The sequence below is a fragment of the Oscillatoria sp. FACHB-1406 genome, assembly GCF_014698145.1.
Taxonomy (GTDB): Bacteria; Cyanobacteriota; Cyanobacteriia; order Cyanobacteriales; family Spirulinaceae; genus FACHB-1406.
In genome coordinates, this window is sequence record NZ_JACJSM010000001.1 from 57,672 (window position 1) to 288,357 (window position 230,686).

General features: G+C 49.7%; 200 protein-coding genes, 2 tRNA genes, 1 other RNA gene, 2 pseudogenes and 1 riboswitch (2 of these 206 only partly in view). Of the genes and pseudogenes, 89 read left to right on the top strand and 116 right to left on the bottom strand.

The window, feature by feature from the left end; all coding sequences use genetic code 11:
* Window positions 1–1,067: the final stretch of a mannose-1-phosphate guanyltransferase gene (locus H6G50_RS00275; protein ID WP_190712135.1), read on the top strand. The gene continues 1,453 nt to the left of window position 1, outside the view; only the last 1,067 of its 2,520 coding nucleotides appear in the window; its start codon lies beyond the left edge, outside the window; it ends in the stop codon at window positions 1,065–1,067.
* Between the two features lie 120 nt (window positions 1,068–1,187).
* On the opposite strand, the gene H6G50_RS00280 is transcribed toward H6G50_RS00275, so the two are convergent.
* The 3 genes from H6G50_RS00280 to H6G50_RS00290 form a co-directional block, all read right to left on the bottom strand.
* Window positions 1,188–2,615 (bottom strand): phospholipid carrier-dependent glycosyltransferase, encoded by a 1,428-nt coding sequence (locus H6G50_RS00280; protein ID WP_190712137.1) that lies wholly within the window; start codon window positions 2,613–2,615, stop codon window positions 1,188–1,190.
* Between the two features lie 150 nt (window positions 2,616–2,765).
* On the bottom strand, window positions 2,766–9,377 hold the full coding sequence (locus H6G50_RS00285; RefSeq protein WP_190712139.1) for a PAS domain-containing protein: 6,612 nt from the start codon (window positions 9,375–9,377) through the stop codon (window positions 2,766–2,768).
* A gap of 142 nt (window positions 9,378–9,519) precedes the next feature.
* On the bottom strand, window positions 9,520–11,322 hold the full coding sequence (locus tag H6G50_RS00290) for a GGDEF domain-containing response regulator (protein WP_190712141.1): 1,803 nt from the start codon (window positions 11,320–11,322) through the stop codon (window positions 9,520–9,522).
* A gap of 509 nt (window positions 11,323–11,831) precedes the next feature.
* On the opposite strand from H6G50_RS00290, the gene H6G50_RS00295 reads away from it, so the two are divergent.
* Window positions 11,832–12,539, top strand: a complete 708-nt coding sequence (locus H6G50_RS00295) for a hypothetical protein (RefSeq protein ID WP_190712143.1) — start codon at window positions 11,832–11,834, stop codon at window positions 12,537–12,539.
* A gap of 282 nt (window positions 12,540–12,821) precedes the next feature.
* On the top strand, window positions 12,822–14,102 hold the full coding sequence (locus H6G50_RS00300; RefSeq protein ID WP_190712145.1) for a hypothetical protein: 1,281 nt from the start codon (window positions 12,822–12,824) through the stop codon (window positions 14,100–14,102).
* Window positions 14,103–14,180: 78 nt separating this feature from the next.
* Here H6G50_RS00300 and H6G50_RS00305 read toward each other — a convergent pair whose 3' ends face one another.
* A complete protein-coding gene (locus H6G50_RS00305) occupies window positions 14,181–14,384 on the bottom strand; it encodes a hypothetical protein (protein WP_190712146.1) in 204 nt (67 codons plus the stop codon).
* An 825-nt stretch (window positions 14,385–15,209) separates the two neighbouring features.
* On the opposite strand from H6G50_RS00305, the gene H6G50_RS00310 reads away from it, so the two are divergent.
* The 3 genes from H6G50_RS00310 to H6G50_RS00320 all read left to right on the top strand — a co-directional run bounded on the left by H6G50_RS00310 (window position 15,210) and on the right by H6G50_RS00320 (window position 19,077).
* Entirely contained in the window at window positions 15,210–15,956 is a 747-nt protein-coding gene (locus tag H6G50_RS00310) for a hypothetical protein (RefSeq protein WP_190712148.1), read from the top strand.
* A gap of 255 nt (window positions 15,957–16,211) precedes the next feature.
* The gene (tuf, locus tag H6G50_RS00315) at window positions 16,212–17,441 is read left to right on the top strand and encodes an elongation factor Tu (protein ID WP_190712151.1); all 1,230 of its coding nucleotides are present in this window, start codon (window positions 16,212–16,214) and stop codon (window positions 17,439–17,441) included.
* A gap of 163 nt (window positions 17,442–17,604) precedes the next feature.
* A complete protein-coding gene (locus tag H6G50_RS00320; RefSeq protein ID WP_242032652.1) occupies window positions 17,605–19,077 on the top strand; it encodes a BCD family MFS transporter in 1,473 nt (490 codons plus the stop codon).
* Here the strand turns inward: H6G50_RS00320 and H6G50_RS00325 are convergent.
* The gene (locus tag H6G50_RS00325) at window positions 19,074–19,511 is read right to left on the bottom strand and encodes a Uma2 family endonuclease (protein ID WP_190712153.1); all 438 of its coding nucleotides are present in this window, start codon (window positions 19,509–19,511) and stop codon (window positions 19,074–19,076) included. The two genes, H6G50_RS00320 and H6G50_RS00325, sit on opposite strands and share 4 nt — an antisense overlap.
* Window positions 19,512–19,518: 7 nt before the next feature.
* A complete protein-coding gene (locus tag H6G50_RS00330; RefSeq protein WP_190712155.1) occupies window positions 19,519–20,820 on the bottom strand; it encodes a homoserine dehydrogenase in 1,302 nt (433 codons plus the stop codon).
* Between the two features lie 131 nt (window positions 20,821–20,951).
* On the opposite strand from H6G50_RS00330, the gene H6G50_RS00335 reads away from it, so the two are divergent.
* Together H6G50_RS00335 and H6G50_RS00340 are read left to right on the top strand one after the other, a co-directional pair.
* Window positions 20,952–22,175 (top strand): SUMF1/EgtB/PvdO family nonheme iron enzyme, encoded by a 1,224-nt coding sequence (locus H6G50_RS00335; RefSeq protein ID WP_190712158.1) that lies wholly within the window; start codon window positions 20,952–20,954, stop codon window positions 22,173–22,175.
* Window positions 22,176–22,514: 339 nt separating this feature from the next.
* Window positions 22,515–24,572 carry a thioredoxin domain-containing protein gene (locus H6G50_RS00340; protein ID WP_190712160.1) on the top strand — a complete coding sequence of 686 codons (2,058 nt, stop codon included), beginning with the start codon at window positions 22,515–22,517 and terminating at the stop codon, window positions 24,570–24,572.
* Window positions 24,573–24,617: 45 nt separating this feature from the next.
* On the opposite strand, the gene H6G50_RS00345 is transcribed toward H6G50_RS00340, so the two are convergent.
* Window positions 24,618–27,962, bottom strand: a complete 3,345-nt coding sequence (locus H6G50_RS00345) for a pentapeptide repeat-containing protein (RefSeq protein WP_347239834.1) — start codon at window positions 27,960–27,962, stop codon at window positions 24,618–24,620.
* Window positions 27,963–28,209: 247 nt separating this feature from the next.
* Here H6G50_RS00345 and H6G50_RS00350 point away from each other — a divergent pair, with 247 nt between their 5' ends.
* The 4 genes from H6G50_RS00350 to H6G50_RS00365 all read left to right on the top strand — a co-directional run bounded on the left by H6G50_RS00350 (window position 28,210) and on the right by H6G50_RS00365 (window position 33,277).
* Window positions 28,210–29,262, top strand: coding sequence for a hypothetical protein (locus H6G50_RS00350; protein WP_190712162.1), 1,053 nt, complete (start codon window positions 28,210–28,212; stop codon window positions 29,260–29,262).
* A gap of 232 nt (window positions 29,263–29,494) precedes the next feature.
* Window positions 29,495–31,174: a DUF3685 domain-containing protein gene (locus H6G50_RS00355; protein WP_190712164.1), complete on the top strand. Its 1,680-nt coding sequence runs from the start codon at window positions 29,495–29,497 to the stop codon at window positions 31,172–31,174.
* Between the two features lie 64 nt (window positions 31,175–31,238).
* Window positions 31,239–31,613 (top strand): hypothetical protein, encoded by a 375-nt coding sequence (locus H6G50_RS00360; RefSeq protein ID WP_190712166.1) that lies wholly within the window; start codon window positions 31,239–31,241, stop codon window positions 31,611–31,613.
* A 224-nt stretch (window positions 31,614–31,837) separates the two neighbouring features.
* Window positions 31,838–33,277, top strand: a complete 1,440-nt coding sequence (locus tag H6G50_RS00365) for an LCP family protein (RefSeq protein ID WP_190712168.1) — start codon at window positions 31,838–31,840, stop codon at window positions 33,275–33,277.
* 19 nt (window positions 33,278–33,296) lie between these two features.
* Here H6G50_RS00365 and H6G50_RS00370 read toward each other — a convergent pair whose 3' ends face one another.
* The 7 genes from H6G50_RS00370 to H6G50_RS00400 all read right to left on the bottom strand — a co-directional run bounded on the left by H6G50_RS00370 (window position 33,297) and on the right by H6G50_RS00400 (window position 39,468).
* A complete protein-coding gene (locus H6G50_RS00370) occupies window positions 33,297–34,127 on the bottom strand; it encodes a HEAT repeat domain-containing protein (RefSeq protein WP_199302660.1) in 831 nt (276 codons plus the stop codon).
* An 83-nt stretch (window positions 34,128–34,210) separates the two neighbouring features.
* Window positions 34,211–34,438, bottom strand: coding sequence for a phycobilisome linker polypeptide (locus tag H6G50_RS00375; RefSeq protein ID WP_190712171.1), 228 nt, complete (start codon window positions 34,436–34,438; stop codon window positions 34,211–34,213).
* 154 nt (window positions 34,439–34,592) lie between these two features.
* Window positions 34,593–35,471 (bottom strand): phycobilisome linker polypeptide, encoded by an 879-nt coding sequence (locus H6G50_RS00380; protein ID WP_190712172.1) that lies wholly within the window; start codon window positions 35,469–35,471, stop codon window positions 34,593–34,595.
* A gap of 38 nt (window positions 35,472–35,509) precedes the next feature.
* Entirely contained in the window at window positions 35,510–36,322 is an 813-nt protein-coding gene (locus H6G50_RS00385; RefSeq protein WP_190712174.1) for a phycobilisome linker polypeptide, read from the bottom strand.
* Between the two features lie 113 nt (window positions 36,323–36,435).
* On the bottom strand, window positions 36,436–36,924 hold the full coding sequence (gene cpcA, locus H6G50_RS00390) for a phycocyanin subunit alpha (RefSeq protein ID WP_190712176.1): 489 nt from the start codon (window positions 36,922–36,924) through the stop codon (window positions 36,436–36,438).
* 68 nt (window positions 36,925–36,992) lie between these two features.
* Entirely contained in the window at window positions 36,993–37,511 is a 519-nt protein-coding gene (locus tag H6G50_RS00395; RefSeq protein WP_190712178.1) for a phycocyanin subunit beta, read from the bottom strand.
* Window positions 37,512–38,229: 718 nt separating this feature from the next.
* Window positions 38,230–39,468, bottom strand: coding sequence for a folylpolyglutamate synthase/dihydrofolate synthase family protein (locus H6G50_RS00400; protein ID WP_190712180.1), 1,239 nt, complete (start codon window positions 39,466–39,468; stop codon window positions 38,230–38,232).
* A gap of 219 nt (window positions 39,469–39,687) precedes the next feature.
* Between H6G50_RS00400 and H6G50_RS00405 the strand changes: the two genes are divergently transcribed.
* Window positions 39,688–41,877, top strand: a complete 2,190-nt coding sequence (locus tag H6G50_RS00405) for a DNA phosphorothioation-associated putative methyltransferase (protein WP_190712182.1) — start codon at window positions 39,688–39,690, stop codon at window positions 41,875–41,877.
* Between the two features lie 297 nt (window positions 41,878–42,174).
* On the opposite strand, the gene H6G50_RS00410 is transcribed toward H6G50_RS00405, so the two are convergent.
* A complete protein-coding gene (locus H6G50_RS00410; RefSeq protein WP_190712184.1) occupies window positions 42,175–43,587 on the bottom strand; it encodes an ammonium transporter in 1,413 nt (470 codons plus the stop codon).
* A gap of 496 nt (window positions 43,588–44,083) precedes the next feature.
* Here H6G50_RS00410 and H6G50_RS00415 point away from each other — a divergent pair, with 496 nt between their 5' ends.
* Window positions 44,084–44,278, top strand: coding sequence for a hypothetical protein (locus tag H6G50_RS00415; protein WP_190712972.1), 195 nt, complete (start codon window positions 44,084–44,086; stop codon window positions 44,276–44,278).
* Between the two features lie 32 nt (window positions 44,279–44,310).
* Here H6G50_RS00415 and H6G50_RS00420 read toward each other — a convergent pair whose 3' ends face one another.
* Window positions 44,311–45,918 carry a hypothetical protein gene (locus H6G50_RS00420; RefSeq protein WP_190712186.1) on the bottom strand — a complete coding sequence of 536 codons (1,608 nt, stop codon included), beginning with the start codon at window positions 45,916–45,918 and terminating at the stop codon, window positions 44,311–44,313.
* 116 nt (window positions 45,919–46,034) lie between these two features.
* On the bottom strand, window positions 46,035–47,627 hold the full coding sequence (locus H6G50_RS00425) for a glucose-6-phosphate isomerase (RefSeq protein WP_190712188.1): 1,593 nt from the start codon (window positions 47,625–47,627) through the stop codon (window positions 46,035–46,037).
* A gap of 335 nt (window positions 47,628–47,962) precedes the next feature.
* Here H6G50_RS00425 and H6G50_RS00430 point away from each other — a divergent pair, with 335 nt between their 5' ends.
* From H6G50_RS00430 to H6G50_RS00440, 3 genes are all read left to right on the top strand, one after another.
* Entirely contained in the window at window positions 47,963–48,352 is a 390-nt protein-coding gene (locus H6G50_RS00430) for an NfeD family protein (protein ID WP_190712191.1), read from the top strand.
* Window positions 48,353–48,632: 280 nt separating this feature from the next.
* Window positions 48,633–50,318 (top strand): iron uptake porin, encoded by a 1,686-nt coding sequence (locus H6G50_RS00435; protein ID WP_347239835.1) that lies wholly within the window; start codon window positions 48,633–48,635, stop codon window positions 50,316–50,318.
* A gap of 142 nt (window positions 50,319–50,460) precedes the next feature.
* The gene (locus H6G50_RS00440; protein ID WP_190712193.1) at window positions 50,461–50,991 is read left to right on the top strand and encodes a phycobiliprotein lyase; all 531 of its coding nucleotides are present in this window, start codon (window positions 50,461–50,463) and stop codon (window positions 50,989–50,991) included.
* A gap of 221 nt (window positions 50,992–51,212) precedes the next feature.
* Here H6G50_RS00440 and map read toward each other — a convergent pair whose 3' ends face one another.
* The gene (gene map, locus H6G50_RS00445) at window positions 51,213–51,992 is read right to left on the bottom strand and encodes a type I methionyl aminopeptidase (RefSeq protein WP_190712195.1); all 780 of its coding nucleotides are present in this window, start codon (window positions 51,990–51,992) and stop codon (window positions 51,213–51,215) included.
* 194 nt (window positions 51,993–52,186) lie between these two features.
* Window positions 52,187–52,333: riboswitch (cobalamin riboswitch) on the top strand.
* 41 nt (window positions 52,334–52,374) lie between these two features.
* Between map and H6G50_RS00450 the strand changes: the two genes are divergently transcribed.
* Both H6G50_RS00450 and H6G50_RS00455 read left to right on the top strand, forming a co-directional pair.
* Window positions 52,375–53,007: a HupE/UreJ family protein gene (locus H6G50_RS00450; protein ID WP_199302644.1), complete on the top strand. Its 633-nt coding sequence runs from the start codon at window positions 52,375–52,377 to the stop codon at window positions 53,005–53,007.
* A 312-nt stretch (window positions 53,008–53,319) separates the two neighbouring features.
* Entirely contained in the window at window positions 53,320–54,276 is a 957-nt protein-coding gene (locus tag H6G50_RS00455; RefSeq protein ID WP_190712198.1) for an ABC transporter permease, read from the top strand.
* Between the two features lie 250 nt (window positions 54,277–54,526).
* Here the strand turns inward: H6G50_RS00455 and H6G50_RS00460 are convergent.
* Together H6G50_RS00460 and menA are read right to left on the bottom strand one after the other, a co-directional pair.
* Window positions 54,527–56,389 (bottom strand): annotated as a pseudogene (locus H6G50_RS00460) (bifunctional serine/threonine-protein kinase/formylglycine-generating enzyme family protein).
* A 143-nt stretch (window positions 56,390–56,532) separates the two neighbouring features.
* Window positions 56,533–57,447: a 2-carboxy-1,4-naphthoquinone phytyltransferase gene (gene menA / locus H6G50_RS00465; RefSeq protein WP_190712200.1), complete on the bottom strand. Its 915-nt coding sequence runs from the start codon at window positions 57,445–57,447 to the stop codon at window positions 56,533–56,535.
* A gap of 397 nt (window positions 57,448–57,844) precedes the next feature.
* Between menA and H6G50_RS00470 the strand changes: the two genes are divergently transcribed.
* On the top strand, window positions 57,845–59,269 hold the full coding sequence (locus tag H6G50_RS00470; protein ID WP_190712202.1) for an isochorismate synthase: 1,425 nt from the start codon (window positions 57,845–57,847) through the stop codon (window positions 59,267–59,269).
* Here the strand turns inward: H6G50_RS00470 and H6G50_RS00475 are convergent.
* Window positions 59,266–59,544: a DUF3493 domain-containing protein gene (locus H6G50_RS00475; RefSeq protein ID WP_190712204.1), complete on the bottom strand. Its 279-nt coding sequence runs from the start codon at window positions 59,542–59,544 to the stop codon at window positions 59,266–59,268. The two genes, H6G50_RS00470 and H6G50_RS00475, sit on opposite strands and share 4 nt — an antisense overlap.
* A gap of 135 nt (window positions 59,545–59,679) precedes the next feature.
* Here H6G50_RS00475 and H6G50_RS00480 point away from each other — a divergent pair.
* The 3 genes from H6G50_RS00480 (at window position 59,680) to H6G50_RS00490 (ending at window position 60,587) form a co-directional block, all read left to right on the top strand.
* A tRNA-Thr gene (locus tag H6G50_RS00480) sits at window positions 59,680–59,751 on the top strand.
* Between the two features lie 106 nt (window positions 59,752–59,857).
* Window positions 59,858–60,205 carry a type II toxin-antitoxin system RelE/ParE family toxin gene (locus H6G50_RS00485; protein ID WP_190712206.1) on the top strand — a complete coding sequence of 116 codons (348 nt, stop codon included), beginning with the start codon at window positions 59,858–59,860 and terminating at the stop codon, window positions 60,203–60,205.
* A 64-nt stretch (window positions 60,206–60,269) separates the two neighbouring features.
* Complete coding sequence (locus H6G50_RS00490) at window positions 60,270–60,587, top strand: helix-turn-helix transcriptional regulator (RefSeq protein WP_190712208.1); 318 nt, start codon at window positions 60,270–60,272, stop codon at window positions 60,585–60,587.
* 476 nt (window positions 60,588–61,063) lie between these two features.
* Here H6G50_RS00490 and H6G50_RS00495 read toward each other — a convergent pair whose 3' ends face one another.
* Window positions 61,064–63,028: a hypothetical protein gene (locus tag H6G50_RS00495; RefSeq protein ID WP_190712210.1), complete on the bottom strand. Its 1,965-nt coding sequence runs from the start codon at window positions 63,026–63,028 to the stop codon at window positions 61,064–61,066.
* A 530-nt stretch (window positions 63,029–63,558) separates the two neighbouring features.
* Here H6G50_RS00495 and H6G50_RS00500 point away from each other — a divergent pair.
* Window positions 63,559–64,959, top strand: a complete 1,401-nt coding sequence (locus H6G50_RS00500; protein ID WP_190712212.1) for a M23 family metallopeptidase — start codon at window positions 63,559–63,561, stop codon at window positions 64,957–64,959.
* A 407-nt stretch (window positions 64,960–65,366) separates the two neighbouring features.
* Complete coding sequence (locus tag H6G50_RS00505; RefSeq protein WP_347239836.1) at window positions 65,367–67,160, top strand: iron uptake porin; 1,794 nt, start codon at window positions 65,367–65,369, stop codon at window positions 67,158–67,160.
* A 104-nt stretch (window positions 67,161–67,264) separates the two neighbouring features.
* On the opposite strand, the gene prfA is transcribed toward H6G50_RS00505, so the two are convergent.
* A complete protein-coding gene (prfA, locus tag H6G50_RS00510) occupies window positions 67,265–68,374 on the bottom strand; it encodes a peptide chain release factor 1 (RefSeq protein ID WP_190712216.1) in 1,110 nt (369 codons plus the stop codon).
* On the opposite strand from prfA, the gene H6G50_RS24335 reads away from it, so the two are divergent.
* Window positions 68,373–68,501, top strand: a complete 129-nt coding sequence (locus H6G50_RS24335) for a hypothetical protein (RefSeq protein WP_277882652.1) — start codon at window positions 68,373–68,375, stop codon at window positions 68,499–68,501. The two genes, prfA and H6G50_RS24335, sit on opposite strands and share 2 nt — an antisense overlap.
* A 19-nt stretch (window positions 68,502–68,520) precedes the next feature.
* On the opposite strand, the gene rpmE is transcribed toward H6G50_RS24335, so the two are convergent.
* The 35 genes from rpmE to H6G50_RS00685 form a co-directional block, all read right to left on the bottom strand.
* Window positions 68,521–68,763 carry a 50S ribosomal protein L31 gene (rpmE, locus tag H6G50_RS00515; protein WP_190712218.1) on the bottom strand — a complete coding sequence of 81 codons (243 nt, stop codon included), beginning with the start codon at window positions 68,761–68,763 and terminating at the stop codon, window positions 68,521–68,523.
* A 110-nt stretch (window positions 68,764–68,873) separates the two neighbouring features.
* Window positions 68,874–69,287, bottom strand: a complete 414-nt coding sequence (gene rpsI / locus H6G50_RS00520; protein ID WP_190712220.1) for a 30S ribosomal protein S9 — start codon at window positions 69,285–69,287, stop codon at window positions 68,874–68,876.
* On the bottom strand, window positions 69,287–69,739 hold the full coding sequence (rplM, locus tag H6G50_RS00525; RefSeq protein ID WP_190712978.1) for a 50S ribosomal protein L13: 453 nt from the start codon (window positions 69,737–69,739) through the stop codon (window positions 69,287–69,289). Before rplM ends, rpsI begins: the two co-directional genes overlap by 1 nt.
* Before the next feature lie 9 nt (window positions 69,740–69,748).
* A complete protein-coding gene (gene truA / locus H6G50_RS00530; protein ID WP_190712222.1) occupies window positions 69,749–70,576 on the bottom strand; it encodes a tRNA pseudouridine(38-40) synthase TruA in 828 nt (275 codons plus the stop codon).
* A 20-nt stretch (window positions 70,577–70,596) separates the two neighbouring features.
* On the bottom strand, window positions 70,597–70,947 hold the full coding sequence (gene rplQ / locus H6G50_RS00535; protein WP_190712224.1) for a 50S ribosomal protein L17: 351 nt from the start codon (window positions 70,945–70,947) through the stop codon (window positions 70,597–70,599).
* Between the two features lie 24 nt (window positions 70,948–70,971).
* The gene (locus H6G50_RS00540; protein ID WP_190712226.1) at window positions 70,972–71,913 is read right to left on the bottom strand and encodes a DNA-directed RNA polymerase subunit alpha; all 942 of its coding nucleotides are present in this window, start codon (window positions 71,911–71,913) and stop codon (window positions 70,972–70,974) included.
* Window positions 71,914–72,012: 99 nt separating this feature from the next.
* On the bottom strand, window positions 72,013–72,405 hold the full coding sequence (gene rpsK, locus H6G50_RS00545; protein WP_190712228.1) for a 30S ribosomal protein S11: 393 nt from the start codon (window positions 72,403–72,405) through the stop codon (window positions 72,013–72,015).
* Between the two features lie 48 nt (window positions 72,406–72,453).
* Entirely contained in the window at window positions 72,454–72,837 is a 384-nt protein-coding gene (gene rpsM / locus H6G50_RS00550) for a 30S ribosomal protein S13 (protein WP_190712230.1), read from the bottom strand.
* Window positions 72,838–73,054: 217 nt separating this feature from the next.
* The gene (gene rpmJ / locus H6G50_RS00555) at window positions 73,055–73,168 is read right to left on the bottom strand and encodes a 50S ribosomal protein L36 (RefSeq protein ID WP_006618079.1); all 114 of its coding nucleotides are present in this window, start codon (window positions 73,166–73,168) and stop codon (window positions 73,055–73,057) included.
* Between the two features lie 72 nt (window positions 73,169–73,240).
* On the bottom strand, window positions 73,241–73,465 hold the full coding sequence (gene infA / locus H6G50_RS00560) for a translation initiation factor IF-1 (protein WP_190712233.1): 225 nt from the start codon (window positions 73,463–73,465) through the stop codon (window positions 73,241–73,243).
* A gap of 147 nt (window positions 73,466–73,612) precedes the next feature.
* Window positions 73,613–74,188 (bottom strand): adenylate kinase, encoded by a 576-nt coding sequence (locus H6G50_RS00565; RefSeq protein WP_190712234.1) that lies wholly within the window; start codon window positions 74,186–74,188, stop codon window positions 73,613–73,615.
* A 97-nt stretch (window positions 74,189–74,285) separates the two neighbouring features.
* Window positions 74,286–75,608, bottom strand: coding sequence for a preprotein translocase subunit SecY (gene secY / locus H6G50_RS00570; RefSeq protein WP_190712236.1), 1,323 nt, complete (start codon window positions 75,606–75,608; stop codon window positions 74,286–74,288).
* A gap of 224 nt (window positions 75,609–75,832) precedes the next feature.
* Window positions 75,833–76,279: a 50S ribosomal protein L15 gene (gene rplO / locus H6G50_RS00575; RefSeq protein ID WP_190712238.1), complete on the bottom strand. Its 447-nt coding sequence runs from the start codon at window positions 76,277–76,279 to the stop codon at window positions 75,833–75,835.
* Window positions 76,280–76,339: 60 nt separating this feature from the next.
* Window positions 76,340–76,861 (bottom strand): 30S ribosomal protein S5, encoded by a 522-nt coding sequence (gene rpsE / locus H6G50_RS00580; protein WP_190712240.1) that lies wholly within the window; start codon window positions 76,859–76,861, stop codon window positions 76,340–76,342.
* A gap of 55 nt (window positions 76,862–76,916) precedes the next feature.
* The gene (gene rplR / locus H6G50_RS00585; protein WP_190712242.1) at window positions 76,917–77,279 is read right to left on the bottom strand and encodes a 50S ribosomal protein L18; all 363 of its coding nucleotides are present in this window, start codon (window positions 77,277–77,279) and stop codon (window positions 76,917–76,919) included.
* 2 nt (window positions 77,280–77,281) lie between these two features.
* A complete protein-coding gene (rplF, locus tag H6G50_RS00590; protein WP_190712244.1) occupies window positions 77,282–77,839 on the bottom strand; it encodes a 50S ribosomal protein L6 in 558 nt (185 codons plus the stop codon).
* A gap of 38 nt (window positions 77,840–77,877) precedes the next feature.
* A complete protein-coding gene (rpsH, locus tag H6G50_RS00595; RefSeq protein ID WP_190712246.1) occupies window positions 77,878–78,279 on the bottom strand; it encodes a 30S ribosomal protein S8 in 402 nt (133 codons plus the stop codon).
* A gap of 31 nt (window positions 78,280–78,310) precedes the next feature.
* Complete coding sequence (gene rplE, locus H6G50_RS00600; protein ID WP_190712248.1) at window positions 78,311–78,856, bottom strand: 50S ribosomal protein L5; 546 nt, start codon at window positions 78,854–78,856, stop codon at window positions 78,311–78,313.
* Between the two features lie 2 nt (window positions 78,857–78,858).
* Window positions 78,859–79,224 carry a 50S ribosomal protein L24 gene (rplX, locus tag H6G50_RS00605; protein ID WP_242032653.1) on the bottom strand — a complete coding sequence of 122 codons (366 nt, stop codon included), beginning with the start codon at window positions 79,222–79,224 and terminating at the stop codon, window positions 78,859–78,861.
* Between the two features lie 5 nt (window positions 79,225–79,229).
* A complete protein-coding gene (gene rplN, locus H6G50_RS00610) occupies window positions 79,230–79,598 on the bottom strand; it encodes a 50S ribosomal protein L14 (RefSeq protein WP_190712250.1) in 369 nt (122 codons plus the stop codon).
* Between the two features lie 61 nt (window positions 79,599–79,659).
* Window positions 79,660–79,908, bottom strand: a complete 249-nt coding sequence (gene rpsQ, locus H6G50_RS00615) for a 30S ribosomal protein S17 (protein WP_190712251.1) — start codon at window positions 79,906–79,908, stop codon at window positions 79,660–79,662.
* A 6-nt stretch (window positions 79,909–79,914) separates the two neighbouring features.
* Entirely contained in the window at window positions 79,915–80,172 is a 258-nt protein-coding gene (gene rpmC / locus H6G50_RS00620) for a 50S ribosomal protein L29 (protein ID WP_190712254.1), read from the bottom strand.
* Between the two features lie 3 nt (window positions 80,173–80,175).
* Complete coding sequence (gene rplP / locus H6G50_RS00625; RefSeq protein WP_190712256.1) at window positions 80,176–80,595, bottom strand: 50S ribosomal protein L16; 420 nt, start codon at window positions 80,593–80,595, stop codon at window positions 80,176–80,178.
* 51 nt (window positions 80,596–80,646) lie between these two features.
* Window positions 80,647–81,396: a 30S ribosomal protein S3 gene (gene rpsC / locus H6G50_RS00630; protein ID WP_190712258.1), complete on the bottom strand. Its 750-nt coding sequence runs from the start codon at window positions 81,394–81,396 to the stop codon at window positions 80,647–80,649.
* 14 nt (window positions 81,397–81,410) lie between these two features.
* Window positions 81,411–81,770, bottom strand: a complete 360-nt coding sequence (gene rplV / locus H6G50_RS00635) for a 50S ribosomal protein L22 (protein ID WP_190712260.1) — start codon at window positions 81,768–81,770, stop codon at window positions 81,411–81,413.
* A 49-nt stretch (window positions 81,771–81,819) separates the two neighbouring features.
* Window positions 81,820–82,101 (bottom strand): 30S ribosomal protein S19, encoded by a 282-nt coding sequence (gene rpsS / locus H6G50_RS00640; RefSeq protein WP_190712262.1) that lies wholly within the window; start codon window positions 82,099–82,101, stop codon window positions 81,820–81,822.
* Window positions 82,102–82,165: 64 nt separating this feature from the next.
* Complete coding sequence (gene rplB / locus H6G50_RS00645) at window positions 82,166–83,002, bottom strand: 50S ribosomal protein L2 (RefSeq protein ID WP_190712264.1); 837 nt, start codon at window positions 83,000–83,002, stop codon at window positions 82,166–82,168.
* Window positions 83,003–83,066: 64 nt separating this feature from the next.
* Window positions 83,067–83,375, bottom strand: coding sequence for a 50S ribosomal protein L23 (locus H6G50_RS00650; RefSeq protein WP_190712266.1), 309 nt, complete (start codon window positions 83,373–83,375; stop codon window positions 83,067–83,069).
* Window positions 83,368–84,000 carry a 50S ribosomal protein L4 gene (rplD, locus tag H6G50_RS00655; RefSeq protein WP_190712268.1) on the bottom strand — a complete coding sequence of 211 codons (633 nt, stop codon included), beginning with the start codon at window positions 83,998–84,000 and terminating at the stop codon, window positions 83,368–83,370. Before rplD ends, H6G50_RS00650 begins: the two co-directional genes overlap by 8 nt.
* Window positions 84,001–84,013: 13 nt before the next feature.
* The gene (gene rplC / locus H6G50_RS00660; protein WP_190712270.1) at window positions 84,014–84,652 is read right to left on the bottom strand and encodes a 50S ribosomal protein L3; all 639 of its coding nucleotides are present in this window, start codon (window positions 84,650–84,652) and stop codon (window positions 84,014–84,016) included.
* A 19-nt stretch (window positions 84,653–84,671) separates the two neighbouring features.
* Entirely contained in the window at window positions 84,672–84,896 is a 225-nt protein-coding gene (locus H6G50_RS00665) for a hypothetical protein (protein ID WP_190712272.1), read from the bottom strand.
* A gap of 206 nt (window positions 84,897–85,102) precedes the next feature.
* A complete protein-coding gene (locus tag H6G50_RS00670) occupies window positions 85,103–85,975 on the bottom strand; it encodes an S-methyl-5'-thioadenosine phosphorylase (protein ID WP_190712274.1) in 873 nt (290 codons plus the stop codon).
* A gap of 9 nt (window positions 85,976–85,984) precedes the next feature.
* Complete coding sequence (gene mreD, locus H6G50_RS00675; protein ID WP_190712276.1) at window positions 85,985–86,560, bottom strand: rod shape-determining protein MreD; 576 nt, start codon at window positions 86,558–86,560, stop codon at window positions 85,985–85,987.
* A 153-nt stretch (window positions 86,561–86,713) separates the two neighbouring features.
* Window positions 86,714–87,457, bottom strand: a complete 744-nt coding sequence (gene mreC / locus H6G50_RS00680) for a rod shape-determining protein MreC (protein ID WP_190712278.1) — start codon at window positions 87,455–87,457, stop codon at window positions 86,714–86,716.
* Between the two features lie 67 nt (window positions 87,458–87,524).
* A complete protein-coding gene (locus H6G50_RS00685; protein ID WP_190712280.1) occupies window positions 87,525–88,529 on the bottom strand; it encodes a rod shape-determining protein in 1,005 nt (334 codons plus the stop codon).
* Between the two features lie 393 nt (window positions 88,530–88,922).
* Here H6G50_RS00685 and H6G50_RS00690 point away from each other — a divergent pair, with 393 nt between their 5' ends.
* Window positions 88,923–89,285 (top strand): single-stranded DNA-binding protein, encoded by a 363-nt coding sequence (locus tag H6G50_RS00690; RefSeq protein WP_190712282.1) that lies wholly within the window; start codon window positions 88,923–88,925, stop codon window positions 89,283–89,285.
* Window positions 89,286–89,419: 134 nt separating this feature from the next.
* On the opposite strand, the gene H6G50_RS00695 is transcribed toward H6G50_RS00690, so the two are convergent.
* The gene (locus H6G50_RS00695; protein WP_190712284.1) at window positions 89,420–90,160 is read right to left on the bottom strand and encodes an SIMPL domain-containing protein; all 741 of its coding nucleotides are present in this window, start codon (window positions 90,158–90,160) and stop codon (window positions 89,420–89,422) included.
* A 456-nt stretch (window positions 90,161–90,616) separates the two neighbouring features.
* On the opposite strand from H6G50_RS00695, the gene H6G50_RS00700 reads away from it, so the two are divergent.
* Window positions 90,617–91,120: a response regulator gene (locus tag H6G50_RS00700; RefSeq protein ID WP_190712286.1), complete on the top strand. Its 504-nt coding sequence runs from the start codon at window positions 90,617–90,619 to the stop codon at window positions 91,118–91,120.
* A 12-nt stretch (window positions 91,121–91,132) separates the two neighbouring features.
* Here the strand turns inward: H6G50_RS00700 and cobA are convergent, their stop codons facing one another.
* The 3 genes from cobA to H6G50_RS00715 form a co-directional block, all read right to left on the bottom strand.
* Window positions 91,133–92,677 carry a uroporphyrinogen-III C-methyltransferase gene (gene cobA, locus H6G50_RS00705; RefSeq protein WP_190712288.1) on the bottom strand — a complete coding sequence of 515 codons (1,545 nt, stop codon included), beginning with the start codon at window positions 92,675–92,677 and terminating at the stop codon, window positions 91,133–91,135.
* Window positions 92,678–92,810: 133 nt separating this feature from the next.
* Complete coding sequence (speE, locus tag H6G50_RS00710) at window positions 92,811–93,740, bottom strand: polyamine aminopropyltransferase (protein ID WP_190712290.1); 930 nt, start codon at window positions 93,738–93,740, stop codon at window positions 92,811–92,813.
* A 330-nt stretch (window positions 93,741–94,070) separates the two neighbouring features.
* On the bottom strand, window positions 94,071–95,564 hold the full coding sequence (locus H6G50_RS00715) for a hypothetical protein (RefSeq protein WP_190712292.1): 1,494 nt from the start codon (window positions 95,562–95,564) through the stop codon (window positions 94,071–94,073).
* On the opposite strand from H6G50_RS00715, the gene H6G50_RS00720 reads away from it, so the two are divergent.
* The 5 genes from H6G50_RS00720 to H6G50_RS00735 all read left to right on the top strand — a co-directional run bounded on the left by H6G50_RS00720 (window position 95,550) and on the right by H6G50_RS00735 (window position 99,293).
* On the top strand, window positions 95,550–95,762 hold the full coding sequence (locus tag H6G50_RS00720; protein WP_190712294.1) for a hypothetical protein: 213 nt from the start codon (window positions 95,550–95,552) through the stop codon (window positions 95,760–95,762). The two genes, H6G50_RS00715 and H6G50_RS00720, sit on opposite strands and share 15 nt — an antisense overlap.
* A gap of 15 nt (window positions 95,763–95,777) precedes the next feature.
* The gene (locus tag H6G50_RS00725) at window positions 95,778–96,704 is read left to right on the top strand and encodes a TIGR04222 domain-containing membrane protein (protein WP_190712296.1); all 927 of its coding nucleotides are present in this window, start codon (window positions 95,778–95,780) and stop codon (window positions 96,702–96,704) included.
* 46 nt (window positions 96,705–96,750) lie between these two features.
* Complete coding sequence (locus tag H6G50_RS24010; protein WP_347239837.1) at window positions 96,751–97,680, top strand: TIGR04222 domain-containing membrane protein; 930 nt, start codon at window positions 96,751–96,753, stop codon at window positions 97,678–97,680.
* Between the two features lie 4 nt (window positions 97,681–97,684).
* The gene (locus H6G50_RS00730) at window positions 97,685–98,518 is read left to right on the top strand and encodes a DUF692 domain-containing protein (protein ID WP_347239855.1); all 834 of its coding nucleotides are present in this window, start codon (window positions 97,685–97,687) and stop codon (window positions 98,516–98,518) included.
* A gap of 187 nt (window positions 98,519–98,705) precedes the next feature.
* Window positions 98,706–99,293, top strand: coding sequence for a hypothetical protein (locus H6G50_RS00735; RefSeq protein WP_190712300.1), 588 nt, complete (start codon window positions 98,706–98,708; stop codon window positions 99,291–99,293).
* Here H6G50_RS00735 and H6G50_RS00740 read toward each other — a convergent pair.
* A complete protein-coding gene (locus H6G50_RS00740) occupies window positions 99,267–99,449 on the bottom strand; it encodes a DUF1902 domain-containing protein (protein ID WP_190712302.1) in 183 nt (60 codons plus the stop codon). The genes H6G50_RS00735 and H6G50_RS00740 overlap by 27 nt on opposite strands.
* 108 nt (window positions 99,450–99,557) lie before the next feature.
* Complete coding sequence (gene aroA / locus H6G50_RS00745) at window positions 99,558–100,898, bottom strand: 3-phosphoshikimate 1-carboxyvinyltransferase (protein ID WP_190712982.1); 1,341 nt, start codon at window positions 100,896–100,898, stop codon at window positions 99,558–99,560.
* Window positions 100,899–101,082: 184 nt separating this feature from the next.
* Between aroA and H6G50_RS00750 the strand changes: the two genes are divergently transcribed.
* The 3 genes from H6G50_RS00750 to H6G50_RS24340 all read left to right on the top strand — a co-directional run bounded on the left by H6G50_RS00750 (window position 101,083) and on the right by H6G50_RS24340 (window position 105,435).
* Window positions 101,083–105,030 (top strand): HEAT repeat domain-containing protein, encoded by a 3,948-nt coding sequence (locus H6G50_RS00750; protein WP_190712304.1) that lies wholly within the window; start codon window positions 101,083–101,085, stop codon window positions 105,028–105,030.
* Window positions 105,031–105,112: 82 nt separating this feature from the next.
* Window positions 105,113–105,304 (top strand): hypothetical protein, encoded by a 192-nt coding sequence (locus tag H6G50_RS00755; RefSeq protein ID WP_242032654.1) that lies wholly within the window; start codon window positions 105,113–105,115, stop codon window positions 105,302–105,304.
* Window positions 105,304–105,435, top strand: coding sequence for a hypothetical protein (locus H6G50_RS24340; RefSeq protein WP_277882653.1), 132 nt, complete (start codon window positions 105,304–105,306; stop codon window positions 105,433–105,435). Before H6G50_RS00755 ends, H6G50_RS24340 begins: the two co-directional genes overlap by 1 nt.
* Before the next feature lie 21 nt (window positions 105,436–105,456).
* Here H6G50_RS24340 and H6G50_RS00765 read toward each other — a convergent pair whose 3' ends face one another.
* From H6G50_RS00765 to mnmA, 8 genes are all read right to left on the bottom strand, one after another.
* A complete protein-coding gene (locus tag H6G50_RS00765; RefSeq protein WP_190712306.1) occupies window positions 105,457–105,948 on the bottom strand; it encodes a pyridoxamine 5'-phosphate oxidase family protein in 492 nt (163 codons plus the stop codon).
* A gap of 75 nt (window positions 105,949–106,023) precedes the next feature.
* Window positions 106,024–106,899, bottom strand: a complete 876-nt coding sequence (locus H6G50_RS00770) for an MBL fold metallo-hydrolase (RefSeq protein WP_190712308.1) — start codon at window positions 106,897–106,899, stop codon at window positions 106,024–106,026.
* Window positions 106,900–106,905: 6 nt separating this feature from the next.
* Entirely contained in the window at window positions 106,906–108,000 is a 1,095-nt protein-coding gene (aroC, locus tag H6G50_RS00775) for a chorismate synthase (RefSeq protein WP_190712310.1), read from the bottom strand.
* Between the two features lie 113 nt (window positions 108,001–108,113).
* Window positions 108,114–108,644 (bottom strand): retropepsin-like aspartic protease, encoded by a 531-nt coding sequence (locus H6G50_RS00780; protein ID WP_190712312.1) that lies wholly within the window; start codon window positions 108,642–108,644, stop codon window positions 108,114–108,116.
* Between the two features lie 214 nt (window positions 108,645–108,858).
* The gene (locus tag H6G50_RS00785) at window positions 108,859–110,244 is read right to left on the bottom strand and encodes a diguanylate cyclase (protein ID WP_190712313.1); all 1,386 of its coding nucleotides are present in this window, start codon (window positions 110,242–110,244) and stop codon (window positions 108,859–108,861) included.
* A 136-nt stretch (window positions 110,245–110,380) separates the two neighbouring features.
* Entirely contained in the window at window positions 110,381–111,805 is a 1,425-nt protein-coding gene (locus H6G50_RS00790; RefSeq protein WP_190712984.1) for a TldD/PmbA family protein, read from the bottom strand.
* Window positions 111,806–112,311: 506 nt separating this feature from the next.
* A complete protein-coding gene (locus H6G50_RS00800) occupies window positions 112,312–112,530 on the bottom strand; it encodes a hypothetical protein (RefSeq protein ID WP_190712315.1) in 219 nt (72 codons plus the stop codon).
* Window positions 112,531–112,765: 235 nt separating this feature from the next.
* A complete protein-coding gene (gene mnmA / locus H6G50_RS00805; protein ID WP_190712317.1) occupies window positions 112,766–113,833 on the bottom strand; it encodes a tRNA 2-thiouridine(34) synthase MnmA in 1,068 nt (355 codons plus the stop codon).
* Between the two features lie 87 nt (window positions 113,834–113,920).
* On the opposite strand from mnmA, the gene bioD reads away from it, so the two are divergent.
* Window positions 113,921–114,625, top strand: coding sequence for a dethiobiotin synthase (gene bioD / locus H6G50_RS00810; protein WP_190712319.1), 705 nt, complete (start codon window positions 113,921–113,923; stop codon window positions 114,623–114,625).
* A 3-nt stretch (window positions 114,626–114,628) separates the two neighbouring features.
* On the opposite strand, the gene H6G50_RS00815 is transcribed toward bioD, so the two are convergent.
* Window positions 114,629–115,030, bottom strand: a complete 402-nt coding sequence (locus H6G50_RS00815; protein ID WP_190712321.1) for a DCC1-like thiol-disulfide oxidoreductase family protein — start codon at window positions 115,028–115,030, stop codon at window positions 114,629–114,631.
* Window positions 115,031–115,162: 132 nt separating this feature from the next.
* Here H6G50_RS00815 and H6G50_RS00820 point away from each other — a divergent pair, with 132 nt between their 5' ends.
* A complete protein-coding gene (locus tag H6G50_RS00820; protein ID WP_190712323.1) occupies window positions 115,163–115,378 on the top strand; it encodes a hypothetical protein in 216 nt (71 codons plus the stop codon).
* Between the two features lie 108 nt (window positions 115,379–115,486).
* On the opposite strand, the gene H6G50_RS00825 is transcribed toward H6G50_RS00820, so the two are convergent.
* The 3 genes from H6G50_RS00825 to H6G50_RS00835 all read right to left on the bottom strand — a co-directional run bounded on the left by H6G50_RS00825 (window position 115,487) and on the right by H6G50_RS00835 (window position 119,244).
* Window positions 115,487–115,969 carry a YqhA family protein gene (locus H6G50_RS00825; RefSeq protein WP_190712325.1) on the bottom strand — a complete coding sequence of 161 codons (483 nt, stop codon included), beginning with the start codon at window positions 115,967–115,969 and terminating at the stop codon, window positions 115,487–115,489.
* A gap of 108 nt (window positions 115,970–116,077) precedes the next feature.
* The gene (surE, locus tag H6G50_RS00830) at window positions 116,078–116,752 is read right to left on the bottom strand and encodes a 5'/3'-nucleotidase SurE (RefSeq protein WP_190712327.1); all 675 of its coding nucleotides are present in this window, start codon (window positions 116,750–116,752) and stop codon (window positions 116,078–116,080) included.
* Window positions 116,753–116,970: 218 nt separating this feature from the next.
* The gene (locus tag H6G50_RS00835) at window positions 116,971–119,244 is read right to left on the bottom strand and encodes a ribonuclease R family protein (RefSeq protein WP_190712328.1); all 2,274 of its coding nucleotides are present in this window, start codon (window positions 119,242–119,244) and stop codon (window positions 116,971–116,973) included.
* 700 nt (window positions 119,245–119,944) lie between these two features.
* Between H6G50_RS00835 and H6G50_RS00840 the strand changes: the two genes are divergently transcribed.
* A complete protein-coding gene (locus tag H6G50_RS00840) occupies window positions 119,945–120,835 on the top strand; it encodes a hypothetical protein (RefSeq protein ID WP_190712329.1) in 891 nt (296 codons plus the stop codon).
* Between the two features lie 5 nt (window positions 120,836–120,840).
* Here H6G50_RS00840 and H6G50_RS00845 read toward each other — a convergent pair whose 3' ends face one another.
* Window positions 120,841–121,038, bottom strand: a complete 198-nt coding sequence (locus tag H6G50_RS00845) for a heavy-metal-associated domain-containing protein (RefSeq protein WP_190712331.1) — start codon at window positions 121,036–121,038, stop codon at window positions 120,841–120,843.
* 143 nt (window positions 121,039–121,181) lie between these two features.
* On the opposite strand from H6G50_RS00845, the gene H6G50_RS00850 reads away from it, so the two are divergent.
* From H6G50_RS00850 to H6G50_RS00860, 3 genes are all read left to right on the top strand, one after another.
* Window positions 121,182–123,257, top strand: a complete 2,076-nt coding sequence (locus tag H6G50_RS00850; protein WP_190712333.1) for a pentapeptide repeat-containing protein — start codon at window positions 121,182–121,184, stop codon at window positions 123,255–123,257.
* Window positions 123,258–123,308: 51 nt separating this feature from the next.
* Window positions 123,309–124,793, top strand: coding sequence for a glycolate oxidase subunit GlcD (gene glcD / locus H6G50_RS00855; protein ID WP_190712335.1), 1,485 nt, complete (start codon window positions 123,309–123,311; stop codon window positions 124,791–124,793).
* 343 nt (window positions 124,794–125,136) lie between these two features.
* Complete coding sequence (locus tag H6G50_RS00860; protein WP_190712337.1) at window positions 125,137–125,670, top strand: adenylate kinase; 534 nt, start codon at window positions 125,137–125,139, stop codon at window positions 125,668–125,670.
* A 6-nt stretch (window positions 125,671–125,676) separates the two neighbouring features.
* Here the strand turns inward: H6G50_RS00860 and H6G50_RS00865 are convergent, their stop codons facing one another.
* Together H6G50_RS00865 and H6G50_RS00870 are read right to left on the bottom strand one after the other, a co-directional pair.
* Entirely contained in the window at window positions 125,677–128,247 is a 2,571-nt protein-coding gene (locus H6G50_RS00865; RefSeq protein WP_190712339.1) for a colicin uptake protein, read from the bottom strand.
* Window positions 128,248–128,343: 96 nt separating this feature from the next.
* On the bottom strand, window positions 128,344–128,910 hold the full coding sequence (locus tag H6G50_RS00870) for a Uma2 family endonuclease (RefSeq protein ID WP_190712341.1): 567 nt from the start codon (window positions 128,908–128,910) through the stop codon (window positions 128,344–128,346).
* A gap of 657 nt (window positions 128,911–129,567) precedes the next feature.
* On the opposite strand from H6G50_RS00870, the gene H6G50_RS00875 reads away from it, so the two are divergent.
* Window positions 129,568–131,499, top strand: coding sequence for a bifunctional serine/threonine-protein kinase/formylglycine-generating enzyme family protein (locus H6G50_RS00875; RefSeq protein ID WP_190712343.1), 1,932 nt, complete (start codon window positions 129,568–129,570; stop codon window positions 131,497–131,499).
* Window positions 131,500–131,786: 287 nt separating this feature from the next.
* Here the strand turns inward: H6G50_RS00875 and H6G50_RS00880 are convergent, their stop codons facing one another.
* Window positions 131,787–132,197 (bottom strand): hypothetical protein, encoded by a 411-nt coding sequence (locus H6G50_RS00880; RefSeq protein ID WP_190712345.1) that lies wholly within the window; start codon window positions 132,195–132,197, stop codon window positions 131,787–131,789.
* Between the two features lie 214 nt (window positions 132,198–132,411).
* Here H6G50_RS00880 and H6G50_RS00885 point away from each other — a divergent pair, with 214 nt between their 5' ends.
* Window positions 132,412–132,969 carry a transposase gene (locus H6G50_RS00885; protein ID WP_190712347.1) on the top strand — a complete coding sequence of 186 codons (558 nt, stop codon included), beginning with the start codon at window positions 132,412–132,414 and terminating at the stop codon, window positions 132,967–132,969.
* Between the two features lie 491 nt (window positions 132,970–133,460).
* Window positions 133,461–135,272, top strand: a complete 1,812-nt coding sequence (gene thrS / locus H6G50_RS00890) for a threonine--tRNA ligase (RefSeq protein WP_190712349.1) — start codon at window positions 133,461–133,463, stop codon at window positions 135,270–135,272.
* Between the two features lie 295 nt (window positions 135,273–135,567).
* Here the strand turns inward: thrS and ssrS are convergent.
* Window positions 135,568–135,753, bottom strand: a non-coding RNA gene (gene ssrS, locus H6G50_RS00895) — 6S RNA.
* A 230-nt stretch (window positions 135,754–135,983) separates the two neighbouring features.
* On the opposite strand from ssrS, the gene H6G50_RS00900 reads away from it, so the two are divergent.
* Window positions 135,984–137,258, top strand: coding sequence for a pitrilysin family protein (locus H6G50_RS00900; RefSeq protein ID WP_190712988.1), 1,275 nt, complete (start codon window positions 135,984–135,986; stop codon window positions 137,256–137,258).
* 12 nt (window positions 137,259–137,270) lie between these two features.
* Window positions 137,271–138,554: a pitrilysin family protein gene (locus H6G50_RS00905; RefSeq protein WP_190712351.1), complete on the top strand. Its 1,284-nt coding sequence runs from the start codon at window positions 137,271–137,273 to the stop codon at window positions 138,552–138,554.
* A gap of 68 nt (window positions 138,555–138,622) precedes the next feature.
* Here H6G50_RS00905 and H6G50_RS00910 read toward each other — a convergent pair whose 3' ends face one another.
* Both H6G50_RS00910 and dnaK read right to left on the bottom strand, forming a co-directional pair.
* Window positions 138,623–139,612: a J domain-containing protein gene (locus tag H6G50_RS00910; RefSeq protein ID WP_190712353.1), complete on the bottom strand. Its 990-nt coding sequence runs from the start codon at window positions 139,610–139,612 to the stop codon at window positions 138,623–138,625.
* A gap of 104 nt (window positions 139,613–139,716) precedes the next feature.
* Window positions 139,717–141,864 carry a molecular chaperone DnaK gene (gene dnaK / locus H6G50_RS00915; protein WP_190712355.1) on the bottom strand — a complete coding sequence of 716 codons (2,148 nt, stop codon included), beginning with the start codon at window positions 141,862–141,864 and terminating at the stop codon, window positions 139,717–139,719.
* 32 nt (window positions 141,865–141,896) lie between these two features.
* On the opposite strand from dnaK, the gene H6G50_RS00920 reads away from it, so the two are divergent.
* The 6 genes from H6G50_RS00920 (at window position 141,897) to sat (ending at window position 146,723) form a co-directional block, all read left to right on the top strand.
* Window positions 141,897–142,061: a hypothetical protein gene (locus tag H6G50_RS00920; protein ID WP_190712357.1), complete on the top strand. Its 165-nt coding sequence runs from the start codon at window positions 141,897–141,899 to the stop codon at window positions 142,059–142,061.
* 146 nt (window positions 142,062–142,207) lie between these two features.
* Window positions 142,208–142,534, top strand: a complete 327-nt coding sequence (locus tag H6G50_RS00925) for an SH3 domain-containing protein (protein ID WP_190712359.1) — start codon at window positions 142,208–142,210, stop codon at window positions 142,532–142,534.
* Between the two features lie 93 nt (window positions 142,535–142,627).
* Window positions 142,628–143,677 (top strand): tetratricopeptide repeat protein, encoded by a 1,050-nt coding sequence (locus H6G50_RS00930; RefSeq protein WP_190712362.1) that lies wholly within the window; start codon window positions 142,628–142,630, stop codon window positions 143,675–143,677.
* 85 nt (window positions 143,678–143,762) lie between these two features.
* Entirely contained in the window at window positions 143,763–144,464 is a 702-nt protein-coding gene (locus tag H6G50_RS00935; protein WP_190712989.1) for a uracil-DNA glycosylase, read from the top strand.
* Window positions 144,465–144,623: 159 nt separating this feature from the next.
* Window positions 144,624–145,412: a cobyrinic acid a,c-diamide synthase gene (locus tag H6G50_RS00940; protein ID WP_199302647.1), complete on the top strand. Its 789-nt coding sequence runs from the start codon at window positions 144,624–144,626 to the stop codon at window positions 145,410–145,412.
* Between the two features lie 135 nt (window positions 145,413–145,547).
* Entirely contained in the window at window positions 145,548–146,723 is a 1,176-nt protein-coding gene (gene sat / locus H6G50_RS00945) for a sulfate adenylyltransferase (protein ID WP_190712364.1), read from the top strand.
* Window positions 146,724–147,254: 531 nt separating this feature from the next.
* On the opposite strand, the gene rbfA is transcribed toward sat, so the two are convergent.
* A complete protein-coding gene (rbfA, locus tag H6G50_RS00950; RefSeq protein ID WP_190712366.1) occupies window positions 147,255–147,644 on the bottom strand; it encodes a 30S ribosome-binding factor RbfA in 390 nt (129 codons plus the stop codon).
* An 87-nt stretch (window positions 147,645–147,731) separates the two neighbouring features.
* Window positions 147,732–147,935 (bottom strand): DUF751 family protein, encoded by a 204-nt coding sequence (locus H6G50_RS00955; RefSeq protein WP_190712368.1) that lies wholly within the window; start codon window positions 147,933–147,935, stop codon window positions 147,732–147,734.
* A 267-nt stretch (window positions 147,936–148,202) separates the two neighbouring features.
* Between H6G50_RS00955 and H6G50_RS00960 the strand changes: the two genes are divergently transcribed.
* Window positions 148,203–148,862, top strand: a complete 660-nt coding sequence (locus H6G50_RS00960) for a glutathione S-transferase family protein (RefSeq protein ID WP_190712370.1) — start codon at window positions 148,203–148,205, stop codon at window positions 148,860–148,862.
* Between the two features lie 320 nt (window positions 148,863–149,182).
* On the opposite strand, the gene panB is transcribed toward H6G50_RS00960, so the two are convergent.
* The 6 genes from panB to H6G50_RS00990 form a co-directional block, all read right to left on the bottom strand.
* Entirely contained in the window at window positions 149,183–149,956 is a 774-nt protein-coding gene (gene panB / locus H6G50_RS00965; protein ID WP_190712373.1) for a 3-methyl-2-oxobutanoate hydroxymethyltransferase, read from the bottom strand.
* Window positions 149,957–150,208: 252 nt separating this feature from the next.
* Window positions 150,209–151,414 (bottom strand): glutathione S-transferase family protein, encoded by a 1,206-nt coding sequence (locus H6G50_RS00970; RefSeq protein WP_190712374.1) that lies wholly within the window; start codon window positions 151,412–151,414, stop codon window positions 150,209–150,211.
* A gap of 39 nt (window positions 151,415–151,453) precedes the next feature.
* Window positions 151,454–154,030, bottom strand: a complete 2,577-nt coding sequence (locus tag H6G50_RS00975; protein ID WP_190712376.1) for a CHAT domain-containing protein — start codon at window positions 154,028–154,030, stop codon at window positions 151,454–151,456.
* 256 nt (window positions 154,031–154,286) lie between these two features.
* A tRNA-Gly gene (locus H6G50_RS00980) sits at window positions 154,287–154,358 on the bottom strand.
* Between the two features lie 113 nt (window positions 154,359–154,471).
* Complete coding sequence (locus H6G50_RS00985) at window positions 154,472–155,206, bottom strand: biopolymer transporter ExbD (protein ID WP_190712378.1); 735 nt, start codon at window positions 155,204–155,206, stop codon at window positions 154,472–154,474.
* A 36-nt stretch (window positions 155,207–155,242) separates the two neighbouring features.
* Window positions 155,243–156,100 (bottom strand): MotA/TolQ/ExbB proton channel family protein, encoded by an 858-nt coding sequence (locus H6G50_RS00990; protein WP_190712379.1) that lies wholly within the window; start codon window positions 156,098–156,100, stop codon window positions 155,243–155,245.
* Window positions 156,101–156,205: 105 nt separating this feature from the next.
* On the opposite strand from H6G50_RS00990, the gene H6G50_RS00995 reads away from it, so the two are divergent.
* Both H6G50_RS00995 and H6G50_RS01000 read left to right on the top strand, forming a co-directional pair.
* Window positions 156,206–157,078, top strand: coding sequence for a biotin--[acetyl-CoA-carboxylase] ligase (locus H6G50_RS00995; protein ID WP_199302648.1), 873 nt, complete (start codon window positions 156,206–156,208; stop codon window positions 157,076–157,078).
* A gap of 85 nt (window positions 157,079–157,163) precedes the next feature.
* Complete coding sequence (locus tag H6G50_RS01000; RefSeq protein WP_190712381.1) at window positions 157,164–158,921, top strand: M23 family metallopeptidase; 1,758 nt, start codon at window positions 157,164–157,166, stop codon at window positions 158,919–158,921.
* A 15-nt stretch (window positions 158,922–158,936) separates the two neighbouring features.
* Here H6G50_RS01000 and H6G50_RS01005 read toward each other — a convergent pair whose 3' ends face one another.
* Window positions 158,937–159,815 (bottom strand): alpha/beta hydrolase, encoded by an 879-nt coding sequence (locus tag H6G50_RS01005; protein ID WP_190712383.1) that lies wholly within the window; start codon window positions 159,813–159,815, stop codon window positions 158,937–158,939.
* A gap of 191 nt (window positions 159,816–160,006) precedes the next feature.
* Between H6G50_RS01005 and H6G50_RS01010 the strand changes: the two genes are divergently transcribed.
* Together H6G50_RS01010 and H6G50_RS01015 are read left to right on the top strand one after the other, a co-directional pair.
* Window positions 160,007–161,800, top strand: a complete 1,794-nt coding sequence (locus H6G50_RS01010) for an ABC transporter ATP-binding protein (RefSeq protein ID WP_190712385.1) — start codon at window positions 160,007–160,009, stop codon at window positions 161,798–161,800.
* A 179-nt stretch (window positions 161,801–161,979) separates the two neighbouring features.
* Complete coding sequence (locus tag H6G50_RS01015; protein ID WP_190712387.1) at window positions 161,980–162,396, top strand: hypothetical protein; 417 nt, start codon at window positions 161,980–161,982, stop codon at window positions 162,394–162,396.
* A 45-nt stretch (window positions 162,397–162,441) separates the two neighbouring features.
* Here H6G50_RS01015 and H6G50_RS01020 read toward each other — a convergent pair whose 3' ends face one another.
* From H6G50_RS01020 to H6G50_RS01030, 3 genes are all read right to left on the bottom strand, one after another.
* Window positions 162,442–163,449: a hypothetical protein gene (locus H6G50_RS01020; protein ID WP_190712388.1), complete on the bottom strand. Its 1,008-nt coding sequence runs from the start codon at window positions 163,447–163,449 to the stop codon at window positions 162,442–162,444.
* A 40-nt stretch (window positions 163,450–163,489) separates the two neighbouring features.
* Window positions 163,490–164,335, bottom strand: a complete 846-nt coding sequence (locus tag H6G50_RS01025) for a glycosyltransferase family 2 protein (RefSeq protein WP_190712390.1) — start codon at window positions 164,333–164,335, stop codon at window positions 163,490–163,492.
* A gap of 153 nt (window positions 164,336–164,488) precedes the next feature.
* A complete protein-coding gene (locus tag H6G50_RS01030) occupies window positions 164,489–165,280 on the bottom strand; it encodes an HpsJ family protein (RefSeq protein ID WP_190712392.1) in 792 nt (263 codons plus the stop codon).
* A 378-nt stretch (window positions 165,281–165,658) separates the two neighbouring features.
* Between H6G50_RS01030 and pgl the strand changes: the two genes are divergently transcribed.
* The 3 genes from pgl (at window position 165,659) to raiA (ending at window position 168,428) form a co-directional block, all read left to right on the top strand.
* Window positions 165,659–166,393 carry a 6-phosphogluconolactonase gene (gene pgl / locus H6G50_RS01035; RefSeq protein WP_190712394.1) on the top strand — a complete coding sequence of 245 codons (735 nt, stop codon included), beginning with the start codon at window positions 165,659–165,661 and terminating at the stop codon, window positions 166,391–166,393.
* A 127-nt stretch (window positions 166,394–166,520) separates the two neighbouring features.
* The gene (locus H6G50_RS01040) at window positions 166,521–167,285 is read left to right on the top strand and encodes an FHA domain-containing protein (protein WP_190712396.1); all 765 of its coding nucleotides are present in this window, start codon (window positions 166,521–166,523) and stop codon (window positions 167,283–167,285) included.
* 489 nt (window positions 167,286–167,774) lie between these two features.
* The gene (gene raiA, locus H6G50_RS01045; protein WP_190712399.1) at window positions 167,775–168,428 is read left to right on the top strand and encodes a ribosome-associated translation inhibitor RaiA; all 654 of its coding nucleotides are present in this window, start codon (window positions 167,775–167,777) and stop codon (window positions 168,426–168,428) included.
* A gap of 222 nt (window positions 168,429–168,650) precedes the next feature.
* On the opposite strand, the gene H6G50_RS01050 is transcribed toward raiA, so the two are convergent.
* Together H6G50_RS01050 and H6G50_RS01055 are read right to left on the bottom strand one after the other, a co-directional pair.
* The gene (locus H6G50_RS01050; protein WP_190712401.1) at window positions 168,651–169,292 is read right to left on the bottom strand and encodes a hypothetical protein; all 642 of its coding nucleotides are present in this window, start codon (window positions 169,290–169,292) and stop codon (window positions 168,651–168,653) included.
* 84 nt (window positions 169,293–169,376) lie between these two features.
* Window positions 169,377–170,243 carry a diguanylate cyclase gene (locus H6G50_RS01055; protein WP_190712403.1) on the bottom strand — a complete coding sequence of 289 codons (867 nt, stop codon included), beginning with the start codon at window positions 170,241–170,243 and terminating at the stop codon, window positions 169,377–169,379.
* 231 nt (window positions 170,244–170,474) lie between these two features.
* Between H6G50_RS01055 and asnS the strand changes: the two genes are divergently transcribed.
* Together asnS and uvrC are read left to right on the top strand one after the other, a co-directional pair.
* A complete protein-coding gene (asnS, locus tag H6G50_RS01060; RefSeq protein ID WP_190712404.1) occupies window positions 170,475–171,866 on the top strand; it encodes an asparagine--tRNA ligase in 1,392 nt (463 codons plus the stop codon).
* Between the two features lie 206 nt (window positions 171,867–172,072).
* Window positions 172,073–173,965 (top strand): excinuclease ABC subunit UvrC, encoded by a 1,893-nt coding sequence (uvrC, locus tag H6G50_RS01065; protein ID WP_347239840.1) that lies wholly within the window; start codon window positions 172,073–172,075, stop codon window positions 173,963–173,965.
* 65 nt (window positions 173,966–174,030) lie between these two features.
* Here uvrC and H6G50_RS01070 read toward each other — a convergent pair whose 3' ends face one another.
* A complete protein-coding gene (locus H6G50_RS01070; protein ID WP_190712406.1) occupies window positions 174,031–175,752 on the bottom strand; it encodes an ABC-ATPase domain-containing protein in 1,722 nt (573 codons plus the stop codon).
* Between the two features lie 255 nt (window positions 175,753–176,007).
* Between H6G50_RS01070 and H6G50_RS01075 the strand changes: the two genes are divergently transcribed.
* The 3 genes from H6G50_RS01075 (at window position 176,008) to H6G50_RS01085 (ending at window position 177,492) form a co-directional block, all read left to right on the top strand.
* Window positions 176,008–176,280 (top strand): GlsB/YeaQ/YmgE family stress response membrane protein, encoded by a 273-nt coding sequence (locus tag H6G50_RS01075; protein WP_190712408.1) that lies wholly within the window; start codon window positions 176,008–176,010, stop codon window positions 176,278–176,280.
* A gap of 105 nt (window positions 176,281–176,385) precedes the next feature.
* Window positions 176,386–176,961 carry a general stress protein gene (locus tag H6G50_RS01080; protein WP_190712411.1) on the top strand — a complete coding sequence of 192 codons (576 nt, stop codon included), beginning with the start codon at window positions 176,386–176,388 and terminating at the stop codon, window positions 176,959–176,961.
* Window positions 176,962–177,045: 84 nt separating this feature from the next.
* Window positions 177,046–177,492 carry a BON domain-containing protein gene (locus tag H6G50_RS01085; protein WP_190712413.1) on the top strand — a complete coding sequence of 149 codons (447 nt, stop codon included), beginning with the start codon at window positions 177,046–177,048 and terminating at the stop codon, window positions 177,490–177,492.
* 75 nt (window positions 177,493–177,567) lie between these two features.
* Here H6G50_RS01085 and H6G50_RS01090 read toward each other — a convergent pair whose 3' ends face one another.
* Complete coding sequence (locus tag H6G50_RS01090; RefSeq protein ID WP_190712414.1) at window positions 177,568–178,794, bottom strand: class I SAM-dependent methyltransferase; 1,227 nt, start codon at window positions 178,792–178,794, stop codon at window positions 177,568–177,570.
* 23 nt (window positions 178,795–178,817) lie between these two features.
* Here H6G50_RS01090 and H6G50_RS01095 point away from each other — a divergent pair, with 23 nt between their 5' ends.
* Window positions 178,818–179,486 (top strand): hypothetical protein, encoded by a 669-nt coding sequence (locus H6G50_RS01095; protein ID WP_190712416.1) that lies wholly within the window; start codon window positions 178,818–178,820, stop codon window positions 179,484–179,486.
* 66 nt (window positions 179,487–179,552) lie between these two features.
* Here H6G50_RS01095 and H6G50_RS01100 read toward each other — a convergent pair whose 3' ends face one another.
* From H6G50_RS01100 to H6G50_RS01115, 4 genes are all read right to left on the bottom strand, one after another.
* Window positions 179,553–180,077, bottom strand: a complete 525-nt coding sequence (locus H6G50_RS01100; protein ID WP_190712418.1) for a hypothetical protein — start codon at window positions 180,075–180,077, stop codon at window positions 179,553–179,555.
* Between the two features lie 54 nt (window positions 180,078–180,131).
* Window positions 180,132–180,950: a bifunctional hydroxymethylpyrimidine kinase/phosphomethylpyrimidine kinase gene (gene thiD, locus H6G50_RS01105; RefSeq protein WP_190712420.1), complete on the bottom strand. Its 819-nt coding sequence runs from the start codon at window positions 180,948–180,950 to the stop codon at window positions 180,132–180,134.
* A 9-nt stretch (window positions 180,951–180,959) separates the two neighbouring features.
* Window positions 180,960–182,261: a cell division protein FtsZ gene (gene ftsZ / locus H6G50_RS01110; RefSeq protein ID WP_190712422.1), complete on the bottom strand. Its 1,302-nt coding sequence runs from the start codon at window positions 182,259–182,261 to the stop codon at window positions 180,960–180,962.
* Window positions 182,262–182,484: 223 nt separating this feature from the next.
* Window positions 182,485–183,279, bottom strand: coding sequence for an FtsQ-type POTRA domain-containing protein (locus H6G50_RS01115; RefSeq protein ID WP_190712424.1), 795 nt, complete (start codon window positions 183,277–183,279; stop codon window positions 182,485–182,487).
* Window positions 183,280–183,556: 277 nt separating this feature from the next.
* Between H6G50_RS01115 and H6G50_RS01120 the strand changes: the two genes are divergently transcribed.
* Window positions 183,557–184,885 (top strand): P-loop NTPase fold protein, encoded by a 1,329-nt coding sequence (locus H6G50_RS01120; RefSeq protein ID WP_190712426.1) that lies wholly within the window; start codon window positions 183,557–183,559, stop codon window positions 184,883–184,885.
* A 621-nt stretch (window positions 184,886–185,506) separates the two neighbouring features.
* A complete protein-coding gene (locus H6G50_RS01125) occupies window positions 185,507–190,522 on the top strand; it encodes a hypothetical protein (RefSeq protein WP_190712428.1) in 5,016 nt (1,671 codons plus the stop codon).
* Between the two features lie 180 nt (window positions 190,523–190,702).
* On the opposite strand, the gene pyrR is transcribed toward H6G50_RS01125, so the two are convergent.
* From pyrR to H6G50_RS01140, 3 genes are all read right to left on the bottom strand, one after another.
* Window positions 190,703–191,254: a bifunctional pyr operon transcriptional regulator/uracil phosphoribosyltransferase PyrR gene (pyrR, locus tag H6G50_RS01130; protein WP_190712430.1), complete on the bottom strand. Its 552-nt coding sequence runs from the start codon at window positions 191,252–191,254 to the stop codon at window positions 190,703–190,705.
* Between the two features lie 64 nt (window positions 191,255–191,318).
* Window positions 191,319–192,389, bottom strand: a complete 1,071-nt coding sequence (locus H6G50_RS01135; protein ID WP_190712431.1) for a serine/threonine-protein kinase — start codon at window positions 192,387–192,389, stop codon at window positions 191,319–191,321.
* A 214-nt stretch (window positions 192,390–192,603) separates the two neighbouring features.
* Window positions 192,604–192,870, bottom strand: coding sequence for an antibiotic biosynthesis monooxygenase (locus tag H6G50_RS01140; RefSeq protein ID WP_190712433.1), 267 nt, complete (start codon window positions 192,868–192,870; stop codon window positions 192,604–192,606).
* A gap of 394 nt (window positions 192,871–193,264) precedes the next feature.
* Between H6G50_RS01140 and pflA the strand changes: the two genes are divergently transcribed.
* From pflA to H6G50_RS01170, 6 genes are all read left to right on the top strand, one after another.
* Window positions 193,265–194,029: a pyruvate formate-lyase-activating protein gene (pflA, locus tag H6G50_RS01145; protein ID WP_190712435.1), complete on the top strand. Its 765-nt coding sequence runs from the start codon at window positions 193,265–193,267 to the stop codon at window positions 194,027–194,029.
* A 66-nt stretch (window positions 194,030–194,095) separates the two neighbouring features.
* A complete protein-coding gene (gene adhE / locus H6G50_RS01150; protein WP_190712437.1) occupies window positions 194,096–196,780 on the top strand; it encodes a bifunctional acetaldehyde-CoA/alcohol dehydrogenase in 2,685 nt (894 codons plus the stop codon).
* 430 nt (window positions 196,781–197,210) lie between these two features.
* Window positions 197,211–197,678 carry a hypothetical protein gene (locus H6G50_RS01155; protein ID WP_242032656.1) on the top strand — a complete coding sequence of 156 codons (468 nt, stop codon included), beginning with the start codon at window positions 197,211–197,213 and terminating at the stop codon, window positions 197,676–197,678.
* A gap of 13 nt (window positions 197,679–197,691) precedes the next feature.
* Window positions 197,692–198,045, top strand: coding sequence for a hypothetical protein (locus H6G50_RS01160; RefSeq protein ID WP_190712441.1), 354 nt, complete (start codon window positions 197,692–197,694; stop codon window positions 198,043–198,045).
* A gap of 6 nt (window positions 198,046–198,051) precedes the next feature.
* Complete coding sequence (locus H6G50_RS01165) at window positions 198,052–198,552, top strand: HNH endonuclease (protein WP_190712443.1); 501 nt, start codon at window positions 198,052–198,054, stop codon at window positions 198,550–198,552.
* An 85-nt stretch (window positions 198,553–198,637) separates the two neighbouring features.
* A complete protein-coding gene (locus tag H6G50_RS01170) occupies window positions 198,638–201,445 on the top strand; it encodes a bifunctional acetate--CoA ligase family protein/GNAT family N-acetyltransferase (protein ID WP_190712445.1) in 2,808 nt (935 codons plus the stop codon).
* Between the two features lie 92 nt (window positions 201,446–201,537).
* On the opposite strand, the gene H6G50_RS01175 is transcribed toward H6G50_RS01170, so the two are convergent.
* Window positions 201,538–202,299: a hypothetical protein gene (locus H6G50_RS01175; protein WP_190712447.1), complete on the bottom strand. Its 762-nt coding sequence runs from the start codon at window positions 202,297–202,299 to the stop codon at window positions 201,538–201,540.
* Between the two features lie 552 nt (window positions 202,300–202,851).
* Here H6G50_RS01175 and hcp point away from each other — a divergent pair.
* Both hcp and H6G50_RS01185 read left to right on the top strand, forming a co-directional pair.
* Entirely contained in the window at window positions 202,852–204,504 is a 1,653-nt protein-coding gene (gene hcp, locus H6G50_RS01180) for a hydroxylamine reductase (RefSeq protein ID WP_190712449.1), read from the top strand.
* 449 nt (window positions 204,505–204,953) lie between these two features.
* Window positions 204,954–206,945, top strand: a complete 1,992-nt coding sequence (locus tag H6G50_RS01185; RefSeq protein ID WP_199302649.1) for an iron uptake porin — start codon at window positions 204,954–204,956, stop codon at window positions 206,943–206,945.
* Window positions 206,946–207,157: 212 nt separating this feature from the next.
* Here the strand turns inward: H6G50_RS01185 and purU are convergent, their stop codons facing one another.
* Together purU and H6G50_RS01195 are read right to left on the bottom strand one after the other, a co-directional pair.
* Window positions 207,158–208,012, bottom strand: coding sequence for a formyltetrahydrofolate deformylase (gene purU, locus H6G50_RS01190; protein WP_190712451.1), 855 nt, complete (start codon window positions 208,010–208,012; stop codon window positions 207,158–207,160).
* 195 nt (window positions 208,013–208,207) lie between these two features.
* A complete protein-coding gene (locus H6G50_RS01195) occupies window positions 208,208–208,510 on the bottom strand; it encodes a hypothetical protein (RefSeq protein ID WP_190712453.1) in 303 nt (100 codons plus the stop codon).
* A gap of 322 nt (window positions 208,511–208,832) precedes the next feature.
* Between H6G50_RS01195 and H6G50_RS01200 the strand changes: the two genes are divergently transcribed.
* On the top strand, window positions 208,833–209,666 hold the full coding sequence (locus H6G50_RS01200; protein ID WP_190712455.1) for a photosystem II manganese-stabilizing polypeptide: 834 nt from the start codon (window positions 208,833–208,835) through the stop codon (window positions 209,664–209,666).
* 298 nt (window positions 209,667–209,964) lie between these two features.
* The gene (locus H6G50_RS01205) at window positions 209,965–210,738 is read left to right on the top strand and encodes an RNA polymerase sigma factor SigF (RefSeq protein WP_190712457.1); all 774 of its coding nucleotides are present in this window, start codon (window positions 209,965–209,967) and stop codon (window positions 210,736–210,738) included.
* A gap of 31 nt (window positions 210,739–210,769) precedes the next feature.
* Here H6G50_RS01205 and H6G50_RS01210 read toward each other — a convergent pair whose 3' ends face one another.
* A complete protein-coding gene (locus tag H6G50_RS01210; RefSeq protein ID WP_190712459.1) occupies window positions 210,770–211,579 on the bottom strand; it encodes a hypothetical protein in 810 nt (269 codons plus the stop codon).
* Window positions 211,580–211,799: 220 nt separating this feature from the next.
* Here H6G50_RS01210 and H6G50_RS01215 point away from each other — a divergent pair, with 220 nt between their 5' ends.
* From H6G50_RS01215 to H6G50_RS01225, 3 genes are all read left to right on the top strand, one after another.
* The gene (locus tag H6G50_RS01215) at window positions 211,800–212,447 is read left to right on the top strand and encodes an ATP-dependent Clp protease proteolytic subunit (RefSeq protein ID WP_190712461.1); all 648 of its coding nucleotides are present in this window, start codon (window positions 211,800–211,802) and stop codon (window positions 212,445–212,447) included.
* Between the two features lie 26 nt (window positions 212,448–212,473).
* Window positions 212,474–213,097, top strand: a complete 624-nt coding sequence (locus H6G50_RS01220) for an ATP-dependent Clp protease proteolytic subunit (protein ID WP_190712462.1) — start codon at window positions 212,474–212,476, stop codon at window positions 213,095–213,097.
* A gap of 145 nt (window positions 213,098–213,242) precedes the next feature.
* Window positions 213,243–213,836, top strand: coding sequence for a DnaJ domain-containing protein (locus H6G50_RS01225; RefSeq protein WP_190712464.1), 594 nt, complete (start codon window positions 213,243–213,245; stop codon window positions 213,834–213,836).
* A 145-nt stretch (window positions 213,837–213,981) separates the two neighbouring features.
* Here the strand turns inward: H6G50_RS01225 and H6G50_RS01230 are convergent, their stop codons facing one another.
* Window positions 213,982–216,846, bottom strand: a complete 2,865-nt coding sequence (locus tag H6G50_RS01230; RefSeq protein WP_190712466.1) for a cation-transporting P-type ATPase — start codon at window positions 216,844–216,846, stop codon at window positions 213,982–213,984.
* A gap of 231 nt (window positions 216,847–217,077) precedes the next feature.
* Between H6G50_RS01230 and H6G50_RS01235 the strand changes: the two genes are divergently transcribed.
* Entirely contained in the window at window positions 217,078–217,251 is a 174-nt protein-coding gene (locus H6G50_RS01235) for a hypothetical protein (RefSeq protein ID WP_206756555.1), read from the top strand.
* Between the two features lie 102 nt (window positions 217,252–217,353).
* Here the strand turns inward: H6G50_RS01235 and H6G50_RS01240 are convergent, their stop codons facing one another.
* Window positions 217,354–217,689 carry a XisI protein gene (locus tag H6G50_RS01240; protein WP_190712470.1) on the bottom strand — a complete coding sequence of 112 codons (336 nt, stop codon included), beginning with the start codon at window positions 217,687–217,689 and terminating at the stop codon, window positions 217,354–217,356.
* Window positions 217,677–218,093 (bottom strand): annotated as a pseudogene (locus H6G50_RS01245) (XisH family protein). Before H6G50_RS01245 ends, H6G50_RS01240 begins: the two are co-directional and overlap by 13 nt.
* A 163-nt stretch (window positions 218,094–218,256) precedes the next feature.
* On the opposite strand from H6G50_RS01245, the gene H6G50_RS01250 reads away from it, so the two are divergent.
* The 3 genes from H6G50_RS01250 (at window position 218,257) to H6G50_RS01260 (ending at window position 222,644) form a co-directional block, all read left to right on the top strand.
* Window positions 218,257–219,051 carry a Uma2 family endonuclease gene (locus tag H6G50_RS01250; protein WP_190712471.1) on the top strand — a complete coding sequence of 265 codons (795 nt, stop codon included), beginning with the start codon at window positions 218,257–218,259 and terminating at the stop codon, window positions 219,049–219,051.
* Between the two features lie 298 nt (window positions 219,052–219,349).
* A complete protein-coding gene (gene clpB / locus H6G50_RS01255; protein WP_190712473.1) occupies window positions 219,350–221,977 on the top strand; it encodes an ATP-dependent chaperone ClpB in 2,628 nt (875 codons plus the stop codon).
* A gap of 331 nt (window positions 221,978–222,308) precedes the next feature.
* Complete coding sequence (locus H6G50_RS01260) at window positions 222,309–222,644, top strand: type II toxin-antitoxin system HicB family antitoxin (RefSeq protein ID WP_190712476.1); 336 nt, start codon at window positions 222,309–222,311, stop codon at window positions 222,642–222,644.
* Between the two features lie 117 nt (window positions 222,645–222,761).
* On the opposite strand, the gene H6G50_RS01265 is transcribed toward H6G50_RS01260, so the two are convergent.
* Window positions 222,762–223,313, bottom strand: a complete 552-nt coding sequence (locus tag H6G50_RS01265) for a hypothetical protein (RefSeq protein WP_190712478.1) — start codon at window positions 223,311–223,313, stop codon at window positions 222,762–222,764.
* Window positions 223,314–223,807: 494 nt separating this feature from the next.
* Window positions 223,808–224,545 (bottom strand): hypothetical protein, encoded by a 738-nt coding sequence (locus tag H6G50_RS24015; RefSeq protein ID WP_242032657.1) that lies wholly within the window; start codon window positions 224,543–224,545, stop codon window positions 223,808–223,810.
* A 76-nt stretch (window positions 224,546–224,621) separates the two neighbouring features.
* Here H6G50_RS24015 and H6G50_RS01275 point away from each other — a divergent pair, with 76 nt between their 5' ends.
* Together H6G50_RS01275 and malQ are read left to right on the top strand one after the other, a co-directional pair.
* Window positions 224,622–226,718 carry a S8 family serine peptidase gene (locus tag H6G50_RS01275; protein WP_347239843.1) on the top strand — a complete coding sequence of 699 codons (2,097 nt, stop codon included), beginning with the start codon at window positions 224,622–224,624 and terminating at the stop codon, window positions 226,716–226,718.
* Between the two features lie 289 nt (window positions 226,719–227,007).
* The gene (gene malQ, locus H6G50_RS01280; RefSeq protein WP_190712480.1) at window positions 227,008–228,513 is read left to right on the top strand and encodes a 4-alpha-glucanotransferase; all 1,506 of its coding nucleotides are present in this window, start codon (window positions 227,008–227,010) and stop codon (window positions 228,511–228,513) included.
* A 67-nt stretch (window positions 228,514–228,580) separates the two neighbouring features.
* Here the strand turns inward: malQ and apcB are convergent, their stop codons facing one another.
* Window positions 228,581–229,090, bottom strand: a complete 510-nt coding sequence (gene apcB, locus H6G50_RS01285) for an allophycocyanin subunit beta (protein ID WP_190713002.1) — start codon at window positions 229,088–229,090, stop codon at window positions 228,581–228,583.
* A gap of 373 nt (window positions 229,091–229,463) precedes the next feature.
* Between apcB and glnA the strand changes: the two genes are divergently transcribed.
* A protein-coding gene (gene glnA / locus H6G50_RS01290; protein ID WP_190712482.1) for a type I glutamate--ammonia ligase crosses the window boundary here: on the top strand, window positions 229,464–230,686 show its 5' portion. Its footprint extends 205 nt past the window's final position; the window shows 1,223 of its 1,428 coding nt (coding positions 1–1,223); its start codon is at window positions 229,464–229,466; its stop codon lies off the right edge, out of view.

Genomic DNA, 230,686 nt, shown 5'->3' on the forward strand with positions numbered 1-230,686 from the left:
TGATCGAATTTTTTGACGAACAAGGGATTAATATTTCCAAATCCAAGGAAAAGAAAATCGAGGGGGCTTATTTTAAAGAAGATTTGCGGCGCGTTCCCATCGCTGAAATTGGGAATATGGCTTACCCTTCGCAAGTTTTGGAAATCTATAGCACCTGTTTTGAAAAGCACCTCAATAGCGAAAGCATTCGTAACAGTCGCTCTAAGGTTGTTATTGACTATGGCTATGCAGTATCCGGGGCAATTTTACCGATTCTGCTGACAAAGTTTGGTTGCGATGCCGTTGTACTCAACGCCAGTTTGAGCGAACGCGCGCTGTCGAACGAAGAACGGGAAGGATTGCTCAAACAGTTAGGCCAAGTGGTTGAAGCATTGAGGGCGAACTTCGGCGTGCAGGTTTCGGGGAATGGGGAACAGTTAATTTTAGTGGATGAGTCGGGACAGCCGGTTCGCGGCGAACTACTGACGGCGATGATGGTTCATATGATGCTGACTGCTCAGCCCAGAGGAACCGTCGTCGTGCCGGTTCATGCTTCGAGTGCGGTAGAACAAATCGCTCGCCGCCACGATGCTAAGGTGATTCGCACTAAAGCGAATCCGACGGCGCTGATGGAAGCTTCCCAGGATAATCCTAACGTGGTGTTAGGCGGTAGCGGCGATATGGGCTTTATTTTCCCGCAGTTGCACCCCGGTTTCGATGCGATGTTCTGTATCGCGAAGCTGATTGAAATGCTGACGGTGCAGGAGCAATCTTTAGCCCAAGTTCGCAGCGAATTGCCGCGCGTTTGTCACCGAATGTATACCATGCGCTGCCCGTGGACGGTGAAAGGATCGCTGATGCGGCATATGGTGGAAATCCATCCAGCCGAACAGTTGGAACTCATCGATGGGGTAAAGATTGTCAGTTCGCAGGATGATAATTGGGTACTGATTTTACCGGATGCGGGAGAACCGTTAGTTCATATTTACGCCAATAGCGAGGATCGCGATTGGGTCGATGATGCAATTAAGGATTATCGCCAGCGCGTTCAAAACTTCATTGATGGCGAGCAAGGGAGCGAAAGCTGAGGGTTACTCGTTGAGATTAAAATCCGGTTAGATAATCTTTAAATGGAGTTAGTAGGGGCATTCCAATGCAATGCCCCTATTTTTCTTTTTCAGAGCCAATTGTCAAACTCGCGTTTTATATTAAATCCAATTCCGAAAAAACATTCGGATTTTATAGCCTGTTGGGGATAGAGGAAGACCGATAAAAATAGGCAGCCAATAGATAAAGCCCAGAATCGCGATCGCGAGACTAGCTAAAGCAATTTGACGGAAAATATAGCGCCGACTGTGTAATAAAAGCTCGATAAACCAAGCCAGGGCTAAAGTACAAAACACTGAAGCCGCCATGTAGTGATAAATAAAAGTACAGCGCGTCACCTTCAACCAAGGCAACAAGTTCGCACCGAAATTGCACAGTAAATAAACTCCCAGCCAACTCGAAGCCGCGTTGGATTCTTGCCATAATTGACGCTGCCAGAGGCGTTTCAGTATTAAAAACAATAACCCTAAGATCGCAGCAGAAGAGAGCCACCAAAGCGGTGGGTTTCCCATCGCGTGAACGTCGTAGATGACTTTTGCAGAAGCGGGCGGTAACGGGGGAAGTGAAGGAATGGCTTCGCGGGTATCGCGCGCGGTTTGGTAGAGGTAGGCAACGGGTCGCTCCATGATAAACCAGCTATACCAAGGCGAACAGTAGGGGTGAACCTTGGGACCATTGCCGACGGATTGGTGAAAGGATAAGATGCGCTGCTGCATTTCCCAGAAGGAAGGTTTGGGGTTCATCAGCAAGTGAGGAATCCAACTGAGGCAGTAGGTGGCAACGGGAATCACTCCCAAATAGAGGATAAAAGCCAGAGGGGTAAGCTGCTGGAGATTTTGTAGGGGTAGGGGACGGGAAACGGGGGGGGAATCGGCGGGGCGATCGCGCGGTTGTCGGATAAATACGAGAATGAGGTGTAAGAAGGCCACTAGATAAATACCGAGCAAAAAACCCAACCCATTCCATTTAATCGCGGCAGAGAGACCGAAAAATAGACCCGAAAGCAGGAGTTTCGACCAGCGACGGTTTGGCGGTGTGTCGAGGGCGAGAAAGAGCAATAATTGACCGAGCAGCCCAAAAAGCACGAGGTAGATATTATTAAGGGCAAATCTAGACTCCACGAGGAAGAGGCCATCGAGAGCGGCTAGGAGGGCTGCGATCGCGCCGTAACTGCGACGACGAGTTAGACGATAAGCAATTTCCCCAATAACCAAAGGAATAAACGCACCGGTGAGGGCATTGAGCCAGCGATAGCTAAAGGTGGAACGAACCGAACCGAGAAATCCGTTAGTTATCTCGTGCGGAAATGGCATTTTTTCTCCCAGCCAAATTCCCACGGCAATCAGATATTGACTGAGGGGAGGATGGGCATTATAGACAGGTTCGCCTAATAAGTAGCGGTTGGCGAACACGGGGTAATAAACTTCGTCAAAAACTAAGGTATTAAAGAAATCGACGCGCCAAAAGCGAAAAAATAAGGAAAGAAAAAATATGACAAGCAAAGCGAGTTTATAGCCAGATTTGTTCATTCGCCCCTCGATAATTCCATGCTTATTATTGCTTGCTTGCTCTCAATTGGCGACGCTCAACCCCGAATGCACAAATAAATATCTTTGTCAAGGTGTAAGGCAGTAATTCTAAAGTGAATGGGTATGAGAGCTTAAATTACATTTCGGCATTTACGATTTATTCAAAAGAGGTTGTGTTGCTTCAATTACAGTATCGAAGCGAAAATTTTCGACTAAATCCCTTAAAGCTTCAATGAGAGCGTTTTGTTCGGGTGGGATGAGATCGAGTGCTTCGCGCAGTTGTCGCTGGCTGCACTGGGCCGCTGCAAAATGAATCTGTTGGAGCCAAGATTCTGGCATTGAAACAAAATACGTTTGCAGTTGTTGCGCGCTAACCAGATGGGGCGGGCAGTTGGGACGTTTGGTCGCGGGTTCTTCGGCATAGAGATAGTGTGCGTCTAGATAGTGAGCCATTTTTGCAAATAGCTCCTCCTCGCGGAAAGGCTTGCGTAAAAAGTCATCGCAGCCCGCTGCTAAAATCAATTGACGCTCCTCCTCAAAAGCACTGGCCGTGAGTGCCAAAATCTTGGTGGGTGCTGCTGTTTCGCCCGTTCGCTCCTCATTGCGAATTTGGCGCGTCGCATCGTAGCCGTTCATCACGGGCATTCGCACGTCCATCCAAATCAGATGGGGCTGCCAACTGCGCCAAATTGCAAGGGCTTCGCGTCCGTTGGCGGCTTCTTTGACCTCAAAACCGACCGTTTCGAGTAAGCGCACCAGTAACAAGCGATTATCCTGCTGGTCTTCAACGACTAAAATCCGATAATTAGGCTGCTGCGGTGCGAGGGCAATAATTCTCTGGACGGGCAGGGGTGGGGCTAAGTCTATTTCCTCAGCGAGTTCGACTGCAATACTAAACGAGAAGCAACTGCCTCGATTGATTTCACTTTCAACCCGAATTTCGCTTCCCATCAAGCGTGCGAAAGTTTGCGCGATCGATAAACCCAAACCCGTTCCTCTACCGTGTTTCAGACCTGCTTGCGTTTGTCCGAAGGGTTGAAATAATTTACTTAAATCCTCAGCCTCAATACCGATTCCTGTATCGGCAATCTCAAATGTGAGGATGCAGTTTAAAGCAGCCTCGGACGAGCTAACTTCCAACGTTACGCTACCTCTCTCTGTAAACTTAATGCTGTTGCTGAGGAGATTGAGTAAAATTTGACGCAGTTTGCCTTCATCGGCAGCGATATATTGTGGTACGTTGTCCGATCGCTGAAACTGCAATTGCAAGTTTTTGCCCCGCGCTTTAAAGCTGAGCATTTCTTCAAGATTGTCGAGCAGAAAGAAGAGGTCAAAGTTACTCGGTTGAAGGGTAAGTTGTCCGGCTTCGATTTTTGACATTTCCAGCACGTCGTTAATGAGGGTGAGGAGGTGCTGACCGCTGCGATTGACGATTTCGAGATCTTGGCGCTGGCGGGAATCTAAAGCGAGATCGTGTCTGAGTAACTGAGCGAAACCGAGGATGGCGTTTAGGGGGGTGCGCAGTTCGTGGCTCATACGGGCCAGAAATTCGCTTTTAGCGCGGTTAGCAGCATCAGCGGCTTCTTTCGCCGAGCGCAGTTCTGCCGATTGCTGTTGGGTTCGGGCGAGCAGTTCGGCTTGCTGAATGGCAATCCCGAGGTGCGTTCCGATTTGAACGAGCATTTGAATATCGGCTTCTTCCCACTGGCGCAAACTAGAGTATTGGCAGGCAATTAATAGCCCCCAGTTGTTATTCCCCGCCCAAATCGGAGTGCTGATGTAGGATTGGGGGAAGCTCGAGGATGCGAGTTCGTCGGGGGCAGTGAGGGAGATTGGGCAAGAATTCAAGTTTGGGGGCCAGAAGTAACCGGAGCGAACGTCTCGAGAGAATTCTTCACGATCTAGACATTCCCAGGAGGGCTTGTTATTGGGGTCGGGTAAGGGATGCTCGGTTTCGGGGTTGAGGGATTGGGCGACGGTGGTTCCTTCGGTGGCGGAGTTAAATTGGTAGATGAGGACGCGATCGCATTCAATCCCTTGCCGTAGTTCTTCGGTGGTGGCGGCGAAGATACTCTGAATATCTAACGATTGTCGCATTCGACTGACGATTTTCGAGATGGCACGCTCCCGGGCGATGCTATCGCGCAATACTTCTTCGACATGAATGCGCTCGATTTCGGCCCCGGCTCGCGCTGCAAAAATGCGTAAAATCGATTCTTCATCGGGAGCAACAGTTAGGGGTTTTACATCCATCACTGCTAAATGACCGAGCGTTTGACCTTCGGAGTCGAGCAATAGTATCCCCCAGTAGCTTTCAACTCCTAATTCTGTTAAAGCGCTATCGTTGGGAAATAACTCTTGCACGTTGCTGGGGTAGTAGCAAGCGTTTTGGGCATAAACGTTATTGCAGGGAGTATCTGCCAGATTGTACTCGAAGTTGTTGAGGAAGTCGGTTCCATCCCAAAATGCGAGCGTGCGGACTTGCTGGGAACCGGGCTGGACTAATTCGCTGACGAAGGCATAGCGGACTCGCAAGGCGCGAGCGAGAAAGTAGGCGCAGGAGCGAAAAAACTCGCGGCCGGTTTCTGAAGCGGTTCCTTCAACGACGAGCTTGAGGGCTTCTTCGAGTTGTTTGCGTTCGGTGATATCGGTATAGGAACCGACCATGCGAATCGAATTCCCGGCTTCGTCCCAAAAGGCTTGGGCGCGATCGAGAATCCAGCGATAGTGACCGTCTTTGCCGCGCAAGCGATACTCAACGCAGAGATTGGGTGTTAGACCGTCGAGATGGGCTTGACGGGCTTCGACGACGCGAGCGTAGTCTTCGGGATGGACGCTAGCGGTCCATAAACCGGCGAAATATTCAAGCTCGTTGGTGCGGTAGCCGAGAATTTGAGCTAGGCGTTCTGAGAGGATGACTTCGTTGGTTTTGAGGTTCCAATCCCAGATGCCGTCGTTGTTGGCGCGCAGGACGAGTTGCCAGCGCTCTTCACTTTCGCGTAGGGCTTCGGCGATGGACTGGCGATCGCGGATTTCTTGTTGGAGTTGCTGATTTTGTCGGTTGAGGATTTGACGTTGCTGCTTTTCTTGGGCGAGTAAATTGGCTTGAGCGATGGCAATCCCGACTTGGGCAGCAATTGCTTCTATTAGTTCGATTTCCTCTTGCGTCCAATGTCGATAGCGATCGCACTGATGGACGCAGAGTAGTCCGTTGGCTTCGCCTTGATAGGAGGTACGCACCACGAGCATCGATTTGAGATTAAATCCCTGACACAGGAGGTGGCAGCCAACGGAGTCTAAAAGCGGTTCGGTATAGACATCATCGGAGGCGATCGCGCGATCGCTTCCGAGGGCGGTTAAAGCGTGGAGATTGCCTTCTACAGGAATATCCAGTCCCATCATCGATTCGTAATTCCCACTCACGTACTCGGCCATCCAAGGAATCATCGGGGTGGGATGGGCAATATAACTATGAATTAAACAACGACTGGTACTAAAAGCTAAGCCAACTTGATGGGCAGTAACTTCAAAAATTTGTTGGGAATTGAGTTGAGAGCGAATTTCTTCAGTAATTTGTCTCAGCAAGACTGCCCGCTCGTATTGCTGTTTGAGAGCATTCTCAGCCGCAACGCGATCGCTAATATCTAAGATCAAACCATCCCAAACCGTATCGCCGTTGCTAAGACGTTTCGGGCGAGATTCGCAGCGCAACCACTTCGTCGCGCCCGAAGGCGTTTGAATGCGATGTTCCGAACGGAAAGGTTCTAAAGTTTCAGCGGACAGTCGCAGGCTTTCGAGAAAAGCAGGGCGATCTTCGAGATAAATTTGCTCGAATAAGCAATTAATATCCTGCAACGCAACTTCCGGCGAGACTTCATAAATTTCCTGACAGACCGAACTGATATAAGTAATGCGCTGAGTGCCATCCGACCGCATCAAATAACGGTAAATCGCGCCTGGAACGTTTGCAGCCAAGTGCTGAAATCTCGCTTCGCTCTGTCGCAACGCCTCGAGAGATTCGCTTTGGGCCAGAGCAAGGCTGAGTTGGTCTGCGAGTTGTTGCAGCAGGTCGATTTCAAAACTCGACCATTGATGAGGGGCGCGGCACTGATGTACGACCAACCGCCCCCAAAAGCTTTGGTTTTGCCGGATGGGAACGACTAACTTTGCCTTGACTCCCCATTGGTGCAGGCAGTTCCACCAATGGGGAGTCAAGTCGTCTGCCATCCGAGCGATATCGTCGATCGCGATCGCTGCTTCGCGACTCTCGAACAACGCGGCATTATCGCTCCACGACTCGCAGTCGTAAGGTAAAAACTCAATTTTTCTCGGCAGAGGTGAAAAAGGAGGTAAAACGATTTCAGTCACTAACCCGCCGCTGCCATCGGCTTCGAGGCGATATATCGCCACCCGATCGGCGGAGATCATTTTCTGCACGGCGCTGACAGCAGTTTGGACGATCTCTCCAAACTCTAGCGATTGACGCATTTTCAGCGTCAGTTCGGCAAGCAGTTGCGATCGCTGGCTTTGCCGCAACGCTTCTGCCTCGGCTTGCTTGCGTTCGGTGATATCCGTTGCCGTTCCGACGATCTCCCGGGGGCTTCGATTCGGGTTCCAAGTTAACACGGCTTCTCGACTGAGGAAGGTACGCCATTCGCCTCGAGCGTCGCGCAGTCGATACTCTAATTCCAGAACGTCTCCGGCTGAGAGTTCGGCTAAACGCTGGCGGTGTTGCTGGGAAAAGTGATGGTAATCATCGGGGTGCATCCAAGTTTCAAAAACAACGGTTTCTAAGTCTTGAATCGATCGCGACTTATCGCCTAAAACTTTGAGCGCTTCGCTGTTGAGGTACAAACAGCACTGTTGCTGCCAATCGTAGAGGTACAGAAGGTTAGGAGTTGCATCGGCAATCTGTTGGACGAAGTGCTGACTGGCTAAAAGTTGGACGGTACGCTCGCGGACTCGCTCTTCCAAAGCCTCATTGACCTGTTTCAACGCGACCTCAGCCTGCTTGCGCTCGGTAATTTCGGTTGCCGTTCCCAACATTTGTTGGGGAGTGCCTTCCGATACCCTCATGAAGACAGTTTCCCGCGCGAGAAACCATCGCCATCGATCTTCAGCATCCCGAAGTCGGTACTCGACTTCAAGAATTTCCCCGTCAGCGGCAAGGCTGCATTTTTGTAAGTGCGTCTGGACGACGGTTAGATCTTCTGGATGCAAGATTGTCAGCCAAAATGCACGATCGGTCATTTCGCTGCTTTGAGGCGAATAGCCCAGAAATTCGCCAATATCTCGGTTGCAGTAAATTTGAGAGTTTGCTTGCAGGTTGTAGAGGTACAGGAAACTGGGGATAGCGTTGGCAATTTGTTGCAGTAGGTGCTGACTTTTTTGGAGTTCTAGGGTTCGGTCGCCGACGCGGCGCTCGAGATCGGCGTTGAGTGCGATCAGTGCTTCTTCAGCGGCGACGCGATCGCTGATATCTTGTCCGACGGCTTGGAATTCGAGAATTTCGCCGTTCTCGTCGAATAGGGCGCAATTCGTCCACCGCTGCCACCCAAGTTCGCCATTAGCTTGTAAGACAGAATGCTCGTGTACCAGTTCGGGGCGATCGAGCTTTAAGGTTACTAAACTCTCGAGTTGTTTTTCGACCTGGGATCGGGCGGCTTCGGGAATCATATCGATAAATTTTTTCCCGATTAGTGCCTCAGCAGGTTGCTGGAAATAGCGACAGTAAGCACCGTTTACGAAGGTGAGGGTACTATCCTTTTTAAAGCGGCAAACCATTTCAGTTTGAGCATCAACGATGTTCCGGTAAAGCATTTCGCTGCGTCGGAGTGCTTCTCGAGCGGCAACGCGATCGCTGATATCTTCTGCTAGACCGGCAATGCGATAGATTTTACCTTCTGCATCCCTCACGGGAAAGGCACGAGCGCGAAGAGAGCGAATTTCGCCATCAGGACGCACAATTCGGTATTCAATATCGTAATGGGTTCGAGATTTTTGGCGGATGGTCTCGAGAACGCGATCGCGATCTTCAGGATGAATCGCCTCAGTCCAAGTCATCGGTTCGTTCAACAAACTTTCGCACGAGCGCCCCCAAACTCTCTCGTAAGCGGGACTGACGTACAATTTTTGCCTGTTGTCGGGATCGTACAACCAGAAAACCTCGTCGATGTTTTCAGCTAACTGCCGGAATTTTTCTTCGCTATCGCGTAAGGAAGCTTCCATTCCTTGGCGATCGACCCGGAGAATTAAATCTGTCGTGTTTTCAGCAAGCCCGTGAAAGTCTCTTGGCGATCGCGCTTCCGAACTGTTTGCGGCTTCCCCGAGGGTGCGTAAGCGATCTTTTTGGCGCGCGATCCCGCAGGGATCCCCGTAGCGGCGCGCCACGTGCTGCTCGATTCGCGTCCGGACTTCTGGTAAGTGAAAAGGCTGAGAAAAATAGTCATCCCCTAACTCAAATGCTCGCGTTTTTGCCTCCCAACTCTCAACTGCACTGGTACACATGAGAGGCAGCGATCGCGTTAGCGCATGGCTTTTAAAAGCTTGAATCCAGTTTCGAGCGCTTTCCTCTTCGATTCCCTCTAAATCGAGGATGGCTAAATCGGGAGCAAAGCCTGCAATTTTTTCGCTCTCAAACGTTCCAATTTTAAGACGTTCGATGCAACATTGCTGTTCTGCCAGGAGTCGGGCGAACTGTTCTAGAGACCGGGAGCCATTATCGATTGCTAAAATTTTAACGCTCGCCAACCGGACGACCATATCTTGATTTGAAGCTTGTCAAACTTTAAACCCATGATAGCGCAGCTATCTAAGAAAGGTATTTGAGAGAATAAACTACTCGAATTCTTTCCTTCAAACTAAAACTTCGCTAGCTCGCATTCACAGTTCGCCTAAAGCGAAGTTACCATTCCGGAGAAACTAACATAAAATCGACAGCTTTATCGACCTCTAAGGGAGGCGCAAATAAATAACCTTGGGAAAAGTCGCAATCTAGCTCTCGCAGCAATGCCAACTGTTGAGGTGTTTCGATCCCCTCCGCAACCACATCCATTTTCATCGTGCGCGCGATACTAATCATAGCGGGAATTAACCCCAAGCTTTTCGAGTTATTATCGAGTCTTTGCACAAAAGACTTATCAATTTTAAGGGTATCTACGGGGAAAGCGTGAAGATAGCTTAAAGAAGAATAACCCGTCCCAAAATCATCGATACTCAACTGAATTTTTCGAGCGCGCAACTGCTTGAGAATCGTCGATGCAGTTTGAGGATTTTCCATAATTGCACTCTCCGTAATCTCCAGCTTTAAGTTTTTCGGGCTGAGGTGAGTTTTTTCGAGAATGCTATCGATTTTATCAATTAAATTTGGCTGAGCAAATTGACGTGCAGAAAGATTGACGCTAACGGAGATCGAAGCATCGGCAAATCCTCCCTCTTGCCAAGCGCGTAACTGACGGCAAGATTCTTGTAAAACCCAGTAGCCAATCGGCCCAATTAAACTCGTCTCCTCCGCCACGTGAATGAACTCTACTGGGGAGACAAGACCTCGAGTCGGATGCTGCCAGCGCACTAAGGCCTCAAATCCAGCGATTTTTCCAGTGGCTAAGGAAACAATGGGTTGGTAACGCACGATGAATTGCTCGAGGGCGTTTCCTGCAATAGCTGCCCGGAGATCGCGTTCGATCTCGAAAAATTGAATGGCGTTGGCGTGCATTGCTGGCTCGAAAATTTGGTAGCAATCTTTTCCTTGGGCTTTCGCCTGATACATGGCGGTATCGGCATCGCGCAGCATATGCTCGGGTTGTTCGTAGCCGCGATCGCTCAACACAATTCCGATACTAGCACTGATAAAAACGTCGAGACCCAGCACTTCAAAAGGCTGGGCGAACGATTGCAAGAGTCTCTCGGCTACAGCAATCGCATCGGTATAACTCTTAATTCCCGACAGCAGTATTGCAAATTCGTCGCCGCCTAAACGGGCAATGCTATGCTGGGGTTCTAGGCAAGTTTCTAGGCGGCGAGCCGCATCGCAGAGCAGCTTATCGCCGACAGGATGACCGAAGGAATTATTGACGATTTTAAAGCGATCGCAGTCGAGAAACAGTACCGCGAAGCTATAACCTGCTTCTGTTTTCGCACGTTCGAGGGCTGCTTGCAGGTGTTTGAGAAAAAAAATACGATTGGGCAGCCCGGTCAGCGTATCGCGCAGGGCAACTTCCAGCAGGCGCATATGGGCGGCTTCGAGTTGTTGGGTGCGCTCTTCAACTCGACGTTCGAGGGCATTATTCAGTTTGACGACTTCTTGGAGGGCCGCCCTTAAATTGAGTTGGTTTTGGATGCGCGCTAGCACTTCCTCAACTTGAAACGGCTTAGTAATATAATCGACTCCGCCTGCGGTGAAGGCTTGGACTTTATCAAAGGAACTACTCAGCGCGCTTAAAAAAATGATCGGAACCGAGGCGGTTTCCGCAGCAGTTTTCAAGCGCCGACATACTTCATAACCATCGATCCCCGGCATCATAATATCGAGTAAAATCAGATCGGGAACGACAGTGGTTGCCGCTAGCAAGCCCATCTCTCCATTGATGGCAATCCGCACGTCATAGCCTTGTTGGGCTAGCATCGACGATAGGAAACTAAGATTTTCTTGAGTATCATCGACGACCAAAATATCGGCTTTGTATGGATGACGATTCGTGCTATTCATTACGGGTTTTGCCTCGGTCTAAGCACTCGGCTCTATGCGTAAATGGTAACGGGAGTTGGGAACGGAGAATGGGGGATTTCCCAATTTGAATCCTCAACAGCCTCAGCCCGCTCTTCTTCGTGTTTATCGAGAAAATCCCCTTACCTACCAAACTTGGCATAATCGATCCCGATCGCGCAAACAACTTTGGCTCGATTTCCGGCACTTGCGCCTGACTTTAGGGAGGGAGCGAGTAAGAGCTTCTTGAAGGTACGTTTGTTTAAGATACCCATTCAGGCTCTTTTAAGCGAACGATTGAGGCTTTCAGCCGATCGTAAGGTTAATCTTCCCGGTTCTGTCGAACTCGCATTTCCGATCTCTCCGCGTTTTGAGTGCGCTAGCGATCTTATCTGACCTATATTATTCGGAATTATGAAAATTTCCTACCTTTGGAGAATTTAATCGCGGTGTAATGCCATCCTGCTAGAAGGGTAAACGATTTCTGCACAAAGCCTTTAAACTCTGGGATAATGAGGGTTATATCCTATCTACACCTCTTCGGTTCCGAGCGCCACTCTAAAAAGGGCTTGCGGTTCGATTCGGGGAGTAGCTTGGTCTGGAAAATTTTTGCCCTAGTGCGCTATTGTCTTCAATTCGGCGGTCGATATTCAAAACTTATGAAGTTCGTGTTGTTATTAGCAGTAACATTTGCAGCATTCTCGGTCGATCTTCAGGTTGCCCCAAAGGTATTAGGGGAAACAACTTCGAGCGGCAGCGAGATAACGGCTAGCGCTCTGGAAGCGAACGAAGCCTTCGGTGAAGGTTATGAAGTTGGCTACCGCATGGGTTTAAACAGAGGATTCGAGTCGCGATCGGCCAACACCGACTATTTGCCGGAAATTCTCGGCATTGGGGGAGAATTTGGCGATGAAATCGACCGGCGAGCCTCAGCAGGATTTCAGGCGGGATTTCAGGCGGGATTTCACGAAGGTTATTATGCCCGCGATGCTAATACCTCCCGGGCAGAAATCGAACGTTTTAACGACGGTTACAGTCGGGGATACGAGCGGGGGTTTGAGGACGCATTACTCTGCCGCCAAGTGCGCGACTGTGCTTATGCTCCAAAACCAGTTCCAGACCGACTGAATGACGCTCAATACCAGAGTGGCTATCAGTTAGGTTATTGGCAAGCTTTTGAGAAAGGGTGGACGAGCGACAGCAATGCAGGTCGCTTTTAAGCCCCGGTTCTCCAATTGCCAATTTTCGATGCACCAGGGAAGATTCGACGCTCTGGTGCTATTGTTGATGGGCAACAATTGTGTATAATGACGAGCGAGTTTGCTAACTCGCAACAAGCTTTTTTTCCATAACCCGAACCTGAATGGAGTCTGCCATCGCCCAGCGTTCGCAGGAACCCTCTTTTAGGAGCAGGACGGAATTGGCAACCCCAATTATTGCGAAAGTAAAATTCTTATGGCGGTTGGGGAAGTCTCAGAATTCAATAGCGCGATTGAAGAGCGATGAGCCAAGCTGGAATCTTTGATTTACCGAACCGCGAAGACTCGACTTCTGCCGAAGTTCCGGCTCTCGAGCCAGAGAGTTCCGAGCTTCCCCAAACTGCCGAAGTTCCGGCGGTCGAGCGCTTCGAGCAGCGTATCGCGCCGGAGGGTGCGTCGGCCAGCGCGATTCCGGAACGATTTCCTCGCTTGAAAGAAGCGGACTGGTTTTCTTTGGCTCGGAAACTACGCCAGCGCAATCGCGATTTGTTAAAGAAGGTCGCAGAATTGGAACAGTTAGTGGCAACGGCTCGGGAAGGCTTACAGGTGGAAGTAACGCGATCGCGCAGCGTCGAAACCCTCAGTCGCCAGCACGCGATCGAATTAGAAGCCGCCCGCACTAAAATTAGCCTCCTTTACGGCGAACTCGAAGCCTCTCAGCACGCCGAGCGAGAACGGACTCGCAGCGTCGAACAGCTTTCGCAGCAGTTGGAAACAGCCAGCGATCGCATCGCCGCCCTCGAACGAGACTGCGCCCTTCTCCAGCAGCGCTGCAACGAGCAATCTTATCGCGTGGAAACCGCAGAACAACGCAGTCGCGAACTTGCTGCTCGCTTGGAATGCCAGCAACACCGCACGTTACAATTTAAAGCGGCTCTGGATAAGTGTTTGGAGCGGGGTTTGCCGGAATTTCTTTTCGAGTCTGAAAGTCCGAATCCTTCGTCCCCCGAAGCGAGCGAGGAAATAACGGAGGAGTTTACACCGCTGAAAACTCAGCCGATTCAGCCTTGGTCGGCTCGGGGCGAACAGGTTGTAGAATTCTCTGATAATTTACCCGATTGGGGCGGTTCGGTGCCGAGTGAAGAACCCCCTTCCGCGCCGTTAACCCTGTTTGAAATGCGATCGCTTGAGGATTCTGAAGAACTCCCCGAAAGCGACGAACCCGACGAAGAAGCGATCGACTCTAAGGTTGAGGAAGAACCCGTAGTAGGTTCTTGTTTAGCAACTTTTGAGTCGATTGAATGGGAAGTCGAACCGAGCGAGAGCGATGGCTTTGATGCTATCTTTGAAACTCTTGAGGAGCGATCGCAACTGCCGGTTGAGTCCGAGGAGTTATCAGAATCAGAAGATCCCTCCGAAATCGATGACGAAGCAGAACGACTTTCCGCCTTCTCCTTAGAACGGACGTTTGAAGTCATAACCCCAGCACAATCTAACTTTCCCGCTCCTCTAGTCTATCCCCACCGTCGGGAGAGAAAACATCGATCTTTAGCGACAATTGAATTACCGAATTTTCGCCACTAATGAGCGTCACCCTCCCTATAACTTTGGAATAGAAGCAGGAAGGCTAACCAGAGGTGCTGCTTTGGGTTAATGGATTGTTCAAGAAGAAGCAGCACTTGCCAGTTGGCGAGATTCTTGCCGAACTTGTCCGTCCATTACTGCTCGCTGCAAGCGCATAAAAGCCCGTAAGTCTTCTAGACCGTATTCCGTATGCTGTAGAAGCACTCGCAAGCGCGCTTCTGCTTCTTGGGTCAGACACCCTGTCGTCAACGCCTGTTGAACGATATCGCGAATGGAAATCATAGGTATGGGATGTTGATGTATCTATCTCAATCTTTAAAGTTTTGATGGAGTTATAATGATGCAACTCAGATCAAAACAAGCATTGAATCCCTACGATTGTTAATACAGCCAAAATTCTTCCCTAGAATATAAGCCCGATCGTACAGCCCCGTTGATGGACAGTCTTGCTTGAATTTGGATGGCTTATATATAGGCTCCCTCTCCCCGATTGAGACTCTACAGGGAATAAAGGAAAACGGTTGACGCACGCAGGGCTAGGTGTTCGATCTCAGTTACGGATTCCTACAAATCTCTACCCAGTGAGAATTTAGAACGATCTCATCTTTGATAAGATCGCGATTGGAGCTTGGCTTCGCCTTCGGCTGGGAAAAGGCAATCGCTTTTCATCGGGAATCTCTAGTGTCCGGAACATTTAATAAAACTCTATATTATCCTAAACTTTCCCAATTTGTCGCTTTTTTTTGCCAATGAGACAAGATTAAGTTTAAAAACTAGCTGAATTAAGGCTTAGAACCCTGCTAGCGTCCAGCTTGTTGCCCGCTTCGTGCTAGCTTCACTTTTTTTCCCAGCCGGAAACATAACCCTTCAAAATCCTATCTCTCAATAATTTTACTGAGTTAGAAGCGATTGTTAGAGTTGTCCTAACTGGCGAAAACGCGATCGCCATACCTTCCTCTTGACAAACAAGTATTATGTATGTAGCATAAAAGTAGTGCTTTAGTTAGGAGGTCTTCGCGATGTTCAAAAAACAGAATTTTGTGACGGTCAAGTCATTCTCCCTCTTAGATTTTTCTTTACCGAACAAAATTGCAACAAAACTCAAACATGAGCGAACATCGACTGGATAGAATTATCATCGAACGGCCTCGCGGTGGAAGGCGAATTAGTTCGACTCGCATCACAGGCTATCAAAAAGAATTAGCCCGAATTACGGCGGTCGCCAGCGAAGAGGGTTTGCTACAACCCTACCTCATAAAAACTCGAAATCGCACCAAATACTTTTCCGACCATCTCGCTCCCCTGCGACGTTTTCTGAATTCTAAAGTTGGCAAACCGTGGGATTTAGTCTATAGCGAATTGTGTCATAAGCTGGATATTACAACCCTTTCCGGACAGCATATTCTCTCGCACTTGTGGGATTTCGTAGAACGTTACGTTATTTTCATTGACGGCGTTCTCTACGCTCGTCATCGTCAAAACTATCCCTTAGTACGCGGGCAAGGACAGTGGAGAAATCGATTTTATATTCACCCAGAAACGGGTGTTTTATGTCTGATTCCGATCGCGCCACAAGAGCGTCTTCAACTTGTCGATGATTGGCTTTGGGAAGGGAGCGATCGCTGCTATCGCCAGATCGAGGGAATTTGGTACTTTGTAACCTTTAGCAGTGCGCCGATAAAAGGCAAAATTATCGATCTTCTCCTGCAATCGGAACTGACCTACTCTACGGCTCAGCAAGAATACGGACGGCCGATTTATGCCTGCCACAAACGTCATGCGACTAAAAAAGAAATTCGCACGATTCGGCAGAAATTAAAAGCCAGACTTAAAAGCCGTAAAAAGGCAAGTTAAACCCCTAAATAGCGCGATGTAAAACGATTCGCCGCGCCCCAACTTCAAAAGCTTACATCCAACGGCTGCGTTCGTTTAAACGGTTAAGTAAAGACTCCCAAACTCGCATCGGGAATGGGGGATTGATGCCCCTACGCAACAAGATTTAACGCTTTTGTTCTAACTCGCGCGGGCTTCTTCCCTCGAACACATCGAGCTAATTACCATCCACTTTCATGATTTTTCAACTGATGTAACCCAAGGAGTTTATTTCTCATGGTACGCGCTACCTTTGAACTGACTAAACCTCACGTGAATATTGGCACCATCGGCCATGTAGACCACGGTAAAACGACGCTGACAGCCGCGATTACAATGGCATTAGCAGCGATCGGTCGGGCAGAAGCAAAGCGGTATGATGAGATCGATGCAGCACCCGAAGAAAAAGAACGCGGCATTACTATTAATACAGCCCATGTCGAGTACGAAACTGCCAATCGTCATTACGCACACATCGACTGTCCCGGACACGCGGACTACGTGAAAAATATGATTTCCGGGGCAGCACAGATGGACGGCGCGATTTTGCTGGTTTCTGCTGCTGATGGCCCAATGCCGCAAACGCACGAACATTTGCTTCTTGCCAAGCAGGTTGGCGTTCCTTACCTAGTCGTTTTCCTCAACAAGCAGGATTTGGTGGAGGACGAAGAATGGTTGGAACTGGTGGAGTTGGAGATGCGCGAACTGCTGGATGCTTACGACTTCTCTGGCGCGGAAACTCCCATTCTTGCCGGTTCTGCGTTCAAGGCGCTGCAAGCGCTGGTGGCGAACCCCAAGCTGCAACGAGGCGAAAATAGTTGGGTGGATGGCATCTATGCGTTGATGGATGCTATAGATGCTTACATTCCCACGCCGGAACGCGAAATCGATAAGCCGTTTTTGATGGCAGTGGAGGACGTATTCTCGATCGCGGGACGCGGAACCGTGGCGACGGGTAAAATCGAGCGGGGGACGCTGAAACCGAACGATAAAGTCGAAATTATCGGCTCGAGCGGTTCTCGCGAAGCGGTGGTGACGGACATCGAAATGTTCCAAAAAACCGTGGCAGTCGCACCAGCGGGATTCAATGTCGGCGTGCTGTTGCGGGGGATTCGGAGTAACGAAATCGATCGCGGTATGATGCTGGCGGCTCCCGGCGCGATCGCACCCCATACCCAGTTTATCGCCCGAACGTACATTTTAACCGCCAAAGAAGGCGGCCGTCACAAGCCACTATTTCCCGGCTATCGCCCTCAATTCTACCTTCGTACTGCTGATGTTACCGGAACCATTCGTTCGCTGATGTCGCAAGCAGGGGACGTTGTAGAAATGGTCAAACCGGGAGATTGCGCGGATATGACAGTAGAGTTGCACCAAGCAATCGCTATCGAACCGGGAATGCGCTTTGCCATTCGCGAAGGCGGACGAACCATCGGCGCGGGAATCGTCTCGCAGATTGTCGCCTAATTTCAACCGCGAAAAAGTGAGTGAGGGGCTGTTATAAACAACAGTCTCTCATTTCAATCGCGAAAAAGTGAGTGAGGGACGTTGCAATTAACAGTCCCTCTTCACCCTTTTAAATTGGTAGTAAGATTGGGATCGTTACGTTAAAGCGCCTGCCGACTCGAAAATGACCAATCGAGATTTTCCCTCCTCTACCGCCGAATCAAAACCGTTACTCCCCAAAATTAACCTCTTTACCATGTTCCGTTTGGGACTGTTCCAAATGGGGTTGGGGATTATGTCTCTCCTGACTTTAGGCGTTCTCAACCGGATTGCGATTGACGAGTTAGCCGTGCTGCCTTTCCTGGTTGCAGGCGCGATCGCTATGCACCAATTCGTCTCTCCGGCGCGCGTATGGTTCGGGCAGATGTCAGATGCAAAACCGATTTTGGGCGGGCATCGTACCGGCTATGTTTGGCTGGGTGCTGCCTTATTCACGACCTTATCCTTTGTCGCACTGCAAGGCGTATGGCAAGTCGGATATAGCTTACAAGCAACGGGTTGGAGCGCGCAAACTTACGGATGGGTAGGGGTACTCGCTTTTATTTTCGCGCTGTACGGTTTGGCGCTGAGTGCTAGTTCTACGCCTTTTGCGGCTTTGCTTGTCGATGTTTCCGATGAAGATAACCGATCGCAACTCGTGGGTGTAGTCTGGTCGATGTTGATGGTGGGGATTGTCATCGGTGCGATTGTCAGCGGTACACTGCTTCAACAACCGGAAATCTGCGGCGCGGCGATTATTTCTTACGACCCGACGCAAACGGGTAAAGTAGCAGATATTCCAACTTTACAAGCGAAAATTAACCCCGTCTTTACTTTAATGCCCGCGATCGTTTTTGGACTTTGTTTGCTGGCAACTTTTGGCGTAGAAAAGCGCTATTCTCGTTATACCTCCCGCTCTTCTATTGTCGCTCGCGAAGACCAAATCACGCTCGGACGAGCCTTGCGCGTTCTCACTGCCAGCCGACAAACGGGGTTATTCTTCGGATTTCTCCTGATTTTAACCATCAGTATTTTCATGCAGGATTCGATCTTAGAACCCTACGGCGGCGAAGTGTTTGGGATGTGTATCGCGGAAACGACAAAACTCAACGTTCCCTTTGGAATGGGGACATTAATCGGGATTTCTAGTACCGGATTTTTGCTGCTGCCGCGTTTGGGAAAAAAGAAAACGACGAAAATCGGCTGTTTGGCAGCGGCGGTTTGTTTTGGCTTAATTATTATGGCGGGTTTTGCCCGGAATCCCGGTTTGTTGAAAACAGGTTTATTCTTATTCGGACTCTCTTCGGGGATGATTACGGCGGGGGCTACCAGTTTGATGCTAGATTTAACCGCAGCAGAAACGGCAGGAACGTTTATTGGGGCATGGGGTTTGGCGCAGGCAATGGCGCGCGGACTAGCGACGCTTCTCGGCGGTTTGGTATTGAATCTCGGTAAGGTTGCGTTTGATTCGCCGGTACTGGCTTACAGTAGCGTCTTCTTCCTGCAAGCGGTTGGTATGATCGTTGCGATTTGGGCTTTAAGTTTTGTGAATATCCGCGAGTTTCAGGAAAATGCGAAGGCTGCGATCGCGGCAGTAATGGAAGGAGAGTTAGATTAAGCTGAAGGAGGCAGAATTTCGCTTAAAGCAATCTCGCTCTGGGGAAAGGCAAGGGGAGCAACTCGATTGGGTTCGGAAATGATAAGATGGCGCGTATAACCCGTTGGCGTTGGCTCGCGGAAAATATGGAGTTGGCGGTTGCGGACATCGAGAACCCAATAGTCAGAAATTCCGGCGCGGGCGTAGAGTTTATCTTTAATTTCGCAGTCGGTTTTTAAGGTCGAATCGGCAACTTCGACGATTAGATAAATGTCCTCCGGACGAGGATGGGTTTCGCTGTAGTCTAAAATCGTGCCGCGCGCGACGACTAAATCGGGTTCGGGTTCGGAGAAAAGGATAGCTTGACAAAATAAGACTAAAGTGCATTGCCTAATTTTGACTTCGAGGTTTGGGTTTAAACCAGAAATGACAATGCTCGCCCTTACATCCGCCAATTTTTACTTAAAACACGCGCAGAACGCTAGCAATACTAATATTATCGCCGCTTTCGGCTTTGATTTTCTCGATCGCTTGCCGGAAGTTCCCTTCGCGCACGTTGTGAGTAACGACGACAATTTCGGCTAAATCCCCTTGGAACCCAATCTGAACGACGGATTCGAGACTGACATCATTTTGACCGAAGTAAGTGCCTAAATGTCCGATTACGCCGGGTCGATCGCCGCAAAGAAAGCGAGCATAGAAACGGGTAACGAGTTCTGAAAGCGGGGCGACGCTATGGTACTCCTGATGGGAACAGCCCAGTAGCGGATTGAGGGAACCCGCAGTCTGACAGCTTTTGAGAATGCCGACGATGCAGAGAATATCGGAAACAACGGCGCTAGCGGTCGGCCCAGAACCCGCACCGGGGCCAAAGAACATCACTTGTCCGATAGGTTCGCCTTCAATAAGGATAGCGTTATAAGCGCCGTTAACGCTGGCGAGGGGATGGTCTTTGGGGACGAGGGTCGGATGAACGCGCACTTGCAAAGCAATTTCGGGTTCGCTCTGGATTTGTTGCGCGATCGCCAGTAATTTAATCCCAAAGCCCAATTTATCGGCGTAGGAGATATCGGCGGCGCTGACTTGACGAATGCCTTCGCAGTGAATGTCTTCGCGCTTGATGCGCCCGCCAAAGGCAAGGGAAGCGAGGATAGCTATTTTATCGGCCGCATCAAGTCCATCTACGTCTGCGGTCGGATCCGCTTCGGCGTAGCCAAGTTTTTGGGCTTCGGCGAGGACATCAGCGAAATCGGCTCCCGCCTGCGTCATCTGCGTGAGAATATAGTTCGTCGTACCGTTGACAATTCCCGTCACGCGGGCGATGCGGTTAGCACCGAGGGACTCTTTCAGGGGCTTGATGATGGGAATACCGCCGCCGACGGCAGCTTCTTGCATCACATAAACGCCCGCTCGATTGGCAGCAGTGTAGATTTCGTCGCCGTAGCGGGCGATGACGGCTTTGTTGGCAGTGACGACGTGCTTTCCGGCAGCAATGGCTTTAAGAATCAGCGATCGCGCCGGTTCCAGCCCGCCGATTAATTCAACCACAATCTCGATTTCTGGGTCGGTTGCGATCGCTTCTAAATCTGTAGTTATCAGTTCCGATGGAATTGGCACGCTTCTGGGTTTATCGAGCGATCGCACGCCCACGCGCGCAATTTCTACCTCTTGCACCAGCGGATAGCGTCCTTCCGGGTTCAACAAAATTTCCGCCGTTCCCGTTCCTACCGTTCCCAATCCGAGCAAACCGACTTTAAACGTCACAATTTCAACGACAATCTCTACTTCTTCGCTTAGTGTAGCTCGAATCGGGGACGGGCAGCGAGTCCGAATCCGATCGCTCCCCTCCAGTCTGTTAAACTTAACATCAAAGCTATTCGAGTGCTGTCTAGACTGTGAACCCGACCCCCACGAGATCGCTCTCAGACGATCTTCGCGAAGCTGCGATCGCCTGCCGTCAATCCACCCTAGCTTTATATGAAGGCATCGATGCGACGACCTTCTGCCAGCAAGCCCATCCTGAATTTAGTCCGGTCGGATGGCATTTAGGGCATATTGCCTTTATCGAAGCCTGTTGGATTCTCGAGGGCTGCGCCGGACAAACACCCTTATTTCCGCAATATCGAAAGCTATTCGCCGCCGATGCCTTACCCAAAGCGCAACGCCAGAATTTACCGGATTTACCCATTATTTTGGACTATCTCCACACCGTCCGAAGCCGCGTTCTAGACTACTTAGAAACCGCAGCCATCGTCCCGGAAGAACGCCTCTGGCGCTGGTTAATCCAACACGAAAGCCAGCACGCAGAGATTATCACCTTTATCCTACAGTTACATCGCACTCGAAAAGCCGATCTTCCTGCACCTCCGGTTTCCCGTTCCGCTGTTGTTACTGAAACCATTGCGATTCCCGCCGGAGAATTCAATCTCGGCTGGGACGCGATCGAAGCCCAAGATCACGAACGTCCCTCTCGGCGGCTGCATTTGGATAGCTTTGAGATCGATCGCTATCCGGTTACTTGCGCCCAATATTGGTATTTTATCGAAGCGGGCGGCTATCGAGAGCGAAAATGGTGGTCGGAGGCAGGCTGGCAGTGGTTGCAAGCCAATCCCGTCGATCGCCCATTATACGCAGCCGATGGCGACGATTGCCCCGTCTGCGGCGTGAGTGCTTACGAAGCAGAAGCTTATGCTAACTTCGTCGGCAAGCGCTTACCCACGGAGGCAGAATGGGAAAAAGCAGCGAGTTGGGATGCGGCGCTTAGCAAAAAATCACCCTATCCGTGGGGAACTGCCCCGCCGGATGCCGGTACGTGCAACCATAACGGTCGAAGCGGACGTACCACTCCCGTCAGCGCCTACCCTCAAGGCAAAAGTCCCTACGGTTGCGAAGATATGTTAGGTAATGTGTGGGAGTGGACGGCTTCCACGTTTGCCGGTTATACAGGATTTAAGTTTTATCCCTATCGAGGTTATTCGGAAGTTTACTTCGATGGAGAACACCGCGTTCTGCGCGGCGGCAGTTGGGCAACGCGACCTTGGGCTTTGCGGTCGAGTTTTCGCAATTGGTATCATCCCAGCGTGCGGCAGATTTTAGCGGGGTTTCGTTGCGCCCGATAAGCTTATAAAGTTATACATTAGAATTGACAATGGATAATTGATAATGGACAAAGTTCGTACAAATTAATTGCTCTTTATATTGTCCATTATCCAAGACGTTATCCATTGTCAATTATCCATTACCCAAGACGTTATCCATTATCCAAAACGTTATCCATTGTCCATTGTCAATTATCCATTACCCAAGACGTTATCCATTGTCCATTGTCAATTATCCATTACCCAAGACGTTATCCATTGTCAATTGTCAATTATCAATTATCAATTATTCCTTCCCCCCTTAGCAATTTCAAATCCAGCAGGGTAGACTAGCTAGGTGTAGTTTGAACCTACTTGGCTATGTCTAATCGCCTTGCACAATCTCAAAGTCTTTATTTGCGCAAACACGCTGAGAACCCCATTGACTGGTGGCCTTGGTGCGAAGAAGCCTTAGCCAAGGCGGATGCAGAAAATAAGCCCATTTTTCTATCGGTTGGGTATTCGAGTTGTCACTGGTGTACGGTGATGGAAGGAGAGGCTTTTTCCGATCGCGCGATCGCCGACTACCTCAACGCCCACTTTGTGCCGGTTAAACTCGATCGCGAAGAACGCCCCGATCTCGACAGCATCTATATGCAAGCCCTACAAGCCATGACGGGGCAGGGCGGTTGGCCTCTCAATATCTTTCTGACTCCTGGCGATCTCGTCCCCTTTTACGGCGGCACTTACTTTCCCATCGAACCGCGTTACAGCCGTCCGGGATTTTTAAAAGTGCTGCAAGCCGTGCAACAATTTTACAAAGTCGAAACCGAAAAGTTACAAAACTTTAAACGCGAGATCCTCAGTACCTTAGAGCGCGGAGTTCATCTATCTCCTTTAACCGATGCTCCCAGCGATCGCCTCCTGCTGCAAGGCATCGAAACCAGCACGCAAATTGTCGGACGCAAAGAGTACGGCAGTCCGTGCTTCCCGATGATGCCCTACAGTTTTCTCGTCCTTGAAGGCAGTCGCTTTGGCATCCGTTCCCCCTACGGCGATGCCAAACAAGTTGCCCGACAGCGCGGTGACGATCTCGCTCTCGGCGGGATTTACGACCATGTAGCGGGCGGATTTCACCGCTATACGGTCGATTCCAATTGGACGATCCCGCATTTTGAAAAAATGCTCTACGATAACGGTCAAATTCTTGAATATTTGTCGAATTTGTGGAGTTACGGCTTTAAGGAGCCTTTTTACGAACGCGCGATCGCGGGAACCATCGAATGGCTGACGCGAGAGATGACCTCAGCCCGAGGCAGTTTCTATGCCGCCCAAGATGCCGATAACTTCCCCACTCCAGAAGCCAGCGAACCGGAAGAAGGCAATTTCTATCTCTGGCCCTACCGCATCATGGAAGGTTTAATGACGGAGTTGGAATTTAAGGGGTTGCAGACCGCATTTAGTTTGAGTCCAGAAGGCAATTTTGAAGGTCAGAACGTCCTCCAAAGACAGCAAAAGTCAAAATTAACCAAAAAGCAGGAGAATGCCCTCGGAAAGCTGTTTAAATTGCGATATGGAGATAGCCGAGAAGCCCTAGTTCGGTTTCCACCAGCGCGCAATAATGCAGAAGCCAAACAGGGGCATTGGAAAGGTAGAATTCCCCCCGTAACTGATGTGAAAGCGATCGTCGCCTGGAATGGTTTAGCGATCTCCGGAATCGCTCGGGCAGCCGTAGCCCTCGATTGCGTTTCTTGGCTCAACCTCGCCGCCAAAGCAACCAATAGTATCCTCGAAGCGCAACGGGTTAACGGACAATTCTACCGCCTCAACTACGAAGGCAAAATCGCGGTTCCCGCCCAATCGGAAGATTATGCCTTTTTCATTAAAGCCTTACTCGATATTCAACAAGCCAGTGCAGTGCTAGGGAGTAAAAGTTACCCCTGGTTAGAACGAGCCATCAGCTTGCAAGCTGAATTTGATGAATTGCTCTGGAGCGAGGAAATGGGAGGCTATTACAATACCGCTAAAGAAGCAAGTCGCGACCTGTTAATTAGAGAACGCAGCTATATCGATAATGCTACGCCCTCAGCCAATGGTATCGCGATCGCGAATTTAGTTCGCCTCGCCTTGCTTCTCGATAAACAGCAATATCGCGAGCGAGCCGGACGCGGGTTGCAAGCCTTCAGCAGCATTATGCAGCAATCGCCCCAAGCTTGCCCGAGCTTATTTTCTGCCCTTGACTGGTATCTTAACGGAACGCTCGTTCGTGCCAGCGCTGAAGACATAAAATGGTTGGCGGCTGAGTATTTTCCCAGAACTACTTACCAAGTCAGTGCGGAACTGCCTGAAGGCGAGATAGCGATTGTTTGTCGCGGCGAAGCGTGCTTACAACCGATCGAGTCTCGCGAAGCGTTAATACAATTATTAAAATCAAGTTAATCGAACTCGAAAGAATCCTGCGCCCGCGCGCGAGAAAATATTAACCTATCCATCCACAATCGTCTGCGCGTCGGGATTCCAGTCATCCTCAACCGCAACGGTAGGTGCTTCGGCAATAGAGTTGCCAATTTTGGCAACCAGCGCATCCTCAGCCAGGGTGGCTGCGTCCGGATCGATTTTGCTCGGTCTGGCGTGCTGAACGTTTTCAGATTCTACCTTTTCCCAGGGCTGAGTTTCCCACTCGCTGGGCAGTACAGGTTCTCCTTCCGCCACTTGGATGTGTAGCGTTGAGTCCATCTCCAAAAAGTTCGCTGCGCCGGAATCGAGTAAGTCGCCATTGCGAAAGTTGTTCGCCAGAGATTGGCTGTACTCTTGAAAAGCGTCCCAGGAAAAAAATGCTCCTTGCTGGCGGGCGAGTTGGCGCTGTTCTTCTTCGAGTTTGGCACCAAACAAGCAAGCATTAGCAAGGTTAGCGCGATCGAGGTTTGCACCTAACAGATTCACCTGGGAAAGATTCGCTCCTTCTAAATTGGCTCGCGCCAGATTGCAATTGTGGAGATCCGCTCCGGCTAAACTCGCCCAGGAGAGATTCGCTCCCGAGAGGTTGGCTGAGACGAGATTCGCTCGATAGAGTTCGGCGATCGATAGATTGGCCCCCGCGAAGTTACTTTGGGGGAGCATAATCCGATGCAAGCGAGCGCCGACTAATTGAAGTTGGCTCAAACCTTGGCGCGCCCGCTCGAAAAAGCAGGTGGGAGAGAGAACAGCAGAACGCGCGATCGCGCTGGCAAAGCGATCGGCATCAAATCCTTGGGGCTGGTTGGGGTTGCCGCAAGGCCAAAACGGTACGCTAGTGGCGCGGGACAGAGAACACAGCAGCAGAAAAACGTTCAAACCAACAGCGGCATCGATCTGCAAGACATTGAGTGAATTTCCGAGCGCTTGCAAGCGGCCATAGGCTTCATGGGCAATGCCTTCATCAACCCAGCGTCCCTGACAGTGGGAGCGATAAAAGCGTTCGAGGCGATCGCACAAACCGATTAGCGAAAACTCCTTACTGCGCTTTTCCTCACGGCACAGCGATTCGACCAAAAGTTCTTCGAGTTCCATCGATAAGAGTCCGTAACCGAGTAGTTCGTAAAGATGGCGAGCGACATCCAAGGCTGAGGCAACCTCAAACGCGACTTCGCCGTAGCGATCGCGCTTTGACCGAACTAAGGCTTGTAAATTACGCGCGATCGCACCTGCGGCTAGAGATGTCCCCAAACTGAGGTGAGAGAAAGTAATCCGGCTGGGTCCTTGCGGAACCAGAAAACGATGATCCCAAATGCCACTGCTCGAGTAACTGCGCTCCGCGCTCCAAATTCCATCTCGATATTCTGCCGACGGCGGAGTCGATCGCGAAAAAAACATTGGGGGTAGGGGTAAACCCAGCGATGGCAAAGTCGTCAGTTTCGCCTTATCCTCCGTTCCGTCCGAGTCAATTTTCCAGGCTCCAGTGTGCCAGAGGGTGAGAGCAAACTGCTGAATCGATTCGCGTGCTTCTCGTAACGGTCTGCCAGCCAAAAGTGACGCGATCGCGTCCGCCCCGCGATTGGCATGAGCCATACCCTCCCGTACTCCTTCCGGCAGAAATTTCCGCCCGCGCGACTCTCCCAGCAACCAGCGGGTAAGCCGTTCGTAGACTTCAAACTTAAATTGCGGCAGCGACATCTCAAACAGTTCCCCATCGAGCAAACCATCGCGGTGCAAGATTCCCAATAAATAAAGCATTAAGGGCTGATGGACTAGCCGCGCCAACTGGGAATTGGGAAAGCGTTTGCCGAACAAACCGAGCGATCGCAAAAAAGTAAAATAACGATGGGAAATTTGCTTCGATTGCAACTTCGACCACTGAACGAACCATTGCTGTAAAGCGCCTCGATCCATCGGTTGAATCGAAAGGCGTTGGAGTTGGGCTTGTAGGGGAAAAAAGCTTCCGACCCGATAGCGGCGACTCAACCCCTCAAAAAAATTCGGGCTGCCGGTCAACAAAATCTTATGTTTGAGAGGGGGCTGACTGCTGAGGCATTGAGCGTGAAACTGCATCACTTGGTCCACTAAAGTATGGTGGTGGCGCAATTTGTACGGCGAGGGGGGCAGTTCGTCCAGTCCATCTAAAATTAACAATAAAGGCGGCGACTGAGGAGATAGCCACCCATCTGCTTCTGAAAAGCGTCCTTGAGGCAGCAAGCTTTCCAGAGTTTGTTCCAAGGTTTCGCCCAGTTCTACCTCGCCCAAACGAATCACAATCGGCATCCACTCCGGATAGCGCTCGCGGGCGATTCGACTGGCGAAGATTTGACAAAAACTCGATTTGCCACCGCCGGACTCCGCTTCAATCGCGGCGAGACTCTGAGTGTCTTGTAGTTGCGCGATCGCCCATTCATATAAATCAATGCGGTTTTCCTCAGATGCCTCGCCCTCCCAGGAGAGGGCAGCATCTACCAATACGGGAACACCTTTGAGAGGAACGTATAAATCTTGCAAAGAGAAGGTTGCGCCGAACATCGGTTCGCTTAACATTCTCATCAATTGCGCGCGGTAGCGTTCGCGTTCGAGGTCGATTGTCCAATCCGGTAGCTCGCTCTCGGGATCTCCATCGCCAACGAGCGGTATGCCCAGACCTACAAACTTCTGCAATTGGGCAAGCGGGATGGCATTTTCCGCAATTACCGCCAGTAAATGCCCGGGTAGTCCGTCCGTTAAGCGTTGGGCGATTAGTTGCGCTTCCGTTTCCTCTGCTCCATTCGTCACTAGCCACCCGATCGTCAACTTATTCATTTGCTGCACTAACAGCGAATCTCCCACCTCTACTAGCGCTTGTTCGGCTTGACTATCGCTGAGGCGGCCGGGACGCAGCGTTTGTAACAATCCTTGTAAATAAGGATCGCTAAAAGGGCGGGCAGTCTCCTCGCCGACGGGAACATTAGCGCGATGAATCCACGGTCGTCGCAGGCGCGCCTCTTGCTCTAAAATCTCCTGCAACGCATTGAGGTAGGCGATTTGAAAGGTCAACCACGTTCCTTCCGAGCGTTTGAGCGTTTTTTTGCGGCTGGCGAGGCGCAGCAAACTGACGGTTAGTTGGGCGATGGGCTTGGCGACTCGAACGCTCGCTCGCAAAGGTAATTCCAAAACATCCGCGACCGAACAAATATCGAAAGGGGTGAGGCTTTTGAGTTCCATTTCTTGGAGCGCGCGAAATGCTACCCCCGAAACTTCCACACCCGGACTCAAAAGATTGTCGAGGTCGATTTGGCGATCTACCAGCCATTGCCGAATATTGAAGCTCATTTCATTATTTTTGAGGAAAACTTGGTCGCTAAAGCCGAACTTGTCCTCCGAAGACACCTATCGGATCGAGCGGTTCGACCTGTAAAAGCCGATCGCTTCCTAAAAACATTGACTTGGAGAGACATATAGAGAAAAATAATCGAATTAAATCTCTTAAGAGAATCTACAGCAATCTGGATTTGTGGTTAAGTTCTCCTCCTTCACCCGGCAGTTTATTGCTCTTCGCTCCCTGTTTGGGCGCGCTAGTCTACTTCAGTTAACCCCGCGAAAGGGGAACCAGCGAACGATCCGGCTGGTTCGCACTTTGCACGACCGTTCCCACTTCGAGCGGAATTCGGCATCGCCCCAAAGAAATACGAGCAGTCGTTGGCAGTTGCTCCATCTGTGGTCGATCGCAGCACTCCTGCTCATTGGAACGACCGGACTGGGTACAAAATGGCTATTTCGCCATTGGTCGGCGAGTAGTTGTCAGACCATTCTGCCGATGACTTCCGATAGCGAACGCCTTTACTGCATCCAAGTTGCTGCTGAATCGGGTGACTTAGAGGCTTTGCTCGGAGCCATAGACCTGGTAGGAAGTTGGGACAAAAGTCATCCCTTGTATGTGGAAGGTCAGACCCTCCTGCGCGATTGGTCGAGTATGCTTTTCAATCTAGCACAACACCAACTCAATACTGGGCGTTTGGAAGCTGCTCTCGATTTGACGGACAAGATTCCGGTGAAAAGTCCCTTGTATCCGGAAGCTCGTCTGGCGATCGCGGCTTGGCAGCAGGAGTGGCAGCGGGGCGAACAAACGGTCGCTCAGTTTGAAACGGCGCTGCAACATCGGGAGTGGAAAGCGGCGATGAAGCAAATTGAGGGTTTTTCGACGTTTAAGATTGACTATTGGCGCAAGCAACGAGCGATCGAATTGTTAACGCGCTTGGGCAAGGAAAAGGAAGCGACAACAACGTTGCAAATGGCTCGGGATTTGGCCCAAACGCCGAACTCTGAATCTTTGGCAGAGGCGATTGCGCTGGCGAAAAAAGTCGATTCCAGTACCTATGTCGGTCGAGAAGCAAAAAGCGCCCAAACGCTGTGGAGTCGAACGTTATTGCAGATGACCGCCGAACGCCTCCAGCAGGAAGATTATGCAGGTGCGATCGCGACGGCGAAGGCGATTCCCCAAGGCGATGCCCTCTACCAAGAAGCCCAAGATTGGATTGCGCTCAGTCGCGCTTCGGAATCGGCGCAAAAAAATGATGTTAAAGCTATCCTCTTAGCCCTAGAAACCGTCCGTAAAATCGACCCTCACAGTCCCCTGTTCGCCCAAGCTCAAACTCGCGTCCAGGTTTGGCAGGCAAAAATTCAAGGATAATTCGTAGTTGGTAATTTACGTCTGATGTGCATTATCGAAAAGCCTTGATTTCCCTCACCCCCAGCCCCTCTCCCGATCCCCCCTAACCCCCCTTACTAAAGGGGGAAAATGCGAGGGGGGAAAGAACAGTAAGATCGATCTTTCTGGCTTCTAATTCACATTAGGCGTAATTTGTAATTGGCAGTAACAATTAACTGTTGTGCGATCTATAGGGTTTCCTCGGAGATTAAAAATGACTCAAACCATAGACTTATTATTGGTCAACGAGGAACCCTTATTCCAACAGGGATTAAGCGCTGCCTTGCGCGATTGCCCCGATCTGCGTGTTGTCAGCCAAGCGATCGCGAATTCCCCTCTCGAAGCTCTTCCCGGAGTCAGTCCCCGCGTTGCCGCAATTGAAGGGAGTTTATCGTCAATCTTGCAACAAGGGGAAGCGATCGCGCGCCTTTACCCAGAAGCTCGCAGACTCGCCCTCTGCGCGCCTCCCAACGCCCAACAACTCCACCAACTGCGCTCTGAGGGGTTCGCCGGTTACTGCCCGAAAAGCAGCACGATTGAGGAAATTGTTGCAGCAATCCGACAAATTGCTGCCGATCGCGATTATTGGTCGCCTGCTATCGCTGTGGGAATGCCCGTTGTCTCCGGATGGCCCGCCAATCGCTTTCAATCGTGGCTGTATGCGTCCTGTCAAACCGGACTCGATCGCATTGATACTGAATTGGAGGAGATCGCAAAAAAGCTCGCTGACGAGCATTTAGGAACGGTGGGTTGGCTGTTTTGGACGGGGCGACAGCGAGAATTACGCGCCGCCCGCGTTGCGATCGCGCAATTCTCCCCCGGTTGGACGATTATCGTTCCCGAATTCTCCTCCCGTTCCGGCGGCGAAACGTCAGGAGCGCTAGAAGCCGTTCGGATTGGGGAGATCGTTACTCCCGATCTTCCGTCCCCGACCGCCGCTTCTCTGTTCGATCGCGCTTCGACTCAAATTAAAATAGGAATGGAAAATCGCAGCGGTCAAACTTTAGAAATCGAGATTCTTCAGCCGGAAAAGCAACGAGAATTGCTTTATTTAGTGCTGCATCGGACGCAGGATATTATCGAGAAGTGGCGATTTTTAGAGATTGCTCCCGAACAGTTACCCGAGCGCCGGGTTCAGTTCTTTCAACAAGTTTGGCAAAGTTGCGTCCTTGAATTTATCGGTCAGTATCGCACCGCCGCGATCGTTCCTGCACTCCCGGCCATCGCGCTGCAAGATTCCTTGGAAATTGAGAGCGTAACGCTTCAGAAACTCCCTTTATCTCTTGACTTATTGACTTATTTGTTATACAGAGCGCCTTTAATTATCGATCGCGTTCCTTACAGTAGCGAAACCCCCGAAGCGATCGTGCGAGCCAACCTCCTGCTCGATAACGCCATTATCGCGATCGCGAATAGCGTCGTGCAATTCCTCCTTAATAATTTTCCTGAAGAAAGCACGCTTATTTATAACCTTTACCAACGCCGTTACTGGTCGTCCCGAGAAATCGCCCGTTTTCGTAACGATTTATCCTGGCAATACCGTCAAAACTACTATATCGAAGACCCCAAAGCTATCTTTGAAAGCCGTTATCGCCTGCTCGGTTTCGAGCATAATGCGATTAGAACTTTCAATGTTTTTGCATCACGCCGCGAGGAACTTGAAAACTTACAAGGATTGCGCTGGTTAGCCACCATTATTCTTGAAGCTCGAGACGCGATCGCGCCGCGACTGCGCGCCGGAATTGCTTTCCTAGGAAGCGGTGCAGTCTATCTCCTCACTCAAGTTTTAGGCAAAGCAATTGGATTAGTCGGGCGCGGAATTCTCCAAGGTTTCGGCAGCACTCTACAGGATAACCGTTACGGCAAACGCACTCGCCCCGATAAACGCTCTTAATTCTGGATTCAATTCATACTCGCGCTAGCATTAAAGTGATGAGGCTCGCCCCACTCCATGCGTTATGACAAATCATACCGATCCTTTCCAAGAAAAACCGCTTAAACGCTTGCAGATGTATTTTTGCTTGATCCCCGTGCTGGGGATCGTTCCAGCGTTGTGGATGCTTGTCCGTCAAGAAGGCGATCGCGAACAGCAAGCTGTCAGTCGTTTAGCCATTACCTTAGCCCTCGCTTGGCTGCTTGCTTATACTTCCTTTGCAGTTGGAGCGGCTCAAACTTCAGAAATCATCAAATTTCGCTTGCTCTTTCTCGACGGCTTGCTTGCGTCGGGCTATACTCTGACTTGTCTGGGTTTGATGCTGCGCTTATGGCGAAAAAAGTCGCTGCGTTTGCCGGGAATGAGCCAATGGTCGGAAAAGTTCGGGCCGAGGTTTTAAAGCGAGCCTGTCGAGAATTGATTGTTGGTTGGGGAATAATTGTTTTTGAAGGGGGACTAAAGGTGTCAGCCCTTCACTCTTAACGAGGTGCTAATGCTAAACTGGGTTCGATTTCCCGATTTTTACCAAGAATCGCTGTAGACGTTGCTAAGAGCGTCAAAAACCCCTTAGACTGCTCGTAAAATAATTGCCAAATTGAGAACACTTTGCGTGTGAGGAAACCTGTGTCAGTTCAAAAAACTCGAGAAATAAGCCGTTCGGAAAAAAAAGTGGTTCGGGCTGCTGGTCGAAAAAAACCGTCTAAGCGCGATCGCCGTCGGCATTTGTTGAAGTTGGGCATTGGTTTGAGTGCAGTGGGCGTTATTTCTGCTGCTGCGGGTGCATTGCTGGCGTTCTCTCTTTCGGCAACACCGCTACGGCAATCGAAATTGACACCGGAGGAAGCGGCGATTTTTGGGAATGACGCGATCGCGACTCAAAATCTCAAGCTTCCCTCACTGACGCGACCCGTTAATATTATTATTGTCGGAACAAAAGTCCTATCTTCGGATGTCGATCGCCCCTTGGAAGAATCGGGCTACGATAGTCTTGTAGACTCCTTTGAGGGTTTATCCGACACTTTGCTATTACTGCGGTTCGATCCGAAAAGCGAGCGCGTGACTTTGCTCTCGATTCCCCGCGATACCCGCGTTGAGATTGAAGGTCATGGCGTTGCGAAGATTAACGATGCTAATTTTATTGGCGGTCCGGCACTGACGGCAAAAACGGTAAGCAATCTGCTCGAAGGAATCCCGATCGATCGCTACGTGCGCTTGAACGTCCAAGGGGTGGAAAAGCTGATCGATGCGTTAGGGGGAGTCCGAGTTAATGTCCCCAAGGATATGAAGTATACGGATAATACTCAACATCTCTACATCGATCTGAAGAAAGGCGAACAAGTTCTCAATGGCGACCAAGCCTTACAGTTTTTACGCTTCCGCCACGATGAGTACGGGGATCTCGGACGGGTACAACGACAGCAAATGCTGCTGCGCGCTGCGATCGATCAATTACTCAAGCCCAGTGTTGTCGTGCGCATTCCCAAAATTCTTAAAGTCATTCAGTCTCATCTCGACACGAACTTAAGCGTCGAAGAGTTGGTGGCACTGTCGGGATTTACCGCACAAACCGATCGCTCTCAAGTTGAAATGTTAGTCCTTCCCGGCGATTTTAATGGGGACGGACGGCACGGAATTAGTTACTGGCTTCCCGATTCTAGAGGCATCGAACGGATGCTCGCCCAAAGCTTCGACCAAGGGTACAGCGAAGTTGAAACGCGATCGCCGGAAAACTTAAATATTGCGATTCAGGATAGTACCGGCGAGCCGGGAGCGGCTCGGGCTTTTGCTGCCAAACTCAGCGAGGCGGGATACCCGAATGTTTATATCGATCGAGATTGGCACGAAGAATTGAATGTTACCCGTATTGTCGCTCAAAAAGGCGATCGCGCCAGTGCTGAAGCCATGAAAAAAACTTTAGGATTGGGAGAAATTCGCGTTGAAAGTACGGGAGTTTTAACTTCAGATCTTACCATTCAACTGGGTAAAGATTGGCTCGAAACAGACAAGTCCCACAATGGGTTTGTCAATCAAAAATCCAATCGCGACTCTCAAGATCGCGGATAATGAAAGATGATTGACTTCGTTACAATAACGAATCCATCAAATCCATAATCCGGAGACTTTCTGAGGACAATTCAGGCAATTGTTTCTCGCCGTGAATGAGTTCGTATTCCAATAGCCCTTTCAAGGAGATGATCTTGAGACTGTTTTCGGCTAAGGTGGCTGCGATCGCCTCAGCCGCTGGCAAGTATCCGATCGCGCCTAAATCCATCAAGGCCGAGCGCCGCAGTTGCAATTTATCATCTAACAACGCCTCTTCCAGCCGCTTACCATATTTGTCTTCCCTTGTCAACTGATATAAAGCGCGAGCGGCAGAATATTGGACTTTGGGAACGGGATGCTCGAGAAAGGGTTGAATCGATGCGCTCGCATCGCTGGCTTGCAGCATCCCGATCGCTTCGAGAATCGCCGCATAAGGTTGTACTAAGTGCGGTTTACCCGCTTGCTCAACCGCCGCAGCTACGCCCCCCTCCAATAATCCCACTAACGCCGGAATTGCCGTCGCATCGCCCAACATTCCTAGGGCTTCGGCAGCAGACTCCCTCACGTAATAATCTTCGCACTGCAAGCAGTCGATCAGGGCAGACACAACGCGGCGATCGCCCAATTTTCCTAACGCTGTCGCGGCGTTTCGCCGCAGGGGATAGCCGCCGTCGGGCGTGCGGTCGGCTTCGTCGGTTAGCGCTGCCCACAGTGCTTCGACAGCTTCGGGCGTGCGGACGCGATTTTTGCCCAGCCACCAAGCCGCATAGTAACGCTGTCCCAAGTCTTCTTGTTGTTGCAACCGCGCGATCGCGCTTTGAGCCGTCCAAGACGAATCATCGGCAGAACTAACTTCTACCGATGATTCCAAGCCGGTCTGAATTTCTGGCTTATCGTTCACTGTTTCCTAACGATTGTTGGCTTTCTAACTCAGCATTCTCTTCTATAGAACGCTTACTGAGCCTTAATGCTAACAATTTTACCGCCCATACGATTGATACGTTGCATTTCTTCGTTCATGCGGCTGTAGGGAACGACGATCGAAATCGTGCTGCTGGAGCGAAACTGATAATTATTGCTGTCGTTGCTGGTATTTTGTTTTAAACCTTCAACTTCATAAATGAAAACGCGACCTTTTGCAGGGCTATCGGAGCCTCCAACCAGAGCAGAGCGACCAAGCATTGTTAAAATTCTCCTACTTTGAAATGTCACAAAAAAGAGTTAAATCGGGCGATCGAGGGTTAACGAAGCCGTTCCGAGCCGAGAAATTTCAATCTCGCTATCGTAACCGCACGCTAATGCCCCGATCGCCCGAAGATGTAGTTAATGAAGTTAACTACGCCGGGGTGATACTGGCAACTTTACCGCCTTGGCGGTTAATGATTTGCAGCGTGTTGTTAAGCTCTTCGTAAGGTACGATCCAAGCTTTGCTGGCACGGCGCACGCGAGGATAACCTTGCTTGCTCATCCCAGCGACTTCAATACGATAGAGGCGACCGGGAGTACCAAATGGCGTAACGCCACCGAGAGCGCGACTAGGCGTTCCGCCCGAAGCGCGCGAGCGGGAGGCGACGTAAGCCCAACCGTTACTGCTGTTGGAAGGAGCCACCACTGAGGAAACGCTATTGCGAGCCAATTCGCCCGCTAAACGTCCACCTTTGCTATTAAGTTGCGCGCGATCGCTATTCGCATAACCGCGATACAGACCCAACATCCGCGTAAAGCCAACGGTTCTGTGACCCGTTTGGACTTCAAAGCTATGAATGTAAGGGACGATATTTTCGCCAAAGTATTGGTTGTACTCGTCCGAATCGATATAAGAATCGATATCGGCATCGTACCCTTCGTTTTCGTAACGATCTAAGTGTTCGATAATTTCAGCTTCACTATAGGGCGCGCGTCCCAACAGATGCTTGAAATTAAGCTCGATAACCCGCGATTGGAAGTTGGGGTAGAAGAATTTATTCTTATACAGTTCCGACTTTGCAACGGCACGAACAAACTCTTTAACGCTGAGGGAGCCGTTCGCCAAGAGCGATTCTGCGCTCGTGAGGCGTTCCGACTTCATCAGGTAGTCGTTTCCGAGGACGTGGCGATAAACAGCATTGATGACGGCTTTCGCATCATCTGGACTCCAGTTAGGGCGAAGCTCTAAAGGCTCCATCTCAGCGAAGGCAGAAGTCCCCAACCGAGAGGCTGCGGTCGTAATTGCCATTCAGTTTTCTCCTTAAGTTATATTGGATTATTCACGCGCTAGGCGGGCGAAACCCCTAGCACTTTGCCACCCCGAGCGTTGATTTCTTGCAACTTGCTCGATAACTGCTCGTAAGGAACGAGGTACTCGAGGTTGCTGCGACGAATTTTTGCCATACGGCCGGGTTTTGGCGCTTGGATGGCCCGAACGCGGTAAAATTTACCTCGGCTGCCTCCCGAAACGCCGGCAAGCGCTTCTTGGGTAGAGCCAATGAAAACACGAGATGCCGTATTTTGAGCGACTTCGCGCGTCAGGCGGCCTGCTTGCACCGCGCGATCGCTCGTGGCATAACCGCGATACAGTTGGAACATTCGGCTGAAACCGACCGTTTTTTGACCGCGCTGCGTCTCAAAGCCGCGATAATACGGCACGATTGAGTCGCCAAAGTTTTCTTGATATTCGAGCGAATCGATGTAAGAATCGATGTCGGCTGCGTATCCCCGTTGATTATAAAGATCGGTATGATAAGCGACTTCTGACTGGTCGTAAATAGCTCGTCCCAGCAGGTGCTTGTAGTTCAACTCGATAAAGCGGTTTTGGGGAAGAGTATGAAAAAACTTATTGCGATAAACTTCCGACTGAGCCACTGCTCGGACGAAATCTTTAACGCTAATGGAACCATTGCGTAATAAAGATTCAGCGCTGGTTAAGCGCTCGCCTGCCATTAGGTGGTCATTCCCCAAGACTTGGCGATAAACCGCGCGAATCACAACTTCTGCATCTTCGGGAGAATAGTTCGGACGTAGCTCTACCCGTCCCGACTCCAGAAACGGTTCAAATCCCAACCGTTGGGCTGCTGCTAAACTTGTCATCTTTACCTCCGGATCTTACTTGCTTACAACGAGACCCGGAGAGGCAAACGATTGTTAACCCGATTGCTAACAACCCCCTGCTTTCCCGGGTCTGCGGATTTTAACTAGCTAGTCTAGCTCAGGGCATTGATAGCGTAATCGATGTAGCAGTTAGCTTCAGAGGCAGCATCGCCAGAGAGACCGTGGTTGGATTTGATGTGCTTGAGGGCTTCAACGTACCAGCTAGGAGACAATTCAAAGGTGCTGTTGATTTCATCTAAGCCAGCAACCAAGTATTCATCCATCGGACCGGTGCCACCAGCGATCAAGCAATAGGTGACCATACGCAGGTAGTAGCCGATGTCGCGAGCGCACTTGGCTTTACCTTCCGAAGAAGAAGCGTAGTTGGAACCATCCATTTGGGTGGTGTAAGGGAACTTCTTGTAAACAGCATTGGCTGCGCCTTCGGTTAAGCTTTGAGCTTTAGAAGCTAAGGCTTTAGCTGCTTCTAAACCAGATTTCGCTTGACGGAGACGACCAAAAGCGACTTGAAGTTCGGAGGTACTCAGGAAGCGACCTTGGGAATCAGCAGCAGCGACGGCTTCAGTCAAAGGGGTTTTCATAGTTTCAATATCTCCCGATTATTTTGCAAAGTTTTGGTACAAAGAATCCTCTAAGGTGCAAGCTAGGTTTAGCCCACAGCAGAAGCAGCAGCATCAAAGTAGCCTGCGATTTCAGACATTAATTGGCTGCAATCGCCTTGGGTAATACCGTTGCGATCGTTAGCAATTGCGATCGCGGCATCTTTCATTTTTTGAACGCCAGCAGCAACGGAACCGCCGGGAACGCCCAGAGCAACATAGGTTTCGCGTAAGCCATTCAGGCAGCGATCGTTGAGGACACTAGCATCACCAGTGAAGATTGCGTAGGTGATATAGCGCAAGATGATTTCCATGTCGCGCAAGCAAGCAGCCATACGACGGTGGGTGTAAGCATTTCCACCCGGAGCGATTAATTGAGGCTGTTCGGCAAACAGAGCGCGAGCGGCATTAGCGACGATCGTCGAAGAGCTACCGGTGATACGGTTAACGGCATCAATACGTTTGAGGCCATCGCCGACCATCGAGTTCAGCGCGTCGATTTGCGAATCAGAAAGGAAATCGCCACGAGCGTCAGCTTGGGAAACCACCCGAGTGAATGCGTCTAACATCGAATTTATCTCCTACTTGAGCTAAGTTTGAGTTTGGTTTGAAAAAAGGAGTTCCTCTTGGTCGGGCTTTGCCCTTGTCCCGAGGCAACTTGGCGGTTGGGGTGAAAGCGTATCTTTATCAGTCCGGGATACTCAAGGCTTTTCATTTTCTTGAGACCGTTTTCTCCTTAAGCCGGGAGAATATCTGACGGTTTCTTAACAAATCCCTAAAAACGAGTGGTTTTATGAGAGAGGTTACGAAAATGCGCGAGTTGAGATTCAGATTGACTTTGACTGCCTTCGTTTACCCTTCAGATAACTTTTATACAACGCTGTCGAGCTTTTTTTTGTTACATCTTGTTAAGTTTTTGAGGACGCTGGGTCTTAAACAAATTTAAACTTGACCCCTCGATCTCGCACTCGCTCAAGACTGAACAACTCTCCAAATTGGCAAGCTCGCTGCTCGACCCGACATTGAGTAAAGTCGCTTGCGCTCTGCTGTTAATCCTCCTGGCCCGGAATTGTAACGGGCGAGCTTAACGGCTCGGCTCTCGCTGACTTGATACTCCTCACAATTGAGGTTAAAGGATTGAGGCGCAAAAGGTATCGATCTTTACAGTTTTCAAAACAACTTAACAAAGCGCAACATAAAGATACGATAGGGCGATCTCAATGCACGAGAGGCGCGTTGATGATTCGAGCGAATGTGGGGGCAAACGAGTTCAGTCCCCTTCCTTCATCAACCACGGGCGTGCTTTTGGAGAAAATAGCCCACTAAATAAAGAGAACCGCAGAGAATGACCGGTAAATCGCCTTCAATGGCGACATTTAAACCAGAAAAGAGATCGGGGAAGGTTTGGACGACGACATCGGGACAAGTCGCGCGGGCAATGACAGCCAGAGCTTCGGGGGGAGCGCTATCGGGGTTGGGAACCGGTACGAGGTACAAGCGATCGCCGGGACGCAGCAGAGCGGCGAAAATATCGGCTCGATCCTTTGTCGAAAGGATACCCATCACCCAAGTCACGGGAGAATCGAGCGTATTGACGTATTGCCGTAGAGCTATCGCTGCGGCGGGATTGTGCGCGCCGTCAAGCAAAATCGAGCGTCCCTGCCACCTCGTCCATTGCAATCGCCCCAGCCAGCGGGCGTTTGCCATCCCCGCTTGAATCGCGGTTAGGGGAATTTTCCAACCCTGCTGCTGGAGAATTTGTAAACCCGCGATCGCGATCGCGGAATTCATTAACTGAAACTCTCCTAACAGCGATAATGAATACTCAATTCCACCATATTCTGCGCGATGTTCGCCCATTTTTCGCGCTGGAGCGACCCAGACTGCCGGACAATTTACGGCGACAATTCTTTCTCGCACAACCGCTTCAGCTTCGGGCGGCAATTGACCAACAACCACCGGACAATTATGCTTTAAAATTCCTGCCTTTTCGCGAGCAATATCGGCAACCGTCGGCCCCAAAACTTGCCAATGTTCGAGACTAATGGAAGTAATTGCTGTTAAGGCGGGTTTATCGCACACATTTGTTGCATCCAAACGTCCGCCCAAACCGACTTCGATAACAGCAATATCCACAGATTGCTGCGCGAAATACAACCAAGCAGCAGCCGTAATGACTTCAAATTGTGTCGGACTTTCAGCTTTTACGGCAATCGCAGCTTTAACCTGCTTCAAAATCCGTTCTAATTCTGTCTTCGCGATCGCTTTGCCATTAACACAAATGCGTTCTGTCCAATCAACTAAATGAGGGGAAGTATAACATCCGACGCGATAACCTGCGGCAGTCAGAACGGAGGAGAAATAGGCGCAGACAGACCCTTTGCCATTGCTTCCCGCAATGTGAATAATCGGAAATTCTTGTTGCGGATTTCCTAAGCCAGCAAGTAATTTCCGAATGCGATCGAGTCCGAGGTGAACGCCAAAGTGCTGTAACGAAGTTAAGATAGAGTCAATCGTGTCGGTCATTTCAGTTATCAGTAAGCAGCGATCGGTAAAGCGATTATTATTTTAAATCGAGGGAATAACACCAGTAATCTTGATAGGATTTTTCCCTAAAAGAAGGCTAAAACCCTTTTTTTTATTGAGGGCTGACAAGAAACACTCATTCAGCTAAAATTCAGAATTGCGCCCAATCCACTTAAAATTGTAAGAGTCCCCGATTTTAGAAAGCCTAAAATTAAGACGATGGAATTTTTCGAGAGCGAAAGGTTTAGCGAGATTGTTAGTCGGTGTAAGCATAGCGCGATCGGTAAGCATTTAGCCAGCGCTCTCTACGTTCATGTAAGCGCCCTTCCCGCGATCGATTTATGCTTGCAGGATTACGAAAAACTCGCTCGCAGCGCTACTGAAGGAGTGCCTAGCGCTACTCTAGTTAAATTTAACCTCGAGAAACCGACGCTCTCTTATCTTTTTTATCCTGACTTCGATCGCGATCCGCATCCCGCCCTACACGCCAGCATTCAAGTCAATTTATTAACTTTAACGGCAACCAGGCGAGATTACAGCACTGTATCCAATTCTCCCATTTTGCATCGCAAAGAAACTTTTGTTTTACCCGATTATCCTCACTACGCTCAATTTGCAGAACTGACACGCCAGGAAGAAGCATTAGGATTGCTTGCCAACGCTCGTTTTATTGGCACGCGCCGTCAATGGTTGCAACGGTTAGCCTTTCATGAAGTCGAAATTATCGACCATCAAGTTATTCAAAATTCAAAATCAACAGATCGAAATGAACAAGATATAGAAGTCATTCAAAATTTAATTGTTGAAATTCAAAGCGATCTAGAAGATAGAAGGGAAATTCAAAATGAGGGAATTATAGAAGAAAAAGTCGAACCTTCTGTTACTCTTATTGTACCGCCGGTTGAAATTGCGCGCCATCGAGCAGCAATTGCGCGCAAACAGTTATCGCGTCCGACGCGAGTTGTACTAGAAGCGGGATTGTTTGAAGAAGGAACGACGTTTTTTGATTATGGATGTGGGTACGGTTGGGATTGCGATCGCATCGCCGAACAAGGCTATACTAGCTCCGGCTGGGATCCCTACTATCGCCCCAACGTACCGAAAGTTGCGGCAGATATCGTTAATTTAAGCTACATTATCAACGTTATTGAAGACCCAAGCGAACGTAGAGAAGCGTTAATTAATGCTTGGGAATTAACCCAAAAAGTGTTAGTAGTCGCCGCGCAAGTTCTCATCCAAGATTCGTTTAGCGGACAAATTGCCTATGGCGATGGAATTATCACGCGGCGCAATACTTTTCAGAAATATTACGAACAGGAAGAACTAAAATTTTATATCGATCGCGTCCTCGAAGTCGATGCAATTCCGGTGGAGTTAGGGATTTACTTTGTCTTTCGCGATGCGACGCAAGCGGAAGCTTTTCGCGCTTCCCGATTTCGTTCCCGCGCGACAACACCGCGCATTCGCAAACAAGTCCGTCGCTTTGAAGACTACGAAGTCATGCTAGCCCCGCTGATGGCGTTTGTAACGGAACGAGGACGATTGCCGGTTAAAGGGGAATTAATACAAGAAGCGGAGATTTGGCGCGAATTTGGCAGCCATCGCCGCGCTTTTGATTTAGTGTTGCAAGCGACAGAGGAATCGGAATGGAGCGCGATCGCAGAAAAACGCCGCCAAGACCTTAAAGTTTATTTAGCGCTTTCTCATTTTGGCAAGCGTCCGAAAGCGAGCGAACTCTCGCCACCCGTAAAAGAAGATTTCAAAGCGTTATTTGGCAGTTACAAACAAGCCTGTTTGCTTGCAGATTTAATGTTATTTAGCCTTGGCGACTTGCAAAACATTACCGATATTTGTCGAACGAGTCCGGTGGGTAAAAAATTAACAAAAAGTTTTACCGTTCATTTCAGCGCTTTAGAAACGCTTGACCCACTTTTGCGGTTGTATGAAGGCTGCGCCAGTCGCACTTTTGGGCGTTTAGAATCAGTGACATTAGTTAGATTCCATCTCGATCGCCCGCAAATTTCCTACTTATTTTATCCCGATTTCGATCGCGACCCTCATCCCGCCCTAACAACCAGTATGCACGTTGCGCTCCAAGACCTCCAAGTTTTTTACCAAGAGTACGACGAAGACAATCCGCCCCTCCTCCATGAAAAAGATTTATTCGTTCTGCCCGACTACCCCAACGCCGAAAAATTCGCAAAATTAACCCAACAAGAGAAAGATTGGGGTTTGCTGGATGACTATCGCGCCATTCGATCGCGTCGCGGCTGGTTGAAGTGTTTGGAAGACCATTCTGCGATTCTAAAAAATCACCAATTAACGCGCTGTAAAGATGCCGACCCGTATAAATTAAAACTGTTGCGTGCAGCCGTTAGAACTCGTCAAAAAAAGCGAAGCCAAACCTAAAAATTGTTTGAAAGCTCATTAGCGTCAACTTAAGGTGAAACACTTAGCCCGCCAGGAACTCAAGTTCCTGCCCGATCGCTGAAACCCGTTGAAACGGGTTAAATACATTTGAATTTCCCAGTCCTATAAAGAGGACTTGAGTTATTAGCCTTGGGTTTGAACCCAAGGCGGGCTAGGTGAGCAGGTTTAAGCTTAAGTTGACACCAATGAACATTGTTATGCCCTCTTCGGGAATCGTGAAAAATTAATGAGAATTGGTATAAGAACGGTATCAGTCCGCTCGTTATCCATTGTCAATTACTCGACAGTTTCTCGCTTGCTGGCATAGGCAGAGGAACCGCCCAAGAAATCTTCCTCGCTATATCCTTCTTCTCCGTGAACGGGAACGTCAATCCCTTGCGTTTCAACTTCAGGATGGACGCGCAAGGGCATAATAGCTCCTAAAATTTTGAGTAGAACGAACGTGCCGACTGCTGCAAAAATGTAGGTCGCTGCAACCCCAACAAATTGCTCCCAAACCTGTACGGGATTGCCAAAGAATAAGCCATTATCGCCAAATTCATTGACGGCTTTAGTGGCAAACAAACCCGTCAACATCGCACCTACTGTTCCGCCAACGCCGTGAACGGGATAGGTATCGAGGGAGTCGTCGAACCGAAGTTTGGCGCGCCAACTGACGGCGTAGAAGCAGCAAACAGCCGTAATCGAACCAATCATAATCGCACCGATGGGAGTCACGAAACCAGCAGCGGGCGTTACGCCAACGAGTCCGGCAAGAAATCCGCTGGCGATGCCAATGGCGGTTGGTTTGCCGCGCAGCACCCATTCTAAAAGAACCCAGGTCAGTCCTCCAGCAGCAGTCGCGACGAGGGTAGCGACGAAGGCAACAGTTGCTAGCGCGCCCGCCCCTAATGCACTACCCGCATTAAAGCCGAACCAACCGAACCAAAGCAACCCGATTCCGAGAAGGACAAAGGGGACGTTATGGGGCGGCGTTTGGCGATCTGGAAAGGTGCGACGCGGCCCTAAAACCCAAGCGGCGACAACGGCAGAAACCCCCGAACTGATATGAACGACGGTTCCTCCGGCGAAGTCTAACGCGCCGAAACTGCCAATCCAACCTTTACCCCAAACCCAGTGGGCGAGGGGGGAATAGATGAAGGTTGACCACAGCAAAACGAACCAAAAATAAGCTTTAAAGCTCATACGTTCGACGATTGCGCCGGAGATGAGTGCGGGGGTGATGATGGCGAACATAAGCTGGTACGCCATGAACACTTCGTGGGGGATGGTGGGCGCGTAGCCGACGGGATCGGGCGCATCGAAGGCTACACCGTTCAGGAAAAGCCAATTCAAGCTACCGATGAAGGGATTGGCGGTGAAGGCGGGATCTGCTCCAGGAGTGATGGAGGTGGGGGCAAAGGCGAGGCTGTAACCCCAGAAGACCCAAGTTACGCCGACGATAGCCATTAGAATGAGGCTCATCATCATGGTATTGAGGACATTGCGCGATCGCACCAATCCGCCGTAGAAAAAGGCTAAGCCGGGAGTCATCAACAACACCAACGCTGAAGAGACGAGCATAAAGGCCGTATCGCCCGTATCGATTTTTGGGGCAGCGGCGGCAGCCTCCTGGGCCCAAGCCGCTTCAGTAAACGGCCCGCCCATTAGTCCGAGGGCAAGCAGCAAAACGATTAAAATTTTTGCCATACAATTGTTCTTCTTTGTCGATCTGAGATTAAAAAAGTAGGCAGGTGTCAATAACCCTGCAACAGCCCGCAGTAACCTTCCAGCACGAGCCCCCCCGCGCGACTCCTGCGGGTTTCATCGTTCGTAACGAGTTACGGTATATTGAGAAATTTTGGAGGATTTTGATAGGTGCAGCGCGTAAAATCAATACGCGAGAACACTAACGCTCTTCCTCGCGCTGAAAACTTTATTGATGTCAGCCGCTAGCTAGGCCAACTTCAAGAGTCATTCCATCAATTCCTGCAAGGCAATTCTGTATCTTAGGATACAGTTAGGCTTTTCTTAAGCTTGCAAGGGTGGAATTCTTCCGCGCTCGAATGTTGCGAAATATTTAATATTGCAGCGAAATGATATAAGGGTAACGATGAGTGTGATAACTTCTATTGATGTTAAATAAAGTTTAGCGGTCTCGAAGATTAAGGAGGGGAATACCTTGAATTTACAGCCTTCTCAACCGATGGATTCGTTCTCGCGCGAAGATATTAGCGAGTATGTTGCAGAGCTTCAACTCCACATGACGCTGCACGCTCGCCATTTGCTGCCTAACTTGAGTGAAGTCTGCGACAGCCGCCAACAAATGTTGCAGGAAACTCAAGCCTACGCGGAAAAGTTAGTTTCCCGCCAGTCAGTTTTAGGTTTTCGTTCTCTGTAATATCGATCGCTCAAAGTTGTAGCGATCGCGTTCTACTCGTTTTCATCGGTAAGTCCGAGGGAACGAGTAGTTTCACTGTTTAATTTTTCCTTGACAGTTTGCAAGATTTGTGCTTCCTCCGGAGTGATTTGGCTGTCGAGATCGGCGATTTTTTGGCATTGTGCTAAGAGCGGTACGGCAAAATCGGGATTCACTTGCTCCAGCAACGCTTCGAGGTCGGCGGGCGCGTCTAAATGGGCGGTAATAGTTTCGAGGGAGGCGGGCGCAAAATTAGCAGCTTGCAAGGCAGCTAAAACTTCCTCGCGACTGAGATTGGGGTTGCCCGTGCGGACGAGATGAGCGAGGATGCGATCCATAAGAGTTTGTTGGGCGATCGCGTCTTCAACGTAATCATTACTTTCTTCCTTCGCTTGCTCCAAAGCCTCCGGTAGTGGCTTATTAGAATTCAGCTTCGCTTCGTAAAACCGACAAGCGCCGTAGCCCAGAGCATACACCATCGCAGCATTGCTCCCCGCCCCGATAACGGCTCCCGCGATCGGCACGTTTCGCAACAACGCTTCCAAACCCAGATTCAGAGCGCGATTGCTACCTAAAGATAAACCGAAGATTGCCAAAACTTCCGCCTTTCGCTCCGGATCCTCTAAATCCAACCCGTACAAACCGGCGATTTGATAGACCATTTCTGCTTGCAGAAGCGTGGTTGAAGCCACGTCAATCGCTAACATCGGTACGACAGCACCGGGCAATAAGCTGGTTGCCAAACCCGAACCGCCAGCGAGCATCGCCTTTTGTAACATTACACGATGCGCGATCGCGCGCGGGCTTTCGTTCGGATACTGCTGCTTTAACTGCTCGACTTCGGCTTGCGCCTTCACCGCATCCACTTCGTCAAGCAGCGCGATTAACCAATCGGCTTTAAACGCTTTCGCGAGTTGCTTCAAACCGGGAGTATTATCAATCGCTGCTAAAAGCTGTCCCGTTCCTCCCGCCAGCTTCCCCGCCGTGCCGCCGAGCGCGCTAGCCGCTCCTTTCATCGCACCGCCCGCTTTCGCCGCCGTCGTTCCCAGCGCCCCGCCAACGGTTTCTCCCGCACGTCCTGCCGCCGAACCGACAGCACCCGCCACGCCTGCAACGGTTTCTCCCGCGCGTCCAGCGGCATCTTTAGCCGTTTCGCCCGCGCGTCCTGCCGCCGAACCGACAGCCCCCGCTACGCCTGCAACGGTTTCTCCCGCACGTCCAGCGGCATCTTTAGCCGCTTCCCCCGCGCGTCCGGCCGCCGAACCGACAGCCCCCGCAATCGCGCCCAGCCACCCGGATTTCGAGGGTGTGTTTTGCTTGGGCTGTTTTCCCTCAGCGATCGCAAATTCCTCTTCCCAATCCGGAAACTCATCGCCGCTCTTTTTAGCGTAGACTTTCACCTGGCGAATTTGGGTCAGCGCTAAATCCTGGAGTGCTTGACGGAGCGGCGGGAGAAGCGAACGTTCTGGAGTGCTTTCCCCAGAAAGCATCACTTGCAACAGGGCTTTCTCAACCGAGACTTTAACGGTCAGTTGTTCGGAAGCTAAGGCTTGCTGGAGGAAAGATGCGATCGCGTTAGGATCGCCTTCTCGAGCCGCTTCGATCGGGTTGATTGGATTCATTGCTTTGACAAGCGATCGCTGAATAATTTCGATATTTTAAAAGAATGGACAATTGACAATGGGCATTAATTGGCAATTATCAATTATTACAATCGTTGTCCATTGTCAATTATCAATTATCCATTATGACAAGAGGCTTTCAGCGTACTGGGAGCGGCAAAGTTACCTTCTAAGCGAATATTGCGATCGTTAGCGTGGAGATGGCGCAGAATTAAGTAGATCGATTCGACGCGATCGCTCGCCCCAATTTTATCGGCTAATTCTGCCACAGAAAGCGGAGCCGCAGTCTCCTGTAAAGTTTCAACGACTTGTCGCTGCAACTCCAACACTGAAGCGGCAGCCTTTTTACCCGCTTCCACTCCCGGTTGGTGGTAAGCATTAATATTAATCAAACTGGCATACAGGGTAACAGTCCGCTCGTACAGCGCGATTAACGCGCCCACTGTCCGCGCGTTAACCTCGGGAATGGTAACGACAATGGAATCGCGATGATTTTCATACAACGCTTGGCGCGTTCCTTGCAGCAAACCAGAGAGATAATCTCCCGAAGTTACGCCCTCCTCAACTTCTACCGATGCGCCTTGACGATCTTTCAGCACTTCAATAAAGGTCAGGAAAAAGTTCGGCACGCCCTCGCGCAGTTGTTGCACGTAAGCGTGTTGGTCGGTGCTGCCTTTATTGCCATAAACGGCAATCCCTTGATAGACAGTATTGCCGTCGAGATCTTTTTCTTTTCCGAGCGATTCCATCACCAATTGTTGTAGGTAGCGACTGAACAACAACAAGCTATCTTTGTAAGGCAAAACAACCATATCTTTTTCGCCTTTACCGTTACCCGCGTAATACCAAGAAAGGGCGAGAAGGGCGGCGGGATTGGTTTTGAGATCGGGGCGGCGAGTAGTTGCGTCCATCGCTTTTGCCCCTTCGAGGAGTGCGCGAATATCGATTCCTTGGAGGGCAGCATTAACTAACCCCACAGCCGATAATTCTGAGGTGCGCCCTCCTACCCAATCTTCCATCGGAAAGGTGGAAAGCCAACCTTCAGATTTTGCGAGTCGGTCGAGTTGAGAATCAGTGCCGGTAATCGCGATCGCGCGGGCGGGGAAATTGAGTTCGCGGGCTGAAAAAGCTGCTTTCGCCTCTAGCATTCCGTTGCGTGTTTCCGGCGTACCGCCCGACTTAGAAATAACGACGACGAGGGTGGTGCTGAGGCGATCGCCAATTTGCGCGATCGCTTTGTCGAAGCCTTCCGGGTCGGTATTATCGCTAAAATGTAGTGTCAGGGGCGCATCGATGGGGGCAAGCGCTTCCGAGACGAATTGCGGCCCCAAGGCCGAACCGCCAATGCCAATCGAAAGAATATCGGTAAACTTGCTGGCATCGGGAGGGTGAATCTCGCCGCTATGGATTTGACGGGCAAACGTTTCGATTTTTTCGAGGGTTGCAACGATATCTTGTTTTAATTCCGGCGTGGGTGCTAGATCCGGATCGCGCAGCCAATAGTGACCGACCATGCGGTTTTCATCCGGATTCGCGATCGCACCGCCTTCGAGGGCTTCAATATCCCGAAAAGCTTTCGCTAAGCGCGATCGCATCTGTTCGACAAACCCACTCTCGAAGCGCATTCGGCTGATATCGAGGTAAAATCCTAAGTTTTCGTCGTAGTACAGCCACTCTTGATAGCGCTGCCATAATGCCGCATTATCCATAAAATGATTTCATTCCGCTCAACCATTGCCTAGTGTACGCGAGCGCCTCCCCGCTTCTGAATTTGTAGATCGATAAATTTACACTTTGGGCGACGGAAGTCAGAGATAATTGACAATAGCAACTGATAATTGAGAATTTTGAATTGCGAGCGTAAGGGACTGATAGGTTTCTTCCGATTGTGCGATCGCGCTTTTAAATTTCCCCAAAGGTAATCGAGGGAGAAACTTGGTAGAACTGCTTACTCTCCATTAATAACTAATAACTGATAACTATTAACTGCAAAGCAATAGAGTACAGTAGGTACTATACCTTCAAGGACAGGTGTGCCTTAATTATGCAAGATCGAGAACTGCCAAAAAAACCCGACTCGCTCTTCTCGCTATCGCAAGAAGATCTCGAAGTGGAAGAAGCCTCCGCGCCGCAACCCGCGCCGCAACCCGCGCCCGAACTCCATCACGATACTCGACAATTTTCCGGGGAAGCCGTGGTTGATGAAGAAATTCGCCCCCAAGAAAGAGGGCGAGTTTACTTCCGCTCGAGTTGGTGGTTTGCTCGGTGTAATAGCGATATTACCCTTCCTCCCGGCGCTCGGGTTGAGGTGATGGGTTTAGAGACGGAAAACATGACTTTATTAGTCGTTCCTTACGGCGAAAAAAAGGAACCAGTTGAACCCATTATCCTAGAGCCAGACTCGATCTTATCACCGGAGCAAGAGCCGAATTAATCGAGATTTACTCCTTAAGAACTACAATTAACAATTGAAGAAAAGCTTAAATTGAATTCAAAGTTTTCTTCGATTGTCAACTGTACCCATATTCGCTAAAGCCTAGCAGGAGTAAGCTTTAGCGAAACTCATAGTATTTGGCTGTAGGTAAATCTGGGAATGCTGGCTCGGATGAAAGTTAAAATCTTACCCGAAAAGTAAAGACATTTCATGAATTACCCGGATAGGATAGATAGGTCATGAAATATTTTTACGGCTAGGCTATTAAAGACCTAACTTAGTGAGGAGACTAGACACAGAGATGAAAGGCAATTTGCAAATTTCGTCCGCGATCGTCATGCTATTTTTAACCAGTTGGGTAACAATTCCCGATCGCGTTCGAGCAATTCCGCCAGCAGAAAACGCGCCCGAAATTCCCAGCCAGAGTTTCCCCGAAGTCGGTTCCGCCCCCTTACCTGAAAGCGAACTTCAAGTCCAAATGCTTCCCGCTGCCCAATTTCGGGACGTACAACCCACCGATTGGGCCTTTGAAGCCTTGCAGTCGCTCCAACAACGCTACGATTGCTTAGCCGGATATCCCGATCGCACCTATCGCGGCGATCGTCCCCTCACGCGCTACGAATTTGCCGCCGGACTCAACGCCTGCCTTACCAAACTCGAGGAATTCCTGCAAAAAGGTCAACTCGCCACTCAAGAAGACCTCGAAACCGTGCGTCGCCTCCAGCAAGATTTCGCCACCGAACTCGCTACCCTAAAAGGGCGCATGGATAACCTCGAAACTCGCACCCAAGCCCTTGAAGATAACGCCTTCTCTACCACAACCAAACTCAGCGGCTTAGTTGTGATGGGCGTACAAGGACGCACCGACAGCACCGCCGATATTGATCCCCGCGATGGCATCAAAGACACCCCCGATCGCGCTGACAATATTAATACCATCTCCTTTGCCTCGCTCTACTTAACCACAAATTTCTCCCCGCGCAGCTATCTGGCTACCGGGCTTTTCGCTGGAATAGGAACCACTCGGTTCGATCCCGCTAACGCCCTTAAAAACGATGGTTATCTAGCCTACGATCTCCCCAGTAACAGCGATTTAACAATCAGCGATCTTCATTTTCACTGGCTGCTTGCCGACAATCTCGGCCTGATGGTCGGTACCGAAGGCGTAAATATTATCAATGCCTTCCGGGGACCAAACCGATATGCAAGCGCAGCTACAGGAAATCCGAGTTACTTTGCGCAGCGCAACCCCGTGCTGAATATTGGCGGTTACTTCGGCAAGGGTTTAGCCTTGGATTGGCAAATTGCCAAACAAGTTAGCCTGCAAGCGCTCTACCAGAGTAGTAATTTAGGTCGTTACGGTTTGCGCGAGCGAGGATTGTTTGATGGGAATACGACGGCGGCAGTACAACTTTTGCTCACGCCCGCCGACCCCCTCGATCTTGCCTTATATTACGTCAATAATTATTCGTTTGACGGTTGCTTGTTTACTTTAGTTGGCGACGATTGTTTGAACGCTGGAAATCGTCCCATGCAAACTCACGCTATTGGGGCAACGTTGAATTGGCAAATTTCACCCCAAGTTACGATGGGGGCTTGGGGCGGTTACACGACTTCCTCCATCCCTGGCGAGTCGGGAAGCGTGCAGACGACCAATTATATGGTTTATCTCAATTTGCCCGACCTATTGAGCGAAGGAAATTTAGGCGGCATCTCGATCGGACAACCCCCGAAGATTGTTAGCAGTACGTTGCCTGCGGGAAATAATATACCCGCTATGTTGGGGCAGCCGAATTCATCGGGAGGACAACCGGGAACGACGTTACAACTCGAGGCTTTTTATCGAATGCGGCTAAGCGATAATCTCAGCATCACTCCCGGCATTATTCACATTTTTAACCCGCGTCATACGCCGGACAGCGAGCCGGTTACAATTTTTCTGTTGCGCAGTAGTATCTTTTTTTAATAGGTGGGCATTGCTGTTGAGTAGGGGCGATTGACCTTTCTGATTTTCCTCATCGATGTGTCTGTTGCCATAGATTGCCGACCCGGTTTCTCGCGCCGAGAAACAGTGTAAGATCCACGCATTCAAAAATTGTCACGGATTCATGGATATCAAGGAGTTTTTCGAGCAGAGTTCGGGAAAATGGTTTGCCCAACGCACGCATTACAACCTCGCTAGTCAAGCCGCAGGCAGCAGTAAAGCCGAGATTGAGATTGAGTTTTTAGCCGTTGACGCGCCTGAAATCGTTCAACTCTGCGAGCAACAGCACGTTAGTTCGGCGCAAGCTTGCGGAGGCTTAAAAATAAGTTGGGATAACTCTGTCGATTGGGGAGGGACGAAGGAAAAAGGGTTTGCTATTCTTGTTGCAGTTCCCGACTCCGAGAATCCCCAAACGGGCAAGTTTCTGCGGGGCAGCAGCAATCCTAAAGAGCAAAGTCTTGCTGGGGATTATGCGATTGGAGAGGATGAAGCCTTAACCCTGACGCTAGAAAACGGTAGCTTGCACGCCGAAGAACGCCTGTGGTTTGCCAGTCCCAACTTGCGCTTGCGAAGCAGTTTCGTGAAAAATAACGGTCGATTTAGCGATAGTACGTTTTATTCCGAAATTCGCAGAATGGTAGCACCGGCAACTTGATTTCGCGATCGCGCAGGAATTCGCCGAGCGGCGCGCGCCAGTCATATCAAGACTATACTGCGAGGCTAGAAGAATCGATCGACTCCTCGATCTTGACAAAATGGCATCAGTAAGAATTTCTGAGTTTAGGGGCGAATGGCAATTCGTTCCTATTTTTAATTGGGTTAACGCCGAAAACGAAAGCCTGTCCCTACGTTGAGAATTCTTCTACCTTAACCGCCTCAAACCCGATCGCGATCGGTTAAAATTTCGTAGCCTTCCTTCGTCACCAGCACCGTATGCTCGAATTGAGCAGAAAGCGCATTATCCACCGTCACTACCGTCCAGCGATCCTTCAGCGTCCGCGTAAACCGTTTCCCCGCATTCAAAATCGGTTCAATCGCGATTGTCATTCCCGGTTTTAGCCGCACGTTAGGTAAATCGTTCGTGCGCGTATTAAACACCGCCGGTTCTTCGTGCAGCTTCCGCCCTACGCCATGTCCGGTGTAATCCTCCACCACACTAAATCCCTGTTCTTTAACGCTATCTTCAATCGCCCCGGCAATATCGAGCAAGCAATTTCCCGCTTGTACCTGTTCGATTCCTGCATACAGTGCCGCTTCTGCTGCGCGAATCAAGCGTTCTGCCTCCGGAGACACTTTGCCCACCGCAATCGTAATGCAGGAATCGCCGTGAAAGCCGTCCTTATACGCCCCCGTATCGACTTTAAGAACGTCGCCCGCCCGAATCACCTTTTTTGGGCTGGGAATCCCGTGGACGACTTCATTGTTCACAGAGGCGCAAATGGAAGCGGGAAAGCCGTGATAGCCCTTAAAACTCGGCGTTGCGCCCATTTCCCGAATTCGCTGTTCGGCGTAAGTGTCTAAGTCCGCAGTCGTCATCCCCGGTTCGACTCGTTGTGCAATCTCCTTAAGAACGGTGGCAACAATCCGCGACGATTCGCGCATCAGTTCGATTTCGAGTTCGGACTTTAATTCTATCCCGCGACGCGATCGCTTCATGGGGGGCAATCCATTCGTAGAGCTTGACTTTTCTTTCTTTCTATGTATGTTGGACAGGAGATTATTAAGAATATTCACAACTGGGACTTCTGCCGGTGTAGTGTCGATCGCCATTGTAATGTAATGTCAATCTTTTGCGCTTTGCCACAAGATGGATTTGCGCGCCGCAGGAGAACGCGACCCAATCGTGCTAAATTGAACGGATCTCGTTCGGTTCGGATGGGGAGCAGCCATTCGATATTAAAGGGGAAAGTTCGGTGCAAATCCGGCGCTGTCCCGCAACTGTGAGGCATTTTTCAAAATGCTAAGTCAGGAAGCCCGCCGAAACGATTCAATTTGGCTTAATTTATCAAACATCTGCGAGGTACGGATGATTTTAAAAATGAAAAGTGTTTCGGGGCGCGCCATTGCGCTAGGTTTAAGTATTGGGATCTTCAGTTTAGCGATCGCGACTCAACCCGCTTTTGCCCACCATGCAATGGGCGGAAGAATGCCCGCTAACTTTTTTGAAGGGTTTATCACAGGTTTAGCGCATCCCATTATCGGTTTCGATCATTTTGCTTTTATCATCGCAGTTGGCTTATTCGCCGCGCTTAAACCCCAAAAAGGTTGGTGGATTCCGGTTGCTTTTGTGATTGCCACATTAGGCGGTACGGGGCTGCATCTTTTGAAGTTGAATATTCCTTTTTCAGAAGCCTTTGTAGCCGCTTCAATTATTTCAGTAGGGTTACTGTTTGCTGCCAATTGCACCCCAGCGCTTGCCGGTGCGATCGCGTTTTCCGCGCTAGCAGGAATTTTCCACGGTTATGCTTACGGCGAATCGATTGTTGGGGCGGAACCAACGCCATTAATCGCGTATTTAATGGGGTTTGCAGCGATTCAACTCGCGATCGCGTCGGGTGTTTGTTGGGGGTGGCGCGCTTTGCAAACGAAAGGTAGCTTAACTGCCAGTTCGCTGCGTTTTGTAGGTTTGATTTTCTGCGCGATCGGGGCAACTTTTTTAGCGATCGGCTAATTTCGATTTAAATTGACGTTGCACTGACTAGACTTCTTATTTCGGTTAAAATAATGGTGCGTTACGCTTCGCTAACGCACCCTACTTTTTAAGTGATGAGTCTTATTTTGCTCGATTACTTTAAAAAATTCCCAATTTAGTAGGGTGGGCATTGCCCACCAGCCAAGGCTTCCAGCTTTGAGGAATGCTCATTCTTCGACCCGTAGCGCTATATTTTGCTCGATACTTTAAAAAATTCAAATTTAGCGAGCGATCGCAACTACAATTTTCACCCAAAAAGCTGGAACACAAATTTAAAATTTTGTTTCTCCAATGAAGCGTTATCTTATCGATCGCCTCCTCATCTCAATTCCCACCTTAATCGCGATTAGCATCGTTATCTTTTTAATCCTTGCCCTCGCTCCCGGCGATCCGATGGGAGAGTTTGCTTCCAACCCTTCAATTACCGCCGAAGTCCGAGAAAATATTCGGCGATCGCTCGGTTTAGACCAGCCGATTTATATTCGTTATTTTAAATGGGCGGGGTCGTTCTTGCGCGGCGACTTAGGCTACTCCTTCACCAGTCGTTCTCCCGTTATCCAACTTATTTTACAGCGCTTGCCCGCTACCTTATGGGTCGCTGGGACTGCCTATTTTTTTAGCCTCATTATTGCCCTTCCTTTAGGCATTTTATCCGCCCTAAAACGCCATTCCATTTTAGATCGCGTCGCCACTACCTTTGCCTTTCTCGGCTTTTCCCTGCCCACCTTTTTCACCGGGCTACTGTTTATCGTTATCTTTAGCGTGCAACTGAAATGGTTTCCCTTCATTTATAACAGCACGCTCCAAGTTACCGATCTTAAAAGTTTGCTCGCCCAAATCCAACAATCTGTCATGCCGATCGCGGTGTTAGCCTTATACCAAGCTGCCGTTTTAATGCGCTACGTGCGTTCTTCCATCCTCGAAGAATTGGATCGCGATTACGTTCGTACTGCGCGCGCTAAAGGGTTGGTAGAATGGATTGTTGTCAATCGCCACATTCTTCGTAACGCTCTGATTCCCGTCGTTACTCTCGTTGCGCTGGAAATTCCTAATATTTTCACCGGCGCGCTTGTCACCGAACAAGTCTTTCGCGTTCCCGGAATTGGTGCGTTATTAATTGAATCGATTTACCGCAGCGATACGCCGGTGGTGATGGCAATTACCTTTATTTACGCAATTTTAATCGTCATTTTTAATTTAGTTGCGGATTTGACTTATGGGATTCTCGACCCGCGCGTGAGAGAATAATGCGCTGAAATCGGGTTAGATAATTCGAGTGGGTAGTAGTAGATATCCTTCGATAAATTGAGTTGCAATTAGCGTCGCGGTGTCGTATATTGATAATTAGAACGTACCGTTTAACTTAAGAACTGGGTTCCTGGAAAAATTGGTTGTTCTCGCCTCTGCTCTTTTGTGTAATACAAGATATTACAGGCTGCTCAAAAAAATTTCGCGCTTCGCGCGATTGAAAAGGGCAAGAGGGGAAAAGGGGAGAGGGCTAGGGAATCCTGGGGGAGAGAGCAGCGCGGAACCCGATAAGGTCGTTAGAATCATCGGGATGGCCCCTGAGGCGATTCGCAGAACGGCAGAGCCCCGAATGGTTGAGCCAAGAACCACCGCGAAGCAGGCGCGTATCCCCTTCATCGCTAGTTAGCCATATAGTTTCATTGTTGGGTGCACCTTGATAATTTTCGTGCCAATGGTCTGCGCACCATTCCCATACGTTCCCGTGCATTTCATACAGTCCATATCCGTTCGGCGGTAATGTTCCTACTTCCACAGTTTTTTCTCGGTATTCTCCTTTCGGGTCGTTTCCGAAGCGATATCCGTAGGGATATATCCCGTAGTTGTTCACTAATGCTGACGTTATTGTTTCCCCAAAATGAAACGGCGTTGTTGTTCCAGCGCGACAGGCGTATTCCCATTCGGCTTCACTCGGTAGTCAATACTGTTTCCCTGTTTTTTTGGACAGTCTTTTACAAAATTCTTCGGCTTCCCACCAAGTTACTCGCTCTACCGGATGATTTGCTCCTTTAAAATTGGATGGGTCGGGGTTGAGGTCGTGGAGGATTTTGGGGAGGGCGGCGACGGCTTTCCATTGCGCTTGGGTAATGGCATATTTGCCCAGATAGAAGGGTTGGATTGTGACTTGATGTTGCGGACTTTCACTCTTCAATAAGGTGTGTTTGTATATTTTAGATAATCTCTCGATTTCCCTATCATCCGTCCCCATTATAAAACTCCCGCCCGGAATCGCCACCATTTCTAACCCAACTCCCCCAGCGATTTCTTCAGTAAAATAATTGGCTTGACTGGAACTGCGGTTTTCAACATTACCCCGATTATCGACGCTTATCACTTCAAAGCTGAAACTTCGTAGGTTGGGTGGCGACGTAACAATCCTTTTTGAAGGACTCGCTGGAGTTGTCAGTACAACGGCTATTCCTTCCAAAGCTTGTAAGGCTTCTTTTGCCGATTGATAGCGATCGCGTGCAAAGGGTTGTAGCATCGTATCTAAGACTTCCCCAAAACGCTCATTCGCCGTTCTCGATTGCTTCTGCAACTGCTCCCGCCACTGCCAGTCCTGCGTCGATGCGTCGAAAAGGTCGTCTCTTATCGTACCGTCGAGTTGCTGTTCCGGAAAACACCCCGTCAGCAACCGCGCGCAGGTTGCCCCCAAACTATAAATATCGCTCGCTCGTACCGGCTGTCCCATTGCGTGTTCTATTGCAGCGTATCCTGGAGTAAAGATTTGCGTTCCTGGCTTTGTTAGCGTCGTTCCCGTTATCTGTTTGGCTCCCCCAAAGTCAATCAACACGAACTCTGATGCACCGGAAACAAGCGTTTTTCGCATGATGTTTTCCGGTTTAATATCTCGATGCAACACGCCATTTTCATGGATATATTGCAGCACCGGCAGCAAACTCTGCAAAAGTTGCCGCGTTTTGAATTCGCTAAAAAGACCTTGTTTAAAGCATTCTTTAAGGAGGTTGTCTCCGGCAATATATCGCTGCACTAAGTACAGCGAGTTATCATGCTTGAAGTAGGCATACAGGCTCGGGATTTGCGGATGGTCTAATTCGTGAAGGCGCTGCGCTTCTTGCATGAAGAGTTCTGTAGCTTTGGCGAGGTTTTTTTGTTGTTGGGCAAGAAATTTTTTGATGACGCAGGGGCGATTGAGACATTTGGTGTCTTCAGCGAGGTAAGTTCTGCCGAAAGCGCCTTCTCCGAGGAGTCGAGTAACGCGATATTGATTGTGGAAGAGGTAGCTGGAGGTAAGGGGAAACCCGCAACTGCTGCAAAAGCTATGGTGGTTGGGATTGAAGGGGTTGGAACAGGCGGGGTTAAGGCAGTCCACCATGAGGGGAGAGGGTGAGGATTTTGTTTTCTAGTTTAACCCCTGCACGGGGTTGCCTTGTTCTTCCCTCCCCCAGTTCTCGGCGCAAAATTATCTGTAGAGACGTTGTATACAACGTCTCTACAGGCGATTTGTTCTTTCTTAAGTCAATGATAAAGATTAGGCAAAATAAACCCTAAGCCCAATAAGAATCCACTCCAAAAATGGAGTTTCACGGCAATAAATTTGCAATTGCTGACTCGTTCCGGGCGATCGTGATTTTCGCTGACATGGCGGACGAGTTCGTAACCGATGGGGAGGGTAATAAAAACGATCGCTGTCCAGAGGGGAAAGTTGCCGATAATCAGTCCGATCGCGACCATCGCAAACAAACTCGCGACCGATACCGCTAACACTTTAGCACCCAGCGCCGTACCCAAGCGCACGATCGGCGATCGCTTCCCGGCAGCGAGATCGTCTTCGACTTGGTGAAAATGGGAACAGAAGAGAATAATTGAGGTACTGACCCCGACAAATGCAGAAGCAAGCAGGAAGGCGGGAGAGAAGCTTTGCGCTTGGGAATAGTAGGCAGCGGCAATGGCGAGGGGGCCAAAGCTGAAAAAACAGATAATTTCGCCTAAACCCAAGTAACCGAGGCGAAAAGGCGGCCCTTGGTAGGTGTAACCGAGGGCGCAACAGAGGAGAACGAGGGCGAGAACGGTGACATCGCGTTGCAGGAACGCGATCGCAATAATGCCCGAGATTCCCAATCCCAAACAAAGATTAGCAATCCAAAATACTAAGGATTTATTGCCGGTTAAATTAACAACAGAATGGGCTTTATTTTTATCGATTCCTGTTTCCGAGTCGAAGACATCATTACTTAAATTAAGCCATGCAATAATCGCAATCGCAGCCGTTAGAAATAGGAAAAAGGGTAAGTTTCGCCACTGTTGGGTTTGCCAGTTCGCGATCGCGCTTCCCACCCAAATTGGCACGACAGCGACGCTATACATGGGCGGTTTAATCGCCGCCATCCATAATTTTTTATCAGAATTAGCAATAAGATTGGTTGTTGTCATTAGCTCAGAACGATTAAAACTGCAATTAATAAGACGAACGTCACTTCGCGGAATTCAAAATTTAAAATGTTCCCTCGAAAGGATTTTAGCAATTTTGAACGGTCGCTAAATTCGCGCTTTGGCGCACTCAACTAATTTTGAATTTGCCTTTTATTTAGCTTCCGGCGCGATCGCGCGAGTTTGCCGACGAATTCAGCGCGCGCAATTAGGGTTCCCATTGTTCGCTACTATAGGGAGAGCGCTTGCTCTCAATCCCTAATTTGAACTGTCTTGCCACTCCTGCAACAGTTCTGAAAGCTTACATCGGTTCGTCAGAAAGGAGCGCAATCCCTCTAGACATACCATAATGTCTGCCCGAGGCTGTAAATAAGATAAGTTTTTTTACGATACTGCTTCCATGCCAGCGCTCCCTTGCCGTGCTAACCTCTTTCAGGGCGATCGAGAACTTTATCGGTTTCTCCTCAACTGTCAAGAGCAATCCCTTCGTAAAAGGGAGTCTGTAATTGTAAGTTGGTCGCAAGAAATCGAGTTAATCGACCCGCTCGCCGTCTTACAAGTTGCCATTCAACTGAGTTCAAAAGCTTGGCATTTTTATTGGGAAAATGCGCGTGAGGAAGAGGCAGTATTTGCATTTGAGACAGCGCATATTTTAGAAATTGAAACGGGCGAACGTTTTCTGCGCTCGAAGGAGTTTGTTCGCAATTGTTTGAAACAAATTGTGCGGACGGGAGAGGAGAGTTTGCCTTGGGCGGGGCCGCATTTCTTTGCTAATTTTACCTTTTTTGAAGGGCGAAGAGAGTCAGGTTCGCCTTTCCCTAGTGCAACGTTGGTATTACCGGAATTTCAGGTAGCGCGGCGGGGGAATCGGGCGACGGTCACGTATCATTTTGCGATCGACGATCGCGCGAATTTAGAGGCGATTTTCGAGCGTCGATCGCGTTATTTTGAGTGGATTGAAAGCGGACGAAAGCAGCACAGCGGACTTCTTTCGCGTTCGAGCGCGATCGCGATTGAGGTTCCCGATGACGGAGCGGAACGCTTTGCTAAAGCGGTAAAATCGGCATTGCACGAGATCGATCGCGATCGCTACAGTAAAATCGTTTTGGCACGAGCGCTAGAAGTCGTTTCTCCCGTTCCTTTTCAACTGGCGGAATCGATCGACAACCTGCGGCGAGATCGTCCCGATTGTTATATTTTTTCGGCCAGTAACGGGCGGGGGATTAATTTTATTGGGGCGAGTCCGGAACGGTTGATGTGCGTGCGCGATCGCCAATTTATTGCCGATGCGCTGGCGGGTTCTGCACCGCGCGGTGGAACGCCGGGGGAGGACAGCGCGATCGCGCAAAAGCTTTTGCACGGCGAGAAAGAACGGCGAGAACACGAAGCAGTGAGCGATTTTATCGATCGCCGCTTGCAAGAATTGGGATTGCAACCCGCGCGATCGCCCTTGCAACTTTTGCAACTGCCCAACATTCAACACCTGCGAACCACCTTTCAAGGGCAGGTTCCCGATCGCATTCATCCCCTCGATATCGTCGCTAAACTGCACCCCACCCCAGCAATGGCCGGGGTTCCCACCGCCGCCGCTTGCGAGCGAATTCGTCGTTACGAACCGTGCGATCGCTCCCTTTACGCCGCCCCCCTCGGTTGGATAGACGGAAACGGGAACGGAGAATTTATCGTTGGCATTCGTTCGGCGTTTATTCAAGGCGATCGCGCGCGACTTTACGCCGGTGCGGGGATTGTCGCCGGTTCCGATCCGCACAAAGAATTAGCCGAAGTGCAACTCAAATTACAAACTATCTTAAAAGCACTGGCTTAGGCGCGATCTTGGCGACTTTCCAAGCGAAACAACCACACCATCAACGCCACCACCCCAAGCTGCAAAGCAAAATTGGGCAGCGCCGAAGCCACTTCTCGTCCCGCTGCAAGTTGGGATAAAAAGATCGTCGCGCCGATAAACCCCGATGCGCCAAAACCAACGTAAACGAATTTTCGCAACCCCCGGTAAGGCGCTTTCGCTTCCGCTTTTAGGCGGGCGTAAAGTTCGGCATCCATTGGCTCTTTCCGGCGCGGGCGTTTGTTAGAATCAGTCATTTATTCTCTGTTGGGCTGCTTAAACTCTTCGATTATCGCGCAATCGGCTAAGGGGATGCTTCTAATGCGGGCGAGCCAGCGAAGTCCAGAAAAAATTATTTTTTTTACAGGCATTGTGTTAAAATAGTTAACCGTGCCGATGTAGCTCAGTGGTAGAGCACTCGATTCGTAATCGAGCGGTCGTGAGTTCAAATCTCATCATCGGCTTGAACTTAAATGAACCAATCCTCTTTCAAGTAATTTTATGCTACGATAGATTATGTCAGCATTGACATGACTCCTCAATAAAGTTAATTCTTATGTTTAACTTTAAATGAAAAAATCTCAAAAGCCAGACAAACTACTTGTCTGGCTTGAGGGTGAAGTAAAAACGCCTCCCTTTTCAGCTGCTGCCCGCATTGAAGCAGGACAATTGTTAAGAAGATTGCAGCAAGGAGAAATCTTGACCATGCCTTCTTCTCGACCCATGCCAATGATCGGTACTCACTGTTATGAATTGCGGATAGGCGATAGCGAAGCTGGTAAGCAATGGCGAATAATTTATCGTATTGACTTTGATGCAATTGTTATCGCCGATGTTTTCCAAAAGACAACACAAAAAACACCAAAGCGAGCAATTGATAACAGTAAACGACGACTCAAGTTATACGACGAAATTTAAGAATCATTATCAATTTAGCTGAATAGAGTTGGATTTTTATAAGATTCGATCGAGGTTATTAACTATGGATATATTAAAGCGTCAACGCTTAGAAGCAGCGGGTTGGAAAGTCGGAAATACTGAAGATTTTCTCGAATTATCCCCCCAAGAAGTTGATTTTATAGAATTAAAACTCTCTCTTAGCAAGCATTTACGAGAATTACGATTGAATCAAAATCTTTCTCAAGAAAGATTAGCGAAAAAAATAAAATCCAGCCAGTCAAGAGTTGCTAAAATGGAGTCAGGAGACCCTTCCGTGTCTTTTGACTTAATCGTGCGAACACTGCTGGCGATGGGAGCAACTTATCAGGATTTAGCAACGGCGATCGCATCTTGCGAGTAGTTTCTATTTCTCATCGCCCTTATAGGCTATTTATAGCACTAGACAACTCGATAAAGGTTGCATTAGAAAAATGAGATGATGCTTTGGATAGGTTGCCCTGTCCAAATCTATTGCACTACTTTAGCTATGCCACAGTAGTAGGGTGCGTTAGCGAAGCGTAACGCACCATTCATTATCTTAACCGCCCACCTTATTGCCGAACTGTAGAGACGTTGTATATATAGCAATCCCAAATAGGTTGTGATAAGTACGAGCGCTGAAAGCCATACGCAGCAACGCTCTATCTTCCGAGAAATATTTTAAACAATTTGGGATTGCTATAGCAGTTTTCAATTGGATGAGGTACAGAGCGATCCCCCTAAATCCCCCTTATTAAGGGGGACTTTTAAAAAAAGCGTACCTCACGCACATGAAAAACGCTATACAACGTCTCCACAGGTCTTAAGAACAAGTTTATAAATAGTCTCTTAACGCTATTATTCTGCTGTAGAAACTTTCCCATCCCCCGTTACCGCCGTCGAGAAAGTGTGTCCGCCCGCTTCTACTTTTAACGTTCCTACCTTCCAGCCCAAGGAAACAATCGACGGCCCGGAAACGACGCGATAGAGATCGAAATGCTGCAACCAATCGTAAACTTCGCCGTTACGTTCAATAATAGGAAGTTGTTCGAGAGCGCGCCAAGTTAAATTAAGGGTATTGCTATCACTCCCTTTTAACCCCACCGTTCCTTCCTTTAAACGAGCAAGATTTAACTCTCCCTTACGCTTCACCGCTTCCTTAAAACGAGCGTAATCATTCCCCTCTACGAGATCGCCCGTTTCTAACGCAAAACCGGCTAGTTCTTGACCCTTTGGGGTGGCTTTTATCCATCGTTCTGCCCCGTAACCGCGCGTCGCTTTCTTTTCCGGTATGGGAACGTCTGTATAATCATTAAGTTGAATCGGACGAATCGCGATCGCAACTTTTTCTAATCGCACAAACCAAATTCCCTCTTCAATCTCCATCTTCGCTGTTTTCGGCAGTTGAAAAAAGAACGGTCGGTTGGCCGGACGCAACCAAATTAAGAGATTGCGGAACTGTCCGATTTGGTCGCCCGGATTTTTCCCCGGTTTCACGCCTTCCTCGCCCGTATTGGCAACAAAAAAGTCAACGCCGCGCTGAGAATTATTGGCCATGATTTTAAATGGCCCGACATCGCCATCGGCAAACCCAGAAACAACGCTGCCCATTTGATACGTCCGCCCGAAAAACTGAGTTTCCCAATACGCCGGTTTATCCTCCCCGTCCTGCTTCCAATTTTCATAAATTGGTTTCGTCGCCATCATCTCGACGGGTTGCTTGAATTGCTTTCGCGCCAAGGCAACGACAGCTAAGGGCGGTCGGTAGCGACTGGTAATCATGTAGAGGGTATCGAGTTCGGGTTCGGGGTTGGGCTGGGGAACATCGCCGAAGTAGAGGTCGAAGGTACGCGCCGCAGAAGAACCGTAAACGACGTTAGCACCGCCGTAATCGCGTTTTGTCGGCCCGCCCCAACCGCCGCGACGATATTTAAGGGCAGCAGCGGTTGACATCCAATCTAAGGCGGCTTTGGCGATCGCTTTGACTTCGGAGTCTTTGGCGAAGTCGTAGAGGTTGAGGTAGGGGGCAAAGGTGTGACTGTGGTAGTTTTCTGAGTCCCATTCGCCCATCCCGATGTGGTATAGCGCCCAAACGTAACGCTGGATTTTTTGCTTGTAGAGTTGGCGGACGGCTTCGTTTCCGGTTTCTTCTGCCATGAGGTAAACGGAGGTTTCACGCATGGCGCGCAGGTTATCGGTGTTGCGCCCGTCTACCCACAATCCGCGCCGCTGAATCGACCAGTCTTGTCCGCTGCCATCACCGTTTCCGTAAAGGGGATGGGGACGTTCGAGGGGGTCGCGTTCCGTCCATTTTTTGGCACCGTCAAACATTCGTTGTTTGTAGGCGGGGTTGAGGAAGGAACCGAAGAGGAAGTATTTGCGAATTTGACCTTTGAGGGTGAAGGAGAAGTAGTAGTCAATGCCGTCGGTGTGGGCGTGTTCTGGGGTTTGGGAGTCTTCTTGTTGGAGAAAGGCGATCGCGCGTTCTTTATTTCCGGCGAGAAAGTCGAACATAGCGCGAGGATAAGATCGTTTCTCGTTTTCTTGGGTCGTGTTCCCATAGGTTTTGGGGTTGCTGTAAAGCTGGATAATGGCAAGCGCGCGCTGCTCGAATTCGGCTTCGAGTTCCGGAGTCCAAGGGTTTTGCAGTTTTTGTGGAATGTCGGCCGGTTGGAGATTGAGAAAAGGCCCGCGATCGGAGGGACGCGGGACGATAGCAGCCGAATTTGGGGAAGAAGGGGAGAAATTGGGAGCTATGCAACCGCAAAGCGCGATCGCGAGTGCAATGGCTGTATTCTGAATTCTTAATGTCAGCTTCCTCATCTTTTAGCTCCCATTCACAAGTGCAAATACTGCAAAAAATAGCGAGCAATCCACTCAACTCGCGCGATTCGGGATGGCTTGGGCCTACAACGATCCCCGTTTTTAAACTGCGATTAATTATACCTATCTATCATTTCTGCTGCGATTATCAGCTTGCGATCGCGAGCTTGGGGTTGCAGCAATGGATTAAAACTTAGATTTGGGGGGTCTTATCCCCCATCAAGATTAGTATTTGACTGTGCTTACCCCCTCAATTTTTGCAGGTTACAATTCCGAGCAATTGAATTAAATTTCAACCTCAACCCACCGTACTTGCAGAAATGAGATATAAGGGTTAGAGGTTTACAGAGAGCGCGTTTCAGCTTTAAAAAGCAGTTTTATATATCTTATCGATCCAAAAAAGTCAAGAGAAATTAGAAATTATTATTATGGGTTCGCGGGTCTCGAAAATGCTGAGGACGTTTGGCTAGTTCAGACTGTAAAATGTTCAATCGGACACGAAACATTTACCATTCTTTAATATTTAGCTTATGGTCATGCCTGAATGGGGATGGTTGTCGCGAGGGACACTCCTAGGTGTCGTCGGAACGGTGGCGCTAGTTGCGTTATTTTCATCGGAAAGACCGAAGACATCGCCGGTAGTCTCAAATTCCGAAGTTGCACCGAGTTCAACTGCATCGACAAACCGGACTAAGCGGATCGCCGTACCCATGCTTGCCACCTTAGCGAGTTACGCGCAGCCCCAAACCCAAACCACTGGAAAGCAATTCGGCGTGCAAGCAGCGCAGGCAGCAACGCCAGAAGGAGAATATCAAGCGCCTGCCGCTCCGATTATGCCGCCCGCAGAACTGTTCGCTACGCCGGTTTCTCTAGGGATGTTAGCCATTGGCGCGGCGGAGGGGAATTATCGAGTTTTCCGAGAGAAAGGAACTCTCTACGTCGAGCAAACCCCTCTTTACTTCGGGCATACCGATCCGGGGAATTTTGCGACGAACTATGGTCCTTGCAGCGACCAAGGCAGAAGTCGAGGGAATATCGAGTTAGCAGCCCAGATGTGCGTCGATAGATCGCGCCGCCAACTTCCCGTTAATATCGCCGATTTAGTAGCAGTAGGAATTGATGCCAATCGCGACCCGGAAGCGTTAATTAATGCGGCGGATCTTTACAACCAAGCGAGCGAAATTCATTCCCGACGTTTTCCCCAAGCACTGACAATCGCGCGGCGGGGCGGACTGAAGGGATTAGAAGCGATCGCATGGGCGCGCACTGCTTCTTTTTATCTCAACGATTACGGCGAACTCGACATCGAGAAAGGGGCAAACCGTGCGGGCGGACTGATCGGGATTTGCTCGCGGGAAAATCGGGCTGTAACCGAGTGGGAGTGCGTTTACCACGACCAAATGCGACGGGCGCGAGCAATTTCCGACGCGATCGCGCAATACTTCCAAATTCCTGACTCTGCCCTCCTTGTGGCAGCGAATAATCCCCCAGCAGGCGCTAAAGCTGCGCCCAACTCGCCCCCTATCGCTTACAAATTTCCCACTCAAGGGCGCGTTCGCAAAAGTTACAGCATTACTGGCAAACAAAAACATCCCGCGATCGATATTGCCGCCCCCGAAGGTACGCCAATCATCGCCGCCGCCGACGGTAAAGTCATCGCAGCGGGAGTGGGCGACGAACCGGAAGTCGTTCGAGCAGCGGGACAAAATTGGGGCAAAGCCTTAGTCCTCGTAATCTCCCACGATAACGGTGACAGAACGATTTACGCTCACAATCAACGCCACATTGTTAAAGTCGGTCAAAAAGTGACCAAAGGACAAACAATAGCACTCGTCGGTCAAAGTGGTAATGCTGAGTATCCTCACCTCCACTTTGAACTAAAACATAACGGACAATCGGTCAATCCCCTATCCTATATTCAATTCAATTAAGGCTAGCTGAATAATGGACAATTGACAATTGATAATGGACAACGTTCGTACAAATTCATTGCTCCCTTGAGGCGAAGTCTCTTTTTAGGGCATCGGTACTAATTGGAGGTGTAAGGGTATGGGCAATAGAGCCATTAACGGCTCCGAACGTTATCAATTGTCCATTATCAATTGTCAATTATTCACCGCTCGCCTTTGCTCCAAATTCAGCACTCAGAATTTTTAATTTCAAATCATCATCGAAGCGTTGCATTTATTGCATCGCCTTTATTAATTTTGCATCAAAGAATACATCAACAATTTTAACCGCACTTTAACTTTCTCTTAACTGAAACTCAAACCTTTGAGTCTTCAGCCATTGCATCTCAGTTCTCTGAGATCGGAACGCTACCAGTGTGAGGAAAATTGTGAAATCCAATCAAATTAAACCCTTCGAGACATTTAGCACTTCAGCATTGCTCGTAAGCACTTTGCTGCTATCTGTATCGCTCAAAGCAGCAGCAAACCCCGCTACTCCAGAGGTTCCCTCTGAACTCTCTACGCCGGTTTTACCTCAACCTACAGAGGTTCCCTCTGAACTCTCCACGCCTGTTTTACCTCAACCTACAGAAGATGGCAATCAGGCTGCCCTCAATGAGATTGAAAGCTATAGCAACACCGAGGCAGAAAGTTCCCTCGGTCAAGAGTTGCAAGGAGCTTCCAAATTTCGCGACGTTCGTCCCACTGACTGGGCCTTCCAAGCCTTAGATGACCTCATTAAGCGCTACGATTGTCTCGTTGGCTATCCCGACGGAACTTTTCGAGGCAATCGTCCCCTCAGCCGTTACGAATTTGCCGCCGGTTTGAATGCTTGTTTGAATCAAATCGAACGGTTAATCTCCTCTTCTGGTGGTGATTTCGCCACTCGCGAAGACCTTGAAACGTTGCGTCGCCTGATGCAAGAGTTTGAAACCGAACTTGCTTCCCTCGGTACTCGCGTCGATAACTTAGAAGCACGTACTGCCTTCCTAGAAGATCATCAATTCTCGACGACAACGAAACTATCGGGCGAGGTGATTTTTGCTCTTTCCGATGCTTGGGGCGGTCAAACCGATAATACCCATACTGTCTTTCAAAACCGAGTTCGTCTCAATTTCCTAACCAGTTTTACCGGCAAAGATCAACTGCAAGTCCGCCTGCAAGCTGACAACGCGCCGCCTCTGTTGCCCGGTAACATGGTCTTTAACGATAACCCTAACCCGACAACAACCCAAGAAGGGCGTTTCACTTACGACGGTCCCAATCCCGGCAATACGCCCAATAATGTTTTTATTGACATCCTGCGCTATCGTTTCCCCATCGGGAATAAAATCAACGTGCAGATTATTGCCAACGGTGGTTTGCATCATTACTACGTCGATACCGTAAACCCTTATTTTGAAGGATTGGCGGGCGGTTCTAATGCCATTTCGCGCTTTGCGGAACGCAACCCCATCTATCGTATCGGGCCGTTTGGAGCGGGTGCGGCGGTCGCCATTAAACCTTTAGATGCGGTGCGCGTCGATTTAGGATATATTGCCAACGAAGCTGAGGATCCTGGTTCCGGTTCGGGATTGTTTAATGGTAATTATTCCGCGATCGCGCAAGTCGTTGTCGGTAATACTCATAAAATCGGCTTCACCTACGTCCACGCTTACGACGGCACAACCGCTGCGACTTTCCCCACGCGCTTTGCTCTGGGCGGAACGGGAACCAGTTATGCTAACCTTGCCCCTGCTGCCCTCGCGCGTATTACCGGACTTCCTGCCGCTCGGATGAATACGCCTGTCGTGAGTAACTCCTACGGGATCGAAACCTCTTTACCCATTACGCCCAACATTGTTTTTAACGGCTGGGTGGGATTAACCAATGCGCGTTTGATCGGTTTGGGCGATGCTAATATTTGGAACTTCGCTGGCGGTTTAGCGTTCCCGGATTTAGGTCAAGCGGGCAATCTCGGCGGTCTCTTTTTCGGGGCAGAACCGACGCTACGCGGCTTGCGGACTTCGGGTAATCGCTCTTTTTCTCGAGATTTTGCTTACCATTTCGAGGCATTTTACCGCCACCAAATTGGGAAAAATATCTCCATTACTCCGGGGGTAATTTGGTTGCTCAATCCCAACCAAAATTCAGCTAATAATGACGCGGTGATTGGGACATTACGAACGACGTTTACGTTCTAATCTCTAATCCAGTCTGTCACTAGCGGGGCGAGTTATTCTCTGCCCCGCTAGTTGTAAGATTGAAGGCGCGATCGCATCCGGTGAATCCCTAAATTCTTTCAACCTTATAGCGCTTCTGCCGTCTCTGGCGATTCTGCCAACTGTTCTAAGCGTTCTTGCTGATCTTGGGAGATACAAGCCTGGATAATATGTTCGATATTTCCCTCCAATGACTCGTTTAAACCGAAGTTTTGCCCCAAACGGTGGTCGGTAACGCGATTATCCTTGTAATTATACGTGCGTATTTTCTCGGAGCGAGAACCCGTCCCAACTTGCGATCGCCGCATTGAAGTGACGGCCTCTTGCTGCTCGCTCAACTTCATTTCATACAACTTAGCACGCAAAATCTGCATTGCCCGTTCCCGGTTCTGTAATTGCGATCGCTCCTCAGTACACTTAACCCGAATCCCCGTCGGTTTGTGGATTAAATCCACCGCCGTTTCCACCTTATTCACGTTTTGTCCGCCTGCACCGCCGGAACGCATCGTCGAAAGCTCGATATCCTTGGGATCGATATGAATCTCCACATCGTCTACCTCGGGCATGACTGCGACAGTCGCCGTCGAAGTATGAACGCGCCCGCCCGCCTCCGTCACCGGAACGCGCTGCACGCGATGAACCCCCGCTTCAAATTTTAACTGGCTGTAGACGCGATCGCCCTGAATTTCCAGCACCGCTTCCTTAAACCCTCCCATTTCCGCCAGCGACTCGCTTACCAGCGAAACCTTCCAGCGCTGTGACTCCGCATAGCGAGAATACATCCGCAACAAATCCCCCGCCCAAATACTCGCCTCATCGCCTCCCGTACCGGCGCGAATTTCCAGCATAATATTCTTATCGTCGTTCGGATCTCGCGGCAAAAGCAAAATTTTCAACCGCTGTTCCAAATCTTCTAATTTCGCTTCCAACTCATCCACTTCCAAAGCAGCCATCTCTTGCATCTCGAGATCGCCACCTGCTTCCTTCAGAATTTCCTTCGCCCCCACTAATTCCTCACCTGCGGTTTTCCATTCTTCATAAGTATTCACCGTTGCTTCCAGCGAAGCTCGTGCCTGTGCAACGCGCTGCAACTCATCGGGATTCGTCACAATATCGGGATCTGCAAGGCGGCGAGTCAACTCATTGTAAGTTTGCTCGACGGATTGAAGTTTATCTAATAAATAGGATTCAGCCATGACTACCTCGATCGGTTATCAGTTATCAGTTATCAATTGGCAGTTATTTAAAGTTCAACGGCGGAGTGCCAACTCTACAGTTAATTTCTTATACGCAATTAACCCAGCAGAAATTCTGCTGGGTTAACCAAGATTCACGACTATTGCTATTGTTCTTGAGAATCCGATTTTGCTTCGGTTTGAGCGAACATCCCATACTTCCGCATGAAACGTTCGACGCGACCTTCCGTATCGACCATTTTTTGCGTTCCAGTATAAAACGGATGATTGCCGGACCAAACTTCAACGTTAATAACGGGTTTCGTTGCGCCGACAGTCATAACAACTTCGCCATTGCAAATCACTTTCGCGTCGGGATACCACTCGGGGTGAATATCGGGTTTCGGCATAATTCCTTTTCTGTTTTAGCGATATATTTTAGACCGGCCAAGCAATCTATGAGGCGGCGGGAGGTCTTGCTTTCTTAATTATAATACCAGCCAGACCCCAACCCTTCGTTCTAGCGCTTGGAGTATTGCGAGGCTTTGCGAGCTTTTTTGAGTCCGTATTTTTTACGTTCTTTAGCACGCGGATCTCGCGTTAGGTAGCCTTCCCCTTTCAAGGGCTTGCGATTATCGGGGTCAAGTTGGCATAAGGCTCTAGCTACGCCCAAACGAACGGCATCAGACTGTCCGGTTAAGCCGCCGCCGTGGGCTTTGACTAAGATATCGTACTCGTTTTCTAAACCCAACGTTTCTAAGGGAGCCTTCGCAGCAGCGAGGTAGCTGGGGTTGCGATTGAAGTAATCGTCGCCCTGACGCTCGTTGACAATTAGTTGACCGTTACCGGGAACGAGACGAACGCGCGCAACAGAGCTTTTGCGGCGACCGGTTCCCCAATAGATAACTTTGTTTTGCGATTCTGCGTCCTGCATTAATTTTCTCCGGGAATAGTATTAATTTTGAGTTCTTGGGGTTGCTGGGCTTGGTGGGGATGATTGGGGCCGGCGTAGACTTTGAGTTTAGTAAAGAGTTTGCGCCCGAGAGAGTTTTTCGGCAGCATTCCTTTAACTGCTTTTTCGATAATGCGTTCGGGAATGCGGTCTTGTAGTTGGGCAAAGGTTTCGGTTTTCATCCCGCCGGGACGACCGGAATGGCGGCGATAGAGTTTTTGACTGCTTTTTTTGCCGGTGACGGCGACCTTTTCGGCATTGACGACGACAACAAAATCGCCGGTATCCATATGGGGAGTAAAGGTTGGTTTGTTCTTGCCTCTAAGGATGCTGGCAATTTCGGTAGCCAAGCGTCCGAGGCGTTGGTCTGCGGCATCGACGACGTACCATTTCGGGTCGAGCGTTTCGAGGGTGGGTAGGGGTGTTTTGTTCATAGTTAGCATTTAAATAGAGGGGTTAAAGACGAACTGGGGTTGAGTATCGAACCACAGGTTTTTAGCAAAGGGGCATTCGGGATAGCCCACCCTCAGCAAGCATAAACCCTTGGCGGGAGCGGCGTATTTAACGCGATCGCGCCGCTGTTCGACCCAAATATCGGTAAAGTTAGCCAGCGATCGCTTGCCGGTGCCGACTTCGACGAGCATCCCCACTAGAAGCCTCACCATCCCGTACAAGAAGCCGTTCGCTTGGATCTCTAGCGTTACTATAGAGCCTCGGCGGTAGCATTCGACCGCTTGTACCTCGACCCAGGAGTGCTGGCGGCGGGAACCGGCGCGGTGAAAAGCAGCGAGGTGATGGCTGCCGAGCAACGGCTCGAGAGCGGCTTGCATGAGCGTTTCTTGCAGGGGGGCATGATAATAATGCCAAGAAAAGGGGGCAACGAACAAGTTGGGCTGGGCTGCGGTGTATAGGGTATAGCGATAGCGCCGCCAGAGCGCGCTAAAGCGGGCGTGCCAGTCAGCAGGAACGGCGGCGGAACCTCGGATGCGGACATCTTCGGGTAGGAGACCGTTTAAAACAACTGCCCATTTCTCCGGAGGAATGGGGCTGGCAACGTTGAAGTGGGCAAATTGAGCGGCAGCGTGAACGCCCGTATCGGTACGACCGGCTCCGTGAACGGTAACGGGATGACCCACGACAGACGCGATCGCCGTTTCAATCTCTTCTTGGACGCTACGACGATCGGGCTGGCGCTGCCAACCATAAAAATGGGTTCCCAGGTACTGAATAACGAGGGCAATCCGCTGGGTTTCCGGACTGGCAGTAGGCATGAGCGCGATCGCGGGCAAGACTAAACTAGCGAGATAATCGCCATTTCTGCATTATCGCCCCGCCGCCGCACGGTTCGCACGATGCGAGTATAACCGCCGTTTCGACTGCCGTAGCGATCGGGTACATCAGCAAAGAGGGCGTGGACGAGATCTTTGTCGAGCAAGTAGCCCAAGGCTTGACGGCGAGCGGATAAAGAACCGTCTTTAGCGAGAGTGATCATTTTTTCAACCTCAGAGCGCACCGCTTTGGCGCGAGTTTTGGTTGTTTTAATCTCACCGTGCCGAATGAGTTCTGTCGCCAGCGATCGCAGTAGGGCGCGGCGCTGGTCTGCCGGAAGTCCCAGTTGAGGGACGCGACACCGATGACGCATTTAACTTTCTCCTCTTAATTCGTTCTAGGTTTTGGCTTTTTCTTGGGGCAAGGTAATGCCCAAGCGATGGTGGAGCGCTTCGATGACTTCTTCGGCAGACTTTTGACCGAAATTTTTGATCTCGAGCAAGTCTTCTTGCGAGTAGTCGAGTAGGTCGGCAACTGTATTGATTTGCGCCCGTTTCAAGCAGTTGTAAGCCCGAACTGACAATTGTAGTTCTTCAATCGGAATTTGCCGCGTCGGATCTTCGATATCGGGTTCGTCGATTTCGCCATTGCCGATATTCAGATCTTTGAGCGGGTTAAATAGATCGACGACGATTTCCGCTGCTTGGGAGAGCGCTTCATCGGGCTTCAAGCTGCCGTTCGTCCAAATGTCGAGGATTAACCGATCTTTGGCTGCCGAGCCATCGACCAGGGCATCTTCCACGCTGTAATTGACCTTACTGACGGGCATGAAGACCGCATCGATTTGCAGGAAATCTAATGGAGTCGTATCGTCGCGCCCGCGATCGACCGCTCGATAGCCTTTGCCTTTTTCGACGCGAAATTCCATCTCCAGTTTGGCTCCCTCAGCGAGAGTGGCCACGTACTGGTTCGGATCGACGACGGCGATTTCCGAAGGCAGGTCGAACTGACTTGCCGTAACGGTTCCCGCTCCTGTGGCGACGAGGCGACCGATTTGGGGCGTAGAGGAGAAGCTCTGAAAGACAATTTCTTTCATGTTCAGGAGAATTTCGAGAACGTCCTCCCGAACGCCTTTGAGGGTAGCAAATTCGTGGCTCACTCCGGCAATGCGCACGGCGGTCACGGCTGCCCCCTCTAAGTTGGCGAGCATGACTCGTCTCAGGGCGTTGCCGACAGTAGTTCCCTGACCTCGCTCCAGGGGTTCGATAACAAACCTGCTATATTGACTTTGGTTTTTGTGAGTTTTCGACTCTACACAATCAATTTGAAATTGCGCCACGGAGTGACCTCCCTTATTTGAAAGATAAAACTGAAAAGGTTAAAGGCATTAAGTTAACGATCGAGGTGAGCGCCCGCTTTTTGCCCTGCGTTTAACCCCTTACACTCTTCGTCGTTTTGGAGGTCGGCAACCATTGTGCGGAATCGGCGTTACGTCTCGAATTAGGGTAATTTCTAAACCGGATGCTTGTAGGGCGCGGATTGCGGTTTCTCGCCCCGCTCCGGGCCCGCTCACCATCACTTCGAGTTGGCGCATTCCTTGCTCGATCGCGCGCTTGGCCGCGTTATCGGCAGCGGTTTGGGCGGCAAAGGGCGTTCCCTTTTTCGCGCCTTTAAAACCGCTAGAGCCGGAGGATGCCCATGAAATCGTGTCTCCCCGCGTATCGGAGATCGTAACGATGGTGTTATTGAAGGTGGAGCGAATATGTGCTACTCCATTGGGGACGTTCCGTTTGTGCTTTTTTGCACTGGTTTTTTTGGTGGGTCGCGCCATTTTGTTTCTCTAGAGATCTATCTAACTCGGTTCCAACCGAATCCTTATTTATTTCTTCGCTGCTGCTTTCTTCTTACCGGCGACGGTAACTCGTCTGCCGCGACGAGTCCGAGCGTTGGTGCGCGTCCGCTGACCCCGCACGGGCAAGCCTTGACGGTGGCGGCGGCCTCTATAAGTGCCGATATCGACTAAGCGCTTAATATTCATCGATTCTAAGCGTCTCAAGTCCCCTTCGACTTGGAAGTTATCTTCGATGAACGCGCGCAAGGTCGTTACTTGCTCGTCCGTTAAGTCTCGAACCCGGATGTCAGGGCTGACTCCGGTTTCGGCCAAGATTTTTTGCGATCGCGCCAACCCAATTCCGAAGATGTAGGTTAGCCCGATCTCAACCCGCTTATCTCGCGGCAGATCTATTCCAGCTATGCGTGCCACACTTACTTTCTCCCTAACTGTTGCTTCGATCGAGCGACGTTTCAACTTGTCAGTCGCCCGTTTTCTGTTTACAATTTGAGGAAACCTGCTTTCTCCCAATGCGGTTAGCGCTTTGGGTTAGCGCAGTATCGCCTTGAATCTTGGCGCGGTTCCTGCTTTCTCCCAATGCTATTAGCGCTTCGGGTTTGAACCGGTCGCCTCAAATTCGGCTTCTACTTTAACCTTGGCGCTGTTTGTGCTTCGGGTTCGAGCAGATCACCATAACGCGGCCGCGACGACGGATGACGCGGCATTTTTCGCAAATCTTTTTGACTGATGCTCTAACTTTCATGCCGATTTTGGCAACACTGCAAGCTTATCATTATATCAATTTATTTGTATTTTTTCCAGCATTTATAGGAATTTATTTCTTCCGCAATCGATAAGTAATCCGACCTTTCGTAAGGTCGTAGGGAGTTAGCTCCACCTTAACGCGATCGCCCGGAAGAATCTTGATATAATTCCGTCGAATTTTGCCAGAAATATGAGCCAGAACGTTAAAGCCGTTATCGAGTTCGACTCGAAACATGGCGTTCGGAAGAGACTCCGTTACCGTCCCTTCCATTTCAATCAGATCTTGTTTGGGCAAGGGTTTTTCTGCCTCTCTTCAATGATATTTATCGGTTTCACTCTCATCGATACAGCTTAACTTCCTCCCAATCGGGATAGAAGGCTAATCGATTTTGTCGCAACTTCGACTACAGTTTAGCAAAAATTAACAACTTTTTGCTCGCGATTATGCGTGTTCGGGTTCCGGTTCCACTTCTAGAAGTTTGCGCAGAGCAACAGTGACTTCATGAGGAGGCCGATTGCCATCCACAACCTGCAAACGAAGCTGGTAAAATTCATTCACAGGTTCCGTTTGCTCGCGATACACTTCCAAACGGCGGCGAATCGTTTCTTCGTTGTCATCTTTACGCCCCCGCGCCAGCAGGCGTTCGACGAGAATATTATCCGGCACGTCCAAAGCCAGTACCAATTCTAAAGGCTGTTCGAGTTCGAGCAACAATTGGTCTAGAAACTCTGCTTGAGGAACGGTACGGGGAAAGCCATCCAAAATCCAGCCATCTCGAGCATCCTCCTCGCCCAAGCGCTCGCGAATCAAACCCAGAATTAATTCATCTGGAACTAACTCCCCCGCATCCACAAAACCTTTAGCTTTTACCCCCAAAGGCGTGCTGCGGGCGATCGCATCGCGTAAAATATCCCCCGTAGAGATATGTGGAACTTGCAACATTTCCGTCAAGCGTTGGGCTTGCGTTCCCTTTCCCGCGCCGGGAGGACCTGAAAAAACCAATCTTTTCTTAGTCATAACCAACTTTTATTAAAAACAATGCCCTCTTAAATCTCCCAATTCCCCAACTTCGAGTCGCGAAGGATATTGCCTTCGCAACTCAACGCTTCAATCCTTACTTCTTCACCATCCCCTCATAACGCTGGGAAATGACATAAGTCTGAATTTGCTTCGCCGTATCGATCGCAACCCCCACTAAAATCAAAAGAGAAGTTGCCCCAAAACCTCGCAGAGTTTGCACCCCCGTTGCGCTTTCCACTGCCGTTGGTACTGTCGCGACTAAGCCTAAGAAAATCGCCCCCAAGAACGTCAAGCGATTTAATACGCCCTCCAAATACTCGCTCGTCGCCTTCCCCGGACGAATCCCCGGAATGCTTGCCCCCATCTTCTTCAAATTTTGCGACATATCCACGGGATTGACGATCAGCGAAGCATAAAAATAGCTAAAAAACACGATTAACGTTAAGTAGACCAGAACGTAAGCCCAGTTTCCCGGCTGTAACGCTGTTACGATGCTCTGCAACACCTTACTCGCCCCCTCCGCCTTAGCCACAAAGGGCAATCCGGCTAAAGAAGCAGGCAACACTAAAACGGCTGAGGCAAAAATAATCGGCATTACGCCTCCCTGATTGAGGCGCAACGGCAGGTAATTCTTCCGCTCCCGATACAACCGCTTGCCGACTTGACGGCGAGCCGAAATAATCGGAATGCGGCGCGTCCCTTCTTGCACGAAGACAATCCCGACAATCGTTGCTAAGAACACCAACAACAGCACCACGACTTGGACAACCGCTTCGCGCCCGCCCTTCGTCGCGAACTCAATCGTATTGCCCAGCGTCGTCGGCAAAACTGCTACGATGTTGACAAAAATCAACAAAGATGCACCGTTGCCAATGCCGCGCTCGGTAATCAACTCCGAAATCCACATCACGAACATCGAACCGGCTGTCAGCGCCAACACGGTTTCAATAACAAAGGCTGGACCGTAATTAATCGCGTAGGGACGCAACAGCCCGATGGTAATCCCGAAACTCTGAATTATCGCCCACCCCAGGGCAACATAGCGGGTAATTTGAGAAATTTTCCGCCGTCCGGCTTCCCCTTCATTTTTTTGTAAATTCTCCAACGAAGGCAAGGCTGCCGTCAGGAGTTGAATAATGATGGAAGCATTAATAAACGGCAAAATCCCTAAAGCAAAAATTCCGAGAGCCGTCAGACCACCCCCGGAAAAGATATCGAGAAAACCGAGAACTGAATTCCCGCGAATTCCCTCAGCAAAAGCTTCGAGATTGATACCCGGAACGGGAACTTTCACGCCGAAGCGAACGAGAATCAACAAGCCAATTGTAATTAAGACTCGCCCTCGCAAACCCGCCGCTTGGGCCATTTGCAAGAACGTCTCTTGCGCTGTGGGCGCTTTATCGCGACTAACAACCATAAAACATTTCCTTTAACAGACGAACGGTCTAGTAGCGTTGCGCGGAATTCAAAATTAAAAGTTCAAAATGCTTGTCTTCGGCAAACGCAAACAGCAATTCTGAACGGTAACTTTATTTCCACTAGCGCTGACTAACAATAACCTCGATCTTAAGTTATTTTTTTAATCGTGGGTTCGGTCGGGCGAGACAGCACTAGCCAGTTCGCCCTATCTCGCCTCTAACTTTAGCTAACCACTTCACACTGACCGCCTGCGGCTTCAATTTTACTTTTAGCACCAACGGTAAAAGCGGCGGCTTTTACCTGAAGCGGAACGTTAAGTTCTCCATCCCCAAGAATTTTCAGCGGGCCGCGATTGGTTTTAATCGAGCCATTTTCTAAAAGAAGTTCGAGGGTAACTTCTGTGTTGGGTTCCAGGGAAGCGAGGTCTTTGACGTTAATCGTCGTGAAATGTTTGGGATTGACGACGGTGAAATACTTCAGTTTGGGAACGCGGCGATAGAGGGGCATTTGTCCGCCTTCAAATCCCGGTTTAGTTCCCGTACCGGAGCGCGATTTTTGACCCCGCATCCCAAAGCCGCAACTCGCACCCTGTCCGGCGGCGATACCGCGTCCGACTCGTCGGGGGCGCGTGCGAGACCCTTTTTTGGGGACTGCATCGTTGATTCGCATGGTGGTTTGTCCTTGTTAATGTAAGAGCTACAGTGGGGATAAACCCCAAGTCTTAAAAAATTAAGCGTAGAGATGTTCGAGAGAGATGCCGCGCTCGCGGGCTACGTCGGAGAAGGTTCGCAGGGTTTCTAAGGCATCAATCGCCGCCCGAGCGTTATTGAGGGGGTTATTCGAGCCGAGTTGTTTGGCTAAAATATTTTTCACGCCTGCGAGTTCGAGGACGGTTCGCACGGCTCCCCCTGCAATTACGCCCGTACCGGGAGCGGCGGGACGCATCATCACTTTCGCGCCGCCCGCAGCACCGTTAATGGGATGGGTGATGGAGTTGGCTTTGGTGAGGGAGATTTCAATCAGTTGTTTTTTGCCATCGGCTACGCCTTTACGGACGGCTCCGATTACGTCGCTCGCTTTGCCGACTCCTACGCCGACTTGACCTTTTTCGTTACCGACGACGACAATGGCGCGGAAACTGAGTTTTTTACCGCCTTTGACGACTTTACTAACCCGACGGATTTGAATGACCCGTTCTTGGAAGTTGGATTCTTTTTCTTTGGTTCGGCTTTTTTTGTTTTGTTTTGCCATCGGAGTTGTCCCGTAGTTATCGATATCCTAGGTGAGGGCTATAGCAGAAAAACGTCTAAAAGTCAAGACCCGCTTCGCGAGCGGATTCGGCTAAAGCTTTGACGCGCCCGTGATAAAGGTTGCCGCCGCGATCGAAGACGACTTTCGTAATCCCTTGCGCTATGGCGCGTTCGGCGACCAATTTGCCAACCGCAGAGGAGGCTTCGCAGGTCGCCCCCGAAGCGAGATCGCCCTTGAGTTGAGGTTCGAGGGTTGAGGCTGCAACCAAGGTCGAGTGTTGGGTGTCGTCGATGACTTGAGCGTAGATATGTTGGTTGGAGCGGAAAACAGCTAAGCGAGGGCGTTCTGCTGTGCCACTGACGCTTTTCCGCAGGCGTTGGTGGCGGCGTTGGACTAATTCTTTGCGAGTGCGTTTCATGGTTATTTTTTGCCTCCTTTACCGGTTTTACCCGCTTTGCGGCGAACCACTTCGCCTTGGTAGCGAATCCCTTTGCCTTTATAAACTTCGGGAGGACGGACGGATCGAATTTTAGCGGCAATGTTGCCGACAACTTCTTTATCGATACCGCTGATGGTAATTTGCAAGCCTTTGCTGTCTTTAGGGACATCGAGTTGTATGCCTTCGGGCGGCTCGATTTCCACGGGATGGCTGTAGCCGACGTTAAGGACGAGGTTTTTACCTTGCATTTGGGCGCGATAGCCTACGCCTTGGATTTCCAGTTGCTTGGTGTAACCTTTAGATACGCCCTCGATCATGTTGGCGACGAGGGTGCGGGATAAACCGTGGCGCTGGCGGGCGAGGCGAGATTCGTCGCGGCGGAGAACTTTAACGAGGTTGCCGTCTTGTTCGACGCTAACCGGATTGGTGAGGGTGCGAGCGAGTTGACCTTTGGGGCCTTTAACTGTAACGTTTTGTCCGTCGATCTCGACGGTCACTTTATCGGGGAGGTCGATGGGGCGCTTGCCAATACGAGACATAGGTTGACTAACTCCTGAGATTTGCGATCGGAGGATGGTTACCAGACGTAACACAGGACTTCGCCGCCGATTCCTTGCTTGCGCGCTTCTCGGTCGGTCATAATCCCGCTGGAAGTGGAAATGATGGCGATGCCAATACCGCCGAGGACGCGGGGTAGTTCTTTACTGTTTTTGTAGACGCGCAAACCCGGTTTACTGATGCGCTTGAGATGGCGAATCAAGGGCTGGCGGTTTTTACCCACGTATTTAAGGGAAATCATGAGTTGCTTTTTCACGCCTTCCCCGACTTCTTCGTAGTCGCCAATGAAGCCTTCATCTCTGAGGACTTTAGCAATACTGCGGGTCATTTTTGTCGATGGGATGGCGGTGGTAGCGTGCCGGACTGCACCCGCGTTACGGATGCGGACGAGCATATCGGAAATGGTGTCGTTTGCTGCCATGTTTGTTTCTCGATCCTTGCTTCAATCGGGCTTAATTACTCCGGAATGGCATTCCCATTTCTTTGAGTAAGGCGCGACCTTCTTCGTCGGTGCTGGCGGTGGTGATAATTGAAATGTCCATGCCTCGAATTTTATCGATGCTGTCGTATTCAATTTCAGGGAAAATAATCTGTTCGCGGATGCCGAGGCTGTAGTTGCCTCTACCGTCGAAGCTTTTGGGGCTGATACCGCGAAAGTCGCGAATGCGGGGGAGGGCGATCCCAATCAGGCGATCGAGGAAAGCATACATCCGTTCGGAACGCAGCGTCACCATAAGACCGACAGGCATCCCCTGACGGAGTTTGAAGCCTGCGATCGCTTTTTTAGCGCGGGTGACGACGGGCTTTTGTCCGGTAATCGTCGCGAGTTCTGCAATCGAAGATTCTAAGGCTTTAGCGTTTTGGCTGGCTTCACCCAGTCCGCGATTGACTGTAATCTTCACCAATTTGGGGACTTGGTGAACGTTAGTGTAGGAAAATTGTTCCTTAAGTTTGGGAACGATCGTTTCTTCGTAAGTGGTTTTCAGTCGTTGAGTCATGGCTAGTCGATGATTTCTCCGGTCTTTTTCAGCATCCGCACTTTACGACCGTCTTCAGTGAAGGTGTAAGCGATGCGGCTGGCGACTTTTTCTTTAGTGGAATAGAGCATGACATTGGAACTGTGAATGGGCGCTTCAAAAGTGTCGATGCGTCCGGATTCGCCTTCCTGTTGCGGCTTGACGTGCTTGGTTCTAATGTTCACGCCTTTGACAACGACTTTGCTCTGGGTAGGAATGCTTTTGAGAATTTCTCCGACTTTACCCTTGTCGCGACCGGCGATGATTTGCACGGTATCGCCTTTTTTAACGTGCATTTTGTAGCGTTGGGTTTGAGATTTTGCCGATTTACCCGGTTTTGTTGCGGCCATTTAATTTAAATTACCTCTGGAGCAAGAGAGACGATTTTGGTAAAGTTTTTTTCGCGCAGTTCGCGAGCAATAGGCCCGAAGACGCGCGTCCCTTTAGGATTACCGTCTTGGTTAATAATGACGGCGGCGTTATCGTCAAAACGGATGCTCATACCGCTGTCGCGACGAACCGATTGCCGGGTGCGGACGACGACGGCGCGAACGACATCGGATTTTTTGACCCCCATATTGGGGATGGCATCCTTGACGACGGCGATAATTTCATCGCCGATGCCAGCATAGCGGCAGTTGCCGGTGCCGAGAACCCGCAGGCACATTAGTTTTTTGGCCCCGCTATTGTCGGCGACGTTGAGGTAGGTTTGTTGTTGGATCATGGTTCGTTCGGTGGACGGTGAATGGGGGCAGCGGGCGCAATTTAGGGTTAACGCTTCGCGGTTATTCGTTCGCCGAACTAAGGATTTCAGCGACTTTCCAGCGCTTGGTGCGACTGAGAGGGCGCGTTTCTTGAATGCGGACGCGATCGCCTTCTTTGCACTGATTTTCTTCGTCGTGGGCTTTATAGCGCTTGGTTTTAACGACGATTTTTCCGTATTTGGGGTGGGGAGAGCGATTTTCGATCGCGACGACGACGGTCTTATCCATCTTGTCGCTCACGACGACTCCCACGCGTTCTTTAACTGCCATTGGCGTTTACTCCTCCTCGGTGGCGGGGGCGGTTTGGGCGATGGACGGGGCTGCTTCTCGCTGGGCGGCGATTTCCCGTTCTCGTTCGACGGTTAAAAGTTGGGAGATGCGATGCTTCAAGTGCTTGAACTCGTGAGTTTTTTCGAGTTGGCGCGTGGCTTGTTGCAGGCGCAAGGTAAAGAGTTGGCGCTTGGCCGCGATAATTTCGTCGCTCAATTCGTCGTCGCTGAGTTTGCGCGCGTCTTCAATCTTCGGAAAAGCCATGATTTAGGTATACTCCTGCTCTCGAGTCACGAATTTAGTCTTAATCGGCAGTTTTTGCATGGCAAGACGCATGGCTTCGCGAGCGATTTCTTCAGAAACACCGGCCATCTCAAACATAATCCGGCCGGGTTTGACGACGGCAACCCAGAATTCAGGAGAGCCTTTCCCGGAACCCATCCGGGTTTCAGCGGCTCGCATGGTTACGGGTTTGTCGGGGAAGATGCGAATCCAGATTTTTCCCCCCCGGCGAACGTATCGAGTCATCGCCCGACGGGCGGCTTCGATTTGACGCGCGGTAATCCAGGCCGGTTCGGTTGCTTGCAAGCCGAAGTCGCCGAAATTGAGCGTGCTGCCTTGGGTGGAGAGGCCTTTCATGCGTCCGCGTTGCTGTTTGCGGAATTTAGTGCGTTTGGGGCTTAACATGGTTGGGTGCGATCTGCGATCGGGGTCGGTGATTTAAGGAATTCGGGCAAACTATTCCGAGCGGTCTTCAAACTGCTGGCGGCGGCGCTGGCGGCGCGGCGTTTGCACGGGGGCGGCGGCGGGCGCTTCTTCAGTACCGGGAATAATTTCGCCTTTGAACACCCAAACTTTAATGCCGAGGATGCCGTAAATAGTCAGGGCGGTTCGATAAGCGTAGTCGATATCGGCTCTCAAGGTGTGCAGTGGCACGCTCCCTTCGAGGGTGGATTCAGTCCGCGCGATTTCCGCACCGTTCAAGCGACCGCTCACTTGAACTTTAATCCCTTGCACTTCGGCTTTGAGGGCGCGTTGGATGGCTTGACGCACGACGCGACGGAAAGAAACCCGCCGTTCGAGTTGCTGGGCGATGTATTCGGCAATCAAACCGGCATCAGCATCGACGCGGGAGACTTCCACGACGTTAACGCGAATTTGTCGGTTGCCGCCGAGGAATTCTTGCAGTCCGGCGCGCAGGGAGTCGATTCCACTGCCGCCGCGACCGACAACTACACCGGGACGAGCGGTATGAATTTCGAGATCGATCTGGTCGGCTTTGCGTTCGATACGAACTTCAGAAATGCCCGCGTAGGTCTGGTTTTTACCCTGACCGGAGCTTTTATTGAGAGTTTGCTCGACGTATTGACGAATTTTACGGTCTTCTTTTAAAAGTTCTGGATAGCGTTTGGTGTCGGCATACCAGCGCGACCGATGTTCTTTAGTAATGCCGAGGCGAAAGCCTCTCGGGTGTATTTTTTGTCCCACAACTATTTTCCTCGTTATTCCTCGACGTTGGGAGCTACCGCGACGGTAATATGGCACGTCGGTTTGCGAATTTGGTAGGCGCGTCCTTGCGCTCTGGGGCGGAAGCGTCTCAAGCTTGGCCCTTGGTCGGCGTAGGCCGAACTCACGGTCAGGGTGGCGGGGTCGTAGCCGTTGTTATGTTCGGCATTGGCGACAGCCGACCGCAAGACTTTGAGGACGGGTTCGCAGGCGCGATAGGGCATAAATTCGAGAATAATGAGGGCTTCTCGATAGGAGCGACCGCGAATTTGGTCGAGAACCCGCCGTACTTTGTGGGGGGACATCCGAATATAGCGCGCGATCGCTTTAACTTCTTCTTGGGTACTAACAGCCATACTTTCTCCTTATCGGGTTGCGAACGAGTTCTTAACCCTCATTTCTTCTTTATCTGCGTCCGGCTTTTTTGTCGCTCTTGGCATGACCTCGGAACGTCCGCGTCGGTGCAAACTCTCCTAATTTATGACCGACCATTTGCTCGGAAATAAATACGGGGACGTGCTGGCGACCGTTGTGAACGGCGATGGTATGCCCGACCATTTGCGGTAGGACGGTGGAGGCTCTCGACCAAGTTTTGATCACTCGTTTCTCATTCTTGGCGTTAAGCTGTTCGATTTTCGACAGCAGGCTGTCGGCAATAAATGGACCTTTTTTGAGAGAACGACCCATAGTTTGGATATGTGAACGATAAGGGCGGGCAAGCGATCGCAACTCGAGGCTCGCACCGCGTTTTCTATTGACCGGTGTTGCGACGGCGCACGATTAAAGCACTACTCTGCTTTTTCCGCTTGCGTGTCTTCATTCCCAGTGCTGGTTTGCCCCAAGGGGTAACCGGGCCGCTGCGACCAATCGGCGCGCGACCTTCGCCACCGCCGTGGGGGTGGTCTACTGGGTTCATGGCGCTACCGCGAACGTGAGGTCTCTTGCCTAAGCGACGGGTACGCCCTGCTTTACCCAAACTTAAGTTGCGAATTTCGGCATTGCCGACGCGACCGATGGTGGCGTAGCATTCGCGACGTACCATACGGACTTCTTTGGAGGGCAATCTCAGGGTTACATAGTCTCCTTCTTTAGCGACGACTTGGGCTGCACCGCCTGCGGCACGAACGATTTGACCGCCGCGTCCAGCGACGAGTTCGATATTATGCACGTCGGTTCCCAAGGGAATCTTCGCTAAAGGTAGGGCGTTACCCGTTTCAAAGGGTGAATCGGGGCCGGAAATAATGCTATCGCCGACTTTTAAGCCTGCCGGTGCGAGAATGTAGCGCTTTTCTCCATCTTGGTAGTAGAGAAGCGCAATTCTGGCATTGCGGTTGGGATCGTACTCGATCGCTGCCACTTTTGCCGGGACGTTAAGTTTATCTCTGCGAAAGTCAATCTCGCGGTAGAGACGTTTGTGTCCGCCCCCGCGATGGCGACTGGTAACGACACCGCGATTGTTACGCCCTCGTTTGCGATGTTTATATCGCGTTAGAGATTTTTCTGGCTCGGTTTTGGTCACTTCAGCAAAGTCAGAGACGCTGGCTTGCCGAGTTCCGGGGGTCATTGGCCGGTAAGTACGAATACCCATTGCAATTGTATTTGAGCGATTTGGGGTTTAGACTCGAAAAGGCACTCGCCACGGAGCAAGTTTCCTAGACTTCTGGGAAGAGGATGGGTTGCAGCGAGTCTTCCGCCGCAAGTGTGACGATCGCGCGTTTGTAAAGCGGCTTATAACCAATAAACTTGCCGACGCGCTTCTTTTTCCGGGGCGGACGCAATGTATTCACTTTCGTCACCTTTACCGAAAACAAACCTTCGATCGCTGCCTTAATTTCTGGCTTAGTGGCTTGGAGCGCTACGTCAAAAACGTACTTATTTTGCTCCATGAGCATCGTTGCTTTCTCGGTGACAATCGGTTTCAACACGAGGTCGGCGAGATCGCGAGGATTGGTCTTAATCACTGTAAACCTCCTGGATTTTTTGCAGCGCCAGGTTCGTTGTTACAATTTTGTCGGCGTTTAAGAGATCGTAAACGTTGAGAGCGGTGGCTAAAATCATCTTCAAATTCTCGACATTCCGCCCGGACAAATAAATGTTTTCGGATTTCTCGGGTAAAATCAGCAACACCTTCTCGTCGGGACTGGCTCCCCAACGCGCGAGGGCTGAAAGCAAATCCTTAGTTTTCGGTCGCGATAACTGTTCGCCAAACTCTTCAACGACAATTAAATCTTCGACGCGGTTTTGGAGAGCAGTACGCAGTGCCAATCGCCGCTCTTTGCGATTCATTTTTTGACTGTAATCTCTGGGCTTAGGACCAAAAATTACGCCGCCGCCCCGCCAGAGCGGAGAGCGGTTGGAGCCAGCGCGCGCCCGTCCCGTTCCCTTTTGTCGCCAAGGTTTGCGACCGCCCCCTCGGACTTCCGAGCGGGTTTTGGTGGAAGCTGTTCCTTGGCGGGCGTTGGCGAGGTGACGCACCAGCGCGCGGTGGACGATGTGCGCGGCATTTTCTTCTTTGGCTGCGCTCAATTCAAAGGATGCTTCTCCCGCCTCTTCGCCCTGCCAGTTTTTTACTACACAAGTAACCATGATTTTAAACTTGCTACTTTCCAACAATGTTTGCGGGGGCGATGCTCAGCAATCCGCCCGGTTTGCCGGGAACGGCTCCTTTAATCAGGATGAGATTGCGTTCGGAATCGACGCGGACGACCGAGAGCTTGCGGATGGTGACTTGCGTGCCGCCGTATCTTCCCGCTAGCTTTTTGCCGGGGAAAATGCGACCGGGCGTGGTTCCAGGACCGGTCGAACCGGGTTCGCGGTGGTTCTTCGAGCCGTGAGACATGGGGCCGCGTCTGAAGTTATGCCGCTTTTGATAGCCGGCGAAGCCTCGCCCCATGCTAATACCGGTGACATCGACCAGTTGCCCGCTGCTCAGAATATCGGCGACGATGGACTGACCTAGCTCGTATTGAGCGGCATTCTCGAGGCGATATTCTTTTAGGTGGCGCAGGGGGACTGCATTAGCTTTTTTGAGGTGGCCTAACTCGGGTTGAGAAAGGGCTTTCTCTTTGACTTGGCTGAAACCGAGTTGAACGGCTTCGTAGCCGTCGGTTTGTTGGGTTTTGATTTGCGTAACCGTACAAGGCCCTGCTTGGATGACGGTGACGGGAATGGCAATTCCGGTCTCCGGATCGAAGATTTGGGTCATGCCGAGTTTGGTTCCGAGGATTCCGAGAGTCACGGATTTACCCCTCTCTTTCTTAAGTAGACAACAGGAAGTTTTGAGATGCGGCTTGACGGACAGCAAGCAACTGACCGCCCAGCGACCGACACGGGAAAGCTTCCCATTCCGGCAAGGGCGGGATGCCATTCTCGATCTCTGGATTGCTGCAAAACGGATAGCCCGGGGAGAGTGTAATATACCCTTCTCCATCGCTGCGGACTAATTCGATTGCCTGCGATCGCTCCCGACTTAAGGATTGCAATCCTCAGTTTCCGAAGCAAGGCAAAACTCAACGCCAGAGCGTTACACGCTTTTTGAGTTCAGCTAGAATGACGCGAGGGTATTTCAGCCGAACCCCGTTGAGGTCACAATTTGCTATCCTATCGCACTTATGGCCTCTTGTCAAGCACCTTAAAAGTAATTTAATCGATAAGTGCGATCGCTTCGGGCTGCCGCGAAAGCACTAATTTAAAGATATTTCTGCAATAACAGTTCGAGCTTCTCTTTTGTTGCAGCAGGAGCGCGATCGAGCGGCGTTAAAATAGCGTATTTTAGTGCGGAGTGGGCATCGGACGGGGGAAAGTTCTCGCTCAATCGGCGCACGGTTTCTCGGACGATCTTCTGGGCGTTAGCGGCGTTTTGCTGGAGGTTAGCAATCACCATCTCAACGGTTACGTGGTCGTGTTCGGGATGCCAGCAGTCGTAATCGGTAACGAGGGCCAAGGTTGTATAGGCAATTTCAGCTTCCCGGGCGAGTTTGGCTTCGGTCAAGTTGGTCATGCCGATTACACTAGCTCCCCAACTGCGATAAAGATTGGATTCTGCTTTCGTCGAAAAAGCAGGACCTTCCATGCAAATATAAGTTCCGCCGCGATGTAGGGTAACATCGGGGAGATTCAAACTCGCGATCGCGTCGGCAACAACACCAGCTAAATTGGGGCAGATTGGCTCGCCGAAGCCAACGTGAGCGACAATCCCCTCGCCAAAAAAGCTGGCGATGCGATGTTGAGTGCGATCGATAAATTGGTCGGGAATCACTAAATCGAGGGGCTTCACTTCTTCGGCGAGGGAACCCACTGCCGATGCTGACAGAATGTACTCAACGCCCAACTGCTTGAAGGCGTGGATATTAGCGCGGAAAGGGATTTCTGAGGGGGTGAGGTGATGATTGCGTCCGTGGCGCGCTAAAAAGACAACCGGTTCGCCTTCTAACTTCCCAACAAGTAACGCATCTGATGGCGAGCCGAAGGGCGTATTGAGGATAATTTTTTCGACCTCTTGCAACGCCTCCATTTTGTAAAGACCGCTGCCACCAATAATGCCAATTCTTGCTGTCACCATATGTTTTGCCTAGGCTTTCTCTAAAGTATGAAGGTATTGCCACCAACGATTGAGCGGGTAGTAAATGACCGGGGCCCACAAGCTACTAAGGAGCGCGCAAATCGGGGTCACTTTTTGATGGGCGAGCCATATCTGAGCCAAGTTCCAGGAACCGTATTGCTCGTAATTAAACAATAGAAATTGAAGGGCGGTAATCGCTTCGGCAAGGGGAACCATCCCCAAAACCAACAGCGAGATCGCAATAATATCTTCTTGGCGATCGCCGAGTCTAGTATAGCCTTGTTTGTAGAGACGCGCTGATAAAAAACCAACGCAGCCCAGACTCAGCGCATGAGTGGGATAAGCCGCTGTCATGCCATCGAGAATCAATCCTAGCGCTAAACCCGCCATCGCGCCCTGAAATGGCAATCGCTTGGCGCTCCAAACCACAACCCAAATCAACACCCAATCCGGTTTCACTCCCACTAACTCGGTTCCCGGCAAACGCATCGGCAGCAACAACAAACAGATTAACGCCGAGCCGATAATGACGGCCCAATTCAACAGTTTGCGAAGATTTGGGGGGAGTTGTGAGACCTCGATCATTACGGAGATTTAGAGAAGTGAAATTGTGACATACTCCTGACGCTCGCGCTACCGATCGCCGAGAGCGACGGTTTCTCAGTGACCTCCCGGCAACCCATCGGGCGTATCCTGAGCTTTAAGAACGGGATGCCCAACCGCTCTATATTTTTAGATTTATTGACCTTGATAGGGATGAACGACCACCCATTCTAAGTAATCCATCGGAGCGCTTAGCTTGACAACAACTTCTGGAGCGGGACTTTTTTCCAGGTCTACGGTTTCGACAAAGCCGACGGGCGTTCCAGGGGGATATAAATGACTCACTGAAGAAGTCAAGATTTTATCGCCCGGTTTGACGTTCGGCACTTTGTTGAAAAATTCCATAACAACCTTTTCCGAGCTTGCGCCGCGCAAAAAGCCCATTTCTCGAGTGCGACCGACCATCGCCCCGACGCGACTGGTGGGGTCGCTAGCGAGTAGAACGCGACTGGTATTCGGGGTCACTTGTATAATGCGACCCACTAAACCGCCCGGGCCGGTCACGATATAACCGACCTTAATTCCTTCTTCGCTACCCCGTCCCAAGGTCACTTGATTCCACCAGCGATCGACACTACGACCGACAACGGGCGCGGTGAGCGAGGGGAGTTTTTGCTTTTCGGTATACTTAAGGATTTGTTTGAGTTGTTCGTTTTGTTGTTCGAGTTCGTCAACTTCTGCTTGCAATTCTTCAACGCGAGCATTGGTCAAACGTTCTTCGGGTAGGGGACGGGGTTGCAAGGGGCGAACCATCCAGTAATATAATTCTGAGACGACGGCTCCTTGGGTCTGGCGGATGAATAGGGCGGTTCCGATAACCAGAACGGTTAAAAAAACTTGGGAGCCATAACGATCCCACCAGCGGCGTACTGTAAACATAACTTGCGGTTCTGTTGCTTGATTTGTGCGGTCTGTTGCGTCTCTGGCTGCCCTTGGATGGCCTTGTTTACATCGGACGAGAGCGTGCGCTGAAGACTCGTTCGAGTTGTTTGAAGTTCTCGAGAACGCGACCTGTTCCTAGAACGACGCAGCTAAGGGGATCGGCGGCAATGTGAGTGACGATTCCAGTTTCGTGACCGATGAGGGTATCGATTCCTTTGAGGAGCGCGCCGCCGCCTGCGAGCATGATACCGCGATCGATAATGTCGGCAGCGAGTTCGGGGGGCGTTCGTTCTAGGGTACGTTTGACCGCATCGACGATGACGGCGAGGGGTTCTGCCATACTCTCGCGGATTTCGGGACCTTTAATGGTGACGGTGCGCGGCAATCCGGAGAGTAAGTGCAACCCGCGCACTTCCATCATGACATCGTTGTCGCCGTCGATGGGGTAGGCCGAACCGACTTGAATTTTGATTTCTTCGGCGGTGCGTTCCCCGATGACGAGGTTATGAACTTTTTTCATGTACTGAACGATGGCTTCGCTCAGTTCGTCGCCGGCAACCCGCACCGATTCGCTTAAGACGCTACCTTGCAAGCTTAAGACGGCAACTTCGGTGGTTCCGCCGCCGATGTCGATGATCATGTTACCTGTTGGTTCGGCAACGGGAAGCCCCGCACCAATGGCAGCAGCGACGGGTTCGTCAATTAAGTAAACGTCTCTTGCACCGGCTTGGGATGCGGCTTCCATAACGGCGCGACGTTCGACTCCGGTGACTCCGCTGGGAATACCGATGACGATTCGCGGTGAGGAGTATTGTCCCCCGTGAACTTGGCGGATGAAGTGCTTGAGCATGAGTTCGGCGGTATCGAAGTCTGCAATTACGCCATCGCGTAGCGGGCGCAAGGCGACAACGTTACCTGGAGTCCGACCTAGCATTTTTTTGGCATCTTCGCCCACGGCTAGCGGGACTTTCATTTCGCGATCGATGGCAACAACGGAGGGTTCTTGAAGAACGATTCCTTTGCCGGATACATACACTAAGGTGTTGGCTGTTCCCAGATCGATTCCCATGTCTCTTGACCGGGAAAAGCGGTTAAAAAAACTCACTCGTTTCTACGCCCCCAAAAGTTTACGCGCTACGTGACCGAATGGCGCTCCGATCGGAATCTGTTCATCCAATCCGAACATCAATCGAGGTGGATTTTATTACGTTTTAGCTTCTGCGTCTAGTGCGGTATCCAAATTTATGTTAGAGTACCGCTTTTTGCCTAAGCTTTCTTTATCGATGCTGCTCGCTTGATTTGGCTTCAAAGATGAATCCGGCGAGATTATGCTATTTTCGGGGTTCCGTCGCCGGTTTCCGGAATAAAAAATGCTTTAAATCGAAGTTGCTTCTTTTCTTGACGGGTTTGCGCTACACTGGAAACAACGATTAAATACTGATGTACCAACTAGGTTTAGCTTATGAGTCTCAATATGGTTCATTTGGTCGGTCGTGCCGGTATGAATGCCGATATTAAGTATTTTGATTCGGGGAAATCGATTGGCGAGGTGACTTTGGCAGTTCGTCGCATGAGTCGGGACGACCAACCGGATTGGTTTAATTTAAAATTTTTCGGTAAAACGGCAGAAATTGCGAATAATTATGTGAAGAAAGGGGCGTTAATTGGCGTTCAAGGGTCTTTAAAAATAGAAACCTGGAACGATGCAACTACGGGTTCTTTACGTTCTAAGCCGGTTATTTATGTGAGTCGTTTAGATTTATTGGGGTCGAAGCAAGATACGGAAGCGGCGGCTGCGAGTTACTCGGAAAGCGGGTATAATTGACAATGGACAATGGACAATGGACAATGAATAATTATTACTAGAATTGATAATTGATTCAAGAGCTTCAAAAACCGATTCTACCTTATCTTATTGAGAAGTTTATCAATTATCCATTGTCCATTATCAATTATCCATTAATACGAGATTTCTAAGGTGACGGAAGCATTAACTGCTTGGTCGCCGCCGATAACGGGGCTACTAGCTGCTTCCCCTCGCACCATCGCATTTTGTAGGTAAATTGGCGGGTTAACGTTTTGTCCGTTAATGACAATTTTGACGATATCTTTGCGGCTGAGATTGAGGGAACTTAAGACCGCATCGGCTTGGGATTGTGCATCTTGGGTGGCTTCGCGCAGGGCTTGCTTTTGGGCGGCTGAAATGGCGCTATCCTCAGCGATGAAGCTTACGCCGTCGATGCGCGTCGCCCCAGTTTGAATCGATTCGTCCATTAATGCTCCGGCTTTTTCCGTAGGAACGCGGAAGCTTACCGTATTTGTACCGATATAGCCGATGAGATTTTGCTGCTCGTTCCGATAGTCGTAGTTGGGTTGCAAGCTAATGCCGGTGGTTTGCAGTTGGGCGACATTGCGCGATCGCAACAAGTTAACTACGGCAGAGGTACGACTGGCAACTTCTTGTTGAACTTCAGCGGCGGTTTTGCCCCGGATTTCAACGCCGAGTTGCACGCGCGCGATGGTTGTGGGGATAACTTCTTCACCTTGTCCGGTGACGGTTAAGGTTCGCAAGGCTCGTTCTTGGGCTTCGGCGCTCATCGGGAATGCTAGGGTTAAAAGGGCAGCGGCGATCGCAATCTGTCTGGGATAATGCGATATAACGGAGAGCGAAGTAAATCGTTGGGGCAAATATAATTTCATCGTTAATTGAAGATTAAAGAATCTCCTCACAGGTTACTAACCTTCATCGTAGGTCTCGCGGCAAAGCATCGCACCCGGGTTACAATTTTTGTAACTGAGAGGCATATTAGGCTTGGAAGCCCCTCAGAGTAAGTTTTGGGAGTTTAGGTCGAGCGAGGGCTACTTTGAGCGAAAAATTGCGTCCTTAGCTCTGTTGTAGCGAAACTTTAACATTTTCAGAGGGAAAGCAGTTTTTTTACATAATTTCTAAAAATATAATTCAATTTGCGGAAATTTATGTATCCTAAAGAATAAGCGTTTCGGCCTATTCCGGACGACTTGTAGAGTGGATAACTTTTTGGGTCTAACTCGATCGACTCCTCCAATCGGTAATTTTCTGAGCAGGAAAGATTGACTTAGAAATAAGTTTTGCGAACCCATCTAAATCAAGTGCCAAACAAAATTGCCACCTGAAGAATGCTTCGTCTCCTCTTGCATTTCCCGCGACTAGATGGAGAGAGTATGGACTTAACGACGGTGGAACATTCAGTTCGAGAAATTGGGATGACCGCCCCGACAATTTTGGCGGTTGACGATCATGAAGATTGCTTAATCTTATTGGTAAATATTTTGGAATTGATGGGCTGTACTTGTATCGCAGCCGGTACTGCCAAAGAAGCTTTATCTAAAATTGGAAGTTGTCCCCTCGATCTTATTTTATTGGATATCGTGTTGCCGGATATGAATGGGCTAGAACTTTTAGCTCGAGTGCGGAAGAAATACCCGGGCAATAAAGTACCTGCGATCGCAGTAACTGGACTGGTGTCCCGACAGGAGAGAGCGCGCATTCAAAAAGCAGGTTTCGACGATTATCTTTGTAAGCCTTACTCAATCGGCGATCTGGAATGTTTGCTTCACCGTCACCTCGATGGAAAATTAACTGCCGGACCGAGTTTGAACGGTAAAGCTCAGTGGTTTTAAGATCGCTCACTTCTAAGTGACCGTCTTCCGAGCCTCGACCCAAGTTACAATTGCTGCGGTTAAGCCTTCTAGAGTATATTCTCTAGCCTCAACATCAACGCGATCGCACAATTCGTAGCAAGTTTTTGAGGTTTGAGGACCGATGGAAGCAATGCAAATATTTTCGAGATATTGCTGCGGGGAGAGGGAGAGTTCGCGAGTCAGGAGATGGCAGAAGTTTTGGACGGTTTTGGAACTGGCAAAGGTGACAATATCGATCGCTTGGCGTTGGAAAGCAGCTAATACGGCGGGTGGAACGCGATCGGGACAGGCGGATTGATAGGCGGGGACTTCGACGACAGTTGCACCGCGTTCGCGCAGTTCTCGCACTAAAACATCGCGTCCCCCGGTTTCCACGCGGGGGAAGAGGATTTTTTGACCTTTGAGGGGTTCGGGAAAATGTTCGACAAGGGAATCGGCGACAAAATCGGGCGGAATAAAGTCCGGCTTGAGGTTTTGCTTTTCTAGGGCGGCGGCAGTTTTTTTGCCAACGACGGCAATTTTTAGGCTGGCGAGGGAGCGAACATCGGGTAGCGATCGCACTAACCGCTTGAAAAAGTAGTCTACCGCATTACTGGAGGTCAGAATCAACCACTGGAAGCTTGGGAGATAGGCGATCGCGCCATCTAGCGGAACCCAACTCGAGGGCGGTACAATTTCTAGGGCGGGCATTTCGATAACGCTAGCCCCCTGCGCTTGTAACAATTGGGAAAAAGCGCTCGACTGTTCGGCAGCGCGGGTTACTAGAACGGTTTTCCCGGAAAGGGGCAGTGGGGAAACAGAAAAAGACTCGGACATTTGAAATAAGGGACGCAAGTTAACGACTTCTCCAGCGATAATGACGCAAGGAGAGAGGGAAACGCCAGAGGTGCGATCGAGAATATTATCTAGCGTTCCCTGCCAAATTTGTCGATCGGGATTGCCGCAATTGCGGATAATCGCAATTGGCAAGGAAGGATTGCGCCCGAACTGTTGCAAGAACTCGACAATCGCTGCTAAATTGCGCCCGCCCATCAGAAACACCAGCGTATCGAGGCGAGAAAGCGCTTCCCAATCCAAGCTATCCGGTTGATGGGCGCTAACGACGGCGAAGGTATTGCTGAGGTGTTTATCGGTGAGAGGGATGCCTGCTAATAAAGGGGCAGCAAGGGCGGAGGAAAGTCCGGGAACGATTTCAAAAGGACATCCCGCCATTTTTAGGGCTTCAACTTCTTCGCGGGCGCGCCCGAAGATTAAGGGATCGCCACTTTTGAGGCGAACGACTTGCTTTCCTTGCTGGCAGTAGGTTACGAGTAAACGATCGATTTCTGCTTGGGGCATACTGGGTTTGCCGCCGCGCTTACCGACATCGATATAGAGGCAATTCGGCGGTAAAAGTTGCAGCAGTTCGGGGTTAATGAGGGCATCGCAGATCGCAACATCGGCACAACGCAAAAGTTGTTCGCCCCGATGGGTTAGGTAATCCCAACTTCCCACGCCCACACCGACGAGATAGACTTTGCCGAGATTAAAGTTCAAGGTATTTCCTAACTGCTAAAGTCATGTTTTACAAAACTAATTGAATGAAGTTTAAGACCAATACAGAGGTAGGTTATTAGCTCGTTATAGCCAATACCCTGGCTTAAACTGACTGGGCTTAGAAACTGTTTTTTTAACTTAAGGATTCTGCTAGCATCTTTTTGACGTAATTCGGCAAAGCAAAGGCAGCTTGGTGAATTTCGGCATTGTAGTATTGCAAGTTGTTCTCGCGCTCAAAAGCTGCAACGCTTTCAGAACTCACTTTACGAGGATCGATCGCACCGTTTGAAGCGAGTTGAAAACTCCAAATTCCAGAAGGATAAGTCGGGATTTGAAACAGTAAAACGTAAACTCGATCCGCTCCGAAAATCTTTTTTAAACAGGCATTTAGTTCTGCAAAAACTGTTTGATGAAAGGCAGGAGATTCAGCTTGCGTTACGAGTAAACCATTGGGCTTGAGCGCGCGCTGGCAATTGCGATAAAATTCAGCAGAAAAAAGTCCTTCGGCTGGCCCGACTGGATCGGAACCATCGATAATAATTAAGTCGTAACTTTCGGCAGCAGCATCGGCAATAAATTTGAGTCCGTCGCCAACTTGAAGATCGAGTTTGGGATGGGAAAAACTTTGGGAGAGGGTGGGAAGATGGAGCTTGCAAGCTTCGATGACGTTTGCATCGATTTCTACCATCACGACTCGCTCGATTTCGGGATGTTTAAGAATTTCTCGCACTGTCCCGCCATCACCGCCGCCGATGACGAGAACATCTTTAACAGCACCGTGGGCTAAAATTGCGGGATGCGCGATTGTTTCGTGGTAATGCGCTTCGTCCTTCTCAGTACACATGACCATGTTATCGATTGTCAGTGTTTTCCCGTAGCCATAGGTCTCAATAATCCGAACTCGCTGAAATTCTGAGGTTTTATCGTAGAGGATTTCACCCGTGTAGCGTAGGGCAAGAGCTTGGTTTTCATCGGCATCGGTAAACCAATATTGGCGATCGCGCGGAGAGGTTTCTGCATTTGCCTGCATTTTACTGTCCGGCTGGATTTGAATCGAGTCCATATGCGCCCCTTTGCAAAAAAGTTGAGATAGGGTTATAAGATACCGCAATTGCGGCATTCTTGGATCGGGGGGAGACAGAGTGAGGGGGTGATGGGGTGCGCGATGAATTCAACGATTAAGTCAAATTTCTTAATTCTTAATACTAATTCCCAACTCCCAACTAATAGCTATAGCAGTTTTCACCTAGATGAGGTACACCCAGCGGGCGAATACCATTCGCCCCGTCTCGAAATCCGCGCCCCTACCGATTTGATTTTTGGAACTGTACCTCACGCCAACGAAAAACGCTATATTCATTATTCATGATTCATCATTCATTATTCATTAAAATCAGGGCAGCCAACGAGGGCGCATTCCGGTAAGGGGAAGCTCAACTAAGTCGGGCTGAGATTTTTCGTCGGGGACGGCGGAAGGAGCAATAAGCAGCCAAAGTTTGCTGGAAACGATCGCGTCGCCAGAATTCGTTCTTAATAAGGCTCTATCGTTGAGGTTAGAATCGACAATGATGCGATCGAATAAAACCCCAATTCCATCGGGGGCTAAACTCATCTGTATATCTCGATAGTCGGGCAGCTTAACAATGGGCGCGCCCTTTGCTTTTTCTAAATCGATCGCGGCAAAATAGGGTTTTTCGAGATATTTTTCGCCTTCGGAAACTTCTGTTAGCAAGCAATACAAAATCGTACTCGAAGGGCTGAATTGACAGTTAACAATTGAGCCTTTCACGTCGGCAACTTTGCGCTGCGTGCCAAGAGCGTCTACTACATAAAGCGATTGGACGTAGCGCAATTTCGGATCGTTTTGATTGAAATTTACGAAAACGGCAGCGGAACCGTCTCGATTGAAACTCAGAATTCTGCCAAATTGCGGTAAGAAATCTAGAGCTTTTTCTTGTTCGTTGAGGGGAAAAACAGCAATTCCTTCACCTTTAGCGGCGACAAGGGTTTGACTGTCCGGCGCGATCGCAAAATCGCCGCTCGGTGTATCGTTAAGGGGTTGAATTTCGTTATTCTCTCGTTTAATCCAAAGTTTGGTATCAGCAGGATTTTTGCGATTGATACGCTGAATGACGATGTTTTTGCCATCGCGAGAGAGATCGAATTTGAGGTTTTGATAGTCTTGATTATTTACGACTCGTTCGATACTGTTAGCAGTTGGTTCTGCGGTGTCTAAGCCCGTAGGAACTTCGTACAATTGCTGTTCGAGGACATCAATGCTACCCGCACCGCGCTCGACGGCAGCAAATAAGATGCGATCGCGCTCTGGATAGGGAATAAAATCGTTAACAACCAAGTTGGGCGGCGTAAGAACGGTTTTCTTTTCTGTCGTCATATTGAAAAGAATTAAACGCCCTTGTTCTTCGCCCTCCGCACCGATATAGGCGAAGACGCGATCGCGGGTGCTAAACTTGCCCTCAAAGGGCAGAATAGCAGGTCCTTGGGTTTCCTTGGCGCTAAAGCGTTCTCTAGCTCCTTTTAAATCGAGGGCAAATTCGGTTCCGTAAGGCGCAGGCGAGTGGAGTGTATAGGCCATTGTTCGACCTACCCAACTGATTTTACCGCCGAGCGCGGGCTTAAGTGTCAGGTTCTCTTCAACGCTAGCGCGATCCATCGGACGGCTAAAGGTGAGCAAAAAAGCCGTATCCTCCGCACTCACTTTCTTATTTTGCCAGCTAAATTGGCGAACTCTCGGCCCCGCGTGCAACCAGCAGTCGCCCGTACAAGACGTGCTTCCCCAAGCCATCAACGCAATGGCAACGCTGAGAACGAGGATCGTTAAAAGGGCGACGCGATCGAGAGGGTAAGGAAATTGCGTTCTTTTCATCTTTGCTTGTTGCGTTTAACCCCGCAGGGATTGCAGCAGCTTTGGCAGCAGCTTGAGAATTATCGCGCTATGATTCTACCGCAAACCTTCCACGAGCGTTTGTTCCTTCACGATGAGGCTTGTGGGGGTGGCGTTTCTGGAATTCAAAGCGTTCGGCTTGTAGTTCTAGCTCGGGTATCTTCCCTTCTCGTTTTCTAAGTCGTTGCAGGCAAGATGGAAACTCTCCTACACAATCCGATTGCAGAAATGTATGGTCCGTCCTTTTTAATCTTATACGGGGGCTTACTGGCGATCGCCTTTTTAGTCAGTCAATTTCTCCGAAAAAAAGAGGATAAAACCGCTCTCCCAATCCCCAAAGTTCCGAGCCAGCCCGATCCCTATCAAATTGCCTATTTACGCGGTGGCTCGGTTTATGCGATCGAATTAGTTTGTTTCAGCTTATTGCAGCGCGGTTATCTAGCGTTACAAGGAGAATCCTTCGTTATTTCTACCGAGTCGCCTTCCCCAGCGGAATTGAACTCTTTAGAACGGACTGTGTTCGATCGCTTTAAAGAGGCGCGATCGCTAGAGGCAATAAGGCAAGATAGAACGCTTAAAGCTGCTGTCAAAAAGTGTTATCGTCAGTCTACAAAGGACGAACACTTGCTGTTTTCAGAAATGCAGCAAAAAGTCTCCCTAATTTTTCACGCGATCGCCCTAGCCTTTTTCCTCAGTTTAGCAGGCTATAAAGTTTTGACCGCCTTAATCAACGGACATCACAATATTCAAATATTGAGTTCGATGGCGTTTGTTGCAGCCTTGTACTTTATTTCGCGTTTGAATAGAGCGCCTGTTCGCTTGACTCAACGCGGCAGCGATTACATCCAGTCAATAAAAATGGCATTTGAGAGCGTAAAAGTTGAAGCACACTCTCCGGAGCGCTCCAACCTCGCGATCGCGCTTTTTGGTCACTCAAAACTCGTTGGAACTCCCTACGCACAGTATTCAGCATTCTTTCTTTTTCAAGACAATAAATCTCTTAGCTCTGCTTCCGTTAGTGCGAGCAAAAGAAGTGGAAGTAGCAGCGGGGATAGTAATAGTTGTGGTGGGGGGTGCGGGAGTAGCTGTAGTGGGGGTTGTGGCGGTTGTGGGGGAGATTAATAACTTTTGAAGCTACAATAATTCTGACATCAAAGGTAGGTCAATCGTGGAAAACTTAATTCACAATCCTATTGCTGAAATGTACGGCCCGCATTTTTTAATCTTGTACGGGGCGTTAATCGCGATCGCGGTTTTAGTGACTCAGTTCTTCCGAGATGACGCGACAACCGATCTCCTACAGCTTCCAACTCAACCCGATCCTTATGAAGTTGCGTATTTGCGGGGAGGAACTGCTTATGTTTTAGAACTCGCTTGCTTTAGCTTATTGCAGCGCGGCTACTTAGAACTTCAGAACGAATTGCTCGCACCGCTCTCAACACATCCGCATTTATCAGAACTCAATTCGTTAGAAGAGCGGGTTTTTAAGACTTTCAATAGTCCCAAAGCGATCGCAACAATTAAGGAAAATCTGGAACTGACAACCGCTTTAGAAAAGCAATATCGCGGACAAGCGATCGACAAGCAATGGTTTCATTCCGAAGCGAAAAAACGGACGGCGTTTGCTGCGAACGCGATCGCGGTAGGATTTCTGTTGAGCTTGGCTGGTTATAAAATTGCCGCAGCCTTAATCAACGGACATCGAAATATCGGTTTTTTAATTTTGATGGCGCTCGCAGTAATCTTTTTATTTGCCAACCCTTTTAATCCCTATACTGCTCCTCGTTTAACTCGACGCGCGCAGTCGTATCTCTCTCGTCTCAAAACTGCTTTTTCCAGCCTAACCGTGGAAGCAGAATCTGCCTATAATTCTCTCCTCGCGATCGCGTTATTTGGTTCCGCTAAACTCGCCGGAACACCCTACCAAGACTATTCCTCTCTTTTTAACGCGGGATATTCTTATGCTCCCTCCTCATCTCGTAGCAGCAGCAGTTATAACAGTAGTTGTAGCAGCGGTGGTAGCAGTTGTGGCAGCAGTTGCGGTAGCAGTTGCGGAGGGGGATGTGGCGGCGGTTGTGGCGGTTGTGGAGGGGGATAAAATAGTGTTACCTTCAACACCTTTAGGAATTGGTTTGGGTTATCGAGAACCCTTTCGCAGCGAGCTTTTTTTAAACCGCGATTCGGTTGATTTTCTAGAAATTGTTGCCGAACACTATCTCGATCCTAATCCTTTCAAACAGCAAGAACTCGAACTCCTCGCCGCCCATTTTCTCCTCATTCCCCACGCTCTCAATTTATCAATTGGTAGCGCCGAAGGAATTGATGAAGATTACCTCAAAATTCTCGCTCATTTGATTCGCAAACTCGATCCGCCTTGGTGGAGCGAACACCTTTGTTTTACCCGCGCGGGTGGTATCGATATCGGGCATCTTTCGCCCCTTCCTTATACTCGCGAAGCAGTAGAAGTTGTTTGTCGTAATATCGAAACCGTTCGCCGCCAAATTGACGTTCCTTTAATCCTCGAAAATATTTCCTACTTGGTGACAATTCCCGGTTCGGAGATGACAGAAGCTCAATTTATTGGCGAAGTTGCCGATCGTGCAGAGATCGGAATTCTCCTCGACGCAACTAATTTATACACCAATTCTATAAACCATAGTTATGATATAAAAAACTTTTTATCGCAACTCCCATTAGAACGAATTGTGCAACTTCATTTCGTCGGCGGTTACTGGAACAATGGCATCTTAATTGACAGTCATTCCCACGCCACACCAATAGAAGTTTGGGAGTTAATGGCAGAAATTATTGCAAGCGCTCCCGTGCGATGTGTTGTCTTAGAACGCGATGAAAATTTACCGCATTTTGCTGAAATATTAACTGAGTTAGAACGCGCGCGGCAGATTTTTAAGTTTTCTGAGGATAAACAAGTTTAAGGATTTGAATGCCATTTCCTATAAGTTTTGCACTAAATTTTACCGTAGGGGCATAACAGTGTTATGCCCTTAGCCTGGGGAACAATCCAAGCTCCATGAGAAATGGTGTAAGAACCACAAAGACACAAAGGACACAAAGTAAGAGCGCGGGTATTTCACCGATGAGGCAAGAAGGAGCATTTAATACATGGTAAACTCGCAAAATTTAGCCAAAACGCAACAGTTTTTAGCTCGACTTTATACCAATCGTCAATTGCGCGAAGATTTTTTTACTAATCCTCCTGATGTGGCACGAAAATGGGGTATAGAAGAAGGATCGATTCAACAATTATCTACCTTAGATCGCGCGCAAGTTGAATTTTTCGCGAGTTCCTTAATCTCTAAACGTTTAAACCAAGTTAGCAAATTTTTGCCTTTAACTCAAAAAGCTTTAGGGCGAGATTTTTCTCGTCTCTTTGTAGACTACGCCGAAACCTATTCACCTTCAGGGATTAAAAAACATTGGCAGGATGCTTTAGCGTTTTGCGACTTTTTACAACAAACTCCTTTTGAGAAAGATTGGTGGTACGATGTCGTGCGTTACGAACGGGAAAATTTGCGACGCTTGGATTCAAAACTGCAATTTTGCTGTTATCGATCGCGCTATGCAATCCAACCTTTAATTGAAAGCTTGCAAAAATCCTCAGAAACTCCTGTTTTGATTCAAAAACCAACTTGGGTTGTGGAATTTAAAATTGGAGAATTTTCATCAAACTTCAGGAAGAATATGGTTTAATTCTAAGAGTTCGGGAACAATATTCCTTAATTTCTGCACTAAAGCTTCGAGAGAATCAGCCTCAGTCACTAAACCCGGTACGTCTTCACTTGTTGCAGTCCATACCCGAACTTCTGGATCCCAAAAGGCTTTCATCTGACAAGCGATCTTGTTCATTATCCTTATGAATTGTTTTCAAGTTCTAGGTTAGCAAATTCTCAGAAGAGATGGAGCGGATAAAGATGTTGGTTAGAGCGAAATTCTAGCCAACAAGTCTGTCAATTCTCAAACGCAAATTTGCTCCAAAGTTTGGAAGAATTCGGGGTAAGAAATGGAAGCAGCTTCGGCGCGGCGAACGGTGGTTTCTCCCTTGGCGCGGAGGGCTGCGATCGCGAAACTCATGGCAATCCGATGGTCGGTATAACTGTCCATTTCTGCCCCGGTTAAATTCGCTCCGCCGCTAATTTCTAAGCCATCCGGCAACTCGCTAACCGTTGCACCCATGCGGTTGAGGTGGGCGGCAGTTACGGCAAGGCGATCGCTCTCCTTCACTCGCAATTCTGCCGCATCTCGAATTTGGGTCGTCCCTTGCGCAGCGATCGCAGCAACTGCTAAAATAGGGATCTCATCGATTAACCTAGGGATAATCTGGCCGGAAATCGTGCACCCCTTCAACTTGCTATAGCGCGCGCGCAAATCTGCTACGGGTTCCCCCGCTACCAAGCGTTCGTTTTCCAACGTAATATCGCCTCCCATCTCGCCCAACGCTTCGAGGATTCCGGTGCGAGTCGGGTTCACACCGACATTTTCCACCACTAATTCCGAACCCGGTACAATCGCCGCAGCCACCAGCCAGAAAGCCGCCGAACTGATATCACCGGGAACAATAACGTGCTGCCCTTTTAACTCGCCTTCCTGCCCGTAAATCCCGACGCTATTGGTACGGGTATCGACTTCAAGTTTAGCCCCAAAGGCTTGCAACATTCGTTCGCTATGGTCGCGGGAGAGGGCGGGTTCGGTAACGGTAGTCTTACCGGAGGCAGAAAGTCCGGCGAGTAGCAAGCAAGATTTAACTTGTGCCGAGGCAATGGGAGAGATGTAATGAATGCCTTTGAGTTGTTGCCCTCTGACGGCCAGAGGAGCGAGAGTATCGCCGTTTCTGCCCCAAATTTCCGCCCCCATTTGTCGCAGGGGTTGGATGACGCGAGACATGGGACGAGAGCGTAAGGAATTATCCCCTGTAACGGTAAAGAAGCGATCGCGACTCGCCGCCAATAGCCCCAACATCAACCGCAGCGTCGTTCCCGAATTGCCCGCATTGAGGACATCTTGGGGTTCCTGCAACTGTCCCAAGCCAATCCCTTTAACCGTGACTTTCGCTTCGTTTAACTCGGAGATTTCCGCCCCCATCGCCCGGAAACAAGCAGCCGTACTGCGGGGATCCTCGCCCAATAATAACCCTTCAATGGTCGTTTCTCCCGACGCGATCGCGCCCAACATCAACGCCCGATGCGAAATCGACTTATCCCCCGGCACGCGAATGCGCCCTTGTAGCGACAGATTCGGGGAGGGCGTAACGATTAAATCTTGATGGTTTTCTCGGGATTGAAGCGTAACGACAGCCATGAGTGGGGAGATAACATAAGGAGCATCGCCGATTTTATCCCATTTTGAGACCAAGGCTTGGCAATCCCGTAGGGTGTGGAGCGCGAAGCGTAACGCACCATTCCCGTACCATTCCCACTCCGAGAGGTTTTGACGATCGTTTTCCGTAAATTATCATAGAGCAAGACTCTACACCGACCGCTAGATGACCGACGCGCCCTGCGAAGCAGCACGAAGTCCCGACTTTCAACCCTACTTACAAGCCATCCGCCAACGTTACGAGCGCTGGTGGGAAGTTTATAGCGTAACCGATGTCCGAGGGCGAGAAAACTGCCCGCCTTCCGCCCCTCCCTACGGCAAAAATTCCTCATCCCCCTTCGACTTTGGGTTGACGGTGCAAGTGGTAACGCCAGAAGAGAAGCGCCCGCAGCAACCTCTACCTGTATTAGAAAGGTTGCGGAAGTATGTCTTTGACGAAAAGACGCGGCATCTGCTTTTAGTAGGAAGACCGGGATCGGGGAAATCGACAGCTTTAGCGCGATTGCTGTTGGAAGAGAGCAACGCAACTTCGGGCGTAATTCCCGTGCTGGTGGAATTGCGTTATTGGCAGACTTCCATCGAAGCGCTGATTCTCGATTTCTTTGGCCAGCACGGGTTGAAATTGAACGAAACGCAACTGGAAACTCTGCTGGTAGAAAAGCGTTTCCTGCTGCTGATGGATGGCATCAACGAATTATCCTCAGAAACAGCGCGATCGCAATTAAACACCTTTCGGCAAACCTATCGACAACTTCCCATCATCTTTACCACGCGGGATTTAAGCTTAGGCGGCGATTTCGGCATTGAGAAGAAATTGGAAATGCAACGCCTAACGGAACCGCAGATACAGGCTTTTGTCCGCGCCTATTTGTCCGAACCAGGGGAAGAATTATTGCGGCAGTCACAGGGAAAATTGCGGCAGTTTGGCGAAACGCCCTTGCTGTTGTGGATGCTGTGCGAAGTGTTTCAGCAAAGTCCTCAAGCGCAATTACCGAGGAACTTGGGCGGAATTTTTCAGGTGTTTGCGCGCTCTTATGAAAACAGTAGCGTGCGAAAACACGAAGTTGCTCCTTTGAAAGGGGATACTAAACCCTTGTCGGAGCGAAAATTGTGGGCGAAAGCGCTGGAGCATTTGGCGGGATTGATGGTGCGCGGCAAAAATTCCGTTGAGTTGGAAGTGACGATTGAGCGGCAAGTAGCAGAACGAGAACTCGAAGGACTCTTTCAGGGCGAACCCTTTCCCCCGAAAACAGCGCGCGATTGTTTGGATGATTTGCTCAAATATCACCTCTTGCAAATGAAAGTCGAAGATAAAATCGAGTTTCTGCACCAATTGATTCAAGAATATTATGCAGCCGAGGCATTATTGGCGCGGTTGCCAGAGTTGAGCGATGCGGAGTTGAAGCGGGATTATCTCAATTATCTGAAGTGGACGGAACCTGTGGCGTTGATGTTGGGGTTAGTTGGGGATGAGACGCAGGCGCTGCGGGTGGTGCGGTTGGCGTTGGAGGTGGATTGGAGGTTGGGAGCGCGATTGGCGGGGGAGGTGAAACGGGATTTTCAGGAACAGACGGTGGGAATTGTAACGGCGTTGGATGTGCCGCAGGGGTTGAAGTGGGAGTTGTGGGTGGAAACGCGATCTGATGTTGCTGTTTCGGAATTGGTTAATGCAGGTGAAGATGAATCCTCCTGGGTGCGTCAGAGGGCGGCAGAGGTGTTAGGGAAACTGGGTTCAGAGGCCGCGATACCGGGTTTGCTCTCTGCTGTGCGTGGAAGTGTGGTAGAAGCATTAGGAAAACTGGGTTCGGAGGCGGCGATACCGCGTTTGCTCTCTGCTCTCGAAGATGAAGACTCCTGGGTGCGCAAAAGTGCGGTAGAAGCATTAGGAAAACTGGGTTTAGAAGCCGCGATACCGGGTTTGCTCTCTGCTCTCGAAGATGAAGACTCCTGGGTGCGTGAAAGTGCGGTAAAAGCGTTAGGAAAACTGGGTTCAGAAGCCGCGATACCAGGTTTACTCTGGACTCTCGAAGATGAAGATTACCGTGTGCGTGAAAGTGCGGTAAAAGCATTAGGAAAACTGGGTTCGGAGGCGGCGATACCGGGTTTACTCTGGGCTCTCGAATATGAAGACTCCGATGGGCGTGAAAGTACGGTAGAAACGTTAGGGAAACTGGGTTCAGAAGCCGCGATACCAGGTTTACTCTGGACTCTCGAAGATGAAGATTACCGTGTGCGTGAAAGTGCGGTAAAAGCATTAGGAAAACTGGGTTCGGAGGCGGCGATACCGGGTTTACTCTGGGCTCTCGAAAATGAATCCTCCCTGGTGCGTGAAAGTGCGGTAAAAGCGTTAGGAAAACTGGGTTCAGAAGCCGCGATACCGGGTTTGCTCTTTGCTCTCGAAGATGAATCCTCCCGGGTGCGTGAAAGTGCGGTAGAAGCGATAGGAAAACTGGGTTCGGAGGAAGTGATACCGGGTTTGCTCTCTGCTCTCAAAGATGAAGATGACTTGGTGAGCATGAGGGCGGTAGAAGCGATAGGAGAACTGCATTCAGATGCGGCGATACCGGGTTTGCTCTGTGCTCTCGAAGATGAATCATACTGTGTGTACAAAAGGGCGGTAGAAGCGTTAGGAAAACTGGGTTCGGAGGCAGCGATAACGGTTTTGTTTCAGGTTCTTGAAAATCAAGACCCAGCAAGGTGTTTGCACGCAGCAGAAGCATTGTGGCATTTTAGTTTAAATGCCACAATATTAGGTTTGATCGAAAGTCTTAAAAATCCACACTTTTTTGTGCGTTGGAGTGCGGTTCAAGCTTTAGAAAAAATAGGATTAGAAACGGCTATAATAGGGACAATCGAAGGTCTTAAAGATCGAAGCTTTTTGATTCGCTGGTATTCGTTAGAAATTCTATGGCAGATTAGTTTAAATATTGAAATTTTCGATCTGCTTCATTTTTTTGAAAATTACGAATCGAGCGAGTGGGAATATCTAAAAGAGTTATACAAAGACCAGTGCAAAGAAAAGTTAATAATGGGTTTTCTCAAAGACCTTGATAGACCAGAATATTTCCTTCGCTGGAGTGCTGTGAAGGCATTAGGAAAATTGCCTTCCAAAACAGGAATTCCAGGTTTAGTAAAAAGTCTTAAAGACAGAGAGCCTCTCATACGTCTATACGCGATACAAGCGCTATGCAATCAAAGTTTAGAAGCCGGAATGCTGGGCGCGATCGAAGGTATCAACGATCCAGATATATGCGTGCGTTTGTATGCAATGAAAGCCTTAGAAGAACTGGGTTCGGAAGTGGCAATACCGGGTTTTCTCCAGACTCTCGGACACGAAGATTCCTTAGTGCGTCAGAGGGCGGCAGAGGTTTTAGGAAAACTGGGTTCGGAAGTGGCAATACCGGGTTTGCTCTCTGCTCTCGAAGATGAAGACTTCTGGGTGCGCAAAAGTGCAGTAGAAGCGTTAGGAGAACTGGGTTCAGAAGCCGCGATACCGGGTTTGCTCAATGCTCTCAAAGATAAATACTCCGATGTGCGTGAAAGTGCGGTAAAAGCGTTAGGAAAACTGAGTTCGGAAGCCGCGATACCGGGTTTGCTTTCTGCTCTCGAAGATGAAGACTCCCGGGTGCGTGAAAGTGCGGTAAAAGCGTTAGGAAAACTGGGTTCAGAAGCCGCGATACCGGGTTTACTCTGTGCTCTCGAAAATGAAGACTCCCGGGTGCGTGAAAGTGCGGTAAAAGCATTAGGAAAACTGGGTTCAGAAGCCGCGATACCGGGTTTGCTCAATGCTCTCGAAGATGAATCCTCCCGGGTGCGTAATAGTGCGGTAGAAGCGTTCGGAAACCTCAAAAACGATCGCGCCGCCCACATTCTCCCCCACCTCCTCACCCTCATCCCCACCGAATCCGGCGAATCCGCATTCCGCGCCCTCACTGCCATTCAAGCCAACTGCAAATTCTACAACTACGACCTCTTCAAATCTCCTCCCCTCCCCACAGTACCCGCAACGCCTCCTGCTGTCGTTCGCTATGAGTTCCACAACACCGAAGTCGTCACCATCGTCGAAAAAAATAACGGCGAAGTCATCGGCAAACAAATCTCCGAGGCAGAATAAAGAGAAATACAGTTGAAGTTTAAAGCAAATGGCAAAAACCCTAACCCTGAAACTTCCAGACGAACTTGAAAATTAATTAAACTTGCGCGCTGACTCCCTTAACCTCTCTCTAGAAGCATTCATTCTGCAAACCTTAAGTCAATCGCTTCCTTCAACCCAACCCGTCGCCCTATGGCCGGAGATTATTTTAAGCTTTAAAGGTATCCCCGACTTCCTCCCTTTCGAGTCCTACCGCGACGAACTCCTTCCCCCTCGCGAACCGGAGGTTTTTTAGTGCGTTACTTGCTCGATACCTGCGTTATCAGCGACTTCATCAAACAAGAACCCGGTACGCAAACCCGCCTTCAACAAACTCCACCCACCGACATCGCTGTTTCCAGCATTACCGTCATGGAACTGCGTTAGTAAAAACAAATAAAAACCTTCTCATTCCCCCATCTGAATGAGTCGATCGAGATTGTCACTGCTAATGCGATAAGCCGCACCAAAACCGACGACAAAACGCCCGGATTGCGGGACGAGTTTAAAGATGCGAAAGTCGGGCAAACTACGAAACATTTCAATGATATCGCCGAAGCGAGATTGAAACAGAGTGACAATCGCTTCCCATTCAGAAGTATCGCGAGGGAGCAGCGTCGCCGTACAATTATAACTGAGGCGGCGACGCGCAAAAATTTGTCTGGCTTTACTTTCGTCTTCGATTAATAAGAGGCTGGCGCGGGGATTGTTTTCGAGGTTTTGAGTATGGGTAGAAAGTCCGCTGACGTAGATATAAAAATTTCGAGCTTCATCGCTGACAAAAGGGGCGTAACTCGTGTCTGGGACTCCCTCTAGATCGACAGTTCCGAGAATTAAGCTTTCAACTTCTCTGGCGAATTGTTGATATTCGGCTTGAGTTTCTTCTAATTTATTTGTCATCGTAATTCGTAATTCGTAATTCGTAATTCGTAATTCGCGATCGTTGAGCTTGCCGAAATGCCGAAATATAATTCATTATTCATCATTCAATCGGTCTAAATGCAATATCATACCCTCTTTCGCTAAAACGCTTCCGGGCAGGGCGGCTTCGACTTCGATCGCGACATTATCGAGGAAATCATCGCTATGATTGGGATCGTGGTGAAAAACAACCAGCCGTTTAACTCCCGCCGCTTGACACACCCTTACGCCTTCTTGCCAGGTCGAATGTCCCCAGCCCACTTTCGGCGTTTTTGGGTTGTGATACTCCTCATCGGTGTACATGGCATCGTAAATCAAAATATCGGCATCGCGCGCCAAATGCAGGACATTTTCATCGAGGCGATCGGGAAATTGTTCGGTGTCGGTACAATAAACGGCAGTATGCCCGCCCCAGCTAATCCGATAGCCCATTGCACCGTTAGGATGGTTGAGGGGCGCGGTTTCAATAGCGATATCATCGAGGGTAAAAAGTTCGCCGCAAACGAGGTCGTGGAACTTCATTTGCGCCCGAATTTGGGCGATGGGGATAGGAGAGTTGAGGTGAAGGACGCGATCGCGAAAATGTCGAGCCATCTTCATCGGTTCGCCTTCATCGGGAACCTGTCCGTGAATGATAAAACGGCTTTCTTCATCAAAGCTTGGGAAGAAAAAAGGCAAACCTTGAATATGATCCCAATGATAATGGGTAAAAAACATATAGATTTCTTCTTCTAGCGAAGGGGACAAGCTTTTTCCGAGCAAGCGCAGCCCCGTACCGCCATCAAAAATCAACCGTTTGCCCCCAATCCGCATTTCAATGCAGGAGGTATTGCCGCCGTAGCGCAGGGTCGTCGGACCGGGAGAGGGGATGCTACCCCGTACCCCCCAAAATTGGATGGCGAAGCGATCGCCCGAAATATCTTTTTTCATATACTCTTAAGGCTTTAATACATGACATTGACCGCGATCGCGCAGGAGATGATCGCATAATACTAAAGCCACCATTGCTTCTACCATCGGCACAGCCCGAGGCAAAACGCAGGGATCGTGCCGTCCTTTCGCTGCTAAGGTGGTGGCTTCGCCGTCGCTAGTGACGGTACGCTGTTCTTGACCGATGGTGGCAGTGGGTTTAAAAGCGGCCCGCAGAACGATGTTTTCGCCGTTGGAAATTCCGCCTTGGATTCCCCCGGAACGATTAGTCGCGGTGCGAATGTTTCCAGCTTCGTCAGCGTAGTATTCGTCATTGTGTTCCCGTCCGGTCATCGCAGTTCCCGCAAAGCCAGATCCGATCTCAAAGCCTTTGGTTGCAGGCAATGACATTATTCCTTTAGCAAGATCGGCTTCGAGTTTATCGAACACGGGTTCTCCTAGCCCTTTGGGGACGTGCCGCGCGACACATTCAACCACGCCGCCCAAGGAGTTTTTGTCCCGACGGGCGAGGTCGATTATTTCTATCATTCGCTCGGCGGCTTCGGGATCGGGACAACGCACGATATTACTTTCGACAGCGGCGAGGGTGACAGTATCGACATCAACGACGGCTTCGAGGTCTTTAATACGTTTGACATAAGCGACGATTTCTACTCCGGCGACTTGCTGGAGGATTTTTTTAGCGATCGCGCCAGCCGCTACGCGCCCGATGGTTTCTCGCGCCGAAGAACGCCCGCCGCCTTGCCAGTTCCGCAGTCCGTATTTAGCATCATAAGTAGCATCGGCGTGGGAAGGACGATATTTCTGCGCCATCTCGCTGTAGTCTTGGGGGCGCGTATCTTTGTTGCGAACTAAAATCGCGATCGGCGTTCCCAAAGTTTTGCCTTCAAATACGCCCGAAAGGATTTCGCAGCGATCGGCTTCTTGGCGTGGGGTTGTAATCTTACTCTGTCCCGGACGGCGGCGATCGAGTTCTAATTGGATTTCGGCCTCGCTAATTTCTAGTCCCGGCGGACAGCCATCCATAACGACACCCACTCCACCGCCGTGAGATTCTCCAAAGGTTGTGACGCGAAATAAATGCCCGAATATATTACCCATTATCCCCCGATTGAGCGGCTCGACGGTCTCAATTTTAACGCGAGAGCGAGGGCGATTGACTGAAAAGCCGTGAAAGGGTCGATCTTAACCCTAAAAATACTGAAACTTTCTGCTTACCTCGAATGAAATTCTATGTAATTCTCCCGGATAATCACATCGCGATTTCCGTAAAAATCCTGACCGAGCAAACCGATATTCAACGCAGGGGAAATGGCAACTAGCAAGTCTGTGGCGGCAACGCTTCCCGCGCGGACAGAGGCAACGAGGGCGAGGGGAAACTCAACCCCCGTATCGCTGGCCGTATCGGCGACTGCAACACCGACAGGGGTTAAGCCGAGTTGCTTAGCCATTGCGGGCGTAATCACAGTGTGACTCGCGCCGGTATCGACGAGCATTTCGTAAGTCTGCGTGCCGTTGAAGCGAACTTTAATAACCGGCGTTCCGCGATCGCGCCGCTCGATGGGAATGCGGAAAGTTTCCGTCATCTTGCTATTCGGGTTTTCGCCGCACAAACGACCGAGACTCATGACTCGACCGTTAGAGTCAGTCATAAAGCAGCCTTCTTCGCGTTGCGCTTTGACGGGGGAAGTAGCCAGCCCTGCGATCGCGAAAGCTATAACGAATTCTTTGATAGACGCGCGCATAAATTAACAAAACTTGTTGAATCAGAACAAACCGTTAGAAAAATAAAGAAAAGATTATGACTTTAGCAAAAGTCCTCGATCCCTGGCATGATTGTATCCAGTTCAAATGAGGTCAGCCCAATAAAGACCTTAAAGATAAGTTAAATAACGATAATATATCTCGAGGTGTCAGACTTCTCAATTAGGGAAGGCTGACACTAATTTTATTGGCGGGTTAAAAATTCTCAGCGATCGCGCGATTGCGCCCCAACTTCTTCGCTTCGTACAGCGTCAGATCCGCAACCCCAATCAAGGCTTCCGGCGAAAACTCCGGACTGGGAACCGTCGTTACCACCCCCAAGCTCAAGGTCACGTAATCGCTGGTGGTCGAATTAAAATGATCGATCTCCAGACCTTCAACAGCCAAACGAATCGCTTCAGCAATTTGAGCGGCTAGCGGTGCGGCAGTGTCTGGCAAGACAATTGCAAACTCCTCGCCGCCGTAGCGCGCGACCAAATCTGTCTGTCGTTTGAGCGTACTGCGAATTGTTTGCGCTACCTTCTGCAAACAAGCATCCCCGGCTTGATGGCCGTATGTATCGTTATAGAGTTTAAAATGATCGACATCGCACAGAATCAACGAGATCGGTAGCTGTTTTTCTTTTAGGCGCACCCACTCTTGCAACAAATACTCGTCAAAACTGCGGCGGTTGCTGACCTGCGTCAAACCGTCGAGACTGGCGAGGCGTTTGAGTTCTTGGTTAGCTTTATGTAGCGCGGCTTCGGCTTGTACTCGTTCGGTAATATCGTTGGAGAGCGACAGTAAACACTTTTCGCCGTCAATCTCAATAATTTCAGCCGAAAGTAAGGCCGTTCTCAAGGCCCCAGAACGGTTGCGAGACTCAAACTCGAAGTTGCGAGCCGCACCATACATGGTTAACTGCTTGAATAAGCGCGTGCGATCTTCTCGATCGGCCCAAATGTCAAGTTCGACGGCTGTCCGCCCGATAATTTCTTCTTGAGCGTATCCCATGCTCTGGCAAAAGGCCTCGTTAACTTCTAAATGACAGCCATCAACCAAGCGCGTAATCGTCATCGGCTGAGGCGAAGCTTGAAATGCCTTAGAGAATTTTTCCTCAGATAAGCGCAGGGCTTCTTCAGCACGCTGGCGTTCTCGAATTTCTTCTACCAGCAACATATTTTGAGCGGTGAGAAGTTTGAGGGCATTGCGAATGCTAAGTTGATTTTGGACGCGAACCAGAACTTCTTCGATTTGTAGGGGTTTGGCAATGTAGTCTACTCCTCCGACGCTAAAGGCTTTAACTTTATCGGAGACGAGATCGAGAGCGCTCGTAAAAATGACCGGGATTTCTCGAGTGCGGGGGTTAGTTTTCAGTTGCGTGCAAATTTCGTAGCCGTTGAGATCGGACATTTCGACATCGAGCAAGATTAAGGCAGGTACGTCGATCTGGGCTTGGGTGAGGGCAATCAGACCCGTATTAGCACAGCGCACTTTGTACCCCCATTCTGTCAATCGAGTCAAAATAGATTCAATCCCGTCGGGGTTGCGATCGACAATCAGGATCGTTTCTTTAGAGGGATTAACAAGAGAGATATTCATAGGGAGCGCTCTGGGAAAGATCGGCAAGCAAGAATCAGGTATTGGGCTTAAGCTGAACTGCGACCCGCTAAGATTCTCATGTTGCATAGGCTTCTGTTGGCGGTACTAAGTTTGAGCGGGCTAGCAGCAAGCGGCATTACTCAAACTCGATCGCTTCTCCTCCAACCACGACCTCGCGAATCCGCAAACTCGGAGCGCCGCAGCCGACAGGCAAACCGCTTTGTCCGCCCTTACCGCATCCTCCCGATTCATCCCATTGAAAATCGTTGCCGATCGCTTCGATATTCGCTAAGGTTTTAAAAACATTGCCGGAGAGGGTTACATCTCTCACGGGTTCGGCAAGTTGCCCGTTGCGAATCATCCGGGCTTCTCCGGCGCTGAAGGTAAACATTTCGCCGTTCGTCATGCCCCCCAACCAGTTGCTCGCGTATACGCCTTCTTCGATACCCTCTAAGAGGCGAGCGACGGGAGTGTTTCCCCGACCAATCCAGGTGTTGGTCATGCGGACGATGGGGGGGTAGTGGTAGTTAAGACAGCGCGCGTTACCTGTGGGTTCTTCGCCAAGTTTGCCAGCAGTTTCGCGGGAGTGCAAGCGCCCGACAAGAACGCCATCGCGAATCAGTTGAGTCGTGGTAGCGGGCGTACCTTCGTCATCGTAGCGGTAACTGCCGCGATGACACTCACCGGCAGTGGTTTCGCTAATGGGTGCGGCTCCGTCGAAGATTTGTAAGTCTGGGGTTCCGAATTGTTTGCCGAGGCTCATCACTTCAAGGAGATCGGGGTTTTCGTAGGTCATATCGGCTTCGGAGAGGTGTCCGAAGGCTTCGTGGACGAATAGCCCGCTGAGGATTGGATCGATGACGACAGTGTAGGTGTTGCCTTTAACCGGGGGGAGGGAAAGGGCTTCGATCGCGCGATCGGCGGCGCTTTGGACGCGGGTATTGAGATGGGCGAGATCTTCGTAAGCTTTGCGGGAGCCGGTGGTTTCGCGTCCGGTTTGGACGATTTCGCCCCGGCGCGCGGTGGCAGCAAAGCGCATTTCCATATCCGCCCAGGATTGTTCGATCGCGGTGCCTTCGGAGGTGACGAGCAGGATCGATTGGTTGCTATCGTGATAGCGCACGGAGGTGCTAGCGATCTCCGCATTACTGCGGAGAATTTCGTTGTAACGATCGCACAGTTGCTTTTTTTCGCTCAGGGGAATATGGCGGGGATCGCTGCCAACGAGGGGGAGCGTATAGCTATCTTGGATGGGAGCAATGGGGGCGAGTTGGGTTTCCTCCGTTCCGACTAACCGCGCCGCCGCGATCGCATCTTCAATCCGTTCGGCAAGCGAGGACAGTTGATTAAACGATGCAAAGCCCCAACCGCCCTTATAACACGCTCTTACTTGTCCCCCTCGCGAAATTGCTTCACTCAGGGTTTCTACTCGGTCTCCTCGCAACAAGATCGAGGTTCCCTCCGATTCCTCTAGACGCAGGGCTAAAAAATCAACGCGGTGGCGATAGCGGGCAATTAATTCCGTGAGTAGATTTTTGCTCTCGGCTAGTCGATGGGGCATGGTAACAGAGGACATTAAAACTGACTGTCTATATTTTGCTACATTCGGTTTTAATTTTGACTGCAAAGCGACTTGAGAGGAAAAAAAACTCTCCTCAGCTAAAATACGACCGGAAATGATTCAAACCCTTTGAACAACAGGGTTTTACGCTTCGGAACGGGACTTTGACTCGGATGCGGCGCGAGATTCGGCACTTTGCGCATTAGCGTTTCAAAAGTAATTTTCAATTCCATCCGCGCTAAAACAGACCCCAGACAAGAGTGTACTCCTTTAGCAAAGCTGATTTTCGTATAAAAATCCTCTTTTTCAGAACCAACCCAGGCTCAGAGCCGATTTCAGATCTCGCTCGCGATCGCTAAGTTCTATTAGAAAAAAGTCCCAAATCGCAGTGCAGAAAAAGACTTGAGAGAGCGGTAAGCGCAAAAGTCTTCAGAGAATGACAGAAGAGATCTATCTTTCAGTCTATCTTTCACCCAGAAAGATAGACTGAAAGATAGATCTCCGGCTTAGGGCAATCCAGCGCTCGCCCAATAACGCCGCCAACGATTATCTCCTTCATAACGAATGCGCTTCTCTTCTACCAACTGACCGAGTGTTCTGTAGATCTTCATATAAGGAACTTCTGGAGCAATTCGGTGATGGATTTCCCCGCTACTCGAGCCGGGATAATGGCGCAAATCTTCTAAAACGAGAGCTTTTAAGCAATGAGGCTCGATTCTTTGCAAGGTTGTCCGCAGATGGACTCGAGCGGATCGTAGTAAGTCAGGATTGACATAGTAGCGAGTACCTTTTGTTTGTCCACTCTGTTTAATCAAGTCGAAATCTAGCAATCGACCCAACCAAGAGGTAACGGCTTGCCCCTCGAGTAAGGATAGTTGCTGCGCCAAATCGCGGGTACTGAGGCTTTCCTGTTGAGCTAACAGCCTAAGAGCGCTAAAATTTAGCCCAGAGTAATTTGGGTTAAGAAGCGATCGCGCCAAACCGTTCGATAATGCCGCCCCCTAACACCCTTTCGCCATCGTAGAGTACCGCAGCTTGTCCGGGCGTAATCCCGAATTGCGGCTCGTCAAAGTTTAACTGAAAGCGCCCTTCACCTAAAGCAATAACCGTTACATTTGCCGGTTGGCTGCGATAGCGCACCTGCGCCTGACAGCGGATGGGTGCGGTGGGTTCGGGAATCGAAACCCAATTCAACCGCGTTACCGTACAATTGGGCTGCGTGGCTTGTTCGCGAGAACCGACGACAACGCGATTCATCGCCGGGTCGAGTTGCATCACGTACAGGGGTTCGGGGGCGGATACGCCTAGCCCTTTGCGCTGTCCGATGGTGTAGTGGTGCACGCCGCTATGTTTGCCCAAAACGTTGCCGCTGGGATCGACGATTTCCCCTTCTTTGGAGGTAATGTAGCGATCGAGGAATTCTTGCATAGAACCGTGCGCTTCTACTAAGCATAAATCCTGACTTTCTGCTTTTTGAGCGGTTTTGAGGTTGTATTGTGCGGCGAGGCGGCGGGTTTCCTCTTTGGTAATTTCACCGAGAGGAAAGAGGGAACCCGCCAAAAGGTCTTGGGTGAGGTCGTAGAGGAAGTAGGATTGATCTTTGTTGGAGTCAACGGCGCGCAGGAGTTGATAGCGTCCGGTGGTTTCGTCGTAGCGGATGCGGGCGTAGTGTCCGGTGGCGATGCGATCGCAGCCCAAAGTTTTCCGAGCATATTGGAGCATCGGGCCGAATTTTACCGCGCGGTTGCACTGAGAGCAAGGCAACGGCGTAATCCCCGCTTCGTAACCGGAGACGAGATAATCGATAATATGAGTTTGGAAAATATCGCGCGTATCGACGATGTGATGGGGAATTCCTAACTGTTCGCAGATAAATGCTGCATCCACCATCCCTTCAGAACAGCATTGCCCTTTCCCTTTCATCAACCAAAGGGTTAAACCGATGACTTCGTAACCTTGACGGCGCAAGGTTGCCGCTGCCACCGAACTATCTACGCCTCCCGATAACCCAACAACGACTTTACTCATTTTTTTTCGCAACCCAACGCACTGAAAACCTAAAATTGTCACTATTTACTATGATAGTGCGATCGCTTTATCCAACTGAGGAAAATTATGACTGCGTTATTAATTGTTGGCACGGATACGGATGTTGGTAAAACGATTTTGACGACAGCATTAGCCGCTTACTGGTTTGCCCGTCGATCGCGCGATACCCTCGCCCTCCTCAAATTGATGCAAACCGGAGTTGGCGATTGCGAAACCTACCAGCGCTTATTTGCCCTCTCCCAACCGCCAGAAACATTAGTACCGATACGTTTTGCAGCACCTCTCGCACCGCCCATCGCTGCTGCAAAGGAGGGACGCGCGATCGATTTAGCCCCTGTTTGGCAAACGTTGTGTCGCTTGCAGCAGGATTATGAGTTCGTTCTAGTGGAGGCGTTGGGCGGGTTGGGAACGCCGGTGACGGATGAGTTAATCGTGGCGGATTTGGCGCGAGATTGGCAGTTGGAGGCGGTTTTAGTTGTTCCGGTGCGTTTGGGTGCGATCGCGCAAACGGTTGCAAATGTCGCCCTTGCACGTCAAGCTAAGGTTAAGCTCAAAGGAATTATCCTCAATTGCAATTGTGTCGATGCAGAATCCCGCATTGAGGACTTGACTCCCATCGATTTGATGGAAGCATTAACCCATCTTCCCGTTCTCGGTATCATTCCTTATCTGAACGACATCAATAACTTGACAGAATTAGAAAAATGTGCATCTAATCTCGATTTGGAACGATTGTTACCCGCACCAAAGTATCTTGCATCTCGTGCCTAGGGTTTAGCGATCGCGGCAACCGAAAGGATAATTAGAACGATAAGTGCTGGAACGCTTGCCAAACCAAGGATAGCGGTTATCGCGGATTTGTTCGTAGGCGCGATCGCCCAACCATTTTACCCCCGGCAAGGAACGGTAGAACGCGATCGCACCTTCCCCCATCGGCAGCAAGTTCGCGATTTCCTCCGCCGCATCGCTTCCTTGCCAGCGTCGCGCCGGATCGTTACCATCGATTAAAATCATGCCCATTTCGCAATCTTGCGGCGTAATCCCGAATTTGGTCAACGATTCGCGATCTTGCATCGGAATATAGTCAAATCGTTCGCCTTTATCAAAGTTTTCCAACCATTGCGTAAAGGTCGTACAGAGATTGCAGTTGCCGTCGTAAATAACGTGATAAGTCACGGTTGAATGAGAAATGAAAAAATTAAAATTGCGAAGAACGCATATTTTCTCTATTTTAGCTATATTTGTTACATAATTTCACAAAAAATCCAATTATCGTTCGGGGGACTTCTGAAATAAGGAATCCATAGCATGAGTGCAACTCAAACTTGTCCGGCTTGCCGCGTCTCGATTACCAACGATCTCGTCCATTTTTCTAACGGCAGCCCAGGAACGCGGGCGCGCTTATACGCTCGCGTGTGCCAGTTCGCAGCGCAGCAGGGCTGCATCAATAAAGATCCCGAGAAAATTGGCATGGTAACGGCACAAGACAGTTTTTCACCGGGCAGACCAATCCAGAAACCTTAGTGAGAGTTAGATGGGAGTTCTAGATACCAGGTTTCTGCTTAAAATTTGTGGAGTGGTTTTTAAAAAGCAACTGACAGAAACCTGGTTATTTGTCTATCGTAAAAAATATTACAAGCCTGACTTTCGGTTCTTTTTACCACTTAAAAAGTAGGTTAAAGCAGCGATAACGAGGGCAATACTCACGCCGAAGGGTAAAATATTAGGATTGCCTTCCCATCGTATAGCCTGTCCCAAAAATACGACACTCAAAAGCACGACAACAACGCTCGTAAGTTTGCCTTTGAGGTCATCAATATCGTGAATCTCTAGCCATTCTGGAACCTTAATCCGATCGTCGATAAAAAGTTCGTATAGTCCTAATGCAGTGATATAAAAGACAGTCGCGAGCAAAAACAAATCGATAATTTCAATACAGGATAAAACTAACGTTTTTGCCCCTTTGCTAGAAACCTCACCCTCTGAAAATAAGTGCAGTATTGTTACAACAGTCTGTAAGGCTCCGTAGATCGAAACAGTGAGAGATGCGAGAAACGAACAAATTACTGAAATCAGAACTAATTGTCGGCTCCCTGTCAAAATACGATGGAACATAAGTTTTTGAAACTTTCACTTTCGAGTTATGCAGTTAGCGCAGTAAAGTAACAGCAGCTTTACCCCAATATTAAAAACATTGTACTAGCAGCGTGATTTAAATAAGCTCTAAAGCGAAATTTGGGTAATAGAAATATTGCCGCTGAAACAAACATCGACATCCGTACCGGGGGTGCGATCGCGCAAACCATACTTTCCGGTGTAATGATATAAGTCTCCCTCCCTGCGATACTCAACGGGTAAAGGATCCTTACTCAGCGGACAAAAGACGATTTCCGGTTCTTCCGTACCCGGTTCTAAATGGGGTAAATTGACATTCCAAAAGCTATACGGCGGCAGCGGCAGCGCAAATAACATCTCTAAAACTTTTGTCGCCCGCTGCGTCGCTTCGTCCCAATTGATGCGTAACGGACTTTTAATCCAATGGGAAATCGCAATTCCTGGAATACCGTGGATGGCAGCTTCGCGCACTGCGGCTACCGTACCGGAAATATAAACATCAACGCCTAAGTTCCCACCCGCATTGATTCCCGACAGTACCCAATCGATTTTGGGGACGGTTCTTAAGGCAATGCGCGTGCAATCTGCGGGCGTTCCCCCAACGGCGTATTCAGTGTCCGAGCGTTTTTCTACGGAAATCGGGAGATGCGTCGTAGTTTGGTGTCCGCACCCAGAGAGTTGGGCTTGGGGCGCAAAAAAAATACCTTTACCGCCAATGGCGTTGTGCAAGGCTCGAATTCCGGGCGCGTCGATACCGTCGTCGTTGGTTAAAATTAGGGTCATGCGCGGATTTTAAAAGAAATTGTTGTCCTACGTTACCGAAAAATTGGGTATAAGCCTCGCCTTCTGGTTAAAAGGGTTGTGGAGTGCGAAGTGTAATATACCGATTTGGTGCGTTACGGCGCGCTGAAAAATCTATTGTTTCCCTCCAAGATTTAGTTCGCGCCTAACGCACCCTACTGCCTAAATTTACCTTCGGCGTAATTTTGAATTTTGTATTCTTACTCGTCTTCTAAGTCCTCGCTGCTAGCTTCGCTACCGCCGCTGACGGTTACGAGGTCGATTTGTTGGCGATAGTAGTCTACACTCTTAACCTGCACTTCGACGCGATCGCCGAGACGATAGGCTTGTCGATATTTGCGTCCCACCAAACAACTGTGGCGGGAACGATATTCGTACCAGTCGTCTTTGAGGGAACTGACGTGAACCAATCCTTCGACTAATAATTCTTCGATTTCAACGAAGAACCCGTAGGATTGCACGCCGGTAATTAACCCTTGGAAGACTTCGCCGGTGCGTTCTTTCATCTGTTCGGCTTTTTTAAGGCCTTCTAGGTCGCTTTCGGCATCTTGGGCAATTTTATCGCGTTCGTTGAGGTGGGCGATCGCGCCAGCAATTTCCTGTTCCCAATGGGTTTGTACCGCAGTGGGAAGGACGTTCCAGTTAATTTCTGCGGGTGCGGTGCTGCTGCCGAGGTTCACGCCAGCTTTAGTCCGGGAGGAACGGCGATCGCGTCCTTCGTCGAATAAAGTGTGAATGAGCCACTGTACGAGCAAATCGCCGTAGCGCTGACCGGGCGAAACGCACTGGCAATAGCCCTCAGTATAAGCAAGACCAAAGTTTCGCCCCGGATGCGTGCTATAGCTGCGCTGCCGCAATGTCGCTCTTAGGAAGTGAGTTAAGATTTTGGGGACGGGAGAATTTATCGCCTGCTCGACGAAATGCTGGTAGTGTTGGGGACTGACTTCTTCTTCCAGTTCTGGCACCAGATCTAATCCCAAATTATTCCCCAGTTTAATAAAGTCTTCGAGTTCCATCATATCGGGATCGCCTTGGACGCAGTACAAACAGGGAAGCGAGAGGGCGTTGAAGTGTTTGGCGATGGCTTCTCCAGCCAAAACCATTAGTTCGGCTTGCATCGACCATAAGGGGAGGGAACTGGATGTTGCGATCGCGCCAAGGCGAGAATCATCTTTATAGGGCGAGTATTGCGTTTCTAACGGTAGCTCGAAACCACCGCGCTGCAAGCGTTTTGCCCGTACCAACGGACTCAATACAAAAAAGAGGTCGTGCAGCATCGTCGCCACCGGCTGCATTTCCGATTCGCTCTCATCCGATTGTAGGAGCGTTTGCGCTTGTTGATAGGTCAGTTGGGCATCAACTTTAATCGCGCTGGGTTGAATGTCAAACTCGACGACGTTTCCTTCGCTATCTAAGGTTAATAATACAGAAATCGTTAGGTTTTCTCGCTCCGGTAACAAGCAGCAGCGGCGATAGACGGCTTCGGGATAGAGGGGAAGGATGAGTTCGCCCAAATAGACTGCTGTACCGCGTTTGCGGGCATCTCGCGCGATCGCGGATTCTGGCTCGACGTAATGGCCGAAGTCGGCGATATGAATCCCTAGTTGCCATTGTCCGTCTTTTAGCTTTTGTAACGTCAGAGCATTTTCGACGAGCGGAACGCCTTCTACTTTTAAAGTTTTTTCGCTATCGAGGGTCAAGGTGAGGAGCGATCGCAAATCGAGGCGATTTTTTAACTCACTTTTCGCAATTTTCCCCGTTGAGGCGGGTTTGGGAAAGGATTTCACCGCCTCTAAGGTATGAATGCTAAAGGTTTGGGGCAGATCGTGCTTGCAACTGACAATATCGGTATCGGCAGCCGCTTCCGCATCGCTACCCAGGATTTTGGTGACGCGCCCGAGGGGGAGGTTCGTACCGAGGGGATAGCGTCGAATTTCGACGTGAACGAGGTGATCGATCGCATCTTGAAGGCGTTCGTCGCTGCTGTCGAGTTCGACTTCAAACAGCAGGCGGTCGTCGAGGGGAACGGCGCGATAGCTGCTGCCGCTTTTTTTGATTCGCGCTAACAGCGAGGGATTGGCGCGATCGAGGATCAGGGCAACTTCGCCTTCTGGGGAACGGCGGCGATTGCCTTCTTTAATCGTTTTCACGAAAACGCGATCGCCATTCCAAGCATTACTCAAATGGCTTTCCCGAATGTAAATATCGTCCGCATCTTCTTGGTCTTGAATCGCAAAGCAAAAACCCTTGCTCGAACAGCGCAATTTTGCTTCCACAAATTGTTCGTCAATCGACGTGCGGTATTTACCGAGTTCTTTACTTAAAATTCCGATCTTTTCAAGAACATCGAGTATAATCTCCAATTTCTCTGCTTCTTCATCGCTTTGACAATTGAGTTTTTTCTTTAAATCTTTAGCGCCCATCAGTTTGTGATGGCTGAATTGAGATAACAATGTAGCGATTGAAAATTCCATTTCAGTGCAATCCTTTGAATTCGAGCAGAGGGGTGGAAGGGTTTAGCTCTCGCAAGGTCGAAGTAGAGCGGGAAATCCTTGCTTGCGTTGTCGCTGTTTGTAGTTGAGGAGAAACAATAACGCGACTCCGATTCAAACAGAATCGTTTTAACAGTTGCATCCATTCAAATTCCCGCCCCCACTCTCAGCGAAGAGATAGCAGAGAAATCGAAGCGACCCATACAAGTCTTGGGAATTTGGCCAGAACGAACCTCGTTTCTCGACCGCTGCTTGGCACCGCCCTTCTCCAGAGAATCGACAACTTCTGTTCCCGATGAGATTGAAGTTGCCGCAGTGCTTTTGGGTTCAAACAGCCTTTCATCATTTTAGGGGTTAATGGGCCGTCTTTGAACAGCGATTCGTTATTCGTTCTGCCGCTCTTAAGGAGCCGGAATTTTAGGTATGCCTCGCTCGGGTATTGGCAAAGGTCGCGCTCAGGGGGGTAGAATCAGGACAAATGTTCTCTTAGGGGGCAAGATTTTGCGAAAATAGAAATGGTATAACACTACGGGGTTACTTCTCTGTGTTTGCGATCGCGAGTTAGAGCCATCGCCAAGGCAGTTAGGACAAATTTGGGTAGGGGCGAATGCGATTTGCCCGGTTTTCTACCGCTCGGACTGTCCTCATTGATGTGTCTGTTGCTAGAGCTAGTGAATAAATTATGTTTCATCAATTCCGCAGTTATTATCCTCAAGGAAGTCTGATTAGCGAGTTAGTTACGGTTGAATACGGGCGCTATGTCGTCCGCGCGAGCGCGCGCGTCGATGGAGTTACCCTAGCAACGAGTCTGGCTTCTAGCGATACCGTAGAAGCAGCCGAAGATAATGCTAGGAGCCGCTTAATGGCTTTCCTCGGAGTCGGAGACGCACCGCTACCGGAACCTGTCCCTTCGCCCGCTCCCGCTCTCGCTGCGGAAAGCTTTCGGACTTTTCCCGCCCCAAGCGTCGCGCCGGAACCGGAACCGCTTGCTGTTGAGGAACCGCTACCGGAACCCGAACTTCTCGCTGTTGAGAAACCGCTACCCGAACCCGAACCTATTGCTGTTGAGGAACCACTACCGGAACCGGAACCGCTTACTGTTGAGGAACCGCTACCAGAACCGGAACCGCTTGCTGTTGAGGAACCGCTACCGGAACCCGAATTTCTCGCTGTTGAGGAACCGCTACCAGAACCCGAACCTCTCGATGTTGAGGAACCGTCGCCCCCGCCCAAATCTCGCAAGAAAAAAGCGCCTCCTACCCCCGAACCGGAGGAGTTCAGCACTTCTGAAGAATTCTTGCAGCCCGAAGCCGAGGCAGTACCGAGCGCTACTGTCGAAACCGTTACCGAAACTCCAGTTCGGGCTGCACCGCCGCCAATCCCTCCTAATATTCCGAGCGATCCTCTTGCGGCGATGATTCAAACGGGCGTAGAGATAAAGCGGTTAGGGTGGACGACGGAACAAGGGCGGGCTTATCTGCTGGAAACTTACGGCAAGCGATCGCGCCAAATGCTCACGGATGAGGAGTTATTCGAGTTCCTGACTTACTTGCAAAGTCAACCGTCCCCTTAATTGAATTATCCCTCAACGGTGTGACCGACGGCCGCGATCGCGTCCTTAATTTCCGCCTCCGAGCGCTGCGATTCAATCTCCGCCGTCTTCGCACTCAAATCTACCTTGACTTTAGCATCAGCATCGAGGGCAGCGATCGCCTTCGTAATCGTATCCGCACAGCCCTCGCAAACGATGCTGGGAACTTTCAGTTGAATTGACATAGATTTAACAGCTTCCACAGTTAAAGTAAGAGTAGGGTTTATTCTAGCGAACTGATTGCAAGGGAAGATAGTATAAGCCGGACTTTTCTAAGCGATGAGCGGTAACGGCTCGTCTGGGCGGCAATTGAGGGATTCACCAAATTATGGGTTTAGAGCGTTCCAAAAATCTTCAGGCAGCACAGGAAAAAATTTACCGCTTTTTTCTTAAATTAGTTCGACACGAGCCACCAGAAACAGTTCTCGAACGTTTTAAAAATCTTTTTGTATTTGGGGTTGATTCTCTAGCGCCGGAAATTCAACAAGCTTTATACGACATTATTTTAAGTCGCGACGAACTCATTTTTAAAAATACCTTTAAAAGAACTTGTTACATTATTACCAATAATTGGATTTCAGAAAATCGCGCCCACTACATCGATAAATTAGTTGAAATCATTGCTGAAGTTAAAGAACATACACAAACGCTCTCGCGGAGTTTAAGTTGTCTGAGAACCTGGATTAGCAACTTTATTGAAACAGAAGATTATCAAGAAATCAAGCGCATTTCTGAATTTTATTCAAGAGACTCGAAAAAATCTTGGAATCAACGTTATACTTCCTTTTTGTTAGTCCCTCAATATCTCGACTTAGAAAACCCGAAAGAACAGCGAGAAATTGCAAAAAAATTATCCGACGAACTCAAGAACAAATACAAGTCAGATTTAGCCCTATTCTCTGCCCACAATCCCCTTCGAGCCACTCCTCCCGTTCGAGAAAATCCCACTCATCTCGGACAAGACGCGATCGCGATTGTTAAAAATATCGTCGCCCAAAATCTCCGGTACAGTTACGAACATCACTCTCGCGCTTTTATCGATACAGTGCGCGATGGTGACTACGAAAGCTTTAAATCGAGCTTGCAAGGTTATTTAACCTTCGGAGTTCCGAATCAACAAGCCGTCGAACTTCTCGATCGCAACATGAGCGCGAAAATACTAAATCTTTATCGAGAACGGAACGATTCTAACTTAACCTTAGAATTATTGCTACGAACTTGTCGTCGTATTATTGAAATTTTAACAATCGAAGATGGAGCTACCCCTTCAAAGCTCTTTATTTTATTGAGCGATCGCGAAAAAGCGCTGAGTTTGTCAATGATTTTACTTAAAATAATTTTGATTTGTAAATACGCGCGGATTCACCTAGAAGCTTGCATCGCTAAACTGATTCAGTATTATGAAAAAGTTCCAGAACAAGAATGTCAGTGGTTCATCTATTTTTTAGAAGTTTTTAACGTTGTTTTTTCGGTTTACACTGAAAATATCAACTATAATCTCGTGCGCGTCGGCAACGGTACAGCGGCGGGGAAAAGCGCGATCGATCTCGAAGCCTATCGCGTTTTTCCGCAGTTGAAAAGTATGAACCTGCGCGAAAATGACTTGAAAAAGAGCGACTTACGCGGTCAAAACTTGAGCGCCGCCGACTTAAGAAAAGCCAATCTTAGCGGTGCAGATTTAAGCGAAACCGACCTAAGTTTAGCAAAATTTGCCTTTGCCAACTTGAACAATGCAATTCTCGATCGCGCCGATTTAGTAGCAGCGAACTTATCTGAAGCCAACTTGCAAGGAGCGAGTTTAAAACAAGCGATTTTGCGCCATAGCAATTTGCAAAAAGCCTGTCTCATTGGAGCAGATCTCAGTCAAGCACGCTTAAAGTTAGCCGACTTAACAGAAGCAAATTTAAGTCGCGCTTTCCTCAAACAAGCTGACTTTAGTCATGCTAACTTAGCCGGAGCTAATCTGACTGGAGCGAGTCTCAGTCGCGCCAACTTAACGGGAGCCAATCTAACGGGAGCCAACCTAGCAGAAGCCAATCTGAGTGGAGCAAACTTAACGGGAGCCAACCTACAAGGAGCCAATCTCAAACGGACTTTTTTGCGCCGTGCCGTCCTCATCGATACGAGTTTGAGGCAAGCTATCTTATACCATGTAGAGTTGAGCTATGCGACTTTAACTAATGTGGATTTGAGCGAAGCAACTTTAGTGAATTCTTACTGTCGCCACGTCAAAATTGACGGGACGAATTTCAGGGATGCGCGCCTGATTAAAACAAATTTCTTTAAAACAAAATTGAACCGAGCGCAGGTTGAAAAAGCTCACTTTCAGGAAAGTTTGGGAATTTCTGCCCTGCAACAAAGAAAGCTCGAAGAACGAGGTGCAGTTTTTGAGGAGTTGCCCTGACGCTTTAGAGCCATCCTTGGCATACAATTAAGTAATTAAGAGAAAAATCATATGCTTCTCAACCGCCAACCCCCGCAACAATCGGGACGCGACTGGAAACCCATTATCCAACAATTCGATCGCGCGATCGGTAAAGACGGCGTAATTCGTCGCAAAGACGAACTCCTCACCTACGAATGCGACGGACTCTCCTGTTACCGCCAGCGTCCCGCCCTCGTCGTCCTGCCCCGCACCACCGAAGAAGTCGCCGCCGCCGTTAAAATTTGCCACGATAACGATATCCCTTGGGTCGCGCGCGGTGCGGGAACCGGACTTTCCGGTGGCGCACTCCCCGTCGAAGATTGCGTCCTCATCGTCACCGCCCGAATGCGACGCATCCTCAAAGTAGACCTCGAAAACCAGCGCGTCGTCGTCCAACCCGGCGTTATCAATAACTGGGTGACGCAAACCGTCAGCGGTGCGGGCTTCTACTACGCCCCCGACCCTTCCAGCCAAATTATCTGTTCCATCGGCGGCAACGTCGCGGAAAACTCCGGCGGCGTTCACTGCCTCAAATACGGCGTAACCACCAACCACGTCCTCGCCCTCAAAATCGTCACCCCTGAAGGCGAAATCGTCGATTTAGGCGGTTACGTTCCCGAAATGCCGGGATACGACCTCACCGGCGTATTTGTCGGCTCCGAAGGTACTCTTGGTATTGCCACCGAAGTTACCCTCCGCATCCTCAAAGTTCCCGAATCCATTTGCGTCTTACTCGCCGACTTTAACAGCATCGAAGCGGCGGGGGCCGCTGTTGCTGGAATTATCGGTGCGGGAATCATTCCAGGGGGGATGGAAATCATGGATAACCTCAGCATTAACGCGGTCGAAGATGTCGTCGCAACGGGCTGCTATCCGCGCGATGCGGAGGCTTTATTGTTAGTGGAATTGGACGGATTGCAAGTTGAAGTTGATGCTAATAAGCGCCGCGTCATGGAAATTTGCCGAGAAATTGGGGCGCGCAGCATCACTTCGGCTAACGATGCTGAAACCCGCTTGAAACTCTGGAAAGGACGCAAAGCTGCTTTTGCTGCTGCGGGGAAAGTTAGCCCCAATTACTTCGTTCAAGATGGCGTAATTCCGCGCACCAAACTCGCTAGTGTCCTGAAAGCAATTGAGGAGTTAAGCGAGCGTTCCGGTTACAAAATTGCGAACGTTTTTCATGCCGGAGATGGTAACTTACACCCGCTAATTCTCTACGATGAATCGGTAGAAGGTGCGTTTGAAGAAGTGGAAAAAGTGGGAGGAGAAATTCTCAAACTTTGCGTTAAAGCTGGGGGAAGTATTTCGGGGGAACACGGTATCGGCTCGGATAAGAGTTGTTATATGTTCGATATGTTTAACGAGGTCGATTTAGAAACGATGCAATACGTTCGCCAGGTTTTTAATGCCAAGGGATTGGCGAATCCGGGTAAGTTATTCCCCACACCGCGCACTTGCGGGGAAGCAGCAAATGCTCGGAAAACAGCAGAGTTTAAAGGCGCGCAATTGTTTTAGCGATTTCGATTAGATTCACCTAAAAGATCGATCGAAATAATACTAGGTTGGGCGGCTAAAACTAAAGTTACGCTCTAGCGCTAGCCAAATTGTTTATACTAGATTGATGTGAAGCTCCATAAAATCAAAAGTAGGGTGCGTTAGCGAAGCGTAACGCACCATGTAACTCAAATTGAGGGAAGTCGAATGGCACTGACTTAAGGCTGGTGGGCGCTGCCCACCCTACGAAATTATCTGTAGAGACGTTGTATACAACGTCTCTACAGACGATTTTTCAACTCTTATTTCAGTGCCATTCGAGGGAAGTTGATTCCGTACAACATTATATTCAATTGGTATAGCGATGAAAAAAGTTGCCGTCTTTGGTAATGCGGGAGGGGGTAAATCAACGCTAAGTCAGCAATTATCAACAATCGCGGGTTTGCCGCTTTACGCCCTCGATAAAATCCAACATCAACCGGGCGGAATCAAGGTTCCTGAATCAGAATACCAACAGATTCACCAACAAATCTTAGCGACGGATTCCTGGATTATTGATGGATTTGGTTCGATAGAAACGCTTTGGGTACGGCTGGATGAAGCTGATAGTTTAGTCTTCATCGATCTGCCCTTACCCGTTCATTTTTGGTGGGTGACAAAACGACTTCTAACGGGTTATTTTAATCCTCCCGCAGGCTGGCCGGAAAAGACTCCTATTTTTCAGAGTTCATTAAGTAGCTATCGCGTGCTTTGGCTGTGTCACCAACGCTTGACTCCCAAATATCGCGAGTATATCGAACGAGTTCGAGGGACAAAAACAGTTTACCACCTCCGCGCGATCGCGCAAATTTCTCAGTTTCTAAAATCCCTCGAAAGTAAGACTCCATCAAGCCTCTAAAAAGGTTTAAGACTCATTATTCATTCCTAATAATCCTTGGGCAGTTCCCAACAAATTAATCGGATTTTTTCCATCCGTAATTAAAACGCTTTGAATGCCCAATCCTTGTAACAATCGAGCTTGCATTTCCGGCCCCGCTTGAGCCATCGCGCGAATGGTTTCTGTCCCTAAAGCTTCCACCTTTTCTCGATACTCTCGCGCTGTAATTTCTGCCATTGCCTGGGCGCGCGCCACTTCCAATTCATTTAAGGCTTGTTTGTGGGCGAGTTCGGCTTGCTGGCGCGCTTCTAATTCCTCTAAAGCAACGCGAGCGCGAATGCGAGCGGCTTCGGCTTCTTGTTGGGCTAAATTGACGGCGAGTTCGCCTTGAATTCGTGCTGCTTCTGCCGTCGCTTGGGCTTCTGCCGTTGCTTTTCCCGATGCTTCGATCGCGGCATTTTCCGCCTGCAATTCTAACAGATTTTTGCGCTCGGTTTCTGCTGCTGCCCGATCCGCGATCGCTTGCCGTTCCAACCGCGCTTTTGCCGCCTGTTCGATACCTTCCGCATCCTGCTTCGCCGCTGCTTCTTGCGCGTCAGTCGTAATTTGAATGGCAATTTGTACCGACTTTTGCAAACTTCTTAAAGTTTGTTCGTCCACCGGCTCGACAGATTGAATATCGATATTAGTCACGACCAAATTATTCGCCCGCATCCGAAATTCATCGCGAATTCGCCCCTCTTCATCTACCCCAAATACTGCTTGGCGAATAATCCGCGCCGAGTTGCGGTGAAACTCATCAAACTTAACCCCAGCAACGGCTCCACGTACCCGCGACGCAATCGCTTTACAGGCATCGCCGACAAAATCCGGGACTTGAAACAATCGCGCGGTGGCTTGTTCGTTGTGTCGATCTACATCAAAATACCAATTATAAGAAAGTTGTAATTGCAAGCGCGCGTGGTCGGAAGTTTCCACCGTAAAAATATCGGTCATGAAATCCGGCCCTAATAATAACGCCAAGGATTTAATCGCATTCGGAACCTTGGGTTTTCCGCCCGACAAACTCAACACCGTAAAGGCTTCATCCGGTGCTAACATGACTAAATCCGGGCCGAAAGCAGTGCGTGCGGTGCGCTCCTTGTAATCGTGGATTTGGACGGCAGCATTTTGGGGGACGTGGAAAACCACGGCGCGGGTTTTATCGCGCTGTTCGCCCGCCGGTACGGTAAAATCAACGGTACGGAAACCGCGATCGCTCGTTGGGTCGTGACGTTGCTGCAATAACTCCTCCACCACCGGCGGCAAGTCTTTTGCCCACAACTCCTCGTAGGGACTCAACAAATAAGCCTGCGGCCCGCTGACGAGTTTCAACTCTCCAGTTTGGATATCGCGGACGTAAAGACCTTCATTTTTATCGAGGGGAATCGCCTTGCGTCGCTCCACCACTTCTACTTCAATCGGCGGAATATAATCTCTCGGGCCCACAATCGTCCATAAATCTCCCGGCTGGCGAATGGCAACCTCGTTTTCAAAAATTTCTTCCTTCGCACGCAGCAACAGCGCTTCTTGCTCGCCGAGAACGTACACTTTTTGGATGCCATTTTCTAAGGACTCGCCGGGATGGAGGAAAAAGGAGGTTCGTCCTTGGCGTACTTCCTGCATTCCGAATTGCGGCTTACCTTCCGCATCGATGGGATCGACAACAATGCACCACTCGCGATCGCTGAGCGTGGTAATCTTAACCTCGCCGACCACTTCCTCGTAAACATCGGGGATATGAATTTCCGAATCGGCCAGCGTCACCAACCATTCATCCCCCGCCTTGCGCTGCCGCCCGAAAATATCGCTAAAAGTGCGTCGCGCTCGCAGTTGTAAGGCTTTTTGTTCGGTGAGGACGTAGGCTTTAATCAGTCCGACGATAGCTTCATCGACTCCCGGTAAATACGCGCCCTCCTCCCGCACCAACCATTCTTCCCCAGCGCGGCGCGGATTGCCCCTTGCATCCGTACAATTCTGGCGCGCCATCAACCGCAACGCTTGATTCGGTTCGATAGTCGTTGCTTTCACGGTTTCCAGCACTTCCACTTCAACGCGGGGAATATACGTTCCCGGCCCTTCAAATAACCATTGGTCCCCAGCGATACGCTCTAAACCTTCCGCCTCCGTAAAATCGCGGGTAGCCCGCAGGCGCAGGGCTTGGTTCGTTTCCACCACCAGGAGGCGCGTAACTTCCCCAAGCAATTCTTCGCCGGGATAAAGCGGGAAAGGGTCTTGGGCGAAGCGAAGTTCTTCATCGCCGTAACGCAGGCGGATTTGCCCGTGTTCGTCAGCGAGGGGCTGTCCGTCCTCGTCGCGTAGGACGGGATTGGCGATGCGGCAATAGTGGCGCGGCGGGACGATGAGAGTGGGAGTGGGACGCAAGATGAGGCGCTCGGAATCGCCCAGGGTGAGGGTTTGCGGGCCGAGTTCGAGGCGGGTTACGCCGGTATTATTATCGAGGATATGGACGAATTGTTGCGGTTTGAGGCGAATGACCCCGCTAGAAACGCTCGGAAGGTCTGTACCGCGTTCGGGGAGTTGTTCGGTGGATTTCATGAGGATTTTCTCAAGATTACTACCGCTCTAGTGTTACCGACGCGATCGCGTTTCAGTGCGACCGATACACTACTTTTGTGTGACAAAGATTACAGTCTAACGCGCTTCCAAACTCGCATCTTCGTAAAGCATGGCAAAAGTTCCGGTATAGTCGAGGCTTTCTAAGCGGAAAGTTTCGCCTTCTTCGTAGCTTTGAAAAAGCCACAATCCATCGGTGTGGCGGCGGAAGATTTCGACGCAATAATGTTGGCAGTTAATGAGGACGTATTCTTGCAAACTCGGAAGGGTTCGATACGCATTAAATTTTTCGCCCCGATCTTTCAATTCGGTGGAGACAGAGAGAACTTCGATAATGATTTTGGGGAAGGATTTATAGAGATTCGTTTCCCTATCTCGCTCGTCGCAAGTGACAAAAATATCGGGGTAAAAAAAGCAGTTGCGGGTGTCGATGCGGAGTTTCATATCGAAGATGAAAACCCGACACCCAGAACCTCGAAGGTGCGATCGCAGATCGCTAGCCAAGTTTAGCAATATTGTAACGTGGGTGTCGGTTGCTCCTGCCATCGCCACCACTTCACCATCGAAATATTCGTGTTTGGTGGCGCTCTGGGTTTCGAGTTCTAGATATTCTTCTGGGGAGAGAGGAGGAACTTGAGCGTACATAGAATGTAATGGCAAAAACTTTATTATTTAAGTTAACATTTTTTGTCGTAGGGGCATAACATTGTTCATTAGTGTCAACTTAAGCTTAACCCCTCGCTCACCTAGCCCGCCTTGGGTTCAAACCCAAGGCTAATAGCTCAAGTCCTCTGAAGAGGACTGGGAAATTCAGATGTATCTAACCCGTTTCAACGGGTTTCAGTTATTAGCCAGGAACTTGAGTTCCTGGCGGGCTAAGTGTTTCACCTTAAGTTGACGCTAATGAACATTGTTATGCCCTGTTATGCTTTATCGGCACATCTGCTATGAACAGAACAAATGGCGCGTTTGTGAAATCTGCTTTTAGCTCCTCTTTTACCCGCGTGAGAGAAGCTTTTTGTAGTCATTTGTAGGGTGGGAATTGCCGCAAGACCTTTTGACTTATAGCACGATTTTAAATCGGCAATGCCCACCGCAACTAGATTGGTGGGCAAGGTTATCTTAATGAATCTCTCAAAAAATTCGACTTGTTACCTTGCCCACCCTACCCAAGCTGTAGAGACGTTGTATACAACGTCACAACAAATAACATGATGCCTTACGAGCATCGCGAATAACTCAATTGAGGGCAACCCCATACAGGGGTTAAACTAGAGAACAACATCCTCACCCTCTCTTCTAATGGTGGACTGCCTCAACCCCCACTGTTCCGAGCCCGAAAACCCCGATAACGCTGACGATTGTCACAATTGCGGTACTTCCCTCCACAACCCCTATCCCTTTTATAAAGATCGCTACCGTATCCTCCAAGTCCTCGGATGTGGGGGTTTCGGGCGAACTTACCTCGTCAAAGATACAAAAAATCATGACCGTCCCTGCGTACTCAAAATGCTGCTGTCTCAAGCAACAGCAGAAGATACAGAACGAGCGATTAGAAAGTTCAAGCTAGAAAGCGAAAAACTCGCCACCTTAAATCATCCGCAAATCCCGCAACAATACAAAAGCTTCCAGGATCGAGACTCATTCTTTATTGTCCAGCAGTTCATCGAAGGCGAACACCTGCTTAAAGAATGTTTGCGTCAAGGCTGTTTTAGCGAACGAAAAGTAGTGGAGTTATTGCAGGGTTTATTGCCAATCTTGAAAGAAATTCACGACCTGGGATTAGTGCATCGGGATATCAAACCCGTCAACATTATGCGACGGTCGAATCTCAATATGGCAGAGGCTTTGCGACTGGTATTGATTGATTTTGGCATCCTTAAAGACCTATCGACAACCCGTAAATCGAGCGTGGTTTACGGAACGCGGGGGTATGCAGCCATCGAACACATGATGGGCAACCCGGAACCGGCGAGCGATATTTATAGCTTGGGGGCGACCAGCATCTATTTATTGACCGGCTGTTTTCCCGATGTGCTGGGAAAAAACATTGAGTTTGACAGAAATGAACTGCGCTTTTTATGGCGGGAAGAATTGCAGCGACAGGGCAGAACGATTAGCGATGAACTCGCTTATATTCTCGATAAAATGCTGCGCCCTTGGGTAACGCAGCGATATCAATCGGCGGCAGAAGTAATGGAAGCCATCGCCAAGCTTTCTCCAACACCCCAACCGCAGCAACCCACCCCGCTGCCGCGAAGTGCCGACCCAGAATCGTCAGTCGAACCGACGCGCCACTGGATGTCGTTGATAAAAACCTGGGTCGTTTCGCCGAAAGCCCCAGAAGTGGGAATTCCGGTAATGCCAGTAAACCCGAATCCGGGACAGCCGTTAAAAACCTTTAGTTTTGAAGTGATAACCGCCGATAATCAGGGCAAAGTTAAAAACCGCCGTCCCGGACAAGCGAACTATTTAATTGAAGAAATCGCGAGGGGAGTTGGGTTAGAAATGGTAGCGATTCCGGGTGGGAGTTTCATGATGGGTTCGCCAGAAACCGAGGAAAAAAGGGATAGCGATGAAAGTCCGCAACATCAAGTCACAATTCAACCCTTCTACATGGGCAAATACGCCATCACTCAAGCCCAGTGGAAAGCCGTCGCCGCCCTGCCCAAAATCAAAATCGACCTCAAACCCGACCCATCGAATTTTAAAGGCGCAAACCGTCCGGTAGAGACCGTAAGTTGGTGGGAAGCCGAAGAATTCTGCAAAAGACTGTCCAAAAAAACGGGAAAACAATATCGTTTACCAAGTGAAGCCGAATGGGAATACGCCTGTCGCGCGGGAACGACAACGCCGTTTCACTTCGGAGAAACAATAACGTCAGAACTGGTGAATTACGACGGGAACTATGCCTACGGTAATGCCCCAAAAGGCAAATATCGAGAACAAACCGTAGAAGTCGGAACATTACCGCCCAACGGATATGGACTGTATGAAATGCACGGGAATGTGTGGGAATGGTGCGCAGACCATTGGCACGAAAATTATCAAGGAGCGCCGAACAATGAAACTACATGGCTAACTAGCGATGAAAGGAATACACGACTGCTTCGCGGTGGTTCTTGGAGCAGCATTTCGAGGTTCTGCCGTTCTGCGCATCGCGGCAGGAACTATCCCGGTCATTCTAACCTCAATATCGGGTTCCGCGCTGCTCTCTCCCCCAGGACTCCCTAGCCCTCTACCCTTTTCCCCTCTTGCCCTCTACCTCGCGCGAAGCGCGAAAATTTTTTCAATATTCAGAGCGTAGGGGCATAACACTTTATGCCCAAAAAAGTCAGGTCTCAAACCCGAAAAACCCCAATAATCCGACATTGGCATACAATCAATATTCAGAGCGTAGGGGCATAACACTTTATGCCCAAAAAAGTTAGGTCTCAAACCCGAAAAAACCCCAATCATCCAAGATTGGAATACCATCAATATTCAGAGCGTAGGGGCATAACATTTTATGCCCAAAAAAGTTAGGTCTCAAACCCGAAAAAACCCCAATCATCCAAGATTGGAATACCATCAATATTCAGATTGTAGGGGCATAATATTTTATGCCCAAAAAAGTTATGTTTCAAACCCCAAAAAACCCAATCATCCAACATTGGCATACCATCAATATTCAGAGCGTAGGGGTATAACATTTTATGCCCAAAAAAGTTACGTCTCAAACCCGAAAAAACACAATCATCCAAGATTGGAATACCATCAATATTCAGAGCGTAGGGGCATAATATTTTATGCCCAAAAAAGTCAGGTCTCAAACCCCAAAAAACCAAGTAATCCAACATTGGAATACCATCAATATTCAGAGCGTAGGGGCATAACACTTTATGCCCAAAAAAGTTATTTCCCAAACCCGAAAAACCCAAATCATCCAACATTGGCATATAATCAATATTCAGAGCGTAGGGGCATAACACTTTATGCCCAAAAAAGTTAGGTCTCAAACCCAAAAAACCAAATCATCCAACCTTGGCATATAATCAAAGACGGGCTGCAAGCAAATTCACAACATTGTTACAGCATAATATTTACAGGGCATAACAGTGTTATGCCCCTACAGATCGCCATTACTAACTTAGAGATGAAAACGCAATGAAATACGATCCGCAAATTCATCATCGACGGTCTATTCGCCTCAAAAACTATGACTATCGACAAAATGGAACGTATTTTATTACTCTTTGTACCTACGAGAAACAATGTTGGTTTGGCAAGATTGTTGGAGGCGAAGTCCATCTCAATGCTCTCGGTAAAATTGCCCGTTCCTGCTGGCAGGAAATCCCCCATCATTTCGATGGAGTGAATTTAGATGTTTTCGTTATCATGCCCAATCATCTTCACGGTCTTTTGACAATTCTGCACGAAACAGCTTGGAGTTCTGAGGCAACCCAAGAATTTGGCAAAATGGTCAGCGGTTCAGTTTCCTCAATTCTCCGTTGTTACAAAGCGGCTGTTACTCGTAAAATTAATCTGCTCTGCAATAGTAAAGCTTATCCGATTTGGCAGAAGAATTATTACGAACACATCGTTCGCGATGAAGAGTCTTTGAGTTCAATTCGTCAGTATATTATCGATAATCCTCTAGTTTGGGAAAATGACCCGGAATATCTTTCTGTAGGATGCAGTCTTGAGTTGGATTTACAGTTTTGAGCATAACCGGGCATAACCGGGCGTAACCGGGCGTAACCGGGCGTAACCGGGCATAACCGGGCATAACCGGGCATAACCGGGCGTAACCGGGCATAACAGTGTTATGCCCCTACAGAATTTGGCGATTTATGTAATGTTAATATCTTCTGTTATACCAATTCCCAATCCTGATGCACTCAATTTTATGGGTAGGGACAGAGGGCATAACAATGTTATACCCCAACAGAATTTGGCGATTTATGTAGTGTTGATATCTTCGTTAAATCAATTCCTAATTGTGATGCACTCAATTTTATCTGTAGGGGCATTGCACTGCAATGCCCTAATTGGTGCGGAACTCTCAAAAAATCCGACTCATTCCCTTGCCCGCCCTACAAGTCAAGAATACGGAAAACAATTGAAGAATTCCTTAGCTCCCTGGAAGTGCGAGGGTTTATTGCCGCTATCATAAAGAAAAATAGAAACCGTTCGCGGACAGATTAACAAGACCGATGTCTAACGCTAGCAACAACGAACCGATGCGACTCCCGCGTACCAGCGAGTCCGAACCCCTCAAAAAGATTCGCCATACTGCCTCCCACGTCATGGCGATGGCCGTGCAGAAGTTGTTCCCGACAGCGCAAGTGACGATTGGCCCGTGGACGGAAACCGGATTTTACTACGATTTCGATAGTCCCGAACCCTTCACCGAAGCAGACTTGAAAGCTATCAAGAAGGAGATGGATAAGATTATCAAAAAGAAACTGCCGGTGATTCGGGAGGAAGTTTCGCGCGAGGAAGCGAAACGCCGCATTGAAGGGATTCAAGAACCGTATAAGCTGGAAATCCTTGAGGAGATTAAAACCGAACCCATCACGATTTACCATCTCGGTGAGGAATGGTGGGATTTGTGCGCCGGCCCCCATGTTGAGAGTACCGCAGAATTGAACCCGAAAGCGATCGCGCTTGAAAGCGTGGCGGGGGCGTATTGGCGCGGCGACGAGAATAAGGCGCAACTGCAACGCATTTATGCAACCGCTTGGGAAACTCCCGAACAACTCGCCGAGTACAAGCGACGCAAGGAAGAAGCGCTGCGACGAGACCATCGCAAGTTAGGCAAAGAGTTGGGTTTATTTATTTTCTCCGATTTGGTGGGGCCGGGGCTACCGCTCTGGACTCCGAAGGGAACGATTTTGCGCTCTACCCTCGAAGATTTCCTCAAGCAGGAACAACTCAAACGCGGCTATTTACCCGTGGTTACGCCTCACCTCGCGCGCGTCGATTTGTTCAAGCAATCGGGACATTGGCAGAAGTATCGCGAGGATATGTTCCCCATGATGGCAGAAAGTGAGGAAGAGGCTGCGAGCGATCGCGGATTTGTCCTCAAACCGATGAACTGCCCCTTCCACATTCAAATTTATAAGAATGAGTTGCGTTCCTACCGCGAGTTACCGATGCGTTTGGCGGAATTCGGCACTGTGTATCGTTACGAGCAATCGGGCGAATTAGGCGGTTTAACGCGGGTACGCGGCTTTACCGTCGATGATTCTCACCTGTTTGTCACCCCCGAACAGTTAGACGATGAGTTCCTTAAGGTTGTCGATTTAATCCTCTCAGTGTTTAAAGCGCTGCAACTGAAGAACTTTAAGGCGCGCTTGAGTTTCCGAGATCCCGAATTGGATAAGTACATCGGTTCTGAGGATGCTTGGAATAAGGCAGAAAATGCCATCCGTCGTGCTGTCGAACACTTGGGGATGAACCATTTTGAAGGCATCGGCGAGGCTGCGTTTTATGGCCCGAAACTCGATTTTATCTTCCAAGATGCCCTCGAGCGCGAGTGGCAGTTGGGGACGGTGCAGGTAGACTATAACCTTCCCGAACGCTTTGAGTTGGAATATGTCGCGGAAGATGGAACGCGCCAGCGTCCGGTTATGATTCACCGCGCGCCCTTTGGTTCTCTCGAAAGGTTGGTGGGAATTTTGATTGAGGAATATGCAGGCGATTTCCCGGTATGGTTAGCTCCAGAACAGGTGCGCTTACTCTGCATTAGCGATGAGTTTTTGGGCTACGCGCAGGAAGTTGCCGCGAAGTTGCAACTCGCAGGCGCGCGCGTCCAAGTCGATACGAGCGGGGAACGCTTAGGAAAGTTGATTCGCAATGCAGAAAAAGCCAAGATTCCCGTGATGGCGGTGATTGGAGCGAAGGAAGTGGAAAGCAATGCTTTGAACATCCGCACGCGCGCTTCGGGAGAGTTGGGTGCGATTCCGGTGGCGGAAGTTGTGGAGCGGATGCAGCGCGCAAACCGGGAACGGGTGGATTTCTGAGGTTAAGGGTTAGTCCAAGATAGAGGCGTTCCGGTGGAACGTCTCTACTTGAATATGACGTTACACAGAATCGACTCCCCTTGATTTTTGGTTAAGATTATGGTGCGTTACGCTTCGCCAACACATCCTACTTTTGATTCTATGCAGTTTCACATCAATTGGGTCTTAGACTAATTTAAGATGATTTTGCCTAGAATAAACTCTCCTAAATTTTCAGGATAACGGTGCGTTACGCTTCGCTAACACACCCTACTTTTGATTCTATGCAGTTTCACATCAATACTGATGGCCAAAAAAATTGACCGCAACGCCGTTTTACCTCAGCTTATGACCTGGACGAGCCAGGTGGGTAATCGCGCTCTTGGTATAAAGTTTCTGGGTACTAATGCCCAGTCTACTGCCACCGGAGCTTGCGAATTCCCTTATATTACAAGCATAGATCAATAAACTATATTGGCAGTCACCAACGTTGCAGTTCAATCTTTTACTATATTACTCGATTTTGAGAAAAGCGTAAGCCTCGATCTGGAGAATGGGAGTACGGCTTGCTCGACCCGAACCGTACTTGAGGGGGAGGAGGTGCGATCGCAATCATAAATCCCCAAAGGGCGACTTCGGTCAAAATTCTCGTATAACCAAGACGAAAAAAGTGAGAATAAAGCGTTACGATACATGAAACGATAATCAGCATATCCCTGCTTAGTGATTAAGTTGCAACAACGATCGCGCTCGCTCAATACTCTCGAATTTCCGGCGAATGTCTTCCGCTTCGAGAATGGGTTAACGGTTATCCACCAACATTTAAGTACCACGTCGGTGGTAGCTGTCGATGTGTGGGTGCGAGCGGGCGCTCGAGACGAACCGGAACAATGGCAAGGCATCGCGCATTTTCTCGAACACATGATTTTCAAAGGAAGTTCGCGCGTCGCTCCGGGCGAGTTCGACTTTCGCATCGAAAATAGCGGCGGGCTAGCCAATGCGGCAACCGCCCACGATTACGCTCATTTTTTTATGACGACCTCGGCAGCAAATTTACCGGAAGTCCTGCCTTACTTCGCGGATATCCTGTTGCACGCTGCGATTCCCGATGAAGAATTTATGCGGGAAAAAGAGGTCGTGATTGAGGAAATTCGCTCTTGTCACGACGACCCAGACTGGCTGGGATTTCAAGCGCTGTGCGATAGTTTATATCAGTGTCACGTCTACGGGCGCTCGATTTTGGGAACGGAGGAACAGATACGCTCGCGTTCTCCCAATCAAATGCGCTGCTTTCACCGCACTTATTACCAGCCGGAAAATATGACGGTGGCGATTGTCGGCGATATCGAACAGGAATCTGCGCTCTCGCTGGTCGATCGCGCTTTCCAAGACTTTAACACGCGATCGGAATGCCCGCCTACTGCCCTCAGCAACGACCCCCAAATGACGGGAATTCGCCGCACGGAACTGCGCTTACCCCGCTTGGAAATGGCGCGGTTATTAATGGCGTGGTTGGGACCGGGGGCGGACGATTTACCGGCTGCTTTTGGTATGGATTTGCTGTCGGTGTTGCTAGCGGGCGGGCGTTCTTCGCGGTTAGTCCGAGAATTGCGAGAGGAGCGGAATTTAGTTTTTGATATCGCCAGCGAGTTTTCTTTGCAGCGCGACTCTAGCCTGTTTACCGTCGTTGCTTGGCTCGAACCCCAGAATTTAGACCGCGTAGAAGCCATTATCGGCGATCGCTTCTCGCAACTGCAAGCCTTTCCCGTCGAGAGCGCAGAACTCCTGCGGGGCAAGCGCGTTCTTTGCAACGATTACGCCTTTTCAACCGAAACACCGAGTCAATTGGCTGGGTTGTACGGTTACTACAATACAATTGCCTCGGCAGAATTATCGATACTTTACCCAACCATCGTTCAACAACTCAACGTTGACGACCTTCAAGATATCGCCCGAACCTATCTCGCTCCCGATAAGTATGCTGCCACCATTATGAAGCAGCTTTAAAACTCAACCCCAATGCAAAAACTTTCCTCTCGTCTGCGTCATTCCTTCGTTCATCGTACCGTTCTCGACAATGGCATCACGCTAATTACCGTCGAAAATAATGTTGCTGATATTATTGCCGCTCGCTTGTTCTTCAAGGCAGGCAGTTGTAGGGAACCGCGCTCGAAAGCCGGACTCGCGCACCTGCTTGCCAGTACGATGACAAAAGGCATACCCGGTTTGAGCGCCACCGAAATTGCTGAAAAAATTGAATCGATAGGCGCATCGGTCGGCACGGATGCAGCCGCCGACTACTTTGTAACCAGTATTAAGACGGTTTCTGCCGATTTTAGCGCGATTTTAGCATTAGTGGCGGCAATCGTGCGATCGCCGACGCTGCCCGAACGCGAAGTCGAACTCGAACAAAAACTCACGCTGCAAAGCATCCGCTCCCAACAAGAGCAACCCTTCAACATCGCTTATCATCAACTGCGAGAAGCGATGTATGCCGAGCATCCTTACGGCATTTCGAGTCTGGGAACCGAAGCGACCGTTGCTCAAATTGCGCGGGATGATTTAGCAGAGTACCATCAAACCTATTTTCGCCCCGATAACTTGATTATTTCACTGTCCGGACGCATTGCGCCCGAAGAGGCAGTGGAATTAATCGATCGCGTTTTTGGCGACTGGAAAGCCCCGGAAACGGCTCTTCCCCCCCTCAAACTTCCTTCTTTAACCCCCAATCCGAGCCGACATCTCAAACCCCAAGCGACCCAACAAGCGATTGTCGTTCTCGGTTATTTAACGGCTGCGATCGCTAGCGACGATTATATCCCGCTCAAACTCCTCAGTACCTACCTCGGAAATGGTTTATCCAGCCGTCTTTTTGTGGAACTGCGCGAAAAACGGGGACTCGCTTACGATGTTTCAGCTTTCTATCCCACGCGTTTGGATGCGTCGCAGTTTGTCGCTTATATCGGAACTGCACCCAATAATAGCGCGATCGCGCTGCAAGGGTTGCACGCCGAAATCGAACGCCTCTGTCACGCGCCTCTCAGTCTCGAGGAACTGCAAGCCTCAAAGAATAAACTCCTCGGTCAATATGCGCTCGGCAAGCAAACCAATGCTGAAATCGCCCAAAGTTATGGCTGGTACGAAACCTTGGGCGTAGGGATTGAGTTTGATGAAACGTTTCAAGAAGGCGTGCGCGAAGTTACGCCAGAAATCGCACAGGAGGTTGCTTGTCGCTATTTTAGCCCCGCGCCCTATATTTCCTTAGTTGGGCCGGAAGAGGCGATCGCGCAAGCAACATTATGAATGATGAGGGGTGAGTGAGTTACAAAATTACAAAAATAAATCGTATTTCGTAAAACCTCACTCTTCTCTCAAACTCCGAGATTGTGGCGGGGATTAAACGTCTCAATTAATCGCAATTGCTCGTAGAGTTCCCGTTCTTGGGGGCTAACTTCTGAGGGCAGAACGACTTGAACTTCTACTAACTGATCGCCGCGCGTGCCATCGGTTTTGAGATAGCCTTTACTCGATAAACGCAAGCGCTGACCGGCTTTTACGCCGCCGGGGAGATTCATTTTCACCGGCCCATCAATCGTTGGCACTTCAATCGCACCGCCCAAAATTGCCTCGCTCGGCGTGAGCGGAATTTGACAGAATAAATCGAATCCTTGTAGTTGAAAAAATGAGTGAGGCTGAAGCGTAATTTTGAGGTAAAGATCGCCGCCGCCGATGCCTTGTCCTTTGAGGCGAACGCGCTGGGCGTTGACCATCCCGGGGGGCATATCGACTTCTAGCGATCGCCCGTCTTCCAGTCTAATCCGCTCTCTGCCGCCCAAATAAGCCTTTTCTAGGGGCAGCGTCAACCGCGCTTCGATATCCCGGCGGCGCGGCGGTGCAACGGTTGTGGCGCGCGGCGGTCGTTCGACTGTCGTTTTTCCCGTAGCGCCGACGGTGTAAGCAGTTTTGGTCGTACCAGGGCGATACGCTTCTTTCGGATCCTCGACGCGAACCTTAGCGTTCGGGCGATTGAGCATATCTTCAACGAAGCGGTCAAAATCGCGGTACTGGCTGTAATCGTTGCTACTTGCTCGTTTTTTCGCTCCCGATCGCCCATTTTTCCCGATATTCCCCGTTCGCCGCACGTAGTCGCTAAATTGGTCGTACTGCGATCGCTTATTTTCGTCGGAGAGAACGCCGTAAGCTTCGTTAATGGCCTTAAACTTTTCTTCGGCAGTGAGATCGCCGGGATTGCGATCGGGATGATAGCGCAGCGCTAACTTGCGATAGGCTTTCTTCAGATCTTGAAATGAAACATCGCGTTCGACTTCGAGGACTTCGTAATAATTGCGGAAATTTTCCATAGGGTTATGATTGCATTCAAAACCGATCGCCAATCGCTACAGAACTTTAGAGGAGCGCTCCCGCAGAGATTAGCCTTGGGGTGCAGAACTCGCGACTGAATCCGTTAAAACCAATCGTCATCTTCCTCATCCCAATCGTTTTGGTATTCGTAATTGCGGCGCGAAGCATTACGGCGATTGGGGGTAGACTCCTCAGTAAAAGAGTCGCGGCGCTCGCGGGCGGACGGAACGCGATCGTTCCGACTATTGCGACTGTCTGGCGCGTAGCGATCGCGCTCCGAACTGCCATAATCATAATCGCGCGCGCGCTCATTACTGCCGTAATTGTAACCGCGATCGCGCTCCGAACCGCCGTAATTGTAACCGCGATCTTCGGGATCCTTTTCGCCAGTAAACGTGCGCCGAATCGAGCCGAAGAAATCCTCCTTCTCATCCTCATATTGCAAGCGCACCTCGCGATTCAACTCATAAAGCGCATCTTGCAAATTTGCCTGGGCGCGATCGATCCCCCGCTCGTCGTTTTTCTCCAAATACAACCGTAAATCGCCCATTAACGACTCGATCTGACGGCGATAATAACTCGCAAACTGATTGCCAAAATCCAACGTTATCTCGCGCAAACGCCGCTGAGACTGGTCGATTAACGCCTGGGCGCGATTGCGTTTTTCCACCCGTTCTCGCCGCTCGCGATCGACTTGTGCAAACTCCTCTGCCTCCTGAATCGCGCGATTAATCTCCGCCTCGCTCAACGTCGAAGCGCCTTGCACCACAATACTCTGCTCGCGCCCTGTCGTTCGATCCATCGCCACCGCTTGCAAAATCCCATTGGCATCGATATCGAAAGCCACTTGAATTTGCGGTACGCCGCGCGGTGCGGGTGGAATTCCCGTCAGCTTAAAGCGCCCCAACGACTTATTATCCTTCGCCATTTCCCGCTCGCCTTGCAGGACGTGAACTTCCACCACCGTCTGATTGTTATCCGCCGTCGAAAACACATCGGAACGGCGCACCGGAATCGTCGTATTGCGCGGAATCAACTTTTTCATCGCGCCGCTTATCGTTTCCAACCCCAAAGAAAGCGGCGTAACATCCAGCAGCAGCACGTCCTTCACCTGTCCGCCCAAAATCCCCGCTTGAATCGCCGCCCCCACCGCCACGACTTCATCGGGGTTGACATTTTGATTGGCTTCGCGATCGATAAAACTGCGGACTAACCCTTGCACTAAGGGAATGCGCGTCGAACCGCCCACTAACACCACTTCATCCACCTGCACCGGGCTAATCCCCGCATCCCGCAAAACGCGCTGCAAAGGACGGCGCAAGCGACTGACGAGATCGCCGCATAACTCTTCAAATTCGAGGCGAGAGAGGCGCGTTTCGATATGTTTCGGCCCCTCATCCGTCGCGGTGATAAAGGGCAGATTAATTTCAGTATTGCTCACCCCAGAAAGTTCGATTTTTGCCTTTTCTGCGGCTTCCGTCAGGCGTTGCAAAGCTTGACGATCCTTGCGCAAATCCACTCCTTCCGACTCGAGAAATTTCTCTGCCAGCCAATCGACAATCCGCTTGTCGAAATCGTTTCCCCCTAACTGCGTATCGCCACTCGTGGCTAGCACTTCAAATACGCCATCGCCCACTTCTAACAGCGAAACATCAAAGGTTCCGCCGCCCAAATCGAAGACTAAAATGGTTTGACTTTTTTGCCGATCTAGGCCGTAAGCGAGGGAAGCGGCTGTCGGTTCGTTAATGATGCGCAGGACATCTAAACCGGCAATTCTGCCTGCATCCCGCGTCGCTTGGCGCTGGGAGTCGTTGAAGTAAGCGGGAACGGTGATTACCGCGCCGGTGACGGGTTCGCCGAGGTAGCGTTCTGCTTCTTCGGCAAGCTTGCGCAAAATCATGGCCGAGACTTCTTCGGGGGCGAATTCCTTGCGCAGACGCGGACAGCGAATTTTGATATTGCCGCTTTCATCTTTGCGGATGGTGTAGGGAACGCGCTTGGATTCGGGGGTAAGTTCGGCATACTTGCGTCCCATGAAGCGTTTGACGGCGTAGTAAGTATTCTGTGGATTGAGGACGGCTTGACGGCGCGCCATTTGACCGACAACAAGCTCGCCATCTTTATTGAAGCCTACAGCGGAGGGCGTGGTTCGCATCCCTTCTGAGTTCGCAATGACGAGGGGCTTGCTGCCTTCCATCACGGCTACCACCGAGTTTGTTGTTCCTAAGTCTATACCGACTACTCTTGCCATGCGCGCTCCGTTTAATCTAATCCGCTGGTGAGATGTTTGTACAAATATTAAGTGGCTATTTTAATTTTATCTTGACGCAGGTGGGTTCGTTTGTCACGCGAGGTTCGGAGATTACGACCAAACCGCTATCAATTCCGGGCAACGAGCGACAGCGCGAAGGTCAGTTTCCCGGTGGGATTGGCATGGCGATCGCGTAAACTAAGCCTGTTAAATGTAGTTGTCTACAAAATAGCCAAGCTCAATTTCGGCAGACCTATTCCAGTTTCTTTTGTGCCTTGCACTGGCTGCCCAGCGATAAAGTTGCTGTTTAACATCAGAGCAACACCGTAAGGAATTGAAACTCATGAAAGCAACCTATCGCTGCACGCTCATTTTAGCCCTTGGCGCGATCGCGCTTGGCAGTTTTGCCAGTCCCGGAGCCGCGAGCAACATTTCGCCCCAAACCTCCCCACAACTGCTCGCCCAACGCATTAATTTAGCAGGTCGCAGAGTCACCGTCCGCACCCCCGAAGGCGGCCCGCTGAACGTTCGTTCCGGCCCGGGAGGGAACTATCGAGTCGTGCGGACGCTTCGCAATGGCGGGCAATGCGTTTTATCCGGGCGCACCAGTGGAGCATGGGTTCAACTGCAAGGGGGAGGTTGGGTGACTTCTATTTACCTGGATATTTAAGTCGCCTGAATCGATTAAAGTCGAAGTATTAAGCGATCGCGAATTCAAGGCAAAACAGATCGATTTGCGATCGCCCATTACATCTTAAGACTCATGGAAATTTTTGTTAGAAAAACGCCCACTCGATTAATCGTTTGGGATATTTCCTGGTTTTTTCTGTTTATGGGTGCAATTTTTACCGGCGGGGGGCTAATTCTACCCATTTTCAATTTTTCGATCGCAACCCTAACTTGCGATCGCCAATCCTTAACTCCCGCTCGCTGCCAACTGGTAGAACGGGGCTTTCACTCCCCAAAAATTACTGAAATTCCGCTCGATTCGTTGCAACAAGCAAGCGTCCGCTCGACTTATGCTGGGAGAGGTCAGAGTTACAGATTGAGCCTTTTAACTCAAACGGGCGAAATTGATTTTCCTCGTACTTCTTTTCGCGGTCAAAAATATGCGATCGCCGATCTCATTAATACTTTTATTAGAAACCCCAAACAAACTTCCCTAGAAGTCAGTCAAGACGAGCGGCTATTGGGTCTATTCTGGGGATTATTTATCTGGATTTTAGGAATACTATTCCTTTTTGGCATTGCCCGCGATGACTGCGAGTTCTTAAGCTGTGACTGCGATACCGAAAGGAGATTGCTGGTATTAAAACAACGAAATGGGTGGAGAAAGGGAACAATCGAGTATTCCTTAATAGAATGCGATCGCGCGCTTATAGAAACTTCTCACCATACCCGCATGACTCGCTGGTTGCAAACGATTAATTATAGTGAATATTCGATCGTTTTATTGTTAAAGTCTGGCGAGCGAATTTGGCTGACAACTTACGAAACAGAAATGTTAAAAGGCAAACGAAGAGTCGTTGAGTATATTGCCAAACAACTCAAAAAACTAGAGTCAAGTTTGCCAAAAGAATCGACGAATTTGCAGGCATTAGAGCAAGAAATTGCGATTTGGCGCGACGCGATTGCAGTTTCCCCGAATAATGCCGAAGCTCACTATCATTTAGGCTTAGCTTTTTATCGACATCACCAGCGCCCAGAAGCCTCTCGGAGCCTGCAACGCGCCAAAGCCTTGTTTCAAGATGCCGGTAACGCCCAAAAAGCCACCGAAGTTCAAGACTTTTTGTGGCAATCGGGCTTGGAATAAGGGGGACTCGTCTCGCCGCGATCGCGTTTTCGGTACAATGCTCGAAGATTTTGTTATTGTGCGACGCGATCGCTCCACCGCCCCTATGACCGAAGAAAAACAACTGAGCTTGTTCGAGAGCGCAGACTCAGAACCCGCATCCCCGAAAGCTCCCACCAATTTTGAGGCCATCCCAACTTCTGCAAGCGTTCCCATTCCCCCCGGAACTTACGCCAACCTCGAACAACTCATTCCCCACTGTCAGGGGTGTCAGCGTTGCCAACTCGGACGCACCCGCATCAATACTGTCATCAGTCGCGGCAATCCCCAAGCGGATATCATGATTATCGGCGAAGGCCCCGGACAGCAAGAAGATGAAACCGGACTGCCCTTTGTTGGCAAATCCGGACAACTGTTAGAGAAAATCTTAGCTTCCGTCGAATTGACCGTAGAAAACGATATTTACATTGCCAACATGGTTAAATGTCGCCCCCCGGGAAACCGCACGCCAGAAGCCGCAGAAATTGAAGCTTGCAAACCCTACCTGCTCGAACAAATTCGCCTTGTAGACCCAAAAATTATTCTGTTCGCTGGCGCGACAGCCCTCAAAGGGTTAACAGGCGATAAACGGGGGATTACAAAAGTTCGAGGTCAATGGTTAGAATGGGACAATCGGCTTTGTATGGCAATTTTTCATCCCGCTTATCTGCTACGCAACCCTTCTGCGGAAAAGGGCAGTCCGAAATGGTTAATGTGGCAAGATATTCGCGAAATCCGCTCTCGCTGTGACGAGTTGCGCGCGAGTTAGCAAGCGGCAAGCTTGGGGGAACGTAACGACTGTAAGCGCTTGAATAAGTCAGCGTCGGGCTAAATTCAGGGCAACGCACCCCACTTTTTCGGGTGAAATGCTTGTGCTAACATCCACGCTATCTCACTCTGCAATTTCCTCTCGTTTGAGAATAAACTCATGCCTGTTCCCCATGTCGTCCCCTCGATTCTCGAAAGCAGTAAACTCAGTCCCATGTTTGATAAAATTCCGGCTGAAGTCAGACAATGGGCTGAAAGTTTAGACTGGAAACAACGTCGCTATCTTCTTTCTCTGTGCTATTTACTCTGTTCGGCTTCTCCCGACGTACAAATTGATTTTTTAGATGAATATACGGCGGATGGGCTGATTGCTAAGATCGTTGAAGACTACGATACGCAAAAAAAAGTTCAGTCTTATCTCGATCGATTTCATATCGATACTCAATTGAGCTTAGATTTGCTGAGGAATTATATTCGTCAGTTTTATATTCACTCCGCCCAGGATGTTCGTCGCAAGCCCGGTCGATATCTCGAATCCGCTTTGCGATTGGGAATTAATCCAAAAGAAAAAAACTACGTTCTGAATTACATTTTAGGATTCGAGGTTCTTAAAATGTTGTTTAAAATGAGTTGGATGCAACACGAAAAGCTCTATTTGTTGCAAGCCAACCAAGAAGAGTTTTATTTAAGGTATATCAAACCCATCCAAAATACGCATCAACTGAATGGAATCATTAATCCGAAAGACCGCAAACTTTTTTTTGCTAAAAGAAGTTATTTTGTGGAAATTCCTCAAATTGGGGAAAAGAAATTAGTCGAGTTGGTCATGGTGACTTTTGTTACCGATATTGTCAGTCATTTGGGTTTTTCAATCGTGCGTAATATCAATCATGTAACCTTTGATTACAACTATATTTTTGAACCCGAACTCGAAGGCGCTGTGAATTAGTCGAGGAGCGGTTGAAAACATCGGGCGTGTTGATGAGTTTTGAGATTTGAGATTGCTGTAAGACGGCTAGACTTGGTAGTATCGAAAAGGAGTAATCCCTAATAAATTTAAAAGTCTCACCTCGAGAAACCCTACATGAGTGTAAACTTTGCAGCAAATGCGCCCCACGGCGGTCGTTTAGTCAATCGCATTGCTAGCGAAACCGAACGTCAAGAGTTCTTAGCGCAGGCAGAACAATTACCGCGAGTTCAACTCGACGAACGGGCCACCTCCGATTTAGTTACAATCGCGATCGGCGCGTTAAGCCCCCTGTGCGGCTTTATGGAACAGAAAGACTACGAGAGTGTAGTCGATAATATGCGGCTTGCCAATGGCTTGCCTTGGTCGATTCCTGTCACGCTTTCGGTGACAGAAGAAGTTGCCGATACGCTCCAAGAGGGCAACTGGGTGCGTTTGGACGATCCGACGGGACGGTTCATCGGGGTGTTAGAGTTAACGCAAAAGTATCGCTACAACAAGGCTCACGAAGCAATTAACGTCTACCGTACTGAAGAGACGAAACATCCCGGCGTAAAAGCGATTTACGACCAGGGACCGATTAATTTAGCCGGTCCGATTTGGCTCTTGGAACGCGATTCCCATCCCCTTTTCCCAACTTACCAGATCGATCCGGCGGAATCGCGCCGAATGTTTAAGGAAAAAGGCTGGAAAACGGTCGTTGGTTTCCAAACTCGCAATCCCATCCACCGCGCCCACGAATACATCCAAAAATGCGCTTTAGAAATCGTTGACGGTTTATTTTTGCATCCTCTCGTCGGCGTGACGAAGAGTGACGATATCCCGGCTGACGTGCGGATGCGCTGCTATGAAATTATGGTGGAGCATTATTTCCCAAAGGATCGAGTTATTTTGGCGATTAATCCTTGCTCGATGCGCTATGCAGGACCTCGGGAGGCGATTTTCCACGCCCTAGTGCGCAAAAATTATGGCTGCACGCATTTTATCGTCGGTCGCGACCATGCGGGGGTTGGCGATTATTACGGCACTTACGACGCTCAATACATTTTTGATGAGTTTGAACCGGCAGAGTTGGGAATTGTGCCGATGATGTTTGAACACGCTTTTTACTGTAAGGTGACGGAGCAGATGGCGACGAAGAAAACCAGTCCGAGTACGCCAGAACAGCGGGTGCATTTGTCGGGAACGAAGGTGCGCGAGATGTTGCGTCGGGGCGAGTTGCCGCCGCCGCAGTTCTCGCGTCCGGAAGTGGCGGCGGAGTTGGCTAAAGCGATGCAAGCAATGGCAGAATAGGTTTAATTAATAATTCGTAATTCGTAATTCGTAATTCGTAATTCGTAATTCGTAATTCGTAGTTCGTAGTTCGTAGTTCGTAATGAGGGGTTTTATGCCTCTTAATTGCTTGAGGTTTGCGATCGCGATACGGATGGAGCGTTACGAATTACGAATTGCCGTTCTCTATTTACCGAAAAGAGACTAGGACTCAACAGAGCAATTAACGACTCCGAACGTTATAGCATTTTTCGTTTGCGTGAGGTATACAGTGCGGGCGAATACCATTCGCCCCTACTCATCTAATTTCAATTTTTGTACCTCATCCATTGGAAAAACGCTATATCCATCATCCATTATTCAAGACGTTATCCATTGTCGAATGGCACTGACTTAAGGCTGGTGGGCGCTGCCCACCCTACGAAATTATCTGTAGAGACGTTGTATACAACGTCTCTACGGGCGATTTTTCAACTCTTATTTCAGCGCCATTCATCCATTGTCCATTGTTCATTATCAATTACTTAAGACGTTATCCATTATCAATTAGAACTATTCTTCTTCATCAAAGGTGTAGCCTCGTTCTTCTCGCTCTTGGCTTAAGCGGTTGAGTAGGTGAACCATATTATGCCCCCGTTCTAGGGAACGATCTTCAATGAACATTACTTCTGGGGTTCGGCGCAAGCGGATGCGATGTCCGAGTTCGCGCCGAACAAAGCCGGTTGAGGAGATTAAACCTTCCATTGTCTCCGCCTTAGCTTCTTCGGTTCCGTAGATACTGACAAAGATTCTCGCGTGTTGCAAGTCGCCGGAAACATCGACTTCGGTGATGCTTACCATCCCTGCACCGACGCGATCGTCTTTAATATCGTGGAGTAGCATCAAACTGACTTCGCGCTCGATCGCCGAAGCAACTCGAGCGACGCGACGATTAGTAGCCATGACTTCGGCCTCGAAAAAGAATTATACGATTACCACAGCAGTCCTTAACCAATCCGCGCGGGCGGCTGAGGATATGCCTTTTCTAGTCTAGACGGTTGCTAGACCCAGCATGGCGCGCAGTGTAAAAAATATAAACAAAAATCCCGCCGCTAGCATTCCGAAAAACGCGATCGCCGTAACGCGATTTTTCAACAAGGGTTTAAACCACTCGTAGACGGAGTAAAAAATTCCCAGCGTAATCGTAATAAAGAAGCGCGGAAAGCGCAAAAGATTTTCAAAAAAGTCTCTCATGGTGGGCAGCCTGCAATCTCAGTTCCATAGTATAGCAGCGCTTCGACCTTCTCTGCCTTCGTCAGGGCGGCGATTCAGCAGGTCGCGGTACAAAAAACACCGCAGTAGGGTTGAAGCCGCCGTCCAAACTCCGCCGTTGCCCGCGCTACAAAAGCTTAAGGTTTGCTTTATAAATCGCTTCGGGTTGCTCCGTTTTGTCCTCGCCTCCCAAGCCCACAGAAAGCGTCTAAAATGAACTAATATTCTGAAGTTAAGAAAGGAGCGCTCTTGCTAACTTTTTATTATAATCCTATTTCGACAAACGCTCGTAGAGTCTGGGTTGCCTTGCTCGAAAAAAAGCTTCAGTTTCAACCGATTTTAGTCAATTTTGAAGGCGATGGCTTGGGCGATGAATTTCTGGAAATTAATCCTTTTAAGCGCATTCCCGTTCTTGTCGATAATGGCTTACGAGTATTTGAATCGCTGGCAATTCTCGACTATCTGGAAGCAAAATATCCAACCCCGGCTTTAATGCCGATCGCGCCGGAAGAAGTTGCGATCTCGCGCATGGTACAAATGATTGCGGTTAACGAGCTTCAACCAGCAACCCTTATTTTAATGCAGCCTTTAGTCGGGCTGGAGATCGATTCGCAAAAGGAAAAAGCTGCCCGAGAAAGAATCGATCTGACTTTGCAGTTTTATGAAAGTTTACTCGATCGCGGCTCCTATTTTACTGGCTCCGAAATTAGCTTAGCCGATATTGTCGCTGGCACTTTAGTTGGCTCTTTATCGTTTATGGGGTTTTCCTTCGATGCTTACCCAAACCTCATGGCTTGGACGGAACGCCTTGCAGCACGGGAAAGTTGGCAACAAACCACTCCAGATCCGGGAATGGTGGAAGCAGCGTTACCGACGATCAAAAAAATTTTAGAGCGACGGGCGCGATAAATTATAGCCTTTAGCAGAGCGGTTACGATATTCGCTAGCTTGGTGGATATTGCCAATTTTTTGCGCTTTTTTGGGGATTTCAGCCAAGGGATGAAAAACGTTATAACCTCCTGTCGGGATATACGGTGCGTTACGCTGTCGCTAACGCACCCTACTTTCTAGACCTCAAGCCGATGAAAAACGTTATAACATTCGGTTGAGATGTACATGGTGCGTTACGCTGCCGCTAACGCACCCTACTTTCTTAAAGCCGATGCCAGTTTAATTTTTTATTTTTTATTTTTTATTTTTTAATTTTTAATTCAAACGTCTTTTGTGCTTTAAGGAAATTCTCGCTTGCGCACGTCGTTGGCGAAGGATTGCACGGCTTGAGTCGCGATACCGCGCAAGTCGGCATAAGCTGGGGCAAAGGGGGGTTGTTTGGGCGATAAACCGAGTAAGTCGGCGGTAACTAACACTTGTCCGTCGCAATGCGATCCCGCACCGATACCGATGGTGGGAATGGGGATTTTTTCGGTGATTTTTGCGGCTAAGTCGGCGGGGATATGTTCGAGGACGATCGCGAAGGCTCCAGCTTCAGCTAGCGCGATCGCTTCGTGTAAAATGCGATCGGCATCTTCTGAGGTTTTCCCCTGTTGGCGGTAGCCGAGGCGATGCACGGATTGCGGCGTAAGTCCGACGTGACCCATGACGGGAATGCCCGCTAGGACGAGGTTGGCGACGGTTTGCGCGATCGCGGGATATCCCCCCTCTAACTTCACCGCCTGCACCCCCGCTTCCTTCAATAATCGCCCCGCAGAACGCATCGCTTGGGCGGTACTTTCTTGGTAAGTGAGGAAGGGCAGATCGGCGACAACAAGGGCTTGTTTTACGCCGCGTCGCACGGCAGACGCATGGTGGATGACTTCTTCGAGGGTAAGCGGTAAGGTGGTGGCATGGCCTAAAGCGACCATTGCCATCGAATCGCCGACGAGAACGACATCGATTCCAGCTTCGTCTAAAATTTGCGCGATCGCCCAATCCCAAGCCGTCAGCGCGACGATTGCGCGTCCTTCTTGCTTCCAGCGAATGAGTTGTTGGGTGGTAACAGGCACGATCTAAAATCCGGTTGAACGATCTAAGTTAAGGGTGACGGGGTGACGGGGTGAGAGAAATTCTAACAGTCGTTTAAGTGTTTATTATTCACCATTCCCCAGTCATTATTCACTATTCATTATTCATTAAACTGGGGTGACGGGGTGACTCAGTTGGTTATTCGCGATCTAATGGCACTGACTTAAGGCAGGCAAATCCAGGCGATCGCCCGCCCTTTTAGACTGGCTGAATTTTCGCTAAAGTCCCGTTATTTAGCTTGCCATTTCTGACGGTCGAAAATTTGCCGGATCTTGATCCCGGCGATGTTGGAGGGGAATGGGTGGCCCTTGTCCGTCGCCTGCTAAAGCTGCTGTGGCTTCTAGGGCTTCTCGAAAGCGGCGGGCGGCATAGATCGACATATCGCGAGGAACGTTGACGCGATCGCGCAAATACCGCAATCCCACATCGCTACCGGGCGGCGGCGTACAAGCTTCTCCCGTCATCATTAATGTTAGCGCGCAACGCAGTGCTTCATCAAAAGCACCGTCCTCCATCGGATTGACGCGCGTCATGTTTTTATAATGCTTAATCGCCCGTTGCAAGGCTTCTTGTCGCGAGGTTTCCGGTTCCGGGTACATCACCTCCGGCAATCCGTCCCACGGGCCATTATCTACCCGCGCTTTATTGGCAAGCATTTGCGGTTCGCCATTTTCATAGCATCCTCCCATCTGCGGCGGTAAGTCGTGGACGTGGGTATGAAAATCGCTTTGCGTCCCTCGATACGTCGGGCGGCTTTCCATTGCCGCAAACCAATCTTTCAAACGGGGATTTTCCTCGCGCAAGGAATAGCCTTTGTAGTAGTACAAACTGGCGTTCATTCGCTCGACGTAGGGCGTAAAAACGGGTTCGACGACGCTAAATTCTTCGAGGAAATAAGGTCCGGGCGTACTGGCTAAAGCTTTTTCGACTTCGGCTACAACTGCAACAAAGCGTTCTCGGTTGTTCTGTTCTGCCCGCACCGAACTTCTGGGGTAGCACAACCAAGAACACCACGCCCGAAATAACAGCCGTTCCAACCGTCGCAGGGGAATCACTTTTGCATCTTCCATACTCCACCCTAACGGCCCGAATGCCTGTTCTAGCGCCATTAAAATATCGTCGCTTTCGGTAATCAGGCGATCGTCTAACGCTAAGGCGGGCAGCATTCCGGAGGGAACTTTACGCTTGTACCAACTTTCCTTGGTTCCATAGCAGAACATTGTAACTTTGTCAATGCGGTAAGGAATTTGTTTTTCCTCCAACCACAACCAAACCTTTTGGCAATAGGGACACCAAGCGTGGTTATCGCGATAGAGCGTCACTCGCACGTCGGATTCGGAATGTCCGAACAGGCGCAAGCGAGATTGAGAATTGGTCGGCCCGTTGACGCGATCGATGTTAAAGTCTGTTAGCGCTTCTAGTTCCGTCCAACTTAACATTTAAATTCCTCAAAAAAACGGGGAGTCTACTTAAAAATCTTACAACCAATTACCAATGAGAATAAAAGGCGACCAGAGAGCAGGATGACTGTAGTTGTGGTTTTCGAGCATTTTCAATTGGGCGCGTCGCAGGGCTTCAGCTTTAGTCACGCTGGGATCGAGGAGTTGTTGGTAGAAAGTTTGGATTAGGGGAACGGTGGCTTCGTCATTAATAAACCAAAGGGTAGCGAGGGCGCTTTCAACTCCGGCGCGCACGGCAACGCCAGCAATACCGAGGGTAGAACGATTGTCGCCGACAGCAGTTTGACAGGCGCTCAAGGCGAGTAAGGCGACGGGGCGCTCTCTGGAGCGTAAGATATTATCTAATTCATCGATCGCGAGCGGGCCATCATCCGCAAGGACAAAAGTGCTTTCGGCATTCACCCCAAAACGTCCGTGAGTTGACATATGCACGATCGCAAATTCTTGGTGTTGGATTTGGGTTGCAAAATTATTGCGGTTAAAATCGCGATCGAGAAGAGTAACTCCGCCAAAAATCTGCTGCACTGCCTCCATTTCAGCCCGAACGTTTTTAAGCGGTGCAAAAGAGAGTTGAAGGGTTGAAGGCGTTTTAGGTAAAATTTTTCCTTCCGTTAAGCCGACGCTAAGCGCTTTGAGACGATCGCGAGCGAGGGGTTTCGAGACGGTTAAACTGACGCTGGGAGCGACCACAAGCGGGTATTTTTGGATTAAAAAAACTTTGCCGTCGTGGAGAGCGGCCATTGGAATTTTACGAAGAACGCCATCATTAATAAAGAGGAGCGTCTCCGGTTTCGCCGCAGCGAGATCTGTTTCGAGGGGACGCAGCAAAAGATCGTAAAGTTTTTGCGCTAACGGTAAGTAGCGTCCGGAAGTTCGATCTTCGAGGAAATAGCGAAATTGAGTAATTTCTTCGTCGATTTCGCTGCTGCTAAGGTTGGCAGCATAATATTGCGTGGTGTTATCCGGCCGTTGCAGGATAGTATAAAGGCGATCGTCGAGAATAATGGTGTAAATGGCTGCGGTGTTAGTTTCAGATAAACTGCGATTTTCCCGAGCGTTATTTAGGGCTAATTCTACGCAATCGTCGCCGAAGAAGTTTTGAATTTCGGCAAGTTTGAGGTTTTCGAGAATATTAATAATTTCGCTGAGGGTAGTAGCGCTAGCCTTCGCGTCTTTGGGGAGTTGTTTGTTGCGGGTTGCAATGGCAGCAGGTTGGGAGTCGAGTAGCAGGGCAAGCAGTTGGCGATAAACGGGTTCAACGCGATCGCGGAAATCGAATTGAATGTCTTTATTCACCCGAATCAAATCGCTGCGAATGCTCTGCAAGCTGACAATTGCACCTTTATAAGCGGCGATCGCCGCTTGTTTTTGTCCGAGGGCATTAAGGATGCGTCCTGCTTGCCACTGCCAGCGATACAAGCTATCGGGTGCATTGACTTCTTGAGCGAAGGCTTGCGCTTGCCGCGTGTAGTCCATCGCCCGAGACAAATCTTTCAATTGCGTTTCGTAGAGTTCCCCTAGACTGCCGGAGGCAAAGGATTCTGCCTTGCGATCGCCGATTTTTCGAGCAACGCCCGCCGCGTTTTCTAACACCTCGAGGGTATCGTTCGCCTTGGCAAAATCGGGATGGCGGAGGAAACTGTTACCCAGATTTATGAGCAGGTAGGCTTTTTCGCGCGAGTCGCTAATTTGGGGAAGCAGTTCGCGCGCGCGCTGCCAGTGGGCGAGGGTTAAGCTGCGAAACTTTTCTGGTGCTAGGGGATAAATTCCACTATCGAGCAGGCGGTTGTAATTGAGAAGCGCTCGGACTTCTTCAACCGGGGCGTTTTGTTTTGCCGCGCTCGTGCTTTCCTCGAACAATTGCTGCGATCGCTCCCAGCTTTCTTTTGTAGAGCGCTCTAACTCTTCGGCTTGCCGATCGCCTTCCTCTTGGGCGAGTTGAACTTGGTAGTGCAAGCGTTCGGCTTGTTGGCGATAAACGTTGGCCAGATCGCTGAGTGTTGTTGCAATGGAGCGGGGATCGTTGAGTTGACGGGCGAGTTCGAGGCTGCTTTGATAGGCGGCGATCGCATTGTCGTATTTTCCCATCGCGCTGTAGGCATTGCCCGAGATTCCTTGTAGGGCGGCTCGAACGTGGGGAGTGAGTTGGGCGTTTTTAATTTCGGGCAATTCGAGCAGCGAGAGGGCGCGCTCGGACTGCCCTAAGTCGTTGTAAGTTTGAGCTTGTTCGATGAGGAGTTGGGCAATTTCCTCGGATTTATTGAGAGGGCGATAGAGAGCGATCGCGTTTTCCCAAGCGGCGATTGCTTCGGAAAGCTTGCCAGTTTGTCGGTAGGCGAGGGCGAGATTGCTGTAAAGGAGGGCGCGATCGCTTGTTTCGCTAGTTTCGGGCAGGAGTTGTTGCCAAACTGCGATCGCGCGATCGAAGTTGCCACTCTGATAAGCCTCCAGCCCTTGTTGCGCGACAGCCGCCGTTGAAAGCGGTTCCGAGGGGAGTTGTGCGACAGCCATTCTTCCGTGCAGCAGCCCGCAGAGTGCCAAACCGAGGGTAAAGCTCAGCCCCGCTTTCAACCAGCGATACAACCCCTTCGTCATCGGCCTTCGATCCTAATAATTCCTTTCATTTTAGGGCGGGGGCTGCTTGATGGTTCGCTTAATTGCGCATTTGTTACCCAAACACCTTAGAGCCTCGCCTTTTTTCGCTAAAAATCGGCAATATCTAGCAATAAACCCATTGGTGAGGATAATATAATGGGTCGAAAACCGGCAAATTCCATCATGGGTGTCAGGAGTTAACCAGTTTCCAATCCTAAAAGCCAAAATTGCTAAGACTTGATATTTATGCTTAATAAGCGGGTAACGCGATTCGAACGCGCGACATTCACCTTGGCAAGGTGACGCTCTACCACTGAGCTATACCCGCATTAATTTCGATACTTTATAATCATGCCACACAGGGAAAGATTGTGTCAAGTCCCGATACCGATTCAAGTTATAACGACTGCGATCGCGCACCCAGCGCCGCAGAGCGTTTCCTTACTGCTCGCTGGGGGGAGTGCCGTTATCGCTCGGCGCGACTGGGATATTGGGAGTCGCCTGAGTGGGGGGAACAGACGGGAGATTGGGGAGGGCAGGTTGGGTGCTATTGGGTGGGGTGGGTAATCCAGGAACAGCGGGCGAGACACCGGGCAAAGGTAGCGCCCCCGAAGGATCTTCGGGATTGGGATAGGGAGAAACGGGATTGGTTGGGAGCGTGCCGGGGAGCGGTGCGGCAGGATTGGCGAGCGTTGATTGTTGCGCGTTTTGGGGAAGTGTTGCCAAAGCCACGCGCCGACCGCCGACTTGCCGAAGCACATCCAACACTTGCATAACGCGATCGTAGCGCACGTCTTTAGAAGCGTACAACAACATAATCGTATCCGGTCGGCGCTGAAAATAACTTTCTACTGCTTGATAAAGGCGATCGTCGGCGACGGGTTGCTGTTCGATATAAATTTGACCGGCATAGTCCAAACTGACGAGAACCTGTTCGGGGCGTTGAGCTTCCCCCGTACTCGCTTTAGGGAGATCGAGACCGATCGCGCGCTGGCGAGAAACATCTACGGCTGCCAACAAGAAAAATACCAAAATACAAAAGATAACATCGATCAGCGGGATAATTTCAACCCGCATATCTTGCTCTGTCGAGTTATCCAGGCGCAGATTGAACGGGCGCATTGCTAGAGATAAAGCAGCGCGAGACGGTTTTTTACGCGGTTTTTTTTGGCTCATCGTCCGATCGGGAGTTAACGGGTGTATTGCGAATTATTACTCTTCAGTTATCGGTAAATTAGAACGTTCCTCCTCATCGCGTCGGTTATCGCCTTGTTTGCGAGGGCGGTTTTCGGGTTCCGAGCGTTCCGCATTATCTGCAACATTGTCTGCAACATCAGAACTTTCAATCCCGATTAAAGGTTTGCGCTTATAGTTGGGGTCGAGGGGATCTCTAAAAAGAGGGCTTCCCAGTTCGACTCTCCCTGTTTCCCTGTCATAACCTTCTTCTAGAGCCGACCAATGGCGGCGATAGAGCAATTCGAGATTGGCTCCCGCCTTGCGAAAAACGCGCACCTGACCGAAGATAAAAGCCTGGAATAAGCGGTAGAAAGCCAAACTCACGATCGCGACCACTAAACCCGTTGCCGTCGAAATTAACGATTCCCCAATCCCTAATGTCACGCCCGCCGTAGAAGAGGTTCCCAAATCGCTGAGGCTGATCGAACCGAGAGAGCGAATCAATCCTAAAACCGTTCCGAGTAAGCCCAATAACGGGGCGAGGGCAATTACCCCTTCTAAAATTTTGTCTCCCCGTCGCATCGTCGCTAGCTCGTCATCGGCGGACGCTTCCAAAGCGAGGTGAAAGACCTCGGGATCGGGGTTCACTAATTGTAGGGGAATGTAGAAAAAGCGGCCAATGGGATGCTGTCGGTACTCTCTGGCAATTTCTACAGCAGCATTCCAATTGCGCGCGGCCGCATCCAGAATGTTGTTGACAATTTGCTTTTCTTTAAGCAGCACTCTTATCCAGAAAAAGAGGCGATCGATTATGGCATAGCCGGAGAGAATCGATAGAAAGAGCAGCGGCCACATCGCCGGCCCGCCTTTTTGAATAAGTTCTGTTACGGTCACAATTTTTTTTACCTCCCTAACCGGCCCGATACCCTGATGATTCTAGAATAGTTTGAGCGGAGATCGCGTCTTTTTAAATCAAAACCCGGAAAAATTCTGCCGCCCTTGAAAAATGCTAGAGCTTATTCTAGAGCGAATGCGAGTTTTGCTGTCTCAATCTCGAATGGATTTGGCGAGGAAATCGGCATGAACTTCGATCGCGATCGCTTTAATGCTTTTTTAGATCGGGGAGAGCCTCTACCACCGCTGTCGCTCCACGATTTTGAGATGTTAGACTCGACCAATACCCGCTTGTGGCAACTGCTCGATCGCGGGATCGCGCTTCCGGCTGTCGCTATCGCCCAGCGGCAAACGGCAGGACGCGGACAATGGGGCAGAAGCTGGACTTCGCCGCCCGGAGGGTTGTATCTATCCATCGCGATCGCGCCGCAGATTGCGATCGCCGACAGTTTCCACCTGACGCTGTACAGCGCTTTGGGCATCGCTGAAGGGCTGCGCCAGCAAGCGATCCCCGTTCGGCTGAAATGGCCCAACGATCTGATCTTGGAAGGGCGTAAACTCGGCGGGATCAAGCTGGAAACTCGTCTTCGTTCGGGTTCGCGATCGCCAGGGACTGCCGCACAGATCGCACTAGCCGTTATCGGCGTAGGGATTAACTGGCGCAATCCCGTTCCCGAACCGGGAATCAACTTACAGGACTATCCAGCCCTTGATAGTTTGGAAATGCTAGCCGCGATCGTCACCCGCAGTATTCTCTCAGCCTGGGAACGATATCGCCGTCAGGGGATCGTTCCGCTCTTGAGCGATTACAACAACTTGCTCGATAGCATCGGGCGTAATGTTATCGTAGATGGTTATTCCGGTACGGTTATCGCTGCCGAATCGACTGGAGCGCTGCGCCTGCGTTTGCACTCCACCGGAGCGACAGCAGAAATTTTAAAAATGCCTGGTACGCTCAGTCTGGGCTATGATGACTAACGATTGCGCTCGCCCGCGCGATTGACCCAATGACATTAAATTAAATATTTCAGTAAATATTTTCAGTGGAGGAGTTGAAGAGAAGATGAAGCACGATTCGCCCCAAGGTCCTGGGTCTCTACACCCTTGGATGCGTCGTTCCCTACTCGTGCGCGGTGCTGCTTGGGTCAGCAGTTTTACCATTCTCAGCGGCGGGCTAGTCGTCGCTCAAACCGACGCACTCATAGACTCTGGCTCTGCCCCCGAGCCCGCCGCAGCCCCCGAGCCCGCTCCTGCCCCTCGCGCTGAAGCTCCGGCTCCCGAGCCGGAACCCGCACCTCGAGTGATTGAAGCGCGCCCCGAATCTCGCCGCAGTGCCTCGGTAGAACGCGAGAGCGAGAGTCCTCGCCCCAGTCGCCGCAGTGCTTCGGTAGAACGCGAGAGCGAGAGTCCTCGTCCCAGTCGCCGCAGTGCTTCGGCAGAACGCGAGAGTCCTCGCCCCAGTCGCCGCAGCGCCTCCCCCGAACCCGAAGTTCAACCTCAACGCCCTCGCCGCCAAGCTTCGGATGTATCGGAAACTCCTAAACTCGAAGCCCCTAGAGTCTCGGTTCCTTCCGCCCCCAGAAACACGATTCCTGAAGGATTAGTCGATCGCCCGCCGGTTCGAGGCGAGGAAAATATTCAGCGCAGCGCCAAGTTTTCTGAGAGCGGTACGAATAATTTAGTGGATAACTTTGGCTCGCCCGGTCGCGATCGCCCGAATGTTGTCGTAACGGAACGCGCCAGCGGCTGTCAAACGCTGATTCGCAACGGTCAGCTTTCGGAAGGAAGTTGCGGGCGCTCGGTGGTGCGTAAGGTTGATGAAGAGCCTTCGGCTAGCCGTTCGAGCGGGACGACGCGATCGCTGCGATCGAGAGATCGCGAAAGTCTCGATCGCGGTAGCGGTCAATCTGTAGCCGTAGAGCGGGAGATTGAAGCACGCCCGCAGGGAATCATCCCCCAACGCGCGCGCGTCTTAGATTACCAAAATCGAGGCATTCCGGCGACCGAACGAGCGCGCATTCGCGTCGTTCCGACTCAAGTCGCTGCCTACGCCCCGCAAACGACCGTTGCTGAGTATTATCGCAGCAGCGGTGGCAGCAGCAGTGCTGCATCGAGTTCCGGTCAAGCTCAACCGGGCGAAACGGCTTTATTATTTCCGCTCGCGCTTCCGGCTCAAATTACCTCTGGCTTTGGGATACGGGTTCATCCGATTTTGGGAACCGAACGCTTTCACTCCGGGACGGATATTGCCGCGCCCCAAGGAACGCCGGTTTTAGCGGCTTATCCCGGCGAAGTCGTGCTGGCGGGTGATACTGGCGGTTACGGGTTAATGGTGGGTATTCGTCACGAAAACGGTACTCAAGAATCTCGTTACGCGCACTTATCCGAAATTTACGTCCGTCCCGGCGATCGCGTCCAGCGCGGCGATACGATTGGAGCAGTCGGCAGCACGGGCTTCTCAACGGGCCCTCACCTGCATTTTGAATGGTTACACCAAATGCCGACGGGCTGGGTTGCAGTGGATGCGGGCGAACACATCGAACACGCGCTCGGTAATATGCTTGCTTCGCTTCCTCCCACCGATGTTGCAACGGCGGCGGGGCAAAGCGAACCCGAACTTCATACTGAAGTGGAGTTTAGTTTCCCCACCGATGCTGAAATTGCGGAAAATAAGGCTAAAGCAGGCGGACTGACGGCTAATGCCGCTCCTGGTGCTAATGTCGAAGCGAAGGCTCCAGCAGTTTCTGTTCCCCCGGCTGCAAGTCCCGCACCCCTGACGGCGCGCTCGGCGCGACCTTCGGGAATTTCTCGCGGGATTTAATCGCGCTGGGAATGTTTAGGGTTGGAGGTGCGATGCTTTCGCGATCTGCTGAGCGGGTCGCGAACTTCTAGCGCCGCGATCGCGTACAATTTTCTCGAATTCCTGCAACGCTCGCTGGTAGCTTTTTTCTGCCACCACAATCAAATCGTCGTGTCCCGCCCCTTCTACCCATAAAAAGCGTTTGGGTTCTGGGGCGGCATTGAAAAGCTGCTCTCCGTAGGAAAATGGAATGACGCGATCGCCCTTTCCATGTATGACTAAAACCGGACAGCGAACCCTTTTTATCTTCTCGAGATTGCGAAACTTATCGAAAGGAAATATCGGAAAGGGAACCACGACTCGAAATGCTTGAGTAAACGCACTTTCGACAATTAACCCCGCCACGGGTTGACGCGCCGCCAAATCCACCGCCGAACCGCCGCCAACCGAACGCCCGTAAGCAATAATCTTTTGCGGTGGAACGCGCAAAGCTCGAACCAGGTATGAATAAGCAGCATCGACATCCTCGTAAGCGTTACGCTCGCTTGGGTGTCCTTCACTGGTTCCGTAACCGCGATAATCGTAAGCAAAAATGTTAAATCCTGCATCGCGAATCGTTTCGAGCGCGAATTCAACATCGCCTAAATCTTCCGCATTGCCGTGAGCGTAGAGAATAGTGTAACTTGCTTTCGGATTTGACAGGTAGCGCGCCGAAATTTTCTCTCCGCTTGGAACAGCCAGTTTGAGAATTGTATGATCGTCGGTATAACTCGAAGGTTGAGGAAGAAAGATTTTACGGTCGGCAGTAAAAAAGACGTATAAGGCAACGCAAACATAGACAAAAATCAGCGATCGCGCCAATCGCCACCAACTCCACTCCCCCACCAACAAACGTTTTAATTTCGCCTTATCCATCTAGCTCTAACTTATCCCAACCTTAGTCGGGTTACTCTGGGATTGAAAAATTTTAATATACGAGAGCGTAAGTTCGCTTACCATTCAAAACTGCTGAAATCGGAATCTGACAGCAATTTTTAATTTTTAATTGTTAATTCCGCGAAGCGTTACATAGGACTTGTTGGAGAATCTCGTTAAAATAGAAAGCTATGAAACTGCGCAACCTTTCATTTTCCGCTTTCCGCTACAGTCCCCGCGCCATTGGGTTAGTTTGGCAAACCAGCCGCTTCCTCACGGTGCTACTCGCCCTCTTCACCATCCTCGAAGGAATCTTACCCGCCGCCATCGCCTACACCGGCAAACTCATTGTCGATGCTGTCGTCGCTGCCAGTCAAGGCGGAGATGCAAGCCCCGCCCTGCGCTACGTCACCTTTGAAGCTATCTTCGTTATTCTCCAAGCTGCCGCCCAGCGCAGTTCCTCCGTCGTCCAGTTCATCCTGCGCGCCCTCCTCGGACACAAAGTTAACGTCCTCATTCTCGAGAAAGCCCTCACTCTCAACCTCGCCCACTTTGAAGACTCCGAATTTTACGACAAACTCACCCGCGCCCGCAACGAAGCCTCCTTTCGTCCCCTCACTTTCATCTTGCGTATCTCTAGCCTTGCTGAAAATGTCTTAGCCCTCATCTCCTACAGCGGACTACTGCTGCAATTCTCCGTTTTAGCCGTCCTCGTTCTCGTTGCGGCTGCCATACCTCCCTTTCTTGCCGAAACTCGCTTCGCAGGGAAAGCCTTCCGCCTCTTTCAATGGCGTTCCCCCGACACTCGCGAACAGAACTATCTCGAAGTCGTACTCGCGCGAGAAGATTACGCAAAAGAAGTCCAACTTTATCAATTAGGGCCGTTATTTCTCTCCCGTTACCGTGGCATCTTTCAACGCCTTTTTAGTGAAGATCGCAGCCTCTTTCTGCGTCGGGGATTTTGGGGTTTTATTCTCGGATTGTTGGGAACGGGGATTTTTTATCTAGCTTACCTTTGGATTGTATTAGAAACCATGAAAGGTAAGATTTCTCTGGGCGATATGACCATGTACTTAATGGTATTTCGACAAGGACAATCGACGCTATCTCGTTTGCTTAACAGTGTCAGCGGACTCTATGAAGATAATCTTTATCTTTCCAATTTATTCGAGTTTCTCGACCAAAAAATTCCGAAGGCGCTAGGAATAGTAAAACAAGGCTCAATCCCTAATGATGGTATTCGCTTTGAAAACGTATCTTTTACTTATCCGGGAAGCGAATCGACTGCCTTAAATAATCTTTCATTCCACCTCAAGCCGGGTGAAAAACTCGCTATCGTCGGCAAAAATGGTTCGGGAAAAACTACTCTTATTAAACTTCTCGGTCGTCTTTACGAACCGACTCAGGGGCGAATATTACTCGATGGCTTAGACGTACAAGACTGGGATTTACAAGTGTTGCACCAGCGTATTAGCGTCATCTTCCAAGACTTTGCCCGCTATCAATTTCCCGTCGGCGAAAATATTGGCGTTGGCGATGTCCAGCACCTCGAAAATACCGAGCGTTGGGATAGTGCAGCTACGAAAGGAATGGCAAAACCTTTTATTGAAACGATGCCGCAAGGCTTTCAAACGCAACTCGGACGCTGGTTTAAGTCGGGGGTGGAACTTTCCGGCGGACAGTGGCAAAAAATCGCACTCTCGCGTGCTTTTATGCGGGAAAGCGCCGATATTTTAGTGCTGGACGAACCGACAGCGGCGATGGATGCGGAGGCAGAAGCGGAAATGTTCTCGCGGTTGTTGGAATTGGCGAACCGACAAATGGTATTTTTGATTTCTCACCGCTTTTCGACAGTACGCATGGCTGATTGGATTATCGTGTTAGAAAATGGGGAAATTCTCGAACAAGGAACCCACGAAAGTTTATTAGAACAACGGGGACGCTATCAGCATTTATTTTCCTTGCAGGCAGCGGGATACCAGTAAATAATGAATAATGAATAATGGATAATGGATAATGGATAATGGATAATGGATAATGGATAATGGATAATTGTTATAGGAAATCCGGTAGGGTGGATAGCGCCCACCAGTCAAGACTTTCAGCCTTTAGAAACGTACATTCACGTTTTGAGTATCGTTATAATTAATAATTTTTTGAGGTTATGGAAAGAGGTTTATTGTGGTTGCCCTTGCTAGTTCTTTTTTTCTGGTTGGCTTGGGCGGGATGGAATGAGTATCAAAAACTGGAAGCTTACCGAGGATGGGCGGAAAGTTTCGATCGCGCTAAGTACGATATTTATGCAGTTTTGGGGCAAAAAGATGATACAATAACATGGGGAAAACCGACTCGCAAAGGCCCGATCGATCTTCAGAGTTTTTCCCTCAAGGATGTTGAATTGGTGCGGGTTTTAGTGGGAGAACGCGCGATCGATTGGGATGCGCCGCCTGCTAGAGGTTCTGCCGCGATCGAGTTCCAATTTGCTAACGCGAAACCGGCGGTACAAATTCCCTTCACCGAAATTCCCCTCGCCTTACAATGGGCTAAGTTTTTAGATAGCCAGTCTGCTACTCGCTCTTGAGAAGAGCGCTCTCAGTTGGTAGAGTATTATAGCTATTCCAGCCCTCTAATTCCCATCGCTAACTCCCCACTCAAACCCCATTCCCTCAATTTTTTTCAATAGTTCTGGTAGCACGATTTCATTACTCTCTGCTAATAAATCGCTTTCTAAAATTTCACGCGCTCTCAAAAAAGATTGCGCTCCTATGTGATTTCCGGCATGAAAAACTAGCTTGTCGATTTGATTTAAATGGGCAGCAAGCAATTGAAGCAAAGTCATCAAAACGCGATTTCCGCCGTAAGCACCGCAGCCCCAGAATCCGGTATGAATAATGACTTGGGGCTTATTAGCCGCCTCGATTTGCGATTCGAGCCTTGCCGCCGCAAACCCCGTAAATGCCGTTGAAAGAATGTATTCAATATCTTCTAATAAATATTGTCTGTATCCGCCAAAAGGTGCTTCCATTGCAATCAAATTGGTTCGCGTTGGCGGATTGAGTTGTGTTGTCGCGCGAGCGATGGCTTCTGGCGATGCTTTCGCAAACTGATTGCCGTACAATCCGTAAGGTCGCCCTGCTTTTTCGTTCGGTTCGGTAGCAACAGCGCAACGCCGTTCAACTCCTCGGATGAGGATAGGAGTGGGCTGCGCGCTTTCAACGGTAAGGGGTTCGATTGCGGCTGCCAATAATGCTTCTCGTAGTGCGCCGAGGGCGGGATGTTCGGCAGCTTGCATCTCATCTTGGGCAAATAACGGCCCACTGTAAGCGCAAAATAGATTGGAGTGGGCAAAGTTGAGATACCATTCCACTGAGGCATTAGAGGGCGATTCGTAGGTGAAATGGTCTTCGCGAACTTCGAGTTCGGTTTGAATCGGTGTAGGAGCAACGGTTGGCGGTAAAGGCATCGTTTTCCAACGGGAAAAAACGATTTCACCGCTATGCGTCGCTTCCGGGGGAGAAGCGATGTCAAAAACGATCTTCTTGTTCGGGTTCTTAACTTTTGGAGGATGAGAATCCATCAAGTTTTGCGCTGCGAAAGTGTGCCGACAGATCGGAGCGTTAGCATCTTGATTCATAGTCTTCAACTTCCTACTGCTGTACTGATTTTATTATTGCTCAGCAATGACGAGCTTCCCCCTCCTTTTCCTGTTGCTGCAATTCCCAAACTTTCAACGTAATCAAGTATTCATAGAAAAATTGCAGCGAACACCAATGAAAACCCGCCCTTCCATCCAAGATTCCCCCCAAAATAAAATACATATATAAGAAACGAACCACGGGGCGCAGGGGCAAGCGCAGGGATAAATCTTTGAGGGCGCGGCGGCGTTCGATTTCCGAGCGTCCTAAAAAGAGTTCCTTCCAACGGACATCCCCTGCTTGTAACTGAAACAGTGTTTCTTTGGCTTCGTCGCTGGAGTAACGATTGTGTTTGTCAATCCAGCGACTAAAACCCTTGCCCGAGGTGTAGTGGGGGTAGGTTTCCTTTAAAAAACCTGTGGGACCATCGCAGACTTCGCGCTCGGTATGCCCGTAATCACTAAACCAAACTTTCCCTTTAAGAAACAGGCGCATTTGGTAGCGAGGATACTGGGTGCAGTGACGAATCCAACGATTCATGAACATGACGCGCTCGGCAGCGTAGTAGCCGATAAACTCGTCGGATTGAGTCGCTCGATCGCATTCGGCGAATAATTCCGGGGTCATGCGTTCGTCAGCTTCGAGGATGTAAGCCCAGTCGTATTTTGTCGGCACTTCCTCGAGCATCCAAGTCCGCTGGCGGCCGTGACTTTCAAAGACGTGCTGGATAACGCGAACGCTTTCGTAACTTTTGGCAATTTCAACGGTGCGATCGCGGCTGTAAGAATCTACAACAATAATATCGTCACATAAGGAGATAACGGACTCGATACAGCCGGCTATCTCCACTTCTTCGTTATAAGTGAGGATGTAAACGGAGAACATTCAACAGCAAGGATGGTGTAAAGATTTCAGTCGAAGGAAGAAAACGGCATTGATTACACGGCAGCGATAGCGACTTTGCCTCCTTCGGTTGACAGGGAATGCGAGAGTTTGTTCTGGCGAACCGCAATTCCCTTAAACTCGCCGACTTAAACTTTACTTCACCGCAGCGCGACGACGACCCGGACCCGATGAACCTAAGCCTTTGAAACCCATCCATCCGAGGGCGGAATAGCCAATCGCCAGCAGCAAGCTACTGATCCCGATGCGAATTCCACTTTTGACTGCATTCAGTTGGGCTTGGTCTTTCAATTCTTTTTTGCGATTGGCAATTTGTTGTTGGGCTTTTTCGATTTGCTCGTTGAGGGCTTTGGGATCTTGACGCAGGGTCAAAATTTGGTCGCGCGTCGCCTGCAATTGCTGAACTTGAGCGGGTTGTAATTTTTGACCTTGGACTTCACCGCTTTGAATGGCTTGGTCGAGTTCTTTGAGGCGGGCTTCATCTTTGACCAAGGTCGAAAGTTGTTGGCTTTGCTGCTGGATTTGACCTTCGGCGACGTTAGCTTGTTCGTCGATTTGTTTGATTTGATCGTTAATCGCGCGACTTAAGTTGCTGACGTGGAGGGGAACCAAGAGCAGGAAGAGCAAGCCGAGAATTGTAGCGACAATGAATGCCCAAAACCGAAGATCGGTGACGGGGGAACGACCGCCATCGCCATCAATTGCATCGCCAATCCAATAACCGATACTCAAAAAGACGATTCCGACTAACGGGACGATACCGCGATCGACAATTTGGTTGGTGAACGCAATTTGCCACGCTTGGTCGAAGGGTTTAAAGGGAATGGCTAAGATAAGGTAGTCAATCAGGGATGACAAAATCAGAATCGCGCCGACGACTTTGAGCGCGAGAGCGGTGTATGCGGAAAGAACGGGGTTACTATTCATAGCCTCTTGGAATGCTTAGTCGATCTTTAAGAGTTTTTAACGTTATGCCAGAAATAATTTCCGGGTAAAATGCTAAACTCATCAATCCTGACATAATCCAGACGCTAATGGCTAGCGCAATAGTAGAGGCTTCATAAATCGGCTCGAGAGTTGAGGCTAAAAATGCTTTCTGGCGTAAGCTGCTTGGTTCTATACTCTATACCCAGCTTGACTGCTAGCCTTTCAAGGGCAGTCATTGCTTTCTGTCGGTTCGCGTTTGCCCGATCGCGCTGGAAATATAAAATTTTTGTGAAGTTCTACGGGATTGCCGGGGGCTGTTAAGACGATGGAGTCAGAAGTCTTGAGGCAAGCCCCTTCTCTTTTTAAGATTCCCTCAAAATGAACAGAGTTGTAGAAGTTGTAGAAGATAAGTCGGCGTTAATTGCGCGATCGCTGGCGTTAACGGTAGAAAAGATTATGGAAGCGACGCGCGATCGCGGGCAATGTACGATCGCGCTATCCGGCGGCAGTACGCCCAAACCCCTGTACGAAGCGATCGCGGCACAATCCCTTCCCTGGGATAAAATTCACGTTTTTTGGGGCGACGAACGCTACGTTCCCCCCACCGATCCCGATAGTAATGAAGGAATGGCGCGTGGCGCTTGGTTGGATCGCGTCGCCCTTCCGCCCGAAAATATCCATCCGATGCCGACGGGCGCTAGCGATCCGGCTGCCGATGCTGAAACTCACGATGCACAATTGCGAGATTTTTTCAAGTCCTCGGCTGGAGAATTTCCGGAATTCGACATTATTTTATTAGGGATGGGCGACGACGGGCATACGGCTTCTTTATTCCCGCACACCGAAGCACTGGACGTGCGCGATCGCCTCATCACTGTCGGCAACAAAGACGGTCAGCCGCGCCTGACCTTTACCGTTCCCCTGATTAACCGAGCGCGCTGCGTGATTTTTGTCGTGGCTGGAACTAGCAAGCAACCCGCCCTCGAGCAAATCTTTGCTGAAACCGCCGACGAACGGGCTTATCCTTCGCGCCAAATCCAACCGGCGGGCGAACTCTATTGGCTGCTCGATCGCGCTGCTGGGGAAGCGATCGAACAGAGAATCAACTTCTGAAGCACGGGAAACAAGGGCGAACTGAATGCGATGATAGGATTGACTGCAACTGCTCTATTCCCCTCCGGTTCACCTGCCCGCTGTTTTCTGATAACTGTTCACCGATAACCGATAACTGACAACTATTATGATTGTTTGCCCGAATTGCAATCACCAAAATCCCGAAAGTGCAACTCAGTGCGAAGCTTGCTATACACCGCTGCCCGTCACTACGAACTGCCCGAACTGCGGCGCAACGATTCAAGAAGATGCAAGTTTCTGCGGTCAATGCGGCTATAGCCTCAAACCGCCCACGGGACAGGCAACTATCGCCGTTAATCCGGACGAGAACGCTATTCCGGAACCCCTTCCGTCCACAGCAATCAATGCTCCTTCTCCGGCGGCCAGCGCGCCCGATCTCGAACCCATCCCCAGCGCGCCGCCCTCCGTTACGCCGCCCCCCATCCCCAGCACCCCGATGGCAGCAGAAGCAGAAGCAGAAAGCCAGATTCCTGAAGTTCCCCCCAGTGCGCCGCCTCCTGCACCGCCAGCCCCCGCCGGAAATTCTGCTACTCAGCTTCAACTCGAGCAAGCTAGCTTGTTCCACGTTCAAACTAACTCTAAAATCGAGCTTCCCAGCCAACTGTCCGTGATTCATATCGGCAAACCGGGCGGGGCGATCCCGGCTGATATTGACGTTTCCGGTTTCCCAGATTCCAGCGTCGTTTCGCGCGTTCATGCCGATATTCGCGTTGAAGGCGGTATCTATTACCTCGAAGATGTGGGCAGTTCTAACGGCACGTATGTCAACCATACGCCCTTACCTCCCGGCAATCGCCACCGCTTGCGAGCAGGCGATCGCATCGCCCTTGGCAAAGAAGATAAAGTGACGTTCATTTTCCAACTCTCCTAGCACCAACACCAAGAAACCCGGTTTTAACGAAGAAGTAGAGACCTATCACCGAAATCGGGTTTCTTGGGATTGTGAGTTGCTTAAAGAAGTGTGACATTTATCCCGAATCTTAACTGAATATTGTAGAAAAATTAGGGTTTGCGATTACAATAAGAGCTATACACCCTCAAGCAATTCGCGGCATGGATAATCTCTCCCCAACGCGAGTCGCAACTGATGACTGCCTATCGTATTTCAGTTGGATTGACAATAAAAAAAAGCTGGAACACTTTCGCTCTAAGGTAATGCGAACTCGCCTAAAGTGAATTGAAGTCTTAATGTTGCAGTTTGGAGAAATCTAGACTTGCTAAGGGTAAAGTAACAGGGCATTTAAGGGACGTTTTGCCTCATTTTTCAGCAGCGTATGGCAAGAATAACAACGCCCTCGAACGAGGTCAATCGTTTCCTGAAAATGCGAACCTTACAATCGTAATAATTGGAGCAGTGCATATGAAGCTTTTAATCCAGGGCAATAATATTGTCGTTACGGAAGCGATCGATAATTACGTGAAGGAGAAGCTGGAAAAAGCCGTTAAGCACTTTCAGAATTTGATTACAACAGTTGACGTTCATTTATCCGTTGCTAAAAATCATCGAGTTAGTAATAGTCACAAAGCCGAAGTAACCGTTCATGCGAATGGCTCGACAATCCGAGCGCAGGAAGGGAGTGAAGATTTGTATGCAAGCATTGATTTAGTTGCCGATAAAATTGCGCGTCAACTCCGCAAATATAAGGAAAAAATGCTAGATCGCACCCACGTTCAACCGAAAACCGGTGAAATGGTGGCCGAATATCCGGTGGTTGAAAATTTAATTGGCGATCGCCACGTCGAACTGCCCGAGCGAGTCGTGCGCACGAAATACTTCGCGATGCCGCCTATGACAATTGAAGAAGCCCTGATACAACTCCAATTAATCGATCATGACTTCTATGTGTTCCGCAACAGTGAAACCGACGAAATTAACACGGTATACTGCCGCAATCACGGCGGATATGGCGTAATCATCCCGCGCGCGAACGGCAACGGCAATGGCACTCGTAACGGCAAAACCGCTCAAGCGCGAACCGATGAAAAAGAACATCAATCCTCCCCTCAACGCTAATCTCGTCTCGAGCGATTAAACGGAGCAATCTACAAAAAATCCCCCACCTAACAAGCGCTATGGGAGGGGGATTTTTTGGGCATAATTCGTAATTCGTAATTCGTAATTCGTAGTTCGTAATTCGTAATTCGTAGTTCGTAATTCGTAATTCGTAATTCGTAATTCGTAATTTAGCACTTAGCATTCATAACTCATTATTCATCATTCATTATTCATTATTCATCACTCCTTCCGTCCCGACACAGAATGTTCTCTTCCGGGTAAATTTTCCATTGTCGCGAGAACCGCGCGTTCTGCTGCGAGAATATCCCGTTCTTCGCCGCCGAGATACATCCGCCCGAAACTGCCGATCGCGGAAATTTGGATAATATTAATCGAAGCGGCTTTTTCAGCTTCATTCGCAGCCAAAGCTGCATAGGCAGCCGGTTCGACTTCAAACACATACAGGGTTTGTCCGGCAACAATCATCTGTCCCCGACGCGCGCGGTTAATTAACTGGACGTGATGCGCGTCCAAATTGCGAATCACCTGACTCGATACGACGCGAGGCTTGAGGCAATCTCGGGCGTGCGCCCCCAAATAGTCTAAAATTGCTACGCCCGCCGTGCGGGTATCTCCTTGGCGACTCGAATGAATTTCCAGAACGCCATACAAACGTTCGACCATGAGTACGCCGGGACGAACCGCAGTAGATTTCAGGGCAATATCGGTAATACGGTGAATTTCGATCCCCGGGGAAATTTCTATCCACAGTGAAGAATCTCCCGGAAGCGGTAGAAATCCTAAAGCGACCGTTCCAATATAAGCGGCGTGTTGGGGTTGTAAGCTGTCGATATAGACGTAACTGCGAAGTTCGATGCCCAAGGTATATTTACTCCGGTCAAACTGACTTTGGGAAGGGATTCCTCGAGCATGATATCAGGCTGTTCGGCACTTTCAACAGACAAATTATTCTGTTGCAATGCCGTCTTCGGGGAAAGTAATGCGATTTCTCCCGTTCTGCTTGGCTTGGTAGAGCAAGCGATCGACCTCCTGCAATAACATTAAGGGAGAGAGTTCTGGCGTAGGGGTAGCGGCGATTACGCCGATACTAATGGTGACGTAGGACTGGCAGAGAGAACCGAGATGGGGAAGTTGTAGCTTAGCGACTTCCGACTGAAGTAATTCCGCGATGGCGATCGCTTCTGGCAACTCCGCGTGCGGTAAAATTGCAGCAAACTCCTCCCCGCCGTACCGAGCCGTAAAATAGCAGTGAGTATCGAAGATTTCCCGAAACAGACGAGCAATAGTTTTCAGACATTCATCGCCCGCGATATGACCGTAAGTATCGTTATATTGCTTGAAATAATCGATATCAAACATCAGCAGGGCTAAAGAGTGCTGTTGGGTTAAATGAACATTCCACTGCTGATTTAAGCACTCCTCAAAACCGCGACGATTATAGAGTTGGGTGAGGGAATCGATCGCTGCTAAGTGCGTGGCATACATCACCTTTTGATGCCATTGAATATCCAAAGAATCGGCATGATCGACCAAAATTTGAATTAAAATCTCCAGATCCTCTTTTTGCTTGGAGATATTCTCAATTAAGTTTCTCAGCGAGCGTTCGGAGCTTTCCCGCTTCGCGATCTCGTTTTGCAAACTTTCCGTAACCAGTGCTAGCGAAGTTGACAAGACAAGGTTACGAGAAATCTGGGTATCGAGCGCCGATCGCAACAAACAATTTTTAGCTTCTAATTGCTTAATTTTTTCCTGCAAAGAGCGAGCGTTTTCTAGGAGCGGTTTCTCACTCTCTTCAGAATTAGTATTATCCATAGGCTCGGTCGGTAAAAAAACTTGACTAGCAAAAATATTGCTCGACATTGCGGATTTTACCTAGATAAGGAGCGAATTTTCTTTGAGTACAGCATAACATTTTCAACAATCTGGGTGAGCGATCTCAACCCGAATTGGGATTATACTCTAACAAACCTTTTACTTGAAGTTCAAGACCGAACAGATAGGTTAAAGTAAAAACTTGAACTGCGCTAGCCTACCTCCAACACTATGGAAGCTCGAAGAATTACCGATATCTTACGCAACGGTCAACCCGACGAAACCGTCACCGTACAAGGCTGGGTGCGGACTAAGCGCGAACTCAAAGGGTTTGCTTTCCTCGAAATCAACGACGGTTCCTCAATGGCGAACCTGCAAGTTATCCTGAACGGCGATCTGCCCGATTACGAACCGCTCCTCAAACAAATTACCACCGGAAGCTCCGTTGAAGCGATCGGCCTATTAGTCCCCTCCCAAGGAAAAGGACAGCGTATCGAATTGCAACCCTCATCCGTGCGAGTTTACGGCGGTTGCGACCCCGAAACCTACCCTCTCCAGAAAAAGCGCCATTCCTTTGAGTTTTTGCGCGATATCGGACATTTGAGAGCGAGAACCAATACCCTCGGAGCCGTTTTCCGCGTTCGCAACGCTTGCGCTAGCGCCATTCACCAATTCTTCCAAGAACGCGGTTTCCTCTGGGTTCACACGCCCCTAATTACGGCCAGCGATTGCGAAGGCGCGGGCGAACTGTTTGCCGTGACTAACCTGAATCTTAAAGAGATTCCGCGTTTGGAAAATGGCGAAATAGACTACAGTCAAGACTTTTTTGGCAAACCCGCTTATCTCACGGTTAGCGGGCAACTTGAAGCCGAAATTATGGCGATGTCTTTTAAAGACGTTTATACCTTTGGGCCGACCTTCCGCGCTGAAAATTCTAACACCTCCCGCCACCTTGCCGAGTTTTGGATGATCGAGCCGGAGAAGGCTTTTTGCGATTTGGAAGGCGATATGAACTTGGCGGAAGATTTCCTAAAATATGTTTTCAATTCCGTTCTCAATACTTGTCCGGAAGACCTGGAATTTTTCAACCAGCGTATCGATAAGACGGTCTTAGCGACGGCGGAAAATATCGTTAGCAATCAGTTCGAGCGGATTAGTTATACTGAGGCGGTGGAGTTGCTATTAAAGTGCGATCGCGCTTTTGAATTTCCCGTCGAGTGGGGAGTCGATTTACAATCGGAACACGAACGCTATCTCGCCGAAGAATTATTCAAGAAACCGACCATTGTTTATAACTATCCTAAAGATATTAAAGCCTTTTATATGCGGCTGAACGATGACGGTAAAACGGTCGCGGCGATGGACGTTCTCGCCCCAAAAGTCGGGGAAATTATCGGCGGTTCGCAGCGGGAAGAACGCCTCGATCGGTTAGAGCAGCGCATGGCAGAAATGGACATTCCTCAAGAGGAATTATGGTGGTATCTCGACTTGCGACGTTACGGAACTGTTCCTCACGCCGGTTTTGGTTTGGGGTTCGAGCGGTTGGTTCAATTTATGACGGGAATGAATAATATTCGCGATGTGATTCCTTTCCCGCGCGTGCCGTTAAGTGCAGAATTTTAAGGCTTAGGGGAGCTTTTTTGGGGGAGTTTAAGCTAAGGCGCATTTAAATTCGGCAGACTCAATCTCCCCCTCGTAATTCGTAATTTGTAATTTGTAATTCGTAATTCGTAATTCGTAATTCGTAATTCGTAATTCGTAACTCATAATTCCTAACTCATAACTCATAATTCATAACTCATAACTCATAACTCATAATTTATCCCTCCGTGCTACCAACTCCCCTCGTCAAAGTTCCCGAACGCCTCGAAACTCGCTTAAAAGAAATCCCTGCCGAACCCGGGATTTATTTGATGAAAGATGCTACTGATGGTATCCTTTACATCGGCAAATCGAAAAAGCTGCGATCGCGCGTTCGTTCCTATTTCCGCGATTCCCAACGATTGAGCGATCGCATTGCGATGATGGTACGACAAGTTTGCGCGATCGAATTCATCGTCACCGATAGCGAAGCCGAAGCGCTAGCATTAGAGTCGAATTTAGTCAAGCTCCATCAGCCTTATTTCAACGTCCTGCTTAAAGATGACAAACGTTATCCCTATGTTTGCATCACTTGGTCGGAGGACTATCCGCGTATTTTCATCACTCGCAAGCGTCGCGCGAGTAACGCCCAAGACCGCTACTACGGGCCTTATGTAGATGTGCGACTACTGCGACAAACCCTTTATATCATCAAACGCATTTTCCCGTTGCGCCAGCGCCCCAAACCCCTGTTCAAAGACCGCCCCTGCCTCAATTACGATATGGGTCGCTGTCCTGGGGTTTGTCAGGCGATGATTAGCTCCGAAGACTACCATAAAACCGTGCAGAAAGTGGCGATGGTGTTCCAAGGGCGAACGGGGGAATTAATCGATATTCTCAATACACAGATGGAAGCCGCCGCAGAAGCCTTAAACTTCGAGACAGCGGCGAGGATTCGCGACCAAATACAGGGATTGAAATCGCTGCACGCGGATCAAAAAGTTTCCTTACCCGACGATACCATCTCCCGCGATGCGATCGCGCTAGCCGCCGACGAAAAACGCTGCTGCATCCAACTGTTCCAAATCCGCGCCGGAAAACTTGTCGGACGCTTGGGCTACTTTGCCGAAGTCCCTAGCGCTGATAGTTTCGAGCCGGGAACCATTCTCCAGCGCGTCCTCGAAGAACATTATAGCCTTGTCGATCCCGTCGAAATTCCCAGCGAAATTTTAGTGCAACACGAACTCCCCGATAGCGAAATCCTCGGCGATGGATTAAGCCAGCGCAAAGGGCGAAAAGTCAGCATTATTTCGCCGCAGCGCCAAATTAAGGCAGAATTAATAGAGATGGTGGAACGGAATGCGCGTTACGAACTCGAAGGAGCGCAACGAGAAGGCGATCGCAACGAACAAGCCTTGCAAGATTTAGCCGAAATTCTCGATTTACCCGAACTCCCCAAACGCATCGAAGGCTACGACATCTCCCACATCCAAGGTTCCAATGCCGTCGCCTCCCAAGTCGTCTTCATCGACGGGATTGCCGCCAACCAACACTACCGCCACTACAAAATCAAAAATCCTGAAGTCACCATCGGACATTCTGACGACTTCGCCTCTCTAGCTGAAGTTCTCGGCCGTCGCTTCCGCAAATACCTGCAAGATCCCAGTTTACCGCGCCAGGGCGACCCCGACTTTCCCGATTTAGTGATGATAGATGGGGGGAAAGGACAACTTTCTGCTGTCGTTACCGTGCTGCAAACCGATACGAACGGGACAATTTTAGAAGACTTAAAAATCGTCAGCCTCGCCAAACAACGCGAAGAAATCTTTTTACCGGGCGAATCTTTACCGTTACCGACTGAAGCCGAACAACCGGGCGTACAACTGCTGCGACGAGTGCGAGATGAAGCACACAGATTTGCCGTCAGTTTCCACCGCCAACAACGCTTAAAACAGGGCAGGCGATCGCGTCTCGACGAAATTCCCGGACTCGGTTTCGAGCGCCAAAAACAACTGCTCGCCCACTTCCACTCTATTGATTATATTCGCGAAGCGAGCGCCGAGCAATTAACGGCTGCCCCCGGAATTGGCCCGCGTTTGGCACAGGAGATTTTTGAATATTTCCATCCGAATCAAGAATAGTTTCTTTGCCCGTAATTCCGAATGATGGGGTTAATAATTTTGCGGGTTGAACGGTGGATTAATTTTTAATTTTTAATTTTTAATTTTTCCACCCGTAATGTCCGCAATCGATTTAAAGCTGCCGCTAGTTCAAAACGGCGGAATCCAGCCAAGTCGCCACGCGGAAAGTCGTCAATCGCATCGAGTCCTTGTGCTTCGAGATCTGCAAAGATGCGATCGATAATTTCTGCTAGGGTTCTTTTGCCGTCGATATAGCAATCTTTAGCATAAACGAGAGCCGCCGCGATCGCGCGCAATTGTCCCGCATCGACAAGCTGTTCCACCGCCGCTAAATCGATGTCCTCCGTACCAAACGCCACTTCATCAACATCGCGCACCTTAACTTTTACCGCCCGGTTGCCGCGACTGGGATCGATACTGCTAGCAATGGGAATTCTGGGGGTAATGCGCCCAAATCTCTCGCCGCCCTCGCACTGGCGTTCGCTGGCGTATTCTTTCGCAATCGCTTTGGCTTCAGCGGTGACATCGCGCGCTTGAAAGTTATCCATCGCAATGACGATATCGGCGACTTCAAAATAATCGCCGCTTCCGCCCATCACCAGCAAGGTAGATACGCCATAGTCGCTGTAGAGTTGGCGAACTTTATCGATGAAAGGGGTAATCGGTTCTTTGTCTTTGGCGATGAGTTGCTGCATCCGGCGATCGCGAATCATTAAATTCGTTGCCGCCGTATCCTCATCTATCAATAATACCTCCGCGCCCGCCTCCAACGCTTCGATAATATTCGCCGCTTGAGACGTGCTACCGCTGGCATTGGTGGTAGAAAAATTTAGCGTCGAACTGCCACCCGGTAAGTTATCGATAAAGGGCGAAATATCAGTTCCAACGATGCTGCGCCCGTCTTCAGCGCGAATTTTCATCGCAGCGGGGTGAGTAACGACGAATTCGCGCCCATCCCCCGGAATGCGATTGTATACGCCCAACGCGATCGCGCGCAACAAGGTAGACTTACCGTGATAGCCGCCGCCCACAATCAGCGTCACGCCCGCCGGAATGCCCATCCCGGCAATCTTACCGCGATTGGGACAATCGAACTCGACTTGTAGCGAGGGGGGCGATTGGAAAGGAAGCGCCCCTTCCTTTAAAGGACGTTCGTCTACGCCACTCCGTCGGGGTAAAATTGCACCGTTCGCCACAAAAGCCACTAAATTTCGCCGCACTAACTCCTCGCGCAACCAATCGGCATCTTCCACCGTTTCGACGTGCTGTTGTAGCGCTTTCGCATCAACAGCAATATATTGCAGCGCGCCGCGCACAATATTAGGGATATCTTCGCATAATAATTCTGCCGCTTGTCTGCCGAGAATTTGACGGCCGCGCGCGGGCAATCCAACAACAAATCGCGCTTCAATCTCGCCCTCATTGACTAAAATCGCCGTTCTCGCCAGCACTTCTTGCCCGAGGTGGGCGATGGCAATGAGTCCGCTTTTCCCCGTACCGCGATGCGAACTGAGTTTTTGGGCGACGCACTCGAAGCGGCGGGCGAGATAGTCTCGCAGGGCGATTTCGCGGCTGGGGGAGGCATAAAGTTGGGGGGGCAATTGGGCAAAATTTTGGGGAACCTGCACTCGCAACTGACTGGGAGAGGCAAAAGGATCGCCTTGAACGCGATCGATAATCAGGGTAAATTCTGGAAAAGAATAGCGCCCCTTAATATCTTTGTAAGCTTTATAACCCCTAGCGTCTAAGTCGAGGAGTGTACTGTAAAGAGAGGAGGAGTCGCGCATTGAGGTTCGCCTATTTCACCTTCAGGATGGTCATTCCCAAACCGTAATTTTAGCTTATAGCGTCAGGTCTAGCTTTTATCGCGATCGCGAGTTCCCTTGTTGGAAGAGAGGGCTGCAAAGGCGGGCTACCATCGTTCTCATCACTCATCTTTGGGATTATATCTTGGGAATGATGTTTTTTTGAAATGCAATTAGTATCTTTGTAAGTAACAAACGAAACAAACACAAATTTCCTTGGAGGCGAAAGTAGAAATCATGAATATTATTGCATGGGTAGTTTTAGGTTTATTGGCTGGCGCGATCGCTAAAGCAATCTATCCCGGTCATCAAGGCGGCGGTATTCTCGGAACAATTTTACTCGGTGTTATTGGTGCTTTTGTTGGTGGTAGCTTAGCGATGTTCCTCGAAACTGGGAAGCTCGCTTTAGCTTCAAGCGCTCTGAGCATTCCGGGCGTAGCTTTAGCCGTTCTTGGTGCTATTATCGCTATCTTCATTTGGAACGCTATTTCTCGTTCGTCGGCTGTTTAAAACTTAATCTTGATTCAATCGAGCTTCATAACAGAAATTTGCTTAGATTGAAACATTTCAAATCATTTACCCACTCAATATAGAACAATTTTTGGGAGAAAATTCATGGTTGGATACGATCGTCGCGCTGTAGGTGTATTTTCAACTCGTCACGCTGCTGAAGCCGCTCTGCAAGAGCTAAGAAGCGCAGGGTTCCGCATGGACAATGTTTCTATCATTGCTCGCAATTCAGATGAAGGTGATATCGCTGACGTTGCGGTAACGGAAGATGTCGGCAATAAAGCAGACGAAGGCGCTGCTAAGGGCGCTGCTACAGGTGGTACTTTAGGCGGTTTGACGGGATTGTTAGTCGGTTTAGGAACCCTAGCGATTCCGGGAGTAGGACCAGTGATGTTAGCTGGAGCAACCGCGACTGCTTTGGCAACTACAGTAGCAGGTGGCGCTCTCGGTGCAGCCGCTGGTGGATTAATCGGTGCTTTAGTTGGTTTGGGTATTCCTGAAGATAGAGCCGTCGTTTATAACGACCGTTTAGGAAGAGGTCATTATGTTGTAGTCGTTGACGGTACAGAAGCCGAAGTTCGACAAGCAGAAGCAGTTCTCAGCACTCGCGGCGTTGAAGAGTGGGGCGTTTACGATACCAATGTTAAACCGCTTCCGGAAGGTGGCTCGCGGCTTATGTAGCTAACAAGTAGAAGGTTGCTGTGTTAACAATCAACCACTTGTTCTACAATAGGGCTTCAATTATCGGCAAGGAGAATTAAATAGATGAAAAAGTTTGTTCCTTATTTACTAAGTAGTGTTCTGTTGTTAGGTACAGTCGCTTGCAGCGGTGCTAAAACGAGCGCTGATGCACCCAATACAACAAGTGGTAGTGGTGGCGATTTAACAGCGACAGATAAGACGCAGAATGCTCAAGACGCAACCAATCCAGTGCGCGAAAAGCAGATTGAATCTGACAAGCGCGCGATCGAGCAACGCAATACTGCGGCTGGAAGCCCTGGTGAACTCGCAGATAATGATATTTCTAGCTTAGTTCGCAATGAGTTAGAAAAATCGATTCCCGGCAGCCAGTTATTAGTTGAATCGAAAGATGGTGCTGTCACCGTATCCGGTAAAGTTGCTACAGATGCCGAACTGAAGAAAATTGAACCCACTGTTAAAACAGTTAAAGGGGTCAAGGGCGTAACAGTAAAAGCAACGGTTGGCAAATAGATAGAAGAATAGAGAGAAGTGAGTATTTCGTACTTCTCTCAACCTTAGAGGGGTATTGCAAGGCAATATCCCTTTTTAATTGTCGTAAGCTGGAAAAGATAAGCCTTTCAAGGTTTTCATGGCTTCTAATTCCGTTAAACCCTTACTTTGGACTAATACGCCAAAACCGCCTAAACCCGACGGATCGATGAGTTGATGCAGGGCATCTCTTCGTTGCAATATCTGTTGGAGGTTAAATTTGCCGCTAGAAAGTTCGGCGAGGCGATCGCTTAATCCTAAAGCCATTAAAAACAATCCCTGTTGCGTAAAACCGACAGTCTTTAATCCGCGTAATTCCCCCTGACGTTCTAAAGCGGTAAAGTCAACATGAGCGGTTAGATCTTGCTGTCCGAGGTTAACGTAGGGGTTGTTGTGGTGACGATGTTGGAAGTAACATTGGAGCGTTCCTTGCGATCGCGTCGGTTGATAGTAGCGCTGCGCCGTATAACCGTAGTCAACCGTAACAAGATAGCCTCGCTTGAGTTTTTGGGCGACAGTTTCCAACCAGTTGAGCGCGGCGAGATTGACTTCGGTGTGATACCCTTCAGGATAGGCAGGAGCCGTTAAATCGAGGTCGATCGCTTTAAAATAATCGAGAATGCGATCGCTCGATAATTCCCCCACTACTTCTATTAATCCCGCATCAAAAAGCGTCACATAAATTTCCTGTAATTTGCCTCCAATCTTCGTCACCCGATGCACGGGGAACGCATCGACTAACTCATTAGAAAAACAGCAGCCCACTAACGATTCATCTGCGATTTCTTCCCAACTTTGCCAGCGTATTTTTATCCCCTTGTCAAGCCATTCTTGTAATAAATTTTGTTGGCTGGCGATTAACGAGGGCGATTGCTCGACAATGATATATTCAACCCGTTCGAATAATTCGGGATAATGCTGCTGCCAGTATCGCAAAATATCTGCGGCTAGCAACCCTTGTCCGGCTCCCATTTCCAGGGCCGCAAAGGGTGCAGGATAGTCTAAAATTTCCCACATCTGCGCCAATTGCTCCGCGAGTAACTCCCCAAAATCCGCACCGAGGGAAGCAGAGGTAAAAAAGTCACCTTGGCGGCCGATTTCGACATGGCCAGCGCTATAGTAGCCGTACTGAGGATCGTACAGGACGAAATCCATGTACTCGGCAAAGGTAATGCGCTGTCCGGAAGTCGCGGCGATTCGCTCTCGCAGGCGCTCAAAGAGGGGGGTAAAATTTTCTTTCACAAAGCGGTTATTTTGGCAAGTCTTTTGATTATAATTAACCATCAATCTATCCGATACAGATCGCTATGCTGCAAGAGAGCGCGCAACCCGATAATCCTCAAATCTACTCGATCGAGCGCTATCCATTTAATCTCAAACAATATTTCCGGCGCGGCTGGGATATTTTAAAAGAAAATGCAGTTTTATTGATAGCGTATTGCGCGATCGCGCTTTGTGTCACAGCCGCAACGGGTAGTATTATTTTCTTAATTCCCACCAAACTCGGTTTGGCTCTAACCTCGTTGCTAATGCTGGTTTTGCTGCCGCCGATTTGGGCGGGCTTTTTTGCGGGAATTTTCCCGATGTTACGGCGCGAACGGGTGGGACTGAAACATTTTTTTCAAAGCTTTTCTGCTTTTCCTCACCTCGTCATTGCCAACCTTGTGGCTGCCTTATTAATTTTCACCGGTTGTTTCATCTCCCTGATCTTCATTCCCGGGCTTTATCTCATCATTGGCTATATCTTCGCCGCCCCCCTAATTATCGATCGCCGCTTAAAATTTTGGCAGGCCTTAGAAACCAGTCGCCTAACAATCACTCAACAATGGTTTCGCGCCTTCGCTTTTGTCCTGGCGCTGTTGGCTATTAATCTCGGCGGCGCGCTCATTTTGGGTTTGGGACTCTTCGTTACCTTACCCCTATCGTACTGCGCGATCGCGGCGGCCTACGACGACATTATCGGTCTTCGTCGCTAACCATAACCCGCCACGCGGAAGGTATCAAAAAATTAAGGAGAATTTGACATCCTGTTGTTAGAAAGACTAACTATTTTTGCTGCTCATAACGAAGCGCATCGCCAAAAAACCCAAACCTAATGCCGTCAGGACGATTAAGCCTACCGCCGTCGCCAATACCCAACCGCTAATTTCCGAAGAACCCTTCGCCGCACTCGGACGGTAGGAAGCCTTCTCTTCCACTTCCATGACCCAGTTTTCGGGCGAAACACTCTGCGAATGGGGCGTTAGGTCTGCTGGTTCTTCTAGGCGAACCGGCGAAATGACAGGCAGGGGTTTGCCGTACTCGTCGGAACTCGTTACTAACTGCTGCAATTGTTGCGCGGAAACGAACAATCGGGTTGCTTCTTGGCGCAAACGGCGATTTTGTTGGAGTAATTGCTGATTTTCGTCTTTGAGAGTGTTTAAGCGTTCTTCTGCTGCCTGTAATTCGTTGGCGAGTTCGCGGTAGACGCTAATCGGGACGGAGGCGCGGTGGGGAACGTTGGTTGCGTTGATGTTGGCGGGGGCTGTCTTTGTGGATTGGGGAGGTTGAGTGCGAGTGTTAGACATGAGGTGAAAGGCTCCGTTTTCTCAAAAGAATGATCTCATAATTCCAGCGCGAATTCAGCCGGAAAAGGGGGTGCGTTCGCCTTGCAGCAGCGGAAAAAAATGACCCACCGGTCCGGTTCCTTTCCCCAAGGCTAAGGAATGCTTCAGAGCAACGGTAACATAGTTTTTGGCGCGACGAACGGCTGTTAGCGGTTCGTAACTTAAAGCGAGATTAGCAGCGATCGCGGCACTTAAAGTACAGCCGGTTCCGTGAGTATGGTTCGTCTGTATGGTTTCTGTTTTTAGCACTTCCAAATGCTCGCCGTCGAACCATACATCTACGCCTCGTAATTCCCCACTCATCCCTCCCCCTTTCACGAGTACCGCTGCTGCACCGAATTGCTGAATCATTTCGGCGGCGGTTTTCATCTGTTCGAGGGTTTCAATTTCCGTACCGCTCAAAATTTGCGCTTCGTAGCGATTCGGCGTGGCAATCGCGGCTTGGGGAAGTAAAGTGCTTCTCAGGGTGGCGATCGCGCGATCGTCAATCAATTGCGCCCCCGTTCGCGAAACCATCACCGGATCTACCACCAACTGCTTAAAATTCCACCGTTCGACCTGCTGCGCGACGGCTTCGATAATCTCTGCCTCGAGCAGCATTCCCGTCTTCGCTGCTTGCACGCCAATATCGCTCGCTACCGCCTCAATTTGAGCCGTAACGACTTCAACGGGTAACGCTTCGACCCGGGTTACGCCAAGGGTATTTTGCGCCGTGACGCAGGTCAGAGCGCTGGTTCCGTGGACGCAGTGGAACGCAAACGTCCGTAAGTCGGCTTGGACCCCCGCACCGCCGCCGCTATCGGAACCCGCGATCGTTAAAGCAACTGGAATCATTATCTTGCTCTAGCGTCGGGGGAAACCTCTACGCTTCCGCAGAAATTCGGGAATATCCAATCCCAGCCCGCTCGGATCTTCAGCATTAGCCGTAGGATCGGGAGTGATGGGGCGGGCGACGGGAGGGGGCGGCGTTGGAGAAGGAACCGAGGATCGCGTTTGAGTTGGGATGGCGCGGGCGGTGGGGGGGTTGGGTTCGCCTTCGCCGCTAAATCCGGTCGCGATCGCGGTAATCCGAATTTCTCCTTGCATCTTCTCATCGATCACCGCACCAAAAATAATATTGGCATTGGGATCCACCGTTTCATAAATCGTCTCGGCGGCTGTATTCACTTCGTGCAGCGTCAAATCGCTGCCGCCCGTAATATTAAACACCACGCCTTTTGCCCCTTCAATCGACGATTCCAACAGGGGCGAAGAAATAGCCATAATTGCGGCTTCTCGCGCTCGCGACTTGCCCGATCCCGTGCCGATTCCCATCAACGCCGATCCCGCATCTGCCATTACCGCGCGCACGTCGGCAAAGTCCACGTTCACCAAACCGGGAATAATAATAATATCGGAAATCCCCTGCACTCCTTGTCGCAGCGTATCGTCCGCCACCAAAAAGGCTTGCTGAACCGGCGTTTCCGGTGCAATCACTTCCAGCAACTTATTGTTGGGGATAATAATCAACGTATCGACTCGACCTTGGAGCGCCGAAACCCCTTCCTCGGCTTGCGTGGTGCGGCGGCGACCTTCAAATGTAAACGGGCGCGTCACAATTCCCACCGTCAAGCAGCCCATTTCCTTTGCCACTTCGGCTACGATGGGGGCGGCTCCCGTTCCCGTCCCGCCGCCCATCCCGGAGGTAATAAACACCAAATCCGTATTTTCTAGAGCTTGGGCAATCTCTTCGCGCGACTCTTCTGCGGCTTTTTGACCGATGGAAGGATTGCCGCCCGCCCCTAAACCGCGCGTCAACTTCTGACCGATTTGCAAGCGTTTGGGGGCAGCACTCATGGCTAAGGCTTGAGCATCGGTATTAATCGCCCAAAACTCTACGCCCGTGACGTTGCTGGCAATCATGCGGTTGACCGCGTTGCATCCTCCCCCACCAACGCCGATGACTTTAATTTTAGCGATATTACTGGGGACGATATTATCGCCGCGCAGGGTTTCCCGGTGCATTTCTCGAGGATCGCTGCTCGGAGGGAATGAAAGTCCCGTACTGCTAAATGAATAGTTGTTTTCCACGGTGGCTGCCACAGGAGGGGGTTCTGGATGCTCCCCATAAGAAGGGTTCTGCCCTAGTTTACTATTATGTGTCATTTCTTTGGGGAAAGATTAATAGACAATTTTACGGTATCCTTTCTAATCCAGCACTACAACTCAAACAAGTTTTCAGCCGGGGTCGAGTATCGATAACGCCGCGATCGAGAACGAATGAAGTTCTATCGATCGCATTGGGCTTTTTTTGAGTCTTAGCCTCAAGAAGGTTAACGCTCGGCGACTTGTTGGGTCAAGGGTAGCATAGTCCGAGACGTTAAGTGCTTTAGCGCAACTGCACGGTTGGAAAATCGGGATTCGTTAGGTCGATGTAGGCAAGGCGAGAAGTTTTAAGGCGAGTTGGGAGTTCGCGCATTTGAGCGAGCATTTCTAATTGTTTCGTCAAACGCGGCGTACCGGACTGATATTGACCCAAATGAACGATCCCCAATTCGGTTGTGAGAATTGAGTTACTCCGATTGCGAAAGTCGAGGGCGAAAATTTGAACCGGAGAGTTCCGAACCGCTTGATAAATTTCCGGCCAAGCTAACCTTAACGAGTCATCGATTCCCAGTGCTTGAAGTTCCGGGAGGCTAGCTTCTGCTAAAAGCTGGGCGTAATTGCCTTCGGGTAGAAATATTCCTCGTTCGTCTAAAAAGCCTGTTTCTTGCTGGCTGCGGGAATCGAGGACGCGCGCGACGGGCTGCCGTTCTTTAACCGTGACGGTTAAGCCGGGGGGCAGAAGTTTGCGCGTAACCGTTGCTTCGGCGATGGGAGGGGCAGACTCCATTTGCTGGCTGAGAACTTGCGGTCGAACCTGCCAAAGGGGTTGAGGATAGGATAGGCGCAGTAGAGTGCGAATCGCTGTCGGCGAGAGCAGTTGGTTGCCTTCAATGGCGATTTGTTCGGGACGCTCTATCGTCCAATTTAGCTGGGTGAGTCCCCAGGTTAACCCGCCTGCCATGCCGCTAACCAAGAGCAATCTCCAGAAAGCTTGCAGCAATTTTAACTGCCGACGGCGTTTGAGTTGCGCGCGACGGGCTTTGAGGTCGTGGGGAGAGACTGAGCCAATGCTGGTCAAGGTAAGGTTTTCAGGGTGAGGTTTTCGGGGTTTTAATGAATTGCGCGGAAGGTTGCTCCTCAACTATAGCAGTCTTATTCGTGAGTGGCTGTGACTTTTCCGGGAGGTTACTCAAATTTTTATTTTTTAAAAGAATAAAATCTTTGACACGCAAGAATTGCGATCGAGATCAATGTTAACGACCGCCAGATCGTAAGATGATAGGCAAGCATCAATCTGTACGCTAAAAAAGCCATGTAGCTTAGCTCGGGCTTTATTTCTTCCATCAGGACGCATCATGAAATTGCATCTACTAAATTTTTTCAAGGCTTGCAACCCGAGCAAGACCTTGAACTTAAGCAATGCTGAGGATCGGAGCTATTACATCGATTTCTCCTCTGTCAGGGGAGGAAAGATTGTAGAAGCGCTCGAGCGAACGATTACCCGTCTTTCGCCGGACGAACCGACTTGTCAACTGTTTACCGGACATATCGGCTGCGGGAAATCGACCGAACTGCTGCGACTCAAAGCATCTTTGGAACAGCAACAATTCCACGTTGTTTATTTTGAGTCGAGTCGGGACTTAGATCTGGCAGATGTTAGCATTAGCGACATTCTTTTGGCAATCGCGCGATCGGTCAGCGAAAGCTTGGAGGCGGTTGGCATTCACCTCAAACCCGGTTACTTTGGCAACTTGTTTTCCGAAGTTAAAAATTTCTTGCAAACCCCTATCGAGTTGGATGCGGAAGCAGAACTTTCTGTTGGCATTGCCCGCATCACGGCGCGCACGAAAGAAAGTCCAAAATTGCGAGAGCAGTTGCGGCAATCCCTGGAACCGCGAGTAGAAGGGATTCTGCGGGCGATTAACGAAGAAATTATGCAGCGCGGCACTCAGGAGTTGAAACTGCGCGGCAAGCGTGGATTGGTGGCGATCGTGGATAATTTAGACCGAGTATCGGCACAAATGGCGACTCAGACGCGATCGCTCCCCGAATACATTTTTATCGATCGCGGCCCCCAATTGCGCCGCCTGCAATGCCATGTCGTTTACACGCTACCCCTATCGCTGATTTTCTCCAATGAGTTTCAGTCCCTAAAAAACCGTCTTGGCGGCGGAGTGGCTCCGAAAGTGCTGCCAATGGTTCCGCTATACCAACGCAATGGTAGCGAAAACGTTCGAGGTATGGCGCTGCTGCGTCAACTCGTCCTTGCTCGCGCCTTTCCAGAGGTCGATCCGCAAACGCGGCTGAGTTTGATTGGCGAAGTAGTAGACCATCCCAGTACGCTCGATCGCCTCTGTTATATTAGCGGCGGCCACGTTCGCACTCTCTTAGGCTTGTTGTTCAACTGCTTGCAACAACAGGATCCGCCTTTTTCCCGACAGTGTATCGAGCAAGCGATCGATGCCTATCGCGATGATATCGTCTTGGCCGTCGAAGAAGATGAATGGTCGCTCATTTCCCAAGTCGTCAGCAAACAAATCGTCAAAGGCGAGCAAGAATATCAAGCGCTGCTGCGCAGTATGTTCGTATTTGAATATCGCGACGAGGCAGGACGCTGGTTCGGGGTGAATCCCGCTCTAGCTGAAACCGAGCGCTTTAAAAGCCTGCAAGCAATGGGAGTCTAATAAGACGGCGTGTAACTGCTGTTAGGGCGAGGATAGGACGGGTTCTGCTCGCTTATTCCCTCGCTCTTGTCTCAGTCCGCGTCTAAGCTCTTCTCAGAGTTCGAGCCTAAAACAGCCCGTCTAGTTGAAGAAGCCCGGTCTCAATCCTTGCCACTTCAACACTGGACAGCGTAAAGAAATAAAACCGATCTGAAGGCAAATCCAAAAGATATTGCTTTATATCATTTTTTTATTTTTGTCAAGCGCTAAAGCTGAACGGGTGAGTTTGAGGAGAATCGAGCGGGTTACAAGTCTTTTAACTCGCAGTGTGACGCGGTGCGAGCGATCGCAAAATTAGAACCGTTGCGCGCGTCTATAGCATTTTTCGTTGGCGTGAGGTACACCACACGGGCGAATGCCATTCGCCCCTACCCATCTAATTTCCATTTTTGTACCCTTATCCATTTGAAAAACGCTATATCCCCAAAAAGCACTTTCGTTGGCCCGGGACAAAACCATCCCTTGGGTCAAACTCCCGTTCAACCCCATTCCTCGTCTCATTGAACGTCTCAATTCAATGGGGATGTGTTGCGTTAGCCTACTGCGCCTGCCTCTCTACAATGGCTTCTGCCCCTTGCAACCATGTGTACTACTAACCCCCCCCACCTCGTCAGCCAATCGAACGATCGGTCTCTATCGATTCTGGCACGAGCGATTCTCCTCGGTCGCTATCAATTTGCTTTAATTCTCGTGCGCTGTAACTACGAACGATTGCAGCGGCAAATGTGGCAAGGACTGCAACAGGAGTTGCGCTCTCAATCAGAAGCGGAGGTTCGCTTACGAGAAATTCGCTTTTCTTCCTCTACCCCCGCCCTATTCGATACGCTCCTAAGCGTTGTTGAAGCGGAAATTGCCGCCCAACCGGAGGAGGCAGCACCTCAACCCTCGCGACGCTGCAATCTAGATGCTTTAATGGTCTTCGGACTGGAATCAGCAGAAGATTTGGAGCGAGTTTTAGCCGATACCAATCAAGTCCGCGAAGAGTTTCGCAAGCACTTCACCTGTCCGGTGGTGCTGTGGGCGACGGATGAAGTCCTGCAAAAAATGACCCGTTTCGCGCCAGATTTTAAAAGCTGGGCTTCCGCCGCGATTAAATTCGAGCAGGCCATTGAAGACTCCATCCAACTGTGGTGGGAAATTGTTGCTCGCCTGTTTCGAGAACTTTTAGATTCGGGGGCGAAGCGTTTCGTTTCCAACGCCGAGTTGGGGCTTGCGCCAGGAAGCCGCGATCGCCGAGAATTAGAGTGCGCCCGCTTGGAAGTTCTCGCCGCCCACATCGAGCTATCGGAGATGGTAGAAGCGATTTGGGCGTTTATCCTCGGGCGGGATGCTTACAACGAGGGTCGCATCCAAGAAGCGCTAGAACAGTATCAACGCAGTCTCGAGTTTTGGGGGCAAGGATCGGAGGATCGGGTTGCCAATGCAGTACCCTCCGCACCCAACATCGCCAATCCATTTTTAGAGCAAAAAGGGCTGCTGCTTTACCATCTCGGTTTGTGCTACTGCTATGAAGCGAGGGAACATCCCAACCGCAGCCGTCAATGCGCAACTCAGGCGCGCCTTTGCTTCAGCGACAGCTTAGAAATTTTTACCTTAAAAGAGCGTCCCGAAGCGATCGCGAATCTCACCGTTCAACTCGGTCAAGTGCTGCAACAGCTTGAATACTGGCACGAATTGCAAGCCTTAGCCCGAGGGGCGCTTACCCAAAGCACGATTTATCATACCCCGGAAGTCCGAGCGCGGGCTTATGGATTTTTAGCGCGTGGGGCGCTGGCTCGAGGCAATCCCGAAGCGGCGAGAATCTTAGCGCTGAAGGCGTTGGGCATTCACGAACGCGCGTCCACAGCGAATTCGCTAGGAGAAGCCTTGTATTCCTACTTGTTAGCGCGATCGCAATACGAACTCGGCCAGACGATGGAAGCGATCGCGCTTTTGGAGCGGGCGCGCTCGGCCATTGCACCGAAAACGATCGCGTCCGAGGGCGAAGTCCAACCCACCACAGAGAAAGAAACCCTTTATCTCGAAATCTTGGAAATGCTGCGATCGCTATACTTCCAGCAGCATCAATACGAACTCGCCTTCACCCTCAAACAAGAGCAGCAGCGAGTCGAGCAAGCCTGCGGGCTGCGGGCTTTCTACGGCCTATCTTCCCCCACTGGGGAAGGAGATCGCCTCCCCTCCTACTATCCAACTGAAATCCTCGCTTTCGGTCGCCAGCGAGATGTCGAGGCGCTGCTAGAACGGGTACGGCGCAGCGAACACAAACTCACGATCCTCCACGGACCTTCGGGGGCGGGCAAAAGCAGCTTGCTGCACGCCGGTCTGGTTCCGGCTTTATGGGACGAAATCATCGCCGCTCGCGAAATTCTCCCCGCCATTCAAACGACTTACAATGATTGGCAACAAGGGTTGAGTCGCGCTTTTTCCCGATCGCTGACTCTGCGGGAGCGCAAGTTAGGACAGCCCCAAACCCTCCCTGACTTGCTCTCGCCCGCAGCGATTTTAGACTTTCTTCAATCCAGCAGCCAGGGAAATTTATTGGTCGTTATTGTTTTCGATCAATTTGAAGAATTCTTTTACAATTGTCCCCAACGCGAAGACAGACGGGCATTTTATCGATTCTTATGCGACAGTTTGAGCATCCCCTTCGTGAAAGTGATTCTCTGCCTGAGAGAGGATTGCTTGCACGAACTGCTGGCAATGGAACGGGAGATGGATTGGGGGATCGTCGATAACGATTTGCTCGATCGCCAAGTGCGTTATGCGCTCGCGGATTTGAGCTTAGAAGCGGCGGCGGGCGTGGTGAAGCGACTGACCGAGCGATCGCACTTTCACCTCGAAAACGACCTGATCGAGCGTTTTGTCTGCGATTTAGCGGACTCCCAACAGACGATTCGCCCGATCGAATTGCAGGTCGTCGGCAGCGCGCTACAAGCCGAAAAAATCACCTTACTGCAAGAATATCGGCAGTTGGGCAGCAACCCGAAAACGATTTTAGTCGAACGCTGGTTGCAGTCCGCGATCGCCGACTGCGGCCCGGAAAACGAAGAAGTCGTCTGGCAGGTTTTATACGCTCTGACCGATTCCCAAGGATTGCGCCTACTGAAAACGCAAGCCGAACTTGCAAGGGCAGTGCGCTCGGAACGCACCAGGAAGCAGCGTTCGGAAACGCTTCCCAGTCCCCCTCTTACCTCGATCTTAAAAATCCTGGTCGGTTCGGGTTTGGTGTCTCGCCTGCGGGAAGAGTCCGACGAGCGCTATCAACTCGTTCACGGCTATCTCGTCGGGCGCATTCGCCAACAATATAGCGATCGCACTTCTCGAGCGATCGCCACGCAACTGAGCGGTAGCAAAGCTGAAGTAACGCGAGCGCGCAAACAGCGCCTTCATGCCCTCACTATTGGCGGTATTTGCGCTCTTTTCGCCCTTAGTGCGGTTTATTTAAGCTTGCAAACGGAAACCCAACGCCGTTTAGCCACAATCGTCTCTCGCAATGCAGAACTGATGGCGCTTTCTGCCTCCTCCGAAGCACTATTTGCTTCTAACCAGGAATTTGAAGCGCTGCTGGAAGGGTTGAGGGCGGTCAAACAATTAAAGGCAGAACCGCCGATTCGCCAGAAACCGTCCTTGCAAGCCTTGCATTTACCGACCGATACCGCGACGGACATTAAAACCGATACGCGCTTAAAAGTTTTAACCGTTCTCGAACAAGCTTTATACGGAACGTTGGAACGGAATCGCTTAGAAGGTCATAGCGATGTCGTCTGGGGGGTCTGTTTTTCGCCGGACGGACAGCGCATTGCAACAGCGAGCTTGGATAGAACGGTTAAGGTTTGGCATCCTGACGGCCGCCTGCTAACGACACTGTTCGGTCATCGGGATAGCGTCACAAGCGTTGATATCAGTCGGGATGGTAGTATTGCTTCGAGCAGTTGGGATGGGACGGTTCGCCTTTGGAACGTTGATGGAACGCCCGATTTGGCGATTCAGGCACATCGGGGCCGCGTCTACAGCGTTCGCTTCAGTCGGGATGGGGAAATGTTGGCGAGTGCGGGCGCAGATGGAATGGTAAAAATTTGGTCGCGCCAAGGCCGGTTGTTGCAAACTTTATCGGGGCATCGAGGGGAAGTGAGTTGGGCGAGCTTTAGTCCCGATGGCAGCGAGATTGCTTCCGTGGGACAGGATGGGACGCTGCGCTTGTGGAAGATTGGGGGGCAAGTTGTTAAGGTGGTGCGCGCTCATCAGGAGGCGGCGAACTATGTGGTTTTTAGCCCGAAGGGAGATGTGCTGGCGACGGCGGGCGAGGATCGCGCCGTGAAGCTTTGGAGTCGGGATGGGCGCTTACTGCGGGTACTGTCGGGGCATCAGGGTAGCGTTCACGCGATCGCGTTTAGTCCCGATGGCCAACGGTTGGCTTCGGCGAGTAATGACAATACGATCGCGCTCTGGAACCGTCAGGGGCGTTTGTCGAGCGTGTTGAAGGGACATAGCGATCGCGTTACGGGCGTGGGCTTCAGTCCGGATGGGCTGACGCTGGTGTCTTCGAGTTTCGACAAGACGATTAAGCTCTGGACGCTCCAGAAGCGCTCCCGCGTCGTACTGCGAGGACATCGCGATCGCGTCCTGGATGTTGTCTTTTCTCCCGATGGGGATATAGTGGCCACCGCGAGCAAGGATAAAACCGCAAAGTTGTGGACGCGCCAAGGACAATTGCTGGCAACTTTAAGCGGACACCGCGATTCGGTGTTAGCGGTTGCTTTTTCGCCCGATGGCGAGCGAGTCGCCACCGCGAGTAAGGATAAAAGCGTGAAAGTGTGGACGCGGCGGGGGCAATTGTTACAAACGCTTTCCGGTCACGGGGATTGGGTTCTGGATGTGGAGTGGTCGCCCGACGGTCAATGGTTAGCAACGGCGAGTCGCGATAAAACCGTGAAATTATGGAGCCGCGAGGGGAAATTGCGTCAAACTTTGAGCGGACACCGCGATCGCGTTAATGCGGTTGCGTTTAATGCCGACGGTAGCTTACTGGCTTCCGCCAGCGACGATCGCACGATTAAGCTTTGGCGCTTCCACCGGAAGTTGCGTAGCGGCAGGCCAGAAGATGGGGCTTTTGACCCGCAACCGCTCTCAACGTTGAAAGGGCATAGCAACTGGGTTCTCGATGTTACTTTTTTGCCGCCGCGAGCCGATGGTCGTGCTTCTCCCCTTTTGGCTTCTGCGAGTTACGATAACACCGTCAAATTTTGGAGCGATCGCGAAATGCTTTACACGCTCAAAGGTCATACCGATAGCGTTGCCCATCTCAGCTTTAACCCCACGGGCGAAATTTTGGCGACTACAACTTGGAGCAGCGAAGTCCAATTATGGCGATTAGACGATACTCTGCTTAAAACCCTCGAAGGTCATAGCGATCGCGCCACCAGCGTGGCTTGGAGCCAAGATGGAAACGCCCTCGCCACCGCCAGCGAGGATAAAACCGCGATAATTTGGAATTTTGATGAGGAACAATTGGCTAAAAATGCTTGCGATTGGCTCCGCAATTACATTCACAATAGCAATGAAGTCAGGAGGAGCGATCGCCAATTGTGTACGTCATAAATAATTGATAATGGATAATGGATAACGAATTGGATAATTGACAATGGACAATGGATAACGTTTTGAATAATTGACAATGGACAATGGATAACGTTTGAATTCGTGAGATGAAATGAGGGTCAAGTCGCGTTGCCCCAATTCTTAATTACGAATTACGAATTACGAATTACGAATTATTTCTCATTCTTCATCGAAGTCGGCGCGAATTAATTCTACGGCATCGCGTCCGTCGCTTTCTTGCAAGTATACCTTCACTTTTTCTTCGGCTGCTGTTGGCAGTTGTTTGCCGATAAAATCGGGGTGAATGGGCAGTTGGCGATGGCCGCGATCGATTAAAACAGTCAAACCGATAATTTCGGGTCGTCCGTATTCTAAAACGGCATTGAGGGCGGCTCTAGCAGTGCGTCCTTTAAAAATAACATCATCGACTAAAATGACAACTTTATCGGTCAAGTCGAAGGGAATTTGAGTTTTGGCGGGGGTTCGCATTCCGACGCGATCGAGATCGTCTCGATAAAGGGTAATATCGATCGCGCCAACGGGAATTTTAATGCCTTCAAGCAGTTCGATTTGAGCCGCGATCGCGCGAGCGAGGGGAACGCCGCGCGTATGAATACCGAGCAAAACCAACTTAGTCGGCTCGTCGAATTTTTCCACAACTTGCGACGCAATCCGATTCAAGGTTCTGCGAATTTCTTCAGCCGAGAGAATTTCAATAATTTTAGCTGGCATTTTTTGTATTAAACAAAGATTGGATATTTGCCCGATCGCGAATTCCCAAATTTTAAACAAGTGATTAAGAAGGTTTTTGACCGTTGTTTTTAAAAAATTCTGCTCGCAACTCTTCTAATTCTAGATCGATCGCGTTAGCTGTGGTAATTGTAGGAGGCGGCGAAGGCGGAGAAGACTTTGGAGGTTTCGGCTGCACGAATTGACTGCGAATTCGCTCGATCTCAAAATCTAAGTTGCTCGTACCGTCTGGCAATTGATAAGGCTTTTGGACATCGCTGAGAACATCTCTCGCCGATTGATAGCGCTGACTCGGAATAGGGTGTAACATTTTATCGAGGACTCTAGCGAGAGGCTCGCTAACGGGGTTGGGAAGCTGACCGTGCCAAGTCCAAACGCCTTCGTAAGAGTCGAAGAGATTGCTAGGAGCGATACCTGTGAGTAAGTGAATGCAAGTTACGCCGAGACTGTAAAGATCGCTTGCATAAGTCGCGCGTCCGAGGGCTTGTTCTGGCGGGATGTAGCCCATCGAACCAATCGCAGTTCCCGTTTGCATCGAACCGTCCGCATCTACACCCTTTGCTGCCCCAAAATCAACCAGGAACAGTCGTTCGTCGCTACGTCGGAGAATAATATTAGCTGGTTTAATATCGCGGTGAACGACTTGATGTTGGTGGACGAACTCGAGGACGGGCAATAAATCTTTGAGTAGGGCGCGAATTTGCGTTTCGCTAAAGGAACCGTTAGCGGCTAATTCTTGGGCGAGATCGTCTCCTTCAATAAATTCTTGCACTAAATATTGGCGATCGCCCTGAAAAAAATACGCCATCAGATCGGGGATTTGCTCGTGTCTGCCTAAAATATCGAGTTGGACTGCCTCTCGCTCGAACATTTGCGCCGCTTTTTCCAGCGATTGCTGCTTCTGGACTTGCGGTAACAATTGTTTGATAACGCAGTAGGGTTTAGAAGGTTTATCTTCATCAACCGCGAGGAAGGTTCGCCCAAATCCCCCTTGTCCGATGGGGCGCAGCGCGCGATATCGTTCTTTCAGGCGCAAAGGACTGCCGCAGGCATGACAAAATTGACTGGGAGAGGGGTTGTGAGGATGAGAGCAATTGGGATTGAGACAGTAGCTCATCGTAGTGGCTTTACTGGCGTGCTTTCTTCTATTATCGTGCTAGCCGCGAGTTTTGCTCTCTACCCTCTTTAATAGTCTGTCGTTTTATTCTGATAGCGCGATTAAGAGGCAGTACGGCGCGCGCCTAACGCACTGACTCTCGCTCAACAGATAACCGCTCAACAGTGGGCGTGGACTGGGATTGCGTTATATGACGGTTAACCTTGCAATCTCTTCAAGTCGTAAATACAACTTCGTGCAAACTCTTCTGATACTCGTTTTCTGCCAGATCGAGCATTTCACCAAAGAGGGGTGAAAAGGGTCGATTCGTATCCATTGCTGTATAGGCTTCCAGCGATCGCCAATGCCCAAAATTAATACAACGCCAACCGTCTAAGCTGCGATGTGCATGAGTCGAAATCAACCCTGATTGTCCTGAAACCATAACTAGCGCCTCACGAAATAACTCAATGAATCGAGCTTGATTTTCGGGCTGCTTCATCTTAAAAATGCCCAAGTTGAGCAATCCATTGAGTATAGCTTGTTACTCTTAATCCATCGCGACTGCGAAGCACTGTACCCGACACAAACCCTGTCTTGTGCTTAAGAACAGATTCAATGTTCCGTAGGGGCGAATGGTATTCGCCCGCTGGGTGTGCCTCATCCCTGTGAAAACTGCTATATCTTTTGTCTGAAATATTATTCTTACCAAGCAGAAAAAGGAGTAGTTGCAGTAAACGGGGTGCGTTACACTTCGCGTCCCGCAGCGTCTCCTTATATCTGCACCGCTACGCAGATATACACACCCTCGCGCCTCACAAGTTCCTCAAATTCTTCAGCTATAACCAAAGGTGAGATCGAAATAACCCCTCTAACCCAGGTTAAACGTAGGCGCAATGCAAGTCTCAACAACCCCTCTTCCGCATCCTACTGCCGTTCGCGGCTATATCCACTCTTTTGAAAGCTGCGGTACTGTCGATGGCCCGGGCATTCGCTTTGTCATCTTTACCGCTGGTTGTCCCCTGCGATGTCTTTATTGCGCCAATCCCGACAGTCGTTACATGAAAAACGGCAAGGTGATGTCGGTGGACGAGTTAATTCCGGAGATTCAGAAATACACGACTTACATGAGAACCTCTGGGGGCGGCGTTACCGTCAGCGGTGGCGAACCACTCTATCAACCCCATTTTGTCGCAGAAATCTTTAGGCGCTGCAAGGCGTTGGGGATTCATACCGCCCTCGATACTTCCGGACATTGCGAGTTGCATTTAGCGAAAGCGGTTCTCGAGTATACCGATCTCGTCCTCCTCGATATTAAATCTTTCGATCGCGCCCTGTTTGAGAAAGTGACGAGCGTTAATCTCGAACCCACCCTAGAAATGGCGCGTTACCTCGATGAAATCGGCAAACCGACTTGGATTCGCTTTGTTCTCGTTCCCGGTTTAACCGACGCTGCGGACAATGTTTGCGGGTTAGCCGATTTTGTGGCGACGCTGAACAATGTAGAAAAAGTGGAAGTTTTACCGTTCCATAAAATGGGCGAGTATAAGTGGGAACAGTTAGGTTATGACTACCAACTCCAGCAAGTCGAACCGCCGACGCGATCGCAAATTGAAGTCGTTCTCGATATTTTCCACAGTCGAGGCATTAACGCAGTTTAAATGAATGATGAATAATGATTTGCTGCAATCGGAACGCAACACTTTCCTCAAAATCTTGGAGCAATTATGAGCATTACCAATCGTCAAGAACTCGAACTCTTAATTCAATCGGTTAAAGCCGCTCAAGAGCAGTACGCAACCTTTTCTCAAGCGCAAGTCGATCGCATCTTCAAACAAGCCTCGCTCGCGGCCAACGCCGCCCGCATTCCCCTTGCAAAGCTAGCCGTACAAGAAACGGGGATGGGAATCGTCGAAGATAAAGTCATCAAAAATCACTTTGCTTCGGAATATATTTACAACAAGTACAAACAGGAGAAAACTTGCGGTGCGATCGAAGAAGATAAATCCTTCGGCATTCAAAAGATCGCCGAACCCGTGGGAATTATCGCCGGGATTATTCCCGTGACTAATCCAACCTCGACCACCTTTTTTAAAGCTTTAATTGCCCTAAAAACGCGCAATGCAATCATCTTTTCGCCCCACCCCCGCGCTAAAAAATGCACGGCAGAAGCAGCCAAAGTGGTTTTAGAAGCAGCCGTTGCAGCGGGCGCGCCCGAAGGTTTAATCGGTTGGATTGACGAACCGACAGTAGAGTTATCGCAAGCATTAATGCAGCATCCCGATATTAAGTTAATTCTGGCAACGGGCGGCCCTGCAATGGTGAAAGCTGCCTATTCTTCGGGACATCCTTCTTTAGGTGTGGGGGCTGGAAATACGCCTGCTGTTATTGATGAAAGTGCCGACATTCAAACGGCGGTTAGCTCGATTTTGTTGAGCAAAACGTTTGATAATGGCATGATTTGTGCATCGGAACAATCGGTTATTGTTTTAGATGCAGTGTACGATCGCGTCAAACAAGAATTCCAGGATCGCGGGGCTTATTTCCTTTCCCCCGAACAGAAGCAACAAGTAAGCTGCATTCTGCTTAAGGATGGTCATCTCAACCCGGCAATTGTCGGGCAATCGGTGGGACAAATCGCCGAACTTGCAGGCATTGGTTTAGTCTGTCTCGAAGATGTTACCAAGCCGCGCCAGCGAACGGAAACGCACAATCCCCTTCCTTGTACGCTGCCGAAAGTTTTAATTGGCGAAGTGGAAGAAATCGGTACGAGCGAACCATTTTCCTACGAAAAATTATCGCCGGTTCTGGCAATGTACCGCGCTAGCGATTTCCAAGATGCGGTCGCGAAAGCGAAAAAATTAGTCGAATTCGGCGGACAAGGACATACATCGGTATTGTATATTAACCCCGCCTATAAATCGGGAATTGCTGAATTTGAAAACGCGATGACGACTTCGCGAGTTCTCATTAATACGCCTTCTTCTCAAGGCGCGATCGGAGATTTGTACAACTTTAAACTCGATCCTTCCTTAACCCTCGGTTGCGGGACTTGGGGCGGCAATACGATTTCAGAAAACGTTACGCCGCACCATTTACTGAACGTGAAAACCGTTTCGGAACGGCGGGAAAATATGCTCTGGTTCCGCATTCCGCCCAAGATTTATTTTAAATATGGGTGTTTGCCGGTAGCGTTGAAGGATTTAGCCGGAAAACAACGGGCTTTTATCGTTACAGATCGTCCTTTATTTCAAATGGGCGTAGTCGATAAAATTACCGTCGTTTTGGATGAAATGGGGATCGACTACGACGTATTCCATGAAGTCGAACCCGATCCGACTTTAACGAATGTTAATAAGGGCTTAGAATTACTGCGGAATTATCAACCCGATGTCATCATTGCCATTGGCGGCGGTTCGCCGATGGATGCAGCGAAGGTGATGTGGTTGATGTACGAACATCCAGAGGTGGAATTTGAAGGTTTGGCGACGCGATTTATGGATATTCGCAAGCGGGTTTACGAACTGCCAACCCTCGGACAAAAAGCGATGGTGGTGGCAATTCCGACGACTTCGGGAACGGGTTCGGAAGTTACGCCCTTTGCCGTGATTACCGACGATCGCGCCGGGATTAAATACCCCTTAGCCGATTATGCCCTAACGCCGCACATGGCGATCGTCGATCCGGAATTAGTGCTGCATATGCCGAAAAAATTAACCGCTTACGGCGGAATCGATGCGCTGACGCACGCGCTGGAATCCTACGTTTCGGTACTGGCGACGGAATTTACTGAAGGGTTGGCGTTGGAAGCGATCGCGCTGCTCTTTAAATACCTCCCGCGATCGTACCAGAACGGGGCTAGCGATCCCGAAGCGCGGGAAAAAGTTCACTACGCTGCCACGATTGCAGGGATGGCGTTTGCGAATGCGTTTTTGGGGGTTTGTCACTCGATGGCGCACAAACTCGGTTCTACTTTCCACGTTCCCCACGGGTTAGCGAATGCGCTGATGATTTCCCACGTCATCCGCTACAATGCAACGGATATTCCGTTTAAACAAGCGATTTTTCCGCAATATAAATACCCGCACGCAAAGGAACGCTATGCAAAAATTGCTGACTACTTGCAATTAGGCGGCGATACGCCCGATGAAAAAGTCGAACGGTTAGTCGATGCAATTGAGGAGTTAAAACATCAACTCGATATTCCCAATACGGTGAAAGAAACTTTGTCTGAAGACGAGCAAGATTTTTACAACAAAGTAGAAGGAATGGCAGAGCAAGCGTTCGACGATCAATGCACGGGTGCAAATCCTCGCTATCCTTTAATTCAGGATTTGAAGGAACTGTATACCCTCGCTTATTTGGGATGCCGTACAGATGCCGTATTGTATCATGAACCGGCGAATATCTAAATCGTGAATCGTTAGATTAATGGCGATTGTAGGGTGCGTTACGCTACGCTAACGCACCGTTAAAAGGAGGGCAGGCAAGGCAGTTATTATCTTTGTTGAGAGATTAATCTCAACACCTTGCGTCTCTACACTGGATTGGTAAGCATTGCTAAATTTAGCATAGCATACTACCTAGCTAAGGCAACTAACGTTCCGACTGAGTTATACTAATAAAATGCTACGCAGAACTTCACACAAACTTGATTCAGCAAGGCTAAAAATTGTTTATTTTTTTACTAGAGGTCATAGAGTCAACTGTCCGCATTCCAAACTTAGCAAGTATTAATGATATGATATGAAAATTTTCAATTTGACTCCAAGAGAACGAAGAAGATTAATAGGGAGAATTAGTCAGGCATCAGGGATTGCACGGTATGCGTTGGAAGCGAAGATGAGTGACGAACAAATCATTAAAGCTGCTGAAAATCTAAATACCTTAGCGCTCATTAAATCAGCTAATACTTATAATCGTTATTGTCAATCTCAAAAAACGGCTGAAGCGAATGAAAAGCTAAAGCAGTTCATTGATGTCAAAAATTCCGAGATTTATAAAGCGGGGCAGTGGTTGTTGAATTGCTTGTCTCGGACAGGACAAGATAGGAAAGAAAGTTTAATCAAAAAAAAATTAGTTCATAAAGAAGATTACAATGAAGCTGTGGTTGACTTAACAGATACAGTCTCCGAACAAAAAGTGAAAGCTCAACAGCAAACGCTTATAGCCCAGAGAACAATAGAGGATATCCAACAGACTAATGACTCATTGCGAAAACAATTGGCTTTTATCCAAGAATATATAGAAAACAACTACAGTCACAAAGACTGGAAAGATGTAAAAAAGTATCTCCAAAAAAATATTTAAAGTGATGGCTCGAGTGAAGACTATCGAAGGGCTAAGTTATAGAGATTGGCAAAAGAGAAATAAACAATATTTTGATGCTTTAAGTAAAGAGCAGCAAAAAGATGCGAGAAGGCAAGGATATAATAATCGCGGATGGAAACAAATTAAGCGCGCTTGGAGGATCGTTCGTAAATTTAATCAAAATGTAAAAAGTTTATTTGAATACAAGCTCGATAGGGGAGATTTAGTCGGTGCGATAGATATATCCCTCCTGGAAGCAGAGCGAGCAAAAGCAGTAGCGAAAACTACGCTAAAAGAGCTTGAGAAACGACAAAAAGAATTAGACCAAATTGCAGACAGAGCCTTAAAAAAATATGTACCCCTTTAAAAAGTCATGAGTGAAGTTGTTAAAAAATCAAGCCTGAAAACTTTATATCGTGCCAGCGATATTAATCGAGTTTGGCAAGCCAGCCAAAATGTACAGGCGATCGAGCATCCCGAACGCGGTTTCATTAGTCCAAACGAGTATCGTGCATTGTATAAAGGTAAGCCCTGCCCTTATTGTGGTCAGAAGATGGTGCATAGTCAACAACTTTATAGCACCACTTCAAAGCAAGAAGCGATCGATCGAGGCTATGAATATACTGATAAGCTTGCTGGCAAGGTGATTAACCAAGCAGGCAATACTTTTTTTCATCCTCACTATGTGACGTTAGACCACAAAATTAATAAAGCTCGTTGTCCGGAAAAAATGTTTGAGTTTAGCAATTTAGAGGTTATCTGTTGGCGCTGCAATCAGAATAAGGGTGATAATAATACTTTTGAGTTGCAACATAATTTGGATTATTTAAATGCTTTAGCGGATGAGGCGCTAACACGCTATCCGCTTCTTTAAAGTCTTACACGGGTAAATTCGGTTGAAATGACGAACAACTTAACGTCTTCAGAAAGTTTGCACCGACTACACTGATTTAAAGATTATGCAATCTCTGACATCCTCTGTTTCTGACCCTGCATCCGACCTTTTACGCTCCGAACATCGCCCGCTGGATGCCATTTTTGCGCCCAAATCCGTCGCCGTTATCGGTGCGACGGAGCGCCAGGGCAGCGTCGGACGTATTGTATTATGGAACCTGATTTCCAATTCCTTCGGCGGGACGGTGTATCCCGTCAATCCCAAACGGCATAGCGTACTGGGGATCAAGGCTTATCCCAGCATTGCCGAGATTCCCGAACAAGTCGATCTCGTCGCGATCGCGATCCCGGCTGCCTCAGTCCCCGGTACAATTCAAGAATGCGTCGATGCAGGCGTAAAAGGCGCGATCGTCCTCTCGGCAGGATTCAAAGAAATCGGCCTCCAAGGAGTCGAACTCGAGCGGCAAATCAAAGAACAACTCAGCCGCAGTTCGATGCGCTTAATCGGCCCTAATTGTCTGGGAGTTATTAACCCGATCGCGGGCTTAAATGCTACCTTTGCCAACGCCATGCCCGCTCCCGGTAATGTCGGCTTTATCAGTCAAAGCGGCGCGCTTTGTTCGGCTATTTTAGACTGGAGTTTCCGCGAAAATGTCGGCTTTAGCTCCTTCATTTCCATCGGTTCGATGCTCGATGTCAATTGGGGCGACTTGATTTATTACCTGGGGGACGATCCCAATACCCATAGCATTGTCATTTACATGGAATCGATTGGCGATGCGCGTTCCTTCCTTTCCGCCGCGCGAGAAGTTGCGCTGACTAAGCCCATCGTCGTGCTGAAAACGGGGCGTACCGAAGCGGCGGCCCAGGCGGCAACGTCCCACACCGGCGCGCTAGCGGGAAGCGATGCGGTACTGGATGCAGCATTTCGTCGCTGCGGCGTGCTGCGCGTCGATACCATTTCCGAACTGTTCGATATTGCCGAAGTGTTAGCCAAACAGCCGCGCCCGAAAGGCCCGCGCCTGACGATTATTACCAATGCTGGCGGCCCGGGCGTTCTAGCGACCGATGCGTTACTCAAAGATGGCGGCGAACTAGCGCACCTATCCGAGAAGTCGATCGCGTCCCTCAACGAACAGCTACCGCTGTTTTGGAGCCATCACAACCCCATCGATATCTTAGGCGATGCCGACCCCGATCGCTACCAAAAAGCCCTGGAAATCGCCGCAAAAGACCCGGAGAGCGACGGTTTGCTGGTCATTCTCACCCCCCAAGCGATGACCGATCCCACTCAAACCGCCCAACGCTTGAAAACTTGGGTGGAAAATCAACCGTCGCAGCGCGCCAAAAAACCGATTATCGCCAGTTGGATGGGCGATACGGATATTAACGACGGTGAATTGCTGCTCAATCAAGCTAAGATTCCTACCTATCGCTTTCCCGATACGGCGGCGCGCGTGTTTAGCTATCTGTGGAAGTATAGCTACAACCTGCGCGGAATTTACGAAACGCCGATCTTAGCAAGCGATAGGGAAGCTGAAATCGGCGATCCCGCAGGGATCCGCGTAGCGGCACGCGCGGTTGTCGATACCATTATCGATCGCGCGCGCCAAGCTGGGCGAACCCTCCTCACTGAAGTCGAATCCAAGCAAATCCTCGCCGCCTACAGCATTCCTGTCGTTCCGACTTCGCTCGCCGCTAGCGAAGAAGAAGCGGTAAACTGTGCGGAAGTGTTGGGCTATCCCGTCGTTCTCAAGCTCTTTTCCCAAACCATTACCCATAAAACCGATGTTGGCGGCGTACAACTCAATTTAGTCGATGCAGAAGCCGTGCGGCGCGCCTACCAAACCATCGAATCCTCTGTCGCCGCCACCGTCGGAACCGAGCATTTTTTAGGCGTAACGGTGCAACCAATGGTGAAACTTTCGGGCTATGAATTGATTATCGGCAGCAGTTTGGATCCGCAGTTCGGCTCGGTGCTGCTGTTCGGTTCTGGGGGACAATTAGTAGAAGTGTTCCAAGATCGCGCGATCGCATTACCGCCCCTCACCTCCACCTTAGCGCGGCGTTTAATGGAACAAACGCATATATACAAAGCGCTGCAAGGAACGCGGGGCAAACCTGCGGTGGATCTCGCCGCCCTCGAACAGTTGCTGGTGCGCTTCAGTCAACTCGTCGCCGAACAACGCTGGATTAAGGAGATCGACATTAATCCGCTTTTGGCTTCTCCTGTCGATAGCGCCAACCCCAATCCTTCCAGCCTTCTGGCGTTGGATGCTCGCATTGTCCTGCACGATGCTAGCCTCAGCGAAGATAAACTGCCGAAATTGGCGATTCGTCCTTATCCGGTGCAGTATGTTTCCCAGTGGAAGTTTGACGATGGGATGGAAGTGACGTTTCGCCCGATTCGTCCTGAAGACGAACCGTTAATCGTTCGCTTTCACGAAACTCTATCCGAGCAAAGCGTTTATCTGCGCTACTTCCATTTGCTCAAACTCAGTCAGCGCACCGCCCACGAACGCATGACGCGGATTTGCTTCGTCGATTACGATCGCGAAATGGCAATGGTAGTCGATTACAAAAATCCGGAAACGGGAACCCACGAAATTTTAGCGGCAGGGCGTTTGAGCAAGTTGCACGGCACGCGAGAGGCAGAATTTGCGATGATGGTGAGCGATCGCGTTCAATGTCGCGGTTTGGGGACGGAGTTATTGCGGCGGCTGCTGGAAATGGGGCGAGACGAGCAACTCGAGCGCGTAACCGCAGAGATTCTCTCGGATAATCTGGGAATGCAGCACGTTTGTCGGAAACTCGGTTTTGAAATCTTACCGACGCAGGTTCCCTCCGTGGTGAAGGCCGCGATCGAATTTTAAGCGATCGCGAGTCAAGTTAGCCCTGGCTTGTTAAGGGGAGCCAAGAACTTACCCTTTCAATAGGCTTATCATTGCCCTAAAAACCCGACCAATTAACTATTATGTTGACAATATTTCAGGGTCAGAATCGGTTCGTCTTTAACCGTATAAGCCGCCCCTGGAATTAAAATAAATTCGCTCGCTCCGACGGGATGACTTGGATTACCCCAATCATAAGTATAACCCAAGCCCGTAAACGGTTGCAGTCCGTTGCGAATGCTAATGTAATACAAGTTTTTAAAGAATAATGGGTAATCCGCGATCGCAGAATTCAGCGTTGCTCCTGCTACTTTGGGTTTTTCTTCACCAAACTTCAAATTACATTTTGTATCCGTCACTTCCGGATCGACGCAGGGGCGAAAGATATCTGCTGGATCGACCCACATTTCCACAAAAACATCATACTGCCAATTCGGGTCTAATCCCAAATATTGCTTCAATCGCAACTTCACATCCTCTTCCGTCGCATTGGGATTCTTTGTTAAATATTGGTGACAAAAATCCTTAACTTGGTTGGCTAACGTAACCCACAGCAAGCGATTTTCATCGCTGGACACATTGCGAGCGGGCTTAATAAAGCGATCGTAAGAACTTTGACTCTTCCAGGTGGTTACTAGAACCTTCGTTTTATCCTCATTCCAAATCAAATTGGAATTCTCGGGGACAAGCGCCAGCAACTCATTGAAATCTTCTCCCTCTTCCACTAAAGCCGCATCTTGTACTGCCGCGCGATATCGCTCTTTTAAAGAGGGTTCAGAAGACTGAGAAATCCCTTTAGGAAGGAAAGCTAAGGAGCTACCGAAAACGCTAACCAAAAACAAGAGAGAATGAGCGATTGTTCTGTTTTTCCCGAATCTCATAGTTGTCTTTATTGTCAGGATGATATTTTTTGAGTAGTTAGTCACAACCTAGGATCGATGACTGTTTGAAGTTCTTGCCAAACTTCACAAACCCTCGAACGGTTCGCGTCCGTCTCGGACGATCGATTTTTCGATTTTAGAGAGCAATGTACGGGATGTCAAATCGCCATTTTTTAACAAAGCGTTACAATGCCGAGTCCATTAGTAGGGTGGGAATTGCCGCAACTTCTCAAAACTTTAGGGGCTAACTTTAAATTGGCAATGCCCACCTAAATGCTCGGGCGGGCAAGGCGATCGTTAATAAGCGCTTATAAAAATCTAGTTTGCTCCCTTGCCCACCCTACAAATCTGCTGAGACGGTGCGTTACGCTTCGCTAACACACCCTACTTATTCCTTTGAAGTGGAAGGAAATATAAAATTTTTTTCAGTTTTTGACTTAAGTCAAAGTCAACGCCCCTCCTTGCTTCGTAAAGTACAAACAGATTCTTAACGACAGAGGAAGCACGATGTTTTGCGAACAATGCGAACAAACCGCCAGCGGTAACGGATGCCATCAGTGGGGCGCTTGTGGTAAAAGTCCGGAGGTGAATGCAGTACAAGATTTGTCGATGTACGTGCTGCGCGGACTCGCTCCGGTGGCGCTGCGCGCTCGCGAACTGGGAATTTCGACAACAGAGGTCGATCGCTTTACTTGCGAGGCAATCTTTGCGACGATGACCAATGTAAACTTCGATCGCGATCGCTTCAGTAACGACATTCGCCGCGCCATCGCCTATCGCGAAGATATTAAAGCACAAATTCAGCAAGCGGGCGCGCCCGAAACTTGGTTGCCCATTTCTTGCTACGAACCGGATTACAATGAAAGCTTAGTCAGCCAAGGTCAAGAGATCTCCCTGCAATTCCTCAGCCAAGGGCAAGGCAACGTCGATATCTTTTCCCTCAAACTGACGGTATTGTACGGCATTAAAGGCGTTGCTTCCTATGCGTTCCACGCGATGGAAATGGGGCAGGAAGATGGGGCGGTTTATCAATTCATTTACGAAGCTCTCGCTGCCTTAGAACGCCAAAATATAACTCTAAATGGTTGGGTTGCGATCGCTCTCAAAGTCGGCGAAATTAACCTGCGAACGATGGAACTTTTGGATGCGGGACACACCTCAACCTACGGACATCCTACCCCAACTCCCGTTCCCCTCAACCATAAAACGGGTAAAGCAATCCTCGTCTCCGGACACGATATTCCCCAACTCGAAGCCATCCTCACACAAACGGTAGGGAAAGGCATTACCGTTTACACCCACGGTGAATTATTGCCCGCCCACGGATACCCGCGCTTGAAAGAAACTTATCCCCATCTACACGGACATTACGGTACGGCGTGGCAAAATCAAACTAAAGATTTCGCAAAATTCCCCGGCGCAATTATTATCACGACAAATTGCTTGATGCCGCCCCACGATAATTACGAGCATAAACTCTTTAGCGTCGGGCCGGTGGGCTATCCGGGATTGAATGCAATTCCGATGGGTGCAGATGGACATCCCGACTTTACACCTGCAATTAATAAAGCATTGGAATTGCCAGGATTTACCGAAGAAGACGCACCGCGACAAGTGATGACGGGTTTTGCTCGCAATGCGGTGTTAGGGGTTGCAGATAAAGTGATTGAAGCGGTAAAAGCGGGGCAGATTCGCCATTTCTTCCTCGTAGGCGGTTGCGACGGCGCGAAACCCGATCGCAATTATTATACGGAATTTGTCGAAAAAGTCCCCGAAGATTGCATCGTGTTAACCCTCGCTTGCGGTAAATTCCGCTTCTTCGATAAAGATTTGGGCAACATTGGCGGCATTCCACGCCTGCTAGATGTGGGACAATGTAACGATGCTTATTCGGCCATTCAAATCGCGATCGCGCTAGCCAATGCTTTCGGTGTTGGCGTAAACGAACTGCCCCTGTCGATGATTCTTTCTTGGTACGAACAAAAAGCCGTCGCCGTATTATTAACGCTGCTGTATTTAGGGATACAAGATATCCGTTTGGGGCCGACTTTACCCGCCTTTATTTCCCCTAACGTGATGAGTTTGCTCTCACAAACCTATAAACTTAAACCGATTGCAACTCCCGATGAAGATTTAGCCGCTTGCTTGGCGAAAGGTTAATCGCATTGAAATAAGAAGATCGCGCCCCGAAGTTTTACAACACCGAGGCGCGATTGTTATATCTTTATTTATCTGGCGTTTCAACTTAGAAAAAGCTACAAGTTCCCCCCACCAAAAGCCGAACGGCTGGGGAAGACGCAAACAATTGAGTAATCTCAAACTTTACATAGACATCTCTCAATTCAATAGAGATTGGCCAATTGTAGTTATAACTTATTTAAAAGATTGGCATATTTGTTATGGCAACATAACCGTTAAAATAACATTTAATCCAATGCCAAGCGATTCCAAGCTCTATTGAGTTCTGGTTTAGTTCTGGCATAGATAAAGCTTTGTACACTACAAAACAGCAAAAGAAAACGCTTTTTAGCAATTTCATTTTGTGACATTTGCTCCATAAATTATTCTGGGGCGCGATTTCGGTGCAAATATTTTTAAGATAGCGAGAGATGATGACGACCAACAACAGAACGTTTTCCTGCAAATACATCGGTTTGTTAGGCCTCCTAGCGAGTGGAACAGCCTTCTTGCCGGTTGCCGCAATCGCAGCAGAAGTGAATAGCTTAGCTGACTCCCCAGCATTGCCAACCAGCGCAACCGAGTTACCAAACGATTTAACCGACTCCCCAACGTTGCCAGCCAGCGCAACAGAACCACCAGCAGAAGCACCCCAACTAATCGCCAACACCCCAAACCTGCCAAGCGAAGCAATATTACCCATCGTACCGACTGCTTCCGAAACCGAACCCCTAACTTCCGTTTCCCAACTCACCTCGGAAAGCGACCCCCTCGCCCCCGCACCGATGGCCCAATTTAACCGCGTCTCGAAATTTTCCGACGTGCGGCCGACAGATTGGGCTTTCCAAGCTTTGGAAGATTTAGTCCAGCGCTACGATTGTCTTGTCGGCTACCCAGACGGCACTTTTCGCGGCAATCGCCCCCTAACGCGCTATGAATTCGCCGCCGGTTTGAATGCTTGCATGAACCAAATCGAACGACTGATTGGCGGCACTAATTTTGTCACGCGGGATGATTTAGAAACGCTGCGCCGCTTGATGCAAGAATTTGAGACGGAGTTAGCATCATTAGGAACTCGAGTCGATAACCTGGAGGCGCGGACGGCGTTCCTCGAAGACCATCAATTCTCGACCACAACCAAATTACGCGGACAAGTTATCTTAAGCTTGGCGGGCGCTTACGGCGCTTACCCCGGCCCAGGAGGCAATGCAGCCCCTAACAATACGACACTCACGGGTTTAGGTGCGGCGGATACGAGTCCCGGTAACGATTCGGAAGTCGTCTTTAACAACCGCGTTCGTTTAAACCTGCAAACCAGCTTTACCGGGAAAGATACCCTCATTGTCGGCTTGCAAGCCTTTAACTTTGGGGGTGGTATCGCCAATCCCACCAGCAGTATGGCCGGTACGCTGGGATACGCCGACGGCTTATTCGGAACCAATAGCAATGTTCGCCTTGCCTACGAACCTCAGTTCGGCGCGACGAACCCCTCCAATTTAGGCAATGCTGCTGGGGCCGATAATTCCGTCGGAATCTACAAACTCCTTTATCTCACGCCCGTATCCGATAAGATAGCTGCTTTTATTGCCCCCGCTGTCGAAGTCGATGATGCTTTTCCTGCCATCGTGCCGTTCTACGGCGACGGCGAAGAATCGATTTCGCGCTTCGGACAAATGAACCCCGTTTTGCGGGTTTCGGGGGGAACTTCGGGTTTTGGCTTAGCTTCTGCGGCGGGCTTTATCTGGAATATCGCCGACGGAATCGACCTGCGGGCGTTGTATGGCAGCGTTAATGCTAGCATTCCCGCGAATGTAGGCTTTTCCGGCGGTACGCCACTCGGCGCGGGGGTTTTTGGGGGAAGTTATGTCGCCGCCGCCCAACTGACGCTCAAACCCTTACCGGCGCTGGATGTCGCGCTCAATTACGCTCATAGTTACCATCAGATTAATATTCTCGGGATTGGGGAAGGTGCATCCGATATCGGTGCGATTCCCAACGTGGCGGCGACGACTGGCGTGCATTTGAATTCTTTCGGCGCGACGGCTGCTTATCGGCTTTCACCCGAGATTACTTTAACGGGCTTTTTCTTCTATAGTATGGTGGACGCTGCCAGCGGGCCGGATGCTGGGGCAGATTTCATGAGTTATATGGGCGGCATCCACTTCAAAGATATTTTGAAGCAGGGGAATACGCTGGGCGTACTGTTCGGGCAGCCTCCCGCGCGCGTCGGGACTTCGGGGGCCGCTTCTTTGGTTGCTACGCCAGAAAACAGCAAACCTTACCATCTGGAGGCTTATTACAAGTACCGAGTGAACGACAATATCAGCATTACGCCCGGTATTTTCGTGTTGTTTAATCCGGAAGGGTATAGCGGCAATCGCACGACTTATGTGCCGATGCTGCGTACGACTTTTACGTTCTAGGAATTAGAAAGGTGGGAGCGATAAGATCGCTCCTAATAGAAAACCCTTGGGAGTCTTGCCGTGTTTCGACCCCAAGGATTTCCTAGCTCACTATTCCTCACACACAAGTTGATTATGCGGCAGATTTTTTATCGGGAAAGGGGTAAGGTGACACTTTTCAAAGTGTCTGAGGTCACAGGGAGTGGCAAAGAGATGTAAACGCTCGCTGTGATTTACGCGAAGACGACGGTACGATTGCTGTAGACGAGGACGCGATTTTGCAGGTGCAGGCGCACGGCGCGCGAGAGGACGAGGCGTTCGACATCTTTTCCCTTACGGATTAGATCCGCAACGCGATCGCGGTGAGTGACGCGCACGACTTCTTGTTCGATAATTGGCCCTTCGTCGAGGTCGGCGGTGACGTAATGGGCGGTAGCACCGATGACTTTAACGCCGCGTTCGTAGGCGCGCTCGTAAGGATTTGCACCGGGAAAAGCGGGCAAGAATGAGTGATGAATATTAATAATACTAGGGAATTTTGCGACAAATTCCGGGCTGAGAATTTGCATATATTTGGCGAGAACAACTAGATCGATTTGATAGCGATCGAGGATTTCTAGTTGTTTTTCTTCTTGCTCTTTTTTATTTTCTTTTGTAATATTAATATGATGATAATCAATATTAAATTGTTTGGCAATCGGTTCGAGTTTGGAATGATTGCTAATAATTAAGGGGATTTCGCCAGGAAGTTCTCTGGCGCGATCGCGCCAAAGTAGATCGAGCAAACAATGATCTTGCTTTGTCACCCAAATCGCGATACGGGGGACTTTATCGGAGAAATGCAGCGTCCATTCGGCTTGTAAGGGTTTCGCGATCGCGCCGAAAGCCACCGCGATCGCCGAGCGCGGCAAATTAAACCCTTGCAACTGCCACTCAACGCGCATTAAAAACAAGCCCGTCGCAAAATCGGTATGTTGGTCGGCATGAATGATATTGCCACCATTCGCGTAGATAAAATTCGCAATTTTAGCGACAATTCCTTGACCGTCAGGACAGGAAATTAAGAGTGTAGCAGTCGGACAATTCATTAGATAATGGATAATGGATAATGGATAATGGACAATGGATAATGATATTAAACTAAAACAATCTCATCCAGATATCCCACAAATCTTTCCCTCTCTCCATCACCCCGTCCCCCTGTCCCCTCGTCACCCCATCCCCCCATCACCCCATCACCTCATCCCCCCATCACCCCGTCACCCCGTCACCCCATCTCCCTCTCAGTCCTCCTCAGTCGGTTCGAGTTCTTCCGGCGGAAGATTGAGGGTTAAAGCTTGCAACTTCAAGCGAGCGATGTAAGGCCAGCCGCCAGTTTCTTCAATATCCTTGATTAATTTATAGAGATCGTGGCGAGTATTAGGCAAGGAAGCTTGAAACAGTTCCTCTTGAATCGTGCGATGCGATTGCTCCAAAGAGCGAAGCAGCGCCAATAGTGCCAGCGTGTCTCCCCGACATTCTTGTGCCAGAGCAAGAACGGTTTGAGCCAGAGTTTCTAGGCGAGTGTCAAGTTGCGTGCGGTCCAAGCTGAGCGATCTCCGTTTATTGTCAATTAAAAATTTCCCTTAAATATCTTACGCGAGGGCGTTCCAACTGGTGCGTTACCGAATTTGCTGTTTGAGGGGGGAGCAGTGTAATTCGTAATGGATAGTCTTTCATCCCTTGTCGCTTCGTTACCCCTAGCGGGAGCCGATAGATTTCCGTATGGAAAGGTCGCGCAGCCGTGTACAATGCTGTAAATGCTATCGTTATGCCTGTTAGACGCGATCGCGCACCCCTGCGATCGTGAGGGCAGAACGATTTTTAAATAAGACCGAATTAAGAGATTGACAAACACGAGGTTAGACCATGAGGTATCGCGCATTGATTGTAGCTTTCCTGGCTCTATGCTTAGGATTGCTAACCGCTTGCGGTTCGGGACCCGCCCAAGCCACGACCAGAGAACAACTAACTTACGATGATATTCTCGGAACGGGCTTGGCAAATACCTGTCCTCAACTCTCGGGAACAACTCGCGGTTCTATTCCTATTGAAACTGGGAAAAAATACGAACTGACAAATTTGTGCATAGAACCCCAAGAGTATTTCGTGAAGGCAGAGGGAACCAAGCGCAAAGAAGCCGCTTTTATCCCCGGTAAAGTGTTAACCCGCTACACCACCGCTCTCGATCAAGTCAGCGGCAAAATTCTGCTCAACGGCGATGGAACCTTAACTTTCAAAGAAGAAAGTGGTATTGACTTCCAACCGATCACGGTTTTACTCCCGGGCGGTGAAGAAGTTCCTTTCATGTTCACCATGAAGAGTTTAGTGGCAACCACGCGCAGTACGGCAGACTCGATTAATTCTTCGACCGATCTCCGGGGCGAATATAAAGTACCTTCCTATCGCGGTGCGGTATTCCTCGATCCTAAAGGTCGCGGTGTTGCTAGTGGCTACGATACGGCAGTCGCACTCCCCGCTCAAGGCGATAGCGAAGAATACGCACGCTCCAACACCAAGCGGATTCCGGGCGGACGGGGCGAAATGGAACTTCAAGTCACCCGAGTCGATAGCAATTCGGGGGAAATTGCTGGCGTTTTTGAAAGCATTCAGCCTTCAGATACGGATTTAGGCGCTGCTGACCCCGAAGAAGTCAAAATTCGCGGTGTTTTCTACGGAATCGTAAGTGCCGTAGACGAATAAAATCTTCTAGTCCGTTGATTGAAAAAGTGAGGGATAGTCGTCCCTCCTTTTTTTTGACAAATTTTTCTCGAAAGTTCCTAAGAAATACGAATTGCCTCCAGTCGAGTTTGGGATATAAACTTGAGGAGAGAAAATAACTGAGGGCGCTCGGCGGCGATCGCGAAAGACGAAAATAACCATGACGAGGGCGCTCGATCTAACAAATTGGAGAGATATCGATCGCAGTTGGAGCAGTCCCGAGGCAGTAAGATAGATTCTATTGTGGCGGGGTAAACCGCTCGTATCATTGACTATGGCTATGTCTACCACCATCCATTCGAGTTTAAAAGAACAAAGCTTGCACCTTCTAGTCGAGTACCAGAAGACGAAAAAGGTTGACTTGCGCGATCGGCTAGTGCGACTCAATATTGGTTTGGTGAGACGAGAAGCACATCATTGGACTAACCAATGCAGCGAAACTTATGAAGATTTATTACAGGTCGGTTGTATCGGTTTGATTCAAGCGATCGATCGCTTCGACCCGACCAAAGGCTACGCTTTTAGCTCCTTCGCCATTCCCTACATCCGAGGCGAAATTCAACATTACCTGCGCGATAAAAGTACCTCCGTGCGGATTCCCCGGCGCTGGCTAGAGTTGCGCCATCAAGCAAGCAATACCGCGCGAGAACTCAGAATCCAACTGCACCGCCAGCCCACCGATGAAGAAATCGCGCGATCGCTCGGAGTCGATCCCCAAGAGTGGGAAGAAATCCAACTCGCCTATCAAAATCGCGAACCCCTCAGCTTAGACGTTCCCGTCGGTAACGATGAGGACGAAAGCGTCAGCTTAGCGGAATTAGTCCCCGATCCCCAATACCGCAGCTTCCAACTCGCCCAAGAAGATCGCCTTCGTCTCCAACAAGCCCTCGTCCAACTCGAACAGCGGACGCGAGAAGTGGTGGAATTTGTCTTTTTGCACGATCTCACCCAAAAAGAAACCGCCGAACAGTTAGGGATTAGCGTCGTCACCGTTTCCCGCCAGGTAAAGAAAGGGTTGAAGGCATTGAAAAATCTAATGCTGATGGAACTCTAGGAATTAAAAATTAAAAATTAAAAATTAAAAATCAAGGGTTAAAGTTGCGATCGCCTTTATAACCGGACAATTGCGCCAACTCGTCCAAAGAACGAACGCCGGGATAAAATTTTCCCTTAACTTCCCAAGTGGGAAAAGTCGAGATTCCCGCTTTTTTGCAAGGATCGGTGTCAGAATCTTTTGCTTTCGGATCGCAGGTGACTTCAGCAATACTACTCGCAGCCGTACTAAAATAATTGCGCTGGTACTGACATTCTTGGCAGTCCGCCTTTATATAAAGTTTTGCCCCCATCTCCGTTAAGTGCTGGGCGAGAGCGAGTTTGGGTTCATCCTGCGGAGCGGCAGCTTTACCGCCTTTCTGGGCAGAATTCGGGCCGGTTACGGCAATAATTCCCGACGGCGGGGGTTTAACGTCGGATTGCGGTTCGGGAGTTCCTTGTTGACTCTGCTGGCGTGCGTGGGCGAAGTTTTCTCGGTAGCCTGCCAATTTTTCGCGGGCGACAGTGCTTTTGGGATCGGTTTTAGGCACGGATTCGAGCAGCGCGATCGCGCGTTCCCATTGTTGGGCGATCAGCTTCCAGTCTTCAGCAGAAACCGCCGACTGCGTAAGCGCGATCGCTCCTTGGGCAGCATCTTCCGCCGCCACGAACGGATCGGCAACCGTAACCGCCCTCGGAGTCGCAGCAGGCGGTGGCGCTACCGGAGAAGAAACAACCGGCGAGGGCGAAACCTCAACGGTGGGGGGTGGAGACGACTCGCTACAGCCAGAGATCCCCCCACTCGAGAGCAGCATTCCCAAAATAAAAAAGCTCGCGATCGGCTTAGCAGTCCTGAATTCCATAACCCCTAAAGAGAAAACTCACCCAAAAATTTTAAATATCTTTTCAGTTTTAACGCGAATTCAAGAAACAAGGACGCTAAATTTTGCCGCGCGTTCTGTACGGGTGGGATAACCGAACGCCCCAAAAGCTTACCCTGCAACCCTCGTGCTGCCGAATACGTTACAATCAAAAACATCCAGTTGTAACAAGACATCGCGTTTTCATCGCAGCCCCGAACCTATGAATTTACCGATTAAGGCTGTACAGTCTCCCTACTACGGCGACGCATACTATCGCAAACCGCCGCCGGATCTGTCTTCGCTCATGCTTAAAGAGCGAATCGTATATCTCGGGATGCCGCTGTCCCCGCAAGTTGCCGAACTGATTGTGGCAGAACTGCTCTACCTTCAGTACGACGACCCGGAAAAACCGATTAAAATCTACATTAACTCTCCCGGGGAATATCCCGGTTTAGAGACTTCAGCCTTTGCGATCTGCGACACGATGAATTACGTCAAGCCGCCGATTCAAACCATTTGTATCGGTGCGGCGCTGGGAATGGCAGCGACGATTCTGGCTTGCGGGACGAAGGGCTATCGGCTTAGCTTGCCCCACGCTCGGATTCTTCTCAACGATACCAGCGGTTCGACGAGCGGGCGATCGCAAGCGTCGGATATTCAAATTCGGGCAAAAGAAATCTTAGCCACTCGCCAAGCAACCATCGATCTCCTCGCCAAACAAACCGGACAAACGCCTGAAAAGATTCGCAAAGATATCGATCGCCCCTTCTATATGGATCCCCTGGAAGCCAAAGAATACGGACTGATCGATCGCATCCTCGAAAGCGGAGCCGAACTTCCCGTCCCTGCCCCCGCAGGCATTATTTAAAACGCATTATTACACGGAGTAAATTCATGCCATTAGATGTCCCAAAGGTTCCGTATCGCTTGCCCGGACAGCCTTACGAAGACTGGATTTCAATTTACAATCGCTTATTTTTAGAGCGGATTTTATTCTTAGGTTGGGAAATCGACGACGAGACAGCCAATCGCATCGTTGCCTATATGCTGTATCTTGACTCTGAAGATCAGAATAAAGATATTTACCTGTATATCAACTCTCCCGGCGGTTCCGTTACGGCGGGAATGGCAATTTACGACACCATGCAGCATATTCGCTCCAATGTCGTCACGATTTGCGTCGGTTTAGCCGCTTCAATGGGCGCATTTTTATTGGCAGCGGGAACGAAAGGAAAACGCCTCGCTCTGCCCCACGCGCGGGTTATGATCCACCAACCGGCGCTCTCACAAGGGTTTTACGGACAGGCAACTGATATTAGCATTGCCGCCAAACAGATCATCCGCACGCGCCAGCAAATGGATGAAATTATGGCTGCCCGTACCGGACAACCCATCGAACGGATTAAGAAAGATACCGATCGCGACTATTATATGTCTGCCTTCGATGCGAAGGAATACGGCATTATCGATCGCGTGATCGAAGAGCAACCCACGCCTAATGCAGCACTGTTGACTTAAAATCGCATCGATTTAACCTTGGCGAACCCGGCTTTAGTTATAAAGCCGGGTTTCTCTGTATCGGGCGAGATAATTGCCCTTTTTCTGGAGTATGATAGCGATCGATTCATTTCTCGCTCGATAAAGTATAACCAGACTGAATGGGATGGAATTAGCGGACTGCTATCGCCTGTTAGGGCTGAATTTCGATGCAAAACCGGAGCAAATTAAAGCATCTTATCGCCGGTTGGCGCGCTCTTATCATCCCGATGCCAATCCCGACAATCCCGCCCTCGCTCACGTTAAATTCATTCAATTAACCGAAGCCTATCAACTGCTGTTGCAAGCTGCCCCGCAACCCCCGCAGCCCGTTACCGTTCCCTCCACTAACATTAAACCGCCACCGCCTCCCGCACCGCCACCGCCACCGCCTAACCTTCCCAAACTCTCGCCCAAAGACCGACAATTAAAATCGAGTAGCTATCAAACCTTACAAAAATTGCTAGCTGAAAAGCGATTTGCCAGAGCGATTGCGTTAGTAGAAGGATTGGCTTATCGCTTCCCGTTAGATGCAGAAATTCGTCAGTGGCAAGCGATCGCGTATCAACAGCAAGGACGGCAATTCATACGCGATCGCGCTTTCTATAAAGCCGCCGTTTACCTGAACAAAGCGCTGCGTACCGATCCTCATAACCGTTCCCTCGCCGCCGCGATCGAAAAAGATTTTCAATTGATGAGGCGTTCTATGAAACCCGGTTGAATGCCTACCATAAAAATTTTGCGAACCCCAAAGACACAAAGTTGTAATTAAAGAGAACATAGGGAGGGCGTGTTTTCTTATCGATTCGATCGTTTCTAGACAGGGATTTTAGGTAAACCCGCCCCTACAGTTCTGGTTAACTTTTTTATGCCCTTCTACTGACTGCTCGATTATTTTTAAAACTGCGATCGCCAAACCGCCCAACAATTTGCTTTCGGACTTCATCTACTATCAGAATTAAAAGCGGACAAAACAAGAGCATCAACCATTGCAAGGAAGAGAGCGGAGCGCTCGAAAAGATTTTTTCTAAAGCCGGGACGTAAATAATCGAGAGAATTAGCGCCCACTCAACTGCAATGCCAAACCAAATCAAACGGTTGCTAAAAAAGCCCAAGCGGAAAATCGAAACCCGCTCGCTGCGGCAAGCGAAAACGTTGCCATCTTGACAAGCAACGATCGCTGCCAATGTTACCGTGGTGGCTTGATGGTAAATGGCTATTTGAGCCGCTGTCGCCGAATGAGCCAGAATTGAAGAATTTATGGCCTGCAACTGGGGAATTCCGTAACCATTCGCCCACCAAACCAGCAGAAAACCTGTCATTCCGGTCAGTCCTTCTAATAACCCCAAAAAGCAATAAGCGCGTAACAGTAAAGAAAGATCCAGTAAAGGTTTCGACTTCTTGCGGGGAGGTTGAAGCAAGATGCCAGTCTCCGGTTTTTCTGCACCTAACGCGAGGGCGGGAAGCATATCGGTGCCGAGATCGATCGCGAGAATTTGTAGAATCACCAAAGCGGGTGGAATCTTCAAAAATACCATCGCGAGGAAGGGAATAAACTCGGCCATATTGGAGGACAGAATATAGGTGATAAACTTGCGAATATTCTGATAGACTGCCCGTCCCTGTTCGATCGCGCTGACAATCGTCGCAAAGTTATCGTCAATCAGCACGATATCTGCCGCTTCCCGCGCCACATCCGTACCGCTCATCCCCATCGCAATGCCAATATTCGCAGCCCTCAACGCGGGCGCATCGTTTACGCCATCGCCTGTAACGGCGACGATATGCCCCATCGCGATGTAAGCCCGAACCAATCTTAGCTTCTGTTCTGGCATCATACGAGCGAAGACTAAGCCAGATTTGCGGTGCAAAATCTGACGCAGTTGAGCATCGGAGAGATGGCCCATTTCTTCGCCCGTCACCACTCGGGTTTTTTGATTCACTAAACCAATACGACGCGCGATCGCTTCTGCGGTTAGTCCGTAGTCCCCCGTTACCATTGTCACCTGAATTCCGGCTCGATGGCATTTCGCGATCGCGTCGGCCACTTCCGGGCGCGGCGGGTCGATAGTCGCTGTTAAACCGAGAAAAATCGGATTTTCCTCCAAATCTCTCGCCTCTTGCGACGGTAGCGCTGTCCTGCACTGTCCCGCTACAGCTAAAACTCGATAGCCCCGACTCGCCAAGCGATCGTTCGCCGCCTCAATCTCGCTGCGCGCGGCTGCCGATAATTCTTCAATCCGCCCTTCTTTCAAGCTCCACTGACAGTGTTGCAGGACATCCAACGGCGCGCCTTTGGTAAAAATGAGATAAGTTTCCCTTCCCCTCTCGCCCAAAGAGGAGGGACGGACTAACTCGCGCCCTAAATCCGAATCCTCCGAACTGCTTTGCAAGACGACGCTCATCATGCGTCGGTGAGAATCAAAGGGGATTTCCTGAATTCTCGGCCATTGACGCTGGAGTTCTTCCAAGTTCAAGCCCTGTTTTAAGGCAGCTACCAAGAGTGCAGCTTCGGTGGGATCGCCAATTTCTTGCCACTGACTGGAACCGTTCGGATGCAGCAAACGAGCATTGCAGCACAGCGCCGCACCGGATAGAAGTAGATTGACTTGGGGCTGTTGCCCTTCGCTCGCGCGTACCTCTCCCGTCGGCTGGTAGCCCGTTCCCGTGATTTCAATCTCCGTTTCCGGAATCCAGAGTTGGCGCACCGTCATCTCGTTTTTGGTGAGGGTTCCGGTCTTATCGGTGCAAATAACCGTTGTCGCGCTCAAGGTTTCCACGGCGGAGAGGCGACGCACGAGCGCATTGCGTTGTGCCATGCGCTTCACCCCAATCGCTAAAGCTAGGGTAACAGTTGGTAGGAGTCCTTCGGGGACAAAGGCGACAATAATCCCAATCGCAAAAATAAAGCTTTCCTTAACGCCCATCCCCACCAAGAGATTGGTGAGTAGGAAGACTAGAACGCCCATTCCGATCGCGATCGCGGTGATAATATGAACGACCCCATTAATTTGCACTTCCAACGTGCTGGGTTCCCGCTTCAGGGTTGCCGTCCGGTGGGCGACTTGACCGAACTCGGTTTGAGTTCCGGTAGCATAGACGACAGCTAAACCTCGTCCTGCGGAAACGGTGGAACCCGCAAACACGAGATTGTGAGCTTCCGAGGCGCGGAGCTTGCTGGCGGCGGCGGGTTCGGCACTGCGGGTGATTGGTAGCGATTCCCCCGTCAGTACCGAGACATCGACGTATAAAGATTGGGAGGAAACCAGTCTAGCATCGGCGGAAATGCGATCGCCTTCTTCCAACTGCAAAAGGTCGCCTGGAACCATCTCTCGCACGGGAATCTCGCGTAAGATGCCATCGCGATAGACTTTCGCTTGCGCGGGCAGCATTTTATTGAGGGCTGCGAGCGCTTGTTCTGCCTTAAATTCTTGCCAAAAACTAAACCCCGCATTAATCCAAATCACCGCCCAAATTGCCCAGCCCAGTTCCGGAGTACCGGAGATAAAAGCCAGGATTCCTGCAATCCAAAGCAGGAGGGCCATGAAGTGAGTTAACTGGTCGATGAAACGGAGAAAAAGCGATCGCCGCGCGGGTTCGGGCAGTTCGTTAAACCCGTAATGTTCGAGCCGGGTTGCGGTTTCTGTCTCGGGAAGCCCCCGTTCCGAAGTAGACAGCTTTTCGTAGACTTGCTGTGTCGATAAAGTCCAAATGGGTAGATGAGGTGCCATAGTCAGACTTCGAGCAGTTGTTGCTCGGCAAAGGATATCAAAACCTTGCTATGTTTCGATGTTACCTCGGGGCGATCGAACGGTTTCTCATTCAGCAAGATTTCGTAAGGATGCGATCGCAACACTTACAGCGAAATCCAGCACTTTTAGTAAAGTTTTCCAGTACGACAGCGCCGCGCACCGTAAAGCGGCTCCGGAGCGCGATCGCACTTTCAAAATTTATCCTATACTTTGGTTAGTCTCTGCTGCGAAGGTATGGCCGCGATCGATAACTCCGAACAATTCCTCGACGATTTCTACAACGCCTGCGATCCTTTTGAACCGCTTCCCGCAGGCGATTCGGGGAAAAAAATTGCTCTCAAAAATCGAATTAATACATTAGCTGAATTGGGTCGATTGAAATAACGTTATATAGTTAATTTTTCAAAAAATAGCAATGTGTACTTTTTATTTTTTAGCCATAAATCTGATAAAGTTTTGTTGACTTCTCGTTTTAAAAAACGTGCATTAAGCTACTCCAAAATCCGTGTAAGCTCTAACGTAGGGAATTTGAAAACCTAAAATAATATCCTCTCGCGCCACCCCCATTTCGACTAACTCCCTGCCGGGTTCTGCTTCAGTTGCATTCTCTTGAATCCAAATCTTGCCATCTTTAAGATCGAAGTGCATAGTGCAACTATGAATTCGACGATTTCCCTGCCAACCCACGTCCATGATGAGATAGCGATCGCGCTCCCGATCGATGATAGCCTGTACCTCAATCTCTCCACTATTGGGAGCTACTTCTGAATATTTTATTAGCAATTTTTCAAGGTATTGACGATAGCAGTCTAACTTATCCATCTGACAATTTCCTCCAGTATCGGATCGTACACAAGTAATCGAACTTGATACCGTTGCACGGAAGCCTGTAAAAACTCGCGCTCGAAAAGTGATTCGTAGATTGCGACAGGAACAGCTAAATACAGTACGCGATCGCGATCGCTAAAATCCAAAGCCAGCTTGTAATTGAGAAACTGACCCAATGCAGTATGGTAAGCATTGACGGAAGATTCTTCCAAAAAGCTTTTAACCTCGACCGCTATTTTTTAGCGACCTTTCTCTGCTCCTATTAAGCACTCTGCACCCAAATCGATCTCAAGCTTAACACTTCCGACTTCTAGTTTAAGAGGGTCATCTGTAATTATCCACTCCTCCTTTTGTAACCCTTTTTTTACACAAAAGTGGAAGCGATCGCGAACTGCCATAATTTCGATTGTCTATAACCTTACTTATTTTACACAGCGCTCGCGGCGACCGCCTGCATTTTACGGAATGTAGCTCGTGCGACTGAAGCGCGATTATACCTTAAGGTTCTCGGCTCTATAATAAAAGCGATGCCTCGTCCCTTCCTCAGAGATATCTGCAAAAATGTACCAACCCGACTCCCCTGCATCGCCGCTCAAAGTTCTGCCGACGATGTACGATTTACCCAGTGAAAATCCAGAGGAACCCGGAGTGCCTGACACTTTCCACGTTTTTCAACCTCGCCTGCTTGACGACACCTTCTCTCCAAGCAATTATCCGCCAGAACGCATCTTTACCGGCAGCGATGTCAATCTCTACTACGATTCCAATAACACGCTTTGGTACAAGCGCCCCGATTGGTACGCCGTCTTGGGAGTGCCGCGCCTTTATCAAGAACGGGATTTGCGGTTGAGTTATGTGGTGTGGGATGAAAAAGTCACTCCGTTTATCGTCGTTGAGTTACTTTCTCCCGGAACCGAAAAGGAAGACTTAGGGCGAACTTTGCGAGATGCAAAATCGCCGCCGACGAAATGGGAAGTTTACGAACAGATTCTCAAGATTCCCTACTATGCAATCTTCGATCGCTACAGCCAAATGTTCCAACCCTTTAAACTGGAAGAAGGGGGTTACAAAGCGATAAAAGTGGGGGACAGCGAACGTTTTTGGCTGCCAGAGATTCAGTTAGGGCTGGGGATTTGGGAAGGAGAGTATGACGGAATCGAACATCGTTGGTTGCGCTGGTATGATGCGGAAGGCTGGGTACTCACGCCGATGGAACGAGAACGGAAACGGGCTGAAAGCGAACGACAGCGCGCAGAACAGCAGCAGCAACTTGCTGAAAGCGAACGACAGCGCGCAGAACGCTTAATAGCGCAATTAAGAGCGTTAGGAATCGAACCGGATGGGGAGAATGGGTAAAGCTTGCGGAATTTTAAGCTCGAGATTGTAACACTATTTAGCACAGCAAGCTAAATCGAGTTGCATTGAGTTGGAGAGAGAGGCAAAAGAATAGCCGGTGAGAAATCCAGCCCCTTTAGGTAGGGTTTTCCTGCACGACAACGCACGCGATCGCGCCGTACAATAACGGTGTGGCGAATTCACAAGGCAGAATGTCGAACTCAATCGCCTTTCGGACATAGGATCATTCTGCCAGTCAATTGGATTCTTGCCCGTGCAGAACCCGCTTTATAGATAGTCCTAACGACCATTCCAACCTATGCAACCGACTAATCCCAATCAATTTACAGAAAAAGCTTGGGCTGCCATCGTCCGCACCCCAGATATTGCCAAACAATACAAACACCAGCAAATTGAAAGCGAACACCTGATGCGCGCCCTTCTCGAAGAAGAGGGACTCGCCACCAGTATCCTAACCAAAGCGGGCGGAAATGTGCAGCGTTTTCGCGACAAAACCGAAGAGTTCATCAACCGCCAGCCCAAACTTTCGCAACCAAGCGAATCGGTCTATTTAGCGCGCAGTTTAGATACTTTACTCGATCGCGCTGAAAATATCCGCAAGGAATTCGAGGATGACTTCATCTCCATCGAACATCTCATCCTTGCTTACCCAAAAGATGACCGTTTTGGTAAAGCATTATTCCAAGAATTCGGCATTACCGAAGATACGTTAAGAACTGCTATCAAAGAGATTCGAGGTTCCCAAAAAGTGACCGACCAAAACCCAGAAGGTAAATACGAAGCCCTAGAACGCTACGGTAGGGATTTAACCGAGATGGCGAGACAGGGAAAACTCGACCCCGTTATCGGGCGCGATGATGAAATTCGCCGCACAATTCAAATCCTTTCTCGTCGCACTAAAAATAATCCTGTTTTAATTGGCGAACCGGGTGTAGGTAAGACGGCAATTGTGGAAGGACTTGCCCAACGAATTGTCAGTCGCGACGTTCCGGAATCCTTGCGCGATCGCAAAGTCATCGGTCTTGATATGGGCGCTTTAATTGCCGGTGCAAAATATCGCGGTGAATTTGAAGAACGCCTCAAAGCGGTTCTCAAAGAAGTGACCGATTCTAACGGTCAAATTATCCTCTTTATCGATGAAATTCATACTGTCGTCGGTGCGGGCGCAACCCAAGGCGCGATGGATGCGGGCAACTTATTGAAACCGATGCTCGCTCGCGGCGAATTGCGCTGTATCGGTGCGACAACGTTGGATGAATACCGTCAGTATATCGAGAAAGATGCGGCATTAGAACGTCGTTTCCAAGAAGTTCTTGTAGACGAACCTAATGTCGTCGATACGATTTCGATTTTGCGCGGATTGAAGGAACGCTACGAAGTTCACCACGGCGTAAAAATTTCCGATAGCGCTCTGGTAGCGGCGGCGATGCTTTCCAACCGTTATATTAGCGATCGCTTCCTCCCGGATAAAGCGATCGATCTCGTAGACGAGGCGGCGGCAAAATTAAAGATGGAGATTACTTCCAAACCGGAAGAACTCGATGAAGTCGATCGCAAAATTTTGCAGATGGAAATGGAACGCCTTTCTCTGCAAAAGGAAAGCAATGAAGCATCTCGCGAACGCCTCCAAAAGTTGGAAAAGGAACTCGCTAACCTCAAAGAAGATCAATCTCGACTCAACGCGCAATGGCAATCAGAAAAAGAAGTCATTGACGAAATTCGTAAGATTAAGGAAACCATCGACCATACTAACTTAGAAATTCAACAAGCAGAACGCGATTACGACCTCAATCGTGCGGCTGAGTTGCGTTATGGAAAACTGACCGATTTGCAGCGCCAATATCGCGAGACTGAGAACAAGTTAACCGCGATTCAAACGACGGGTAAATCGTTGCTGCGGGAAGAAGTTCTTGAGGGCGATATTGCGGAGATTATCTCGAAGTGGACGGGAATTCCTCTCAGTAAGTTAGTGGAATCGGAGAAGGAAAAACTGCTGTATTTGGAAGATGAATTGCACCAGCGCGTCATCGGGCAAGAAGAGGCGGTAACGGCAGTAGCAGATGCAATTCAGCGATCGCGCGCCGGACTTTCCGATCCCAAACGTCCCATCGCCAGCTTCATTTTCCTCGGCCCCACGGGCGTAGGTAAAACCGAACTTGCGAAAGCGCTAGCAGCCAACCTCTTCGATACTGAAGAAGCAATGGTTCGCATCGATATGTCTGAATATATGGAGAAACACGCGGTTTCCCGTTTGGTGGGCGCGCCTCCGGGATATGTGGGGTACGAACAAGGCGGACAACTGACTGAAGCGATTCGCCGCCGTCCTTACTCTGTCATTCTCTTCGACGAAATCGAAAAGGCGCACGCGGATGTGTTTAATATCATGCTGCAAATCCTCGATGACGGGCGTTTGACGGATTCTCAAGGACATACGGTGGATTTCAAAAATACCATCGTGATTATGACCAGTAACGTCGGCTCGCAGTATATCCTGGATGTTGCGGGAGATGAGAGTCATTATGGCGAAATGCGATCGCGCGTGCTGGAAGCAATGCAGGCGAATTTCCGCCCCGAATTCCTCAACCGCATTGATGAAATGATCATCTTCCACGGACTGGCTAAATCACAACTTCGCGAAATTGTCAACCTACAAGTTCAACATTTGGGAAGTCGTTTAGCCGAGCAAAAACTCTCGCTGAAACTCTCCGATGCGGCGGCAGATTACCTGGCAGAAATCGGCTACGATCCCGTCTACGGCGCGCGTCCGCTGAAACGGGCGGTGCAGCGCTACTTAGAAACCGCGATCGCGAAATCGATTCTACGCGGCGAATTTAAGAGTGGCGATACCATCTTTGTGGATGTCGAATCGGAACGCTTAACGTTTAAACGTTTGCCCAGCAGTTTGGAGATGCTGGCGAAATCGTAAGGGTTGAATTCAGATGGTAGGGGCGAATGGCATTCGCCCTTTTTTTTGTCAGTATCTTGACTTTGATATCATAAAATCATATTTTAAACAAGTAAACCAAACGTAAACATTGTTATATAGCGTTTTTCGTTTGTGTAAGGTACAGTTCCAAACATCAAATCGGTAGGGACGCGGATTTCGAGGTCGCCTCGAAATTAAACGCCGCTCCGTAGGGGCGAATGGTATTCGCCCGCTGGGTGTACTATGAATAAGAGTCCCGAAAAATAAATAAAAACAAACCGTAAACAAAGTCTTTATAATCCCTCCAAACTTGTACGAGAGCGATAAAGATATGGAATACAAAGGATATACAGCTTCAATTGAAATTGATGAAGATGTTAGTAGTTTATTCGGTACAGTTTTAGGGATAAAAGATGTTATTACGTTTCAAGGTAACACCGTTAATGAGTTGCGCCACGCCTTTCAAGACTCGGTAGACGATTACTTGGAATGGTGTGAAGAATTAGGTGAAAAACCGGATAAACCCTTTTCAGGAAAGCTCCCCTTTCGGACAACGCCAGAAATTCATCGTCAGATTTATATGGCGGCAAGGAAAGCGAATAAAAGTATTAATTCCTGGATGGATGAAGTGGTGGCAAAGGCAGCGAAAGAGGCAATTAAGGAGTAGTCTAGTAGGGTGGGCAGCGCCCACCAGCAGAGACTTTGGTTTATTTAGAAACGTACATTCACGTTTAAAGTAGCGATCTACATCATTACCGAGCAGAGTGACGGAGCGATGAAGTCATTATCCCAGATAAGGATACTGCAACGGTTTAGTTTTCAGGAGTTCGTACCAATATTTTTTGGCATTGCGTTTGGTCGTTTCTAAATCTCGCTGTTTGTGAACTCTCCCTATTTCTTGCAAAAAATAGGTCAGTTTAAGGGCAGTCCAGATATTTCTAAACCCTACTGCTTTCAAGTTTTGTAAAAAAAGATGTCGAAGCACTTGAAATTTTCGTTTATGACGGAAGTGCCGCCACCACTCCATTTGATGTCTAGCTATACGTCTTGAATAATCTAATATTATTTCAACTTCAGTCAATTTGTTATTAACTCGATCGTAAAACTGCATTTCTCGATCGCTATGACCCGCTTCTTGGGCTAAGCTTGCTCGATCGGCTAATTGATAGGCTTCACTAATTAACTGACCTGCGGTTTGAGCTTGTTCTTCACCATAACCAAGTTTTTGATAAATTTGAGCAGCGGCTAAGGCTAATTCTGAAAAATTTTCAGCATCATGTAGCCAATAGATTTGTGATTGTAGTTCCCCTAATGTGGCAGCTAAATTTTCGCTCATGGTTTCAAAAAGACCTCATGTATTAATTCCTCTGCCTTTCTGAACTTTTAAGACAACGATCGAGATGCGGAAGACCAAAGATATAGGGCTTTAATTGAAATTGAGGAAGATAAAAGTATCAATGCTTGGATTGATAAAGTGCTAGTTAAGGCAGCGAAAGAGGCGATTCAAAATTAACCTTGGCTCTCCCTATCTTGTAGGAAAAGCGTATAAATACAGAATTCAATCTATCCCTCTTCCATAGGCTCTACTGTTTAGGCAATGCAACTTCATCTCAGTTTGGTAGGAATTAGAGATGATTCGCAAAGCGACAGAAGAAGGGTATAGCATTTTTCGTTGGCGTGAGGTACACCGCGCGGGCGAATGGCATTCGCCCCTACTCATCTAATTTCAATTTTTGTACCTCATTCCTTTGAAAAACGCTATATTTCAGACATGAAAAATCGGTTTTGCTTGGCTTAAATGAGCCAATGACGAGTCCAACTTTTTAATGATTAAGGAGCCACTGCGCGCGGGCGCGGGAAAGGCGAATCGACAAACCCTAACTCATACAATTGCTGGAAGGCTTTTTTCCCTAAATCTGTCGTTGGATTTTGCGATTTGATGATTTGAATTAAGAGGGGAACGGCGAGTTCGGGGCGATTTTGGGCGCGATGGACGAGGGCGAGTTGGTAGGTGGCGCGATCGCGCATTTCTGCGGTATTCAAGGCATTCGTGCGTTGTGTTTCAGAAATGCGGTTGTCGATTCCGGAAAAAGTATCGGCGAGTTGCCCGTATAATCCAGAGAGTTGATTGTAAACTTGGCGAGCTTCCTGGAGTTTTTGCACGGCGAGGGAGTAGTTCTGCGAACCGATCGCGCTGCTGGCATCTTCCATCAACCGCTGTCCGCCTTGCAAGCTTAACAAGTTATTGGACTGGGAGAGGGAGCGCAAATTATTCGGATCGCTAGGCGGGGGCGCGGGAATGCTTTCTGGAGTCGGCAGTACGAAGGGTGCATCGGGCGCGGGAGTCGCTGCCGGTACCATATTATCAGTGGGGGGCTGTTCGCCTTCTTCAATGACTCGAGTGCGGTATTGAGCGGAAACTGGCGTTGTCAAGCCTAAGCTACAAGCAATGACGAGGAGCAGACCGAAGCGCAAGTTAGGAAAATGGTTATGCTTAGCGACTAACATTAAATTTTGCAGTTTGAAATAATAACACAGCGTTGAATTTGTCTGGAGGTATCTTAGCATTTGTTTTATTTCAACGAACGCGAGCCATTGTTTATTTATCATGGGAACTAATCCTGACGAATGAGGGTTGTTGACGTTGAATCCCGAGTTTGAAGTTCCCGCTAGCTCGGAAATGGCGGGCGTAGCGGAAGAGAATATCGGTGCGATCTTACAGCGCGGCGGTGGGGAATTGCCTTTAACCAAGGCGCGCGATCGCTTTACCGTGAAGTTGCGCGCGCCGCAAACCGCCGTTCCAGAAGCGATTGGCGCGATCGCAACACGCCCAATTCCCCAAACCGAACTCTTTATCGTTCGCGTTGCCTCAGAACGCCTCGAGGAGGCAATGGCGATCGCGCGCCGCCTCGATAGTATCGCCTTTGCCAGTCACGTCTACCGCATGGCTAACAGCGCCGATACCTACGTTTACCTAACTGACGAACTGACGCTCCAATTTACCCCAGATCTCGCTGCTGACGCGATCGCAGCCTTAGTTGCGCCCTGGCAACTCCAACGTCAACAAGCCATTGAAGGCATCCCCAACGCTTTCGTCTATCGCCTCACCACCCAAACCGCCGAAAACCCGCTCAAAATCGCCAATCGACTCAGCGGACAACCGGAAATTTTGACCGCAGAAGCTAACATTATCGTCCGTCGCGATCGCTTTTATCGCCCCAAAGATTCTCTCTATCCCAAACAATGGTATCTCTACAATCAAGGCGGTTCTCAACTTGCTGCCAATTCTCACATCGAAGTCGAGAAAGCGTGGGATATAACGCGCGGCGAACGAACGGTAGTCGTAGCGATTGCCGACGATTCCATCGATCTCAACCATCCCGACTTTCAGGGTAAAGGTAAGATCGTTAGCCCTCGCGATCTTCGCGATAATGATTTTTTGCCCCTCCCCGAATCCGACGACGACAATCATGGAACCGCTTGTGCGGGCGTTGCTGTTGCTGAGGAAAATGGGAAAGGGATTGTGGGGGTTGCGCCCGGTTGTGCGTTGATGCCAATTCGCACCACGGGCTATTTAGATGACAGTTCGATTGAAGATTTGTGCGATTGGGCGATCGCAAAAGGTGCAAGCGTGCTGTCTTGCAGTTGGGGGGCGGCAACGATTAACTTTCCCCTGTCTCTGCGCCAGCGCGCCGCCCTCCACCGCGTCACGACGCAAGGACGCAACGGTAAAGGTTGCGTGGTTCTGTTTGCGGCGGGCAATTCCAATCGTCCGGTGAATGGTAAGATTTTCGAGCGCGAGTGGCCGCAAAATGTTTTGCAAGGGCCGACGCAATGGTTGTGCGGATTTGCTGCCCATCCTGACGTTATCGCGGTTGCGGCGAGTACCAGCCTCTCTCATAAAGCCGCTTACAGCAATTGGGGCGCAGAAATTGCCTTGTGCGCGCCGAGTAATAACGCGCCACCGGGGATTTGGTTCGAGCAAACGGGGTATATTTATACGGCTCCTGCGATCGCGGCGAATTTGCCGGGACAGGGCATTTTTACAAGCGATCGCGTCGGTAACGCCGGATATGATGTCAGCGATTTTACGGGCGATTTTGGCGGCACATCTAGTGCAACTCCAGTTGTTGCTGGCGTTGCAGCCCTCGTTCTTTCGGCAAATCCCGAACTGAACGCCGTGCAAGTCAAGCAAATTTTGCAACAAAGTGCTGATAAAATCATCGATCCGAATTCCGATCCGCAGTTGGGAATGAGGCTCGGAACCTACGACCAAAATGGTCGTTCTCAGTGGTTTGGAGCCGGTCGCGTTAATGCTTTCAAAGCGGTGAAATTGGCGCGGGAACAGCTTCAAACCCTGCCTTCCGCATCCTCCCCCATTAGTGCCGTCAGTCGCCCCTCTCTCGCCATTCCCGATGGAAATGAAGCAGGGATTCTCAGCCGCATTGCGGTGAGTGGTGCGGGAACGGTGGGGGATATTCAAGTTAGCGTTGCGATCGATCACGAATTTCTAGGCGATTTGGAGATTTATTTGCGTCCGCCTTCGGGAGGTGCGATCTTGCTGCAAGGTCGGACTCTTGGTGCAAACACCCTACTGCGTCGAACGTATACGGCCCTCTCGACTCCGGCGCTGCAACAGGCTTTGGGACAAGCAAGGGCGGGAAATTGGGACTTATGGATCGTGGATTGCGCGATCGGCGATACGGGAATTTTGCAAAGTTGGGAATTACAATTGGGTTAATTGTTAATTGTTAATTGACAATTGATAATTGATAATGGACAATTAAAAATGATTGAAGGCTTTAAATAGGTATAAATATCTAATCAACAATTAGACTGGAATATTAGGATTAAAGTTTAAAGCGTAAACAATCCTATTATTACGGCAATGGCTCTATTATTAAGATTTCCGTTGTCAATTTCGATCGCTCGATTTTAACGCAGGATAGCAGCGGGAAAATTAAATTCACAAGTCTCTCAGACTCATGATAAATTATCCATTGTCCATTATCAATTAGTCATTATTTTCAATGTTATTGAAACGAAGCAGCGGAATTCTTCTTCATCCTACTTCTTTTCCCGGACGGTTTGGCGTGGGCGATCTCGGCGAATCGGCCTATCGCTTCATTGACTTCCTGGCAGAAAGCGGCCAGCAAGTTTGGCAAATTTTACCCCTCGGTCCAACGGGGTACGGAAATTCACCCTATTTATGCTATTCAGCATTTGCCGGAAATCCACTGTTAATTAATTTAGAGTGGTTGGCTTCAGAAGGCTTACTTTCAGAAGAAGATTTTGCCAATTTGCCCGACTTTTCCCCCGAACGGGTGGATTACGATCGCGCCATTGCCCTAAAAATGCCCCTGCTGCAAAAAGCCTGCGATAATTTTCGTGCGGGAGGTTCGCCGGAACGCCACGAAGAATTCGAGGCTTTTCGTACAACTCATGCCTATTGGTTGCAAGATTATGCTTTATTTATGACGCTCAAAGAAGCGCATAATGGAGCGAGTTGGCAGGATTGGGAACCGGCGTTGCGCGATCGCGATCGCGATACCCTAAAAGAGTGGAGCGATCGCTTAGAAGATCGCGTCTACTTCCACGAGTACGTTCAATCCGAATTCTTCCGGCAGTGGCAAACCTTAAAGCGTTACGCGAACGACAAAGGCGTGCAAATCTTCGGCGATGTTCCCATTTATGTCGCTGCCGATAGTGCTGATGTTTGGTCGGATCCGAAAATTTTCGTTCTCAACGTTAAAACTGGCAAACCCGCAATGATGGCGGGGGTTCCCCCCGATTATTTCAGCGAAACGGGACAACTTTGGGGAAATCCAGTTTATAACTGGCAATACCTCGAACGGACACACTTTAAATGGTGGATTCAACGCGTTGAAGGAATGCTCGATTACGTTGATATTATCCGCATCGATCATTTTCGCGGGCTAGAAGCATTTTGGGCAGTTCCCGGTTGGGCTAAAGTGGCGACAAAAGGACAATGGGTTAAGGCAAAAGGCGACGCATTTTTTGAAGCGTTGGAAGCGGAACTCGGAAAGTTGCCAATTGTCGCGGAAGATTTAGGGGTAATTACGCCAGAAGTCGATGCGCTGCGGGAGAAATACGAGATTCCGGGGATGAAAGTCTTGCAATTTGCCTTCGATTCCGATAGCGGTAATGGCTTCTTGCCTTTTAATTATTTCGATCGCAACTGCATCGTTTATACGGGAACTCACGATAACGATACGACAGTCGGGTGGTTTTACGCGCGATCGCACGACCAACAGCAGCGCGTCATCGATTACCTCGGTTGTCTGTGCGAAGATGGCATTCACTGGAGTTTAATTCGTCTTGCCCTCTCCTGCGTTGCCAATTGCGCCATCATTCCCCTGCAAGATGTCTTGGGATTCGGTAACGACGCGCGGATGAACTTACCCGGAACGGCGCAAGGGAACTGGAGTTGGCGCTATCGCGCAGAAGACTTAAAACCCGAATGGTGCGATCGCTTAAAATATCTGACAAGCATTTACGGTCGCGCCCCTTATTAATTGCACAAAAAAAATCGCGCTTTCCTGCTTGAAAGCGCGATACATTGCTCGATCTGAGTTCTTAACCCTAAACGTCCCGTTCGCTGAGTTCGCGAGTCAGATGATCGAACGGTTCGTCTACAAAACCCGTCTTCTCGATACCAGCATCGAAAGCCATATCCTTGATCGCGTCTTTCATCAACTGAATCCCAACAACGGTTGGACCGATGGGTACGCCCAAAGAATTATAGGTTTCCCGCAATCCTTGCAGTACGCGCTCGTCGAGAACATTAGTATCAGCAGCAACCAGCGCATAACTGGCATAGCGCAGATAGTAATCCATGTCTCGCAGACAAGCCGAATAGCGACGAGTGGTGTAAGCATATCCGCCGGGAAGAAGCAGTTCGGGAACTTCCTCGAACAATTTTGCCCCAGCCTGCCTAACAATCGTCGCTGCATTGGCTGTAATCATCGACGCGACGGCGATCCGATCCGTACCGGACTGGAAGTAAGATTTGAGACTGTCGATCGCGTTGCGATCTAGGTAACGACCTGCAATATCGTAGTTTTTAATCAGGTTTGTAATCGCATCTCTCATAAAATAGCGCTCCCAAACAACTTTTTTTTGCGATCGGCTTTTACACAAAGCCATTCCGACTGTTTAGCTTTAACTAACCATCATCCCACAGCGTTGGCTGCTCGCGATCGCTTCCCCGCTGCAACCCTCTCATTCCCCTAATTTTGATACATTTCTTTACATAAAGTTGGCAATCTTTAGTTTAATCCCTCGCTGCCCGCCCATTAACCCAGTAAGCGATCGCACTTCCATAAACCCTGCTTTCCAATCGTTTTCCAAACCATTAACAAAATCTGCACAATAGAATTTTGTAGCGATATATACAAAACTATGGGCGACACTCTTCCTAGGATCGTCCGAGACTCAAAATAGGAAAAACGGAAGGAGCCATCCTATGTCGAAGACCCCGGCAGACATTCTCAAGATGATTAAGGATGAAGACATCAAAATCATCGACCTTAAATTCATCGATATGCCAGGAATCTGGCAGCACTGTTCGTTCTACTACGATCAGATTGACGAAAGCTCCTTTGAAGACGGCGTAGCCTTTGATGGCTCCAGTATTCGGGGTTGGAAGGCCATCAACGAATCCGATATGTCGATGGTTCCCGATCCTAGCACCGCTTGGATCGACCCCTTCTATCAAGAAAAAACCCTGAGCATGATCTGCTCGATCAAAGAACCCCGTACCGGCGAATGGTACAGCCGCGATCCGCGCAGCATCGCTCAAAAAGCCCTTGATTTCCTCGCGTCTACCGGCATTGGCGACACCGCCTTCTTCGGCCCGGAAGCCGAATTCTTCGTCTTCGACGACGTGCGTTTTGACCAAACCGAAAACAAAGGCTTTTATTACGTCGATAGCGTTGAGGGACGCTGGAACTCCGGACGCGAAGAAGCAGGCGGAAACCTAGGCTACAAACCGGGTTACAAACAAGGTTACTTCCCCGTCGCTCCCACCGACACCATCCAAGATATGCGCACTGAAATGCTGCTGACGATGGGAGAAAAGTGCGGCGTTCCGATCGAAAAGCATCACCACGAAGTCGCGACGGGCGGACAAAACGAACTCGGCATTAAATTCGCCACCCTCGTTGAAGCAGCAGACTACTTAATGACCTATAAATACGTCATTAAAAACGTCGCTAAGAAATACGGCAAAACCGTCACCTTCATGCCCAAACCCCTGTTCAACGATAACGGGTCTGGGATGCACACGCACCAATCGATCTGGAAAGACGGGCAACCTCTATTCTGGGGTGACGAAGGTTATGCAAACTTGAGCAAAATGGCGCTGAACTACATCGGCGGTATCCTCAAGCACGCGCCTGCACTGCTTGCCTTCACCAACCCGACAACCAACTCCTACAAGCGTTTGGTTCCGGGTTTTGAAGCGCCGGTGAACCTCGCTTACTCCCAAGGAAACCGTTCGGCTTCGGTTCGCATTCCCCTTTCCGGTACGAATCCTAAAGCCAAGCGCTTAGAATTCCGCTGCCCCGATGCAACTGCCAACCCTTACCTCGCTTTCGCAGCGATGCTGTGTGCCGGTATCGACGGAATTAAGAACGAAATCGACCCGGGCGAACCCCTCGATGTCGATATCTACGAATTAACACCCGA

Coding starts and splice junctions, on each gene's coding strand:
- H6G50_RS00280 (WP_190712137.1), bottom strand. CDS start 2,615: ATGAACAAATCTGGCTATAAACTCGCTTTGCTTGTCATATTTTTTCTT.
- H6G50_RS00285 (WP_190712139.1), bottom strand. CDS start 9,377: ATGGTCGTCCGGTTGGCGAGCGTTAAAATTTTAGCAATCGATAATGGC.
- H6G50_RS00290 (WP_190712141.1), bottom strand. CDS start 11,322: ATGAATAGCACGAATCGTCATCCATACAAAGCCGATATTTTGGTCGTC.
- H6G50_RS00295 (WP_190712143.1), top strand. CDS start 11,832: ATGAGGGTTATATCCTATCTACACCTCTTCGGTTCCGAGCGCCACTCT.
- H6G50_RS00300 (WP_190712145.1), top strand. CDS start 12,822: ATGAGCCAAGCTGGAATCTTTGATTTACCGAACCGCGAAGACTCGACT.
- H6G50_RS00305 (WP_190712146.1), bottom strand. CDS start 14,384: ATGATTTCCATTCGCGATATCGTTCAACAGGCGTTGACGACAGGGTGT.
- H6G50_RS00310 (WP_190712148.1), top strand. CDS start 15,210: ATGAGCGAACATCGACTGGATAGAATTATCATCGAACGGCCTCGCGGT.
- tuf (WP_190712151.1), top strand. CDS start 16,212: ATGGTACGCGCTACCTTTGAACTGACTAAACCTCACGTGAATATTGGC.
- H6G50_RS00320 (WP_242032652.1), top strand. CDS start 17,605: ATGACCAATCGAGATTTTCCCTCCTCTACCGCCGAATCAAAACCGTTA.
- H6G50_RS00340 (WP_190712160.1), top strand. CDS start 22,515: ATGTCTAATCGCCTTGCACAATCTCAAAGTCTTTATTTGCGCAAACAC.
- H6G50_RS00355 (WP_190712164.1), top strand. CDS start 29,495: ATGACTCAAACCATAGACTTATTATTGGTCAACGAGGAACCCTTATTC.
- H6G50_RS00360 (WP_190712166.1), top strand. CDS start 31,239: ATGACAAATCATACCGATCCTTTCCAAGAAAAACCGCTTAAACGCTTG.
- H6G50_RS00375 (WP_190712171.1), bottom strand. CDS start 34,438: ATGCTTGGTCGCTCTGCTCTGGTTGGAGGCTCCGATAGCCCTGCAAAA.
- H6G50_RS00380 (WP_190712172.1), bottom strand. CDS start 35,471: ATGGCAATTACGACCGCAGCCTCTCGGTTGGGGACTTCTGCCTTCGCT.
- H6G50_RS00385 (WP_190712174.1), bottom strand. CDS start 36,322: ATGACAAGTTTAGCAGCAGCCCAACGGTTGGGATTTGAACCGTTTCTG.
- cpcA (WP_190712176.1), bottom strand. CDS start 36,924: ATGAAAACCCCTTTGACTGAAGCCGTCGCTGCTGCTGATTCCCAAGGT.
- H6G50_RS00395 (WP_190712178.1), bottom strand. CDS start 37,511: ATGTTAGACGCATTCACTCGGGTGGTTTCCCAAGCTGACGCTCGTGGC.
- H6G50_RS00400 (WP_190712180.1), bottom strand. CDS start 39,468: ATGACCGACACGATTGACTCTATCTTAACTTCGTTACAGCACTTTGGC.
- H6G50_RS00405 (WP_190712182.1), top strand. CDS start 39,688: ATGGAATTTTTCGAGAGCGAAAGGTTTAGCGAGATTGTTAGTCGGTGT.
- H6G50_RS00410 (WP_190712184.1), bottom strand. CDS start 43,587: ATGGCAAAAATTTTAATCGTTTTGCTGCTTGCCCTCGGACTAATGGGC.
- H6G50_RS00415 (WP_190712972.1), top strand. CDS start 44,084: ATGGATTCGTTCTCGCGCGAAGATATTAGCGAGTATGTTGCAGAGCTT.
- H6G50_RS00420 (WP_190712186.1), bottom strand. CDS start 45,918: ATGAATCCAATCAACCCGATCGAAGCGGCTCGAGAAGGCGATCCTAAC.
- H6G50_RS00425 (WP_190712188.1), bottom strand. CDS start 47,627: ATGGATAATGCGGCATTATGGCAGCGCTATCAAGAGTGGCTGTACTAC.
- H6G50_RS00430 (WP_190712191.1), top strand. CDS start 47,963: ATGCAAGATCGAGAACTGCCAAAAAAACCCGACTCGCTCTTCTCGCTA.
- H6G50_RS00440 (WP_190712193.1), top strand. CDS start 50,461: ATGGATATCAAGGAGTTTTTCGAGCAGAGTTCGGGAAAATGGTTTGCC.
- map (WP_190712195.1), bottom strand. CDS start 51,992: ATGAAGCGATCGCGTCGCGGGATAGAATTAAAGTCCGAACTCGAAATC.
- H6G50_RS00450 (WP_199302644.1), top strand. CDS start 52,375: ATGAAAAGTGTTTCGGGGCGCGCCATTGCGCTAGGTTTAAGTATTGGG.
- H6G50_RS00455 (WP_190712198.1), top strand. CDS start 53,320: ATGAAGCGTTATCTTATCGATCGCCTCCTCATCTCAATTCCCACCTTA.
- menA (WP_190712200.1), bottom strand. CDS start 57,447: ATGACAACAACCAATCTTATTGCTAATTCTGATAAAAAATTATGGATG.
- H6G50_RS00470 (WP_190712202.1), top strand. CDS start 57,845: ATGCCAGCGCTCCCTTGCCGTGCTAACCTCTTTCAGGGCGATCGAGAA.
- H6G50_RS00475 (WP_190712204.1), bottom strand. CDS start 59,544: ATGACTGATTCTAACAAACGCCCGCGCCGGAAAGAGCCAATGGATGCC.
- H6G50_RS00485 (WP_190712206.1), top strand. CDS start 59,858: ATGAAAAAATCTCAAAAGCCAGACAAACTACTTGTCTGGCTTGAGGGT.
- H6G50_RS00490 (WP_190712208.1), top strand. CDS start 60,270: ATGGATATATTAAAGCGTCAACGCTTAGAAGCAGCGGGTTGGAAAGTC.
- H6G50_RS00495 (WP_190712210.1), bottom strand. CDS start 63,028: ATGAGGAAGCTGACATTAAGAATTCAGAATACAGCCATTGCACTCGCG.
- H6G50_RS00500 (WP_190712212.1), top strand. CDS start 63,559: ATGGTCATGCCTGAATGGGGATGGTTGTCGCGAGGGACACTCCTAGGT.
- H6G50_RS24335 (WP_277882652.1), top strand. CDS start 68,373: ATGACTACCTCGATCGGTTATCAGTTATCAGTTATCAATTGGCAGTTA.
- prfA (WP_190712216.1), bottom strand. CDS start 68,374: ATGGCTGAATCCTATTTATTAGATAAACTTCAATCCGTCGAGCAAACT.
- rpmE (WP_190712218.1), bottom strand. CDS start 68,763: ATGCCGAAACCCGATATTCACCCCGAGTGGTATCCCGACGCGAAAGTG.
- rpsI (WP_190712220.1), bottom strand. CDS start 69,287: ATGCAGGACGCAGAATCGCAAAACAAAGTTATCTATTGGGGAACCGGT.
- rplM (WP_190712978.1), bottom strand. CDS start 69,739: ATGAACAAAACACCCCTACCCACCCTCGAAACGCTCGACCCGAAATGG.
- truA (WP_190712222.1), bottom strand. CDS start 70,576: ATGCCTACTGCCAGTCCGGAAACCCAGCGGATTGCCCTCGTTATTCAG.
- rplQ (WP_190712224.1), bottom strand. CDS start 70,947: ATGCGTCATCGGTGTCGCGTCCCTCAACTGGGACTTCCGGCAGACCAG.
- rpsK (WP_190712228.1), bottom strand. CDS start 72,405: ATGGCGCGACCCACCAAAAAAACCAGTGCAAAAAAGCACAAACGGAAC.
- rpmJ (WP_006618079.1), bottom strand. CDS start 73,168: ATGAAAGTTAGAGCATCAGTCAAAAAGATTTGCGAAAAATGCCGCGTC.
- H6G50_RS00565 (WP_190712234.1), bottom strand. CDS start 74,188: ATGACTAAGAAAAGATTGGTTTTTTCAGGTCCTCCCGGCGCGGGAAAG.
- secY (WP_190712236.1), bottom strand. CDS start 75,608: ATGGTTGTTAGTCGCGATAAAGCGCCCACAGCGCAAGAGACGTTCTTG.
- rplO (WP_190712238.1), bottom strand. CDS start 76,279: ATGCGAATCAACGATGCAGTCCCCAAAAAAGGGTCTCGCACGCGCCCC.
- rpsE (WP_190712240.1), bottom strand. CDS start 76,861: ATGGCAAAACAAAACAAAAAAAGCCGAACCAAAGAAAAAGAATCCAAC.
- rplR (WP_190712242.1), bottom strand. CDS start 77,279: ATGAAACGCACTCGCAAAGAATTAGTCCAACGCCGCCACCAACGCCTG.
- rplF (WP_190712244.1), bottom strand. CDS start 77,839: ATGTCTCGTATTGGCAAGCGCCCCATCGACCTCCCCGATAAAGTGACC.
- rpsH (WP_190712246.1), bottom strand. CDS start 78,279: ATGGCAGCAAACGACACCATTTCCGATATGCTCGTCCGCATCCGTAAC.
- rplE (WP_190712248.1), bottom strand. CDS start 78,856: ATGACTCAACGACTGAAAACCACTTACGAAGAAACGATCGTTCCCAAA.
- rplX (WP_242032653.1), bottom strand. CDS start 79,224: ATGGCCGCAACAAAACCGGGTAAATCGGCAAAATCTCAAACCCAACGC.
- rplN (WP_190712250.1), bottom strand. CDS start 79,598: ATGATCCAACAACAAACCTACCTCAACGTCGCCGACAATAGCGGGGCC.
- rpsQ (WP_190712251.1), bottom strand. CDS start 79,908: ATGGCAGTTAAAGAACGCGTGGGAGTCGTCGTGAGCGACAAGATGGAT.
- rpmC (WP_190712254.1), bottom strand. CDS start 80,172: ATGGCTTTTCCGAAGATTGAAGACGCGCGCAAACTCAGCGACGACGAA.
- rplP (WP_190712256.1), bottom strand. CDS start 80,595: ATGTTAAGCCCCAAACGCACTAAATTCCGCAAACAGCAACGCGGACGC.
- rplV (WP_190712260.1), bottom strand. CDS start 81,770: ATGGCTGTTAGTACCCAAGAAGAAGTTAAAGCGATCGCGCGCTATATT.
- rpsS (WP_190712262.1), bottom strand. CDS start 82,101: ATGGGTCGTTCTCTCAAAAAAGGTCCATTTATTGCCGACAGCCTGCTG.
- rplB (WP_190712264.1), bottom strand. CDS start 83,002: ATGGGTATTCGTACTTACCGGCCAATGACCCCCGGAACTCGGCAAGCC.
- rplD (WP_190712268.1), bottom strand. CDS start 84,000: ATGGTTACTTGTGTAGTAAAAAACTGGCAGGGCGAAGAGGCGGGAGAA.
- H6G50_RS00670 (WP_190712274.1), bottom strand. CDS start 85,975: ATGGTGACAGCAAGAATTGGCATTATTGGTGGCAGCGGTCTTTACAAA.
- mreD (WP_190712276.1), bottom strand. CDS start 86,560: ATGATCGAGGTCTCACAACTCCCCCCAAATCTTCGCAAACTGTTGAAT.
- mreC (WP_190712278.1), bottom strand. CDS start 87,457: ATGTTTACAGTACGCCGCTGGTGGGATCGTTATGGCTCCCAAGTTTTT.
- H6G50_RS00685 (WP_190712280.1), bottom strand. CDS start 88,529: ATGGGAATCGATCTGGGAACAGCCAACACCTTAGTGTATGTATCCGGC.
- H6G50_RS00690 (WP_190712282.1), top strand. CDS start 88,923: ATGAGTCTCAATATGGTTCATTTGGTCGGTCGTGCCGGTATGAATGCC.
- H6G50_RS00695 (WP_190712284.1), bottom strand. CDS start 90,160: ATGAAATTATATTTGCCCCAACGATTTACTTCGCTCTCCGTTATATCG.
- H6G50_RS00700 (WP_190712286.1), top strand. CDS start 90,617: ATGCTTCGTCTCCTCTTGCATTTCCCGCGACTAGATGGAGAGAGTATG.
- speE (WP_190712290.1), bottom strand. CDS start 93,740: ATGGACTCGATTCAAATCCAGCCGGACAGTAAAATGCAGGCAAATGCA.
- H6G50_RS00715 (WP_190712292.1), bottom strand. CDS start 95,564: ATGAAAAGAACGCAATTTCCTTACCCTCTCGATCGCGTCGCCCTTTTA.
- H6G50_RS00725 (WP_190712296.1), top strand. CDS start 95,778: ATGGAAACTCTCCTACACAATCCGATTGCAGAAATGTATGGTCCGTCC.
- H6G50_RS00735 (WP_190712300.1), top strand. CDS start 98,706: ATGGTAAACTCGCAAAATTTAGCCAAAACGCAACAGTTTTTAGCTCGA.
- H6G50_RS00740 (WP_190712302.1), bottom strand. CDS start 99,449: ATGAACAAGATCGCTTGTCAGATGAAAGCCTTTTGGGATCCAGAAGTT.
- aroA (WP_190712982.1), bottom strand. CDS start 100,898: ATGGCTGTCGTTACGCTTCAATCCCGAGAAAACCATCAAGATTTAATC.
- H6G50_RS00750 (WP_190712304.1), top strand. CDS start 101,083: ATGACCGACGCGCCCTGCGAAGCAGCACGAAGTCCCGACTTTCAACCC.
- H6G50_RS00765 (WP_190712306.1), bottom strand. CDS start 105,948: ATGACAAATAAATTAGAAGAAACTCAAGCCGAATATCAACAATTCGCC.
- H6G50_RS00770 (WP_190712308.1), bottom strand. CDS start 106,899: ATGAAAAAAGATATTTCGGGCGATCGCTTCGCCATCCAATTTTGGGGG.
- aroC (WP_190712310.1), bottom strand. CDS start 108,000: ATGGGTAATATATTCGGGCATTTATTTCGCGTCACAACCTTTGGAGAA.
- H6G50_RS00780 (WP_190712312.1), bottom strand. CDS start 108,644: ATGCGCGCGTCTATCAAAGAATTCGTTATAGCTTTCGCGATCGCAGGG.
- H6G50_RS00785 (WP_190712313.1), bottom strand. CDS start 110,244: ATGAATATCTCTCTTGTTAATCCCTCTAAAGAAACGATCCTGATTGTC.
- H6G50_RS00790 (WP_190712984.1), bottom strand. CDS start 111,805: ATGCCCCATCGACTAGCCGAGAGCAAAAATCTACTCACGGAATTAATT.
- mnmA (WP_190712317.1), bottom strand. CDS start 113,833: ATGAGTAAAGTCGTTGTTGGGTTATCGGGAGGCGTAGATAGTTCGGTG.
- bioD (WP_190712319.1), top strand. CDS start 113,921: ATGACTGCGTTATTAATTGTTGGCACGGATACGGATGTTGGTAAAACG.
- H6G50_RS00820 (WP_190712323.1), top strand. CDS start 115,163: ATGAGTGCAACTCAAACTTGTCCGGCTTGCCGCGTCTCGATTACCAAC.
- H6G50_RS00825 (WP_190712325.1), bottom strand. CDS start 115,969: ATGTTCCATCGTATTTTGACAGGGAGCCGACAATTAGTTCTGATTTCA.
- surE (WP_190712327.1), bottom strand. CDS start 116,752: ATGACCCTAATTTTAACCAACGACGACGGTATCGACGCGCCCGGAATT.
- H6G50_RS00835 (WP_190712328.1), bottom strand. CDS start 119,244: ATGGAATTTTCAATCGCTACATTGTTATCTCAATTCAGCCATCACAAA.
- H6G50_RS00840 (WP_190712329.1), top strand. CDS start 119,945: ATGTTTCATCAATTCCGCAGTTATTATCCTCAAGGAAGTCTGATTAGC.
- H6G50_RS00845 (WP_190712331.1), bottom strand. CDS start 121,038: ATGTCAATTCAACTGAAAGTTCCCAGCATCGTTTGCGAGGGCTGTGCG.
- H6G50_RS00850 (WP_190712333.1), top strand. CDS start 121,182: ATGGGTTTAGAGCGTTCCAAAAATCTTCAGGCAGCACAGGAAAAAATT.
- glcD (WP_190712335.1), top strand. CDS start 123,309: ATGCTTCTCAACCGCCAACCCCCGCAACAATCGGGACGCGACTGGAAA.
- H6G50_RS00860 (WP_190712337.1), top strand. CDS start 125,137: ATGAAAAAAGTTGCCGTCTTTGGTAATGCGGGAGGGGGTAAATCAACG.
- H6G50_RS00865 (WP_190712339.1), bottom strand. CDS start 128,247: ATGAAATCCACCGAACAACTCCCCGAACGCGGTACAGACCTTCCGAGC.
- H6G50_RS00870 (WP_190712341.1), bottom strand. CDS start 128,910: ATGTACGCTCAAGTTCCTCCTCTCTCCCCAGAAGAATATCTAGAACTC.
- H6G50_RS00875 (WP_190712343.1), top strand. CDS start 129,568: ATGGTGGACTGCCTCAACCCCCACTGTTCCGAGCCCGAAAACCCCGAT.
- H6G50_RS00880 (WP_190712345.1), bottom strand. CDS start 132,197: ATGTTGGATGATTTGGGTTTTTCGGGTTTGGGAAATAACTTTTTTGGG.
- H6G50_RS00885 (WP_190712347.1), top strand. CDS start 132,412: ATGAAATACGATCCGCAAATTCATCATCGACGGTCTATTCGCCTCAAA.
- thrS (WP_190712349.1), top strand. CDS start 133,461: ATGTCTAACGCTAGCAACAACGAACCGATGCGACTCCCGCGTACCAGC.
- H6G50_RS00905 (WP_190712351.1), top strand. CDS start 137,271: ATGCAAAAACTTTCCTCTCGTCTGCGTCATTCCTTCGTTCATCGTACC.
- H6G50_RS00910 (WP_190712353.1), bottom strand. CDS start 139,612: ATGGAAAATTTCCGCAATTATTACGAAGTCCTCGAAGTCGAACGCGAT.
- dnaK (WP_190712355.1), bottom strand. CDS start 141,864: ATGGCAAGAGTAGTCGGTATAGACTTAGGAACAACAAACTCGGTGGTA.
- H6G50_RS00920 (WP_190712357.1), top strand. CDS start 141,897: ATGTTTGTACAAATATTAAGTGGCTATTTTAATTTTATCTTGACGCAG.
- H6G50_RS00925 (WP_190712359.1), top strand. CDS start 142,208: ATGAAAGCAACCTATCGCTGCACGCTCATTTTAGCCCTTGGCGCGATC.
- H6G50_RS00930 (WP_190712362.1), top strand. CDS start 142,628: ATGGAAATTTTTGTTAGAAAAACGCCCACTCGATTAATCGTTTGGGAT.
- H6G50_RS00935 (WP_190712989.1), top strand. CDS start 143,763: ATGACCGAAGAAAAACAACTGAGCTTGTTCGAGAGCGCAGACTCAGAA.
- H6G50_RS00940 (WP_199302647.1), top strand. CDS start 144,624: ATGCCTGTTCCCCATGTCGTCCCCTCGATTCTCGAAAGCAGTAAACTC.
- sat (WP_190712364.1), top strand. CDS start 145,548: ATGAGTGTAAACTTTGCAGCAAATGCGCCCCACGGCGGTCGTTTAGTC.
- rbfA (WP_190712366.1), bottom strand. CDS start 147,644: ATGGCTACTAATCGTCGCGTCGCTCGAGTTGCTTCGGCGATCGAGCGC.
- H6G50_RS00955 (WP_190712368.1), bottom strand. CDS start 147,935: ATGAGAGACTTTTTTGAAAATCTTTTGCGCTTTCCGCGCTTCTTTATT.
- H6G50_RS00970 (WP_190712374.1), bottom strand. CDS start 151,414: ATGTTAAGTTGGACGGAACTAGAAGCGCTAACAGACTTTAACATCGAT.
- H6G50_RS00975 (WP_190712376.1), bottom strand. CDS start 154,030: ATGACGAAGGGGTTGTATCGCTGGTTGAAAGCGGGGCTGAGCTTTACC.
- H6G50_RS00985 (WP_190712378.1), bottom strand. CDS start 155,206: ATGAGCCAAAAAAAACCGCGTAAAAAACCGTCTCGCGCTGCTTTATCT.
- H6G50_RS01000 (WP_190712381.1), top strand. CDS start 157,164: ATGAAGCACGATTCGCCCCAAGGTCCTGGGTCTCTACACCCTTGGATG.
- H6G50_RS01005 (WP_190712383.1), bottom strand. CDS start 159,815: ATGGATAAGGCGAAATTAAAACGTTTGTTGGTGGGGGAGTGGAGTTGG.
- H6G50_RS01010 (WP_190712385.1), top strand. CDS start 160,007: ATGAAACTGCGCAACCTTTCATTTTCCGCTTTCCGCTACAGTCCCCGC.
- H6G50_RS01015 (WP_190712387.1), top strand. CDS start 161,980: ATGGAAAGAGGTTTATTGTGGTTGCCCTTGCTAGTTCTTTTTTTCTGG.
- H6G50_RS01020 (WP_190712388.1), bottom strand. CDS start 163,449: ATGAATCAAGATGCTAACGCTCCGATCTGTCGGCACACTTTCGCAGCG.
- H6G50_RS01025 (WP_190712390.1), bottom strand. CDS start 164,335: ATGTTCTCCGTTTACATCCTCACTTATAACGAAGAAGTGGAGATAGCC.
- H6G50_RS01030 (WP_190712392.1), bottom strand. CDS start 165,280: ATGAATAGTAACCCCGTTCTTTCCGCATACACCGCTCTCGCGCTCAAA.
- pgl (WP_190712394.1), top strand. CDS start 165,659: ATGAACAGAGTTGTAGAAGTTGTAGAAGATAAGTCGGCGTTAATTGCG.
- H6G50_RS01040 (WP_190712396.1), top strand. CDS start 166,521: ATGATTGTTTGCCCGAATTGCAATCACCAAAATCCCGAAAGTGCAACT.
- raiA (WP_190712399.1), top strand. CDS start 167,775: ATGAAGCTTTTAATCCAGGGCAATAATATTGTCGTTACGGAAGCGATC.
- H6G50_RS01055 (WP_190712403.1), bottom strand. CDS start 170,243: ATGGATAATACTAATTCTGAAGAGAGTGAGAAACCGCTCCTAGAAAAC.
- asnS (WP_190712404.1), top strand. CDS start 170,475: ATGGAAGCTCGAAGAATTACCGATATCTTACGCAACGGTCAACCCGAC.
- H6G50_RS01070 (WP_190712406.1), bottom strand. CDS start 175,752: ATGCGCGACTCCTCCTCTCTTTACAGTACACTCCTCGACTTAGACGCT.
- H6G50_RS01075 (WP_190712408.1), top strand. CDS start 176,008: ATGAATATTATTGCATGGGTAGTTTTAGGTTTATTGGCTGGCGCGATC.
- H6G50_RS01080 (WP_190712411.1), top strand. CDS start 176,386: ATGGTTGGATACGATCGTCGCGCTGTAGGTGTATTTTCAACTCGTCAC.
- H6G50_RS01085 (WP_190712413.1), top strand. CDS start 177,046: ATGAAAAAGTTTGTTCCTTATTTACTAAGTAGTGTTCTGTTGTTAGGT.
- H6G50_RS01090 (WP_190712414.1), bottom strand. CDS start 178,794: ATGGTTAATTATAATCAAAAGACTTGCCAAAATAACCGCTTTGTGAAA.
- H6G50_RS01095 (WP_190712416.1), top strand. CDS start 178,818: ATGCTGCAAGAGAGCGCGCAACCCGATAATCCTCAAATCTACTCGATC.
- H6G50_RS01100 (WP_190712418.1), bottom strand. CDS start 180,077: ATGTCTAACACTCGCACTCAACCTCCCCAATCCACAAAGACAGCCCCC.
- thiD (WP_190712420.1), bottom strand. CDS start 180,950: ATGATTCCAGTTGCTTTAACGATCGCGGGTTCCGATAGCGGCGGCGGT.
- ftsZ (WP_190712422.1), bottom strand. CDS start 182,261: ATGACACATAATAGTAAACTAGGGCAGAACCCTTCTTATGGGGAGCAT.
- H6G50_RS01120 (WP_190712426.1), top strand. CDS start 183,557: ATGAAATTGCATCTACTAAATTTTTTCAAGGCTTGCAACCCGAGCAAG.
- H6G50_RS01125 (WP_190712428.1), top strand. CDS start 185,507: ATGTGTACTACTAACCCCCCCCACCTCGTCAGCCAATCGAACGATCGG.
- pyrR (WP_190712430.1), bottom strand. CDS start 191,254: ATGCCAGCTAAAATTATTGAAATTCTCTCGGCTGAAGAAATTCGCAGA.
- H6G50_RS01135 (WP_190712431.1), bottom strand. CDS start 192,389: ATGAGCTACTGTCTCAATCCCAATTGCTCTCATCCTCACAACCCCTCT.
- H6G50_RS01140 (WP_190712433.1), bottom strand. CDS start 192,870: ATGAAGCAGCCCGAAAATCAAGCTCGATTCATTGAGTTATTTCGTGAG.
- pflA (WP_190712435.1), top strand. CDS start 193,265: ATGCAAGTCTCAACAACCCCTCTTCCGCATCCTACTGCCGTTCGCGGC.
- adhE (WP_190712437.1), top strand. CDS start 194,096: ATGAGCATTACCAATCGTCAAGAACTCGAACTCTTAATTCAATCGGTT.
- H6G50_RS01155 (WP_242032656.1), top strand. CDS start 197,211: ATGAGTGACGAACAAATCATTAAAGCTGCTGAAAATCTAAATACCTTA.
- H6G50_RS01165 (WP_190712443.1), top strand. CDS start 198,052: ATGAGTGAAGTTGTTAAAAAATCAAGCCTGAAAACTTTATATCGTGCC.
- H6G50_RS01170 (WP_190712445.1), top strand. CDS start 198,638: ATGCAATCTCTGACATCCTCTGTTTCTGACCCTGCATCCGACCTTTTA.
- hcp (WP_190712449.1), top strand. CDS start 202,852: ATGTTTTGCGAACAATGCGAACAAACCGCCAGCGGTAACGGATGCCAT.
- H6G50_RS01185 (WP_199302649.1), top strand. CDS start 204,954: ATGATGACGACCAACAACAGAACGTTTTCCTGCAAATACATCGGTTTG.
- purU (WP_190712451.1), bottom strand. CDS start 208,012: ATGAATTGTCCGACTGCTACACTCTTAATTTCCTGTCCTGACGGTCAA.
- H6G50_RS01200 (WP_190712455.1), top strand. CDS start 208,833: ATGAGGTATCGCGCATTGATTGTAGCTTTCCTGGCTCTATGCTTAGGA.
- H6G50_RS01205 (WP_190712457.1), top strand. CDS start 209,965: ATGTCTACCACCATCCATTCGAGTTTAAAAGAACAAAGCTTGCACCTT.
- H6G50_RS01210 (WP_190712459.1), bottom strand. CDS start 211,579: ATGGAATTCAGGACTGCTAAGCCGATCGCGAGCTTTTTTATTTTGGGA.
- H6G50_RS01215 (WP_190712461.1), top strand. CDS start 211,800: ATGAATTTACCGATTAAGGCTGTACAGTCTCCCTACTACGGCGACGCA.
- H6G50_RS01220 (WP_190712462.1), top strand. CDS start 212,474: ATGCCATTAGATGTCCCAAAGGTTCCGTATCGCTTGCCCGGACAGCCT.
- H6G50_RS01225 (WP_190712464.1), top strand. CDS start 213,243: ATGGAATTAGCGGACTGCTATCGCCTGTTAGGGCTGAATTTCGATGCA.
- H6G50_RS01230 (WP_190712466.1), bottom strand. CDS start 216,846: ATGGCACCTCATCTACCCATTTGGACTTTATCGACACAGCAAGTCTAC.
- H6G50_RS01240 (WP_190712470.1), bottom strand. CDS start 217,689: ATGGATAAGTTAGACTGCTATCGTCAATACCTTGAAAAATTGCTAATA.
- H6G50_RS01250 (WP_190712471.1), top strand. CDS start 218,257: ATGTACCAACCCGACTCCCCTGCATCGCCGCTCAAAGTTCTGCCGACG.
- clpB (WP_190712473.1), top strand. CDS start 219,350: ATGCAACCGACTAATCCCAATCAATTTACAGAAAAAGCTTGGGCTGCC.
- H6G50_RS01260 (WP_190712476.1), top strand. CDS start 222,309: ATGGAATACAAAGGATATACAGCTTCAATTGAAATTGATGAAGATGTT.
- H6G50_RS01265 (WP_190712478.1), bottom strand. CDS start 223,313: ATGAGCGAAAATTTAGCTGCCACATTAGGGGAACTACAATCACAAATC.
- H6G50_RS24015 (WP_242032657.1), bottom strand. CDS start 224,545: ATGCTAAGATACCTCCAGACAAATTCAACGCTGTGTTATTATTTCAAA.
- malQ (WP_190712480.1), top strand. CDS start 227,008: ATGTTATTGAAACGAAGCAGCGGAATTCTTCTTCATCCTACTTCTTTT.
- apcB (WP_190713002.1), bottom strand. CDS start 229,090: ATGAGAGATGCGATTACAAACCTGATTAAAAACTACGATATTGCAGGT.